The organism is Pseudomonas asplenii, from assembly GCF_900105475.1.
Taxonomy (GTDB): Bacteria; Pseudomonadota; Gammaproteobacteria; order Pseudomonadales; family Pseudomonadaceae; genus Aquipseudomonas; species Aquipseudomonas asplenii.
In genome coordinates this window covers 4,127,488-4,358,173 of sequence record NZ_LT629777.1, presented here as the reverse complement: position 1 = coordinate 4,358,173, position 230,686 = coordinate 4,127,488, and the positions used below count along the sequence as shown (strand labels likewise).

At 61.4% G+C, this 230,686-nt stretch carries 162 protein-coding genes (2 of these 162 running past the window's edge); 89 read left to right on the top strand and 73 right to left on the bottom strand.

The features are described from left to right. From BLU37_RS19815 to BLU37_RS19775, 9 genes are all read left to right on the top strand, one after another. Window positions 1-794 carry the 3' portion of an alpha/beta fold hydrolase gene (locus BLU37_RS19815; RefSeq protein WP_029532576.1) on the top strand. The gene continues 226 nt to the left of window position 1, outside the view, so only the last 794 of its 1,020 coding nucleotides appear in the window; the start codon falls outside the window, past its left edge; it ends in the stop codon at window positions 792-794. A gap of 13 nt (window positions 795-807) precedes the next feature. Further along, complete coding sequence (locus BLU37_RS19810; RefSeq protein WP_090207920.1) at window positions 808-1,761, top strand: D-2-hydroxyacid dehydrogenase family protein; 954 nt, start codon at window positions 808-810, stop codon at window positions 1,759-1,761. Window positions 1,762-2,249: 488 nt separating this feature from the next. Then, a complete protein-coding gene (gene glgA, locus BLU37_RS19805) occupies window positions 2,250-3,815 on the top strand; it encodes a glycogen synthase GlgA (RefSeq protein WP_010451137.1) in 1,566 nt (521 codons plus the stop codon). A 13-nt stretch (window positions 3,816-3,828) separates the two neighbouring features. Next, entirely contained in the window at window positions 3,829-5,637 is a 1,809-nt protein-coding gene (gene treZ / locus BLU37_RS19800) for a malto-oligosyltrehalose trehalohydrolase (RefSeq protein WP_090207916.1), read from the top strand. Continuing rightward, window positions 5,634-7,715, top strand: a complete 2,082-nt coding sequence (gene malQ / locus BLU37_RS19795) for a 4-alpha-glucanotransferase (RefSeq protein ID WP_090207912.1) — start codon at window positions 5,634-5,636, stop codon at window positions 7,713-7,715. Before treZ ends, malQ begins: the two co-directional genes overlap by 4 nt. Next, entirely contained in the window at window positions 7,712-10,453 is a 2,742-nt protein-coding gene (locus BLU37_RS19790) for a malto-oligosyltrehalose synthase (protein ID WP_090207909.1), read from the top strand. The genes malQ and BLU37_RS19790 overlap by 4 nt, the downstream gene beginning before the upstream one ends. 22 nt (window positions 10,454-10,475) lie before the next feature. Further along, window positions 10,476-10,763, top strand: coding sequence for a DUF2934 domain-containing protein (locus tag BLU37_RS19785; RefSeq protein WP_010451129.1), 288 nt, complete (start codon window positions 10,476-10,478; stop codon window positions 10,761-10,763). 202 nt (window positions 10,764-10,965) lie between these two features. Then, window positions 10,966-13,113, top strand: coding sequence for a glycogen debranching protein GlgX (gene glgX / locus BLU37_RS19780; protein WP_090207906.1), 2,148 nt, complete (start codon window positions 10,966-10,968; stop codon window positions 13,111-13,113). A 152-nt stretch (window positions 13,114-13,265) separates the two neighbouring features. Further along, on the top strand, window positions 13,266-14,024 hold the full coding sequence (locus tag BLU37_RS19775; RefSeq protein ID WP_026007434.1) for a PIG-L deacetylase family protein: 759 nt from the start codon (window positions 13,266-13,268) through the stop codon (window positions 14,022-14,024). 123 nt (window positions 14,025-14,147) lie between these two features. Here the strand turns inward: BLU37_RS19775 and glgB are convergent, their stop codons facing one another. From glgB to BLU37_RS19760, 3 genes are all read right to left on the bottom strand, one after another. Continuing rightward, window positions 14,148-16,376 carry a 1,4-alpha-glucan branching protein GlgB gene (gene glgB, locus BLU37_RS19770; RefSeq protein WP_090207903.1) on the bottom strand — a complete coding sequence of 743 codons (2,229 nt, stop codon included), beginning with the start codon at window positions 16,374-16,376 and terminating at the stop codon, window positions 14,148-14,150. Continuing rightward, window positions 16,373-19,711: a maltose alpha-D-glucosyltransferase gene (gene treS / locus BLU37_RS19765; protein WP_090210971.1), complete on the bottom strand. Its 3,339-nt coding sequence runs from the start codon at window positions 19,709-19,711 to the stop codon at window positions 16,373-16,375. Before treS ends, glgB begins: the two co-directional genes overlap by 4 nt. A gap of 108 nt (window positions 19,712-19,819) precedes the next feature. Continuing rightward, window positions 19,820-21,817, bottom strand: a complete 1,998-nt coding sequence (locus tag BLU37_RS19760) for an alpha-1,4-glucan--maltose-1-phosphate maltosyltransferase (protein WP_090207902.1) — start codon at window positions 21,815-21,817, stop codon at window positions 19,820-19,822. 219 nt (window positions 21,818-22,036) lie between these two features. On the opposite strand from BLU37_RS19760, the gene BLU37_RS29255 reads away from it, so the two are divergent. Further along, window positions 22,037-22,204 (top strand): hypothetical protein, encoded by a 168-nt coding sequence (locus tag BLU37_RS29255; protein WP_010451116.1) that lies wholly within the window; start codon window positions 22,037-22,039, stop codon window positions 22,202-22,204. A gap of 113 nt (window positions 22,205-22,317) precedes the next feature. Here BLU37_RS29255 and BLU37_RS19755 read toward each other — a convergent pair whose 3' ends face one another. Continuing rightward, window positions 22,318-22,818, bottom strand: a complete 501-nt coding sequence (locus tag BLU37_RS19755; RefSeq protein ID WP_090207900.1) for an MgtC/SapB family protein — start codon at window positions 22,816-22,818, stop codon at window positions 22,318-22,320. Window positions 22,819-22,961: 143 nt separating this feature from the next. On the opposite strand from BLU37_RS19755, the gene BLU37_RS19750 reads away from it, so the two are divergent. From BLU37_RS19750 to mapR, 3 genes are all read left to right on the top strand, one after another. After that, window positions 22,962-23,201, top strand: coding sequence for a DUF3203 family protein (locus BLU37_RS19750; RefSeq protein ID WP_090207898.1), 240 nt, complete (start codon window positions 22,962-22,964; stop codon window positions 23,199-23,201). A 207-nt stretch (window positions 23,202-23,408) separates the two neighbouring features. Further along, the gene (ccoG, locus tag BLU37_RS19745; RefSeq protein ID WP_090207895.1) at window positions 23,409-24,824 is read left to right on the top strand and encodes a cytochrome c oxidase accessory protein CcoG; all 1,416 of its coding nucleotides are present in this window, start codon (window positions 23,409-23,411) and stop codon (window positions 24,822-24,824) included. 50 nt (window positions 24,825-24,874) lie between these two features. Continuing rightward, window positions 24,875-26,284 (top strand): GntR family transcriptional regulator MpaR, encoded by a 1,410-nt coding sequence (mapR, locus tag BLU37_RS19740; protein ID WP_010451107.1) that lies wholly within the window; start codon window positions 24,875-24,877, stop codon window positions 26,282-26,284. A gap of 130 nt (window positions 26,285-26,414) precedes the next feature. Here mapR and BLU37_RS19735 read toward each other — a convergent pair whose 3' ends face one another. From BLU37_RS19735 to BLU37_RS19710, 6 genes are all read right to left on the bottom strand, one after another. Continuing rightward, window positions 26,415-27,161, bottom strand: coding sequence for an SDR family oxidoreductase (locus BLU37_RS19735; protein ID WP_090207892.1), 747 nt, complete (start codon window positions 27,159-27,161; stop codon window positions 26,415-26,417). Between the two features lie 86 nt (window positions 27,162-27,247). Next, window positions 27,248-30,199, bottom strand: coding sequence for a bpX6 domain-containing protein (locus BLU37_RS19730; RefSeq protein ID WP_090207889.1), 2,952 nt, complete (start codon window positions 30,197-30,199; stop codon window positions 27,248-27,250). Next, a complete protein-coding gene (locus BLU37_RS19725) occupies window positions 30,192-32,006 on the bottom strand; it encodes a hypothetical protein (RefSeq protein ID WP_090207888.1) in 1,815 nt (604 codons plus the stop codon). Before BLU37_RS19725 ends, BLU37_RS19730 begins: the two co-directional genes overlap by 8 nt. Window positions 32,007-32,063: 57 nt before the next feature. Further along, window positions 32,064-32,495 carry a bpX5 domain-containing protein gene (locus tag BLU37_RS19720; RefSeq protein WP_090207886.1) on the bottom strand — a complete coding sequence of 144 codons (432 nt, stop codon included), beginning with the start codon at window positions 32,493-32,495 and terminating at the stop codon, window positions 32,064-32,066. Beyond that, window positions 32,492-33,622, bottom strand: a complete 1,131-nt coding sequence (locus BLU37_RS19715; protein ID WP_090207883.1) for an AAA family ATPase — start codon at window positions 33,620-33,622, stop codon at window positions 32,492-32,494. Before BLU37_RS19715 ends, BLU37_RS19720 begins: the two co-directional genes overlap by 4 nt. Before the next feature lie 63 nt (window positions 33,623-33,685). Next, window positions 33,686-34,858, bottom strand: a complete 1,173-nt coding sequence (locus tag BLU37_RS19710; RefSeq protein ID WP_090207881.1) for an MFS transporter — start codon at window positions 34,856-34,858, stop codon at window positions 33,686-33,688. A gap of 375 nt (window positions 34,859-35,233) precedes the next feature. Here BLU37_RS19710 and BLU37_RS19705 point away from each other — a divergent pair, with 375 nt between their 5' ends. Genes BLU37_RS19705 through BLU37_RS19695 form a run of 3 tightly spaced genes read left to right on the top strand, consistent with a single transcriptional unit; the run spans window position 35,234 to window position 37,800 of the window. Further along, window positions 35,234-36,226, top strand: a complete 993-nt coding sequence (locus tag BLU37_RS19705; RefSeq protein WP_090207880.1) for an aliphatic sulfonate ABC transporter substrate-binding protein — start codon at window positions 35,234-35,236, stop codon at window positions 36,224-36,226. An 18-nt stretch (window positions 36,227-36,244) separates the two neighbouring features. Beyond that, window positions 36,245-37,084, top strand: coding sequence for an ABC transporter permease (locus BLU37_RS19700; protein WP_090207877.1), 840 nt, complete (start codon window positions 36,245-36,247; stop codon window positions 37,082-37,084). A gap of 2 nt (window positions 37,085-37,086) precedes the next feature. Continuing rightward, window positions 37,087-37,800 (top strand): ABC transporter ATP-binding protein, encoded by a 714-nt coding sequence (locus BLU37_RS19695; RefSeq protein ID WP_090207874.1) that lies wholly within the window; start codon window positions 37,087-37,089, stop codon window positions 37,798-37,800. Between the two features lie 15 nt (window positions 37,801-37,815). Here the strand turns inward: BLU37_RS19695 and BLU37_RS19690 are convergent, their stop codons facing one another. Beyond that, complete coding sequence (locus BLU37_RS19690) at window positions 37,816-38,988, bottom strand: DUF1624 domain-containing protein (RefSeq protein WP_090207871.1); 1,173 nt, start codon at window positions 38,986-38,988, stop codon at window positions 37,816-37,818. A gap of 447 nt (window positions 38,989-39,435) precedes the next feature. On the opposite strand from BLU37_RS19690, the gene BLU37_RS19685 reads away from it, so the two are divergent. The 6 genes from BLU37_RS19685 (at window position 39,436) to BLU37_RS19660 (ending at window position 47,701) form a co-directional block, all read left to right on the top strand. Then, entirely contained in the window at window positions 39,436-41,322 is a 1,887-nt protein-coding gene (locus tag BLU37_RS19685; protein WP_157696393.1) for a UvrD-helicase domain-containing protein, read from the top strand. 57 nt (window positions 41,323-41,379) lie between these two features. Then, window positions 41,380-42,932, top strand: a protein-coding gene (locus tag BLU37_RS19680) for an IS3 family transposase (RefSeq protein WP_090207373.1) whose coding sequence is annotated in 2 segments (ribosomal slippage) — window positions 41,380-41,842 and window positions 41,842-42,932 — 1,554 coding nt in all. Because the reading frame shifts where the segments join, the coding sequence is not laid out codon by codon here. A 47-nt stretch (window positions 42,933-42,979) separates the two neighbouring features. Beyond that, window positions 42,980-43,888 carry a 3'-5' exonuclease gene (locus BLU37_RS19675; RefSeq protein WP_090207869.1) on the top strand — a complete coding sequence of 303 codons (909 nt, stop codon included), beginning with the start codon at window positions 42,980-42,982 and terminating at the stop codon, window positions 43,886-43,888. 188 nt (window positions 43,889-44,076) lie between these two features. Beyond that, a complete protein-coding gene (gene mrdA, locus BLU37_RS19670; RefSeq protein ID WP_090207867.1) occupies window positions 44,077-45,969 on the top strand; it encodes a penicillin-binding protein 2 in 1,893 nt (630 codons plus the stop codon). A 284-nt stretch (window positions 45,970-46,253) separates the two neighbouring features. Then, window positions 46,254-46,997, top strand: coding sequence for an ABC transporter permease (locus tag BLU37_RS19665; RefSeq protein ID WP_090207864.1), 744 nt, complete (start codon window positions 46,254-46,256; stop codon window positions 46,995-46,997). After that, window positions 46,997-47,701 (top strand): ATP-binding cassette domain-containing protein, encoded by a 705-nt coding sequence (locus BLU37_RS19660; protein WP_090207860.1) that lies wholly within the window; start codon window positions 46,997-46,999, stop codon window positions 47,699-47,701. Before BLU37_RS19665 ends, BLU37_RS19660 begins: the two co-directional genes overlap by 1 nt. 13 nt (window positions 47,702-47,714) lie before the next feature. Here BLU37_RS19660 and BLU37_RS19655 read toward each other — a convergent pair whose 3' ends face one another. Then, entirely contained in the window at window positions 47,715-48,344 is a 630-nt protein-coding gene (locus tag BLU37_RS19655) for a LysE family translocator (protein ID WP_090207858.1), read from the bottom strand. Window positions 48,345-48,523: 179 nt separating this feature from the next. On the opposite strand from BLU37_RS19655, the gene BLU37_RS19650 reads away from it, so the two are divergent. After that, entirely contained in the window at window positions 48,524-50,149 is a 1,626-nt protein-coding gene (locus tag BLU37_RS19650; protein WP_090207855.1) for an NADP-dependent glyceraldehyde-3-phosphate dehydrogenase, read from the top strand. Here BLU37_RS19650 and BLU37_RS19645 read toward each other — a convergent pair. Next, window positions 50,146-50,364: a hypothetical protein gene (locus tag BLU37_RS19645; protein ID WP_010452212.1), complete on the bottom strand. Its 219-nt coding sequence runs from the start codon at window positions 50,362-50,364 to the stop codon at window positions 50,146-50,148. The genes BLU37_RS19650 and BLU37_RS19645 overlap by 4 nt on opposite strands. 180 nt (window positions 50,365-50,544) lie before the next feature. Between BLU37_RS19645 and BLU37_RS19640 the strand changes: the two genes are divergently transcribed. Then, window positions 50,545-52,113, top strand: coding sequence for a sensor domain-containing diguanylate cyclase (locus BLU37_RS19640; protein WP_090207852.1), 1,569 nt, complete (start codon window positions 50,545-50,547; stop codon window positions 52,111-52,113). Window positions 52,114-52,220: 107 nt separating this feature from the next. Beyond that, complete coding sequence (locus tag BLU37_RS19635; protein WP_090207849.1) at window positions 52,221-53,369, top strand: MalY/PatB family protein; 1,149 nt, start codon at window positions 52,221-52,223, stop codon at window positions 53,367-53,369. A gap of 55 nt (window positions 53,370-53,424) precedes the next feature. Here the strand turns inward: BLU37_RS19635 and BLU37_RS19630 are convergent, their stop codons facing one another. From BLU37_RS19630 to BLU37_RS19605, 6 genes are all read right to left on the bottom strand, one after another. Continuing rightward, window positions 53,425-54,078, bottom strand: coding sequence for an iron-containing redox enzyme family protein (locus BLU37_RS19630; protein WP_019361510.1), 654 nt, complete (start codon window positions 54,076-54,078; stop codon window positions 53,425-53,427). Between the two features lie 68 nt (window positions 54,079-54,146). Then, window positions 54,147-54,545 (bottom strand): nuclear transport factor 2 family protein, encoded by a 399-nt coding sequence (locus BLU37_RS19625; RefSeq protein WP_010452204.1) that lies wholly within the window; start codon window positions 54,543-54,545, stop codon window positions 54,147-54,149. A 38-nt stretch (window positions 54,546-54,583) separates the two neighbouring features. Beyond that, complete coding sequence (locus tag BLU37_RS19620; protein ID WP_232000352.1) at window positions 54,584-55,360, bottom strand: N-acyl amino acid synthase FeeM domain-containing protein; 777 nt, start codon at window positions 55,358-55,360, stop codon at window positions 54,584-54,586. Between the two features lie 341 nt (window positions 55,361-55,701). Further along, the gene (locus BLU37_RS19615; protein ID WP_090207842.1) at window positions 55,702-56,139 is read right to left on the bottom strand and encodes an HIT family protein; all 438 of its coding nucleotides are present in this window, start codon (window positions 56,137-56,139) and stop codon (window positions 55,702-55,704) included. A 325-nt stretch (window positions 56,140-56,464) separates the two neighbouring features. Then, window positions 56,465-56,671: a hypothetical protein gene (locus BLU37_RS19610; protein ID WP_010452198.1), complete on the bottom strand. Its 207-nt coding sequence runs from the start codon at window positions 56,669-56,671 to the stop codon at window positions 56,465-56,467. Between the two features lie 230 nt (window positions 56,672-56,901). Continuing rightward, window positions 56,902-57,117 carry a TOBE domain-containing protein gene (locus BLU37_RS19605; protein WP_010452196.1) on the bottom strand — a complete coding sequence of 72 codons (216 nt, stop codon included), beginning with the start codon at window positions 57,115-57,117 and terminating at the stop codon, window positions 56,902-56,904. A gap of 234 nt (window positions 57,118-57,351) precedes the next feature. On the opposite strand from BLU37_RS19605, the gene BLU37_RS19600 reads away from it, so the two are divergent. Both BLU37_RS19600 and BLU37_RS19595 read left to right on the top strand, forming a co-directional pair. Next, window positions 57,352-58,173, top strand: a complete 822-nt coding sequence (locus tag BLU37_RS19600; protein ID WP_090207839.1) for an aldo/keto reductase — start codon at window positions 57,352-57,354, stop codon at window positions 58,171-58,173. Window positions 58,174-58,406: 233 nt separating this feature from the next. Beyond that, window positions 58,407-59,516, top strand: a complete 1,110-nt coding sequence (locus BLU37_RS19595) for a saccharopine dehydrogenase family protein (protein ID WP_090207836.1) — start codon at window positions 58,407-58,409, stop codon at window positions 59,514-59,516. A gap of 55 nt (window positions 59,517-59,571) precedes the next feature. On the opposite strand, the gene BLU37_RS19590 is transcribed toward BLU37_RS19595, so the two are convergent. The 18 genes from BLU37_RS19590 to BLU37_RS19505 all read right to left on the bottom strand — a co-directional run bounded on the left by BLU37_RS19590 (window position 59,572) and on the right by BLU37_RS19505 (window position 81,744). Beyond that, window positions 59,572-59,898, bottom strand: a complete 327-nt coding sequence (locus BLU37_RS19590; protein ID WP_090207833.1) for a hypothetical protein — start codon at window positions 59,896-59,898, stop codon at window positions 59,572-59,574. 109 nt (window positions 59,899-60,007) lie between these two features. After that, window positions 60,008-60,640, bottom strand: a complete 633-nt coding sequence (locus tag BLU37_RS19585; protein WP_090207831.1) for an RraA family protein — start codon at window positions 60,638-60,640, stop codon at window positions 60,008-60,010. Then, the gene (locus tag BLU37_RS19580; protein ID WP_090207828.1) at window positions 60,631-61,410 is read right to left on the bottom strand and encodes an IucA/IucC family C-terminal-domain containing protein; all 780 of its coding nucleotides are present in this window, start codon (window positions 61,408-61,410) and stop codon (window positions 60,631-60,633) included. Before BLU37_RS19580 ends, BLU37_RS19585 begins: the two co-directional genes overlap by 10 nt. Next, window positions 61,407-62,198 (bottom strand): ABC transporter ATP-binding protein, encoded by a 792-nt coding sequence (locus BLU37_RS19575; protein WP_090207825.1) that lies wholly within the window; start codon window positions 62,196-62,198, stop codon window positions 61,407-61,409. The genes BLU37_RS19580 and BLU37_RS19575 overlap by 4 nt, the downstream gene beginning before the upstream one ends. A gap of 10 nt (window positions 62,199-62,208) precedes the next feature. After that, window positions 62,209-63,240, bottom strand: a complete 1,032-nt coding sequence (locus BLU37_RS19570) for a FecCD family ABC transporter permease (RefSeq protein ID WP_090207822.1) — start codon at window positions 63,238-63,240, stop codon at window positions 62,209-62,211. Beyond that, the gene (locus BLU37_RS19565) at window positions 63,233-64,222 is read right to left on the bottom strand and encodes a FecCD family ABC transporter permease (RefSeq protein WP_010452179.1); all 990 of its coding nucleotides are present in this window, start codon (window positions 64,220-64,222) and stop codon (window positions 63,233-63,235) included. The genes BLU37_RS19570 and BLU37_RS19565 overlap by 8 nt, the downstream gene beginning before the upstream one ends. Next, entirely contained in the window at window positions 64,219-65,115 is an 897-nt protein-coding gene (locus BLU37_RS19560; protein ID WP_010452178.1) for an ABC transporter substrate-binding protein, read from the bottom strand. The genes BLU37_RS19565 and BLU37_RS19560 overlap by 4 nt, the downstream gene beginning before the upstream one ends. Then, window positions 65,105-66,973, bottom strand: coding sequence for an IucA/IucC family protein (locus tag BLU37_RS19555; RefSeq protein WP_090207817.1), 1,869 nt, complete (start codon window positions 66,971-66,973; stop codon window positions 65,105-65,107). The genes BLU37_RS19560 and BLU37_RS19555 overlap by 11 nt, the downstream gene beginning before the upstream one ends. Before the next feature lie 4 nt (window positions 66,974-66,977). Next, the gene (locus tag BLU37_RS19550) at window positions 66,978-67,751 is read right to left on the bottom strand and encodes an HpcH/HpaI aldolase family protein (RefSeq protein ID WP_090207812.1); all 774 of its coding nucleotides are present in this window, start codon (window positions 67,749-67,751) and stop codon (window positions 66,978-66,980) included. After that, a complete protein-coding gene (locus BLU37_RS19545) occupies window positions 67,745-69,625 on the bottom strand; it encodes an IucA/IucC family protein (RefSeq protein ID WP_090207808.1) in 1,881 nt (626 codons plus the stop codon). Before BLU37_RS19545 ends, BLU37_RS19550 begins: the two co-directional genes overlap by 7 nt. 24 nt (window positions 69,626-69,649) lie before the next feature. After that, window positions 69,650-71,044, bottom strand: a complete 1,395-nt coding sequence (locus tag BLU37_RS19540) for a DHA2 family efflux MFS transporter permease subunit (RefSeq protein WP_397458967.1) — start codon at window positions 71,042-71,044, stop codon at window positions 69,650-69,652. An 8-nt stretch (window positions 71,045-71,052) separates the two neighbouring features. Next, window positions 71,053-72,276, bottom strand: coding sequence for a type III PLP-dependent enzyme (locus tag BLU37_RS19535; RefSeq protein ID WP_090207805.1), 1,224 nt, complete (start codon window positions 72,274-72,276; stop codon window positions 71,053-71,055). Next, the gene (locus BLU37_RS19530) at window positions 72,269-74,053 is read right to left on the bottom strand and encodes an IucA/IucC family protein (RefSeq protein ID WP_090207802.1); all 1,785 of its coding nucleotides are present in this window, start codon (window positions 74,051-74,053) and stop codon (window positions 72,269-72,271) included. The genes BLU37_RS19535 and BLU37_RS19530 overlap by 8 nt, the downstream gene beginning before the upstream one ends. A 251-nt stretch (window positions 74,054-74,304) precedes the next feature. Further along, on the bottom strand, window positions 74,305-75,681 hold the full coding sequence (locus BLU37_RS19525) for a diaminobutyrate--2-oxoglutarate transaminase (RefSeq protein WP_090207798.1): 1,377 nt from the start codon (window positions 75,679-75,681) through the stop codon (window positions 74,305-74,307). 320 nt (window positions 75,682-76,001) lie between these two features. Next, window positions 76,002-78,401 carry a TonB-dependent receptor gene (locus BLU37_RS19520; RefSeq protein WP_090207793.1) on the bottom strand — a complete coding sequence of 800 codons (2,400 nt, stop codon included), beginning with the start codon at window positions 78,399-78,401 and terminating at the stop codon, window positions 76,002-76,004. A 68-nt stretch (window positions 78,402-78,469) separates the two neighbouring features. Beyond that, window positions 78,470-79,432 carry a FecR domain-containing protein gene (locus BLU37_RS19515; protein WP_090207790.1) on the bottom strand — a complete coding sequence of 321 codons (963 nt, stop codon included), beginning with the start codon at window positions 79,430-79,432 and terminating at the stop codon, window positions 78,470-78,472. Continuing rightward, on the bottom strand, window positions 79,432-79,941 hold the full coding sequence (locus tag BLU37_RS19510; protein ID WP_010452157.1) for a sigma-70 family RNA polymerase sigma factor: 510 nt from the start codon (window positions 79,939-79,941) through the stop codon (window positions 79,432-79,434). Before BLU37_RS19510 ends, BLU37_RS19515 begins: the two co-directional genes overlap by 1 nt. Window positions 79,942-80,070: 129 nt before the next feature. After that, on the bottom strand, window positions 80,071-81,744 hold the full coding sequence (locus BLU37_RS19505; RefSeq protein WP_010452154.1) for a phosphoethanolamine transferase: 1,674 nt from the start codon (window positions 81,742-81,744) through the stop codon (window positions 80,071-80,073). Window positions 81,745-81,894: 150 nt separating this feature from the next. Between BLU37_RS19505 and BLU37_RS19500 the strand changes: the two genes are divergently transcribed. The 3 genes from BLU37_RS19500 to BLU37_RS19490 all read left to right on the top strand — a co-directional run bounded on the left by BLU37_RS19500 (window position 81,895) and on the right by BLU37_RS19490 (window position 84,344). Beyond that, a complete protein-coding gene (locus BLU37_RS19500) occupies window positions 81,895-82,560 on the top strand; it encodes a response regulator (protein WP_090210968.1) in 666 nt (221 codons plus the stop codon). After that, window positions 82,557-83,921 carry an ATP-binding protein gene (locus BLU37_RS19495; RefSeq protein WP_090207787.1) on the top strand — a complete coding sequence of 455 codons (1,365 nt, stop codon included), beginning with the start codon at window positions 82,557-82,559 and terminating at the stop codon, window positions 83,919-83,921. Before BLU37_RS19500 ends, BLU37_RS19495 begins: the two co-directional genes overlap by 4 nt. Before the next feature lie 93 nt (window positions 83,922-84,014). Next, on the top strand, window positions 84,015-84,344 hold the full coding sequence (locus BLU37_RS19490; RefSeq protein WP_010452149.1) for a hypothetical protein: 330 nt from the start codon (window positions 84,015-84,017) through the stop codon (window positions 84,342-84,344). 21 nt (window positions 84,345-84,365) lie between these two features. Here the strand turns inward: BLU37_RS19490 and BLU37_RS19485 are convergent, their stop codons facing one another. The 3 genes from BLU37_RS19485 to BLU37_RS19475 all read right to left on the bottom strand — a co-directional run bounded on the left by BLU37_RS19485 (window position 84,366) and on the right by BLU37_RS19475 (window position 87,745). Further along, window positions 84,366-85,049: a hypothetical protein gene (locus BLU37_RS19485; RefSeq protein ID WP_010452147.1), complete on the bottom strand. Its 684-nt coding sequence runs from the start codon at window positions 85,047-85,049 to the stop codon at window positions 84,366-84,368. 388 nt (window positions 85,050-85,437) lie between these two features. Further along, window positions 85,438-86,337 (bottom strand): hypothetical protein, encoded by a 900-nt coding sequence (locus BLU37_RS19480; RefSeq protein WP_090207784.1) that lies wholly within the window; start codon window positions 86,335-86,337, stop codon window positions 85,438-85,440. Window positions 86,338-86,413: 76 nt separating this feature from the next. Continuing rightward, window positions 86,414-87,745: an aminotransferase-like domain-containing protein gene (locus tag BLU37_RS19475; RefSeq protein ID WP_010452143.1), complete on the bottom strand. Its 1,332-nt coding sequence runs from the start codon at window positions 87,743-87,745 to the stop codon at window positions 86,414-86,416. 110 nt (window positions 87,746-87,855) lie between these two features. Between BLU37_RS19475 and BLU37_RS19470 the strand changes: the two genes are divergently transcribed. From BLU37_RS19470 to BLU37_RS19450, 5 genes are all read left to right on the top strand, one after another. After that, window positions 87,856-88,752, top strand: a complete 897-nt coding sequence (locus BLU37_RS19470; protein WP_090207781.1) for a DMT family transporter — start codon at window positions 87,856-87,858, stop codon at window positions 88,750-88,752. Window positions 88,753-89,183: 431 nt separating this feature from the next. After that, window positions 89,184-89,675: a hypothetical protein gene (locus tag BLU37_RS19465; RefSeq protein ID WP_090207778.1), complete on the top strand. Its 492-nt coding sequence runs from the start codon at window positions 89,184-89,186 to the stop codon at window positions 89,673-89,675. Window positions 89,676-89,740: 65 nt separating this feature from the next. Then, a complete protein-coding gene (locus tag BLU37_RS19460; protein ID WP_010452138.1) occupies window positions 89,741-90,253 on the top strand; it encodes a hypothetical protein in 513 nt (170 codons plus the stop codon). A 75-nt stretch (window positions 90,254-90,328) separates the two neighbouring features. Continuing rightward, window positions 90,329-91,591 carry a transporter gene (locus BLU37_RS19455; RefSeq protein ID WP_090207775.1) on the top strand — a complete coding sequence of 421 codons (1,263 nt, stop codon included), beginning with the start codon at window positions 90,329-90,331 and terminating at the stop codon, window positions 91,589-91,591. After that, the gene (locus BLU37_RS19450) at window positions 91,588-92,229 is read left to right on the top strand and encodes a C39 family peptidase (protein WP_090207772.1); all 642 of its coding nucleotides are present in this window, start codon (window positions 91,588-91,590) and stop codon (window positions 92,227-92,229) included. Before BLU37_RS19455 ends, BLU37_RS19450 begins: the two co-directional genes overlap by 4 nt. Before the next feature lie 18 nt (window positions 92,230-92,247). On the opposite strand, the gene yfcF is transcribed toward BLU37_RS19450, so the two are convergent. Continuing rightward, complete coding sequence (gene yfcF, locus BLU37_RS19445) at window positions 92,248-92,883, bottom strand: glutathione transferase (protein WP_090207769.1); 636 nt, start codon at window positions 92,881-92,883, stop codon at window positions 92,248-92,250. A 172-nt stretch (window positions 92,884-93,055) separates the two neighbouring features. Between yfcF and BLU37_RS19440 the strand changes: the two genes are divergently transcribed. Further along, entirely contained in the window at window positions 93,056-93,778 is a 723-nt protein-coding gene (locus BLU37_RS19440; RefSeq protein ID WP_172833124.1) for a helix-turn-helix transcriptional regulator, read from the top strand. Window positions 93,779-93,816: 38 nt separating this feature from the next. Here BLU37_RS19440 and BLU37_RS19435 read toward each other — a convergent pair whose 3' ends face one another. From BLU37_RS19435 to BLU37_RS19415, 5 genes are all read right to left on the bottom strand, one after another. Then, the gene (locus BLU37_RS19435; protein ID WP_090207766.1) at window positions 93,817-95,772 is read right to left on the bottom strand and encodes a MacB family efflux pump subunit; all 1,956 of its coding nucleotides are present in this window, start codon (window positions 95,770-95,772) and stop codon (window positions 93,817-93,819) included. A 2-nt stretch (window positions 95,773-95,774) separates the two neighbouring features. Continuing rightward, window positions 95,775-96,926, bottom strand: a complete 1,152-nt coding sequence (gene macA, locus BLU37_RS19430; protein ID WP_090207763.1) for a macrolide transporter subunit MacA — start codon at window positions 96,924-96,926, stop codon at window positions 95,775-95,777. A 56-nt stretch (window positions 96,927-96,982) separates the two neighbouring features. After that, window positions 96,983-111,670 carry a non-ribosomal peptide synthetase gene (locus BLU37_RS19425; protein ID WP_090207760.1) on the bottom strand — a complete coding sequence of 4,896 codons (14,688 nt, stop codon included), beginning with the start codon at window positions 111,668-111,670 and terminating at the stop codon, window positions 96,983-96,985. Beyond that, window positions 111,667-134,367 carry a non-ribosomal peptide synthetase gene (locus tag BLU37_RS19420; RefSeq protein WP_090207757.1) on the bottom strand — a complete coding sequence of 7,567 codons (22,701 nt, stop codon included), beginning with the start codon at window positions 134,365-134,367 and terminating at the stop codon, window positions 111,667-111,669. Before BLU37_RS19420 ends, BLU37_RS19425 begins: the two co-directional genes overlap by 4 nt. A 108-nt stretch (window positions 134,368-134,475) precedes the next feature. Then, window positions 134,476-140,877, bottom strand: a complete 6,402-nt coding sequence (locus BLU37_RS19415) for a non-ribosomal peptide synthetase (protein WP_090207754.1) — start codon at window positions 140,875-140,877, stop codon at window positions 134,476-134,478. A gap of 515 nt (window positions 140,878-141,392) precedes the next feature. Between BLU37_RS19415 and BLU37_RS19410 the strand changes: the two genes are divergently transcribed. Both BLU37_RS19410 and adeC read left to right on the top strand, forming a co-directional pair. Further along, the gene (locus BLU37_RS19410) at window positions 141,393-142,199 is read left to right on the top strand and encodes a helix-turn-helix transcriptional regulator (RefSeq protein WP_090207751.1); all 807 of its coding nucleotides are present in this window, start codon (window positions 141,393-141,395) and stop codon (window positions 142,197-142,199) included. Window positions 142,200-142,279: 80 nt separating this feature from the next. Beyond that, window positions 142,280-143,722 carry an AdeC/AdeK/OprM family multidrug efflux complex outer membrane factor gene (gene adeC, locus BLU37_RS19405; RefSeq protein WP_090207749.1) on the top strand — a complete coding sequence of 481 codons (1,443 nt, stop codon included), beginning with the start codon at window positions 142,280-142,282 and terminating at the stop codon, window positions 143,720-143,722. A 21-nt stretch (window positions 143,723-143,743) separates the two neighbouring features. Here the strand turns inward: adeC and BLU37_RS19400 are convergent, their stop codons facing one another. After that, window positions 143,744-144,694 (bottom strand): LysR substrate-binding domain-containing protein, encoded by a 951-nt coding sequence (locus BLU37_RS19400; RefSeq protein ID WP_010453137.1) that lies wholly within the window; start codon window positions 144,692-144,694, stop codon window positions 143,744-143,746. A gap of 202 nt (window positions 144,695-144,896) precedes the next feature. Here BLU37_RS19400 and BLU37_RS19395 point away from each other — a divergent pair, with 202 nt between their 5' ends. From BLU37_RS19395 to BLU37_RS19360, 9 genes are all read left to right on the top strand, one after another. Then, window positions 144,897-145,781, top strand: a complete 885-nt coding sequence (locus BLU37_RS19395) for a TauD/TfdA family dioxygenase (RefSeq protein ID WP_090207746.1) — start codon at window positions 144,897-144,899, stop codon at window positions 145,779-145,781. After that, window positions 145,778-146,386, top strand: coding sequence for a LysE family translocator (locus BLU37_RS19390; RefSeq protein WP_010453133.1), 609 nt, complete (start codon window positions 145,778-145,780; stop codon window positions 146,384-146,386). Before BLU37_RS19395 ends, BLU37_RS19390 begins: the two co-directional genes overlap by 4 nt. A 98-nt stretch (window positions 146,387-146,484) precedes the next feature. Then, window positions 146,485-147,363 carry a helix-turn-helix transcriptional regulator gene (locus BLU37_RS19385; protein ID WP_090207744.1) on the top strand — a complete coding sequence of 293 codons (879 nt, stop codon included), beginning with the start codon at window positions 146,485-146,487 and terminating at the stop codon, window positions 147,361-147,363. 132 nt (window positions 147,364-147,495) lie between these two features. Then, window positions 147,496-147,747 (top strand): hypothetical protein, encoded by a 252-nt coding sequence (locus BLU37_RS29080; protein WP_157696392.1) that lies wholly within the window; start codon window positions 147,496-147,498, stop codon window positions 147,745-147,747. Window positions 147,748-147,835: 88 nt separating this feature from the next. Next, a complete protein-coding gene (locus BLU37_RS19380) occupies window positions 147,836-149,176 on the top strand; it encodes a diaminobutyrate--2-oxoglutarate transaminase family protein (protein ID WP_090207741.1) in 1,341 nt (446 codons plus the stop codon). A gap of 886 nt (window positions 149,177-150,062) precedes the next feature. After that, entirely contained in the window at window positions 150,063-150,896 is an 834-nt protein-coding gene (locus BLU37_RS19375; protein ID WP_010453128.1) for a helix-turn-helix transcriptional regulator, read from the top strand. A gap of 89 nt (window positions 150,897-150,985) precedes the next feature. After that, a complete protein-coding gene (locus tag BLU37_RS19370; RefSeq protein WP_090207738.1) occupies window positions 150,986-151,213 on the top strand; it encodes a hypothetical protein in 228 nt (75 codons plus the stop codon). Between the two features lie 454 nt (window positions 151,214-151,667). Further along, entirely contained in the window at window positions 151,668-152,765 is a 1,098-nt protein-coding gene (nspC, locus tag BLU37_RS19365) for a carboxynorspermidine decarboxylase (protein WP_090207736.1), read from the top strand. A 29-nt stretch (window positions 152,766-152,794) separates the two neighbouring features. Further along, on the top strand, window positions 152,795-154,039 hold the full coding sequence (locus BLU37_RS19360; RefSeq protein ID WP_010453123.1) for a saccharopine dehydrogenase family protein: 1,245 nt from the start codon (window positions 152,795-152,797) through the stop codon (window positions 154,037-154,039). A gap of 87 nt (window positions 154,040-154,126) precedes the next feature. Here BLU37_RS19360 and BLU37_RS19355 read toward each other — a convergent pair whose 3' ends face one another. Then, window positions 154,127-155,659 (bottom strand): ATP-binding protein, encoded by a 1,533-nt coding sequence (locus BLU37_RS19355; RefSeq protein ID WP_090207733.1) that lies wholly within the window; start codon window positions 155,657-155,659, stop codon window positions 154,127-154,129. Window positions 155,660-155,761: 102 nt separating this feature from the next. Then, the gene (locus tag BLU37_RS19350; protein ID WP_090207729.1) at window positions 155,762-156,400 is read right to left on the bottom strand and encodes a glycoside hydrolase family 25 protein; all 639 of its coding nucleotides are present in this window, start codon (window positions 156,398-156,400) and stop codon (window positions 155,762-155,764) included. 284 nt (window positions 156,401-156,684) lie between these two features. Here BLU37_RS19350 and BLU37_RS19345 point away from each other — a divergent pair, with 284 nt between their 5' ends. Then, window positions 156,685-157,158, top strand: coding sequence for a hemerythrin domain-containing protein (locus BLU37_RS19345; RefSeq protein ID WP_090207725.1), 474 nt, complete (start codon window positions 156,685-156,687; stop codon window positions 157,156-157,158). Between the two features lie 82 nt (window positions 157,159-157,240). Next, a complete protein-coding gene (locus BLU37_RS19340) occupies window positions 157,241-158,170 on the top strand; it encodes a LysR family transcriptional regulator (RefSeq protein WP_090207722.1) in 930 nt (309 codons plus the stop codon). Window positions 158,171-158,184: 14 nt separating this feature from the next. On the opposite strand, the gene BLU37_RS19335 is transcribed toward BLU37_RS19340, so the two are convergent. Together BLU37_RS19335 and BLU37_RS19330 are read right to left on the bottom strand one after the other, a co-directional pair. Then, window positions 158,185-159,375, bottom strand: coding sequence for an MFS transporter (locus BLU37_RS19335; protein WP_090207720.1), 1,191 nt, complete (start codon window positions 159,373-159,375; stop codon window positions 158,185-158,187). A 154-nt stretch (window positions 159,376-159,529) separates the two neighbouring features. Continuing rightward, entirely contained in the window at window positions 159,530-160,432 is a 903-nt protein-coding gene (locus tag BLU37_RS19330; RefSeq protein ID WP_090207717.1) for a LysR family transcriptional regulator, read from the bottom strand. A gap of 145 nt (window positions 160,433-160,577) precedes the next feature. Between BLU37_RS19330 and BLU37_RS19325 the strand changes: the two genes are divergently transcribed. From BLU37_RS19325 to BLU37_RS19300, 6 genes are all read left to right on the top strand, one after another. Continuing rightward, complete coding sequence (locus BLU37_RS19325; protein WP_040651841.1) at window positions 160,578-161,780, top strand: MFS transporter; 1,203 nt, start codon at window positions 160,578-160,580, stop codon at window positions 161,778-161,780. A 93-nt stretch (window positions 161,781-161,873) separates the two neighbouring features. Continuing rightward, window positions 161,874-162,869, top strand: a complete 996-nt coding sequence (locus BLU37_RS19320) for an MBL fold metallo-hydrolase (protein ID WP_090207715.1) — start codon at window positions 161,874-161,876, stop codon at window positions 162,867-162,869. A 25-nt stretch (window positions 162,870-162,894) separates the two neighbouring features. Continuing rightward, the gene (locus tag BLU37_RS19315; protein WP_090207713.1) at window positions 162,895-163,749 is read left to right on the top strand and encodes an alpha/beta fold hydrolase; all 855 of its coding nucleotides are present in this window, start codon (window positions 162,895-162,897) and stop codon (window positions 163,747-163,749) included. A gap of 324 nt (window positions 163,750-164,073) precedes the next feature. After that, window positions 164,074-164,541, top strand: coding sequence for a helix-turn-helix domain-containing protein (locus tag BLU37_RS19310; protein ID WP_010453103.1), 468 nt, complete (start codon window positions 164,074-164,076; stop codon window positions 164,539-164,541). Next, window positions 164,538-165,113 (top strand): PIN domain-containing protein, encoded by a 576-nt coding sequence (locus tag BLU37_RS19305; protein ID WP_090207711.1) that lies wholly within the window; start codon window positions 164,538-164,540, stop codon window positions 165,111-165,113. Before BLU37_RS19310 ends, BLU37_RS19305 begins: the two co-directional genes overlap by 4 nt. Window positions 165,114-165,361: 248 nt before the next feature. Next, a complete protein-coding gene (locus BLU37_RS19300; protein WP_090207708.1) occupies window positions 165,362-166,495 on the top strand; it encodes an MFS transporter in 1,134 nt (377 codons plus the stop codon). A 27-nt stretch (window positions 166,496-166,522) separates the two neighbouring features. Here the strand turns inward: BLU37_RS19300 and BLU37_RS19295 are convergent, their stop codons facing one another. Beyond that, window positions 166,523-167,440, bottom strand: a complete 918-nt coding sequence (locus tag BLU37_RS19295) for a LysR substrate-binding domain-containing protein (protein WP_090207705.1) — start codon at window positions 167,438-167,440, stop codon at window positions 166,523-166,525. A 183-nt stretch (window positions 167,441-167,623) separates the two neighbouring features. On the opposite strand from BLU37_RS19295, the gene BLU37_RS19290 reads away from it, so the two are divergent. The 7 genes from BLU37_RS19290 (at window position 167,624) to BLU37_RS19260 (ending at window position 175,564) form a co-directional block, all read left to right on the top strand. After that, window positions 167,624-168,373, top strand: coding sequence for an SDR family NAD(P)-dependent oxidoreductase (locus BLU37_RS19290; RefSeq protein WP_090207701.1), 750 nt, complete (start codon window positions 167,624-167,626; stop codon window positions 168,371-168,373). An 86-nt stretch (window positions 168,374-168,459) separates the two neighbouring features. Further along, complete coding sequence (locus tag BLU37_RS19285; RefSeq protein ID WP_197678398.1) at window positions 168,460-169,758, top strand: MFS transporter; 1,299 nt, start codon at window positions 168,460-168,462, stop codon at window positions 169,756-169,758. 18 nt (window positions 169,759-169,776) lie between these two features. Next, entirely contained in the window at window positions 169,777-170,622 is an 846-nt protein-coding gene (locus tag BLU37_RS19280; protein WP_090207694.1) for a transketolase, read from the top strand. Continuing rightward, window positions 170,619-171,626: a transketolase family protein gene (locus BLU37_RS19275; protein ID WP_090207691.1), complete on the top strand. Its 1,008-nt coding sequence runs from the start codon at window positions 170,619-170,621 to the stop codon at window positions 171,624-171,626. The genes BLU37_RS19280 and BLU37_RS19275 overlap by 4 nt, the downstream gene beginning before the upstream one ends. 156 nt (window positions 171,627-171,782) lie before the next feature. Beyond that, window positions 171,783-172,835 (top strand): LacI family DNA-binding transcriptional regulator, encoded by a 1,053-nt coding sequence (locus tag BLU37_RS19270; protein WP_090207687.1) that lies wholly within the window; start codon window positions 171,783-171,785, stop codon window positions 172,833-172,835. Between the two features lie 231 nt (window positions 172,836-173,066). Further along, window positions 173,067-174,371: an MFS transporter gene (locus BLU37_RS19265; RefSeq protein WP_090210966.1), complete on the top strand. Its 1,305-nt coding sequence runs from the start codon at window positions 173,067-173,069 to the stop codon at window positions 174,369-174,371. A 32-nt stretch (window positions 174,372-174,403) separates the two neighbouring features. Further along, complete coding sequence (locus BLU37_RS19260; protein WP_090207685.1) at window positions 174,404-175,564, top strand: L-talarate/galactarate dehydratase; 1,161 nt, start codon at window positions 174,404-174,406, stop codon at window positions 175,562-175,564. 243 nt (window positions 175,565-175,807) lie between these two features. Here the strand turns inward: BLU37_RS19260 and BLU37_RS19255 are convergent, their stop codons facing one another. Then, a complete protein-coding gene (locus BLU37_RS19255; protein WP_090207682.1) occupies window positions 175,808-177,037 on the bottom strand; it encodes an MFS transporter in 1,230 nt (409 codons plus the stop codon). Window positions 177,038-177,106: 69 nt separating this feature from the next. Here BLU37_RS19255 and BLU37_RS19250 point away from each other — a divergent pair, with 69 nt between their 5' ends. The 3 genes from BLU37_RS19250 (at window position 177,107) to BLU37_RS19240 (ending at window position 180,073) form a co-directional block, all read left to right on the top strand. Continuing rightward, entirely contained in the window at window positions 177,107-177,553 is a 447-nt protein-coding gene (locus BLU37_RS19250; protein ID WP_090207678.1) for a helix-turn-helix domain-containing protein, read from the top strand. A gap of 132 nt (window positions 177,554-177,685) precedes the next feature. Further along, on the top strand, window positions 177,686-178,630 hold the full coding sequence (locus tag BLU37_RS19245; RefSeq protein ID WP_090207672.1) for a TIGR03756 family integrating conjugative element protein: 945 nt from the start codon (window positions 177,686-177,688) through the stop codon (window positions 178,628-178,630). Between the two features lie 30 nt (window positions 178,631-178,660). Next, window positions 178,661-180,073, top strand: coding sequence for an integrating conjugative element protein (locus tag BLU37_RS19240; protein WP_090207670.1), 1,413 nt, complete (start codon window positions 178,661-178,663; stop codon window positions 180,071-180,073). A gap of 116 nt (window positions 180,074-180,189) precedes the next feature. Here the strand turns inward: BLU37_RS19240 and BLU37_RS19235 are convergent, their stop codons facing one another. Beyond that, the gene (locus BLU37_RS19235) at window positions 180,190-180,819 is read right to left on the bottom strand and encodes a DUF1349 domain-containing protein (RefSeq protein ID WP_197678411.1); all 630 of its coding nucleotides are present in this window, start codon (window positions 180,817-180,819) and stop codon (window positions 180,190-180,192) included. Window positions 180,820-181,276: 457 nt separating this feature from the next. On the opposite strand from BLU37_RS19235, the gene BLU37_RS19230 reads away from it, so the two are divergent. The 4 genes from BLU37_RS19230 to BLU37_RS19215 all read left to right on the top strand — a co-directional run bounded on the left by BLU37_RS19230 (window position 181,277) and on the right by BLU37_RS19215 (window position 184,055). Further along, on the top strand, window positions 181,277-181,594 hold the full coding sequence (locus BLU37_RS19230) for an integrative conjugative element protein, RAQPRD family (protein WP_232000350.1): 318 nt from the start codon (window positions 181,277-181,279) through the stop codon (window positions 181,592-181,594). Next, window positions 181,591-181,830, top strand: a complete 240-nt coding sequence (locus tag BLU37_RS19225; protein WP_029533286.1) for a TIGR03758 family integrating conjugative element protein — start codon at window positions 181,591-181,593, stop codon at window positions 181,828-181,830. The genes BLU37_RS19230 and BLU37_RS19225 overlap by 4 nt, the downstream gene beginning before the upstream one ends. Before the next feature lie 37 nt (window positions 181,831-181,867). Continuing rightward, entirely contained in the window at window positions 181,868-182,230 is a 363-nt protein-coding gene (locus BLU37_RS19220; protein ID WP_019362186.1) for a TIGR03745 family integrating conjugative element membrane protein, read from the top strand. Window positions 182,231-182,402: 172 nt separating this feature from the next. Continuing rightward, complete coding sequence (locus tag BLU37_RS19215; protein WP_090207662.1) at window positions 182,403-184,055, top strand: hypothetical protein; 1,653 nt, start codon at window positions 182,403-182,405, stop codon at window positions 184,053-184,055. 105 nt (window positions 184,056-184,160) lie between these two features. On the opposite strand, the gene BLU37_RS19210 is transcribed toward BLU37_RS19215, so the two are convergent. The 6 genes from BLU37_RS19210 to BLU37_RS19185 form a co-directional block, all read right to left on the bottom strand. After that, window positions 184,161-185,633 carry a TolC family protein gene (locus BLU37_RS19210; protein WP_090207659.1) on the bottom strand — a complete coding sequence of 491 codons (1,473 nt, stop codon included), beginning with the start codon at window positions 185,631-185,633 and terminating at the stop codon, window positions 184,161-184,163. Window positions 185,634-185,668: 35 nt separating this feature from the next. Next, a complete protein-coding gene (locus tag BLU37_RS19205) occupies window positions 185,669-186,496 on the bottom strand; it encodes a sulfotransferase family protein (protein WP_090207655.1) in 828 nt (275 codons plus the stop codon). Window positions 186,497-186,626: 130 nt separating this feature from the next. Continuing rightward, window positions 186,627-192,449: a matrixin family metalloprotease gene (locus BLU37_RS19200; protein ID WP_090207652.1), complete on the bottom strand. Its 5,823-nt coding sequence runs from the start codon at window positions 192,447-192,449 to the stop codon at window positions 186,627-186,629. Window positions 192,450-192,459: 10 nt separating this feature from the next. After that, window positions 192,460-193,113: a hypothetical protein gene (locus BLU37_RS19195; RefSeq protein WP_090207650.1), complete on the bottom strand. Its 654-nt coding sequence runs from the start codon at window positions 193,111-193,113 to the stop codon at window positions 192,460-192,462. A gap of 80 nt (window positions 193,114-193,193) precedes the next feature. Then, complete coding sequence (locus tag BLU37_RS19190; protein WP_157696391.1) at window positions 193,194-194,615, bottom strand: HlyD family type I secretion periplasmic adaptor subunit; 1,422 nt, start codon at window positions 194,613-194,615, stop codon at window positions 193,194-193,196. Continuing rightward, window positions 194,602-196,755, bottom strand: a complete 2,154-nt coding sequence (locus BLU37_RS19185; RefSeq protein ID WP_090207644.1) for a type I secretion system permease/ATPase — start codon at window positions 196,753-196,755, stop codon at window positions 194,602-194,604. Before BLU37_RS19185 ends, BLU37_RS19190 begins: the two co-directional genes overlap by 14 nt. A gap of 286 nt (window positions 196,756-197,041) precedes the next feature. Between BLU37_RS19185 and BLU37_RS29075 the strand changes: the two genes are divergently transcribed. From BLU37_RS29075 to BLU37_RS19175, 3 genes are all read left to right on the top strand, one after another. Further along, on the top strand, window positions 197,042-197,194 hold the full coding sequence (locus tag BLU37_RS29075; protein ID WP_157696390.1) for a hypothetical protein: 153 nt from the start codon (window positions 197,042-197,044) through the stop codon (window positions 197,192-197,194). A 401-nt stretch (window positions 197,195-197,595) separates the two neighbouring features. Continuing rightward, a complete protein-coding gene (locus tag BLU37_RS19180; RefSeq protein ID WP_010453061.1) occupies window positions 197,596-197,949 on the top strand; it encodes a hypothetical protein in 354 nt (117 codons plus the stop codon). Then, a complete protein-coding gene (locus BLU37_RS19175) occupies window positions 197,946-199,466 on the top strand; it encodes a conjugal transfer protein TraG N-terminal domain-containing protein (RefSeq protein ID WP_090207642.1) in 1,521 nt (506 codons plus the stop codon). Before BLU37_RS19180 ends, BLU37_RS19175 begins: the two co-directional genes overlap by 4 nt. 10 nt (window positions 199,467-199,476) lie before the next feature. On the opposite strand, the gene BLU37_RS19170 is transcribed toward BLU37_RS19175, so the two are convergent. Then, entirely contained in the window at window positions 199,477-199,836 is a 360-nt protein-coding gene (locus tag BLU37_RS19170; RefSeq protein WP_090207639.1) for a DUF3742 family protein, read from the bottom strand. A 436-nt stretch (window positions 199,837-200,272) separates the two neighbouring features. On the opposite strand from BLU37_RS19170, the gene BLU37_RS19165 reads away from it, so the two are divergent. Then, window positions 200,273-201,019 carry a sulfite exporter TauE/SafE family protein gene (locus BLU37_RS19165; RefSeq protein ID WP_090207637.1) on the top strand — a complete coding sequence of 249 codons (747 nt, stop codon included), beginning with the start codon at window positions 200,273-200,275 and terminating at the stop codon, window positions 201,017-201,019. A 58-nt stretch (window positions 201,020-201,077) separates the two neighbouring features. Here the strand turns inward: BLU37_RS19165 and BLU37_RS19160 are convergent, their stop codons facing one another. The 4 genes from BLU37_RS19160 to BLU37_RS19145 form a co-directional block, all read right to left on the bottom strand. Further along, window positions 201,078-201,515, bottom strand: coding sequence for a YqaA family protein (locus tag BLU37_RS19160; protein WP_010453055.1), 438 nt, complete (start codon window positions 201,513-201,515; stop codon window positions 201,078-201,080). A gap of 94 nt (window positions 201,516-201,609) precedes the next feature. Continuing rightward, on the bottom strand, window positions 201,610-201,798 hold the full coding sequence (locus tag BLU37_RS19155; RefSeq protein ID WP_010453054.1) for a DUF1289 domain-containing protein: 189 nt from the start codon (window positions 201,796-201,798) through the stop codon (window positions 201,610-201,612). A gap of 67 nt (window positions 201,799-201,865) precedes the next feature. Beyond that, window positions 201,866-202,798 (bottom strand): CDF family Co(II)/Ni(II) efflux transporter DmeF, encoded by a 933-nt coding sequence (gene dmeF, locus BLU37_RS19150; RefSeq protein WP_090207635.1) that lies wholly within the window; start codon window positions 202,796-202,798, stop codon window positions 201,866-201,868. 7 nt (window positions 202,799-202,805) lie between these two features. Beyond that, window positions 202,806-203,081, bottom strand: a complete 276-nt coding sequence (locus BLU37_RS19145; protein WP_010453050.1) for a metal/formaldehyde-sensitive transcriptional repressor — start codon at window positions 203,079-203,081, stop codon at window positions 202,806-202,808. Between the two features lie 335 nt (window positions 203,082-203,416). On the opposite strand from BLU37_RS19145, the gene BLU37_RS29345 reads away from it, so the two are divergent. The 6 genes from BLU37_RS29345 to drt3b all read left to right on the top strand — a co-directional run bounded on the left by BLU37_RS29345 (window position 203,417) and on the right by drt3b (window position 211,097). After that, on the top strand, window positions 203,417-205,075 hold the full coding sequence (locus tag BLU37_RS29345) for a hypothetical protein (RefSeq protein WP_197678397.1): 1,659 nt from the start codon (window positions 203,417-203,419) through the stop codon (window positions 205,073-205,075). A 388-nt stretch (window positions 205,076-205,463) separates the two neighbouring features. Continuing rightward, the gene (tnpB, locus tag BLU37_RS19135) at window positions 205,464-205,823 is read left to right on the top strand and encodes an IS66 family insertion sequence element accessory protein TnpB (protein WP_004883347.1); all 360 of its coding nucleotides are present in this window, start codon (window positions 205,464-205,466) and stop codon (window positions 205,821-205,823) included. Between the two features lie 18 nt (window positions 205,824-205,841). After that, window positions 205,842-207,353 (top strand): IS66 family transposase, encoded by a 1,512-nt coding sequence (tnpC, locus tag BLU37_RS19130; protein ID WP_090202057.1) that lies wholly within the window; start codon window positions 205,842-205,844, stop codon window positions 207,351-207,353. Window positions 207,354-207,410: 57 nt separating this feature from the next. Then, window positions 207,411-207,881: an SLATT domain-containing protein gene (locus tag BLU37_RS29070; RefSeq protein WP_157696389.1), complete on the top strand. Its 471-nt coding sequence runs from the start codon at window positions 207,411-207,413 to the stop codon at window positions 207,879-207,881. Continuing rightward, window positions 207,875-209,101, top strand: coding sequence for an antiviral reverse transcriptase Drt3a (gene drt3a, locus BLU37_RS19125; RefSeq protein ID WP_090207633.1), 1,227 nt, complete (start codon window positions 207,875-207,877; stop codon window positions 209,099-209,101). The genes BLU37_RS29070 and drt3a overlap by 7 nt, the downstream gene beginning before the upstream one ends. After that, a complete protein-coding gene (gene drt3b, locus BLU37_RS19120) occupies window positions 209,034-211,097 on the top strand; it encodes an antiviral reverse transcriptase Drt3b (protein WP_172833036.1) in 2,064 nt (687 codons plus the stop codon). Before drt3a ends, drt3b begins: the two co-directional genes overlap by 68 nt. 611 nt (window positions 211,098-211,708) lie before the next feature. Here the strand turns inward: drt3b and BLU37_RS19115 are convergent. Next, a complete protein-coding gene (locus BLU37_RS19115; protein WP_090207628.1) occupies window positions 211,709-211,981 on the bottom strand; it encodes a DUF3077 domain-containing protein in 273 nt (90 codons plus the stop codon). A gap of 467 nt (window positions 211,982-212,448) precedes the next feature. Further along, window positions 212,449-212,937, bottom strand: a complete 489-nt coding sequence (locus BLU37_RS19110) for an Hcp family type VI secretion system effector (protein ID WP_090207626.1) — start codon at window positions 212,935-212,937, stop codon at window positions 212,449-212,451. Window positions 212,938-213,128: 191 nt separating this feature from the next. On the opposite strand from BLU37_RS19110, the gene BLU37_RS19105 reads away from it, so the two are divergent. The 3 genes from BLU37_RS19105 to BLU37_RS19095 all read left to right on the top strand — a co-directional run bounded on the left by BLU37_RS19105 (window position 213,129) and on the right by BLU37_RS19095 (window position 216,002). Beyond that, window positions 213,129-214,043, top strand: a complete 915-nt coding sequence (locus BLU37_RS19105; RefSeq protein ID WP_090207623.1) for an NAD synthetase — start codon at window positions 213,129-213,131, stop codon at window positions 214,041-214,043. Beyond that, window positions 214,040-214,510, top strand: coding sequence for a hypothetical protein (locus BLU37_RS19100; RefSeq protein WP_090207619.1), 471 nt, complete (start codon window positions 214,040-214,042; stop codon window positions 214,508-214,510). Before BLU37_RS19105 ends, BLU37_RS19100 begins: the two co-directional genes overlap by 4 nt. Before the next feature lie 97 nt (window positions 214,511-214,607). Further along, on the top strand, window positions 214,608-216,002 hold the full coding sequence (locus BLU37_RS19095; protein ID WP_090207616.1) for an MFS transporter: 1,395 nt from the start codon (window positions 214,608-214,610) through the stop codon (window positions 216,000-216,002). Between the two features lie 54 nt (window positions 216,003-216,056). On the opposite strand, the gene BLU37_RS19090 is transcribed toward BLU37_RS19095, so the two are convergent. The 5 genes from BLU37_RS19090 to glnT form a co-directional block, all read right to left on the bottom strand. Next, window positions 216,057-217,382 carry an ammonium transporter gene (locus BLU37_RS19090; RefSeq protein ID WP_090207613.1) on the bottom strand — a complete coding sequence of 442 codons (1,326 nt, stop codon included), beginning with the start codon at window positions 217,380-217,382 and terminating at the stop codon, window positions 216,057-216,059. 139 nt (window positions 217,383-217,521) lie between these two features. Then, on the bottom strand, window positions 217,522-218,856 hold the full coding sequence (locus tag BLU37_RS19085) for an FMN-binding glutamate synthase family protein (RefSeq protein WP_090207610.1): 1,335 nt from the start codon (window positions 218,854-218,856) through the stop codon (window positions 217,522-217,524). A 15-nt stretch (window positions 218,857-218,871) separates the two neighbouring features. Beyond that, on the bottom strand, window positions 218,872-219,555 hold the full coding sequence (locus BLU37_RS19080) for a GltB/FmdC/FwdC-like GXGXG domain-containing protein (RefSeq protein WP_010453025.1): 684 nt from the start codon (window positions 219,553-219,555) through the stop codon (window positions 218,872-218,874). Continuing rightward, entirely contained in the window at window positions 219,552-220,472 is a 921-nt protein-coding gene (locus tag BLU37_RS19075; RefSeq protein ID WP_090207608.1) for a class II glutamine amidotransferase, read from the bottom strand. The genes BLU37_RS19080 and BLU37_RS19075 overlap by 4 nt, the downstream gene beginning before the upstream one ends. 73 nt (window positions 220,473-220,545) lie before the next feature. Then, complete coding sequence (gene glnT / locus BLU37_RS19070; RefSeq protein WP_090207605.1) at window positions 220,546-221,880, bottom strand: type III glutamate--ammonia ligase; 1,335 nt, start codon at window positions 221,878-221,880, stop codon at window positions 220,546-220,548. 289 nt (window positions 221,881-222,169) lie between these two features. On the opposite strand from glnT, the gene BLU37_RS19065 reads away from it, so the two are divergent. From BLU37_RS19065 to BLU37_RS19035, 7 genes are all read left to right on the top strand, one after another. Further along, window positions 222,170-222,775 (top strand): helix-turn-helix domain-containing protein, encoded by a 606-nt coding sequence (locus tag BLU37_RS19065; protein ID WP_010453019.1) that lies wholly within the window; start codon window positions 222,170-222,172, stop codon window positions 222,773-222,775. Between the two features lie 206 nt (window positions 222,776-222,981). Then, on the top strand, window positions 222,982-223,848 hold the full coding sequence (gene purU / locus BLU37_RS19060; RefSeq protein ID WP_010453017.1) for a formyltetrahydrofolate deformylase: 867 nt from the start codon (window positions 222,982-222,984) through the stop codon (window positions 223,846-223,848). Continuing rightward, on the top strand, window positions 223,845-224,750 hold the full coding sequence (folD, locus tag BLU37_RS19055; protein ID WP_010453016.1) for a bifunctional methylenetetrahydrofolate dehydrogenase/methenyltetrahydrofolate cyclohydrolase FolD: 906 nt from the start codon (window positions 223,845-223,847) through the stop codon (window positions 224,748-224,750). The genes purU and folD overlap by 4 nt, the downstream gene beginning before the upstream one ends. After that, window positions 224,732-225,973 (top strand): FAD-dependent oxidoreductase, encoded by a 1,242-nt coding sequence (locus tag BLU37_RS19050; protein WP_090207602.1) that lies wholly within the window; start codon window positions 224,732-224,734, stop codon window positions 225,971-225,973. Before folD ends, BLU37_RS19050 begins: the two co-directional genes overlap by 19 nt. 10 nt (window positions 225,974-225,983) lie before the next feature. Beyond that, window positions 225,984-226,289 (top strand): sarcosine oxidase subunit delta, encoded by a 306-nt coding sequence (locus BLU37_RS19045; protein ID WP_010453011.1) that lies wholly within the window; start codon window positions 225,984-225,986, stop codon window positions 226,287-226,289. Beyond that, the gene (locus BLU37_RS19040; protein ID WP_090207599.1) at window positions 226,286-229,183 is read left to right on the top strand and encodes a 2Fe-2S iron-sulfur cluster-binding protein; all 2,898 of its coding nucleotides are present in this window, start codon (window positions 226,286-226,288) and stop codon (window positions 229,181-229,183) included. The genes BLU37_RS19045 and BLU37_RS19040 overlap by 4 nt, the downstream gene beginning before the upstream one ends. Window position 229,184: 1 nt before the next feature. Then, the gene (locus BLU37_RS19035) at window positions 229,185-229,787 is read left to right on the top strand and encodes a sarcosine oxidase subunit gamma (protein WP_172833035.1); all 603 of its coding nucleotides are present in this window, start codon (window positions 229,185-229,187) and stop codon (window positions 229,785-229,787) included. 81 nt (window positions 229,788-229,868) lie between these two features. Here the strand turns inward: BLU37_RS19035 and BLU37_RS19030 are convergent, their stop codons facing one another. Further along, on the bottom strand, window positions 229,869-230,686 hold the 3' portion of the coding sequence (locus BLU37_RS19030; RefSeq protein ID WP_026007467.1) for a LysR substrate-binding domain-containing protein. 94 nt of this gene lie beyond the right edge of the window; the window shows 818 of its 912 coding nt (coding positions 95-912); the start codon falls outside the window, past its right edge; the stop codon is at window positions 229,869-229,871.

Sequence of the window (230,686 nt, the reverse complement as noted above, 5' to 3'; positions counted from 1 at the left end):
TGCATGGCAAAAACTTCTGCGGCGCGACCTGGGACAGCTCGATCAAGGCCCTGAGCGCCGCCGGTTACCGGGTCATCGCACCGGACCAGATCGGCTTCTGCACCTCCAGCAAGCCCGACCACTACCAATACACGTTTCAGCAACTGGCAGCCAATACCCATGCCCTGCTGGAAAGCCTCGGCATCCAGAAAGCGGTGCTGCTCGGCCACTCCACCGGCGGCATGCTCGCCACCCGCTACGCCCTGCTCTACCCGCAACAGGTCGAACGCCTGGCGCTGGTCAACCCGATCGGCCTGGAGGACTGGAAAGCCCTCGGCGTCCCCTACCGCAGCGTCGACCAGTGGAATGAACGCGAGCTGAAGCTCAGCGCCGAGGGTATTCGCAACTACGAGCGCAACACCTACTATGCAGGTCGCTGGAAACCCGAGTTCGAGCGCTGGGTCGACATGCTCGCCGGGCTGAACAAGGGCCCCGGCCATGTCGCGGTGGCCTGGAACTCGGCGCTGATCTACGACATGATCTTCACCCAGCCGGTTTACTATGAGTTCAAGGACCTGACAGTGCCCACCTTGCTGCTGATCGGCACCGCCGACACCACGGCGATCGGCAGCGATATCGCGCCGCCCGAGGTCAAGGCCCGTCTCGGTCACTACGACGTGCTCGGCAAGCAGGTGGCCAAGCTGATCCCGCACTCGACGCTGGTGGAGTTTCCCGGCCTGGGCCACGCACCGCAGATGGAAGAACCCGAACGTTTCCACAAGGCCCTGCTCGGCTGGCTGGCCGCCCGACAATAATGAGGAACACCCGATGACGTTGCAGATCGCGGTAATCGATGACTGGCAAGGCGTGGCGGGCGAGGTAGTGGACTGGTCGGTGCTGGCCGGTATCGGCCAGGTCAGCTTTCTACACGACTACCCCGCCGCCACCGAGGTCATGGCCGAACGCCTGGCCGGCTATGATGTGATCTGCGTGATGCGCGAACGCAGTACCTTCGACGAGGCGCTACTGCGTCAGTTGCCGCGCCTCAAGCTGCTGGTGACCGGTGGCATGCGTAATGCCGCCCTCGACATCAAGGCGGCGACGGCCCTGGGCATCCAGGTCTGCGGCACCGAGAGCTACAAGTACGCCGCGCCGGAACTGACCTGGACACTGGCCATGGCCCTGAGCCGCAACCTGGTCAAGGAAGCCAACGCCCTGCGCGCTGGCGATTGGCAGGTGGGCCTGGGCAACGATCTCTATGGCAAGACCCTGGGCATCCTGGGACTGGGCAGCATCGGCCAGAAGATCGCCCGCTACGGCCAGACCTTCGGCATGCGGGTGATCGCCTGGAGCCAGAACCTCACCGCCGAGCGCGCCGCCGAGGTGGGCGTGGAATACGTCAGCAAGCAGGCGCTGTTCGAGCAGGCCGACCTGCTGTCGGTCCACCTGGTGCTCAGTGACCGTTCCCGCGGACTGGTGGATGCCCAGGCCCTGGCCTGGATGAAACCGTCCGCCTATCTGGTCAACACCGCCCGTGGGCCCATTGTCGACGAAGCGGCACTGGTCAGCGCACTGCGCCAGGGCCGACTCGCCGGTGCGGCACTGGATGTGTTCGAACAGGAACCGCTACCGGCCGGCCATCCCTTCCGTACACTGGACAACGTCCTGGCCACGCCCCATGTCGGTTATGTCAGCCAGAACAACTACCGGATGTTCTATGGCCAGATGATCGAAGACATCCAGGCCTGGGCTGCTGGCGAACCGATCCGTACGCTGGGCTGACGACCGGCAACAGGCTGCGGCCGTGCCCTGTTCGGGCGCGGCCGTTACAGCACCCGACGCCCCCTTATCGCCCGCCCGCCCCTTGACTGGCGCCAAGCCGGTGCAGGCGGTCTGAACGCTTGTTCCAGAAAGTTGCGTCGCCCTCCCGTCTTATATCTGTCATGAAACTTTTTGAAATTTGTCGTCTAAATAACGCCCTACAAGTCGGCAACATCTCTCCTACACTGTTTTTCTGGGCCTACTGACCAGTCAGTCATTTCCTCTGAAAATAAATCGAACCTTCCGAACAGGCAGTCAGTCAGTCAGGTTAAAGGTAGGGCGTCTGCGCCGGGTTTCAGGGGCACAGACGCTTTCCCACTCTTTCTTGTTCTGGAGCGTTGGTCCCGTTGTGGCCAAACGCCCTGAACGGGCGTGTCCGACCAAAGGAAGCGGTTTGGGCACGTTGTGTGAAAGCCATGGATCAGATCAGATAAAAACGGGAGAGGCACATGATCAGCGCTGCGTTGGATATTCAGAAAGAAGGTTTGATTCAGATCAGCGAATCGGTCCAGGTGCCAGCCCCGTCAACGGGAGGGAAAACGTTGTCCCCAGTGGCAGCCGTCAACCCCAACAAGAAGAAAGTGCTGTTCGTCACCTCTGAATTCGCCGATCTGGTCAAGGCTGGCGGCCTGGGTGATGTCTCGGCGGCGCTGCCCCGGGCCATGCGCCACCTGCATGATGTACGGGTGCTGATTCCCGGCTACCCGCAAGTGCTCAACAGCGACAACCCGATCCATATCGTCGGCGAACTCAGCGGCCATGCCGCCTTGCCGCCCTGCCGGATCGGACGCATGGACATGCCCGACGGCCTGGTGGTCTACGTGCTGATCTGCCCCGAACTGTTCGAGCGCGAGGGTACCCCCTACGGCGCCAACAACGGTCGTGACTGGCCGGACAACCACATCCGTTTCGCCCGCCTGGGACTGGCCGCCGCCGACATCGCCGCCAACCTGGCACAGATCCACTGGACCCCGGACCTGGTCCATGCCCACGACTGGCCCGCCGGCCTGGCCCCGGCCTACATGCACTGGCGCGGCCAGCGCACGCCAACACTGTTCACCATCCACAACCTCGCCTACCAGGGCGTGGTCAGCCTGGCCTGCTGCCCGGAGCTGGGGATTCCGCCCCATGCCCTGCAACAGGAAGGCATGGAGTTCTACGGCAAGCTGTCGTTCCTCAAGGCCGGTATGGCCTACTCCAGCCACATCACCACGGTCAGCGCCACCTATGCCGAGGAGATCACCACCCCGGAATTCGGTTGTGGCCTGGACGGTTTCCTCGCCAGCAAGACCTACCAGGGCCTGCTCAGCGGTATCCCCAACGGCATCGATGAAAGCTGGGATGCGGCCACTGACCACCACCTGATCCAGCCCTTCGGCATCGGCGACTGGGATGGCAAGGCGGTCAACGCCGCCCATGTGCGCCAGTTGTTCGGCCTGCAGGACTCCAATGGTCCGTTGTTCGCGGTGGTTTCGCGCCTGGTCTACCAGAAAGGCCTGGATCTCACCGAAGCGGTGAGCGAGTTCATCGTCCGCTCCGGCGGCCAGATCGCGATCATCGGCCGGGGTGAACCGGAGGAAGAACAGGCCATGCGCCAACTGGCCCTGCGCTTCCCCGGCCAGATCGGCGTGCGCATCGGCTTCAACGAAACCGATGCACGGCGCATGTTCGCCGGCAGCGACTTCCTGCTGATGCCTTCACGCTACGAACCCTGCGGCCTCAGCCAGATGTACGCCCAGCGCTTCGGCTCATTGCCGGTGGCGCGCAATACCGGCGGCCTGGCCGACACCATCGAGAACGGCGTGACCGGTTTCCTGTTCGACGAATCCTCCGTGGAAAGCTATGAAGCGGCGCTGCGCCGGGCCTTCAAGGTCTTTGCCTATCCACCGCTGCTCAACGCCATGCGTTGCCGGGCCATGGCTGCACCGTTCAACTGGAGCAACGCCGTGGAACCCTACGCCGAACTCTACGAAACCTTGGTCGCCCACTCACGGAGCCGGTCGGGCAAGCACTGAGGAGTGGTCAAGGATGTCGTTAAGGACTCTGGAAAGCTGGTCCCACGGCGCGGTCCTGCTCGATGCGGAAAATACCCGCTTCTCGCTGTGGGCACCGGACGCCTTCTATGTCAGCGTCGAACTGGAGGATGGCCGCTCCCTCGCCATGCTGCCGCAGAACGACGGCTGGTTCACCCTGCAAACCCGCTGCCGCGCAGGAACCCGCTACCGCTACAACATCGACGGTGAACTGCAAGTCTGCGATCCGGCTTCGCGCGCCCAGGCCGGCGGGATCGGCGCCCCGAGTGTAGTGGTCGATCCCCTCGCCTATCACTGGCGTCACAAGGACTGGCAGGGGCGGCCCTGGCATACCGCGATCATCCAGGAACTGCATGTCGGTACCCTCGGCGGCTACCGTGCGGTGGAACAGCACCTGCCGCGCCTGGCCGAACTCGGTATCACCGCCATCGAGCTGATGCCCCTGGCCGAGTTCCCTGGCGAGCGCAACTGGGGTTATGACGGTGTGCTGCCCTACGCACCACAATCGAGCTACGGCACGCCCGAAGACCTCAAGCACCTGATCGACAGTGCCCACGGTCACGGCCTGGCGGTCATTCTCGACGTGGTCTACAACCACTTCGGCCCGGACGGCAACTACCTCGGGCACTACGCCAAGGATTTCTTTCGCGACGACCAGCAGACACCCTGGGGCGCAGCCATCGACTTCCAGCGCCGCGAGGTGCGCAGCTTCTTTATCGACAACGCCCTGATGTGGCTGCTGGAATACCGCTTCGACGGCCTGCGCCTGGATGCGGTACACGCCATCAACGACAGCACCTTCCTGCGCGAACTGGCCCGACAGGTGCGTCGGCAGACAGACCCGACACGCCATGTCTGGCTGACCGTGGAAAACGAGTTCAACCAGGCCAGCCTGCTGGAGGAAGCCTATGACGGCCAATGGAACGACGATGGCCACAACACCCTGCATGTACTGCTGACCGGCGAGACCGAAGCCTATTACGCCGACTATGCCCGGGAAACCACCGACAAGCTGGCGCGCTGCCTGAGCCAGGGTTTCGTCTATCAGGGCCACCCCAACCGCCATGGCCGCAGCCGAGGCGAGCCCAGCGGTCATCTGCCGCCCACGGCGTTCATCCTGTTCCTGCAGAACCACGACCAGATCGGCAACCGCGCCTTTGGCGAACGTCTCAACCAACTGTGCCCGGCCCCGGCGCTGCGGGCTGCAACGGTGCTGTTATTGCTGTCACCGATGATTCCCCTGCTGTTCATGGGCGATGAAACCGGCGCTGAAGAACCCTTTCTGTTCTTCACCGACCACCACGGCGAGCTGGCCGATGCGGTACGCGAGGGGCGGCGTGCGGAGTTCGCCGAGTTTGCCGGCTTCACCGACCCGCAGCGGCGCGCACGGATTCCCGACCCGAACGACGCCAGCACCTTTGAAGCGTCACGCCCGAACCTGGCGCCGGCCACCGACGGCAACCGCGCAGCCACCGCCCAGTTGTACCGCCAGTTGCTGGAGATTCGCCACCGGGAACTGCTGCCCCGCCTGCCAGGTACCCAGGCGCTGGGCGCCGATGTACTGGCCGAGGGAGCAGTCAGCGCACGCTGGCGAATGGGTGATGGCACGCTGCTGCGCATTGACCTGAACCTGAGTGCCCGCGCGGTCGAGCACCGGATCGAAGGGGGGACTCACTGGCTGTTCGAAAGCAGCACAGGCGCCTCCCGGCTCCTGGAAGAAGGCCAACTGGCGCCCTACTGCGCACTGGTCAGCCTGAGCCACGACAACGACGACTCGCCCGCCCCCGATGGAGAACGCCCATGAGCGATGCGCCACTTGAAATACTCGCCAGCCGGGCAGGCCTGGCCGTCGACTGGATCGACGCCAACGGCCAGCAACAGAAGGTTCGGCCGGAGGTCTTGCGCAAGGTACTGGCCGGCCTCGGACACCCGGCCGACGACGAGGCGGCTATCGAAGCCAGCCTGCTGGAGCTGCAACTGACGCAACAGGACAAGCACCTGCCACCGCTGCTCACGGCGGACGTCGACAAGGGCCTGGACCTGGCCCGCTATTTCTCCCCGGATACGCCCTGCGAAGTTCACCTGGAAAACGGATCAGTGCTCAACCTGCGCCTGGACAACGAAGCGATACTGCCCGGCGTGATCCCGATCGGCTATCAGTCGGTACACATCGACGGCCAGCAGTTCACCCTGGCCGTCGCCCCCGCTACCTGTCACGGCGTGGACGCCGCCACCGACAGCCACACCCCCAGGGCCTGGGGCCTCGGTGTCCAGCTCTATAGCCTGCAACGCCCGGCCGATGGCGGCTTCGGCGATACCCAGGCGCTGGAGGAACTGGCCCGGGCCGCCGGTGAACGGGGTGCCGATGCACTGGCGATCAGTCCGGTGCATGCCATGTTCAGCAGCGATCCGAGCCGTTACAGCCCGTATTCGCCCTCCAGCCGCCTGTTCCTGAACAGTCTGTATGCCGCGCCGGGGACGATCCTCGGCGAGCGCGCCCTGCGCCTGGCCATCGACAGCAGCGGGCTGGCCGATGAGTTGCACGAACTGGAACAGTTGTCGCTGATCGACTGGCCTCGCGCCGCGCGCGCCAAGTACCGGCTGTTGCGGGCGCTCTACGAGGGTTTCCGGCTCGGCGACCATCCCCTGGGTGAAGACTTCGCCAGCTTTCGCCGCGCCGGTGGCGAAGCCCTGGAAAACCACTGTCGCTTCGAAGCACTGCAAACCTACTGCGTTGCCCGTGGCGAAAGCGCCGACTGGCGCCAGTGGCCAGAGTCATGGCGACAGCCGAGCAGCCCGGCCCTGGCACAGTTCGCCGAGGAGCACGCCGAAGACATCGAGTTCCACGCGTTCAGCCAATGGCTGATTGCCCGCTGCCTGGAGCGTGTGCAGAACGCCGCGCGCAGCAGTGGCATGGGCATCGGACTGATCGCCGACCTTGCCGTCGGTGCCGATGGCGGTGGCAGCCAGGCCTGGAGCCGACAGGACGAACTGCTGGCCGAACTCACCGTCGGCGCGCCGCCGGACATTCTCAATCGTGCGGGCCAGAGCTGGGGGATTTCCGCGTTCGCCCCAGAAGGCCTCAAGCGCCACGGTTTTCGCGCCTTCATCGAAATGCTGCGGGCCAACTTCGCCCACGCCGGCGGCCTGCGCATCGACCATGTGATGGGCCTGCAACGGCTCTGGGTGATCCCACTCGGCTCACCGGCGAGCGACGGTGCCTACCTCTATTATCCCGTGGACGATCTGCTGCGCCTGTTGGCCCTGGAGTCTTCACGGCACCAGGCGATCGTCCTCGGCGAAGACCTCGGCACGGTGCCCGACGGTCTGCGGGAAAAACTGGCCGCCCGCTCGATCCTCGGCATGCGCGTGCTGTTGTTCGAACAGGAGTACGGTCATCGCTTCAAACCGATCCTCGACTGGCCGGACAATGCCCTGGCGACCACCACCACTCACGACCTGCCCACCCTCAATGGCTGGTGGCACGCTCGCGACATCGACTGGAACATCCGCCTCGGGCTGATCGACACGCCCACCGCAGAACAGTGGCGCCAGACCCGCCAGCACGAGCGTGACGGCCTGCACCGGGCGCTGAGCAACTACCCGCAGAACTTTCGCGACGAAGCTCACGAGACCGATCAGGTACTCGACGCCAGTATCCGTTTTCTCGGGCATACCCGGGCCCCGCTGGTACTGTTGCCCCTGGAGGACGCCCTCGGCGTCGAGGAACAACCGAACCTGCCCGGCACCCTCGACAGTCACCCGAACTGGCGCCGGCGCCTGCCGGGCAACAGCAGCAGACTGCTGGACGATGTCGATGCGGCCCGGCGTCTCGAACTGCTCGCCTGCGCCCGGCTCCAGGCCGCCGAGCGTGACCGATGAAGAATGTCGTACGCGCCACGCTGCGCCTGCAATTGCACAAGGGTTTCCCGCTGGATGCCGCCATCGAATGGGTACCCTATTACGCCCGGCTGGGCATCAGTCATCTCTACGCCTCACCCCTGCTCTGCGCGCGGGCCGGATCGATGCACGGCTACGACGTGGTCGACCCGACCCGGGTGAACCCGGAACTGGGTGGCGAGCCGGCCCTGCGGCGGCTGGTGGCGGCCCTGCGCGAACATGGCATGGGCCTGATCCTGGATATCGTCTCCAATCACATGGCCGTCGGTGGCGCCGACAACCCCTGGTGGCTCGACCTGCTGGAATGGGGCCGGCGCAGTCCCTACGGTGAGTTCTTCGATATCCAGTGGCATTCGCCTGACCCGCTGCTTGAAGGTCAACTGCTGATGCCGTTTCTCGGGAGCGACTACGGAGCCGCCCTGCAGGACGGCACGGTGGCGCTGCACTTCGATGCCGAGCGCGGCGGCTTCCACGTCGAGCATTACCAGCACCACTTTCCGATCTGCCCCCGGGACTATGGGCAGATTCTCGCCGACCTGCCGGAACTGGACGATCTGGCCGCGCGTTTCAAGGCCCTCAACACCCTGCCCGACGCCTACACCCGGGCCCGGCAACTGCGGGTCGAACTGGCCAACCGGGTCGACTGCCATGCGGTTATCCAGGCCAGCCTGCAGCGTTACGACGGCCGTGAGCCAGAAGGTTTCGAACGCCTGCACCGACTGCTCGAACGCCAGCACTACCGGCTCGCCAGTTGGCGTACGGCCGGCGACGACATCAACTGGCGACGCTTTTTCGATGTCAACGAACTGGGCGGCTTGCGCGTCGAGCGTCCGGCGGTGTTCGAAGCCACCCACCAGAAGATCTTCCAGTTGATCGACGAAGGCCTGGTCGACGGCCTGCGCATCGATCATGTCGACGGCCTGGCCGATCCTCGCGGCTACTGCCGCCGGCTGCGGCGGCGGGTCGATGCGCTGGCACCGGGACGCCATCTGCCGATCTACGTCGAGAAGATCCTCGGCCAGGGCGAGCAGTTGCACCGCGACTGGCGGGTCGATGGCACCACCGGCTATGAGTTCATGAACCAGCTCTCGCTGCTGCAGCACGATCCCCAAGGCGCCGCCCCCTTGGCCGCACTCTGGAGCCGCCTCAGCGAACGGCCCGCCGTGTTCGCCGAGGAGGCCCGGCTGGCGCGCCAGCAGATGCTCAACGGTTCGCTGGCCGGCGACTTCGAGAGCGTTGCCCAGGCGCTGCTGCAGGTCGCCCGCGACAACGTCATGAGCCGCGACCTGACCCTCGGCGCGATCCGCCGCGCGTTGCAGGAACTGATCGTGCACTTCCCGGTGTACCGCACCTATATCAATGCCTGTGGCCGCCCCGCCGAAGATGAAGCGTTCTTCCAGCAGGCGCTGGCCGGTGCCCGCACGACTCTGGGCGAAGCCGACTGGCCGGTGCTCGACTATCTGCAGCAATGGCTGGGCGGCCAGCCCTGGCGTCAGCGCGCGCCGGGACGCGAGCGCAAGTTGCTCAAGCATGCCTGCGTGCGTTTCCAGCAGTTGACCTCGCCAACCGCCGCCAAGGCCGTGGAAGACACCGCGTTCTATCGCTCGGCGGTGCTGCTTTCACGCAACGACGTCGGCTTTTCCAGCGAACAGTTCAGTGCCCCCGTGGCCGACTTCCATCAGGCCAACCGACAGCGCCTGGAAGCCTTCCCCGACAACCTGCTGACCACCGCCACCCATGACCACAAGCGCGGTGAGGACAGCCGGGCACGCCTGGCGGTATTGAGTGAGTGCAGTTCGACATACGCCAACTGGGTCGAACACTGGCGCGAGCTGGCCACAGCGCTGCGCAGTCGCCCGGATGCCCCTTCGGCCGGCGATGAACTGATGCTCTACCAGAGCCTGCTGGGCAGTTGGCCGCTGGACCTGGCCGTCGACGATCAGGCCGCCCTGCGTGACTACGCCGAACGCCTTGGCCAATGGCAGCGCAAGGCCCTGCGCGAGGCCAAACTGCACAGCAGCTGGAGTGCGCCGAACGAGGCCTATGAAAGCGCCTGCCATGACTTTATCCAGACACTGCTGCTCACGCCCGAAGGACTGGCGCTGCGCACTGCCATCGCCACGGCGGTGCGGGTCATTGCCCCAGCCGGGGCCCTCAATAGCCTGGCCCAATGCCTGCTGCGCATGACCGTGCCCGGTCTGCCGGATCTGTACCAGGGCAACGAGTTCTGGGACTTCAGCCTGGTCGACCCGGACAACCGTCGCCCGGTGGATTTCGGCGCCCGGCAGCAAGCGTTGCTGCCCCCCGTCACACCAACCGAACTGATCGACGACTGGCGCAGCGGACGGATCAAGCAAGCGCTGATTGCCCGCACGCTGGCCGTACGGGCACAGCACACCGAGCTGTTTCGTCGTGGCGACTACCAGCCCCTGCAAGTCTGCGGCGAACACGCCGCCAACGTCTTGGCCTTCAGTCGGCGCAATGCGACACAACAGGCCATCGTGGTGATCCCAAGGCTGGCGCAAGGTTTGCTTGGCGAGAACGGTCGACCCTGGGTTGCCCCCGCCGCTTGGGGCGATACCCGCATCAAACTGCCGCTCGACACCCCGCTCGGCAAATTAAAGGGACTTTTTTACGCAGGTGCAGTCACACCCCATGAAGAGCTGATGGTCGGTGACGCCCTGGGAGACTTCCCGGTCAATCTGTTTATCCAAATTTGAGTGTCCGTTCAGGAGCATGGCGATGAGTACCGACGAAAAACGCATCCGTGAGTTTGCCTATCAGATCTGGGAATCGGAGGGCCGTCCCGACGGCCATGAAGAGCGCCACTGGGAGATGGCCCGCAAGCTGGCCGAGGCCGAAGCCCTGGCGCCGAGCCGACCGGCCAGCGCCAAGGCCAAACCCAAGGCCAGCGCCGCCAAACCGGCTGCCAAGAGCCCGGCAAAAACCACTGTCAAGCCGGTTGAGGCCAAGGCGGTGGAACCGGCCACCAGGAAACCTCGGGCACCGCGCAAGCCGGCCGCCAACTGAAGCGACCGCAAAGGAACACCGCCCGAGCTTTTGGGAGCAGGTCTGCTGGCCGTAGTGGTGTGTCAGGCATTGAAGATGTCGACTGTCATATTGCAACCGCCAGCACGCCGGCACCCACAAAGGGGCCACACAAAGCGGCCACACAAGGGGCCAAGGGAAGTCAGGGTAATGGGAGGAATGCCTCTCCACAGCAGGAGCACCTATGAGCAAACCAAAGCACCACAAGCCCAGCGCCCAGACCTCGCGTATCCGCGAGGGCCTGCCCTTTCCGCTCGGTGCCACCTGGGATGGTCTGGGGGTCAACTTCGCGCTGTTTTCCGCGCATGCCACCAAGGTCGAACTGTGCCTGTTCGATGCCAGCGGCGAGGTCGAGCTGGAACGTATCGAACTGCCCGAGTACACCGATGAGATCTACCATGGCTACCTGCCCGACGCCCATCCCGGACTGATCTACGGCTATCGCGTGCATGGCCCTTACGATCCGGGCAACGGTCATCGTTTCAACCCCAACAAGTTGTTGATCGACCCCTATGCCAAGCAGTTGGTCGGTGAACTGAAGTGGTCCGAAGCGCTGTTCGGCTACACCATCGGCCACCCCGACGGCGACCTCAGTTTCGACGAGCGTGACAGTGCGCCGTTCGTGCCCAAGAGCAAGGTCATCGATCCGGCCCACACCTGGGGCCGCGACCAACAGGTCAATGTGCCGTGGGAACGCACGCTCCTCTATGAAACCCATGTGCGCGGGATCAGCATGCGCCACCCCGCCGTTCCCGAGGCACTGCGCGGTACCTTCGCCGGGCTGATGGTCGAGGAAGTGGTAGAGCATATCCGCGGCCTGGGGGTGTCCTCGGTCGAACTGCTGCCGATCCACGCCTTCGTCAACGACCAGCACCTGTTGCAAAAGGGCATGACCAACTACTGGGGCTACAACAGCATTGCCTTTTTCGCCCCCGATCCTCGCTACCTGGCCAGCGGCAAGATCGCCGAGTTCAAGGAAACCGTCGCGCACCTGCACGAAGCCGGCCTGGAAGTGATCCTCGACGTGGTCTACAACCACACCGCCGAAGGCAACGAACAGGGACCGACGCTGTCCATGCGCGGCATCGACAACGCCTCCTACTACCGGCTGATGCCCGACGACAAGCGCTTTTACATCAACGATTCGGGCACCGGCAATACCCTCGACCTGAGCCACCCGTGCGTGCTGCAGATGGTCACCGACTCCCTGCGCTACTGGGCCACGGAAATGCACGTGGACGGTTTCCGCTTCGACCTGGCGACCATCCTCGGGCGTTATCACCACGGCTTCGACGAACGCCACAGTTTCCTCGTCGCCTGTCGCCAGGACCCGGTGCTGCGCCAGGTCAAGCTGATCGCCGAACCCTGGGACTGTGGCCCCGGTGGCTACCAGGTCGGAGGGTTCCCGCCCGGCTGGGCCGAGTGGAACGATCGCTTTCGCGACACCGTGCGCGCCTTCTGGAAAGGCGACGACGGCCAGCTCGCCGACTTCGCCGCACGCATGACCGCCTCCGGCGAGATGTTCAACCAGCGCGGCCGACGGCCCTATACCTCGATCAACTTCATCACCGCCCACGACGGTTTCACCCTGCACGACCTGGTGTCGTACAACGACAAGCACAACGAGGCCAACGACGAGAACAACCAGGACGGCAGCAATAACAATCTGTCCTGGAACCACGGTGTCGAAGGCCCTACCGACGACCCGGCGATCAATGCCCTGCGCCTGCGGCAGATGCGCAACTTCTTCGCCACCCTGCTGCTGGCCCAGGGCACGCCGATGATCGTGGCCGGCGACGAATTCGCCCGCACCCAGCACGGCAACAACAACGCCTACTGCCAGGACAGCGAAATCGGCTGGGTCAACTGGGACCTGGACGATGACGGACGTTCCCTGCTCGCCTTCGTCAAACGTCTGGTCAAGCTGCGGCTGGCCTACCCGATTCTGCGCCGCGGACGTTTCCTGGTGGGCCGCTACAACGAGGAACTGGGGGTCAAGGACGTTACCTGGTTGAGCCCGGACGGCAACGAGATGACCACCGAGCAGTGGCACGACACTCACGGCCGCTGCCTGGGCATTCTGCTCGACGGTCGGGCCCAGGTTTCCGGCCTGCGCCGCACCGGGGCCGATGCCACCTTGCTGATCGTGGTCAACGCTCACCATGACGGCGTCAACTTCCGCCTGCCGCCCGTGCCCCAGGGCCAGTACTGGAGCTGCATGCTCGACACCAACGACACACAGATCAAGGGGCTGGAGCGGTTTGACTTCAACCGCGAGTACACCGTGACCGGGCGTTCGCTGGTGCTGTTCGAACTGCATCGCGACGCGTAGCGATCCAGGGACAATAGAGTCACGACGCGACGATAAAAGTCGCATTTCGGACAACATGAGCGATACTGGTAGACAGCGCCTCAGGATCGAGGCGCCCGCACCCGCGCTCCCCACGCCCGTGCACAAACTCCCCACACAAGGACGTGGACCCTATGAAACATCAATCCGCAGCCCGCAGAGAGGTTGCGCCGCCTATCTGGAGCGGTTCCCAACAGTTGGCCAGGGTGCCCTGCCTGAACATCAACCGCCTGGTCAAACCGGGCGGCCGGGTCGTTGTCATCGCTCCGCATCCCGGCGATGAAATCCACGCCTGTGGCGGTGTGCTGCAGATGCTCTCGACCCTCGGGCATCCCCTGCAACTGATCTCACTGACCGATGGCAGCGCGCTGTATCAAGGCTCCCAGCGCTGGTCGCAACAACGTCTGAGCGTGGTCTGCCCCCAGGAAACCGCCGAAGCATTACGCCGCCTGGGCATCGAGCTGCACTGCCTGAAGTGGATTCGTGGCGGCTTTCGGCATCATGCGCTGGAGCAGCAGGAGGATGCGATATACCACTACCTGCGGCGTTATCTGCGCCCTGGCGACGTGGTCTTCACCACCTGGCGCGAGGATGGTGACAGCGACCATGACTCGGTAGGCCGCACCAGCGCCAAGGCCTGTGCCGACAGCGGCGCACGCCTGATCGAACTGCCGGTCTGGAGCTGGTTCCGTCCGTTGCGCGACGAATACCTGATCCCCTGGCACCGGGCCCGCAAGATACGCCTGAACACCTGGGGCGTGGCGCGCAAGCTGCACGCACTGCATGCCTTTCACAGCCAGTTGCAGGGCGATCCGGAAAACGGTATCCCCGCGATCCTGCAGCCCAATCTGATCGAACAGGCGCGGCAGCCTTTTGAAATGGTGTTCATCTGATGACCGTGCATCTGGAACGGTAAACACTGTCGGCGCCGGATCTATCCGCGAAGCTTGCGGGTGGGTTCACCAGCGTTTTCGCGGATAAATCCGACGCCTGCAGTCACGCCAACTTTTCCAGAACTAGGCGACCGGCTGCAGCATCAGCACGGCCAGCGGCGGCAAGTTCAGCACCAGTGAGGTGGCCTGCCCATGGCTGGCAATGTCATCAGTGAACGCCCCGCCGCCATTGCCATAGTTGGAACCGGCATAGATCGCCGCATCGCTGTTGATCACCTCCTGCCACTGCCCGCCGAACGGCACGCCGATCCGGTAGCTTTCCCGAGGCACCGGCGTGAAGTTGGCGACCACCAGCAACGGCCGGCCCTGGCGGCTCCAGCGCAACCAGGCGTAGACGCTGTTGCTCGCATCATCGCCGATCAGCCACTGGAATCCCTGAGGCGCATCGTCCTGCTCGTGCAGCGCCGGTTCCTGGCGATACAGCTGATTCAGGTCGCTCACCAGCTTCTGCACCCCCAGGTGCTCGGAGTACTGCAGCAGGTACCAGTCCAGTTGCCGGTCATGGTTCCATTCGCGCCACTGGCCGAACTCGCAGCCCATGAACAGCAGCTTCTTGCCCGGATGCGCCCACATGAAACTCAGGTAAGCCCGCAGGTTGGCGAACTTCTGCCAGCGGTCGCCCGGCATCTTGTCGATCAGCGAGTGCTTGCCGTGCACCACTTCATCGTGGGAGATCGGCAGGATGAAGCGCTCGGACCAGGCATAGACCAGGCCGAAACTCAGTTCGTTGTGATGATGGCCGCGGTACACCGGATCCTGTTGGATGTAGTGCAGCGAGTCATGCATCCAGCCCATGTTCCACTTGTAGGCGAACCCCAGGCCGCCCTGCTCGGTGCTCTGGCTGACGCCCGGCCAGGCCGTCGACTCCTCGGCGATCACCAGTGCGCCCGGCGCCTCGAGGGCCACCACGTCGTTGAGATGCCGGAGGAAATCGATCGCTTCGAGGTTTTCCCGGCCGCCGTGGCGATTGGGTACCCACTCGCCGGTCTTGCGCGAATAGTCGCGATAGAGCATCGATGCCACCGCATCCACCCGCAGGCCATCGATATGAAAGTGCTTGAGCCAGTGCAGGGCCGAGGCCAGCATGAATCCGTGTACCTCGGTTCGCCCGAGGTTGTAGATCAGCGTGTCCCAGTCCTGGTGGAAACCCTCCAGCGGGTTGCCGTACTCATACAGCGCCGTGCCGTCGAACTGCGCCAGGCCATGGGCATCGGTGGGGAAATGCGCCGGTACCCAGTCGAGAATCACGCCGATACCGGCCCGGTGGCAGGCATCGACGAAACCGGCGAACGCTTGCGGCGTGCCATAGCGGGCACTCGGTGCGAACTGCGACAGGGGCTGGTAACCCCATGAGCCACCGAAAGGGTGCTCCATGATCGGCATCAGCTCGATATGGGTGAACCCCAACTGCTGCACATAGGGAATCAACCGCTCGGCCAGTTCCCCCCAGCCATATTGGCGGGACACTTCGCCCGCTTCGTCGGTTTCACACTGCCAGGAACCGGCATGCAGCTCGTAGATCGACAACGGCGCATTCGCGCGCTGGCACTCGGCCCGGGACTGCATCCACTCCTGGTCCTGCCAATCGACGCGCAACGGCTCGGCCACCCGCGAGGCGGTGTCCGGCGGCAGTTGGGTGGCCAGGGCCACGGGGTCGGACTTGAGCGGCAGGATCGAATTCGCCCCGAGGATCTCGTACTTGTAGGACTCCCCCGGCTGCAAACGGGGAATGAAGATTTCCCAGACACCGCTGGGATGGCGCAGGCGCATCGGATGGCGTCGGCCATCCCAGCCGTTGAAGTCACCGACCACCGACACCCGTCGGGCATTCGGCGCCCAGACGGCAAAACGCACGCCGTCGATGCCCTCGACCTGAGTCACCTGGGCACCAAGACACGCGCTCAAGTCGCGATGATTGCCCTCGGCGAACAGATAGAGATCCATCTCGCCGAGCAACGGACCAAAGCTGTAGGGGTCTTCACACACCTGCTCGCCACCGGCCCAGTGGATGCGCAACCGATAAGGCTGCGGCGTCTCGAACCGGCCGGCATACAAGCCCGGCACCTCGGTTTCACCCAGGCGGCCGAGCAGCTCTCCAGTGTCTCGGGCCAGGGCCTCGACGCTCAGGGCACCGGGCAGGAAGGCCCGGATGAACTGTCCACCGACACCGTCGTCATGGGGGCCCAGAATGGCAAACGGGTCCGGGTGTTCGGCGCGCACCAGCGCTTCGATATCGCGGGCGGCGGGTAACAGGCCGCCCCTGGATTGACCTTGTTCATTGCTTGAACTCATGACTGCTCTCCACCGGACAAGGTTTTCACCTCATTCAACAACCGGTCCAGGCCCTGCAGCGGTACCCGCAGCCAGGTCGGACGGTTCTGTGCCTCATAGGCAATTTCATAGGCAGCCTTCTCCAGACTGAACAGGGCCAGGGCCGCCTGCGCGCCCTTGGGTTCCTGCCATGCATGAGCAAGACTAGCTGCTGCCCGCTCATATGCCTGGATAAACGCCTGCCGCGATTTCTCCAGGTAGCGCTCGGTCACCCGCATCAGCGCGGCCTGCGCCGCTTCGGATGAGTCGACGCTGTGGGCACTGTCGAGGGCCATCGCTGCGGCATAGTCGAACGAACGCAGCACGCCGCTGACGTCCTTGTACGGACTGTGCTTGCTCCGTCGTTCCTGCAATGAACGCGCCGGTTCGCCCTCGAAATCGATCAGATAGGCATCACCCTGCACCACCAGCACCTGCCCCAGATGCAGATCGCCATGCACCCGGATGCGCAAGCCACCCACCGCTTGGGCGGCCAGAGCCTGGACATGGGCGAGGATGGTTTTTTTGCTGGCGACCAGCCGTGCGACACGGGCCTGGTCGTCGTCTGACAAGGAGGCCTGGTGCTGTTCGAGCAATTGCAGTGCGCGGGTGACTTGGCTGGCAACCTGCTTGCCCCACGCCTGCCCATCCTTGCCGGTGCTGACTTGGGCACTGAAGTCCGGGTTGTCGGTGGGTGCGGCCAGCACCTGATGCATTTCGCCGAGGCGCTGACCGAGCAGGCCGGCAAAACTCACCAGTTCATCGAGCGCATTGATGGACACCTCGTGCTCCATCGTCCCGTCCGCCAGCTCGTCACGAATGGCCCGCTCCAGGTTGTTCTGGGTCCAGACCCAGGCATCGCCCTGGTTGTTCAGCAGGCCTTGGGCAATCATCAGCAGACTCTCCTCGCCAGACGCATCGCGCCTCACCACCGAGCCGAGTAACGGTGAAATATGGCGGAAGCCGGCAGCGCCCAGATAGGCACTCATTTCCAGCTCCGGGTGGATGCCGGCATTGACCTTGCGGATCAGCTTGAGCATCACCCGCTCACCGACCACCACCGAACTGTTGGACTGCTCGGCCGACAGGTAACGCACTTCGGCATCCGCCGGCAGTGGCTGCGCCAGCAGCTCGGCGCTGGCCTGGAAATGCAGTTCGGCCGCATCGCCGCTCAGCACACTGCCCGCCTGCATCCCCTGAATCACCGCACGCACAAAGCTGTCGAGACTGAACGCATCGGTGATCAACCCCACCTGCCGTCCCCGACGAACCCGCGCCAGGGCCAGTTGCTGCGGTAATGCGGCGTTGATCTGTTCTTCGGCGAGCAGGCCGAACGGCACCTGATAGCGACTGACCTGACCGCCGACGGTGACTTCGACTTCGTTGAGCAACACCGGCTGCTGCGCTTCGCCAAAACGCAGCCCATAAGCAATATGCACCTGTTCGATGGGCGCCTGTTTGTCGGCAAACCAGCGCCGCATCGGCAGCCATTCGGGCAGCGAGGTCTGCTCCAGGGTGAACCGGGCCGGGGCTTCGAGCAGTTCCTCGAGGCGTTTCTTCAACACCAGGGTGGTGAAGTCCGGCATGCACTGGGGCGACGCCACATGCCAGGCCGGCAGTTGCGTTTGCGAGGCCAGCAGGAACCAGTAGAAGCCATAGGGCGCCAGGGTCAGCAGGAAGTTCAGTTGCCCGATCGGCGGGAAAGCGTTACCACCGAGCATCTCCACCGGCACCCTGCCGGCGAAGTGCGACAGTTCCAGCTCCGCCGCCTGGGCGGTGCGCGAAACGTTGGCGACGCACAGGATGATTTCGTTGTTGCCCTCGGCGTCGGTGTACTCGCGGGTATAAGCCAGAATCCGTCGATTGGCCGGTGAGAGCATCTTCAGGCTGCCCCGACCGAAGGCCTTCTGCTGCTTGCGCACCGCCAGCAGGCGCCGGGTCCAGTTCAGCAGCGAATGGGGATCGCCGGCCTGGGTCTCGACGTTCACCGAAGGATAGCCGTAGAGCGGATCCATGATCGGCGGCAACACCAGGCTGGCCGGGTCGGCACGGGAGAAACCGCCGTTGCGGTCGATCGACCATTGCATCGGTGTGCGCACGCCATCGCGATCGCCGAGGTAGATGTTGTCGCCCATGCCGATCTCGTCGCCGTAGTACAGGGTCGGCGTACCCGGCATCGACAGCAGCAGGCTGTTGAGCAGTTCGATGCGGCGCCGGTCGCGCTCCAGCAATGGCGCCAGGCGTCGGCGGATCCCCAGGTTGATCCGCGCCCGACGATCGGCGGCGTAGTAGTTCCACAGGTAATCGCGCTCACGGTCGGTGACCATTTCCAGGGTCAGCTCATCGTGGTTGCGCAGGAAGATCGCCCACTGGCAGTTGGCGGGAATCTCCGGGGTCTGGCGCAGGATATCGGTGATCGGAAAACGGTCTTCCTGGGCCAGAGCCATGTACATGCGCGGCATCAAGGGGAAGTGAAAGGCCATGTGGCACTCATCACCGTCATCGCCCTTCTGCTCGCCGAAATACAACTGGGTATCTTCCGGCCACTGGTTGGCTTCGGCCAGCAGCATGCGGTCGGGATAGTGCGCATCGATCTCGACCCGGATACGCTTGAGCACATCGTGGGTCTCGGGCAGGTTCTCGTTGTTGGTACCGTCGCGCTCGATCAGGTAGGGAATGGCGTCCAGGCGCAGGCCATCGACGCCCATGTCGAGCCAGTAGCGCATCACCGACAGCACCGCCTTCATCACCTGCGGGTTGTCGAAGTTCAGGTCCGGCTGATGGGAATAGAAACGGTGCCAGAAGTACTGGCCGGCGACCGGGTCCCAGGTCCAGTTGGATTTCTCGGTGTCGAGAAAGATGATCCGGGTCTCGTTGTACTTGTCATCGGTGTCCGACCATACGTAGAAGTCCCGGGCACTGGAACCGCGCTTGGCCCGGCGGGCGCGCTGGAACCACGGATGCTGGTCGGACGTATGGTTGATCACCAACTCGCTGATCACTCGCAGGCCGCGCTTGTGGGCTTCGGCGATGAAACGCCGGGCGTCGGCCAGGGTTCCGTAGTCCGGGTGCACGCCCCGGTACTCGGCGATATCGTAGCCATCGTCGCGACGGGGCGAAGGGTAGAACGGCAACAGCCAGATGGTGTTGACGCCCAGGTCGGCAATATAGTCAAGCTTGGCGATCAGCCCGGGAAAGTCACCAATCCCGTCGTTATTCGAATCGAAAAAGGACTTCACATGGACCTGATAAATGACCGCGTCCTTGTACCAGAGCGGGTCATTGATGAAGGTTGCAGGGCGGGACTTCTTCGCCATCATTGATTCCTCTATTAATGCTCATGGCCCTGGGCAAACACGGCAATGAACAACGAACACTCGCCTCCATGAGTTTCGTCATGAAAGGTATTACCCGGCAGTTGCGTATCAACCTGGAGTGATGCGCCAGATCCCGAACGGTTGGTGCCAGGGCTCGATACGCATCCACTGGGTCTTGCCGTACCAGGTCCAGGTGTGGCCATTCATCAGGTCTTCACCGCGGGTCTGGGCGTCGTCGGGCAAACCGAACTCCCACAGCGGCAACTCGAAATGCGCCTCCTGGGCGTTGTGCGGGTCGAGGCTGACCGCCACCAGGATGAAGCTGCTGCGGTCGGCAGTGCGCTTGCCGAAATACAGAATGTTGTCGTTCCAGGCGTTGTAGACCTGCAACCCCAGGTGAGTCTGCAAGGCCGGGTGCTGGCGGCGGATGCGGTTGAGCTGGGCGATCTCGGCGACGATGTTGCCAGGCGCGCTGTAGTCCCGAGGGCGGATCTGGTACTTCTCCGAGTCCAGGTACTCTTCCTTGCCCGGCAATGGCGCCGACTCGCAGATCTCGAACCCCGAATACATGCCCCACAGGCCCGAGCCCATGGTCGCCAACGCCGCGCGGATGAGAAAGCCGGCGCGCCCCGACTCATGCAGGAACGCCGGGTTGATATCCGGGGTGTTGACGAAGAAGTTCGGCCGGTAGCATTCGCGCCACGGTGACTGGTTCAATTCGGTGAAATAGGCGGCCAGCTCGGCCTTGGTGTTGCGCCAGGTGAAATAGGTGTAGCTCTGGGAATAACCGATCTTGCCCAACCGCGCCATCATCGCCGGAGCGGTGAACGCCTCCGCGAGAAAGATCACCTCGGGATAACGACCACGCACATCGGCGATCAACCATTGCCAGAACGGCAGCGGCTTGGTGTGCGGATTGTCGACGCGAAAGATCTTCACCCCCTCCTCGACCCAACCGACCACGATATCGCGCAACTCGATCCACAGACCCGGCACGGCATCGGCGGCATAGAAGTCGACGTTGACGATGTCCTGGTATTTCTTCGGCGGGTTCTCGGCATATTTGATCGTGCCGTCCGGCCGCCAGTTGAACCAGCCGGGATGCTGCTGCAACCACGGGTGGTCCTGGGAGCACTGAATGGCGAAATCCAGGGCGATCTCCAGGCCATGCTCGGCGGCGGCGGCGACCAGCCGGCGAAAATCCTCGCGGCTGCCCAGTTGCGGATGGATCGCTTCGTGCCCACCTTCTTCGCTGCCGATGGCATAAGGGCTGCCCGGATCGTCGGGACCTGCGGTCAGCGCGTTGTTCGGGCCCTTGCGATGGCTGCGGCCGATCGGGTGGATCGGCGGGAAGTACAGCACATCGAAGCCCATGTCGCGGATCGCCGGCAGGCGTGCCTGCACGTCGTTGAAGGTACCGTGACGCGCAGGATCATCGGTGACCGAACGCGGAAACAGCTCGTACCAACTGGCGAACTGTGCCAGTGGGCGCTCCACGTCCAGGGCAAAATCCTGACTGAGGCTGAGGTAGGCCTGGTGATCCGCCTGGCGCATCAGCACGGCGGTGGTCGGCTTGAGAAAATATTCGACCTGACCGTCGTTCGAGCGCTGCGCCAGTTCGTCATACAGCGCCGCCAGGCGTTCGGCCAATTCACCCTGACTGCGTTCGCTGGCCTGTCGAACATGTTCGCGGCCCTCCTGCAGCTCCAGATCGATGGGCACCCCGGCGACGAATTTCTTCTCCAACTCGTAGCAGAAGCTGCCGAACTGATCGATCCAGGCCTCGATGCGGAACATGTGGCGACCCTGACCGCCCACCCGCAGCGTGCCCTGCCAGTGGTTGTTGCCCCGGTCGGTCATCAGCGAACGCTGCCAGTCGCTGGCCTCGAGCGGCTTCCAGGCCAGCAACACGGCCAGTTTGTCATGGCCATCGGCGAACACCCGGGCGCTCACAGAGACATCCTCTCCCACCACGGCCTTGACCGCGAACTGCCCGCCGTCGATGGCCGGCGTCACATTCTCGATGGCGATGCGCGGCAACAACAGCGCCTGGGACAACGGCAGGACTTCGGCGACCTGCTCATCCAATGAATTATCAACTGTCATCGAGCATCTCTCCTTACGTCCTGTGGACGCTCTACCTTGCGTGATCATGATGAGTCACGACCGGCTTCATCCTGAAAAGGCCGCTCAGGTTCGGAGCCAGGTGGCCACGCAAAAGTTCAGATGGATTTGGTGAACGGTCCGTTCGTCCAGAAAATGCAGTCGATTGCCTTGAAAGAGGGTCAACCGCTTCACTGATGTCCATGCAAAAAAGGAGCCTTCATGAGCATTCCAATTCCGGCGCAAACCCCCGATCCCAACATCGACCAGCCGACCCTCCCCCCGACCGAACCACAACCGGTTCCCGAGCAGGAGCCACCGGAGAGCACGCCACCGCCCAAGATCGATCCGCCGACGACCATGCCGCCGGTGATCGCGAAGCAAGCATAGCCAACCCAGGCCACATGCACGCCATGCACGCCATGTAGGCCATGTAGGCCATGTAGGCCATGTAGGCTATGTAGGCTATGTAGGCTATGTAGGAGAATGGGGTGCCCAGGCGCTCAGCCGCGATCCTTTTCCAGCAATTGCAGGATCTTCGGCATCACGCTGAACACCGCCAGCGCCAGCAGCGTACTGAGCACCGCCGTGGCCTCGCGACCCAACCCCGCCGCCACGCCTATGGCGGCGGTCATCCACAAACCGGCGGCGGTGGTCAGGCCCTTGACGTTTTGCCCGGCTTCGTCGGCGTGCCCCTTGAGGATCGTGCCAGCCCCCAAAAAGCCGATGCCGGCGATCACCCCCTGGACCACCCGGCTCATTGCATCGGCCTGGGCGCCAGACACCTGCGGCACCAGCACGAACAGCGCCGCCCCCAGGGCGACCAGCATATGGGTGCGAACGCCCGCAGCCTTACCCTGTTGTTCGCGCTCAAAGCCGAGGATGCCGCCCAGCAGCGCGGCGATCAGCAAACGCACGGTGATGCGGGTCACCTCGCGGATATCGCCAATATCGGCGAATTCGGCTTGCAGGGTCATCCATACAGTGTGCCACCAGGTGTCCATGATCCCGACCTCTCAGCGTTCGATAAGCGATGGACAGCAGCGCCCGCACGCCGGTTCGACCGACGACCGCTAATCGGCTGCGGCGAACGATGGCCATTTCAGCAACCCTAAATCCTGTCAGCCTGAAGAAAAAGGAGAACACCATGCCCGTGCATATCGATCTGTCCACCCAGACCTGCACTCTGGAAGAACACGACATCCGGGTCAGCGGTCCGGCCAGCGACGTAAAAATCACCACCGACGACGCCCGCAGCATGTCCCGCGCCGAACTCGACGGTCGCACAGTCTGGATTACCGAGGCAGAGGCCGATGCCCTGACCGTCGCCGGCGCTGTCGACAACCGCCATCATGTGAAGGCGACATCGAGTGATTCGGTGATTTGATTGATCCGTGTCAGCCTACCCTTCCGGCGCCTGTGCCAAGCGTCGGCGGGCTTACTCGGGCAAGGCCTGCAGCGAGGATGACAAGTTGTCGCAGGCGCTGCCATCAAGTCATCTGATCTGCTTTTTATTGAAATACCTGAGTCTGTTATGCAAACAGTTCGCTCGGCATAGTGCCCAGGCCTGATGGAGGCTGACGAGCGACAGATCATGAGCGAAAGAATCCCCGTCCAGTTAGTTGATACCTTCGAGCCTTCGCACCCCAACAAGATGAAGGCCAAGTCGAGCGACAACCTGATTCACACCCGCAGTTTCACCGGCCTGTTCCGTAGCTTGCGCATGAGCGGCGCGGGCTTTCTGTTCCTGCTGTTCTTCGGCACCGTATGGTTGAACTGGGGCGGCCGCCAGGCCGTGCTGTGGGACCTGGCCAACAGCAAGTTCCACATCTTCGGCGCAACCTTCTGGCCGCAGGATTTCATCCTGCTCTCGGCCCTGCTGATCATCTGCGCCTTCGGCCTGTTTGCCATCACCGTCTTCGCCGGCCGGGTCTGGTGCGGCTATACCTGCCCGCAAAGCTCTTGGACCTGGCTGTTCATGTGGTGCGAGAAAGTCACCGAGGGCGAGCGTAACCAGCGGATCAAGCTGCAAGCCGCGCCCTGGGGGCCGAACAAGCTGGCCCGGCGTGCCGCCAAGCACACCCTGTGGCTGGCGATCAGCCTGATCACCGGGCTGACCTTCGTCGGCTACTTCACGCCGATCCGCCCACTGGTCGAGGAACTGCTGAGCCTGCAACTGGGCGGTGTCAGCCTGTTCTGGGTGCTGTTCTTCACCGGCGCCACCTATATCAATGCCGGCTGGCTGCGTGAAGCGGTGTGCATGCACATGTGCCCCTATGCACGGTTCCAGAGCGTGATGTTCGACAAGGACACCCTGACCATCTCCTACGATGCCGCCCGTGGCGAGCATCGTGGCCCGCGCAAACGTGAAGTGACCCCGGCCAGCGTCGGTCTCGGTGACTGCATCGACTGCCGGATGTGTGTACAGGTCTGCCCGACCGGCATCGACATCCGTGATGGCCTGCAAATGGAATGCATCGGCTGCGCGGCGTGCATTGATGCCTGCGACTCGATCATGGACAAGATGGGCTACGCCCGTGGCCTGGTGCGCTACACCTCCGAGCACCAGTTGCAAGGCGGCACGACGCACCTGCTGCGGCCCCGCCTGATCGGCTACAGCGCCGTGCTGTTGATCATGATCGGTGCACTGGCGATGGCGCTGGTGCAGCGGCCGATGGTCTCGCTGGATGTCACCAAGGACCGCGGCCTGTTCCGGGAAAACAACCTGGGGCAGATCGAGAACATCTACAGCCTCAAGGTCATCAACAAGACCCAGCAGCGCCAGCAATACCGCCTGGAACTGCTCGACGGCGCGGACTTCCAGTTGCACGGCCAGACGGAACTGAGCCTGGCGGCCGGCGAGATCGCCGACTTCCCGGTCTCGGTGGCGATGACCGCCGAACGGGCGAAAAGCAGCTCTCAGGAACTCGCCTTCCGCCTCGTCGACCAGGACGACCCAAGCGTCTTCAGCGTGGCGAACAGCCGCTTCGTCGCACCGATGAACCGTTGATGACATAGAATCCCTGCCGTGCGTGCCCGTATCCAATGAGCCAAGCCACCATGAAACGCTACGAAAAATTCGCCGACGACATCGCGGAGCTGATCCGCTCCGGCGTCCTCGGCCCCGGCCAGCGGGTCCCGTCGGTCCGCTATGCCAGCCAGACCTACGGCGTCAGCCCGTCCACGGTGTTCCAGGCCTACTACCTGCTGGAGCGGCGCGGGCTGATCCGCGCCCGGCCGCGTTCGGGGTACTTCGTCAACACCCATGCGCCGAGTCCGTTCTCAGAGCCGGTGATCAGCAGCCAGGTGCACGAGTCCACCGAGGTCGATGTCAGCGAACTGGTGTTCTCGGTGCTCGACTCGATCAAGGACCCGACCACCGTACCGTTCGGCTCGGCCTTCCCCAGTCCGACGCTGTTCCCGCTGCAACGCCTGGCCCGCTCCCTGGCCAGCGCCAGCCGCGAGATGGACCCGCGCATGGTGGTCACCGACCTGTCACCGGGCAATCCGCAACTGCGTCGGCAGATCGCCCTGCGCTACATGGTGGGTGGGCTGATGCTGCCCATGGAGGAACTGCTGATCACCAACGGCGCGCTGGAAGCGTTGAACCTGTGCCTGCAGGCGGTGACCGAACCCGGCGACCTGGTGGCCATCGAGGCCCCGGCGTTCTATGCCTGCCTGCAGGTGCTGGAGCGCTTGAAGCTCAAGGCCGTGGAAATCCCCGTGCACCCGCGCGACGGTATCGACCTCGGCGTGCTGGCGCAGAATCTCGAACGCCACCCGATCAAGGCCGTGTGGTGCATGACCAGCTTCCAGAACCCCATGGGCGCAACCATGCCCGAGGCGAAAAAACAGGCGCTGGTGGAGTTGTTGCGCGAGCACCAGGTGCCGCTGATCGAGGACGACGTCTACGCCGAGCTGTACTACGGGCAGCAGGCGCCCAAACCGGCCAAGGCCTTCGATAGCGAAGGCCTGGTGATGCACTGCGGCTCCTTTGCCAAGAGCCTGGCGCCCGGCTATCGCATCGGCTGGGTCGCAGCGGGACGTTATGCGCAGAAGATCGAACGGCTGAAGCTGATGACCTCCCTGTGCGCCTCGATGCCGGCCCAGGCGGCCATCGCCGATTACCTGCAGCACGGCGGCTACGACCGCCATTTGCGCCGCCTGCGTTATGCCCTGGAAGAACAGCAGAGCGCCATGCTCGCGGCGATCGCCCGCTACTTCCCGGCGCAGACCCGGGTCAGCCAGCCGGCCGGTGGTTACTTCCTCTGGTTGGAATTGCCGGAGCAGATGGACTCGCTGAAGCTGTTCCAGATGGCATTGGCCCAGGGCATCAGCATCGCGCCGGGACCGATCTTTTCGCCGGCGCGACGTTTTCGCAACTGCATCCGCCTCAATTACGGCAGCCCGTGGAATGAGACATCGGAAAAGGCCATGGAGACGCTGGGACGGATCGTGCGTTCCTTCTGAGCGGGCCTATTCGTGGGCAAGCCCGACTCCTGCAGGTTTGTCCCGTACGCCCACCCCGTGCACAACGCGGCTGTGCAGGAGCCGGGCTTGCCCGCGAACAGGCCATCAAGCCCTGCACAGACTCATGAAATCAGCGCCCACCCGCCAGGTCGAGGAACGTCCCGGTGGTGTAGGATGCCTTGTCCGAGAGCAGCCAGATAATCCCCTCGGCCACCTCTTCAGCCCGTCCACCGCGCCCCATTGGAATCCCCGGTTCCAGCTTGCTGACCCGATCGGGATCACCGCTCAATGCATGAAACTCGGTATGGATGAACCCCGGCCGCACGGCATTGACCCGAATCCCCTCACTTGCCAGCTCCTTGGACAGGCCCAGGGTAAAGGTATCGAGCGCGCCCTTGGACGCCGCATAGTCGACGTACTCGTTGGCCGAACCGAGCCGCGCCGCCGCCGAGGACACGTTGACGATACTGCCGCCCTGCCCGCCATGGCGCGGCGACATGCGCAGGACCGCATGCTTGGCACAGAGCATCGGCCCCAGCACGTTGGTCTTCAGGGTTTGCAGCATGCGGAATTCGGACATCTCGTCGACCCGCGACGCGTGCCCGACAGTCCCGGCATTGTTCACCAGCGCAGTGACCGGCCCGAGTTCGGCATCCACCCGCTGAAACAGGTGGATGACCTCATCCTCGTCGCTGACATCCGCCCGCACCGTGATGGCCTGAGCACCCAGCGCACGGACCTGCTCCTGCACGCGATGAGCCGCCTCTTCGTCGCGCAGGTAGTTGATACAGATGCGATAGCCCTGCTGCGCCGCCAACAACGCCGTCGCCGCGCCGATGCCACGACTACCGCCGGTGATGACGATGACTTTTTCCATTGAGCCCTTCCCCGTCGACTGATGGTTTTCAGTCGCCAGAATAACCGTGGCACAAGCGACTTGTGTAGCCATCAACCGTCCATGTCTCAGTGAATGCTCAGGCCAAGAGCCCGGCCGTTGTCGACATTGAGGTGGAACAGCCGGCCCCGGTGATCGATGAAAACCCAGTCCGCACCGAGCCGACAGACACGCAGGCCGTGCTCTGGCGGCCAGTCCAGACTGGCGCATACCTGCGACCGGGCCCGCTCCAGGAAGTGGAATCGGTTGCCCTCGGCGCCCGTCATGAACTGCGCGACCAGCCACTGCTCATTGCCGAAAAGATGCGTTTGAACGTCCTCAAGTAACTCGGGAAAACGGAACCGCTGCAAGGCTTTCCGGCCACTGACCACCAGTTCCATCCGCTCATCGGTCAACGGTTCGAACCAGTACTCCAGGTATTCGCCCAGGTGGTACGCCCGCTGCGCGGTGTCCGGGTGGATACGCCGAGGCTCCGGCTCCCGGGAGATCAGCCGGCGTTCGGGCAGTTGGTAGGTCCACTGCTCGGTCGCACCGTCGGCCAGGCCAAGCAACCAGAACTCATGATCCGCCGTGGCTTCGAGCTGCATCAACGGCCCCGGAAGATCTCCAACATGCCAGAGCGTGGCAAAGTCTTTGTCGATATCCACGACCCGCACCTGCGTGCGAGTCGCAATGGTCCAGGCTATTCCGTCAAAGCGCCGGGCAAAGAACGCCAGGGCCAACACGCCCAGATCCCTGGCCTGCCCCGTGACCAGGTCCAGCTTGCTGATCCGCCAGACCGTATCGCGTTGCGCCAGGGCCAGGGCGATACGGCGGTTGCTGCCGATCACCAGATGACTGGCCGGTACGGCAAAACGCTGACGGATGACACCCAGCCGATCGACCACCGCCGCGCCCGACTCGCCCAGTGCCACCAGGTAGTCGCCATCGCGCAACGGTACAGCGTCATACAGCGCATGGTTGCCCGGCGCCGGTGCCGACCAGCGCAGTGCCGGAATCACCGGCTGCAACGCGCTCGGTCGCGTGCTCGCAATCGCGCCTGAGGGCATGTCGAGCTTGAGCCACTCGTCACCACTGAGCTTGACCAGGGCCGACAAGTCCCTGGCCGTCAGACCGAGATGACCGGCAGCCTGATCGGCCAGTACCGCATGCACCACCGCCGCCGCCAGCAGGCGCACCGTGCGCGTGGCCGGCGAGATGCAAATCAGCTCGATGGCCAGCACTGCACGCTCGTCGGCCCGTTCGGGATCGTCACGCAAGGCCCGCAGGTAAGGCTCATGGACCGCCAGGGTGTCGGGCAGCAACACGGCCCGCTTGACCAGCGCGGCGGCGGCCAGGCTGCCACCGGCCGCTTCGGCGGCGAGCAGCCATTGCCGGGCCCGTTCGCGCTCGGCGGGCAACGGCCAGATCACTTCCACCGCCGCCAGCCAGTCGCCCTGGCCGACCAGCATTTGCGCCCATTCCAGACGCAGCCGTTCGGCAGCCTGCGGCCAATCGGCCTGCAAGCTCAGCACGGCAGCAGCGAAGGCCTGGTCGCGACGGGCCACCTGCAGCGCCCGCGGCCAATCATCGGCCAGGCACAACAGCCGGACGATCGTTGCCGGTGGCATATCCCAGGTCAGCGCCAGCTCTGCGGCCTGCGAGTAGCGCTGGTGTTTTTCCAGGTAGTCGAGGGCTTCCTGGCGCACGTGCAGCAGTTCGGCCAGCACGTACACAGCCTCCTCGATACGCCCCTGGCGATCGAGGCCCTCGAAGGTTCGGCGATAGAGCTGGCGCAGATGAGCCTGGAGATCATCCGCCATGTTGACGCCCAGCACCCGACCACCGACCTTGCCCACCGCCAGGTTATCGCGGGCCTTGAGTGCCCCCAGCGCCGGTTCGCTGGACGGCTCGCCGCCCAGGGGAATGGCATGGCGCAACGCCGTTTCGATATCACCCTGCTCGAACATGTCGAGCATGCGCTGCATGTAGGCAGCATGCTGTCGGTTGAGCAGCGTATCCAGGTGCGAAGCCATCGCCATCCGGCTCAGCCATTGGCGCCAACGCGACAAGGGGCCGGGTTTGTTTGTCCGGTGCTCAGGCACCGATACGGCGCTGTTGGCATGAGTCGCAGCCGCCTGCCCCGGCGGAGCCTGTTGGCGCTCACGTGCCCGTGTGACCAGCGCCTGCCGCTCGGCCTCGATACGTTGGCGCATGAGCCGGCGCAACAGCCAGAGCACTGCGGTCACCACCACGGCCGAGCCGATGAACCAGAGCGGATCGAAGCCTGCAGAAGCACTTGCCGACGTCACCGCCGTCGGTTTGGCCCCAGGCGCCGAGGCCGCATCGTAGGGATCCTGCCAGTAGATCAGCAGGATCACCACGGCGACCAGTCCCGGCACCAGCCAGGTGCGCCCTGGCGTTATTGGCCCTGGCGAGCGATCCGTCGCCCCCGGGTCCTTCACTGTCCCGGAGGATGTCTTGTTTCCTGAAGTGCGCACTGCCTCCAGGGCCTTGAGCACGCTATCGCGCTCGGCACTCGGGGCGCCGACCACATCGCCGAGCACCTGACGAATGTCCTGCGGTTCCCAGACTTCGAGCACCGGTTCAGGCAGCACTTCAGTGCAGTCGTAGGTTTCCAGCAAACCATAGTCACCCAGATCGAACCATTGACCCGGCTGCAACGCCTGCGCATCCGCCAGGTTCAATGCCTGGACCCGCGCATCGCGGATCAGCCACAGATCCGCCAGGGGCAACTGGTTGATTTCCGCAGGTTCCAGCCAGGCCGAACACAACGCCCTTCCCTGCCGGATCAGTGGCCAGGGACTCAGGCGGTCGCAGGGCATCGACTGCGGTGCCCTGAAGCACAGCAGATCACCTTCGGCAAAACGATAGGCCCGCGATCCGAGCTGCCAATGCCGGATGATCTGCAACTGACTGCTCGCTTCATCGAAGCGCTCGCGGGGGAACCACAACGCTTCGACCTGCCGCCAGCCACTCAGGCCGGGACGTCGGATGGATATCGCATGAGCATCAGTCATCGGCCAGGTCCTTGCGAGCAGTATGTAAATGCATCCTCACGCTGCGGCTCGCCACCTCGAAGACCAGCAGCTCACGGGCCTCGGTGATCAGGGCCAACATCCCGGAGGCCGAACAGAAACTGACCTTGAGGATGCGCGAAGTGCTGGCGTACAGGCTCTCGGTTTTCTCGGCGCCGATCAGCAGAATGCTCTTGCCGCCGCCAGTCTTGACCACCAATGCGAACTGCCCATGCTGGACATCATGAAACAGGCCGATGGCCTTGCAGTTCGGTGGCAACTTGATCCGCGCCGTCGGCTGGGGATAGCTGCCGGGGGTGAACAGCGCCCAGTGTTCATTCGTCGCCTGACCGTGCTGTACGGCACAACCACCGAAACCTCGGCGCCACTGCAACAGGTTGGAAAACAGCACCTCGGTGGCGTCTTGTCCATCGCCCAGGGCGAAAGGCTCATGGCGCGTATACCCGAGGGTAATGTGGCAGACGAACAGTTGGCCGGCACGGCGACTGGCATAGACCAGGGTCCAGTCATCGACCTGCTCCATCCCGAGCACATCCCGATCCAGATAGTGCGTGATACCCGGCTCCGGCGCCTGTGCCTGCTCGGAGCCGGCGGTCGCCCAGCATGCCAGGGTCCGGTCATTGGTCAGCGTGAACAGCCGGGTGTGCTTGGCCATACGCAGACGTATGGCCGGCAGCAGTGTTGCCGTGCCGACCGGGATCAACAAGGCTTCCCGGGGTGGACGAACAACCGGCTCCATGCTGGGCAGATGCCAGAAGCACAGTTGCTCACCCAGGCTCAACAACGCGCAGGCCTGGCGCCCCTGCAGGGTCCAGCTCAACGGGTCAGCGGTACGCGACCAGAGCTGGCGCTTGGACTTTACGAGTTTCTTCTGGCCCGGCCGAGGAATCGAAAAGATCATCAAGCCCGGCTCATCCAGCAAACGTACCGCGACATGGGTGCCGGTGCGGGCAATCAACGGCGGCGTGGTCAGCGAGATGCGCGCCGCAGAGATCATGTGCGCCTCAAGCGCCACCTCTTTCTCGAACTGGCCCTTGAGCAATCGTTGCCCGGCGGCTGCATCAGGCAGCGGCAAGGCAATCGGCGCGGCAGGCGACGGCCGCATCCGCAATTCGAGCGCGTCACCGAACAGCCCCTGCTCTATCTGCAACACGCGTGCGCTGCGCATGCCCGTGACCGCTGGCAGACGCTGACCGACCAGCCAGCACTCGCTGGCCTCTTCGGCGTATTCGGCCAACGCCTGCTGCCAGCCCTGCCAATGCGCCTCGGTGACCGTCGCATAGGTGCGGGCCTTGAGCAGCCCGCGCAACTGCACGACCGACTCCAGCCCGAACAGCGCAGGCTTGTGTTGCAATACGCCCCAGCGGAACTGCGCACCGTTTTCGGCGGCCCGGCGGGCCAGCAGGATCATCAGCGCCAGATGAACCAGCCGCGCCCCGCCCAGTTGCAAGGGCCCTGCATCGAACAGCGCCACGATCAAACGCGAGGCCTGTTGCGTGCGGTACTGCGGGGCGAGAAACAGATGCTCGCCACTGGAGGCGCGGCGCAGGAACTCATCGGCAAACTCGTCGGCCAGCAGCCATTCACTGCTCAACAGCCGTTCATAGGAACCGCGCCGATGCAGGTTGCCCAGGCCATCAGGCTCCGGGACGCCGCCCAACTGCGCGCCCCTGAACGGCCCGAGCAGCGGGCTGATGCAGCTGAGCAAGGCACCGAGGCTCGGCACCAGCGCCGGGTCGAACCATTCCAGCCATTGCCGCCAGGGTTGCAGCGATTCGGGTAATTGCATGACAGACCTACACAGGCGGACGCATTCGGTTACGTCGCGCGGAAAAAAGAACCGGTATCAGCGCCAGAACGCCGCGATGCGTGCCAGCAGTTCGGCCGTGACCGGCAGCAAGCGATCCAGCGGCACGCAGGTAGTCGGCTGATGCCACACCAGCAGCGGTTGCCGGGCGAACTTCGCCTGCAGCGCCTGGGCCAGCAGGTCCATCGTCACATCCGGCTGCCACAGGCTCGGCAACCAGAGTTGCGGAGCCTGTTCGCAGGCACAGGCGTATTCGACACCGGCCACCCAAGGCAGGCGCGACGACTCGCCGCTGACGATCAGCACGTCACGATTGGCAGTGGCCTGCAGCCCGCGTAGCCGTTCGGCGCCCATCGACGCCAAGCGCGCGTGCAGGTCCCTGGCGACCGCCCCCCAAGCCACCGCCGCAACGGGCGCAGTGGGCTCGGGCTGGGCTTTCCAGCCCCAGCTCAAAGGGTTCGACGGGCTCATGTCGCGGGCGTCAGTTGCTTGACCAGCAGCCCTCTGAGGCCCAGCAGTTCGGGAGGCATGCTGTCGGCCGAGAAGTTCGCGTCGATCTCGCGCAACACCGCCTCGGACTCGCCCGGTTCGAACAGCCCACCCGAAGCTGCGCGCATCAGGCAACTCTGTGCCGACTCGATCAGGCGACTGGCGCGGGACATCGGCAGCAGCGTCGCCTCCTCCACGGCGGTGAACAGATTGCGGTTGCTCGACAGGTGCAGCACCTCGCGCAAGACCTCACGCCCATGCTGCTGAGCCTCCTGGGTCGCCAGGGCATAAAGCAGCGGCCAGAGGTCCGCCTCGGTGGCTTGCAGACGCCCACCCAGCAACGCGGCGGCGGCGATCAACCGCTGGGACTTGACGATGCGCCGGTCGGACAACTGGATGCCCGCTGCGCGCAACAGGCGGATCGCGTTGGCCAGGGCTGGCCGCACCTGTTCCATGTCCACCTGCGGCAGCGCCTGGCTGAGGGTGTCGAGTTCATTCAGGCCGAGCCATTGCCGAACAGGCATCTGATCGGCCTGCCAACCGCCGCTGAGCATGGCCTCCAGCTGGTTGTCCGGCACGGAGTCGACGAACAGGTGCAACAGGAAACGATCGCCGAAGGCCGCCAGGGCCTCATCGTCCGGCAAGCCGTTGGCCGCACCGACACAGACCCGCAACGGGCATTTGAGCTGGGTGTGACCGCGGCGGAAGCGGCGCTCGTTGAGCACACCGAGCAAGGTATTGAGGATCGCGGTGGAGCCGAGGAACACCTCGTCGAGGAAGACGATATCCGCTTCCGGCAGCATGCCGCTGACATCGGTTTCCACGGTGCCTTCGCGCAGCTTCTTCAGGTCGACCGGACCGAACAGCTCCGAAGGTTCGGTGAAACGCCCCAGCAGGTATTCGAAATAACGCCCGCCCATGGCCTGGGCCACGCGTCGCACCACGGCGCTCTTGGCCGTGCCCGGTGGGCCGACCACCAGCAGGTGCTCCTGGGCCACGGCCGCCAGGACAATCAACTCGGCCAGTTGCTCTCGTCCGACCAGACCTTCGGTCGCGGCCCTCACGCCCTGACGAATCTGTTGTGCAGCTAGCTGAATGGCGGACAACATGAACCGAATCCTTCCCTGAACAAAAGAGCGGATCTTGCCTCAAAGCCGCTCAATAGCAAAGATTTACGGTTGCCTGGCAGATGGGGCCGGCGCAGCGTCGACGGGATGAACACGCTCACCCCGAACGGCGCACGCCAAGGCACTCAGTGCTATGGCCAGGCCGGCCAGGGCATACACCCAACTGGCCGACGCCACCGGCAGCAGCACACCGGCCAGCAACGGCCCGACGCCGGCACCGATATCCCGCCACACCGAATTCGAGGCCAGGGCCTGGACACGCCCGGCACCGGGGTTGCGCTGGGCCACCAGTGTCACCACCAGCGGCAGTTGCAGCGCCCGCAGGACCAGCACCGAGCTGGCGCCGAGGATCAGCCAATGGCTGCCGAAGGCCGTCAGGGCCAGGCCGCTGAGAATCGAGAACAGCAACAGCATGCGTACCACACCATAGCGGTCGGCGACTCGGCCACCGAGGGGACTGAGGAACATTTCCGAGACATACCGCAAGGCCATCAGCAGCCCGGCGATGATCACCGCATTGCCGCCGAGCACGGCACTGGCCTGCAGCGACAGGCCGAAGATGAACAGCCCATCCAGCGCCACACCTTCGACAAAGGACCAGACCGCGACACTGTCCGGCCATTTGAAACGCCGCCCGGCAGGCGCCGCCAGTTCATGGCCCTGGCTCGGCAAACCGCGCGCCACCCAAAGACCGATCAAGGAGGTCGCACACGGCAACAGGAAAATCAGCCGTGGCCCGATCTGCAGGCTCAACCAGCCGCCAACCGCCAGGGCGATCATCGGGCCGATGGCGATCACTCCCCGCGAACGCCCGGCCCGGCGTGCCGCGCCAACGGGCTCAAGGGTCGCCAGTACCTGCGTCGACAGGTTCAGCGCGGCAAAGGACAAGCCCCAGCCCAGGCGCAACAGCAGCAGCCAGAAGAACCCCGAGATCAGCGAATTGCCGAGGGCACACAAGGCGCTGACCGCTGCGGCCAGCATCAGGGTCGCGCGGTCGCCCTGGCGCGCGTAATAACGCAGCACATAACCGTAGCCGAAGATCCGCACCAGGCGATTGGCCGCCAGCAGGACGCCGGCCTGGGCCAGGGTCACGCCAAAAGCCTGGGTGTTCATGGGCAACAGCAGGTACAGCAGGACGTCGCTGGGCAAACACAGCGCCAGCACGGTCGCTGCACGGCGGGAAGCGGAGTCGGTCGAGTGAGCGGCCACGGCTGACATGGAGGACGGTCTTCGCGCGGGGAACAGGCCTGTCAGCATGCCGGGTCGAAACCAGCGACAGCAACATTTTTTGAAACATGTTTGTAATGTTGCTGGAGCAACAGCCATTCAACAGACTGTGCCTGGAAGGACATCACCACCACCCTGTAGGAGCCGGGCTTGCCCGCGCACCGCAATCGGCGGCCATTCGCTGGAAGTTGTACTGCCAGAACCGCCGCTATCGCCAGCAAGCCGGCTCCCACAGGGGTCGAGTAAAACCTGGGGCTGCGAGCATCGGCTGGCACAGAGGCTGCATTATTCCTTTTAAGCAGTTCCTCGGCATCAAGACTGCTTGATTAAGAATAAGCCCCGCAGTCCCTCTCCCAGGAGCATCCGATGAAAGCCTTCAACCCGATCACCCAGGCCGCCCGCCTGCTGGCCGCCGCCACGGCGCTGGTGCTGGGCCTGCAACCCCTGGCCCAGGCCGCCGACACCACGCCGGCCGAAGTCAGGCTGGACTACGCCTATTACTCCCCCGTCAGCCTGGCGCTGCGGCATTTCGGCTGGCTGGAAAAAGCCCTGCCGCAAACCCAGGTCACCTGGGTCTTGAGCCAGGGCAGCAACCGTTCCCTGGAATACCTCAACAGTGGTGGCGTCGACTTCGCTTCCTCGGCCAGCCTGGCCGCCGTGCTCAGCCGGGCCAACGGCAGCCCGATCAAGTCGGTGTATGTCTACAGCCGTGCCGAATGGACCGCGCTGCTGGTCCGCAAGGACTCGCCCTACCAGAGCCTCGCCGACCTCAAGGGCAAGAAGATCGCGGCCACCAAGGGCACCGACCCGTACCTGTTCACCCTGCGTGCCCTGCAGCAGGCCGGCCTGAGCAAGAACGACGTGGAACTGGTACACCTGCAGCACCCGGATGGCCGAACCGCCCTGGAAAAAGGCGACGTCGATGCCTGGGCCGGGCTCGATCCGCACATGGCCGCCAGCGAGATCCAGGCCGGCTCGCGCCTGCTCTACCGCAACCGCGACTTCAACAGCTACGGGGTGCTCAGCGTCACCGAGACGTTTGCCAAGGAACATCCGCAGACCATCGAAACCGTGCTCGGAGCCTACGAAAAAGCCCGTGAGTGGGCCTTGCACAACCCCGATGAACTGGCTGGCCTGCTGGCCAGCGAGTCCGGCCTGCCGCTGGATATCGCCAAGCTGCAACTGTCGCGCACCGATTTGAAAAACGCCCGCCTGGGCCCGCAGGACCTGGTGGCCTCGAAGGCCGCCGCGCCGATCCTGGTGTCCGAAGAACTGGTTCGGCGCGGGGTGAATGTCGACCAGGTTATCGATCAGCTGATCGACAGCCGTTTCAATCCTGTGGCGGTCGCCCAACCGTAACGGCGACCTGGAGCCCCCATGAACACCAAGAGCAAAGCCCTGCCTGTCGGCCTGGACACACCTGCCCCCACGTCAGCCTCACCGTCGGTCTGGCCACGGCGGCTCAAGGGGCTGGTGCTGCCGGTACTGATCATCGTCCTGCTGGAGGCAGTGGTCCGCCTTGGCTGGGTACCGGCGTACCAGATGCCGGCACCCAGCGACATCCTCCTGACCCTGCGCGACCTCGCTGAAGGTTCATTGGGCAAGCACATCGTCGCCAGTCTGCTGCGGGTCCTCAGCGGCTTCACCATCGGTGCCGGCCTGGCCCTGGTGTTCGCCGCCTGGGTCGGCCTGAGCCGGGAGGCCGAAGCCTATCTGGAACCGACCTTCGCCGCCCTGCGCTCGATCCCGAGCCTGGCCTGGGTGCCCTTGCTGCTGTTGTGGCTGGGTATCGACGAGACCTCGAAAATCGTCCTGATCGCCATCGGTGCGTTTTTTCCGGTGTACCTCAATGGTGTGGCGGCGATCCGTGATATCGACCGCAAGCTGGTGGAGGTCGGGCAGATGCTCGGTTTCAGCCGCTACCGCCTGGTGCGTCGGATCCTGCTGCCGGCCGCCCTGCCCGGGCTGTTCACCGGCCTGCGCAGCGGCATGAGCCTGGCCTGGATGTTCCTGGTGGCGGCCGAACTGATCGCCGCGACCAAGGGCCTGGGTTACCTGCTCAGCGACGGCCGGGAAACCTCGCGCCCGGATATCGTGCTGGCAGCAATCATTGTCCTGGCGTTGCTGGGCAAGATCAGCGACGGCTTGCTGGCCGGCCTGGAGAAACACTTCCTGGCCTGGCGCGACACCTTCAACGGCGAAAGCCGGGAGTCATGAGCATGAGCGAATCACTGCTGGAGCTGTACGTCGAACGCAAGGCGTTTGCCCAAACCACGGTGCTCAGGCAGGTCAGCCTGCAACTGCACGCAGGGGAAACCGTCAGCCTGCTGGGCCCCAGCGGCTGCGGCAAAAGCACCCTGCTGCGGATCGTCGCCGGGCTGGAAAAGGACTTCGAAGGCGAACTGAAACAAACCCCCTCGCCGATCGCCTTCGTCTTCCAGGAGCCGCGCCTGATGCCCTGGCTGACGGTGGAGCAGAACATCGGTTTCAGCGAGGACGCGCATTACGACCGAGCCTGGGTCACCCAACTGATCGAGGAAGTCGGCCTGGCCGGTTTCGCCCAGGCCTTGCCCAAGCAGTTGTCCGGTGGCATGGCGCAACGGGTGGCAATCGCCCGCGGGCTCTATTCCAAACCCCGCGTGCTGTTGCTCGATGAGCCGTTCAGCGCGGTGGACGCCTTTACCCGCATGAAGCTGCAGGATTTGCTCCTGCAACTGGCCCGGCGGCATGACATTGCCCTGCTGCTGGTCACCCACGATGTCGACGAGGCGTTGTACCTCAGCGACCGGGTGCTGGTGATGGATAACCGCCCCAGTCGCATTCGCCAGACCCTGGCGGTCGACCTGCCACATCCGCGTGATCGACGCGATCCGAAGCTGGCCGACCTCAAGGCGCTATCGCTGACAGAATTGCACTTGGCGCAGGTGATCTAAGGCCTGCAAACCCACTCAGAAATACTTGAGCCAGGCGATATCCCGCCGCCGCTGCTTGAGCCGGGCGAACCAGCGCGCCGGGAAGAACAGGCCAAAGCACAAGAGCAGGCTGAGCAGCCAGAGGCTGGACAAGTGGCTGAACGCATACACGCTACCCTCGGTCGCGCCCCACAGGGTAAACGCCGACAGGTACATCGCCTTCAGCACATACAGATGCAACAGGTAAAAGAACATCGGTGCGCCGCCATAGATCGCCAGGATGGCAATCGCCTTGCGCTCCTGCAGCTTTTCGAAAGCGGCCAGCAACAACAGGCCGACGCCGAGGGTGGGCAGCAGGAACATCAACGACGGTGGGTACTTCTTCGCACTCAGGAAGCTCATGACCGTGCGCAGGGTATCGCCGGTCTGCACCCAGGGCGCGTCACCGTAGACGTTCAGGTAACGGATCAGCACGAAGGCCAACAGCAGGCCCGCGCCAAGTTTCAACAGGCGCACGCGCCGCACCGCCGGCTCGACGCCGCTGGCGAACCACGGACCGAGGCTCCAGCCGAGCAGGATCACGCCGATCCACGGCAGTACCGGATAAGTGGTACGGGCACGGGTGTACTCGGTGAGCTGGATGAAGACCTTCTGGTGCAGGACCGACCAGGGAATGAAAAACGGCGACTCCGGCCCCAGCACCACGCCATCAAGCAGGTTGTGCCCACCGACGATCAGCAACCCGAGCAGCACCAGCCAGGCACGCCGCAGGTGCAGCAGGCCGGCCAGCACGATCATGCAGATGCCGATGCACCAGATCACCTGCAGCCACAACGTCTTCGGCGGGAACTCAGCGTTCCAGGCAAAACAGACCAGGGTCAGCTCCAGCAGCACCAGGAACACCCCACGCTTGAGCAGGAAGATCGAGGTGTCCCGGGCACTGTGTTTCTGGCTGTAGAGAAACGCCGACAGCCCGGTGAGGAAGATGAACACCGGCGCACAGAGTGTGGCGAGCAAGCGGGTAAAGAACAGGTCCGGCGCAACGGTCAGGGCATCGACCGGGTCACCGACCTGCCGATGCATGAAGAAGGTTTCGCGGACATGGTCGACCACCATGCACAGCATGACAAAACCCCGCAGGGCATCGATGGCACAAAGACGGGCATGGAGAACGGCCGATGAGGCGACCGATCCGGGAGTGGACGTCATAGCGAGCGCTTATTGAGAGGAGTGAGGCCGGCCAATCTAAAATCGATACGATATAACATCAACATCAGAAACATTCTGAAACGAATGATTGATAACCATCGCCCCTTCTCTGCGCCGCAAGCCCACTGATAGCCATATGGACAGCCAAACGGTTAAATTGGGCAAAGTGCCATCTATATTCGCCCTACGCTCATAGGTTTATTTTCTTTGAACATGCCAACCTCTTTCCCACAGGTAATATCAAACGACTCTCTCAAATACCAGGAACCAAGTTGGCTAGGCTGGTTCACGCGGCGCCCACTCAAGACCTTCAGCATCGAATCTGATAAGGCCACCCTGTGCCAGGATCTCATGAGGAAATTTAGCCTTTTCAGGGTCACTGGAATTTCCAGAAAGCATCCCTGGCTATTAAGTGCCATTGGGCTCGGTTGCCTGGAAATAAGCCGTGTGTCAAAGCCCGAGAATGCTCATGAGCCACTGATCACCAAGCGCTTCATCCTGATAGGTTCGCGACGAACGATCACCAATTTTCAGCTAGGCTTGAATAGACATTACACAGCTCTGAGTGGCGAGTTGCTGGCGGGAATTATTCGTGAACTCAACGCCATGGAATCAGCCAGCAAAGTGTTCACCCCGCCCGACCGCTATATACGGGCAAGCCGCTACAGACAGTTTCTGGATGACTGCCGGCAGTTCATTCACCGCCATCACCAGGCAATCACCTCATTGAAAAGCTCGCCGGTGATTCCAAAGGAAGCTATAGATCAACTCGCCAAACGCTGGGATTTGCTGAACCGACGATTCACGGAAGGAGACCAGCATCGCCAAAAGATGAATGCGTTGTGGATGGCAAGTACCGCCCTGACCCATGCACAGTACTTCCAGACGGTCGAGTCTGAGCCACTGACCCCAGAACCGATCAAAGCCACCTTATGCTTCGATGACTCAAACCTCACCGTGGCAGCCGCCGGCTCGGGCAAAACCTCAGTGATTGTCGCTAAGGCCGGTTTCGCCTTGAAGGCTGGATACTTCAAGGATGACGAGATACTGGTGCTTGCGTTCAACAAGAATGCGGCAGCCGAAATCCGTGAACGGATCAAGGAACGGATAAACAGCCAATTGGGACGCACGGTCACGATCAAAGCCCGAACCTTCCATGCCCTGGGACTGCAGCTCTGGTTACATCAACATGCCTCGACAACGCAAGGCCAGCAACGACGCCGGCCAAAATTGGTGCAATTCGACAAACACCCGCATCTGCTCAAACAACATCTGCAAAAACTTCTTGGGGCCGGGAACGACTTTTCCAGGGACCTGCTTGAGTGGGCCACGTACTACCGCTATCCATTCCTCAACGACAACAGTCCATCCCCTGATCCGGCCGTCACGCTATCGACTCTTGAGAGCCGTTACCACGAACTCTGTCGGAGTTACGTAAAATCCAAGCAGCGCGACGGGCAAACATGGGACCTAGCCGTTCCTACATTACAGCCAGGAATATTTGTCCGCTCTCACGAGGAGGCGAAAATCTACAACTGGCTATATCTGCACAGGGTTGATTTCGCCTATGAAAAAGCATGCCCACCAGAGATTGCCCATGACATCAATAACAGAGCCAGCAATTATGAGGCAGATTTCACCTATTTCCCCGCAGACAAACGGATGCAGGAGATCTATCACGAACACTTCGGCCTAAACGCAGAAGGCCGCGCCCCCAAATTCCTGGGCGCAAAGGAGTATGAGAAGCGAGCAAACAAAAAACGCCACGTTTTCCAGAATTTGTTGGTAACCCCACTGCAACCCAAGGGCAGTCGCTTCATTGAGACCAGTAGTGCGGGTATCCGAGATGGCAGCCTGTTCGACACTCTAGAAAAACAACTCAAGGCACGCGGTGTCACGGTCCACCCCGAATGCGAAAAACTGAAAGCCAAAGCCCTTGCCGCGTTCGCACAAGACACCGACTTCCATGATCTGCTGGCGAAGTTTGTCAGCAAGCACCGCGACTCAGGCCTGACCTTCGACGAATTGCAAACGCGCTATGACCGGCTCGATTCGGAAAACCGAGAACGCAGCAATCGATTTCTCAAATGGATGCGCCCTTACTGCGAGTCCCTTGATGTGTTCATGGCAGCACAGAATCCGCCGCTTCTGGACTTTGCCGCGATGATTCGCGATGGCGCACACATACTGCGGAACAACCCTCCACCAAGCCTCGCGGTAAAATTTGTCATGGTCGACGAGTTCCAGGATATCTCGCGGGCCAGAGCGAATCTCGTCGCAGCCATGCTGGATCATGCCAAAAAGGACGCAATGTTCCCCCCGGTGTCAGGATAGTTGTCGCCTCTCCGAATTTTCCTGAAAACGCAGATCGGGGGCGGAAAGAGACTGTTCGTGCCGTACTATTCACCGGAACGCAAAGCCGCATTGCTCAAAATGCTGCTTCCCCCACTGAGCCTGTCGATGGCCGAGGTTGCTCGGCGCGAAGGGGTCAGCGACATGTCATTGGCCAACTGGCGCAGAAAGGCCCGCTCTGAAGGAAACGCAGTGTCCGAGAACATCCCATCGGCCCAGAACTGGACAGCCGAAGCCCAGTTTGCCGTCGTCCTTGAAACCGCCGGCTTGTCCGAAATTGAACTGGCTGAATACTGCCGTCGCAAAGGCCTGTACCCCGAGCAAATCAAGGCTTGGCGGCAAGCCTGCATCAACGGCCAGAAGGCAGACAAAGCCCAGCAAAAAGACGATCGCGAGCAAGCCCGCAAGGACAAGAAACGCATCCAGGAACTGGAGCGCGAGCTGCGCCGCAAAGACAAGGCGCTGGCTGAAACCGCCGCGTTGCTGGTGCTGCGAAAAAAGCTCAACGACTACTGGGGGATCGACAACGAGGACAACTGACCGCCTTGCCGGAACGGCAATTACTGGTGACCTGGTTGAGTGAAGCCCGGATGGCCGGCGCCCGGAAAATCAAGGCCTGCCAGGAAGTCGGTCTCTCGCTCAGAACCGTGCAGCGCTGGACTGAAACTGATGCGGTTCAGGCAGACGCCCGAACGACCACGGTACGATCCAGGCCGCGCAATGCGCTGAGCGAGGTCGAACGACAAGCGATCCTAAACGTGTGTAACAGCCCGGGCTACGGCCATTTGCCGCCGAGCCAGATCGTACCGAGGTTGGCTGATCAGCAGCTCTATCTGGCGTCGGAGTCGACGTTTTACCGGGTGCTGCGTGCGGCAGGCCAACAGCAGCATCGTGGTCGTAGCCAGCGCCCCAGGCGGCACGTGGCACCGACGACGTATGCCGCCAAAGGGCCGAACCAGGTGTGGTCGTGGGACATCACCTACCTGCCGTCTCCGGTGCGCGGAAAGTATTACTACCTGTACCTGATCGAGGATATTTACAGCCGCAAGGCCGTGGGCTGGGAGGTTTACGAAGAAGAAAGCGGTGAGAAGGCGGCTGCGCTACTGCAACGTAGCGTGATCGGCGAGCAGTGTTTGCACGAGCCACTGGTGCTGCACTCGGACAATGGAGCACCGATGAAATCGCTGACGCTGTTGAGCAAAATGCATGAGCTGGGCATCACGCCGTCACGTGGCCGACCGCGAGTGAGCAATGACAACCCGTACTCGGAATCACTGTTTCGGACGTTGAAATACTACCCGCAATGGCCGGCAGATGGCTTTGCCAGCCTGGACGCCGCACGCGCCTGGGTCAGGGACTTTATGCGTTGGTATAACCACGAGCACCGGCACAGCCGAATCCGCTTTGTGACCCCGGCCGAACGGCACCGTGGTCAGGATCATCAGATCCTGGCTCGGCGTCATGAGCTGTACGAGCAAGCCCGGGAGAGAAGCCCAGAACGCTGGTCTGGACAGACGCGAAACTGGGAGCCGATGGGTACGGTGCTGTTGAACCCTGATCGGGAGCAGCCAGTCGAGAAAAGAGCAGCATAGTTAGACGGTGACGCGACAACTACCTTGAAAAACGCCGGTTCTACTGCGTGGGAGACGACTGGCAAGCCATCAATCGCTTCGCTGGTTCGGATATCAGCGAATTTCGCGCCTTACATGACTTCAACAGCCGCATCGACGATAAGACTGAGGCTGCCTCTCGTTTGGCCCTGGGCTCTGTCGATGTACGCAAACTGTCGGCGACGTTCCGCTGCGAACAACAAATTGCCGATGTCGCGCGCAGCTTTGTGATGTCACCCACTCAAGCCAACAATCGACATATCGACAAAAAGGTGAGCTCAAACAGGCAAGCAGCGGGCCCCACGTTGAAAATCGTCGAGCACGTCGATTCAGCAAAGGAGCGCTTGGACGCGTTGCACGATGAATTGGCGAGCCTGGTCAAACGACACACAGCACGCGAGCCCCTCCAAGTATTCGTGTTGACACGCAGTAAACGCTCCGGTTTTCCAGATGGGCTCTCGGTAGAAGCACTTCAGTCCCTGAACACTCAGTACCTCCCGCTAGGATTGGACGTACACTGGGACTCGATGCACGCCACCAAAGGATTGGGACGCGATCACGTCATACTTGTAGGTATGGACAGCGGAAAAAAAGGTTTTCCCTCCGATCACGCGCCCATGGATAACTTGATCGAAGCCCTTCTCCCCGACCAGCCCGACCCTTGGGAAGAGGAACGCCGGTTATTTTATGTCGCCCTGACGCGAGCAAAACACGGCGTCACACTCCTTTGTGCCGCCGAGCGCCCGAGCATGTTTGTCAACGAACTGCTGCAGTCGGAACATCAAGCATCGATCACCTATGTTCCTCTTGCGCAGATCAAACGTGTGCTTTGCCCAGTCTGTAAGAAAGGTTGGCTCCAACGCCAGAACAAGTATCTGAGCTGTACACGATATCCTTACTGTTCCAACAAGCGTTTCGACAAAACAGCCCTCGGATAGCGCATCCCCCACCCCACTCACTGGCCAGACATACCGCATCCGTCGGCCAGTGAGCAAAACCATGTCAATAAAGCCCCCAAGTCCAGTACTTCTTGCTATCTTGTGCGCCGATTTAATAGCCAGCTATGCATTTTATCTATTAGCAGGCAGTTTTTTAGTCAATTTTCTTTGCACAAGACAGGTTCCTCATGTCCGATCCCATTCATCTCAAGGATCACGAGACCGAAAAACGCCTGGTCAACAAGCGCCTGATCGCCTGCGGGCTGCTGGTGCTGGGCCTGGCCTGCGCGCTGGTAGGCCGCCTGTATTTCCTCCAGGTCGTCGAGTTCAGCTATAACTCCACCGTTTCGGAAAACAACCGCGTCCACGTTCTGCCGATTCCGCCGGAACGCGGGATCATTTTCGACCGCAACGGCGAAGTGCTCGCCGACAACCAGCCCAGCTTCAACATGACCCTGACCCGCGAACGCGCCGGCGATGTCACCCAGGTGCTGGACACGGTGATGAGCGTGCTCAATCTGCCGGAAGAAGACCGGACGGTATTCAGCAAGGCGCTCAAGCAGTCGCGCCATCCGTTCGAGCCGGTGACCCTGCTCTACGAGTTGACCGAACAACAGATCGCCCTGCTGGCAGTGAACGAATTCAAGCTGCCGGGGATCGAGGTCGAGCCGCAGTTCGTCCGGCATTATCCGCTGGGCGATCACTTCGCCCACTCGGTGGGGTATGTCGGGCGGATCAACGAGAAGGAAATCAAACAGCTCGACCCGGTGGAATATCGCGGCACCCAATCCATCGGCAAGACCGGCATCGAGCGTTTCTACGAGAGCGAACTGCACGGCCACGTCGGCTACGAGGAAGTCGAGACCAATGCCCAGGGTCGGGTCATGCGGGTGCTCAAGCACACCGATCCGATTCCCGGCAAGAACATCGTCCTGAGCCTGGATATCAAGCTGCAGGAAGCCGCTGAAAACGCCCTGGGTGATCGTCGCGGCTCGGTGGTGGCCATCGATCCGAAGACCGGCGAAGTGCTGGCGATGGTAAGCAAACCGAGCTTCGATCCCAACCTGTTCGTCACCGGCATCCGTGCCAAGGACTATTCGGCGCTGCGCGACTCCATCGACCGCCCGCTCTTCAACCGGGCCCTGCGCGGCCTTTATGCGCCAGGTTCGACGATCAAGCCGGAAGTGGCCATCGCAGGTCTCGACAGCGGCGTGATCTCACCGACGACAAGGGTGTTCGACCCGGGCTACTTCCAACTGCCGAACGTCGACCACAAGTACCGCAACTGGAACCACAGCGGCGACGGCTGGGTTGATCTGAATGCGGCGATCATGCGCTCCAACGACACCTACTTCTATGACCTGGCCAACAAACTGGGAATCGACCGCCTGCACGATTACCTGAACAAGTTCGGCATCGGCCAGAAAGTCTCGCTGGACATGTTCGAGGAGTCGGCCGGGTTGATGCCGTCACGCGAGTGGAAACGCGCCACCCGCCGTCAGACCTGGTTCCCGGGAGAGACGGTGATCCTCGGCATTGGCCAGGGCTACATGCAGGTCACCCCGCTGCAACTGGCCCAGGCCACCACGCTGATCGCCAACAAGGGCGTGTGGAATCGTCCGCACCTGGCCAAGACCATCGGCCAGGTGCCGCCGGTGGACGAAAACCCGATTCCGAACCTGGTTCTGCGCGACCCTCGGGAGTGGGAACAGGTCAACTACGCCATGCAACTGGTGATGCACGACCCACGCGGCATTGCCCGGGCGGCCGCAGTCGGTGCGCAATACCGGATCGCCGGCAAGAGCGGTACGGCGCAGGTGGTGGCGATCAAGCAGGGTGAACGTTACAACCGCCTCAAGACCGCCGAGCGTCACCGCGACAACGCCTTGTTCGTCGGTTTCGCCCCGGCGGAAGACCCGCAGATCGTGATTTCGGTAATGATCGAGAACGGTGAGGCCGGCGGTCGCGTGGCCGGTCCCGTGGTGCGCGAAATCCTCGATGCATGGCTGCTGGACAAGGATGGCAAGCTCAAGCCGCAATATGCGCATCCACTCAAGGCACATGAGGACCCGAAGGTCTGACTCAGTGAGTCCGTCTACCGCTCCATTTGCTGACTCACGCAAGTGGAGCGGTCATCGCAGACTTCTGCCGACAATAGAAGAACTCCCTTTATCTCGAAGGAAGTTTCTTACAATAACCCAACCATCCATTACCATACCGCTTTGAAAGCGAAAAAACCCAATGGATTTTATTTTTTTTAAATACAATCCGAAAAAGAAAATTCCCACAAAAACAAACTTCCGAGTGGCCGCACTTTCATCCAGGCGCTATAGATAGCCACACCGTCCACTCAGGAAGCAGCCACATGAAAGTCGGCATCGCCTATCGAGCAGGAAACCTGGCCCTCATCTTCATAAAGGAACAGTTCAAGGAGCCCATCGCACTCTTCTGGATCATCATTTCTCCCTGTGCAGCCTTTTACCTGCTGGCACTCTCCAAAGGAGAAAGCCTTGCCTTTTCCGATGACTATATTCAACGCACCGCCTGGTTCTACGCCTACATTGCCTCCAACGTCGCTCTTTTTGGTTTTTCCTTCTACATCATTGGCCGACGAGAGAGCGGCTTCATCCGGTCATTCGTCTACAATCAGGAATCAAGGCTGGTTTTCCTCATCGCCCAGAACCTCGCCTATCTGATCATCTCAGCCATTTATTGCGCCGCTTTTTATCTGAGTACGCGTCTACCTTTCGAACTCTATTCAATCCGGGAGTTTGGTTTCATCCTGATAAACTTCCAGATCAGCTACCTGTTCTTCTGTTCATTCGGCGTATTGTTAACACTGCTGCCTATCAACTTCCAGAACGCCAACACCTTGTTATCAGCACTATCGCTGGCCATGTTGGTTCTTGGCTTGTCACAAGGTGTTTCCGACAATTTCATTCTTGAAGTCCTCAACACCAGCAATCCCCTGTGGCATGCATCCCAATTAATGGCACTGGGATTCAACCAGCAATATGAGTGGGTTCTACTGTCTGTCTTCCTGTTTACCGTCAGCATGGCAATCAGCGTCAAGCTGCTTCGCATCAATCCTGTATGGAGCCGGTACTGATGACTTCCCTGCAAGCCAATCGCCTGTCCTTCAACTATGGCGACAGAATCATTTTCGAAGAAGCTTCGCTTACCGCACAAGCCGGAGCGATTACCGGGCTGCTTGGTTCGAACGGATCAGGAAAGACAACGTTCTTCGACCTACTGTGCAAGCTGAGAAAACCCACTCACGGCGAGGTCATCAGTACCTTTCCCAGACAGCTGTATCTTTCACAGATCCTGACAACACCACCCGCCCTGCGCATGTTCGACATATTCAGAATGACGACACTGTTATGCTCGTCCGCACCGATCTCCCAGGCACAGGTGCTGGGTCGGCTTTCATCATGGAGCCCACAGATTACCGAGCGCTATCAGGAAATCTGGAAGAAGAAATCATCGCTGTGCAGCTATGGTGAAAAACGCTGGTTCTTCACCCTTTCGCTGCTGTCGATCGAGGCCGATTTCATCATCCTCGACGAGCCAACGGCCGGCGTGGACCCCGAGTTCCGGCACTACATCTGGCAGTGCCTGCACGGTGCCGCGCAGAGCGGCAAGGCGATTCTGGTGTCATCGCATAATGTCGAGGAAATCGCCGAACACTGCGATTGTTTCTACATGATCAGCCAAAACCGCTTCAGGCGCTTCGCCGACGGGCAGTCATTTCTAAACACCTACAACGCCCGCTCACTCGATGAGGCATTCATCAACGCAGCGGCGGGCTAAACAGCGGGTGCTATCAGTTCGTCGCCCCGCGCCGATAAAACGCCAGCACCCCGCCCAGGGTCATCAGCAGCCCACCGGTCATCCGGTTGAACGCCCGCAGATGCCCGCCCTGCAAACGGCTGAGCAGCCGGGCACCGCACAGGGCGTAAAACAGCATGATGCTGACGTTGAGCAACGTCAGCATCAGGGCCAGTGCCGCGTACTGCGGCAGTTGCGGCTGCGTGCTGTCGATGAACTGCGGCAGGAATGCCGACATGAACAGCAACGCCTTGGGATTGGTCAGCGCCACCACGAAACAGCGCATGAACAGACCGGCGCTACGGGTCGAGCCTTGCTGCACCGGCAGCTCGGTCAAAGTCCCACTCGAACGCAACATCTTCCAGCCGAGCCACACCAGATAGGCCGCCCCGCCCCACTTCACCGCCTGGAACAGCGTTTCGCTGGCCTGCAGCAGAATGCCCAGGCCACACGCTACCGCCGTTACCAACAGGGCATCGGCCAACACCGCCCCGCCCATACCCCAGGCTGCCGCCCGCACGCCATGGTTGGAGCCGTTGTGCAAGGCCAGCAGGACCGTCGGGCCGGGCATCGCGATGATTGCCGCCGAGCTGATCATGAACAGGAGCAACGTAGCCAGCGTCATGAATGAAGGTCGCCTTGAAAAGAAAAATGGCCGCCATTCTGCGACGTGTGCCCTGGCCCTTCAACCATTGCCCTCCCACGCTGTCGTTTGTACTGGACGCGACTAAGATGTTTCGTGATAAAACAGCAGGAATCACTGAAGCGTTTCAGCGTTCTTCCCATCAGACAGGGTATAGCCTCATGACCGATCAGAAGCTGCTCGACTCACTGTTTCCCAGCGCGGCGGATATCCCGGAAAAATACCGCTTCGAAGGCCAACAGGAACAACGCGAATACCTGGTCAACGGTGCCCTGCGCACCTGGAACGGCCCACTGGCGCAAGTGCGCAGCCCGGTGTACCTGGCCACCGCCAGCGGTGACGAACAGGTGATCCTCGGCAGCACCCCGCTGCTGGATGCCGAAACCGCCCTCACCGCCCTCGACGCGGCGGTCCGCGCCTACGACCGAGGTCAGGGCCAATGGCCGACGATGCGGGTCGCCGAGCGTATCCAGCACGTCGAAGCCTTTCTGCGACGCATGCGCGAACAGCGCGAGGCGGTGGTCAAACTGCTGATGTGGGAGATCGGCAAGAACCTCAAGGACTCGGAAAAGGAGTTCGACCGCACCTGCGACTATATCGTCGACACCATCAATGCCCTCAAGGAACTCGACCGCCGCTCCAGCCGCTTCGAGCTGGAGCAGGACACCCTCGGCCAGATCCGCCGGGCGCCCATGGGCGTGGCGCTGTGCATGGGCCCCTACAACTACCCGCTGAACGAGACCTTCACCACACTGATCCCGGCCCTGATCATGGGTAACACGGTGGTGTTCAAACCGGCCAAGCTCGGCGTGCTGCTGATCCGTCCGCTGCTGGAAGCCTTCCGCGACAGTTTCCCGGCCGGGGTGATCAACGTGATCTACGGTAGTGGCCGGGAAACCGTCAGCGCCCTGATGGCCAGCGGCAAGATCGATATCTTTGCCTTCATCGGCACCAACAAGGCCGCCAGCGACCTGAAGAAACTGCACCCCAAGCCGCACCGTCTGCGCGCGGCCCTGGGCCTGGATGCGAAGAACCCGGGGATCGTGCTGCCCGAGGTCGACCTGGACAATGCGGTCAACGAATCGGTGACCGGTTCGCTGTCGTTCAACGGCCAGCGTTGCACCGCGCTGAAGATCCTCTTCGTGCATGAAGACGTGGTCGACAGTTTCATCGAGAAATTCAATCGCAAGGTCCAGAGCCTGTTGCCAGGCATGCCCTGGGACAACGGCGTGGCACTGACACCGCTGCCGGAAGCGAGCAAGGTCGACTACCTCAACGGCCTGGTGGCCGATGCCGTCGGCAAGGGCGCGCGGATGGTCAACCCCGGCGGAGGCCAGAGCCGTGCCTCATTCTTCTACCCGGCGGTGCTGTACCCGGTGAACGCGAACATGCGTGTCTACCAGGAGGAACAGTTCGGCCCGGTGGTGCCGATCGTGCCCTATCGCGATCTGGAAACCGTGATCGACTACGTGCTGGAGTCGGACTTCGGCCAGCAACTGAGTCTCTTTGGCACGAACTCGGCCCAGGTCGGCCGATTGGTTGATACTTTCGCCAACCAGGTCGGGCGGATCAATATCAATGCCCAGTGCCAGCGTGGCCCGGACACCTACCCGTTCAACGGCCGCAAGAACTCCGCCGAAGGCACCCTCTCGGTCCACGACGCCTTGCGGGTGTTCTCGATTCGCACATTGGTGGCGACCAAGTTCCAGGAGAGCAACAAGGCGCTGATCAGCGACATCATCCGCAACCGCGAATCGAGCTTCCTGACCACTGACTACATTTTCTAGAGACAGAGATAGGCCGCGAGCAATACCAGCGAAAGCACCAGGAGGACTTCCCCGAACCGTTCGAGGGAGCCCTCCCGTTCTGGGCCGTAGCTCCAACTGACGCTCGACTGGCGCACAGGCACTTGGCGCCGTCCGCGCCCATCGAAATGCCCCAACGCCCAGATGGCGGCCCCGATGGCGCCAAACTCCAGGGCGATGATCAGAAAAAATGTCATACCGCTGTCCTTTTCAGGTCAGATAATCGTGACATTAGGGGGCCGTTGGGGCAAAACGTTCGTCGTGGGGCGTTTTTTTTACCTGTCTACCCTCATGTGCTCTCATCCTGCCGCACGCACTGTTCTATCATTAGCTCTTGGCTCCTGCGAGCAGCGCCCACCTATTCTCACAAGAAACTCATGCCACGCATCGACCTCCGCCGATTGATCCTGCTGCTCTCGCTTGCCGTCGTCACCCTGACCGCTGGCAACCTGTTCTTCGCCAGCTACCAGACCCAGCGCAACTTCCTGATGGGCCAGACCCTGGAGGCCAACCGCATCTATGCGGCGAAGCTGGCCAGTTCCACCGATGACTTCCTCAAGTCGACCCAGCAACAACTGGCCTTCAGTGCCGGCCTGCTGCCAGCCATCTGGGACCAACCGGAACAACTGTGGCAGGAGGCGCACCGTTTGCGGCGCCAGACCAACAGCTTCAATTCGGTGGTGATCATTCGCGCCGACGGCCTGATCATCGCGTCCTCGCCGCTGTCGATGCGCCTCACCGGCACACAATCGAGCAGCGAAGGTACCCGCCAGGCCAGCGCATCGCGCCAGCCCTATATCTCAAGCCCCTATATCGGTAACAACAACCACCTGATGATCCAGATATCCCATCCGGTCTTCGATGACGATGGCAATTACCTGGGTTACCTCGGTGCCGGGATCTACCTCAACGAACCGAACATCCTCCATTCACTGCTGGGCGAGCACTACTACCGCGACGGTTCCTATCTCTACGTGGTCGATACCCAGGGCCGGCTGATCTATCACCAGGATCCGACGCGGATCGGCGAGGTGATCAAGGGCAACCCCGCCATCGATGCAGTGATCACCGGTGTCACCGGCAGCCAACGGCTGACCAACTCCAAGGGCATCGATATGCTGACCGGCTATGCACCGGTACCGCGAATCGGCTGGGGCGTGATCAGCCAGCGCCCCACCAGCCTGACCCTGGCGGGCCTACAGCATCTGATGCTGGAGGTTGCCGGCTATGCCGTGCCACTGTCGCTGCTATCGCTGCTGGTGATCTGGTGGTTCTCGTCGCTGATCACCAAACCGCTCTGGCAACTGGCCAACTCGACCGAACACTGGGGTTCCTCGAGCGCTTCCCAGTCGGTGAGCAAGGTCAGGGCCTGGTACTACGAAGCGGCTCAGTTGAAAAACGCCATGCAGAAGGCCCTGCTCTCGCTGCACCAGCAGTTGGGCCGGCTCAACCTGGAAAACGTCACCGACTCGCTGACCGGCCTGACCAACCGACGGGGCTTGCAGCTGATCATCGCCGACTGGGAGCGTCACCATCAGCCGTTCTCGGTGCTGGCCCTGGATATCGATCACTTCAAGCAGGTCAACGACCGTTATGGGCACAGTGCCGGTGACCTGGTGCTGCAGCACCTGGCCCAACAGATGCGCCGTCATTCACGCGAAAGCGATGTGCTCTGCCGCCAGGGTGGCGAGGAATTCCTCATGCTGCTGCCCAACACGCCGCTGAGCCAGGCGGTCCAGGTTGCCGAACGGCTGCGCGCGGCCATGGCCTATACCGAAAGTCCGAACGGCATCCCGGTCACGGTATCGCTGGGCGTCACCCACTGGCCACGGGACGGAGAGACCGTCGCCCAGGCGCTCAAGGAGGCCGACCAGGCCCTGTATCGGGCCAAGGACAATGGGCGCAATCGCGTGGAACCGGTGCCACCCGCCACCACGACCGGGTAGACTGGGCTACCGCGAATGACAGACGCCGGGCCTGCGAACGCTCAACTGCCTTTGCAGACCTGAACACCCGACACCTTCGGGGATTTCCTGCGAGATTTTCCGCCAGCATGACTTTCAACTTCGACACCCTGCTCGACCGCCACAACACCGGCAGCACCAAGTGGAGCCGTTATCCCGCTGATGTCCTGCCCATGTGGGTAGCGGACATGGACCTGCCGGTCGCGAACGAGATCACCCAGGCCCTGCACCAGCGCCTCGAACATCCGCAACTGGGCTACAGCGTGGCCCAGGATGCTCTGCGCGAGGCCATTGTCGCCGACCTGTGGCACAAGTACGCATGGCGGGTCGAACCGCAGGAACTGGTGTTCCTGCCGGGCGTCGAGCCGGGCTTCAACATGGCCTTGCGCGCGTTCGTGCAACCAGGCCGCAACGTTGTGGTACAAACCCCGAACTACCGCCCGTTGCGCCTGGCACCGGGGAACTGGAACCTGCCGAAAGTCGAGTTGCCGTTCGAACGTGACACCCAGGGCGACTACGTCACCCCGCTCGCCGCCCTGCGTGATGCACTGCAGGACGGCGGTGCGCTGCTGCTGAGCAACCCGCACAATCCGCTGGGCAAGGTCTTCCCTCGTGAGGAACTGCAACGGATCGCCGAGGCCTGTCTGGAAAGCGGTGCGCTGATCATCTCCGACGAAATCCACGCCGACCTCTGCTACGACGGACGCCGTCATGTGCCGATCGCCTCCCTGAGCCCGGAGATCGCCACGCGCACCATCACCCTGATGTCGGCGAGCAAAGCCTACAATATTGCTGGCCTGAAGACCGCCTACGCGATCGTCCAGGACCCGACCACGCGCGAGCGCTTCAATGCCGCCCGTGGTGGCATGGTCGACAGCGTCAATGCCCTGGGGCTGGAAGCCACGCTGACCGCCTACCGCGAATGCGGGCCATGGCTCAAGGCGCTGGGGGATTATCTGCAGGGCAACCGCGACTACCTGCAACAGGCCGTGCAGACCCGCCTGCCAGGCGTGATCATGCATCCGGCGCAAGCCACCTACCTGGCCTGGCTCGATTGCACTGCGTTGGGGTTGGAAGATCCGTATCAGTTCTTCCTCGACCAGGCCAAGGTTGGCCTGAGTGCCGGGGTGGAATTCGCTGACGATGCCAGGCAGTTCGTCCGCCTGAACTTCGGTTGCCCACGGGCATTGCTGGAGGAAGGGATCAGCCGAATGGAAAACAGCCTGCGCCAGCGCTGAAAGCCTTGCTGCGGGAGCTGGGCCAGGCCAGCTCCCGCAGACATCGTTGACAGGATCAGAACTCGTCGGCAACCGACTCGAGAATCTTGCCCATCAGGTACACGGTGGTACGCGCCACCTGCTTCACCGCGGCCTTCTCTTCATCGGTGACCACCCAACGATCGATCGCCGCGTTGACCTCTTCGGAGTGCTTGGCATCGATGATCGCGTGGGCGACGAAGAAGGTCATCTGCTTGTCGGTCAGCTTGAGGCTGTTCTTGCAGATGTCCATCATCGGTTCGAGGTGCTCGTAGGAGTCCTCGGCCCAGAAGCTGTAGCCCAGGCGCGGGATGATGCCACGGCAGACCGAGACATAGTCCAGGTAGCCGTAGAACGCCTCGGTGGCCGGCAACATCGGCTTCTCGAACTCAGCCGGGTCCACGCCAATGGCGATCAGATCGTTGTAGGCCATGTTTTCATGGCCCAACTCTTCCAGGGCATGCTTCATGGCGAAACGCAGCAGGCCGACCTTCTTGTGGTCCTGGTTCCAGCAGGCCACCGCCTGGTTGATCGCATTGTTCTTGGTGTAGTGATACACCTGCACGATCGACTTGATGTACAGCTCCCGTTGCAACTCGGGACGTTTCATCATCTGAAAGAAGCGCCCCGCCTTGATCTTGTCCCATTCGGCGTCGCAAACGGCCTTCAACTCGGTACGAAATTCAGTCATTTCACTCTTTCCCTGATGGTTTTATGAATCGTTCATGACATTTGTCATATGCCTGCGTCGTCGCAGGTTTACAGGCGCAACACGGACTTGATGATGTACATGAACTTGGAGAAGAAGCCGAGCCCCTCGATAGTGTCCCAATGTTCCATCAGCACACCATTTTCCACACGATAGATATCGATCACCTTGTACTTCACGGTAAAGAACCGATGCTTGGCCCAGTGGGTGGCATAGAGGAAGACATAATCACCCTCGGCACACACTTGCTTGATATGGGTTCCGGACTCGGGAAACGTCTTGAAGAACTGCGCGAAGTACTTCTTGAAACCTTCACGACGTGGCGGAATGAACACGTTATTGTGCTGCACATAGTTCTCGGCAATCAATGTATCGGCGACCGCCAACTCGCGCTGGGCGAACATGCGCTCATAGAACTCGATCACCACAGCCTTGTTCTGGGCTTCCATCGGACATCAACCTCGTTATTGTCGTTTTAGTATTCTGTTCAGACCGCCAGGGCCTGGCGGCTGGCGCGGGCGGCCAGGGTGTAACGCATCAGCGCATCGATGTCCTTGAGGTCCGCCGGGCACTGATCCAGGCCGAAGTACGGGGTCACCGAAGGCAACAGTTCGCCCTTGTACAAGGCGTAGTAATGCTCGCCACGGGCGGGGATCTGGAACAGGATGCCGTCCTGGTCGAACACCGAACTCTCGAATTTTGGCGCCAGGCGTGGCTTCACATAGGTGATGAAGGTCCTGTAGCCACCAAGCAGCGCCACCAGCGAGGCACCGGTCATGGCCAGCGCGGTGACCACGTTCTTGACCGGCGCGTGCTTGTCGACGATCAGCCGGGACAGTTCAACGCACGTTTTCTCGTAGCCGGGACCGGAAAACTTCAGCAGGCGCTGATGCTCGATGTACTCGCCGGACTCGTGGGGAAACGGCGTAATACGCTGGGTACCAATGATGTCGCCATCGTAATAACAGGCAAAGACATAAGAGCGGGAGTCGTACTCGTCAAGACAGACGGTTTCATCGACCGAATCACCGAACAAGGTACGGTAATAGACCTTGCGCTGACCATATAAACGATAACGCGCCCGTGATAACTCGCTGAACTGTTCTGGCGTGACCACCTGCCTGACGCTGACTTTGTCAGACTGACAATGCTCCTGCACAACCGAATCATAGAAAGCCTGAATCGCCAAACCGGCCGAGTCATCTTGCAGCAACTGCATAGTGGCAAACGGTAATACTGCCTTGTTACTTCCGTATGACGACATGAGACGCTCCTTTATTATTATGCTTCGTATTATTTCTCTCAACCAGACGCGCGACATAAAACCCATGAATCAACTCATGAGTTCGCTTCTTGATACAACTAACCTTCCAAGCCCCTCACAAGTAAGAAGCCGAGAAACGGGCAAGATCTGAGGGCCTATTCGCGGGCAAGCCCGACGCCTACAGGATCCATTTATATATAAATGTTGGGTACGGCACGGTGATTGTGGGAACAGCCAGCCGATGCTCGGTCACTGTCGATAAACGTTGACGCGTCCTGACAGACAGGCCATTGCGTCTGAACAGCCGACTCCCCAGTCGGCTGCTCTGCGCGACCTATTGTTCAGAGTTGTTCGAGAGCCGCACGAATCAACCCGGCCCGCTCACCCAGCACCTGCGGGTTGGCCATGGGAATATCGCCGTGGGCGAGGTCGAAGCCATCGCCGACAAACCGTGCGATCACATGCAAGTGGGCATGCCCAACGGTTTGCCCGGCCACCGCACCATCGCACAACAACAGGTTGATGCCTTCGCAGGGCTGGCCGTCGAGCTGCAACCCACTGTTGCGCAAGGCAGCCGCCACACGCTGGCCGACCACCATGACGTGGCCTGCAGTATGCGAAGGGATTTCGCCCAGGCCACTGGCATGGGCCTTGGGAATGACCAACACGTGACCGGGGGTGATTGGCTGGATGGAGAGAAAGGCCAGGCACTGCTCGTCTTCGTGGACGATGCTTGCGGGTGCCAGCTGGGCGACGATTGCACAGAAAATGCAGTTCATGAATTAGCTCCTTCTAATTGTTATGTACAAGCCCGCCGGATGCTCTGGTTCCGGGCTTGCTAAAGGCTGAATTCCATTACAGACCTATACTGCTGATCGCACAGCTTGCAGCGAAAATACGCTGACGGTTGAACGGCTGTACACGTCAGTTTTGAAATTTTTTGTATCCGGCGTCCCCGAAAGACACTAAGGCACTGATTTGCTTTCAGAAAATCACGGGGAAAATATCGACCTCCCTGACGGCAGACCCAAAAAAACCGGAGCTCTCTCAAGCTCCGGTTTTTTTCAACTGCCCGGGAGCATCTGCTCACCGTGCTTCACGATTTCACGCCTGCTTTTTCAGACGTGGCCTGGCCTTGGGAAAATAGAGTCGCTTCAACACGCCGTTCGGTTCCGGCTGACTGAGCCGATTCGACACTTGTTCCGTTGGCGCTTCCCCCCCAAACTCGGCGACATAAGGCGTCTGCCCGCAGCGCACCAGATTGTTGATCGGGAACTCATCGCCATTGTCTTCCATGTAGGCCCTTTTCATTCGGCTACTCCTTTCCAAGGTTGATCGCCGCCAGCCAGCAGCCGGCGCCTTAAAAACCTTCAGCGTAGACCAGCAAGAGCAACCTGCAGGCTCTGGAACAGGCTCTGGAACAAGGTTCCGACGAATGACCGGCCAGTCACGAAATCATGCTGACGGGAACCGTTGCAACACGTGAGCTACTGCCGCAACGGCGGCAGAGTCGGTCGCACTGGAGCGCCCGGCGATCGGACTCAGAGCTTGGCGATAGACACTTCCGTGGATTTGACGAAGGCGATCACCTCGCTGCCGACTGCCAGTTCGAGGTCGCGCACCGAGCGCGTGGTGATCACCGAAGTGACAATGCCCGAAGCGGTCTGCACGTCGATTTCGGACAGCACATCACCGACGTTGATTTCCTTGATGACGCCACGGAACTGGTTACGCACGTTGATCGCTTTGATGGTCATGGAGCTGCTTCCTGTGTGGGAGAGTGGCACGCACTTCGTGCGGTTCGTTGATAAGGTGCACCTTTCTCTGTTTTTTCAAAAGGAATTAATAATCATCATTTTATTCTTTTATGGAATAAGACAGGGAGTGCTCCTGAACTCCCATGGGCCATGACTAGAATCACAGCTGCACGGCGGAACCTCACGGACCAGCCGTTGCCACACGGATACCCCCAGGATTCCAAGGAGGCTTCAATGCGAACGCTCGATCTGGCCGGAGTGGCCGTTCCTGTCATCGGCCAGGGCACCTGGCGCATGGGCGAGGACCGCCAACAGCGCGCCCAGGAAGTACGTGCCCTGCAAACCGGTATTGACCTGGGCATGACCCTGATCGATACCGCCGAGATGTATGGCGAAGGCGGCGCCGAGGAAGTGGTCGGCCAGGCCATTGCCGGGCAGCGCGACAAGGTGTTCCTGGTCAGCAAGGTCTACCCGCACAACGCCAGCCGCAAGGGCATTCCCCTGGCCTGTGAACGCAGTCTCAAGCGCCTGGGCACCGAGTACATCGACCTGTACCTGCTGCACTGGCGCGGCCAGTACCCGCTGGCGGAAACCGTCGAGGCCTTCGAGCGCCTGCGCGAACAGGGCCGGATCGGTCGTTGGGGGGTGTCCAATTTCGACGTCGACGACCTGCAGGAACTGGCCTCGCCGTTCTGCGCTACCAACCAGGTGCTGTACAACCTGGAGGAACGCGGCATCGAGTTCGATCTGCTGCCGTGGTGGCAACAGCACAACCTGCCACTGATGGCCTACTGTCCGGTCGGCCAGGGCGGTGCGCTGCTCGACAGCCCGACGCTGCAGCAGATCGCCGTCCGCCACGACGCCACCCCGGCCCAGGTGGCACTGGCCTGGGTGATCCGCCATGAAGGGGTGCTGGCGATTCCCAAGGCGGTCAACCTGGAACACGTCCGGCTTAACGCAGCGGCGGCTCAGTTACAATTGGACGAGCACGACCTGGACGCCATCGACCGGGTATTCATGCCGCCCAAACGCAAGCATCGGCTGGCGATGGTCTGATCCGGACAACTGCGAACCGGCGTTCTGGAACGACCGGCAGTAAAGACTGACGCGGTCCGCTTTTGTGAGAGCCGGCTGCCTGGCGATAGCGGTGCATCATCTGACAAAGAGATCGACTGACAGGGCGCAATCGCCAGCAAGCCTGCTCCCACAGGGGCCGCATCGCCCATCTTTTCCTTGTTCATCCCATGACCCCGTATACTGCCGCCCTCCCCCTCATTCAAGGATGAATCGTGCGTATCATCGTCATCGGCGGCCTGGGCAATTTCGGCGCGCGTATCTGTCGGCGCCTGGCCCTGGAGCCCGGACTGGAACCGATTGCCGCCAGTCGCAGCGCCAGCGCGGGCCCGCACAGGTTCGACAATGGGCAAACCGTCGCCACCCTGCGCCTTGATATCGAGGCAGCCGACTTCGAGGCGCGCCTCGCCGAGGCCAGGCCGGACCTGGTCATCCACTGCGCGGGGCCCTTCCAGGGCCAGGACTATCGCGTCGCCCTGGCGGCTTGCGCCGCAGGCTCGCACTACATCGACCTGGCGGATGGCCGCGATTTCGTCGACCACTTCGCCGCCAACGTCGATGCCCAGGCCCGGGCCGCCGGGGTGCTGGCGGTTTCCGGCGCCAGCAGCGTGCCGGGGCTTTCCTCTGCGGTGGTCGACCACCTGGCCAGATCCTTCTCCCGCCTGGACAGCATCAGCACCGCTATCGCCCCCGGCCAGCAGGCTCCGCGAGGCGTAGCGACCATCCAGGCGGTGTTCGGTTATGCCGGTCTGGCTTTCGACCGCTGGAACGGTGGCACCTGGGTGAAGCAATACGGCTGGCAGGATATCCGCACCTTCCACTTCGCCGGCATGGGACGCCGCTGGGGCGCGGCCTGCGATATCCCGGACCTGGCGCTGTTTCCAGGTCGTTACCCCGGCGTTCGCGATGTCGAGTTCCATGCTGCGCTGGAACTGCGCCTGGAGCACGTGGGCCTGTGGCTGGCCGCAGCCCTGCGGCGCCTGGGCATACCCTTGCCGATTTCCCGATTTGCCGCGCAACTGGATGCGTTGTCGAGAAAGGTCATGGACCGTTTCGGCAGCGACTTGGGTGCCATGCGGGTCCACGTCCGTGGCCTGCGCCAGGATGGCACGCCTGGCAGCCTGACCTGGCAACTGACCGCCCCCGGTGGCCATGGTCCGGAAATCCCGTGCATGGCCACCGTACTGTTGGCCTGCAAACTGGCCCAGGGCGCAATCAGCCAGACCGGGGCGATGCCCTGCATGGGCCTGTTGCAGTTGGAAGAGTTCGAGCCGGAATTCCAGCGCTGGCATTTCACGTCGGACATTGTCGAAGGTGGCGCATGACACAACGCCGAATCATGCTGATCGTGCCTGCCAGCGCTGCCGAGGCCAGCCGTGACTAGATGAGCTTGATCGAAACCACCTCGAAATAGCGGAATTTCTTCTTTTTCGCCGCGGCCTTGGCTTCCTGCTCGGCGGTAAAGGTACTCAGGGTGTTGGCGTCATACACCAACTCCTCGATCTCGCCTTCAAACACCTTGGTCGCGTGCAGAATCACCCTCAGCTTGGGCGACAGCGCCTTGGCAACGGGTTTACGCTTGGCTGGCGCAGTCGGGGTGACGATCACCTTGGGTTCAGGTATTGGCGGGAGGATCGGTTCGGCACTCGGGCGCGGGGAGCCAAATAGCGCCAGGCGCATCTCCTCTTCGCTCAGGTCATTGCTCATTTTGCGGGTGTCTCGATTACGGGTAGGCGACTTGATATGTAGTAAGCTAACGAACTGTACCAGAGTTGCTTGTCGTCTGCTGTGATCGTTGTCGCCGTTTACCCCGGCATCAGACCTCCCTGGCCATCAGCCTGGCCATGAATGCCGCCCGGCGCAGGCGATCGGCCTGTTCCTTGGCCAGCAACTGCGGTAGCAGTTCCTGCGCCTGCTGAGCCGTCAGGATGAACACGCCGTCATCGTCACCGATGGCGATGTCGCCCGGGTGGACCTGGACCTCGCCCAGCCGCACCGGCAGGTTGAGTTCACCGCCCTGCCCCAGGCTGCGGGTGGTCAGGGCACTGATGCCCCGGCTGAAGATCGGCAGGCGGTGTTCGCGCAACGCCGCGACATCGGTCACCGCACCGGATACCACCACGCCGGCCAGACCCTTGATCATCGCTGCGAGGGTGCGCAGCTCGCCCCAGCAGGCACATTCGGCATCGCCTTCGCACTCGATCACCAGCACGTCACCCGGCTCACTGCACAGCAGGGCGTCGCGCAGGATGCTGCCATCCGGCGTGCGCAGCTTCGCCGTGACCACGTTGCCGACCATGTGGATACCGTCGAACAACGGCCGCAGGCCACGCAGGTAGCCGCTGTCGAGCACATGGCCGATGGTCGAGCTGGCAATGCCTTGGTAGTGCTGCAGCAGTACGCTGTCGACCATCTGCCGACGCGGTGCGATTCGTGGGTTCAACGACATTTCTTCGGCCTCAGCAAGGGACAGGTGGAGCAGTACTCGACCGGGTTGCTCGCCTCGTAGTAGAAGCAGCAGGTGCGCCGAAAGCGAATGCTCTTGCCTTCGCTTTCAAGGATCGTCGGCGATCGGCGAAAATGCCGTAGCGGGTTGTAGTCGAGGCCGAACAAGGCCGGTTCGGCGTCGTTCAGCAGCCAGTGGAAATCGGCTTCGTAGCGCTGGCGAACCTGCGGGTCCTCGACCTTGACCATGCGTTTCTCGTACAGCGAATAAACCCGTACCGCGGTGTTCTCCCAGAGAATCCGCCGGGAAATACCGCTGACCCGGTAGAACGTCTGCCACAGCGGCTGCAGCGTTCCAGCGAACAGGCTGCCGACGATGGACGCGCGCCAGGCTTCACGCTGCCCCGGCGGATAGTCGAAAGGCTGCAGCTCATCCAGCGGCATCGACGAGGTCCACACGCCGTCGTCATGTCCGTACTCGACTCGACAATTGTCCAGCGACAACCGCAAGCCCTTGTCGTACACCGACATCGCGTACAGGCACGCCCCGGTGCTCAGGAAGGAGAAACGCTTGGCCAGCAGCGAGGCGGTGATCGCCAGCGTCGGCGAACCGATCACCGGGCCCAACGCCAGCAGCAGGCGCTCGCAGGTCGTCTCATCGAGCAGCGCCCGCGCCGGCAGCGAGCGCAGGTCGCACTGCTGCGCAGGCTTGAGGCGCAACGCCCCGGACAGCAGCGCCCATTCCTGTTCACTGAACAGGCTCGCCAGGGTCATTGCGGCAGTTCCCGGCCGAACGGGATGCACAGCGGCGTGCCGAAGAACGGGTCGCTGATGATCCGGCAGTTGAGATTGAACACCTGCTTGACCAATTCCTCACTGAGGATGTCAGCCGGCCGCCCCTGGGCAAACGCCGTGCGCTGGTGCACCGCGACCATGTGGTCGGCGTAGCGGCAGGCCAGGTTGAGGTCGTGCAGGACCATGACGATGGTCTTGCCCTCCTGGCGATTGAGGTCGCGCAGCAGGTCGAGGACTTCGATCTGGTGGGCCAGGTCGAGGAACGTGGTCGGCTCGTCGAGCAGCACCAGTTCGGTGTCCTGGGCCAGGGTCATGGCGATCCACGCACGCTGGCGCTGGCCACCGGACAGCGCATCCACCGGACGCTCGGCCAGTTCCAGCATGCCGGTCTGCTGCAGCGCGCGCTCGACCATCGCCTCGTCCTGCAGCGACCATTGCTGCATCCAGTTCTGGTAGGGGTAGCGCCCCAACGCCACCAGTTGCCGCACGCTGATGCCCTCGGGGGCACTGGGGATCTGCGGGAGGATCGCCAGTTCACGGGCGACTGCCGCCGTCGACTTGCGATGGATGTCGGTGCCGTTGAGGATGACCGTACCCTGCTGCGGCTTGAGCAGCCGCGCAAAGGATTTGAGCAGGGTGCTCTTGCCGCAGCCATTGCTGCCGATCAGTACCGACACCTGGCCTTGGGGCAGTTGCAGGTCGAGCCCGTCGATGATGGGCTGACGTTGGTAACCCAGGGTCAGGCCCTGGGCTGTAATGGATGCCATCTGCAATTCCTCAGTGCCGCTGGTTGATCAGGAGATAGAGAAAGAACGGTGTGCCGAGCACCGCAACAAAGATACCCGCCGGCAGGTCCAGGGGCAGAAACAATGTGCGCCCGACCAGGTCGGCGAGCATCACCAGGTTGGCGCCGACCAGCGCCGACATCAGCGCCTGCCCGGCAAACCCCGGTGGCACCAGGCGCTTGGCGATGTGCGGGGCGATCAGCCCGACGAAGGCAATCGCCCCGCCCCAGGCCACGGCCGCACCGGCCAACGCCACGCTGACCAGCAGCAGGCCGGCCCGCAGCCATTGCACTCGCGCGCCGATGCCCTGGGCCAGGTCGTCGTCCAGTTGCTGCACCCGCACTTGCCGGGCCAGCCAGGCCAGCAGCGGCATGATCGCCAGCAGCCAGCCGGCCAGCGCCCGCGGCTCCGGCCAACTGGCGCCGTAGACGCTGCCCGTCAGCCAGACATAGGCCGACAGGGTGGTGGTCAACGGGCTGAACACCAGCACAAAGGTGGTCACCGCCGCCAGCAAGGCCGATACACCGACGCCGATCAGCACCAGCCGCAGCGGCGAGGTGCCCTGCTTCCAGGCCAGCAGGTAGATCGCCAGCGCGGCCAGGCCGGCCCCGGTCATCGCCACCAGCGGCAGGAACTGCGAGCCCAGCGCCAGCGAGAAGAACGACAGGTAGCCCACCGCCGCCGCACTGGCGCCGCTGGTGATACCCAGCAGGTCCGGCGAAGCCAGCGGATTGCGAATGATGCTCTGCAGGATCAGCCCGGAGACCGCCAGCGCCGCCCCCACCAGGGCTGCCAGCACCAGCCGCGGCAGGCGCAGTTGCTCGACGATGAAGGTCAGCCCGGGGTCGGCGGCGCCAGCCAGCACCCGCAAGACGGTCAACGGCGACAGGTTGATCTTGCCCAGCGTCAGCGCGCCGAGCATCACCAGCAGGGTCAGCAGCAGCGCTACCATCAGGCGGGCCACGCTGCCAAGGTCGAGTTGCCGGGAAAAGACGCCCCGGCGCACGGTCACCTGTCTAGCCATGACGTGCCCCCCGTCGCGCCAGGGCAATGAAGAACGGCGCCCCGAAGAACGCAGTCATCACCCCCACCGGCACCTCCTGCGGCAGGATCACCACCCGCGACAAGGTATCGGCCAGCAACAACAGCGTCGCGCCCAACACGGCACAGCCCGGCAGCAGCCAGCGATGATCGACCGACAGGCTCTTGCGCACCATGTGCGGCACCAGCAGGCCGATGAAACCGATGCTGCCGGCCAGCGCCACCGCGCTGCCCGCCAGGCCGACGATCAGCACGCTCATCAGCAGGCGGATCCGCCCGGTGCGTTGGCCGAGTCCAATGGCAATCGACTCGCCGGCACCGAGGACATTGACCTGCCCAGCCAGCAGCCAGGCGCCGAACAGGCCGAACGACACACCGATCAGCAACGGCGCGGCCATCGCCAGCTCTCGCTCGGAGAGCGAACCGGCGAGCCAGAACAGCACCGTGTCCAGGCCTTCCTCATCGACCACCAGCAGGGCCTGGCTGAAGGCCGAAAACAGCGCGGTCACCGCCGCCCCGGCGAGCACGATGCGCAACGGGCTGAGACTGCTCTCGCCACGGTTGCCGATCAGCCACACCAGCGCGCCGGCCAGCGCCGCCCCGAGGAATGCACACCACAACCATTGCTGCATGGACGACAGAGCCAGCAGCGACGAACCGAGGATGATCGCAAAGGTCGCCCCGGCATTCACCCCGAACAGCCCTGGCGACGCCAGCGGGTTGCGCGTCAGCGCCTGCATCAGCGCCCCGGCGACCGCAAGGCTGGCACCCACCGCGACCGCCATCAGCGTGCGGGCCAGGCGGGTGCTGACGATCAGTTGTTCGCCAGCCGTCAGGCTGCCGGCGTGCAGCAAGCCACTCCACAGGTGCGACGGTTGAATCCAGGTGGCCCCCGCCGCCAGGCTCAACAGGCAGGCCAACAGCATCACCAGCACCGCCAGGGTCAGTTTCGAACCACGACTCATGAGGACGCCACCACCCGCGCGATGTCATCGAGCATCTGGTTGGCCCCCAGGATACCGCCGGAAAAACTCCAGGCGATGCTGTCGACCCGCCACACCTGGCCATCCCGGGCTGCACGCATGTGCTGCCAGAACGGGTAATGCACCAGGCGTTCATAGTTGCGCTGCACGGTCTGGCTGTCCGAGCGCTGGAACACGAAAAACAGGTCGGCATCGACCACGGGCAAGCTCTCTTTACTGGTGAGTTTCATGTAGGTGCCGTGTGCGCTGCGGGCTACCGGGTTCCAGTCGAACCCCAGCTCGCTGAGTACGGAGCCGGCAAAGCTGCCCGGCAGGTAACTGCGCACGTGGTCTTCGCGCACATCCAGCACCGAGACGGTCAGCGGCCAGCGCCCGGCGAATTTCGCCTGCAACTGTTCACGCAAGTGGGCGACCCGCTGCTGCCACTGCCCCAGCAAGTCACTGGCCTGCTGCTGGCGATTCAGCGCGGCGCCCATCAGCGCCAGGGTTCGCTTGAATTCAAAGACTTCCTCCAGCATCAACACCCTGCCCATGCGCTCCAGCAGCGGGGCAATACGCTGGTGCCGAAATCGCGAGGCGACGATCACGTCGGGCCTGAGCAGGACGATATCCTCCAGGCTCGGCTGGGTTTCCAGGCCGACATGGGCGACACCGGCCAGGGCCGGACGCAGGTAGCGAAAGGTCGGCTTCTCGGTGGGCGAGTCGACCACGCCCACCGGGGTCAGTCCCAGGGCCACGGCACAATCGCTGGCGCCCTGGAACAGGGTGACCAGGCGCAGCCCGTCGGCCCGTACCAGTGTCGGCAGGGCCAGCAGGCCGAGGGACAGGCGCAGCACGGTGCGCCTGGACGGTTGCCGGAACAGGTCAGGCTTCACGGCGCAACCTGTGGAACGGGTTGACCACCTCGCCCTTGCCGAACGGCATGCTGCCTGGGCCACCCGCGCGGGCGATCATCGGTGTCAGCAGCAGTTTCTGCGGCCAGCGCGGGGCCTCGAACAACTGGTGGCGAATCATCGCCCGCGCCTCGGTGTCGAACTCGATGCTCTCCAGCAGGCCTTCGAGCACATCACGCAACACCGTCCACAACGCGGTCACCGGCACCGCATAGACCTGCGCCAGGGTGTCGATGATCGCCCGCACGTTGACCTGGATGCCGAGGGTCTGCAGCCAGAACAAAAGGTCCTCGGGACGCTCATGGTAGAGGGTGTTGGCATGACCCTTCTTGATCCGGTAGACCGGGTCGGCCATGCCGTTGCGCTCGAGCCACGGCACGAAGATGCGCAACGAGTCATGGTCACGCAGCAGCAGGCCCTGGGCCTGTCCGGCCTTCCACACCAGCACCGCGTTCTGTCCGTGAACCTCGCCGAGCATACCGATGCGCAGCATGCGCAGGTTGATGTCGAAGAAGCTGTGGCTCAGCTCGCGGAACAGGGTCAACACCGAAGCCTGGTTGCGTGGCAACTGGCGGTAGTCCATCCACTCGTCGAAGAAGTGCCGGTTGCTGTCGGGCAGCGGCGTCCCCAGTGCGGCCATTGGCAGCAGGCGGCACTCGGGGTCGTCGAGCAGGGGCGCCGGGTAGCCACGGACCATCGCCGAGAGGTGCCGTGGCGCCTCGTCGAACAGCGTCGCCTCGGGCGGCATGAAGGCCCACCATTTGCCCTCGTCGCACAGGTGCAGCGAACGCGCCAGGGTCTCATCGCGGGTCAGCGCCTGGCGCAGCAGGTTTTCGCTGAGTCCGCCGTTGATCATCTTCACCGCCGGCAGGTAGCGCGAAGCCCCGAGGGAGTAGATCGCCATCGGCAGCTTGAGGTAGTCGGCGCTGGGGAAGCACGGGGTCATGGAACGCAGCGACGAGGTGGCGAATACCGGCGCGCCCTGGAACGCCAGGCGGCGGCAGTCGCCGCGCTCGAACGCCGAGCCCAGCTGGGCCTCAAGCACGTGCTCGAACTGCCAGGGATGGACCGGCAGGGCCACATGGCTGTGCTCGATGCCCAGGCCACGCAGCTCCTGCGCGAGCTCGGCCTGCAGGTGCTCCGGCAACAGGTAGTGCGCCGGGAACGACTGTTCGACGTCCCCTACCCCGTCGCCGCATTGCAGCAGGCCTTTGTCCACTGCGACCCAGTGCAGGTTCACCGGCTGGGCGAACTCGGCCTGGTAGCGCCGGTATTCGTCCTCGTCCAGGCCCTGCTTGGCCTTCGCCAGCGGGTGGTAGGGACGGTCGCGCAGCGACGCCCACTGCTCCATGGTGCGGAAGAAGGTCGCGCCGTCCTGCGCCATCAGGTCCCGGTGGTCGATGCGGTGGTCCAGCGACAGCGCGGTCTGCCAGACACTGATACGCAGCACCTCGAGAAACAGCGCCAGGCCCTTTTCATTGTCCTCCAGGCGCGGCGCCAGGCCGGCGAATACCCGCTGCATGAAGTCCTCGGGCGACAGCCGGATCCAGTCTTCGCCCTGGCGCGCCAGCACCGGGGTACCCGGCACACTCTCCCACTGCTGGGTGATGCCGGGACGCAGGGCGACGCTGATGAAGCGCTGTTCCGCCGCATCGTAGCACCAGTCCCAGATGCGCTGCTGCGGGCTCGTCTCGGCCAGCATGGGCGCCTGCGGATGGGCCTGCTGCCAGTGAGCGGTGTCCACCAGGTTCAGCGGCTCGCTACCAAAGAAGTCTTCCGCCAACAGGCAGTCGACCAGATCCTGCATCACCAGATCGGCGGCACGTGAAGTGAAGTTCATCGAGTCATTTTCCTTCTGCAGAAAGAGTCGCCAGGCGCGCCTGCAGCGCCCGGAAGGCAATACCACGTTCGTCGCCGAGAACGAAGGCGCGCACGCCCCGCTCCTGCCAACGGGCGGCATCGCCGGGTTGTCGGGGGATGGTGCAATACGGCACGCCGGCGGCCTGCGCGGCCTGCCAACTGTCAAGCAGCGCCTGCTGGACGACGGGCTGGTCGATCTGCCAGGGCATGCCCAACGATTGCGACAGGTCGGCGGCGCCTTCGAGGATCATGTCCAGGCCCGGTACCGCGGCGATCTCCGCGGCCCGGCGCACGCCCTCGGCGCTCTCGATCATCGCCACCAGCATGATCTGTGCATTGGCCTCGCCCACGTACTGCGCCAGGCTGTGCTTGCCGAAGGCGCCGGGACGCCCGGCATTGAGGCTGCGCCGCCCCAGCGGGTGGTACTTGCAGGCGGCGATGGCCTCAGCCAGCTGTTCGGGGCTTTCGATCATCGGCAGCACGATGCCCTGGGCACCGCCATCGAGCAGGCGCAGCAGGGTCTTGGGGTTGAGGTCGGCAACCCGCACCAGCGGTGTCAGGCCATAGGACTCGGCGGTGCGAATCATGTGCTCGACGGTTTCCGGATTGATCAGCACGTGCTCCATGTCGATGATCACGAAGTCGAAACCGGCCTCGGCGATCAGCTCGATGGCCGCCGCCGCCGGGATCGAACTGATCAGGCCATGGACCGTCTGGCCCGCCTGCAGTTTCTGTTTGAGCAGATTGGTCCTCAGCATGCTTGCGGCCTGTAGGCGTGCAGCGGATTGGGCACCGAGCGGAAGCGTCGCTCACCGTCGCCCAGCAGCCGGCGCTTGGTCAGTTCCTCGACCTCGTAGCTCGGCGCAAACACGTCGAACAGGGCGAAACGCTCGCGGTGCTGGGGATGGTCGGCCTGGTAGGCCAGGATCACCTCGGCGGTCATCTGCCAGAACAGCGCTTCGTCCAACTGGTACTGCTGGCGCAGGAAGATCGCCATCTCGGTCAGGCAGATGAAGAAGAAACAGTCGCAGGAGAAATCGCGCACCGCGTCGACGTCATCGGTGATGATGAAGGAGTTGCGATTGAGCTTGGCGTGGCTGGCCGGCAGCGGCACCAGGGTCGGACACAGCTCGGGGCGCGCCAGGTGCGCCAGCGAATAGCGAACGCCGTCGTGGAAATCCTTGAGGGCGATACGCTGCGGCCAGCCCTGCTTGACGATCAGCACGATGTTCTGGCCGTGGGACTCCATGCCGATACCTTCGGCGTAAAGCATATGGATGATCGGCGGCACGCTGACCTGCAGCAGTTGTCGGGTCCAGGCCTGCAGGCCGTACTGGCGAATCCAGGCATCGATGAACGGCACCTGTGCGCCCTCGCCATAACGATTTTCCACATGGCTCAGGCCGTTGAACGGCACCGCCTGCTCGTCGGCCTTGAGGTACGGGTGCAGGCTTTCGCGCCAGATCGCCCCGAGGGTGCCGTAGGTCTGCCCGGCACGGGATGCGGGAAGGTCGTCGTAGTCGAAGCTGACCCCGGCGACTTCGCCCAGGATGACGAAATCCAGTGCACGGGCGGTGCTGTCGCTGGCGATCAGTTGCTGCAGCCAGTCGGTGATGATGGGCCCGTTCATCACCGTGTGCCGCGCGAGGATCCGGGTGCTGGACGTGTTGGTCATGCTCATCGCCAGCTTGACGTACGGCCGCTCCTTGACGCTGGCGTTGGCCAGGGTACGGATCGACTGCTGGGCCTTGTAGACATCGTCTGAAGTACCCAGGTAGATCAGCTCGCCCTTGAGCAGCTCGGGGTAGAACGTCGGGACGATGGTGTTCTCCCACTGCCAGGGGTGAACCGGCATCAACTGGTAGTCGTCGACGCTGCGGCCCTGCTCGGCCAGGCGCCGGGCCACCTCGTCCCAGCGCGCGGCTCCCAGTTCCTCGCGGATGAACGCCGGGAAGTCGATGGACCGCGAGTGGTTGACCGCTGCCCGCTGGTTGGCCACCGCCAGCCAGACCACGGCGATCGGCGTGGCGAACTCCGGCCCGTAGCGCAGGTTGTCCGCCAGGGAGAAGCCGATGCGCGACTTGTAGCAGGGGTGATAGCTGTGGGCGTCCATGAAATGCTGCTCCAGGGCATCCACGTCCAGTTCGTGGGCCGGTACTGCGGCAGCGTAGCCTTGACTGCGGGCTTGCAGGTCCTTGAGCTGGGTCTGCTCCAGTTCGAGGATGAAACGTCCCAGGTGCGGGCTGTCACGGAACTCGCCGAGCCATTCCGCCAGGGCCTGGTGCAGATCGGGCGTGCTGCGTTGACCGCTGGCGTCGACCCGCTCCAGGCTGGCATGCTCGAGCCGAATCACCTCGAAGCTGTCGCTGAGCAGGCCCTGGCAGTGGTACTCCACCGGCGCCTGCCGGGCATCGCGACCGCGCACGGTAAAGCGCTGCAGGCCGTCACCGAGCGGTTGCGCCTCATAGGGCAGCACCGCTTCATACAACAGGGTCTGCAGCAATTGCCCGACCACCCGCCGCTGCACGGCCTCCCGGCAACGTGGGTCGACCGTGGCCAGCCAGGCACCGCTGGCCGGATTGCTGTTGGACGTTTTCACCCGTTCAGCGGTTGCCAATTCGAAAGTCGTCATATCCGTACCTTGAGTCGAAAGAAATTATCGCTGCTCGACTGCGCCGGGCTGAGCCTCGGCCGTCTCGTCGTGCAGCGGAAAGCGCCAGGCGCAGGGCAGCGCCAGCAGGATCAGGATGCCGGTGGCAATGAACACTTCGCTGATGGCCGCCGGGCTCGTCGCCTCCCCGGCCGCGCCCACGCGCCACTCCAGCCAGAGCGAGGCGATGACGATGGCCAGGGACGCCACCAGGCGCCGGGAGATGTTGTTCATCGCTGCGCCCTGGGTCACCATCGGCTCGGGCAGTGCATTGAGCCCGGCCGTGGTCACCGGCATGTAGGACAGGCCCAGTCCGGCCCCCCGCACCATCATCAGGCCGAACACCACGGCAATCTCAGCATCGGCCTTGAGCAGGCCCAGGGCCAGGGTCGAGAGACCGGTCAGCAGCAAGCCGCAGGTCACCACCGTGCGCGGGCCATGGCGGTCGAGAATGCGCCCGCCCATCTGCCCGAACAGGCTGGCAAACGCCGCCGTGCACAACAGCGCCAGCCCGGTCCAGATCGCGCTGTAGCCCAGCACCACCTGCACCAGCAGCGGCAGCAGCACCAGGCACTCGAACATGCCCACCGACTGCACCACGGCGATCACCACACTCAGGCGGTAACCCCGCAGGGCAAAGATGCGCAGGTTGAGCAAGGGCGCCTTGCGACTCAACTCCACCCGGACGAATGCCGCCAGACAGCCGAGGCCGGCAAGCAGCAGGCCCAGGTCGAGGGGATCGAGCAGCGTGGTCGCATGGCGCAGGCCACTGATGGACACCATCAGCAGACCGATACCGGCCGCGATCAGCAGGTAGCCGGCCAGGTCGAATGGCTGGCGCTCGGCCGGCTCCGAATCGGGCAACACCACGACCCCGAGCACCAGGGCCAGCAGCCCGATCGGCACGTTCATCAGGAACAGCGAGCGCCAGCTGAACCACTCCAGCAACAGGCTGCCGCACAACGGCCCCAGTGCCGGTGCCAACATCACCGCGGCACTCCACAGGCCGGTGACCCGGCCACGCTCGGGCTTGGCGTAGACCGAAAAGATGATCGCCAGCGACAACGGGATCATCAGCCCACTGGCAATACCCTGCACCACCCGTGCGGTGATCACCAGGCTGATGGAATCAGCCACGGCGCCGAGCAGCGACGCGCCGACGAACAGCGCCACGCCGCCCAGATACAGGCGTTTGCGCCCCAGGCGCTGGCTGAGGAAGCTGGTCAGCGGCATGGTCATGCCCATGCTGGTCATGAACCCGGCGACGATCCAGGTCGCCAGCAGCGGGCCGATCCCGAACACGCTCATGAACGCCGGCAGCGCCGGGTTCAGCGAACTGTTGCTGAGGCTGACCGTCAGCGTCCCCAACAGCACGTTGAACACCACCCAGCGCCGGGACATCGCGAACCTCACGCCCACTGGCAAGCGCCCCGCAACAGTTCACCGTTACGCACGAAGAGCTGCGGCGGCCGGGGATGGCAGAGGAAGTCGGCGTGGGAGATGTTGTAGCCATAGGCACCGGCCAGCGGCAGTACCAGCAGGTCGCCCACCTCGACACCCCTGAGGGGCCGGGCGCGACTGAGCACATCCTTGGGCGTGCAAAGCTGGCCGACCACGCTGTACAGGCGTTCCTCCGCGTCCGCCGAGGGCGCGCTGCGTGGCAGGTGCAGCACCGGGTGATCGTGGCTCTGCGCCGCCGGCAGACGGAACTGGTGGGTACCACCGCGGCAGACCAGGAAGTTCACGCCGTGGCTGCTCTTGCTGTCCAGCACCTCGATCACGTAGTAGCCGCAGAAGGCGCTGATGAAGCGTCCGGGCTCGAAACGCAGCACCGGGGCGCCGGGCTGCCGGGCCAGTCGGCGTTCCAGGTAGCGGCACAGGCGTTGCCAGTCGAACTGCTGCCCACCCAGGTAGTCGACGCCAATACCGCCACCGACGTTGAAATGAGTCAGTTGCTCCGGATAGGCCGTCAGGGCCTTCCACTGTTCCCAGCGCTGCAGATAGAAATCCAGCAGTTGCTCATGGCGCTCCACCGACAACTGATGGGACATGGCATGCACATGGAAACCCTTGAGGCTCAAGTGGCTGGCGCTGTCGACCAACTGCACCGCGCGGGCCAGGTCCGACTCATCGATCCCGAATGGGGTGGCGGTACCGGCCATGGCCAGCTTGCTCGACAAGGTGGCCGGCAACTGCGGGTTGACCCGGATGAACACCGGCTGCACCCGCCCGGCCTGGTTGGCCAGGCGCTGCAGGCGCTCGATCTCGTTGAGGCTTTCCAGATGGATCGCTTCCACCTGGTGCTCCAACGCCGCACGCAGGTCGGAGTCGAGCTTGCCGGGGCCGGAGAACACATAGGGCTTGCGCAGCGAACAGGCCATCACCCGCTCGATCTCGCCCCCCGAGGAAATCTCGAAACCACTGACCAGCGGGGCCACGGCTTCGAGCAATGGGGCCTCACTGTTGGCCTTGATCGCGTAGTACAGCTCGACGCCGGCCGGCAGTGCCGCCATCACCTCGCGCACGTGCTCGCCCAGGGCGTCAAGGTCGTGAATGAATGCGGCCAACGGGTCGCTGCTCATGGCCTGGGCCTCGCGGATCGCCCCCAGGACAGTCTCGGGCAACTCAGCCATAGCGCACCTCCTCGCCCCATGGCGAATGCAGGTTGACGTAGCCGGCCTGGCGGTCGGCCTTGGCCGCCAGCCGGACCTTGAGGTTGGTCTTGCAGGCAATCGGCTGGCCGGCGATCAGCGCGTCGAGTTCCGGCGCCGGGCCGACCAGCTCTTCGCGGATGCGGCGCAACTGCCGCTCGACCTGCTGCCACATCAGCGGTGCCAGGTGTGCACGCTCCCAACTCAGGGCGAGCACGGCCTCGGACAGGTTGTTGATCAACAGGCAGTAGCTGATACGGCTCCAGCCCTGGGCACGGGAATAGAGCAACGACTGGCGGACCCGTGGGTGCAGGCCGGCCTCAAGATGGCGCGCGCCCAACTCCTCCGTCAGCTTGACGCCCTCGAAGTCGCGCAGCAGCAGTTGTTGTGGCTGGCCGGCATCATGGATCAGCACGGTGTTCTGCAGGTGAGGTTCCATCACCACGCCGTGATTGAAGAACAGCGCCATCACCGGACGCAACAGCAGCGCCTGGTAGCGTTCGAACCAGTCCAGCAACTGGCGGTCTTCCAGCGGCTGACCATGGAAGCCCTGGAGGAAGTCGTGCACCAGCGGACGCGAATGGATGTCGCGGGCGAACAGCGTACCGGCCATGACGCTGCGCTCGGCACCGGCCTGGCGGCAGAAGTTCTCCCGCAGTATCGCCCCGGTCTGCTCGCGGAACCAGTGGGCATCGGCTTCGTCAGCCTGCTGCGGAGCCCAGCTCACCGAACCGGGCTCGGCCACGGTCGACAGGCCACCCAGGGTCTGCGGCTCGCTCTGCTGCAGGCGCTGGAACAACTGGTCGATGATCAGCGTGCTTTCCAGTTCGTACCAGGCGTTCTTGCGCACGCAGTTGGTGATGCGCACATTCAGCGAACCCTTGATGAAGTAGTCGTGCCCCTCGATGTACCAGGTGCGCATCGACGCCGTGGGACTGGCCAGCGGGCCGGTGGTGCCGTGGTCGAAGATTTCGCCCTGCTCCAGCAACCGCTGGACCCGGCGATCCTGCATGAACAGTTGCCCCTGCACCGGATGCATGCACAGCATCGCGTAGCCCGGTCGGGCCCCGCGCTGGTCGGCGAAACCGGCCAGCACCTGCGCCTCGTCGAGGCCGTTGGCGGTGACCCGCAGGCCCGCCCGCGGCACCTCGAACAGATGCAGCGCGGTGCGTGCCTGGAACTCCGGCGCATAGGTTTCCTGGGCCAGGTGGGCCGGCCACAGGCGCGCCTTGGGCGCCGGATGGTTGGGGTGGCCGAACCACAGTCCCTGCTCGCTGGCGAGGTAATTGCTCAGGGGCGCGGGCTGTTGGCTGTCGAGGTTGTGCGCCACGATGGCCGCGGTCAGGTGCTGGCTCTGCAGGACCTGGTCGAGCAACTCGTCGTTGCTGGCGTTGGTCATGTGCTCACACGCCGCCAGCAGTTGCTCGACGAATTGCGGAAACGCCAGGCAATGCCAGGCGCCCTGCCCCTGCCGCGCATAAACGTCGGACAGGTAACGGTGGCTGCCCAGGCGGTCGCGGCGGTCCACCAGGACGAAAAACTGCTGCTGGTTGGGCAGGCTGATGGTCAGCGGAATGCCCTTCCAGGCCAATCCCTCCAGGTAACAGCCGGGAGCAATGCCCTGCATCTGCTGCGGCCATTCATAGCGCAGGCAGTTCTCGGGCAGCGCGAACTCCTTGATCAGGCAATTGAGCAAGGCACGAGTACTCGCCAGCTCACTCACCATTTTCGAAATAACAGCACGATCGGGATTATTCATGGTTGCTCCACATTAGCCGCAGGCTCACCGGTTACATGATGTCGCAATGACAACAAGTGGCATTCATTGCCAGAAAACAGCCAATTTCTTTCCATAAGCAGACCACTCGACATAGACATCCCGACAAACTCTGCAAAACTTGAAATTGCTCTAGATGGCTTAAATAAGGCAATAGCCAGCCATATCGGATAAATCGCCACGATTAGTGTTCAGCGTTTATCGATATTCAATAAATAGTGTTTCGAACAACTTCAGCCGCGAACTTGCAACAGCGCCGCCGCCAGGGCCTTTTCAAAACGCTGGATCACCAGCCCGCACTGTTCGTCATCGATGATCAATGGCGGTAACAGGCGAATCACATTGCCGTTGCGCCCACCGCGCTCCAGCAGCAGCCCCTCCCGGAAGCAGTGTTGCTGGATCGCCACTGCCAGTTGTGGGTCGCCGGGGAAGCTGCCCAGGCGATCGGCCGACTGACGCTCGTCGACGATCTCGATGCCGAGCATCAGGCCACGCCCGCGGACCTGGCCGATCGCCGCGTGACGCGCCTGCACCCGTTGCAACTGCTCCTTGAGCCACTGGCCACGCGTTTGCGCCTGGGCGACGAGGTTGTCCTCCTGCAGCACGCGCAAGGTTGCCAGCCCGGTGGCCATGGCCATCTGGTTGCCGCGGAAAGTCCCGGCATGGTTGCCCGGCGACCAGGCATCGAACTCGCGCTTGAGCCCCAGCACCGCCAGCGGCAGGCCACCGCCGACCGCCTTGGACATGACGATGATGTCCGGCTCGATCCCGGCGTGTTCGAAGGCGAACATCCGGCCGGTGCGGGCAAAGCCGGCCTGCACCTCGTCGAGGATCAGCAGGATGCCATGCTGGCGGGTGACCTCGCGGATCTGCCGCAACCAGCTCGCCGGCGCACTGTTGACACCGCCCTCGCCCTGCACCGCCTCGACGATCACCGCCGCCGGCAGCGACACGCCGCTTTCGACGTCTTCGATGAACTGCCTGAAGTAGTAGCCCAGCGCCTCGGCCCCGGCCTCGCCGCCGATACCCAGCGGGCAGCGGTATTCATGCGGGTACGGAAGGAACTGCACCCCCGGCATCAGCGTGGCGATGGCGTTCTTCGGTCCGGTGTTGCCGGTCAGCGCCAGGGCGCCATGAGTCATGCCGTGATAGGCGCCGCTGAAGCTGATCACCGTATTGCGCCCGGTGAAGGTCTTGGCCAGCTTGAGCGCCGCTTCCACCGCATCCGCCCCGGACGGCCCGCAGAACTGCAGGCAATAGTCCCGTCCCTGCCCGGGCAACAGGCCCAGCAAGGTCTCGCTGAAGGCATCTTTGACCGGCGTGGTCAGGTCGAGGGTGTGCATCGGCAGGCCCGAGGACAGGAAGCTGTCCAGGGCGCCCATGATCGCCGCATGGTTGTGCCCCAGGGCGAGGGTGCCAGCCCCCGCCAGGCAGTCGAGATAGGTATTGCCCTCGACATCCGTGACCCAGACCCCCTGGGCCTTGGCAATCGCCAAGGGTAATTTGCGCGGGTAACTGCGCACATTGGATTCGAACTTGCTTTGACGAGCCAGATAATCGGCATTGGTTTGCCGCACAGGATTGGAATGCAATACGCCATCATTCAACATCTGCTCATCCTCCCTAAGTTATGAATGCAAATTATTATCATTGACTGAAAAGTGCAACTGTTAGTTCCTGGATATTTAAAATTTCACGAAACTTTCCAGCGCCGATTAAAAACATCCAGGCACACAAAATCCCAAGTTGAAAAAACCTGAAACTTGTTAATGATGCGATGAGCACGCCATGCACCTTGAATATGAAAAACGTGTGTCGCTATATGTTCAAGGCAATATCCAGCCTGCACACTTTCAAATCATCCGCTCCTGAATCGAAGAGGGCGCAACGGAAACCTTCAGGCGCCCATCCCTGGCGCGAATTTCATGAATCAGAAACCGACGGTGGCCGAGAGCAGATAGGTCCTGGGCGTCGACAGGGTCAGACCGGGCTCGCTGTCATCCGAGGCACCGGCCGAACTCCAGTAGCGCTTGTCCATGACGTTTTCGACGCTGGCACGCAGGGTGATCGACTTGTCATCGAACTTGAAGGCGTAGCGGGCACCGACGTCGAAACGCTCCCAGCTGTCGATTTCCTTGCTGTTGGCCTGGTCCAGGTACTGCGAACTGGAGTAGATGCCACGACCGGTCAGGGTCAGGCCCTCGACTCCGGGAATATCCCATTCGGCGCCCAGGTTGACGTTGTACTCGGGTGTGGCCGGAGCGCGGTTGCCGTCATAGGTGCCATTGGTGGTGTTGGTCAGCTTGCTGTCGATGTACATCACGCCGCCGAGCAGACGAAAGCCCTTCAATGGCTCGCCGAACGCGCTCAGTTCGACACCGCGGTTCTGGCGCTTGCCGTTCGGGCCAAAGATCTGTGTGGTGGAATTGGTCTCATAGGCCGGCTGACGAATCTGGAACGCCGCAGCGGTCAGGGCGAAGGCACCGAAGTCATATTTGGCACCTACCTCAACCTGGCGGCTGATGAACGGCGGGAAAATCTCGTCCTCGTTTTTCGAGGTCGACGGCGCGATCTTGCCCTGGCTCAGGCCTTCCATGTAGTTGGCGTACAACGACAACTCGTCGGTGGCCTTGAACAGGATGCCGCCTGATGGCGAGACCTTCTCCTCATCGTAGGAGGTATCGCCCTTGATGCCGTTGGTCCAGTCGTCGACCTTGACCCGCTGCCAGCGGGCACCGAGGGTCAGCAGCAGACGGTCATCGAAGAAACCCAGGGTATCGGACAGCGCGACGCCACTGAAGCGGTTCTCGGTGTAGACCTTGTCGTCGAACCGCGTCGGTGTACCGGGCTCCGGCGTCTGTACCGGGTTATAGAGGTTGCTGTTACCCGAGGCATAACGCGCACCGCCGTTGGTGAAATCCATGTAGAAATCGCTGGCCGCCAGGTTCAGCTCATGGCTTACCGAGCCGGTATGGAACCAGCTGCGGACACCCGCCGTGGCGGTGCGGACGTTTTCGTCACGGGTGAAATCCCGTGGTAAAACGCTGAAATCGCCCGCATTGTTGGTGACCGAGACGGCATGGCGGAGAAAGTCGTGGTTGCTCTGGCGCAGGCCGACGCCACCGTAGAGCATCACCGAATCGCTGAGGTCGTATTCGCCATTCAACGTGCCGAAGGTGTCCTTGGTGTGCGCCCAGCTCCAGGCCTGCGCATAGTTATTGTGCACGTCGTTGGGGTTGGGCACCTTGGCGTTGGCGCCGATCTGCACCCGCTCCTGTGGCGCGTCGGTGTCTCGCTCGGTATGGCCGATGTCCGTCGACAGGCGCAGGCGCTCGCCACGGAAGTCCAGGCCGAGCACCGCCATCTGGCGATCGACATCCTGGTGATCCCAGGTCGTGTCACCGGACTGTTTCACCCCATTGAAACGGATACCGTACTGGTTCTCGTCGCCGAACCGCCGGCCGATGTCGACGGCCCCGCCGGTCTGGCTGTCGGAGGCATAGCTGCCGGTAAACTCGGTGATCGGCTTGTCGGTGGCACGCTTGGGCACCACGTTGATACCACCGCCGACGCTGCCGCGCGGCGAGATACCGTTGATCAACTGGGACGGGCCCTTGAGGATATCCACCCGTTCGGCCATTTCCATGTCGATGGTGTAGGTCGGCAGCACGCCATACAGGCCGTTATAGGACACGTCACTGTTGAACAGGCTGAAACCGCGAATGGTGAACTGCTCGTAGCGACCGCCCGCCGGGTTGGTGGCACGTACCGAGGGGTCGCTGGCGATCAGGTCGCCGAGGGTGCGCGCCTGCTGGTTCTTGACCGCCTCGTGGGTGTAGGTGGTCATGCTGAACGGCGTTTCCATGAAGTCTCGCGAGCCCAGCAGCCCCTGCGAACCGCGACGGGCCACCTGGCCGCCGGCATAATCCTCGCTGCCCACGCCACCCTCGGCACCGAGAATCGAGGTGGTCGGCAACTGCACGGTGCCGCTGCCCTGCGGTGCCGGCACCAGGGTGTAGGCCTGGTTGCCCACCGGCACCAGTTGCAGGCCGGAGCCCTGCAGCAACCGGGCGAAGCCCTCCTCCACGTCGTACTCGCCCGACAGGCCATTGCTGTCGTGCCCGCTGACCAGCGCCGGATCGACCGACAGGTTGACCCCCGCCAGTCCGGCGAAACGGGTCAGGGCCGCGCCGAGGCTGCCGGCCGGGACCTCGTAGCTGCGGCGCGCACCGCTCTCCGCCCAGGCGGGCAGAGCCAGCAATGGCGTGGAACTGAGACTCAGCACAAGGCCGAAACGCAACAAGGGACGCAAACGGGGTACTGCAGACATGGGAGAAAGCTCTCGTATTTTGTTCACTTACCTGGAATGACCGGCGAGGTGAAAAAAAGGGACAGCCTTCAGGCACTATTTTTTTCCGCGGCTTTTTTGCGAGGCGCCAGGGTGACCCAATAACGCGTGCGCATGTGCACATCCAAGGGCAGACTGGCAGTCAGCAGCTCAAGGATGCGGTCGGTGTTGTCGAGCCGGAAGCTGCCGGTCAAGCGCAGCCTTTCCAGCGCCGGATCCCAGCGCAGCAGGCCGCTGCGATAGCGACCCAGTTCGCGCAGGAAGTCGCCCAACGGCTGGTTCTGCGCCATGAGCACGCCGTCGCGCCAGCCCGGCAATTGCCCGTCGAATCGACCGACCGAGCCCGCGCCGGAGGCGCGCAGGCTGACCTCCTGGCCCTCGCCCAGCGACAGGAGCGGACCGTGCAACGGCTGTAACTGCACCGAACCGCTGACGACCGACACCCGGCAGTCCTCGGCATTGAGACGTACGCAGACTTCGCTGCGGCTGACGACGATACGCCCGTACGGCGCCTGGATGGTCAGGGCGCCGCTGCCCGGAACCTTGAGGGCCATTTCGCCGCGCACCAGGGTCAGCAGCCGGGCCTTCATGTCGACATTCACGGCGCTGGCGGTGTTGAGTTGTAGGGTGCTGCCGTCCGCCAAGGGGATGCGCCGGCGCTCGCCGGTGGCGGTCTGCAGGTCGGCCCGCCAGACATCCAGGGGCAACTGCCGACCGATCAGCCAGGCCGCCGGCACCAGCGCGGCCACGCCGAGGGCGCGCTTGAGGACAGCGCGCCGGCCCGGATCGGGACGATCCAGGGTGGCCATGGCCAACGCCGTGGGCAGGCCGGAAAAACGCTGGCGCAACTGTTGCGCCTTCTGCCAGGCGGATTCATGGGCGCTGCTGCTTTCACGCCAGTGCTGCAACTTGCGACGATCGTCGTCGTTGGCCGCGCCCGACTCCATCAATGCCAGCCATTGTCCTGCAGCGCGGGCCACGGCACGGGCCTCGGGCTTGACGCCGGGATGCATCAAAGCTCCACCAGCAGGCAGTGCTCATAGGCCTGGGCCATGTAGCGTTTGACCGTGCGTTCCGAGACCTGCAGGCGCTCGGCAATCTCGCGATAGCCCAGCCCTTCGAGCTGGCTCCAGAGAAAGGCGCGGCGCACCACGGCCGGCATGCCATCGAGCAGCTCGTCCAGCGCCTGCAGGGTTTCCAGTAACACCCAGCGCTGCTCCGGCGACGGCACGCAGGCCTCGGGCAGTTGCGCCAAGGCATCCAGATAGGCCTGCTCCAGACTGCGGCGAGTGTAGAAGTTGCTCAGCAGGCGCTTGCCGACCGTCAGCAGGAACGCCCGTGGCTCACGCAGGTCAACCAGCGGCTGCGCGCTGGACAGCACCCGCAGGAAGGTGTCCTGGCTCAGGTCGGCAGCATCCCAGGCGTTGCCCATGCGCCGCCGCAGCCAGCTTTCCAGCCAGCTGCTGTGATCGCGGTACAGCGTGTAGAGGGTTTGCTCGGTTGGCGTCGCGGCTTCAATCATGGGAGAGAACCTGAGCGAGAGTTTCAAATGAGACTGATTCTAATTAGTGTTATATCCATAAACCAAGTCTTTTTGTAAAAATGCCTGCAAACAGGGCGCTCTCAGGTCGTTTCCGGGCGATAAAGAGCCTCAGCCACAGGGCGCTTGCGGCAGGCTCGGCAACAGCTGGCTGAGCTGCTGCGGTGGCTGGTGAACCAGGCCCGTGGGCGACTCGCAGACCCGTTGGATGAAGTTGTCGCCGAACAGCAGCTTGCCGTGGACGAAGTACTCGTTGCCTCGCTGGTTGGGATTGTCGATGCGCGTGCCCAGGCGCGCAGCCAGCCAGCGCCCCGCCTCGTAGTGGCTGACCCAGCGCTCGGCGGCCAGCTCATCCAGCGCCGCCCGCGGCGCCTCGCGGGTCACGACGATCATCGGCACATCGCTGACCTGCGGTACCAGGTCGTTATGCCCCCACTGGCCGTCCTCGCCCAAGCGCTGGCCATGGTCGCCGGTGATGATCAGGTAGCGCTCGCCCTCGAGTTTTTCAAAATCCTCGACGACCTGCGCCAATAGCGAATCCAGGTAATGGATGGAGTTGTCATAGGCGTTGGCCTGTCCACCGCTGCCACTGTCCGGCCAGGGCATCGCCTGGCGCTCATGCCGATAGTTGTTCGCATACGGCAGGTGCGCGGTGCGCAGGTTCAGCACCACGAAGTTGCGCGGGCCCCAGCGCTGCTGGTCGAGCACCTCCAGCAGCGCGCGGTCCTGGCGCTGAAGGAAACGCAACGGATGGTCCTCTCGGGTAATCGACACATCCATATAGCGACTGCCCAGGTTCGCCAGCAACTTGGACTCCTGGGACGACAGCCAATAGGTACGAAATCCCGCCGCCTGGGCCAGACGGAACAGGCTGTTTTCACCCGTGCGCAACAGGCGGTCCTGGCCCGGTTCGCGGATCGGGTTGAGCAGATACGGCAGGCTGACATCGGTGGCAACGCCGGCGGCAATGCCCGGACGGACCAGAGCGCTCGGATGCTGCTCCAGGTATTGGCCGAGCTGCGGCGTGGTATCGCGTTCATAACCGAACACACCGAGACGGTCACTGCGCAAGGAGTCGGCCACCACCAGCCAGACATGCTTGGCAGTGCTGGGGATCGTGGTCAGTTGATAGGGTTTGAACGGCGCCGCCGGCAACACCGTCTCGGCCCGGAAGGCCAGGCGTACCGACCACGCCGAAAACGTGTTGAGACTGTTGTGCAACGCGCTACGACTGGCGCTCGGGACAAAGGCATCAAGGTTGCGGTAGGTGGCCCGATAAGGCTTGGACAACAGCACCACGGCAATCAGCAGCAGAGCCCAGCGGCTTGCAGGCAGATCGACCCGTCCCGGCAACTTCAGGTGCAGGTAAATCAGCGCACCATAGGGCAACGCGACGCACAGCAGCACCGGCCAATGCGTTGCCAGACCATACCAGGCACCGGCCCGCACCTCACCCAGGTCGCCGCTCATGGCTTTCAGGTCGATAGCACTCAAGGGCTCGCCGAAAAAGCTGATGTTGCCCAACTGCAGCAGTTGCATCCCGGCAAACAGCAGCAGGATCACCAGCACGACATAACGCAGGTTGCACAACCAGAGCGCAGCGCTGAACAGCCACAGGGTCACGACATAGGCCAGTTCCAGCTCGGCCCGGTTGTTCGTGGTGAAGCGTTGTTGCAGAAAATCGTCGAGCAGCAATAACAGACAACTGAGGGACGTCAGCCCCAACAGGTTGAGCCAGGCGCGTGGGCGCCCGGAGGGACGGGCAGACAACAAGGTGATCGGCATGGGCATATCCGCAAGTGAATCAAGCGTGGCCCACGATCGGTGGCGAAGCTTAATGCAGTCTTAGCGAGCAACGGGTTGTTACACATCATCCGTATCCAAATGCTTCGCGACAGCGATGATGGCGCCTTTGATGGGCGCGAGGGTCAGGCTTTGCGGGTATTACTGGTAGAAGACGATGAGGCGTTGGCGCGTGGGATCCAGGTGGCCCTGCGCGGTGAGGGCTACACACTGGACTGGCTGGCCGATGGGCGCCAGGCCGCCCATGCCTTGCGTTGCGAGCGTTTCGACCTGGTCCTGCTGGACCTCGGCTTGCCGCACCTGGATGGCTTGACCCTGTTGCGCGAAACCCGTGCCCTGCCCCACGGCGACGTTCCGGTGCTGGTGCTGACCGCCCGCGACGCCAAGGTCGATCGGGTCCTGGGGCTGGACGCCGGCGCTGACGATTACCTGGTCAAGCCCTTCGATCTGGACGAACTAAAGGCCCGTATCCGCGCCCTGCTGCGTCGCAGCCAGGGGCGCGCCCAGCCGTTGCTGGAACATGCGGGCATCAGCCTGAACCCGGCGACGCAGCAGGTGCATTACCAGGCCAACCCGATCCTCGTGACGCCAATGGAGTATCAACTCCTGCACCAATTGCTGATCCGTCCTGGCGCCGTCGTCACCCGCGAACGCCTCAGCGCTGCACTTTATGGCTGGCAGGACAGCGGGCCGGGCAACACCCTGGAAGTGCTGATCCACAACCTGCGCAAGAAACTCGACAGCGCACTGATCCGCACGGTACGCGGCGTCGGTTATCTGCTGGAAGCGCAGCCTTGATCTCCATCCGCACCCGCATCCTCGCGCCCACCCTGCTGCTGGTGATCGTCGGCAGTCTGACTCTGGCCTGGCTGGCTCTGCGTGACAGCCACCGGGAGATCGAGGAAATCTACGACGCTCAACTAGTGCAATCCGCACGCCTGCTGCAGGGGCTCCTCGAACAGCAGCCGCTGCAGACCACCGACTGGGGCCGCTTGCAGGCGGCATTCGGCCGGGCGATGTCGCAGGTGGGCAACGAAGGCCACATACATCCCTACGAAACCCTGCTGACCTTCCAGATCTGGGATGGCGAGGGCCAGTTGCTGTCGCGCTCGCTGGATGCGCCCGCCCTGGCCGCACCGCCACCCGCCGGGGCCCATGACTTCAACGAGGGCAACAGGCAATGGTGCGGTTTCCTGCTCAAGGACGAACAGCAGGGCCTGCAGATCTGGGTCGGCGAGCGCGATGACCTGCGCCAGGACCTGATCCAGCGGATCGTCCAGCACACCCTCTGGCCGACACTGCTGGGCCTGCCGGTACTGGTCGTGGTGATCTGGGCGCTGCTGGGCTGGGGGCTCAGCCCACTGCAACGGCTGCACCGCCATCTACGCAGGCGGGCGGTGGACAGCCTCGAGCCGTTGCAGGCCGGGCCATTGCCGCCGGAACTGCTACCCATGCGCGCCACCCTGGACCATCTGCTGGAACAATTGCGTACGCTGCTGGAACGCGAGCGGCGCTTCATCGCCGACGCCGCCCACGAACTGCGCACCCCACTGGCAGTGCTGGATATTCACGCGCAGAACGCCCAGGCCGCGAGCACCCGCGAAGAACGCGAGGAGGCGCTGGCCTTTCTGCGCCAAGGCGTCAGTCGGGCGACACGGATCGTCAGCCAGTTGCTGACCATGGCGCGCCTGCAACCGCAGCAGCAGCCCCGACAGGCACTGAACCTGGCCGCAGTGGTACGCGAGGAACTGGCCGAGCTGACACCGCTGGCCTGGGAACGCCAGGTCGAACTGGTCCTGGACTGCGAAGACGACATACGCCTGCTCGCCGACCCCACTGCGCTCTCGATCCTGCTGCAGAACCTGGTGGGCAACGCGCTGAACTTCGCGCCAGCCGCGAGCGAAGTGCAGATCGTGCTCGAACGCGCGGGCTCGTGCACGCGGCTGCGGATCCTCGATGAAGGGCCAGGCGTGAGCAACGAGCTGCTGGGCAGGTTGTGCGATCGGTTCTATAGCGCCGGCAACCCGCAGGGTGCCGGGCTGGGCCTGTCGATCGTCGAAGTGATTACCCGTCGACTGGGGGGCAGCCTGGCGTTCAGCAATCGAACACCACGAGGATTGTGTGTGGAATTGCGCCTGCCGACACCGGAGCCCGGTTGAGGCCAAGGCCCCGACAGCAGGCACTTTGATGGCCCCGCAACTGTTCAGCAACAGCCAGAATCACTTTATTTTCAGGCAGTTAGGTTGAGCTTAATGCGAACAGTATGGACTACGCTGATCTCGTTTTCCCTGGCCGGCATCGCACTCTGCGCCGATGGCAAGGAGCTGAAGTCGAATGATCGTTACCAGTGCAGTTGGGGCGCCGGTACCGCAGCCAGGGCGCAGGAGCTGAAGCTCTCGGGGGTGTCGCTGTATGCCGCCCGGCAGAAGATCCAGGCCTATAAGTTCAGCAAGGGCTGGATGCGCATGATGGCCCTGGGTATCACCGAACAGACCTACGACAGCCGGTCGCGGCTCAAACCCGAGGCCATCCGCCGCAGCTTCTACGAGGATTGCGTCAAGTACAAGCTGGCCCGCCGCTGACCGGCCGCAGGCACTGGACGATCAGTTGGTCGCGACCCGCTCCATATTGCCCGAAGTCACCAGTGCCTTGAGCGAGGCATCGAACTGTTTCAGCGCATCGACCTGCAGGTCACGCTGCTGATTGATCTGCGCAGCGATCTCCGGAGCGGCCTTGCCCTTGACCCACACGGAGGACAGTTGCTTGCCGGTGGAGCCTTGGGCCTGACCGATGTACTGCAGGTTCGAGTCATAGAACCTGGCAACGAAGCGGGCCTCGAACTGGTTGTTGCGCTTGGTCACCAGACGGCTGTAGGTGTCCAGCATCACCACCACGTCGGGATGGGCCTTCACCACGGCATCGAGGTTGTCGTAGACGGTCACGGAGGTGAATTGTTTCTGCAACGAGCCCTTGAGCCAGTCGATCGCCAATGTCGGGTCGGAGCTGCTGACGAACGCGCTGCTGATGCGCGAATCGAGCGCATCGTTCTTCGCCCCGTTCAGCGCAACGCTGTGGTAGCGCTCCAGGTATTGGAGCGTATTGACGGTGTTTTCGCTGTAGAGCACACCGACAGAGCGGGCCTGTTTCAGGCTGAAGCCGCTGTCGGTCACCGGCAGGAAATGGCAGGACTGCTCGTCACGGCTGCTATCGGCGGCCTGGGCGGGAACGGTTGTGGCAATACCAGTGCTGAGGACGGCGACAAAAGCCAGCAGGGTTGAAATGTTCATCGCTCGGGTTCCTTCAAAAGCAGGTTTGGTATGACGCTATCTTCCTCTTTCGCCCGAAAAACAGAACTTGCGTTTCTCGATGGTCATTATCAACCGAACGAATGATGGAAGGCAGCGAACGGCAAACGCTGGCATTTGCGCCGACCTTGAACCTCCTTCCCTGGCAGTAGGCCGCGCGGCTGCTGACGCAACTGCCACACAACTGCTACAGGTCATAGCCTAGCAGAACGCCCGTATTACGTAGGTTTTTTCTGACCTTTCGGACAGCCTTCATTCAACAATCGACCGTCTCTGGATAACGGCTATAACCCGCTGTGCTATTGCGTGCGCGATCCAGCACTTTTGCGTCTGAACAGCGGCTTTTGCAGCAGCTTCTACAGAAGGTTTCTCAGCAGACTGGCAGCGTGCTGTCAGCTACACCCGGTTGCACCCGGCCCAGCAGCTCCTCAAGCCAGGGAACGTAGGCGGAATTGATCAGCCCATAACGCTCCGGCGCAAAAAACGTCCAGTGATGGGCGACGCGGGTCAGCCTGTCGAGATCGCCGCGACTCAACCAGTGGCTGGTTTCAGCCAGCGCCAGCGGTGCTCCGGAAAAACGCAGCCCGAGGGGAACGTTGGTACGGGGAGCGAAGGCAATCGCCAGTTCCCGGCTCAACGGCCATTGGCTGGCCGCTGCTGGCCGCACCTGCGTACCATAGCCGCGAAACGTCCCGGCAACGCGCTCGCACAGCACCAGCCAGCGACCCTCGGCGGTCCGCGCCAGCAGCCACTGCGACACTCCACTGTCGGCCATCTGCTGAATTCGCCCATCGACCCACCGCGCGACTTGCGGATTATCCGGATCGTAATCGCTCGACCACAGGCTGAACGCCGACACCAGGGTGTGCCGCTCCAGCTCGACCTCGGCCACCTCGGGCAGGTCCCGCCAATACAGCAGCCGTGGATCGTGAAGCGCACGGTGGCGATTCCAGGCCACCCACACAACGAACAGCAACAGGGTGCTCAACAGCATTGCCGTAAAAATAGCCTCCCCATGCCGTTGCGGATCGAATTCGGGCGCGAACAACGCCTGATAGGCCAACAACACGAGGACGATGCACACCATCGGCGCCCACAGGCCGATCACCACCGGCAGGATCAACCACTCCAGCCAGCCACTGCGGTGCAGACTGCCCTTGTACAGGGCCCAGGCCTTTTCCTCCGGGGACATCGCGACCCGCTCGCGCTCGGCGATGCACGGGTCCGGTGTGTGGAAGCGTTCGTACAGCTCGTAGTCATTGTCGGCCATGGCGCCTGGCGATCCTGGTCTTGGCGGGTTTCGAGCGGGCCGTCACGTTAACACAGGCAGGCCGGACCGCAGTGGCTCAGGAGGCCGCTTCGACCACCCACCTCACCTTCTCCAGCGCTGCACGCAGCACCGGCATTTCCACGGAACCGAGTGCCAGGCGCAGCGCATGGGGCACATGGGCCGAGACGGCAAAGGGCTCGGCGGTCGACACCGCGACATTCAGCTCCAGCAAGGCCTTGGTGATCCGGTCCGCGCGCGCCTCTTCGGCCAGCGGCAGCCAGAGAAAGTAGGACGCCGGATGGGTGATACAGGGCAAGCCCGCCAGTACCTCGGCGGCCAACACCTGGCGAGCCCGGGCATCGCGGCGCTTTTCGGTTTCCAGGCGGGCGACCGTGCCATCCTCCAGCCAGGCGCAGGCCAGGGCCGTCATCACCCCCGGCGTGTTCCAGGTGGTGGCCCTGATCGCCCGCTGCAACAGCGGCACCGTGGGCAACGGCGCAGCGACAAAACCGACCCGCAGACCGGTGGCGACATTCTTCGACAACCCTGAGACATAGATCGTCCGTTCGGGTGCCAACTCGATCAGCGGCGCCGGTGGATCTTCGGCCAGGAAGGCATAGGCGCCATCCTCGATCAGCAGCAGATCGTGTCGGCGGGCCAGCGCCACCAACTGTTCGCGTTGGGCAAGATCCAGTACCCAGCCCAACGGATTGTGCAACGTCGGAATGCTGTAGACCGCCCGCACACGGCGAGTTCGGCACAGCCGGTCGAGCGCCTGCAGGTCCGGCCCGTGTTCGAGCACAGGAATCGGCAGGATCTCCAGGTGCAGGGCCTCGGCGGTCACCTTGAAACCGGAATAGGTCAACGCATCGGCGGCAATCACGTCGCCGGGTTGCAGCAGCGCCATCATCGTCACGGCCAGGCCGTGCTGGGCACCGTCGACGATAAGGACCTGCTCGGGTGTGACCCTGATGCCGCGAACCCGCAGGTGGCGGGCCACGGTATTACGTTCATGCGGGCGTCCGGCATGGGGCTGGTAGCGCAACAGGGACTCCAGGTCGCCCGACAGCGCGAGTTGCCGCAGGCCGTTGCGCAGCAGCTCCGACTGACCCGGCAGCGAGGGATAGTTGAAGTTGAGGTCGGCTACACCCGCGGCGATTTCCGGCTGGTCGATGCCCTGCCCCGGCGGCAGGGTGGTTTCCCGAACGAAGGTGCCACGACCCGTTTCGCCACTGACCAGGCCCATGCTCTCCAACTCGCCATAGACCCGGGTAGCCGTCACCAGCGCCACCCCGTGGGTTTCGGCCAACTGCCGGTGGGTCGGCAGGCGGCTGCCGGGCGAAAGCCTGCCCGAGCGGATATCCGCAGCGAGGGTATCGACCAGTGTCTTGTAGCGCAGGCGTGGCATGTGAAAGCGTATCCATGACAATTCTTTGATTGTCATCATAGTCGACTCTAGCATGCCCTTCATGCAATCCCAACGTGAGACACGCCCGCCCCCGAGGAGCCTGCTGCCGAATGGAACAGCTATCGAACCTGCAACAATCAACGACCAGCCCGCGCACGAAAGGATGGCTCAACGGCCTGATCGGCGTGGTGATTTTCAGCGGCTCGCTGCCTACCACGCGGCTGGCGGTGCTGGAGTTCGACCCGGTCTTTCTCACGGTGGTGCGGGCGAGTATTGCCGGGGTGCTGGCGCTGGCCTTGCTATGGGTCTTCGGGGAGCGGCGTCCGGCCCGGGGTCAGTTGTGGTCGCTGGGGGTCGTGGCCCTGGGGGTCGTTCTCGGTTTTCCCTTGCTGACAGCGCTGGCCCTGCAGTATGTGACCTCGGCGCATTCCATCGTCTTCGTCGGTTTGCTGCCGCTGGCCACGGCGGTCTTTGCCGTACTGCGCGGCGGCGAGCGGCCGAGGACAGCATTCTGGTGCTTTTCGGTACTGGGCAGTCTGCTGGTGGTCGGTTATGCGCTGGCCCAGGGGCTCAGTGCCTCGCCCGTGGGGGATCTGCTGATGCTGGCGGCGATTCTGGTCTGTGGCTTGGGCTATGCCGAAGGGGCCAGGCTGTCGCGGACACTCGGCGGCTGGCAGGTGATCTGCTGGGCGCTGGTGCTGTCATTGCCGCTGATGCTGGTGTTGAGCTGGCTTTGCGCGCCACCGAGCCTTTCAGGGATTTCGGCGGCAGCCTGGGGGTGCCTGGGGTATGTGTCGTTGTTCAGTATGTTGATCGGGTTTGTGTTCTGGTACCGCGGGTTGGCCCAGGGGGGAATTGCGGCGGTGGGGCAACTGCAGTTGTTGCAGCCGTTCTTCGGGTTGGCGTTGGCGGCTACGTTGTTGCATGAGCAGGTGAGTCTGGGGATGCTGGGGGTGACGGTGGCGGTCATTTTCTGTGTCGCAGGGGCTCGGCGGTTTGCTCGATAGGGTGAAGCTCTCGCTTGACGCTCCCCCTGCCTGGGGGAGCGGCGGTGCGGCGTCCCCGACTTGCCCGCAAATAGGCCGGCAATCACACCAGAAAGTGCTCTGACGCTTCGCGCAATCTCGCTGCATACAAATCCTGTTATGCACGTCTATGTAGCTTTAAGGCTACAGCTATTTCCTACCTATATTCGCATACAACCCCAGATCAGTTTTTATTATTCCCAAATAATAAAAAACCTATCCGTTTGGCCAGTTATTAAGCCACCTCAAAAGATATTAAATATCCACTTACAAATGAGCAGCACCTGAATCCTGGGCAGCGACAAAAATGATAAGCGCTCCTCGACCGCCCCAAAGATAAGGCAGATCAATTGCGAGATCGTTCCTGGCTCTGCAAACCAAAATCGCTGAAGTTTTTGAAACAGGAGTCAAATATGAAAACCACTCACCTACTGTTAGTGACCGCTCTGTTACCGACCCTCAGTGTGGCACAACCCTCCATTCTTGATTCACTTGAAGCCAAGGGCATTCAAGTCACAACCCTCGACGACCAGCAACTCAGCAAGATCAGAGGGGCCGCAAGAATTACCGGCCACCCCTACCCCAGCGTGACGCAGGGCTTGAAGACATACAACATTCGACTGAAACGCTTTGGCAACGAACATGACTACAGGTCCTATTACTCGGTAGGCAGTGACTGGAATCCACATGGAACCTACACAAAAATTGAAGATGGGGTCACTTATAAAGTTGCCGGAGATCGCTGGCTCGCTGATAAGTCAGATGCCCCTGGCGGGAGTTGGAATGCAAGCAATGCGGTAGAAGTGGACGTTCACTATCAGGCATTGAATGAGAAGGGTGCCCCGCTCAACTTTGGTTGGAGAGATACGTCCTGGAATCGTCCCATATCGACTTTTTCCTGGTAATCCCCACCTCTGCCCGACCAAGACAGAATCACGCAAACAGCATATTTCGACACAAGGAAACAAGCATGAATATCAACAGCACCCTCTCAAACACATACAACTTATCAAACCTGAACAAAAGCAAACCTCAAATACAGGAAAAGCCGAACTTCTCAATCGAAACACCTGCCGAAACAAATAACAATAGCGATAAAATCAGTATCAGTGCCGCCGGCGCAAACATGTCCGACGCCATGGACCCGCCTATCCCTGTAGGTGCAATGCCGGGCTGGTGGGGTGAATTCGCAATTCTACTGACACTCCCCTCGGAACGAGGCTATCAAGAGTTGAGGCCCCTTTCCGAAAATGAAAAATTCTCGAATATTTCATCAGGAGAACGAAACGAATACTTCGCCCTACTGCAATCTCACATGAGCGATCTTTACGAACGAAACGGCCTGATCGACGACGATTCAAAATACGCCGCTCTCAACTCCCGCTCAACCAACGAAAGACTCCACCAGGAATTCCTCGAAGGCATCCGAAACGACCCGCGAATGTCCGAACTGGTCAGCCGGCTGGGGATCGCGTTGTCCTGATCTCATCCCCACGATTCATCCGACCACGTGGAACGTGGTCGGCCCATGCCTTCCCCTTGAGGCCAGGACACAAGCATGACCAGTCCCTTGAAATGGCTCGCCACCCTCGGCGTGATCCTTCTTTATCTGTACGAGTCCACGCCAGCATTGGCCGACAACCTGATTCTGAAAAATGGCGACCGGGTATCCGGCTGGATCATCTCGTACAGCGACGGACTCTGTATCTTCGATACCCACTACGGCTCAGCGATCAGGGTTCCGACCACGGAAATTCTGTCGATCGGCAGCGATACCCCCTACTCCCTGCTGTTTGCCAGCGGAGAAAAAGTCAGCGGAAAACTGCTGCTTTCCGCCGACAACTGGACGCTGCTGGAGTCGGCGACGTTCGGCACCACGCCCATCGAGGTTTCGACCATCGTCAGCCTCACGCGGCTGCCGCCCAATAACCCCACGAACCCACCGGCCAAACCCTCGGACAGCCACTACGGAGCACAAGTCGAAAGCCAACCACCGCTGGATTTCCTCATAGGCTCCACCGTGCTGCTATCGCCCGGTGAATATGAAATGGACCTCGGTCTCGCCTACAAACAGAGCCGCATCCAGTACGGTCTGCCCCAGGCCGGCGATTTTCAGCGCTCGTCCTATTCGGCGCGGCAACTGGAGCTACGTTCGACCTGGCGGGCCGGGCTCTATCGGCACCTTGAGGGTTATCTCAGCGTGCCACTGACCTACAGCCATATCCAGGACGTCTCCAGCAATGCGTTCGTACGCAAGACCGATGCCTGGCGCCTGGCCGATATCGCCCTCGGTGCCCAGTATCAGATCGTCGAGGAGAACGCCCAGACCCCGGCGATCGCCTTGAGCATGGACCTCAACATCCCCACCGGACAAAAACGCTACAACGATGTTTTCAACCGCTGGAAAGACCCACTGAACAACGGTTCCGGGCACTGGAGCCTGACCCCTGGCGTGGCGTTCGTGCGCAGCACCGATCCGGCCATCCTGTTCGGCGGCATCGGCTACCAGTACGCCTTCGCCAACACCATCGATGGCTATCGCATCAAACCCGGCTGGGTGCTCAAGGGTTACGCCGGAGTCGGTTTCGCCCTCAATGAACGACTGTCGCTTGGCGGCCGGCTGGCCTATGCCCACAGTGCCCATCTGCAGGCCGATCACCAGACCATCCAGGGTTCCGATGCCGACCCGCTCGAGCTGTCGCTCAGTGCTTCCTATCGGGTGAACGATGACTGGGTGATTGCTCCCGAGGTCACTCTGGGCCTGAACGATGACGCCGGTCCTGCTGCGCTGTCGGCACATTTCAAGAGACGCTTCAATTGAGCAGCCCACGGCTGGCGAGCGTGCTTAGCCTGTTCGCGCTGCTGCTCGACAGCCCGATCACCACGGCGGCTGGCCCACGCTTGCAGTCGATGAAGCAACTGCGCTTTCACGACATCCAGCGCCAGACTCTCGACTATTCCTGCGGTGCGGCGGCGCTCGCGATATTGCTCAAGCGTTACCTCGGCGAACCGGTCGAGGAAACGCAGATCCTTGCCGATATCGTGCTGCGCCTGTCGCAAGCCGAGGTACGCGAACGGGTCCAGGAAGGTTTCTCGATGCTGGACCTCAAGTCATCTGCCCGGCATCTGGGCTACAGCGCCGAAGGCGTACGACTGCCACCCGAAGCCCTGCATGCGCTGGACGGTCCGGTCATCATCCTGCTGCACCGCAACCGGCTCAATCATTTCGTGGTACTCAAGGGCGTCGAGCAAGGACATGCCTTCCTCGCCGACCCGGCACGCGGCCACCTGCGGCTGCCCTTGTTCGAGCTGCTCAACGAATGGCACGGCGAAACGCTGATCGTCGGTCACCCGGATGGCCGCCAACCCGAACCCCATTCGCTGAGCCTTCCAGGGGCACGCTACAGGGCGCCCGAAAATGATGTCGTCAGGACCCTGTTGGGCCCGTCCAGACGTTGAGGCGGACGGGCCCGCCGTTCACGTCAAGGCCGGACGCGACAACGCTACCCATTCCTGCACCGCCGGGTGCTGCCATTGGCGCCGCGCATAGTCGAGCAGCCCATCCGGCACCGGATCACCATTGAGGATCAGCCGGTTGAGCATCAGCGCCAGGTCGACATCGGCAATCGACCACTGCTCGAACAGGCTGCTGCGCCCACCGATCAACAAAGCCTGCGCACCATCGATCAGCTTGCGCGCGGCCGCCTCGCCCGCCGCCGACAATGGCGCTGCCTTCTGCCCATAGAAAATCACCAGGGTCGAACGCTCCTGACGCAGCGCCTGCAAGTCGCTGCGCAACCAGGCCTGCACCTGCCGCGCCCGGGCCCGTTGCCGGGCGTCCTGCGGATAAAGCGGTGCCTGCGGATAGAGCTCGTCCAGGTACTCGGTGATCGCCGAAGACTCGGACAGCGCAAACCCTTCCTGCTCCAGGGTCGGCACCCGTTGCGTCAGGGACAAGCCGGCATAACCTTGCGCCTGCTGTTCGCCGGCGCTCAGGTCCAGTGGCTGCAGATCGAATTCGACGCCCTTCTCCCGCAGCGCGACAAATACCGACAGGGCATAGGGGCTGGTGTACTGGGCATCGACATACAAACGCGGACGGGCATTGTTCACGGCGCACTCTCCTTGGGATGAGCACCACACGCTACGGGATCCGCCCGAACAAATAAAATCACGGATTTTCATGGGCGTATTCCCGAGCGGAATACTAGGAATTAGGGTATGGTTAAAGGCCACTACTCAAGGCTCGTCTACTGAGAGGCGAATGTTTCGGAATCTGAAAATCATGGATGAAATGATGAACTCACAACGGTTGTTTCCACATATTGGCAAGGTCATCGCCAGCACTGGCAGTCGCAATTTCCCACGGATGTTGCACCACCTGATTCTCACCCAACTGGCCGTGGACGTTACCCATATCCGCAAGTTGTCGACGGACGAGGACATCTCAAACCCGTCGATCGATGCCAGCCATCCGACCATCGGCCATACCGATCTCTTCACCTCGGCCTCCGATGCGAAGGAGTCGGCCTTGCACCTGACCCGCCACAAGGATGACTGCAGCTACACCCTCTCGGTGTATCGCTCGAACCAGTCGCGGCGCTTTTCTGCGCGGGAGCAAAGCATCCTGCAGAATTTCTCGCCACTGTTGCTGCCGATGGTGGAAAAACACATCATCGCAATGAACCCCCTGCACGCCTCGCCAGCCGGCCAACCAAGCCTCGCCGAGGGTGTGGAGAATCCAGGCCAGCAGGCCCTGCGCCTGCGCTTTAGCGACCGTCTGACGCAGTCGGGGCTGACCTTGTCGAATCGCGAGATGGATGTCTGTGTCGGCCTGCTGTCCGGACGCACCGCCCCGGAACTGGCCGAGCAACTCAAGCTCAAGGTCAATACGGTGGAGAGCTACCTCAAGCGCGCGGCGTTCAAGCTGGGTATCAGCGGGCGCCACTCACTGATGCGCTGGATGTACGCCTCACCAGTGACGTCCCTGCCGTCCACCGACCTTTAGCCAAACGTTGGGGAGCCAGCCTGCTGGCTCCCCATTGGTCAGTCGCGGGCCAGCGCTTCGATCGGGTCGAGCCGCGAAGCGTTACGCGCCGGCACGAAGCCAAACACGATGCCGATCAGCGTCGAACAGATCACCGCCGTGGCGATCGCCCCCATCGAGAACACCATCTGCCACTCCTTGATGAACAGCGAGAACAGGTAGCCGATCGCGAAGGACAACGAGATGCCGATCATCCCACCGATCAGGCAGACCATCACCGCCTCCACCAGGAACTGCTGACGGATGTCCGACTGGCGTGCGCCCACCGCCATGCGAATACCGATCTCCCGGGTCCGTTCAGTGACCGACACCAGCATGATATTCATCACCCCGATGCCTCCCACCGCCAGGGAAATCACCGCGATCAGCGACAACAGCAGCGCCAGGGACTGACTGGTCTTCTCCACGGTCTGCATGATGCTGTCGAGATTGTTGGTGAAGAAGTCCTTGGTACCGTGGCGCTGCAACATCAGCTTGGTCACGTTCTCTTCCACCACCTTGCTCGGCTGCCCATCCTTGATCCGCACCATGATGCTGTCCAGGTGGCGCTGCCCGAGCAGACGCCCCGCCGCCGTCTCGTAAGGCACCCAGACGTTCAGTTGTTTGCTGGAGGTGAAGATGTTCTTGTTGTCGGCCGTCACCCCGATCACCGTGCACGGCAGGTTATCCAGCAGGATCACCTGGCCTAGCGGGTCGACGTTCGGCCCGAACAGCCGGATGCGCGTGTTATGGTCGATCACCACCACCTGGGCCTGGCGCTGGGCATCGCTTTCGCTGAAGGCAATGCCCATGGCCATCCGCAGCCCACGCACCTGGAAATAGCGGTCGCTGACGCCATTGACCTGGGCGTCGAGGTCGATGTTCTGGTAGCGCACCAGCAGGTTGCGCCCCACCATCGGCGTGGCACTGTCGACGTAGTACAACTGGCTCAGGGCAAGTACATCGGCGGGTATCAGGGTCTCGATACTGCTGGCCCGACTATCACCAAAACTGGTACCCGGATAGATATCGATGGTGTTGCTGCCAATCGCCTGGATGTCCTTGAGCACATAACGTTTGGCCCCTTCGCCGATGGCCGAGATCGACACCACCGAGGTGATGCCGATGACGATGCCGAGCATGGTCAGCAGGGTCCGCATACGATGCGAAATCAGCGCCACCCAGGCCATGTTGAAGGCTTCCTTGAACAACCCGAAACTGGCCACCAGGCGCCCGGTGCTGCGGGCCACCAGGGTCGTGCTCTCCCGGCTCGACGGTTGGTCGACTGGTCGCGTGAGTTGGTCGCTGATGATCTCGCCATCGCGCACCTCGATGATCCGTTCGGCGTTGGCGGCGACCTTGGGGTCGTGTGTGACGATGATCACCGTATGCCCGGCGGCATGCAGTTCCTGGAGGATCTGCATCACCTCCTTGCCGCTGTGGGTGTCCAGCGCGCCGGTCGGTTCGTCGGCGAGAATCACCTCGCCACCGTTCATCAAGGCACGGGCGATACTCACCCGCTGCTGCTGACCACCGGACAACTGATTCGGCCGATTCTCCAGGTGCGCAGCCAGACCGAGACGATCCAGCAGCTCACGGGCACGACCATGACGCCGCGACTCGCCGGTACCGGCGTAGATCGCCGGCATCTCGACATTGTGCAGGGCACTCAGGTGCGGCAGCAGATGGTAACGCTGGAAAATAAAGCCAAAGTAGTCGCGGCGCAGCTCGGCCAGTTCCTCGTTGTCCAGGTCGCGGGTCTCGCGCCCGTTGACCTTGTAGCTGCCGGCAGTCGCGTAGTCGAGGCAGCCGAGGATGTTCATCAGGGTCGACTTGCCCGAGCCCGAGGCGCCGGTGATCGCCACCATTTCCCCGGCATCGATCCTCAGATTGATGTTCTTCAGCGCGGTGAACTCTCGCTCCCCGGCCATGAAACTACGGGTGATGCCGCACAATTCCAGCAGTGCCTGGGTCATGCTCAGGCTCCCGCCACAGTCGAAGTCGGCTCGCCGATGACGACCTTGTCGCCTTCGGCCAGGCCATCGGTGATCTGCACCTTGACGTTGTTGTTGATCCCGGTGCGCACGTTGCGCGACTGGGCATGGCCCTTGGCGTCAAGCACCCGTACCGGGAAACTGCCGTCGGCATTGCGTGGGCCGAGGGCCGCCACCGGCACGGTCAAGGCTGCCTTGGCGGTATCGAGCACGATACGTACCTGGGCGGTCATGGCGATGCGCAGCCGGTGGTCCGGGTTGGGAACATCGAACAACGCGTTGTAGAACACCGCGGTGTTCTGTTTCGGTGTACCGGCGGTCTGCGTTTCGAGGAAATTCTGCGGCGCCGGCTCGGTACCACGCAGCTTGGCGTAGTAGCGTCTGTTCGCCTCGCCAAGGATGGTGAAGTACACCTCCTGGCCCGGACCGATGTGAATCACATCGGCCTCCGACACCTGGGCCTTGACGGTCATGGTGTCCAGATCCGCCAGTTTGAGCAGCACCGGTGCCAACTGGTTGGCGATCACGGTCTGACCTTCCTGGGTGACGATACCCACCACATCGCCATCGATTGGCGCAACGATGCGGGTGTAGGTCAGGTTGATCTTGGCCGTGTCGATCTGCACCTGCGCGCTTTTGATCTGCGCTTCGAGGGAAGCCAGGTTGGCACGTTGCACCTCGTAGTTCGACTCGGCGCTCTCGAAATCCTGCCGGGAAATCGCCGCATCGCTCTGCAGCCCCAGGTAACGCTCATAAACCGCTTTCGCCTGCTTGAGCTGGGCTTGGGTAGCGCGCCGTTGTGCCTGCAGATTCTCCTCATCGACCTGGGCCTGGCGCAGGGTGTTCTGCAGCACCAGCGGGTCGATTTCCGCCAGCCACTGGCCCTTCCTGACCTTGTCACCCACCTTGACCTTGAGCGACTTCAACTGCCCGGAAACCTGGGCACCGACATCCACCTGGCGGATACCTTCGAGCAGACCGGTCGCCAATACCGTGTTCTCGATATCCGCACGCTCGGCCGTGGCGACCAGATACTGCGGTGGCTCGGCGGGCGCGCTGACCGTGTAGAACACCAGGCCGGCAAGCAGCACCACGGCCAGTCCGATACCTGTCTTGCGAAACTTCGACTTTTCCATAAATGTCCGTCAATACGTTGAAAAATTTTCGACAGCGCGTCAAACCAAACGCGCAGTCATGACACAACCTCGCCCGGGACACGGGCCAGTCCAGCCTGCCACCATGCCGCCAACTGGCTGACCGCCGGGGCCTTGAGCAAGCTGAAATGGTTGCCCGGGCCATACCAGACCTCTAGCTCACCCACCTGCCCACGCCAGCCCTGAATCATTGCCTGCTGCTCGCGCTGGTTACCAGCAGCGTCCAGGGTCGGATCTTCCGCCAGCACCAACAGGGCTCGGCCGCGATAGCGGCGTTGTGGCTGATAAACGGTACGCAAGGCCGTCGCGAAGGTCCGGGCCGGGCCATACATCGCTTGCGGCGTCGAACGCGGCGACAACAGGCCGACACGCACCATGCCGGCATGCAGCAGTGCCAGTTGACGGCCGTCGTCCTCTTCGGCAAAAGCCGCCAGGTCAATGCCCAATGACTTGCCCGAGGCCAACTGCATCGCCTCCACCAGGCGCAGCAGCGCCGCCGTGGCGGTGTAAGGCTTGCCGACCACGCCATTGCCACCGGGTGACTCGCTGTCGATCAGGGTCAGCGAGGCAACCTCACGGCCGGCCTCCTGCAAGCGCGTCGCCATTTCGAACGCGACCCAGCCCCCGAACGAATGCCCGACCAGGTGCAGCGGCCCCAGGGGACAGACCCGCTCCAGTGCCTGCAAGTAAAGGGTGGCAGCGCTCTCGACCTGGCTGTGGGGAACCGACTCGCCATCCAGTCCGCGAGGCTGCAGACCAATGATCGGCCAGTCCGGACCGAGGGCATCGGTCAGCCCGATAAACCCGGTGACACTATCGCCGGCACCGGGTACGCAGAAGATCGGAGCCTGCCCGACACGGCCGCTCTGGATCGTCAGCAAAGGCTGGTGCACGCCCCCTGCGGGCACACTTGCGCTCTCCAGGGCCTGGCTGATCGCCTGCCCTAGCACCGGCAGATGCGGGGCCTGCATCATGCTCAAGTGATCACCCGGCACCTCGATGCAGCGCAGCCGATCGGCGGGCAACACCTGTCCCCAGCCCAGGGAATCACTGCGCCGGGACAACTCGGTCGGCCGCTCGCGGGCACAGAACAGATGCACCGGCAGGTCGATCGGGTGCAGGTTGTAATGCGCCAGCGCATGCCCATGGGCCACCTCACGATCGAGGAAGCGCCATAGCTCATCCGCCGCAATACTCTGCGCGGCGGGCGGCAGCAGCCCCTGTGTCCGACAGTGTTCGAGCAGGCCGTCGAAGTCGAAGCTGTCCAGACGCGACTCCAAGGGCGCAAGCAGGGCCAATGCCTCGCGGCCCGCCTCCCCTTGGGCAGTGAACCAGGCCGTGCATTGCAGCAGCAGGTGGCGCTGGTGCGCGTGCTCGTCGGACCAGCGCGCCTTGCCCTGGTCGGTCAGGCGCGGCACATAGGTATCGATCAAGCCAAGGAATTCGACCGTCTCATCGCGACCGAGCAACTGTTGGGCGATTTCATAGGCGAGCACGCCGCCGAACGACCACCCGGCCAGGCGATACGGGCCATGCGGTTGCACCGAACACATGAGCTCAACCAGCCGCGCCGCCAGACCCTCCAGGGTGCGCAACTGCGGCTGACCGAGGGCGATGCCGGGCAGACCATAGATCGGGAAATCACCGTGCAAGTGCTGACCCAGCGCAGGGAAGTAGGCATCCGCGCCGCTGAATTCGTGCACCAGGAACAACGGATTCTGGCTACCCGCCGCCCGTACGGTAATCAGCGTGGTCGGCGCGTCGGAGGTCTGCGTCCGCTGACTCAACAGATGGGCGACCGACTCGACACTGGCATGCTGGAACAGCTCGGCCAGAGACACCGGCAAACCGGCCTGTTCCAGCAGGTTGACCAGGCGAATGGCCAACAGCGAGTGGCCACCCAGCTCGAAGAAGTTGTCGTGCCGCCCCACCCGATCGACCTTGAGCACCTCGGCCCACAACTGCGCCAGGGTCTGTTCGAGGCCATTCACCGGCGCGACATAGGCGCGACTGGCGAAGTCGTCGATCAGCGGAATCGGCAACGCCTTGCGATCGAGCTTGCCATTCGCGGTCAAGGGCAGCAGCGGCAGTTGCACATAGGCCGCTGGCACCATGTAGTCCGGTAGTTGCCCCTGCAGGTGCGCACGCAGCGTCTCGACCTGCACAGCCGCCTGCGTGTCGGTCGCGGTGAAGTAGGCCACCAGGCGCTTGTCGCCCGGGGCGAGTTCGTGCACCAGCACGGCCACCTCGCGAACCTGCGGATGCCGCCCCAGGCGAGTCTCGATCTCGCCCAGTTCGATACGGAAACCACGGATCTTCACCTGGCTGTCGTTACGCCCGAGGTATTCCAGGGTGCCATCGGCGCGCCAACGCACCAGGTCGCCGGTGCGATACATCAGGCTGTCCGGAACCGGATTGAACGGATCGACGAGGAATTTCTCCGCCGTCAGTTGCGGCTGGTTCAGATACCCTTTCGCCACGCCTGCACCGCCGACATACAGCTCACCGACCACACCCACCGGTACCGGCTGCTGCCGGGCATCGAGCACGTAGGCGCGGGCGTTACCGATTGGCCGACCGATCGGTATGCTGCCGTCCTTGACCGCGGTGATCTCGTAGGTGGTCGAGAAGGTGGTGGCTTCGGTCGGCCCATAGCCGTTGAGCAAGTGCCGTGGCGCCCCCTGTTCGAGGACCCGCGCGATCACCGTCGGGTCGAGCACGTCGCCCCCCACCATCAGGTAGCGCAGGCCAGAGAATGCCGCCAGCAACCCGTCGGCGTACTGCTGGAACAGACCGGCGGTCATCCACATCACACTGACGGCCTGCTCCTGCAGCAAGGCCCCGAGGGCGTCGCGGGACAACAGGTCGCCCTGATCGACCACCACCACGCAACCGCCGTTGAGCAGCGGCGCCCAGACTTCCAGGGTACTGGCGTCGAAAGCCGGATTGGAGGCGAACGCTACCCGGTCCTGCTCGTTGAAGTCGGCATAACCGTTGTTGATCACCAGACGCGTGATCGCCCGGTGCGGCACCAATACTCCCTTGGGCGTGCCCGTGGAGCCGGAGGTGTACATGATGTACGCCACCGTCTGCGACGATTGCGACAGGTCCGGGTTGTGCCCCGACCGCCAGTCGAGCGCCAGGCTATCGAGTTCGACCCGTGCCAGCGCCAGATCCGCCAACTCGTCGCCACGGGTCAGGAGAGCCACCGCGCGGCTGTCTTCGAGCATGAAACGCTGGCGTTCGACCGGCGCATTGATATCCAGCGGCACATACACCGCCGCGCACTTGCTGATCGCCAACTGGCTGACCAGCAGATCCGGCGAGCGCTCCAGCAGAATCGCCACCGCATCCCCCGGCGCCACGCCCAGCGCAAGCAGGTGATGGGCCAACTGGTTGGCCCGGATGTTCAAGGCCTGGTAAGTGAGCGTCCGCTCGCCATGAAGCACCGCCAGCGCCTCGGGACGGGCCAGGACCTGTGCCTCGAACAGCTGGTGCACGGTCTGCTCATGCGGATACGCGCGCTGCGTGGCGTTGAACCCGTCCAGCAGTTGCCGGCGCTCGTGCTCGGGCAGCACCGGCAGTTGGCCGATGGACAAGGTGGGTTGTTGCTCAAGCGCCTGCAGCAGATTCTCCAGCACACTGTGCATCATGTCGCAGACCCGTTGCGCGCCGATATCCGTTGGCGCCAGCGCGGTCAGCGCAAAGTCCTCACCCAGGTCGTCGACGCTGAGCGTCAGCAGGTAGTTGGTGCGTTCCTCGGCCTTGAGCAGCTGGATGCCCTGCCAGGCGCTCAGGGTTTCGTCTGCAGCTGTGGCTGTCGTGGCTACCGCGCTATGCCGGTAGTTGAGCAAGGCACTGAACAATGGCGTACCTGCGGGCACCCCGCTGCAGCGCTGCATCAGCGCCAATGGCGCCTGTTCATGGGCCAGCAGGCGGGCCAGACGCCCGTGGGTGATTAGCAAGGCATCGCGCACCGAGCGCTCGTCGATATCGACCCGCAGCGGCAAGGTGTTGATGAATACCCCCAGGGCCCGCTCCGCGCCCTCGCCACCCTGCAACCGCCCAAGCAGCACGGTACCGAAAACCACCTGCTCACGAGCCGCCGCTGCGCCCAGCAGCCGTGCCCAGGCCAGGTGCATCAGGCTTGCAGCACTGACCCCCAGTTGCCGGGCCTGCAACCGCAACCGTCGGCTCAATGCCGGTTCGACCTGGCGCTGGCGCTCCTCGACGCCACTGCCATTGCCCTGCACGTCACGCAAGCCGAACGGCAAGGTCGGCTCATCGATATCCGCCAACTGCTCGCGGAAGAACGCTTCGTGCTCCTGCTCGCCAAGTCCCAGACGGGACTGGGCCACATAATTGCGGTAAGGCACGGCGGCACCCAACTGCTCGCCACGCCCGAGCAGGCAGGCCAGCAGTTCCTGCTGCAGCACTTCCAGGGCGACATGGTCCATGACCAGGTGATGGAACAACAATAGACCGATGATCCGGCCATTGACCGGGTCCGGGCTGTGTACCAGCCGCAGCAACGGTGCGCGAGTGATGTCCAGGCGATAGTGACGGGTATCGAACCGCGCCAGCAGTTGACTGGACACATCACCATCGGCCGGCTCCAGCGAAACCGCCTCACAGACCAGCGGGGCATCGCGCAGCACCACTTGCAACGGTTCCGGCAGGCCGTCCCAGAGCACCGCGCTGCGCAGGATGTCATTGCGCTCGATCACCTGTTGCAAGGCCTGGGCAAACGCTTCCAGGCGCTCGCGATTGGCGAAGGCGAATTGCGCCTGCAGCAGATACGGGTCGCCTTCGCTCGCGGCCAGGTGATGGAAGAGAATCCCGGCCTGCAACGGTGCCAATGGGTAGATATCCTGCACATTGGCGACACCGCCCGGAACGCTGGCGACGATACGATCGATGGCCTCCTGCTCCAACGCCACCAACGGCAGGTCCTGCGGGGTGATCCGCTGCGCATCGGGGCGGATGCGGTTGACCGGTATCTCGATCTCGCGTACCTCGCCCAAGGTCGCCGCAAAGGCCGCCAGGGTCGGCTGGCCGAACAGCACGCGGACATCGGCCGACAGGCCAAGCCTGCGCATGCGCCCGATCAGACTGACCGCCAGCAGCGAATGCCCGCCCAGTTCGAAGAAGTTGTCGTGGCGCCCCACCTGCTCGACCTTGAGCAACTCGGCCCAGAGCTGCGCCATGAGGATTTCGGTGTCGCCCAGCGGCGCGACATACTCGCGACTCGTCAGGGCCGCCAGGTCCGGCGCTGGCAGCGCCTTGCGGTCCAGCTTGCCGTTGGGGCTCAGCGGCAGCGCCTCAAGGTGCACGAACAGCATCGGCACCATGTAATCCGGCAACTGCTCCAGCAGATGAGCGCGCAAGACCTCGATCTCCTGGCGCTCGGTCGCCGTGTAGTAGGCCACCAGGCGTTTGTCGCCGGCCACATCTTCACGAGCCACCACTACCGCTTCCTGCACTGCCGGGAAAGCAGTCAGGCACGCCTGGATTTCACCCAGTTCGATACGCAGGCCACGGATCTTCACCTGGTCGTCGTTACGACCGAGGTATTCGATATTGCCGTCCGCCAGATAGCGACCGACATCGCCGGTACGGTACATCCGCGCCTCGGCCTGCGGGCTGAACGGATCCTTGAGGAAACGTTCGGCGGTCAGGTCCGGACGGTTCAGGTAACCACGCGCCACCTGCACACCACCGATATACAGCTCGCCGACCACACCCAACGGCACCGGCTGCATCTGCCCGTCGAGCAGGTACATCCGGGTGTTGGCGATCGGCTTGCCGATCGGCGTGTTGTCCGGGGTCTGCTCTATCGGGCCGGCGCAGTCCCATGCCGTCACGTCCACGGCCGCCTCGGTCGGGCCATACAGGTTGTACAACCCGGCCTGTGACAACTGTGTCTTGAAGCGGCGTACCACGCTGCCCGGCAACGCCTCGCCGCTGCACATCACCCGCTTCACGCTGGCGCATCGATCCGCATCGCCATGGGCCAGGAACACATCGAGCATCGATGGCACGAAGTGCAAGGTCGTGATCTGCTCGGCCTCGATCACTTCACTGAGATAGACCGGGTCCTTGTGCCCTTCCGGACGCGCCATCACCAGGCGCGCGCCGGTGAACAGCGGCCAGAAGAACTCCCAGACCGACACGTCGAAGCTGAACGGGGTCTTCTGCAGCACCGCGTCCTCCGGCGTGAGGCCATAGGCGTCCTGCATCCACAGCAGGCGGTTGATTACCGCCGCGTGCTCGTTGATCACGCCCTTCGGCTGGCCGGTGGAACCCGAGGTGTAGATCACGTAGGCGCTATGGCGTGGCGTCAGTTCGCCAAGCCAGGGGTTGTTCACGGAGCGTTCATGCCAGGTGTTGTGGTCCAGATCGACCACCGGCACCGGCACCGCGCCCAACAGCTCGCGGGTACGGCCCTGCACCAGCACCACCGCTGGTGCACTGTCCTGCAGCATGTAAGCGATACGCTCCGGCGGATAGGCCGGGTCCAGCGGCACATAGGCGCCGCCGGCCTTGAGGATCGCCAGCAGGCCGACGACCATTTCCAGGCCACGCTCGACACAGATCGCCACCCGCACATCCGGCCCCACGCCCTGCTCGCGCAGGTAATGAGCCAATTGGTTGGCACGCTGGTTCAGCGCCTGGTAGGTCAGGCGTTGCTCGCCCGCCTGCACCGCCAAGGCTTGCGGGGCCCACTCGACCTGGTCCTGGAACAGGCCATGGATCGTCTGCTCCAGGTTGTAGCCGGTCTTGGTGGCATTGAAGTCAAGCAGCAAGTGCTCACGCTCGACCGCATCCAGCAAGTCGATGCGCGCCAACGACGCCTGCTCATCGGCGACCATCGCCCGCAGTACGCGTTCGAAACAGCGCACGTAGCGTTGCATCGTCGCTTCGTCGAACAGTGCCGTCGCGTAGCCGAGGCCACCGCTGATGCAGCCCTGGGATTCACCCAGGCTCAGGGACAGATCGAACTTGGCGGCATGCCCCCCATCATTGATCCCTTCCAGTTGCAGGTCGCCCAGCACCAGCTCGGCGCTCTCGCCCGCCTGCCAGGTCAGCAGGGTCTGGAACAACGGACTGTGGGACAGGCTGCGCGTCGGCCGGAGGATTTCCACCACCTGTTCGAACGGCAGGTCCTGATGCGCCTGTGCTTCAAGACTGCGCTGGCGAACCTGCGCCAGCAGCCCCGCGACGTCCTGGGCGCCCGCCACGTCGAGACGAATCGCCAGGGTGTTGACGAACAGCCCGATCAAACCTTCGATTTCCGCACGCTGGCGGTTGGCGACCGGCGAACCGATCACCACTTCGTCCTGCCCGGCCAGACGGCTCAGCAGCAGACCCCAGCCGGCCATCATGGTCATGTACAAGGTCAGGCCATGGCGTTGGCCGAGTGCCTTGAGCCCGGCGCTCAACGACGCATCAAGGCGGATCTCGACACTGCTGCCGGCAGGGTCCTGGCGCACCGGACGCGGCCGGTCCGTGGGCAGCATCAGCAAGGCCGGCGCCCCCTCCAGGGCCTGTTGCCAGTAAGCGCTCTGGCGCGCCAGCACCTCGCCACTCAACCACTGGCGCTGCCAGACGGCAAAGTCGCCGTACTGCACCGCCAACGGCGGCAGCGGATCGGCCTCGCCACGGCTGAACGCGGCGTAAAGCTGCGCCAGCTCGCGGGTCAGCACGTCCATCGACCAGCCATCGGCGATGATGTGGTGCAGGGTCAGCAGCAATACCTGATGGTCCTCGGCGAGGATCACTCGTCGGCCACGGACCAATGGCCCGTGCGCCAGGTCGAACGCTCCCCGCGCCTCATCGCGGATCAAGGTTGCCAAGTCCACCTCTGGCCGCTGGCGCAGGTCCTCGACCGGCAATGGCAAGCCGCTCTCGACCGGCGCAATCAGCACGTGAGGGACGTCATCGTGTTCGACAAAACGACTGCGCAGGGTTTCGTGACGGGCGACAATACGCTCCAGTGCCCGCTGCAGGGCGATGCCATCCAGACGCCCGCGCAGGCGCAAGGCGATGGGGATGTTGTAGGCGGGACTGGCACCTTCCAGTTGAGCCAGGAACCATAGGCGCTGCTGGGCGAACGACAACGGCAGCGGCTGCTCGCGGGACACCGGCACGATCGCCGGCTGGCTGCTGCGCTCGGCCAGCGCCAGAACGCGCGCCACCGCCGCCAGTTCGGGGTTGGCGAACAACTCGCCCAGCGGCAGCTCGCGCTGCAGTTGCAGGCGGACCTGGGACACCATGCGCATCGCCAGCAGCGAATGGCCGCCCAACTCGAAGAAATGATCCTCGCGGCCGACCTGATCGACCTGTAGCAACTCGCCCCAGATCCGTGCCAGGGCGATTTCCAGTTCGCCCTGCGGCGCCTGGTAGCCACGACGCAGCAATGCATCCGCGTCGGGCCGGGGCAGTGCCCGGCGGTCCAGCTTGCCATTGGCGGTCAACGGTAACGCCTCCAACTGGACATAGGCCAGCGGCACCATGTAGTCCGGCAACTGCTCCAGCAGGCCGGCCCGCAGGTGTGTCACAGCCGGCGGCGTATCGCCAGCCGGCACGGTGAAATAGGCCACCAGGCGGACCTGTCCGGGCTCATCCTCGCGGGCCAGCACCACCGCCTCCTGGATCGCCGGCAGACGATTCAGGCAGGCTTCGATCTCGCCCAGTTCGATACGCACCCCACGAACCTTCACCTGCTCGTCATTGCGTCCCAGGTATTCGAGAGTGCCGTCTTCGCGCCAGCGCGCCAGGTCACCCGTGCGGTACATACGGGCCTGGGGCTGGTCGCTGAACGGATCGTCGAGGAAACGCTCGGCGCTCAGTTCAGGGCGATGCAGATACCCTCGGGCCACGCCCGCGCCACCGATATACAGCTCGCCGGCCACGCCGATCGGCACGGGCCGCAACTGCTCGTCCAGCAGGTAGATACGGGCGTTGTCGATCGGCTTGCCGATATGCAGCAGGCCTGCCGGCTCCAGGCGTCCGGAGGTGGCGACCACCGTGGCTTCGGTCGGGCCATAGTTGTTGATCACCGCAAAGCCCGGATCACGGGCGAAGTGGCGCAGGCGATCGCCGCCGATCAGCAGGGTTTGCAGGGTCGGATGTCGACGATTCTGGGCGAAGGCGTATTCGGCAACCGGCGTTGGCAGGAAGCTGACCTGCAGCGGCTGGGCGTACCACCAGTCCAGCAGCGCATCCAGCTCACCATTGCCCAGGCCACTGGGTGGCAAGTGCAGGGTCGCGCCCACGCACAGCGCCGGCCAGACCTCCCAGGCCATGGCATCGAAGCCCAGCCCGGCGACGCTGGAAGTGTGGCTGCCCGAGCGCAAATCGAAGGCCGTGCAATGCCAGTGCACCAGGTTTTCCACGGTGCCGTGCTCGACCATCACGCCCTTGGGCTGGCCGGTGGAACCGGAGGTGTAGATCACATACGCCAGATGCTGGAGCGTCAGGCCTGGGACCTCAGGATTGCTCTGCGGCTCGTCGTGCCAGCCGGGTTGATCCAGGTTGATCAGCGGCACACCGCTGCCGCTCACCAAGGCCCGGGTCGTGTCCTGCACCAGCACGGCGAGTGGCGCGCTGTCCTGCAGCAGATAGTCGATGCGTTCCTGTGGATGCGCCGGGTCAACCGGCACATAACCGGCGCCGGCCTTGAGAATTGCCAACATGCCGACCAGCAGATGCGGCCCGCGCGCGATGCACAGCGCCACCCGTGAATCGACCTGCACACCCTGGCGGATCAGTCGGTGGGCCAGACGATTGGCGCGCTGGTTGAGTTCGCGATAACTCACCCCCTCGCCGTCGACCTGTACCGCAATGGCCTCGGGGGTGCGCTCGACCTGGGCTTCGAACCGTTGTGCAAGGGTGTGTCCGACCGGATGATCGACCTGGCTGGCATTGAATGCCTGCAGCAACTGCTGGCGTTGCTGCTCATCGAGCAGGCTGGCCTGGCCCAGCGTCACCTGGTCATTGTCGACCATGGCCTGCAACAGGCGGCGCAGATAACCGACATAGCGCTCGATGGTGGTTGCATCGAACAGCGCCGTCGCATAGGTCAGCGCACCGGCCAGCTGTGCGCCGACCTCGCCGACGTTCAGCGCCAGGTCGAACTTGGCGAACTGCGTGGTCCCGGCAATGCCTTCGAGCTGCAATTCGCCCAGCGCCAGCGTCGCATCCTCACGGCTCTGCCAGGACAGCATGGTCTGGAACAGCGGACTGTGGGCCAGGCTGCGCTGCGGCCGAGCGATGTCGACCACCTGTTCAAAGGGCAGATCCTGATGCGCCTGGGCTGCCAGGGTACGTTGGCGGACCTGCGCCAACAGCGCTTCGATACGCTGATCCGGCGCCAGGTCGAGGCGGATCGCCAGGGTGTTGACGAACAGCCCGACCAGGCCTTCGACCTCGACCTGCTGGCGGTTGGCGACCGGCGAACCGATCACCAGGTCATCCTGCCCGCTCAGGCGGCTCAACAGCATGGCCCAGCCGGCCAACAGGGTCATGTACAAGGTGGTGCCATGACGTTGACCGAGGGCCCTGAGCCCGGCGCTCAGGCGTTCATCAAGGAGGAACTCGACCTGGCCGCCGGCAAACTCCTGACGGGCCGGCCGCGGTCGGTCGGTGGGCAGCATCAGCAGCGGTGGCGCCCCCGCCAGGGCCTGCTGCCAGTAGGCACTCTGTTGTTGCAACAGCTCGCCGCCGAGCCAGCGGCGCTGCCACACGGCAAAATCGCCATATTGCACCGCCAGCGGCGGCAACGGATCGTCCTGGCCATGCCGGAACGCCTCGTAGAGCGCCATCAGTTCGCGGGTCAGCACGCCCATCGACCAGCCATCGGAAACGATATGGTGCAAGGTCAACAACAGCACATGGTGCTGCTCGGCCATGCGGATCAGCCGTCCGCGAATCAGCGGCCCGTGTTGCAGGTCGAACGGCCGTGCGGTTTCCTCCGCCAACAATGTCTGGAGCCGCTCCTGTGCCCGTGGTTCCTCGCGCAAGTCCTCGGTATCGAGGACCAGCCCCTGCTCCAGTGGGGCAATGTGTACCTGCGGCTCCTCGCCCAGCAGCACGAAGCGGCTGCGCAGGGTTTCATGGCGCTCGACGATTCGCGCCAGCGCCCGTTGCAGTGCATCACGGTCCAGCGGCCCGCGCAGACCGAGACCGACGGGAATGTTGTAGGCACTGCCGGCAGCGCCCATCTGCGCCAGGAACCACAACCGCTGCTGCGCGAAGGACAGCGGCAGGCCGTCCTCGCGCGGCACCGGCAGGATCTGCGGCAAATCACTGCGCGCGGCCTGGCTCAGCACCTGGGCCACGGCAGCCAGTTCGGCATTGGCGAACAGCTCGGCCAGCGCCAGTTCCACCCCCAGGCGTTGGCGGACCTGGGCCACCATGCGCATGGCCAGCAATGAATGGCCGCCCAGCTCGAAGAAATGATCGCGCCGCCCGACCCGGTCGACGTGCAGGACCTCGCTCCAGATCTGCGCCAGGGTCGTTTCCAGCTCGCCCTCGGGGGCCTCGTACTCGCGGGTGAACAACGCTTCCAGCTCGGGCTTGGGCAAGGCCCGGCGATCGATTTTGCCGTTGGCCGTCAGCGGTAACGCGGCCAGCTTCACATAGGCCGCTGGCACCATGTAGTCGGGCAGATGCGCCTGCAGCCAGGCACGCAAGTCGCCGGTTTCAAGCGTCTCGACCTGTTCCTGCCCGGTGAAATACGCGACCAGACGCGGTTGCCCCGGCTGATCCTCGCGAGCCACGACCACCGCTTCCTGGATGCCGGGAAGCTGGTTCAGGCGGGCCTCGATCTCGCCCAGTTCGATGCGCATGCCACGAATCTTCACCTGGTCGTCGTTACGGCCCAGGTAGTCGAGATTGCCGTCCGCGCGCCAGCGCGCCAGGTCACCCGTGCGGTACATGCGTGCCTGTGGCGCGTGGCTGAACGGATCGTGCAGGAAACGCTCGGCCGTCAGTTCCGGGCGATTCAGGTAGCCTCGCGCCACCCCGGCGCCGCCGACATACAGCTCGCCGGCCACGCCCAATGGCACCGGACGTTGTTGCTCATCCAGCAGATAGACCCGGGCGTTGGCCATCGGCTGGCCGATGTGCAGGGCCTGCCCGGCCTCGACCCGTCCCGAGGTGGCGACCACCGTGGTTTCGGTCGGACCATAGTTGTTGATCACCTCGAAGCGCTGGTTCCGGCTGAACTGCCGCAGCCGGTCACCGCCGATCAACAGGGTGCGCAGGGTCGGATGCTGCAGATTCAGGCTGAACGCATGCTCGGCAATCGGCGTCGGCAGGAAACTCACGTCCAACGGTTGTGTGCGCCACCAGGCCAGCAGCGCGTCGACGTCCTCACCGCCCGCGACAGGAGGAGGCAGATGCAGGGTCGCGCCGGCGCACAAGGCCGGCCAGATCTCCCAGGCCATGGCATCGAAGCCGAAGCCGGCGACACTGCTGGTATGCCGGCCCGGACACAGGTCGAAGGCCGTGCAGTGCCAGTCCACCAGGTTCGAGACGGTCTGGTGCTCGACCATCACGCCCTTGGGCTGGCCGGTGGACCCGGAGGTGTAGATCACATAGGCCAGGTGTCGAGGGTCAGGCGTCGGCAGTTGTGCAGTGGCGACGCTGCGGTCCTGCCAGAGCGGCTGGTCGAGGTTGATCACCGGCACCGTCAGCGCTGGCAGGCGCACCAGCAGGTCATCCTGGGTCAGCACCGCGACCGGCGCGCTATCCTCGAGCAGGTAGCGCAGGCGTTCGGCCGGGTGGGCCGGGTCGATCGGCACATAGCCGGCCCCGGCCTTGAGAATCGCCAACAGCCCCACCAGGGTGTCGAGCCCGCGCCGGGCAACGACCGCCACCCGGTCATCGGGGCGAACACCCAACTCAACCAGGTAGTGCGCCAGGACTGTAGCCTGCTGATCCAGTTCGGCATAAGTCAGTTGACGCCCCAGGCACACCGCAGCCAGTGCCTGCGGCTGCTCGGCGGCGCGGGTGGCGATACGCTGGTGCAGGGTCAGCCCTTGCGGGTAGTCGGCCTGGTGGGCATTGAAGCCTTCGAGCAGCAGCTCGCGCTCAGCGTCGGGCAGGATCGACAGTTGCTCGAGCAACGCCTGTGGGCTTTGCTCCAGGGCCTGCACCAGTTGTTCCAGGGCGGTACGCATGTAGTCGCAGACCCGTTGCCCGTCGACCTCCGTGCTGGCCAGCAGGGCCAGGCGAAAATCTTCGCCGAGGTCATCGATACTCAGGGTCAGCGGATAGTTGGTGCGCTCCTCCGAGCTGAGCGGGGTGATGCCCTGCCAGGCCGAGACGCCACCGGCACTGACGGTAACGCTGTTGTGCCGATAGTTGAGCAAGGCACTGAACAGTGGCGTCGGCACCTGCACTCCGCTGCAACGCTGGGCCAGCGCCAGTGGCGCATGCTCATGGCGCATCAGCGCAGTCAGCCGACTCTGGGTCGCGCGGACCCCGGCCTGGACCGTGAGACCGCCGATATCCACCCGCACCGGCAAGGTATTGATAAAGATCCCCAAGGCCCGGTCGCCATCGCCACCGCCCTGCATGCGGCCCATCAGCACCGTGCCGAAGACCACGCTGCGCTTGCCCGACAGCGCCGCCAGCACCTGCCCCCATGCCAGGTGGAACAGACTGGCGACACTCGCCCCCTGTTGCCGAGCCAGCGCTCGCAGGCGCTGACTCAAGCGCGGTTCCAGCGGCAGGTCGAACTCGTCGATTGCCGTACCGTCGCCGCGCACGTCCTGCAGGCCGAAGGGTAAGGTCGGCTCATCGATATCCGCCAGCATCTCGCGGAAAAACCCTTCGTGTTCGGCCTGGCTGGTGCCCAGCAGCGCCTGGGCCACATAGTTGCGAAACGGCACCGGCGTGCCCAATTGCCCGCCCTGCCCCAGCAGGAATGCGCTCATTTCGTGACGCACCACATCCAGCGCACTGTGGTCCAGAGCCATGTGATGGAACAGCAACATGGCGACCAGCCGCCCGGCCGCTTCGTCGCGGGCGTAGACCAGTCGTATCAACGGTGCCCGCGTCACGTCGAGACGGTAGTGGCGACCGTCGAAACGCTCATGCAACTGCTGCAGCACCTCGCCGTCGTGCGGCTCGATCAACACTTCCTGCACCACCAGTTCGGCCTTGCGCCAGACCACCTGCACCGGGCTCTCCAGCCCCTCCCAGAGCACTGCGGTACGCAGGATATCGTGACGGTCGATGACCTTCTGCAAGGCCCGCGCGAACACATCCAGCCGTTCCTGATCGGCGAAGGCAAACTGCGACTGCATCACATAGGGATCACCCTGGGTCGCGCTGACGTGGTGGAACAGGATGCCTTCCTGCAACGGCGCCAGCGGGTAGATGTCCTGCACATTGGCCACGCCGCCGGGCACGTCGGCAACGATCCGGTCGATCTGCTCCTGGGTCAGGCTCGCCAGCGGCAGCATCGACGGGGTGATGTGCGTCGTGTCGGTACCAATGCCATTGGCCGGTACCGTCACCTGGCCGCTGACGGCAGGCGCGTAGGAGCCGTCGCGGATCATCTCGATCAGCACTGGCTTGTATTCACGCAAGCGGGCGATGATCGCCGGCTCCGTCAATGCCTGCTTGTTCCCCTGCACGATCAGTTGATCGTCCCTGACAGCCAATTGGATGCCTTTTGCCTTCAATGTGGCCAACAGTTCAGTCACGTTCACAGGACGATCTCCATTTTCTCGGTAATTGCGGCGTATCCGGCCAACGTCGGTTGTTCGAACAACGCCCTCACATCGGCTTCCATGCCTTCCTGGTGCAACCGGCCTATCAGGCTGACGGCCAGCAACGAATGCCCGCCCAGCTCGAAGAAGTTGTCGTGGCGCCCCACCTGCTCGACATTGAGCAACTCGGCCCAGAGTCGCGCCATGAGGATTTCGGTCGCCCCGACCGGTGCTTCGTATTCGCGGCTCGACAGGTCCGCCTGGTCCGGTGCCGGCAACGCCTTGCGGTCCAGCTTGCCGTTAGGGCTCAGCGGCAGCACCTCAAGGTGCACGAACACCGCAGGGACCATGTAGTCCGGCAACTGCTCCAGCAGATGAGCGCGCAAGGCCTCGATCTCCTGGCGCTCGGTCGCCGTGTAGTAGGCCACCAGGCGTTTGTCGCCCGGTACGTCCTCACGGGCCACCACCACCGCTTCCTGCACCGCCGGGAAGGCGGTCAGGCGCGCCTGGATTTCACCCAGTTCGATGCGCAGGCCACGGATCTTCACCTGGTCATCGTTACGACCCAGGTACTCGATATTGCCGTCGGCCAGGTAGCGCGCAACGTCGCCGGTACGGTACATCCGCGCCTTGGCCTGCGAACTGAACGGATCCTTGAGGAAACGTTCGGCGGTCAGGTCCGGACGGTTCAGGTAACCACGCGCCACCTGCACACCACCGATGTACAGCTCACCGACCACGCCCAACGGCACCGGCTGCATCTGCCCATCGAGCAGGTACATCCGGGTGTTGGCGATCGGCTTGCCGATCGGCGTGTTGTCCGGGGTCTGCTCGATCGGGCCGGCGCAGTTCCACGCCGTCACGTCCACTGCCGCTTCGGTCGGACCATACAGGTTGTGCAGTTCGGCACCTGTGAGCTGCGCCTTGAAGCGCCGCACCACGCTGCCCGGCAGCGCTTCACCGCTGCACATCACCCGCTTGACGCTGGCACAGCGGCTGACATCGCCATGGGCCAGGAAGATATCGAGCATCGACGGCACGAAGTGCAAGGTCGTGATCTGCTCGGCCTTGATCACCTCGCCCAGGTAAACCGGGTCCTTGTGCCCTTCCGGACTCGCCATCACCAGACGCGCGCCGGTGAACAGCGGCCAGAAGAACTCCCAGACCGACACGTCGAAGCTGAACGGGGTCTTTTGCAACACCGCGTCCGCAGGCGTCAGGCCGTATTCGTCCTGCATCCACAGCAGACGGTTGACCACCGCCGCGTGCTCGTTGATCACGCCCTTCGGCTGGCCGGTGGAGCCCGAGGTATAGATCACGTAGGCACTGTGCCGTGGACTCAGCTCGGCGATCTGCGGATTGCCATCGGGCTGCTGCTTCCAGTCGGCCTGATCCAGGTCGATCACCGGCACTGCCAGTTCACCCAGCAGGTTGCGGGTGCCACCCTGTACCAGCACCGCCAGCGGCGCGCTGTCGGCCAGCATGTAGGCCAGGCGCTCCTGCGGATAAGCCGGATCCAGCGGCACATAGGCGCCGCCGGCCTTGAGGATCGCCAGCAGGCCGACGACCATTTCCAGGCCGCGCTCGACACAGATCGCCACGCGCTTGTCCGGCCCCACGCCCTGCTCACGCAGGTAATGGGCCAGTTGGTTGGCGCGGCGATTCAACGCGTCGTAACTCAGGCGTTGTGTGCCCGCCTGCAGCGCCAGAGCCTGCGGTGTCTGCCGGACCCGTGCTTCGAACAACCCGTGCAAGGTCTGCTCGAGGTCATAGGCGACCTCGGTCGCGTTGAAGGCCACCAGCACCTGCTGACGCTCCTGCGCGGTCAGCACCGGCAAACCTTTGAGCGCCTGGCGCGGTGCCTGTTCCAAGGCCTCGACCAGTCCGTTCAGCGCCGTCAGCATGAAGTCGCAGACTCGCTGCGCACCGACCCGAGCCAAGGTCATCGCGGTCATGCTGAAGCCTTCACCCAGATCATCGACGTTGAGGGTCAACGGGTAGTTGGTGCGCTCCTCGCTGGCCAGGGTCTCGATGCCCATCCAGGCCCCTCGCGTGGTGTTGTCGAACACCCCGGCATCGCTGTGGCGGTAGTTGAGCATCGCACTGAACAGCGGCAGGCTCGCGGCCACGCCGCTGCAACGCTGAGCCAGGGCCAGCGAAGCATGCTCGTGGCCGAGCAAGGCGGTCAGCCGCGCATGGGTCGCCTTGACCCCGGCACGTACCGGCGTGTCATCGATATCGACCCGCAACGGCAGGCTGTTGATGAACATGCCCAGCGCCCGGTCGGCACCCTCGCCGCCCTGCATCCGGCCCAACAGCACCGTGCCGAACACCACGCTCTGCTTGCCGGAAGCGGCGGCCAGCACCTGGGCCCAGGCCAGGTGGAACAGACTCGCGGCACTGACCCCGAGCTGCCGGGCCTGTTGACGCAGGCGAGTGCTCAATTCGAGCGGCAGACGCTGCCAGGCTTCCTCGATGGCACGTCCATCGCCCTGCACATCCTGCAGTCCGAACGGCAGGGTCGGCTCGTCGACATCGCCGAGCATCTCGCGGAAGAACGCCTCGTGTTCCGCCTCGCTGACACCCAGGCGCGCCTGGGCCACATAGTTGCGGTACGGCACCGGCGTGTTCAATTCATCCGCTCGCCCTTCAATAAAGGCACGCATCTCGCGACCCACCACTTCCATCGCAGTGTGGTCGACGGCCAGGTGATGGAACAACAGGATCGCGACGACCCGCTGCCGAGCCTGATCCTCGGCATGGACCAGTTCCACCAGGGGTGCCTGGCGAATATCCAGGCGATAGTGGCGGGCATCGAAGCGCGCGTGCAATTGCGCCAGGCAATCACCGTCGGCCGACTCCAGCGGTATCTGACGCACACTCAGGCGCGCCTGACGGCGGACCACCTGAACCGGCCGTTCCAGGCCTTCCCAATGCACGCTGGTGCGCAGGATGTCGTGACGGTCAATCACCTGCTGCAACGCATCGGCAAAGACCTGCAGGTGCGCCTGGCTGTCAAAGGCCATCTGCGATTGCAGCAGATAGGGATCGCCCTGCTCGGCGCTCATGTGGTGATACAGAATACCTTCCTGCAGCGGTGCCAGCGGATAGATATCCTGCACGTTGGCCGCGCCACCGGGCACACTGGCGACAATACGGTCGATACTTGCCTGGTCCAGGTCGATCAGCGGCAGCAGGTCCGGGGTGACGTGCTGGCAATCGGCTGGAATCCGACTCTTCGGCACCTCGACTTCCCGACCGCTGCCGATGGCCGCTGCCAGAGCTGCCAGGGTCGGCTGGCTGAACAACACGCGCACGTCGGTGTTGAGCCCGACCTGGCGCATGCGCTCGATCAGCGTCACCGCCAGCAACGAGTGGCCGCCCAGTTCGAAGAAGTGATCGTGACGCCCTACCCGTTCGACCTTGAGCACGTCGGCCCAGATCTGCGCCAGGGTGATCTCCACGCTGCCCTGCGGTGCCTCGAAGGCGCGACTGAGCAATGCATCCTGATCCGGCGCCGGCAGCGCCCGACGGTCCAGCTTGCCGTTGGCGGTCAGCGGCAACGCGTCGAGCTGCACGTAGGCCGACGGCACCATGTAATCCGGCAAACGGCTGTGCAGGTAGATGTTCAGCGCTTCGATAGCCAGCGCCTCGCTGGCCGTGAACCAGGCCACCAGACGCCCATCACGCACCAAGACCACCGCTTCGGTAACAACCTCATGGCTGCTCAGCGCCGCCTCGATTTCGCCCGGTTCGATACGCACGCCGCGAATCTTCAACTGGTCGTCGTTACGGCCCAGGTAGTCGAGATTGCCATCGGCCAACCAACGTGCCTGGTCACCCGTGCGGTACAGGCGTGCCTGCGGTTCGGCGCTGAACGGATCGTCGATAAAACGCTCGGCGGTCATTTCCGGGCGGTTCAGGTAACCGCGTGCCACCCCGGCGCCACCGATGTACAACTCACCGGCCACGCCAACCGGGACCGGTTGCAGTTGCTCGTCCAGCAGGTAGACCTGGGCATTGGCAATCGGCTTGCCGATATGCAGCACCCGGCCGGCTTGCATTTGCCCGGAAGTCGCGACCACCGTGGCCTCGGTCGGCCCGTAGTTGTTGATCACCGCGAAACGCTGTGGCTGGTTGAACTGACGCAGACGGTCGCCGCCGATCAGCAGCGTGCGCAGGGTCGGATGCTCCAGTTGCCGACTGAACGCGTACTCGGCCACCGGCGTGGAGAGGAAGCTCACTTGCAGCGGTTGCGCCAGCCACCAGGCCAGCAGGCGGTCGATCTCCTGGTGATCGATATCCGCCGGCGGCAGGTGCAGGGTCGCGCCCACACACAGCGCCGACCAGACTTCCCAGGCCATGGCGTCGAAACCGAAGCCGGCGACGCTGGAAGTGTGACCGCCGGCCTTCAGATCGAACGCCGCACTGTGCCAATGCACCAGATTCTCCACGGTGCGGTGCTCGACCATCACGCCCTTGGGCAGGCCGGTGGAACCGGAGGTGTAGATGACGTAGGCCAGGTGACCTGGTGTCAGGCTACCCGCTGCGGGATTGTCGATCGGCTGGTCCTGCCAGGTGACCCGGTCCAGCTCCAGTACCGGAATCGCCAGTGCCGGCAATTGCTCACGCCACTCGCTTTGCGTCAGCAGCACCGCCGGTGCGCTGTCTTCGAGCAGATAGCGCAGGCGCTCGCCTGGCAACGCCGGGTCGACCGGCACATAACCGGCACCGGCCTTGAGAATCGCCAGCAGCCCGACCAGCATCTGCGGCCCCCGCCGGACACTGATCGCCACCCGGTCATCCGGCTGCACGCCCAGCGTGCGCAGATGATGGGCCAGTTGGTTGGCCTGCTGATTGAGCTGGCGGTAGCTGAGCGAGTCAGCCCCCTGCAGCACCGCCAGTGAATCAGGCAGGCGCTCGACCTGGGCCTCGAACAGACCGTGGACGGTCTGACCCCGTGGGCAGTCGAACGTACTGGCATTGAACGCCAGCAACACTTGCTCGCGCTCTGCAGCCGGCAGAATCGCCAGCCGGTTCAGCGCGGTCGTGCCATCGTGTTCCAGGGCCTGCGCCAACTGTTCCAGGGCACCTTGCATGTACTCGGCCACCCGCTGCGCACCCACCGACGTCGCCGCCAGCACCCGCAGGCGGAAATCGACGCCGAGGTCATCGACACTCAGGGTCAGCGGGTAGTTGGTCCGCTCCTCGCCGCCCAGCAGATGAATGCCCTGCCAGATGCCACCGGCCTCGACCGGCAGTTCGGCGTGGGCGCTATGGCGATAGTTGAGCAAGGCACTGAACAGCGGTGCCGCCGTATCGACCGCACTGCAACGCTGGGCCAATGCCAGGGAGGCATGCTCATGACCGAGCAAGGCGGTCAGCCGCGCATGGGTCGCCTTGACCCCTTCGCGCACCGCCACTGCTCCCACTTCAACCCGCAACGGCAAGGTATTGATAAACATGCCCAGGGCGCGGTCGGCGCCCTCGCCGCCCTGCATCCGGCCCATCAGTACCGTGCCGAATACCACGCTGTCCTTGCCGGAAGTGGCCGCCAGAACCCGACCCCAGGCCAGGTGCATCAGGCTCGCCGCACTGACACCGAGCTGGCGGGCCTGCTCACGCAGACGCCGGCTCAGGGTATCGGCCAGCATCAGCGGCGCCTCCTCGATATCACGGCCATCGCCCTGCACATCCTGCAGACCGAACGGCAGCGTCGGCTCGTCGATATCGCCGAGCATCTCGCGGAAAAACGCCTCGTGCTCCGCCTCGCTGACACCCAGGCGTGCCTGGGCCACATAGTTGCGGTACGCCACCGGCACGGCGAGCCGGTCGGCCTGCCCGTGCAGCAGCGCATGCATCTCCTCGACCACCACTGCCATGGCGGTGTGGTCCAGCGCCAGGTGATGGAACATCAGAATCGCAACGATCCGCTGCTGCACCGGATCATGGGCATGCACCAGTTGCATCAGCGGCGCCTGGCGAATGTCCAGGCGGTAGCGGCGTGTTTCGAAGCGCTGCTGCAATTGCTCCAGGACATCACCCGCCGCCGGATCGAGCAGCACCTCCTGCACTGGCAGCTCGGCCTCGCGGCGGACCACCTGCACAGGCTGTTCCAAACCTTCCCAATGCACGCTGGTGCGCAGGATGTCATGACGATCGACCACCTGTTGCAAGGCCCCGCTAAAGGCTTGCAGATGGGCCTGGCTGTCAAAGGCCATTTGCGACTGCAACAGGTACGGATCGCCCTGCTCGGCACTCATGTGGTGATAGAGAATGCCTTCCTGCAGCGGCGCCAGCGGGTAGATATCCTGCACATTGGCTGCGCCACCGGGAATGGCGGCAACGATACGGTCGATGCTCGTCTGGTCCAGTTCCACCAGCGGCAGCAACTGTGGCGTGAGCTGCTGGCAACCGGGCGTGATCAGGTTGCGCGGTACTTCGACTTCCCGGCCACTGCCAATCGCCGCCGCAAGCGCCGCCAGGGTCGGCTGGCTGAACAGCACCCGCACATCGGCACTGAGACCGACCTGGCGCATGCGCTCGATCAGCGTCACCGCCAGCAGCGAATGCCCGCCCAGTTCGAAGAAGTGATCATGGCGACCGATCCGCTCGACCTTGAGCACCTCGCTCCAGATCTGTGCCAGGGCAATTTCCACGTTGCCTTGCGGGGCCTCGAATTCGCGGCTAAGCAGCGCAGTCTCGTCCGGCGCCGGCAGCGCCTTGCGATCCAGCTTGCCGTTGGCGGTCAGCGGCAGGACATCAAGCTGTACATAGGCCGACGGCACCATGTAGTCCGGCAACTGATCTTGCAGATGGTCGCGCAACACCTCGATGTCCAGCGTGACACCAGCCTCGCGGGCGGTGAACCAGGCCACCAGGCGCTTGTCACCCGGCGCAACCTCTCGCACCAGCACCGCCACATCGCGGACCTGCGGATGGCCGCCCAGGCGGGTCTCGATCTCGCCCAGCTCGATGCGGAAACCACGGATCTTCACCTGGTTATCGTTGCGCCCCAGGTATTCCAGGTTACCGTCAGCGCGCCAGCGCACCAGGTCGCCACTGCGATACATCAGGCTGTGGGGACGTGGGTTGAACGGGTCGGCGAGGAACTTCTCGGCGCTCAGTTCGGGCTGGTTCAGGTAACCTTTGGCGACACCCGTACCGCCGATGTACAACTCACCGACCACCCCGACCGGTACCGGCTGCTGCCGGGCGTCGAGCACGTAGGCGCGGCTGTTGCCGATCGGACGACCAATCGCAATGCTGCCCCCCTCGACCCGGGTGATCTCGAAGGTGGTCGAGAACGTGGTGGCTTCGGTCGGCCCATAGCCGTTGAGCAGATGGCCTGGCGCACCTTGCGCCAGCACCCGCGCGATCACCGCCGGGTCGAGCACATCGCCACCGACGATCAGGTAACGCAGCCCACGGAAGGCTGCCAACAAGCCATCGGCATGCTGGTGGAACAGGCCGGCAGTCATCCACAACACACTGACCTGCTGCTCACGCAGCAACGCCGCCAGGGCTTCGCGGGACAACAGCACATCCTGCTCGACCACCACCGCACAACCGCCGTTGAGCAACGGCGCCCAGACTTCCAGGGTGCTGGCGTCGAAGGCCGGGTTGGAGGCGAACGCCACCCGGTCCTGCTCGTTGAAATCGGCATAACCGTTGTTGATCACCAACCGGCTGACCGCACGATGCGGTACCAGAACGCCCTTGGGCGTGCCCGTGGAACCGGAGGTGTACATGATGTAGGCCACCGACTCGGCGGACTGGCGCAGCCGTGGGTCATGGATCGGCTGGCCAGACAGGTCGAGACGGTCGAGGTCGACGCGATGCGCCGGGTAGCCGAGGGTTTCACTGCTGCGAGTGAGCAGCAACACCGCGCGGCTGTCCTGGATCATGAAGTCCTGGCGTTCGGCCGGCGCCTGGATGTCCAGAGGCACATAGACCGCCGCGCACTTGCTGATCGCCAGTTGGCCGACCAGCAGGTCCACCGAGCGCTCCAGCAGGATCGCCACATGATGACCCGGGCGCACGCCCCTCCCGATCAGGTAATGGGCCAGACGGTTGGCACGCCGGTTGAGGTCGCCATACCCGAGCACCTGCGAGCCATGGATGACCGCCGGAGCCTCCGGCCGGGCCAGGGCCCGGGCCTCGAACAGACTGTGCAGGGTCTGATCGATCGGGTAGGCACGTTCGGTGGCGTTGAAGCCTTGCAGCAGATGCTCGCGTTCGGCATCGGGCAGCATCGGCAGGTCGTGCAGCGCTGTCGTCGGTGCCTGCTCCAGCGCGCCGACCAGATGTTGCAAGGTCGTCTGCAGGTAGCCGCCAATGCGCTCCAGCCCCAATTCGGCCGGAGCCTGGATCGTGAACGAGAAACCTTCGCCCAGGTCATCGACGTTGAGCACCAGCGGGTAGTTGCTGCGCTCGCGCGCCTGCAGCAAGTGGATGCCATCCCAGGTGGCTGCCTGTTCGGCGGAGGCTTCGCCAGCGCTGCTGTGCCGGTAGTTGAACAGGCTGCTGAACAGCGGCAGCGAAGCCGGCACGCCACTGCAACGCTGGGCCAGAGCCAGCGAGGCATGCTCGTGGCCGAGCAGTTGCGACAGCCGACCATGGGTCGTGCGCAGTGCCTCACGAACCCCGACCGCACCGACACTGACCCGAAGCGGCAAGGTATTGATAAACATGCCCAAGGCCCGGTCGGCGCCCTCGCCGCCCTGCATCCGGCCCATCAGCACGGTGCCGAACACCACCTCATCACGCCCCGAAACCTGCCCCAGCACCTGGGCCCAGGCCAGGTGCAACAGGCTCGCGGCGCTCACCCCAAGCTGGCGGGACTGCTCGCGCAGACGTCGGCACAGCGCCGCGTCCAGCATCACCGGCAGTTCCTCGATATCGCGGCCGTCGCCACTGACCTCCTGCAAGCCGAAGGCCAGGGTCGGCTCGTCGATATCGCCGAGCATCTCGCCAAAGAACGCTTCGTGCTCCGCCTCGCTGGTCCCCAGACGGGTCTGCGCGACGTGGTTGCGATAAGGCACGGCGGCGCCCAGGCGCTCGACCTGGCCTTGCAGGCTGGCGCTCATTTCATGCACCAGCACATCGACAGCCGTGTGATCGAGCAGGATATGGTGGAACAGCAACACACCGAACCAGCGGTCCAGTTGTTCGTCGCGGGTATAGGCCAGGCGCAGCAACGGCGCCCGGGTCAGGTCCAGTCGATAGTGACGTGGGTCGAAACGCTGCTGCAATTGCTGCAAGGCAGCGCCTTCAAGCGGGTCGCCGTCGATCCGCTCCAGTGCCAGCGGCGCCTCCCGCCAAACCACCTGCACCGGCTCGCCGAGGCCTTCCCAGTGCACGCTGGTGCGCAGGATATCGTTGCGCTCGATCACCGCGTTGAGTGCCCGGACAAAGGCTTTGACTTGCGTCAGGCCGGCAAACTCGAACTGCGCCTGCATGACGTAGGGGTCGCCGGCGCTGGTCGCCAGGTGGTGATAGAGGATGCCCGCCTGCAAGGGTGCCAGGCCGTAGATATCCTGCACATTGGCCACGCCGCCGGGAATGCTTGCGACAATCCGGTCGATGCCCGCCTGGTCCAGTTCGGCCAGCGGCAGCATTTGCGGAGTGATCCGCGCACAATCGGCGCTGATGCGGTTGGCCGGTACCTGTACCTCGACCTGCCCGCCCACGGCGGCGGCCAGGGCCGCCAGGGTCGGCTGACCAAACAGTACCCGCACATCAGCGGCCAGGCCTTGCTGGCGCATGCGCTCGATCAGCTTGACCGCCAGCAGCGAATGCCCACCCAGTTCGAAGAAGTTGTCATCGCGACCGACCTGTTCGACCTTGAGCACCTCGCTCCAGATCTGCGCCAGGGCGGTTTCCACCGTGCCTTGCGGCGCCTGATAGACGCGGCTTGGCAAGGCCGCCTGGTCCGGCACCGGCAGCGCCTTGCGGTCCAGCTTGCCGTTGGGGCTCAGCGGCAGCGCCTCAAGGTGCACGAACAGCATCGGCACCATGTAATCCGGCAACTGCTCCAGCAGATGAGCGCGCAAGGCCTCGATCTCCTGGCGCTCGGTCGCCGTGTAGTAGGCCACCAGGCGTTTGTCGCCCGGTACGTCCTCACGAGCCACCACCACCGCTTCCTGCACCGCCGGGAAGGCGGTCAGGCGCGCCTGGATTTCACCCAGTTCGATCCGCAGGCCACGGATCTTCACCTGGTCATCGTTACGACCCAAGTACTCGATATTGCCGTCGGCCAGGTAGCGCGCAACGTCGCCGGTACGGTACATCCGCGCCTCGGCCTGCGAACTGAACGGATCCTTGAGGAAACGTTCGGCGGTCAGGTCCGGACGGTTCAGGTAACCACGCGCCACCTGCACACCACCGATGTACAGCTCACCGACCACGCCCAACGGCACCGGCTGCATCTGCCCATCGAGCAGGTACATCCGGGTGTTGGCGATCGGCTTGCCGATCGGCGTGTTGTCCGGGGTCTGCCCGATCGGGCCGGCGCAGTTCCATGCCGTCACGTCCACGGCCGCTTCGGTCGGGCCATACAGGTTGTACAACCCGGCCTGTGGCAACTGTGCCTTGAAGCGGCGTACCACGCTGCCCGGCAGTGCTTCACCGCTGCACATCACGCGTTTCACCGAACCGCACAACGAACTATCGCCATGGGCCAGGAACACGTCGAGCATCGATGGCACGAAGTGCAAGGTGCTGATCTGCTCGGCCTTGATCACTTCACTGAGATAGACCGGGTCCTTGTGCCCTTCCGGACGTGCCATCACCAGACGCGCGCCGGTGAACAGCGGCCAGAAGAACTCCCAGACCGACACGTCGAAGCTGAACGGGGTCTTTTGCAGCACCGCATCCGCAGGCGTCAGGCCGTATTCGTCCTGCATCCACAGCAGACGGTTGACCACCGCCGCGTGCTCGTTGATCACGCCCTTCGGCTGGCCGGTAGAGCCAGAGGTGTAGATCACGTAGGCGCTGTGCCGTGGGCTCAGGTCGGCAATCTGCGGATTGCCATCGGGCTGCTGCTTCCAGTCGGCCTGATCCAGATCGATCACCGGTACCACCAGCTCACCCAGCAAGTCGCGGGTGGCACCCTGTACCAGCACCGCCAGCGGCGCGCTGTCGGCCAGCATGTAGGCCAGGCGCTCCTGCGGATAAGCCGGATCCAGCGGCACATAGGCGCCGCCGGCCTTGAGGATCGCCAGCAGGCCGACGACCATTTCCAAGCCGCGCTCGACACAGATCGCCACGCGCTTGTCCGGCCCCACGCCCTGCTCACGCAGGTAATGGGCCAGTTGGTTGGCGCGGCGGTTCAACGCGTCGTAACTCAGGCGTTGTGTACCCGCCTGCACCGCCAGGGCCTGCGGCGCCTGCTGAACCCGCGCCTCGAACAAGCCGTGCAGGGTCTGCTCGAGGTTGTAATCGACCGACGTGGCATTCAGACCGTGCAGCAGTTGCTCACGCTCGAGTGCCCCCAGTACCGGCAAACGCTCCAGGGCCAGCTCCGGTTCGAACTCCAGCGCCTGCACCAGCGATTCCAGCGCCACCTGCATGTAGTCGCAGACCCGCTGCGCACCCACTTCGGCGACCTGGGCCACCAAGCGGAAGGCATCGCCCAGGTCGTCGACGTTCAGGCTCAGTGGGTAGTTGGTGCGTTCCTCACTGGTCAGCACCTCGATACCCTGCCAGGCCTGTCGAGCCTGGGCGTCACGTTCGCCCAGGTGACCATGGCGATAGTTGAGCATCGCGCTGAACAGCGGCAACGGCGCCGCCACCCCGCTGCAACGCTGGGCCAGGGCCAGCGAGGCATGCTCGTGGCCGAGCAGATCGGTCAACCGCGCATGGGTCGCCCTGACGCCGTCGCGCACCGAAGTGGCATCGATGTCGACCCGCAGTGGCAAGGTATTGATAAACATGCCCAGCGCCCGATCACTGCCCGCACCACCCTGCATGCGGCCCAGCAGTACGGTGCCGAAGACCACCGCCGACTTGCCGCAGGTGGCGGCAAGTACCCGCGCCCACGCCAGGTGGAACAGGCTCGCGGCGCTCACGCCGAGCAAGCGGGCCTGGGCCCGCAGGCGCAGGGTCAGTTCGGCGGGCAGGACCCGGCTGGTTTCCTCGATGGCGTGGCCATCACCCTGCACATCCCGCAGCCCGAACGGCAGGGTCGGTTCATCGATATCGCCCAACTGCTCGCGGAAGAACGCTTCGTGCTCCTGCTCGCTGACACCCAGGCGGGCCTGGGCCACGTAGTTGCGATAAGGCACGGCCTTGCCCAACGGTGCGTCCAGCCCGAGCAGGCCGGCCTGCAGCTCCTGGCTCAACACCTCCAGAGCGGTATGGTCCAGCACCAGGTGATGGAACAGCAGCACCGCCACCGTGCGCTGAGTCAGCGGGTCGTGGGCATGCACCAGACGGATCAGCGGCGCCCGGGTCAGGTCCAGGCGATAGTGACGGGCGTCGAAACGCGCCTGCAATTGCGCCAGGACCTCACCGTCCGCCGGATCGAGCGTGACGGCCTCGACCGTCAGTTGCGCGCGGCGCCAGACCACCTGCACCGGCTGGTCCAGGCCTTCCCAGAGAATACCGGTACGCAGGATATCGTGACGGTCGATCACCTGCTGCAGAGCGCCGGCGAAGTCCTCCAAGCGCTGCGGGTGATCAAAGGCCATCTGCGATTGCAGCAGGTACGGATCGCCCTGCCCGGCACTCAGGTGGTGGTAGAGAATACCTTCCTGCAACGGCGCCAACGGGTAGATATCCTGCACGTTGGCCGCGCCACCAGGCACGCTGGCGACGATCCGGTCGATACCGGCCTGGTCCAGCTCGATGAGTGGCAACAGTTGCGGGGTGATCTGTTGGCAGTCGGCTGGAATGCGGTTGTCCGGCACCGTTACCGCCCGCCCACCGCCCACTGCGGCAGCCAGCGCCGCCAGGCTTGGCTGGTTGAACAGCACGCGGATATCGGCACTCAGGCCGACCTGACGCATCCGCTCGATCAGGCTGACGGCCAATAGCGAATGGCCGCCCAATTCGAAGAAATGATCGTGACGACCGACCCGCTCGACCTTGAGCACCTCGGCCCAGATGCGAGCCAGGGTGGTCTCGATCTCGCCGACCGGAGCGGCGTACTCCCGGCAGGCCAACGCGGTCTGATCCGGTGCCGGCAGCGCCTTGCGATCCGGCTTGCCGTTGGGGCTCAGCGGGATGCTTTCCAGCTGCACGAACAGCGTGGGCAGCATGTATTCCGGCAGGTAGCCGAGCAGATGAGCCCGCAGTTCGTCGATGGACGGGGCTGCGCTGGCCGTGTAGTAGGCCACCAGGCGCTGATCGCCCGGCTCGTCCTCACGAACCATCACCACCGCATCCTTGAGCGCCGGATGCTCGGCCAGACGCGCCTGGACCTCGCCCAGTTCGATACGCAGACCACGCAGCTTGACCTGGTCGTCGTCACGCCCGAGGAACTCCAGGTTGCCATCGAGGCGGTAACGCACCCGGTCGCCGGTGCGATACAGCCGGTCACCGCTCACGAACGGGCTGTCGATAAAGCGCTCGGCGGTCAGCTCAGGCAGGCCGACATAACCACGGGCCACGCCGACGCCACCGATATGCAACTGGCCACTGACGCCCAGCGGTACCGGCTCGTCGCGGGCATCGAGAACATACAGGCGGGTGTTGTCGATGGGACGGCCGATCGGCAATTGTGCGGCCGGTACCGGCGCATCCGGTTCCAGCGTCCACACCGTGCTGTCCACCGTGGCTTCGGTCGGCCCGTAGACGTTGTGCAGCCGTACCCAGGGCAGCCGTACCCGCACCGCCTGGGCCAGGGCCGGCGTCAGGTCGCCGCCACCGCAGAACACATCCGTCAGGCTGCGGCACTCGCCCACCTCTGCCACGTCGAGGAACTGCTGCAACATCGCCGGCACGAACTGAATCACGCTGACCTGCTGTTCACGGACCTGCTGCACCAGATAGGCCGGATCACGATGGCCCTCCGGACGCGCCAGCACCAGACGCATGCCGCTGCTCAGCGGCCAGAACAGTTCCCAGACCGAAGCGTCGAAGCTGAACGGAGTCTTGTGCAGCAGCGCGTCCTGCGCAGCGTTGGCGCAAAGCCGGGAGCTCCACTGCACCAGATTGCACAGGCCACGGTGGGGGACCGCCACGCCCTTGGGCGTGCCGGTGGAGCCGGAGGTGTAGATCACATAGGCCAGGTCCGAGGCCTTTGCTGGCGACAGGTTGGTTGCCGGGCGGTCAGCCCAGACCGCGTCATCGAGATTGATCAGCGGCACCGCGACCGCCCCCAGGCGTTCAAGGGTCGCGTCCTCGGCCAACACGGCCAGTGGCGCGCTGTCCTTGAGCATGTAGGCGATCCGCTCCGGCGGATAACCGGGGTCGAGTGGCACATAGGCACCACCGGCCTTGAGGATCGCCAGCAGCCCCACCAGCATTTCCACACCGCGTTCGACGCAGATTGCCACCCGGACATCCGTTGCCACGCCCTGCTCGCGCAGATAATGGGCGAGGCCGTTGGCACGCTGGTTGAGTTCCCGATAGCTCAGTGCCTGGTCGTGTGCGACCAGTGCCACAGCCTCGGGCGTACGCGCGACCTGGGCTTCGAACAGCGCGTGGATCGCCTGGTCGGGCTCATGGTCGAGCACCTGGGCATTCAAGCCGAACAACAGGTGTTCACGCTCCTGGCCCGGCAGCACCACCAGGCGATCGAGTGCCCGGCCGGGCTCCTGCTCCAAGGCCTGGACCAGCGACACCAGCGCCTGCTCCATCAGCTCGCAGATACGTGATGCACCTACCGATGCCAGGGTCAGGGCGATCAGCCGGAAGCCTTCCCCCAGGTCGTTGACACTCAGGCTCAGCGGGTAGTTGGTACGGCCATCGCTGGCCAGGGCTTCGATCCCCTGCCAGGCCATCTGCGTTTCGCTGCCACTCTGGCGATAGTTGAGCATCGCACTGAACAACGGTGCTGGCGCCGCCACTGCACTGCAGCGCTGGGCCAGGGCCAGCGAGGCATGCTCGTGGCCCATCAGCGCGGTCAGCCGCGCATGGGTCGCCAGAACGCCGGCACGCGCCGGTGTGGCATCGATTTCGATCAGCAATGGCAGGGTATTGATGAACATCCCCAGCGCCCGGTCGGCACCCTGGCCGCCCTGCATGCGCCCGAGCAGCACCGTGCCGAACACGACCTTCTCGCGGCCGCTGGTGGCCGCCAGCACCTGGCCCCAGGCCAGATGGAACAGGCTCGCCGGCGTAACGCCGAGCCCACGGGCCGCGGCGCGCAGGCGGTGACTCAGATCATCCGGCAGCGGCCGGGCAACTTCCTCGATATCGCTGCCGTCGTTCTGCACGTCCTGCAAACCGAACGGCAGGGTCGGTTCGTCGATAGTCCCCAACATGTCGCGGAAGAACGCTTCATGCTCCTGCTCGCTGACGCCCAGGCGCGCCTGGGCCACATGATTGCGATAAGGCACCGGTTCGCTCAGTGCCGCGTCGTGACCGAGCAGGTTCGCCTGCATCTCCTGCAGCACCACCTTGAGTGCGGTATGGTCCAGCACCAGGTGGTGGAACAGCAAGGCTGCCACCGTACGCTGACGCGCCGGGTCGTAGCTGTGCACCAGACGGATCAGCGGTGCGCGAGTCAGGTCCAGGCGATAGTGGCGAGAGTCGAAACGCGTCTGCAACTGGTCCAGCACGTCGCCGTCAACCGGGTCGAGGGTCAGCGCCTGGACCACCAGTTCAGCGTGACGCCAGACTACCTGCACCGGCTGTTCAAGCCCCTCCCAGAGGAACGTGGTGCGCAGGATATCGTGACGTTCGATCACCTGTTGCAAGGCCCCGGCAAAGGCCTGCAGGCGCTCGATACTGTCGAAGGCCAGCCGCGACTGCAGGACATAGGGATCGCCCTGCTCGGCGCTGAGGTGGTGGTAGAGAATGCCTTCCTGCAACGGCGTCAGCGGATAGATATCCTGCACGTTGGCGGCACCGCCCGGCACGCTGGCAACGATGTGATCGATGCGCGCCTGGTCCAGTTCGACCAGTGACAGCAGATCCGGGGTGATGTGCTGGCAATCGGCAGGAATGCGGTTGGCTGGCACCTCGACGTCGCGCCCGGTACCGATGGCCGCAGCCAGGGCCGCCAGGGTCGGCTGGCTGAACAACGTCCGCACGTCGGCACTGAGGCCGGCCTGGCGCATGCGCTCGATCAGCGTCACCGCCAGCAGCGAGTGACCACCCAGCTCGAAGAAGTGGTCGTGGCGACCGACCTGCTCGACCTTGAGCAGGTCGGTCCAGATCTGCGCCAGGGTGGTTTCCACCGTGCCCTGCGGCGCTTCGTAGCCACGACTGAGCAACGCGCCGTGATCTGGCGCGGGCAGTGCCTTGCGGTCCAGCTTGCCATTGGCGGTCAGCGGTAACGCATCGAGTTGCACATAGGCCGAGGGCACCATGTAGTCCGGCAACTGCTCCTGCAGATAGTCGCGCAGGGCCTCGATATTCGGGACCTCGCCGACCTCGGCGCTGAACCAGGCCACCAGGCGCTTGTCGCCAGGGGCAACCTCACGCACCAACACCGCCACATCGCGGACCTGCGGGTGAAGCCCCAGGCGCGCTTCGATCTCGCCCAGTTCAATGCGGAAACCACGAATCTTCACCTGCTGGTCGTTACGCCCCAGGTACTCCAGGTTACCGTCGGCACGCCAGCGCACCAGGTCGCCGGTGCGATACATCAAACCGCCGACGAACGGATCGGCGATAAATTTCTCGGCGCTCAACTCAGGCTGGTTGAGATAACCCTTGGCGACACCGGCACCTGCAACATACAGCTCGCCGACCGCTCCCACCGGCACCGGCTGCTGACGGGTATCGAGCACGTAGGCGCGGCTGTTGCCGATCGGACGACCGATCGGAATGTTGCCGCCATCGACCGTGGTGATCTCGAAAGTCGTCGAGAAGGTCGTGGCTTCGGTCGGACCATAGCCATTGAGCAGGTGTTGCGGTGCGCCGTGTTCGAGCACCCGGGCAATCACCGCCGGGTCCAGCACGTCGCCGCCAACGATCAGATAGCGCAAGGCGCGCAAACTGTCCATCAGGCCATCGGCATGCTGATGGAACAAGCCGGCAGTCATCCACAATACGCTGACCGACTGCTCGCGCAGCAACGTCGCCAGCGCCTCGCGGGACAACAGCACCTCCTGTTCGACCACCACCACGCAGCCGCCATTGAGCAGCGGCGCCCAGACCTCCAGGGTGCTGGCATCGAAGGCCGGGTTGGAGGCGAACGCCACCCGGTCCTGTTCATTGAAATCGGCATAACCGTTATTGAGTACCAGACGCGCAACCGCACGATGCGGCACCAGCACGCCCTTGGGAGTGCCAGTCGAACCGGAGGTGTACATGATGTAGGCCAGCGACTCGGCCGACTGGAACAGGCCCGGATCATGCTCGGTCAGACTGTCCTCGACGAGCCTGTCGAGTTCGACCCGAGGCACTTCCTGTTCATCCGGCTGATCGCTGTGGGTCAGCAGCCACGAGGCCCGGCTGTCTTCGAGTATGAAGCGCTGGCGCTCGAGCGGCGCATTGATATCCAGCGGCACATAGACCGCCGCGCACTTGCTGATTGCCAGTTGGCTGATCAACAGGTCCGCCGAACGCTCCAACAGGATCGCCAGGCTATCGCCCGGCTGCACACCGAGGTTGAGCAGATGATGCGCCAGGCGGTTCGCCCGCCGGTTGAGTTCACCATAGCTGAGCACTTGCCCGCCATGCACCACCGCCGGGCTGTCCGGCTGGGCCGCGGCGCGGATTTCGAACAACCGGTGCAGGGGCTGTTGCGCCGGGTAGGCGCGCTGGGTGGCATTGAAGCCATGCAACACCTGTTGTCGTTCCGCCATCGGCAGAATCGACAGTTGCCCCAGGGCCAGCTCCGGGTTCTGCTCCAGCGCCTGCGCCAAGTGTTCCAGGGCGGCGCACAGGTAGTCGCCGAGCCGTTGGGCGCCCACCGACAGCGAGGCCAGCACCCGCAGTTCGAAGCCGACACCCAGGTCATCGACGCTCAGGGTCAGCGGGTAGTTGCTGCGCTCCTCGCCACCGATCGCGTGAATGCCCTCCCAGACCACCTGCCCCGCCTCCGAGTGCTCGGCGGCAGCGCTATGGCGATAGTTGAGCAAGGCGCTGAACAATGGCAACGAGGCATCGACCGCGCTGCAACGCTGCGCCAGTGCCAGGGAGGCATGCTCATGACCCAGCAGGGCGGTCAGCCGCGCATGGGTCGCCTTGACCCCGGCACGTACCGTGGTCTCGCCCACTTCGACCCGCAGCGGCAAGGTGTTGATGAACATCCCCAGGGCCCGATCGGCGCCCTCGCCGCCCTGCATGCGGCCCATCAGCACCGTACCGAACACCACGGTGTCCTTGCCGGACGTCGCCGCCAGCACCCGGGCCCAGGCCAGGTGCATCAGGCTCGCCACACTGACGCCGAGCTGGCGCGCCTGCTCGCGCAGACGCCGACTCAGCTCGTCGGCCAGCGGCAACAGCGCCGACTCGATATCCCGTCCGTCACCCTGCACATCACGCAGGCCGAACGGCAGGCTCGGCTCGTCGATATCCCCGAGCATCTCGCGGAAAAATGCCTCGTGCTCCTGCTCACTGGTGCCCAGCAAGGCCTGAGCCACGTAGTTGCGGTACGGCACCGCTGCCGCCAACTCCTCACCCTGCGCCGCGAGCAGGCTGCGTATCTCCTGCACCATCACCGCCAGCGCGGTGTGGTCCATCGCCAGGTGATGGAACATCAGCACCGCGACAATCCGCTGCTGCGTCGGATCTTGCGCATAAGCCAGTTGCATCAGCGGCGCCTGGCGGATATCCAGACGGTAGTGGCGGGCTTCGAAACGCTGCAGCAACTGATCGAGCACCTCACCGCTGGCCGGCTCGAAACGCTCCTCCCACAGCGGCAGTCCGGCCTGGCGCCAGACCACCTGAACCGGCCGTTCCAGGCCTTCCCAGAGCACGCTGGTACGCAGAATATCGTGACGCTGGATGACCTGTTGCAGTGCACCGGCAAAGGCCTGCAAACGCTCCAGTCCGTCAAAGGCCAGTTGTGCCTGCAACAGATAGGGATCGCCCTGCTCGGCGCTCATGTGATGGTAGAGAATACCTTCCTGCAGCGGTGCCAGCGGGTAGATGTCCTGCACATTGACCGCGCCACCGGGCACAGTGGCGACGATGCGGTCGATGCTCGCCTGGTCCAGATCGATCAGCGGCAGCAGGTCCGGGGTGAGGTGCTGGCAGTCGGCGGGGATACGGTTTTCCGGTACCCGGATTTCGCGACCACTGCCGATGGCCGCCGCCAGGGCGGCCAGGGTCGGCTGGCTGAACAACACCCGCACGTCGGTGTTGAGCCCGACCTGACGCATGCGCTCGATCAGAATCACCGCCGACAGCGAATGCCCGCCCAACTCGAAGAAATGGTCGTTTCGCCCTACCCGTTCGACCTTGAGCACCTGCGCCCAGATCGTGGCCAGGGCAACTTCCACAGCCCCTTGCGGCGCCTCGAATTCACGACTGAGCAGCGCCTCCTGGTCCGGCGCCGGCAGCGCCCGACGGTCCAGCTTGCCGTTGGCGGTCAGTGGCAACGCGTCGAGCTGCACGTAGGCCGACGGCACCATGTACTCCGGCAGGCGGCCATGCAGGTAGATGTTCAGCGCTTCGATAGCCAGCGCCTCGCTGGCCGTGAACCAGGCTACCAGACGCCCGTCGCGGACCAGCACCACCGCTTCGGTGATCACCTCATGGCTGCTCAGCGCCGCCTCGATTTCACCCGGTTCGATACGCACGCCGCGAATCTTCAACTGGTCGTCGTTACGGCCCAGATAGTCGAGATTGCCATCGGCCAACCAGCGCGCCTGGTCACCCGTGCGGTAAAGGCGTGCCTGCGGTTCGGCGCTGAACGGATCGTCGATAAAACGCTCGGCAGTCATTTCCGGACGGTTCAGGTAACCGCGTGCTACCCCGGCGCCACCGATGTACAACTCACCGGCCACGCCAACCGGGACCGGTTGCAGTTGCTCGTCCAGCAGGTAGACCTGGGCATTGGCAATCGGCTTGCCGATATGCAGCACCCGGCCGGCTTGCATTTGCCCGGAAGTCGCGACCACCGTGGCCTCGGTCGGCCCGTAGTTGTTGATCACCGCGAAACGCTGCGGCTGGTTGAACTGACGCAGACGGTCGCCGCCGATCAACAGGGTACGCAGGGTCGGGTGTTCGAGTTGCTGGGTGAAGACATGTTCAGCGATGGGGGTGGCCAGGAAGCAGACATCCAACGGCTGCTGTTGCCACCAGGCCAGCAAGCGATCGATCTCCTGATGACCGATATCCGCTGGCGGCAAGTGCAGGGTCGCGCCCACGCACAGCGCCGACCAGACTTCCCAGGCCATGGCGTCGAAACCGAAGCCGGCGACGCTGGAAGTGTGGTCGCCCGCCTTCAGATCGAACGCCGCGCTGTGCCAGTGCACCAGATTCTCCACGGTGCGGTGCTCGACCATCACGCCCTTGGGCAGGCCGGTGGAACCGGAGGTGTAGATGACGTAGGCCAGATTACTCGGTGTCAGGCTACCCGCTGCGGGATTGTCGATCGGCTGATCCTGCCAGGTGACCCGGTCCAGTTCCAGTACCGGAATCTCCAGTGTCGGCAGTTGCTTGCGCGACTCACTGTGCGTCAACAGCGCAACCGGCGCACTGTCCTCGAGCAGGTAAAGACGCCGTTCGCCGGGCAGCGCCGGGTCGACCGGCACATAGGCGGCACCGGCCTTGAGAATCGCCAGCAACCCCACCAGCATCCCCGGGCCGCGTTGCAGGCTGATGGCGACCCGATCATCGGGCTGTACACCCAGCGTGCGCAGATGATGGGCCAACTGGTTGGCCTGCTGATTGAGCTGGCGGTAACTGAGCGAGTCATCCCCCTGCAGCACCGCCAGGGTTTCGGGCGAGTGTTCGACCTGCGCCTCGAACAGACCGTGAACCGTCTGCCCCCGAGGGAAATCGACCGCGCTGGCATTGAACGTCACCAGCACCTGCTCACGCTCTGCAGCCGGCAGGATCGCCAGGCTGTGCAGCGCCGTTTCAGGAGCCTGTTCCAACGCCTGCTGCAACGCCTCCAGCGCGTTGCGCATCATTTCGCAGACCCGCAGCGCGCCCGCCGAGGCCAGCACGTGGGCGGTCAGGCGGAAATCCTCACCGAGGTCATCGATGCTCAGGCTCAACGGATAGTTGCTGCGCTCCTGGGCTCCCAGGACCTGAATACCTTCGGCCACCTCGATCACCTCGGCGGCATCGCCAGCGGCGCTATGACGGTAGTTGAGCATCGAACTGAACAGCGGCGTCGGCGCGCTGACCCCGCTGCAACGCTGGGCCAGGGCCAGTGACGCCTGCTCATGGTCGAGCAAGGCGGTCAGGCGTGCATGGGTGGCAAGCACCCCGGCACGTGCCCCCTGCCCATCCACATCGACCCGCAGCGGCAAGGTGTTGATGAACATGCCCAGGGCCCGCTCGGCACCCTCGCCGGCATCCATCCGGCCCAGCAGCACCGTACCGAAGACCACCGATGTGCGCCCGGACAGGCTGCTCAGTACCCGGGCCCAGGCCAGGTGCATCAGGCTCGCCGCACTGACCCCCAACTGCCGTGCCTGGCTGCGCAAGCGCAGGCTCAGGCGTGGGTCCAGGGTCAGCCGACCCTCTTCGATAGCGGGGCCGCCATCCGCCACTTCGCGCAGGCCGAAGGGCAAGGTCGGCTCGTCGATATCGCCGAGCATGCTGCGAAAGAAGGTTTCGTGTGCCGACTCGTCGAGGCTCATCCGCGCCCGTGCCAGGTAGTCGCGAAACGGCACCGCGGCCGGCACCTGGGCGCTCTGCCCGCGCAGGCAGGCGGCGATTTCCTGACGCACCACGTCCAGCGCGGTATGGTCCATGGCCATGTGATGGAACAGCAACAGTGCGACCACCCGCTGGTTGGCCTCATCGTTGGCAAACACCAGGCGCAGCAGCGGCGCCTGGCGCAGATCGAGGCGGTAGTGGCGGGCATCGTACAACTCGCGCAAGCGGCCCAGCACATCACCGTCAGTCCCCGCCAGGTGGTGCTCTTCGCACACCAGCGGCGCCTCGCGCCAGACCACCTGCAGCGGTTCGTCCAGGCTATCCCAGGCGATGGCGGTGCGCAGGATGTCATGACGGTCGATCACCCACTGCAGGGCCTGGATGAAGCTGTCCAGGCGCGCGCGGCTGTCGAAGGTGAACTGCGCCTGCAGCACGTAGGGATCACCCTGGGGGGCGGACAGGTGATGGTAGAGCATACCGTTCTGCAACGGCGCCAGCGGATAGATGTCCTGCAGGTTGGCCGGCCCACCCGGAACGGTCGCGACGATACGGTCGATGGCCTCCTGGTCCAGGGTCACCAGCGGCAGCATGTCCGGAGTGATACGGAAGGCCGGGCTGAGCCAGTCGCCGCCATGACTGGCCACCAGTTCAAGCAGTTGAGCCTTGTAGTGGCTCAGATGGTCCCACAGCGCATCGTCCAGCGCATCGTCGTCCCCCAGGATCACCAGATCGTCCTCTTCACGTTGAAGACGGATCGCATGGGTGGAAAGAACTGCCATCAATTCACTGAACTGCATTGTGATACCTGCTTTTAATTCGGAAACGGTTGACGAGAAAGTCCATTTTCAAAGGCAACGAAGTCGCCGTAGTGCGCATCCCTGTACTGAGGTCACCGCCGGCCGCCCCTACAGGCGGCGCTTGCGGTTCAGCGTCGGGATGGTCGTGGCCGGCACCTGCACCTGCTGCATATGCCCCACGGACTTGGCCGCCAGCGCGGCCAGCGTCGGCTGGTTGAACACCTCCCGGGCATCGGCGTTCAGGCCCGCCTGACGCATGCGCGCCACCAGGCTGACCGCCAGCAGCGAGTGCCCGCCCAATTCGAAGAAGTGATCGTTGCGCCCCACCCGCTCGACCTTCAGCACTTCGGCCCAGATCTGCGCCAAGGCGGTTTCCACCGGTCCCTGCGGCGGCTCATAGTCACGGCTGATCACCGCATCCTGGCCCGGCGCCGGCAACGCGCGGCGGTCGAGCTTGCCGTTGGGACTCAACGGCAGGGCCTCAAGCTGCACATACGCCGAAGGCACCATGTAGTCCGGCAGCAACGCCAGCAGGTAGCTGCGCAAGCTCTCGATCGTCGGCACCTGGCCGGCTACCCGGGGGGTGAAATAGGCCACCAGTCGTTCATCGCGCATCAGCACCGCCACTTCGCGCATCGCCTCATGCCCCAACAGCGCGGCCTCGATCTCCCCCAGCTCCAGGCGCAGGCCATGCAGCTTCACCTGGAAGTCATCCCGACCGAGGAACTCAAGGTTGCCGTCCGGGCGATAACGCACCAGGTCCCCGGTACGGTAGAGACGGTCACCGGCCACGAACGGACTGTCGATAAACCGTTCGGCGGTCAACTTCGCCAGGCCCAGGTAACCCCGGGCGACGCCGACACCGCCAATATGCAGTTGCCCACTCACCCCCATCGGCACCGGCCGGTCATGGGCATCGAGGACATACACCCGGGTGTTGCAGATCGGTCCGCCAATCGGCAGTTGCAGCGCCGGTACCGGCGCGCCCGGTTCCAGAGTCCACGCCGTGCTGTCGACCGTGGCTTCGGTCGGCCCGTAGACGTTGTGCAGGCGTACCCACGGCAGCTTGGCCTGTACCGCCTGGGCCAGCGCTGCGGTGAGTTCACCGCCGCCACAGAACACATCGCTCAGGCTGGCGCACTGGCCGACCTCGTCCTGTTCGAGGAACTGCTGCAGCATCGCCGGAACGAACTTGATCACGCGAATGCCCTGTTCGCGAATCAGGCGGATCAGGTACTGCGGATCACGATGCCCGTCGGGCCGGGCCAGAACCAGACGCATGCCGGTGGTCAGCGGCCAGAAAAACTCCCAGACCGAACCATCGAAACTGAACGGGGCTTTCTGCAGCAGACCGCTGTTGCCCATGTCCGGACACAGCCTGGAACTCCAGCGCACCAGGTTGCACAGGCCGCGGTGTTCGAGCGCGACGCCCTTGGGCGTGCCGGTCGAGCCCGAGGTGTAGATCACGTAAGCCAGGCTCGACGGTCCGAGATCGGGTACGCTCGGGTCACTCACCGGCTGGTCGTGCCAGGTGTTGCGGTCGAAATCGATCAGCGGGATGTTCACCGGGCCCAGCAACTCGCGCGTGGCCTGGTGCACCAGCACCGCCACCGCCGAACAGTCCTGCAGCATGTAGCTCAGGCGCTCGACCGGATAACCCGGATCCAGCGGCACATAGGCACCGCCGGCCTTGACGATGGCCCAGAGGCCGATCACCAGGTCCAACCCGCGCTCGACACAGATCGCCACCCGTGCATCCGGCCGCACGCCCTGCTCGCGCAGGTGGCAGGCGAGCTGGTTGGCCTGTTCGTTGAGTTGGCGATAGCTCAGTTGCCGCTCGCCGGCCACCAGGGCTACCGCATCCGGGGTACGCCGCACCTGCTCCTCGAACAGTGCCTGAATGCAGTGCTGCGACGGATAGTCGACGGCAGTGGCGTTCAGGGTCTCGAGCAGATGCCGCCGCTCGGCCACCGGCAGGATCGGCAGGCGGCTCAGCGGTGTATGCGGTGCCTGCTCCAAAGCCTGCGCCAGCTCTTGCAGCGTCGCGCCCAGATAATCCAGCACCCGCGATGCACCCAGGCTTCTCGGTGCCATGGCCGCCAAGCGGAACCCATCGCCGAAGTCATCGACCGAGAGCATCACCAGGTAACTGACGATCTGCGCACTGTCGAGCAGTTCGACCCCGGTCAGGCTCGACGCCTGGGCAAGTTCGGCAGTATGTCGATAGTTGAGCAGGCTGTTGAACAGCGGCGTATTGGCCGCCACCGCACTGCAGCGCTGCACCAGCGCCAAGGGCGCGTGCTCGTGGGCCAGCAAGGCACTGAGCCGCTCATGGGTATGGCGGACCCCGGCCAGTACATCACGCCCGCCCAGGCCAACCCGCAACGGCAGGGTATTGATGAACATGCCCAAGGCCCGATCGGCCCCCGCGCCGGCCTGCAGGCGTCCCAGCAACACCGTACCGAAGATGACATCGTCGCGTCCCGACAGACCGCCCAGCACCTGAGCCCAGGCCAGATGGAAGAGAGTCGCCGGGCTCACGCCCAACTGCCGCGCCTGAAGACGCAGACGCTGGCCGAGTTCTGGCGCCAGGGGACGCTCGATACGTTCATGGTCGTGACTGTCGTCGTGGCGGCGCTGCATGCCGAAGGCCAGCGTCGGCTCATCGACATCCCCCAGCAGCGAGCTGAAGAACGCCTGGTGTTCAGCCTCCCGGGCGTCCAGGCGAACCTGGGCCACGTAGTCGCGATAAGGCACCGGGGGCGCCAGGCACTGCGCCTGCCCCTGCATGTGAGCTTCGATTTCCGCCAGCAGTACAGTGGTGGAAGTGGCATCGTTGACCAGGTGATGGAAACGCAGCAGGCCGAGCCAACGCCGATTGGCCGGGTCTTCAACGCCCGCCAGCGCCAACAGCGGCGCTCGGCGGATATCCAGCGGTTGCAGGCCCGGATCGAAACGCGCCAGCAATTGCCCGGCGACATCTTCCTCGCCGGCCTGCGACTCGATCAGCTCGAACGGCAGCGGCGCCTGGCGCCAGACCACCTGCATCGGCTGCTCAAGATCTTCCCAGACCAGGCTGGTGCGCAGAATGTCATGCCGTGCGATCACCGCCTGCAGCGCCTGGGCAAAAGCCTCCAGACGCTGGCGATCATCGAAGGCGAATAACGCGTATTGCTGATAGGGGTCGCGCCCGACAGCCGTCATGTGGTGATAGAGCAGCCCCTCTTGCAGGGGGGCCAGCGGGTAGATTTCCTGCACATTGGCCGCACCGCCCGGCACACCGGCGACGATCCGATCGATGGCACCCTGCTCCAACTGCGCCAGCGCCAACATCGACGCCGTGATCTGTTGGCAATCGGCAGGAACCCGGTTGGCCGGCACCTCGATGGCGCGCCCCGCGTCTACGGCAGCAGCCAGTGCCGCCAGGGTCGGCTGGCTGAACAGTACCCGGACATCGGCATACAGGCCGGCCTGACGCATGCGTTCGACCAGCGTCACCGCCAGCAGCGAGTTGCCGCCCAGTTCGAAGAAATGGTCCTGGCGCCCGACCCGCTCGACCTGCAGCAACTCGGCCCAGATCCGCGCCAGGGTGGTTTCGGCGGCGCTCTGGGGCGCCTGGTAGTCACGACTGACCAGTGCTTCGGCGGTCGGGGCCGGCAGGGCCTTGCGGTCGAGCTTGCCGTTGGCCGTCAGCGGCCAGGCATCGAGTTGTACATAGGCATTGGGCAGCAGATGCCCCGGCAGGCGGGTCTGCAGATAAGCATGCAGCGTCTGCGCCGACAACGCCTGCGATGCGATGAACCAGGCCAACAGGCGGCCCTCGCGCAACTGCACCACCGCCTCGCGCACCGCCGGATGATGGGCCACCGCCGCCTCGATCTCGCCCAACTCGACCCGCACACCGCGGATCTTTACCTGGTCGTCATTGCGCCCCAGGTATTCCAGGCTGCCGTCTTCACACCAGCGCGCCAGGTCGCCGGTGCGGTACATGCGAGCCCCGGACGCAGTGCCATAGGGGTCGTCAAGGAAACGCTCGGCGGTCAGTTCGGCACGGTTCAGGTAACCCCGCGCCACCCCGACGCCCCCGATGTACAACTCGCCAACGGCACCAATGGGCAGCAGACGCTGGCGTTCATCCAGCAGATAGATGCGCGTGTTGGCCACCGGACGGCCGATCGTCAGGACCCCGCCAGGCTCCAGGGTGCCGGACGTGGCGACCACCGTGGCTTCGGTCGGCCCATAGTTGTTGACCACGGCGAAACGCCGGGCCTGGTTGAACTGACGCAAACGGTCACCACCGATCAGCAACGTGCGCAGGGTCGGGTGTTCGAGCTGGCGACTGAAGGCGTATTCGGCGACCGGAGTGGGGAGGAAACTGATGTCCAGCGGTTGGGCACACCACCAGGCCAACAGGGCGTCGATATCCTCGGCGCCCGGGGAAGCCGGTGCCAGGTGCAGGGTCGCACCGGCGCAGAGGGTCGGCCAGATTTCCCAGGCCATGGCATCGAAACCGAACCCGGCTACGCTGGACACCTGGCTGTGCTGATCGAGATCAAAGGCGCGGTTGTGCCAGTCCACCAGATTGGACAGCGTGCGGTGTTCGACCATCACGCCCTTGGGCAGGCCAGTGGATCCAGACGTGTAGATCACATAAGCCAGGTGCTGCGCGCCGAGCCCGGCCACCTCAGGGTTGGTATCGCTGCCCGCGTGCCAACGGGGGTTGTCCAGTTCGATCAGCGGCACCGACAGGTGCGGCAGACGCGTCAGCAGTTCGGCCTGGGCCAGCACCGCCACCGGCGCGCTGTCGTCAAGCAGATAGGCCAGGCGCTCATCAGGATGACTCGGGTCCACCGGCACATAGGCGGCACCGGACTTGAGGATTGCCAACAGCGCCACCAGCGTCTCCAATCCGCGCCGGGCAACGATAGCCACCCGGTCGTCCGGTCGCACACCCTGCTCACGCAGATGGGCGGCCAGGGCATTGGCCCGCCGGTTCAGCTCGGCGTAACTCAACGTGCGGCCCTGGTGCAGGACGGCCAGGGCATCAGGCCTCGCGGCGGCCTGCTCCTCGATGCGCTGGTGAATGGTCACGTCGCGTCGGTAGTCGGCAGCCTGGTCGTTCCAGTGCGCCAGGCGCTGGGACTCTGCTGGCGTGAGCAGCGAAAACGCTGCCAGCGGCCGTTCGACATTGGCCAAGCCCTGTTCGAGAACATGGATGACCCGCCCGGCCAACGCCTGGACTTCAGCGGCGTCGAAGTACGCCGTGTCATAAACGCAATGCATCCAGGCCTGGTCGTTGAAACGATTGCTGCGCAGATGGATCGCCAGCGGCATCGATGCGTGGCGATTGGACACCTTGACCGTGTGCCCCCGGGCTTCGCCGTAACGGTAGTCATGATCATCCTGCTCGTAGGATGCCGACACCTCGAACAGTTGTGCGCGGTCCTCACGCAGCAGACCGAGGCCGCGGTTGAGTTCGCTCAGGGGAAAACGCTGGTGACGCAGATCCTGTCGGAGCACTTGAGCGATACCGCGCACCAACTCGCCGAACGCGATATCGTCGGGAAACGCCAGGCGCGCCGGACTGACCTGGGCGAACAATCCCAGGGTCGCCTTGAATCGGGCGTGGGTACGGTTGAGGATCGGCAGCCCGACCACCCATTCGTCACGCTGGTGGCTGCGGGTGAAGCACAGGTACAGGGCCGCCAGCCAGACATGGAAGGCCGAGGCTTGACAGGCCTTCGCCAGGCTTTTCATACGTTCGTGCAACGCCGTGGGGAACGCCAGCACCAGGCTGTCACCGGTCGTCGCGGCAGCGCCCGGGCGTTCACGATGACGGGGCAGCAGCATCGGCTCGGGGTGCGTGCGGTATTTGTCGAACCAGTAGTCGCGATCACGCCAGTAGCGTGGCGACGCCTGGTAGAGCCGGTCCTCGTGGATGAAGTCGGCATAGGATGTCGTCGCCTCGCCCACCTCCTCGCCCCGGGCCAGCGCGCTATAGATACGACCCAGATCCGCGAGCATCAGGCCGAAGCCCCAGCCATCGAGAATCAGGTGATGTGCCTGAGTGCCCAGCAGGTAGTGACTGTCACTCAGGCGCATCAGGGAGAACCGAAACAGCGGCGAGCCATCCAGCGGGTAAGCCTGGGCCATTTGCTGCGCGATCAGGGCCTGGGCGGCGGCGAGCGGCTGGGCATGATCGACGAAGCTGTACAGCGGCACCCGCACCTCGAGCGTCTGGGCGAAAGTCTGTTGTGGCAAACCCTCGACGCCGGGCTGCAACACCGTGCGCAGGGCATCGTGACGCTGCACCAGGCATTCGATCGCCCGGCGCAACAGCTCGGGATCCAATGTCCCGGATAACTCTACATAACCACCAATGTTGTATAGCGGCGAATCACCGCGAGTCGACTGGTCCAGCCAGATATCACGCTGGGCGGCGGTCAAGGGATACGCACCAGGCGCCAGGCAGGTGTCCTGCGCCGTAATGGCAGGCAAAAACGTCTCCATAAGATCCTTCTCATGTGTTGATTCAAAGACTCAGGCGCTAATCAAACAATCACAACGCACTGACGACAGCCATTCAATCGGGACCTGCTGGAGGCGATTCCCGTAATCCATGACACGCACTCATTCGGGCCAGTGTGGACGATTTACCTGTCACGGTTTGCTCGAATGAACTGCATACAAACGCCTTAAACCGTGTAGGACATCAGCTATCCGAATGAACGAATGCATTACGAAAAATATTAGATAAAATCTAAAATTATTTAAAAATCAATAAGTTAAAAAAATAAAAAAATGGAACCAAATGCTCGACTCCATGGTCTCGCGCGGCGGAAATGCCAAATTATCCGAGTGGTTTCCATGTCATCTTGTGTCCCCGTTTTCCGCTACAGACGTAGAACGTCCGTATAAGATTAAATCCGGGCTGAAATCCTCTTCAGGGAGAAGAGAGAGCTTGCGAACACGGATGCCAGAGCATTCCCTCCCGGCAATCGGTCCGGATCAAGGATGATAAGAACATGAGTCTTGGCAGCAGCATGACGAACCTGGAAAGCCCGCATTTCTACTCCGAACTCGGCCGGCTCATTTCCAGCACCGGTGACGATCACTTCGCGACGAAAATGCTCCAACTGGTGGATAAGCTGGTACCCGTCAGCCTGGTCGAACTCAGTGAATGGACCCTGGATGAACATCAGGCCAGCGTGCTGGATATCAAACCGCTCGGTTACGCCAGCCACACGCCCGACTGCCCGCCCGCTCCCATGCTGCACCATCCTGATAATCACCTGCTGCTGGAAAAGATGATCGAGATGGACGACTCGCTGCTGATTCACATGAATGCCCGCAGCAGTGGTCCTGGCACCGTAGAGATGGACCACCAGTGCAACCTGGTATCACGCACCGACAATCGACGCTGGGTGATCTCGCTGTGTCGTCCGCCGAACCGCCCCGTGTTTTCGCTGACGGAAATGTCGTTCCTCAAAAACCTCTCGGATACCCTGCTGCCGCTGACCGAACGCCACGCCCGGATAAGTCGGCAAGAAGCGGCGAAGGCCTTGAGAAACAGCCCAACCGGCACTGCCGGCGAGCTGGAGCGCAAGCCACTTGAACAGGCCTTCGAGGAACGCCTGGCACTGGAGGAAATCGTGCTCTCTGCCAGGGAAAGGGAAGTCTGCCTTGGGCTGCTCAGCGGCTGCACCGTGCCACGGCTGGCCGAACAACTCAGCGTCAAGAACAGCTCGATCGAGACTTACCTCAAGCGTGCCGCGAGCAAGCTTGGGGTCAGTGGCCGGCATGGACTCATTCGCTGGATGGCCGGAGCGTGAATCTGCCACCCCTTTCAATTATTTCAAGCGTAGGCAGCGCTCGGACAGCACCTGCCCTACTGCGTATACGAGGCACCTCAATGAACAAGTCCCCGCTCTCTCTGCTGGGTATGGCCCTGCTGCTCGGCGGCTGCTCGCTGATACCGGAATATCAGCAACCCGCCTTGCCCACTGCCGATCAGTATCCATCAGGGCCGGCTTACGCGGCGTCACCCGCCGGCGCTACCACTGTGGCGCCCGGTGCCGACTGGCAGCAGTTGTTCCAGGACCCGTCGTTGCGCCAACTGATCGCCAACTCGCTGAACAACAACCGCGATCTGCGGGTAGCCGTGTTGAACGTGCAAGCCTTCCAGGCTCAGTATCGGATTCAGCGGGCCGACCTGTTCCCGGCGGTTTCCGCCAGTGGCAGCGGTACCCGTCAGCGGGTCCCCAGCAGCCTGACCGGCACCGGCAAGTCGGCAATCTCTTCGAGCTATGCAGCGAACCTGGGCATCAGCGCCTATGAACTGGACCTGTTCGGGCGGGTGCGCAGCCTGACCGACCAGGCGATGGACAACTATCTGGCCACCGAAGAGGCCCGCCGCAGCACCCATATCAGCCTGGTGGCGAACGTTGCCAATGCCTATCTGACCTGGCGCGCCGATCAGGAACTGCTGGCCTTGAGTCGCAAGACCCTGGAGGCCAACGAGGAAAGCCTGCGCCTGACCCAGCACAGCCGTGAAGCCGGCAAGATGTCGACCCTCGACACGCTCCAGGCGCAGACCAGCGTCGAGAGCGCCCGAGCCAGCGTCGCCAATTATCAACGCCTGGTGGCCCAGGACCTGAACAGCCTGACCCTGCTGGTCGGCGCGCCGGTCTCCGAAACCCTGCCCGGCCTGCCGCTGGCCAACGAACTGTTGGCGCAGGTTCCGGCCGGCCTGCCCTCGGATCTGTTGCAACGGCGCCCGGACATCCTCCAGGCCGAGTACAAGCTCAAAGCCGGCAACGCCAATATCGGCGCGGCGCGGGCAGCGTTCTTCCCCAGCGTGACCCTGACCGCCAATGCCGGCAGCTCCAGCAATGAACTGTCGGGATTATTCAAGGCCGGCTCCGGCAGCTGGTCCTTCCAGCCACAGATCAACCTGCCGATCTTCAACGCTGGCAGTCTGCGGGCCAGTCTGGATTACGCCAAGCTGCAGAAAGACATTCTGGTGGCGCAGTACGAAAAGTCGATCCAGACCGCCTTTCAGGAAGTTGCCAATGGCCTGGCGGCCCGCAAGACCTACAACGAACAGCTCGGTGCTCAGCGCGACCTGGTGAACGCGACCCAGGCCTACTATGACCTGGCCCAGCGCCGCTACCGTACCGGGGTCGACAGCAGTCTGGTGTTCCTCGATGCCCAGCGCTCACTGTTCACTGCCCAGCAAGGGTTGATCAACGACCGGCTCGCACAGCTGGTAGCCCAGGTCAATCTATACACCGCACTGGGTGGAGCCTGGGCGCAGCCTGCGAACAACCTGGCACTGTCCGATGTGCAACGCTGAAACCTTGGCGCGACGCGCCCCTCAGTCGAGGAATTCCATATCTTGTTGATCGATTTTCGGAACGTTTTCGCAGAGATGGTTTTTGAGCGTTCCCAACATCTTGTTGTCGCGCGACCGGTCAGGCCACACCAGATAATAACTGTCGCCGGTACGCACGGCTTTTTTCGAAGGCAGCACCAATGCGCCCTTATGCAATTCATCCCTTACCAGCGCCAGATCGCCGATGGAAATGCCATGCCCCTGGATAGCGGCGGAAATTCCCAACTCCAGGGTGTCGAAGATCTTGCCTTTCTGCCAGGACACCGCAGCAATCAGCCCGGCACTTTCCAGCCAGCGCTGCCAATCGCGACGATCCCGGGAAGGATGAATCAGCCCAGCGGAGAAAATATGAGCGCCCTGTAACTCAAGGCGTTCGATCAATTGCGGGGAGCAGATGGGAACCAACCACTCGTCAAACAGCTTTATATAATTCCAGTCTCCCGGAAATACACCCGAACCCAGTAACACCGCACAGTCGAAGGGTTCAGAATCGAAGTCGACGAAATCAACATCCATCCATTCACTGGTCAATTGCACCTGATCGTCGGGATGCAATTCATTGAATATGTCCAGCACATTCAACAGCCAGCGCATGGTCAACGTCGACGGTGCCTTGAGGCGCAGTGCCTGTTCCTTGCGCGCAGTAGAAAGACAGGCATGTTCGATGATCCTGAAACCTATCTTCAATTCTTGTGCCAGTAATCGACCTGTGTCGGTCAGAAAAATCTTCGGGCCCTTTCGCTCGAACAAAGAGCAGCTGAAGTGTTCTTCCAAAGTTCGCACATGCCGACTCACGGCGCTCTGGGTAATACACAGATGATCCGCAGCAGCGGTGAAGGAACTGAACCTCGCCGCCAGCTCGAAAGCGCGCAAAGCATACAGCGGCGGCAGGCGCTTTAGAATCTCCCCGTACGGATCATGATAAATACTCATCCTTACCCATCCTTATTTTCTGTTTTTTCAAAATAAAGAACTACCGGATAATTCCAATCGTTCATAAGAAAACTATCCAATCATAAAACTGGCGCAGAGAACCAATCTAAAAAAACCGAATTGCGCACAACGAAATGCATGCCACTGCCCGTTTGTCTGCCTGAAATAACCCAAGCAATCAACACACAGAAGAATACTCAACATGCGCAATTCCTCCCTTCTACTGCCCGCAACAACTTTAACCGAAAAACTGAGCGCAGAAAGCCAATCCAGGCTGCTGGATTTCCATCTGCACGGCAACAAGAACGGATATATCGTTCTCGAAAACCAGCCTATTGGCGATATTCCTCCTACCCCACCCGATCGTTCCGCCCTAAATAAAAACTGCAAAATAAGCGAACAAACAATTTTGACCGCAACGAGCATACTAGGGGAGCCAATAGGATATATTCAAGAGTCGAATGGCGCTCTCGTAAATAATTTCTTCCCACACAAGAAGTTTTGCAAGGATGCAACTTCCGACAGCTACGACACCGAACTCGATCTTCACACCGAGAACGCCTTTCATGAGCAATCGCCAGACTATCTGATTCTCCTCTGTCTGCGTCAGGATCCAGCAGCACAAGCCATCACTTACATCACCTCGGTTGGCAATATCCTTGATCGCCTGAGCGCCGAAGACATCGAGTTCTTTCAAACCGAAAAATATAACTTTCTTTCCGATTACGATGCGAAAGGAAAGAACTGCCGAATCGACATCAACAAGAAACAGACCGTGCTGTACGGCGACCCGAAATCGCCGTCGTTCCGTTTCGACCCGCACTTCATGGTCGCCGAAACAGCCTTGGCGCACAGCAAGATGCAATACCTGCGCAGCGTGGCCTGGGACGCGGTGCAAGCGGTTGCCCTCAAGGCCGGCGATATGCTGGTGATCGATAACCGCCGAACCGCCCACGCCCGCAGCGCCTTCTCGGCCCAACTGGACGGTCGTGATCGTTGGATCCAAAGAACCTTCGTTCTGTCCACTGCGTCCGAGCACAACGAACAAGCTCGCAGGCCTCGGCTAAGCCTGGTAGCTCATCCATGACAGCCACTTACCTGACCTTTGCGGTGACCGTGTTTTTCCTCATCGCCTCGCCTGGTCCCATCGTCACACTGGTCATCGCCGACGCAAGACATTCATGGCCCGGCGCGACTATTTTTGGCGGTGTGCTATCCGCGCAGCTCCTGCTGCTGGGTACCCTCCTGTTGATCTACACGGCGCTGGATATCAACCCGACACTGCTCGATGCCGGGCAGGTACTGGGCGGACTGTACCTGAGCTGGCTGGGTTTCAGCAGCCTGCGCAGCGGCACCAGCGAGCTGCAACCGCAAACTCAGGGACAGCGGTATTTTTTCTGGAGGGCGCTCAAGGTCGGGCTTTCAAACCCCAAGGACATTCTGTTTTTCCTGGCCTTTCTGCCCAGCTTCATCGACTCCAGCGGCGAGTTCTCCACTCAGGCACTGATGCTGACCATGATCTGGGCGTTGATCGATATCACCATCCTCCTGGCCTACAGCGCCCTGTCGCGGCAACTGCTGTCGCGCGGACCACTACAAAACATCATGAACTACGCGCCAGGCATTTTCCTGCTCGGACTTGGACTGCTTTCGACGCTCTCCGGTCTGAAAAAATTCGCCGTACCGCTCTGAGAATCGCCCCACCACTTCAAATGGTCGAGAACTGCTTATACCGGAATAAGTACTCCCCTCTCAAATAGACAGATTGACAGCAACACATGGGTGAAATAATGAACGTACAACAGTTGTTCCCTCATATTGGAAAAGTAATCGCTAGCACCGGCAGCAGCAGTTTTCCACGACTACTGCATGATCTGATCCTGACCAGACTTCCGGTGGACGCCACCCACATCACCCAGGTATGCGCAGAACAGGGTGAGAGCATGACAAGTAACGCAACCAGTATCGGCAATGTCGGCATGAACAATGACTGTATCCAGTCGCTGACGAAAACATCGACGCAATCGATCTGGCTGACGGACAACTTACTCGCGGAAAACAATACAAACCAACATCTAACCAGTTTCGCCACCTGCCTACTACCGCCATCGCAGCCCAACAAGTTACCCGAAGGCAATGCTGCAGAACTGCACTTGAGCAGCAGCAAAGCACAATATCGCTACATTATTTCGCTGTATCGGAGTAACCCTTCACAACACTTTTCAACGCAGGAACGCTCTACACTGCAAAACCTCTCCCACTTGCTCCTGCCCTTGGTAGAAAAGCATATCAATACCATCCGCAAACCGACCCGCCAGCGCGAGGGAAGTGCCCTCGACTTCACTGAACAACCCAATCGTGGCATGGAAAACCTGCGCAAGCGCTTCGACCAACGCCTATCGGCATCCGGCTTGAAACTGTCCTCGCGGGAAACGGAAATCTGCGTCGGCCTGCTGGCTGGATTGACCGGCCCAGAGCTGGCACAGCACCTGGAACTGGGGGTCAACACCGTCGAAAGCTACCTCAAGCGTGCCGCGATCAAGATGGGCATCAGTGGCCGTCACTCGCTGATCCGCTGGATGCACACCAGTCACGAAAGCCAGGTCGAACCGAACCTGAAGAGCGCCTCACGCCGTACCGGATCCTTGCGGTACAACTATCCCCATTGACTCACCCGTAACGACTCGCCGCACAAGGAGTTGCCCGGGACGGTTTCCAGCCCGGGCCAGCTCTGCCTCGCCTGCGCCATATATTGATCCTGCAATAGTTATCTGCCCGCACAGAGTGTCCCAGAAACTTTCATGACCGCTCATTCCATTCATTTGGAAGTAGTGCAAATAACAGCGCCCTCCCCCTGGCGCGACTGTCATCGAATACCGGGACAAATTCAAACTGAAAAATTTGCAGCATTCCGGGCAAGCTCGCACTATTTCCATACCAGCTATTTTTCAACATTCGCGAGGCACGCCTACAACCGCGAATCTGTTGATGTCCATTGCTGCCAGGCTGTCGCGGGACAGTTGAAAAACATGAGCTTTACATTACTCGACTGAGGCTTTCATTCGGGTCTTGCTCATTAGGAAAACAGCAGTATCCGTATTTAATCTGTTGCTTCGCCAACCTTTATAGAGTGATCGGATAATGGAAGAACTCAGTTATCTCAAAAAAGTCGAGTCGAATGCACGCACCTATGCAGCGACCTTCGAACAACTGTTCGTCAGCGGCCAGGGCATGCGTATCAAGGATGCCCACGGCAAGGAATACCTTGATTGCCTATCCAATGCCGGCACTCTGGCGCTCGGCCACAACCCTCCCGAGGTGAAGGCCGCGGTCCTGGAGTTCCTTGCCGGTGATCATCTGCAGCAAGGCCTGGATCTGGCGACTCCCGCCAAGCACGCTTTCGTCCAGGAGCTGTTTTCGCTGCTGCCCAGTGCAATGCGCAACTCGAGCAAGATCCTGTTCTGCGGCCCCACGGGTTCGGATGCCGTCGAAGCAGCCATCAAGCTCGCCCGCCACTACACCCAACGCTCCGCGCTGATGGCGTTCCAGGGCGGCTACCATGGCATGACCGCCGGTGCCTTGTCGGCCATGGGCAATCTGCGCCCCAAGAGCAGCCATGGCATTATCGCCCAGGACACCCATTTCCTGCCCTTCCCCTATCGCTTTCGCTGCCCCTTCGGCACCAACGGCGAGCACACCGAGCAGTTGTCCATCGACTACATCCGCAACGTGCTTTGCGACCCTGAAGGCGGCGTGACCAAGCCGGCGGCGGTGCTGGTCGAAGTCGTGCAAGGCGAAGGTGGCTGCATCCCGACTTCGGCCAAGTGGTTGCAGGAACTGCGGGAAATCACCCTGGAGCAGGAAATCCTGCTGATCATCGACGAAGTCCAGACCGGGTTCGGGCGCACCGGCACCACCTTCGCCCTGGAGCACTCCGGCATCGTTCCGGATATCCTCGTACTGTCCAAGGCCATCGGCGGCGGTTACCCGTTGTCGGTCATCGTCTACGCCGATCACCTCGACACCTGGGGGCCGGGCACCCACGCAGGGACCTTCCGTGGCAACCAGTTGGCAATGGTCGCCGGCGCCGCAACCATGCGCCACATTCGAGAGAACCAGTTGGTTGCCAATGCCGCAGCCATGGGCAAAGTGCTCGAGAACGGGCTGAAGCAGATTGCCCAGCGTTATGACTTCATTGGCGACGTGCGCGGACGCGGCCTGATGCTCGGCGTCGAAGTCACTCGTCCCGGCATCGAGGGCCGTCCCGGCCTGGGTGATGGCCAGCGAGCGCGGGAGATCAAGCTCAACTGCTTCGAAAACGGCTTGATGATCGAAACCGGTGGTCGCCACAGTGCGGTGCTGCGCTTCCTGCCGCCGCTGAACATTACCGAAGCCGATATCGTCCAAGTGCTCGAACGCTTCGAGCAGGCCGTGCGCAAGACCTGCGACAAGCGCCTGCACATTCTCGGCGAGATCGCCTGAAAAAACCGCCCTCCTCATATGGGCTAGCGGTTTCTTTGACATCGAGGTCAGCACTCCCCGGCAAGGCGTGCATGCGATGGGCAATCAGAACGAGCTGTACCCGGCCAAGTGCAACTCCGGCAGAAGGTTCACACCTTCTGCCGCCGTGAGTCGCCACGAGTGGCGGGTGTGACGCCCCACTCATCCGCGTTGATCGTCAGATACTCCCCCTTGGATGCCCTGGGGCTCCCGTCAAACAAGACTCCTGTTCAGGTGACCGCCACAGTCGGTAAAGGCTCGCCAATGACCACCGTCGTCAGGCTGAAAAGTCGTAGATGCTGGAAGCCCGAGGATGCGGGAATGGTTTGCCGGACCGTAGCAGATTCCCAATCACACAGAGGCTGACACCCGCATGTGCCAGGACGACTTCAGCTCAATAACGTGCAAATTTGTACAAAAAGGTTATACAGCACAGAATCTGCGCTGATTTTTAGCTTGCAGGCAATGTAGGTAAATTCAGACACTCAAAACCGATATTGCTTATATTCATGTAAGCAATTACCTACATTTTAAAAAGCAAAAATTACGCCGCACCTCAAAGCTGACCATTTTGACAGAAAAATAAATCTCTAAATCAATAGATTGACTTAAAAACGAGCCGTTTCAGCCTCCATTTTTACGTTTCTGAATATGTCCATCATATAAAGAATCAATTTTTTGACGCCTTGAATGTGTCTTTTTGTGTCCCTGAAATCCGCTACAGACACACGATTCCTGTATAGATTCAAATTCATTCCAACAGCTGAATCGCTTCTTTAAGCAAGTCGCGTGAACGTAAGGCTCGCAGCGGATGGCAGCCGTTTCTGGAAAGGTTGCCCTGGCGCAGCACCTGAAGAGGTAAAAGGGAATGAATCGAACCAGCAATATCCTGAATGTGGAAAATGCCCGTTTCTATCACGAACTGGGTGAACTGATCCTCAATGTAGGTCAGCAGGCCTTTACCGAAGGCCTCTATCAACTGGTCAATCAACTGGTACCGATCAATGCCGTGGAGCTGAGCGAATGGACCATCGACGACCGCCAGACCAGTGTCGTTGATATCCGTCTGATCGGTGGGGCCGGCGAGCAGGAAGATATTGCGTCGCCCTGCAATATCAAACAACCGACCGAGCATCCGCTGAGCAAGGACATCATCAAGATGGATCATCCCTTGCTGATCCAGATAAATGCCCGACCCGCCGCCGCCGGCAGCCCGCGTAGCCTTGCCGAATACCACCAATGCTGCCTGGTGTCGCTGAAAAACAACCGGCGCTGCCTGATCTCGTTGTACCGCCTGCAACACCAGAAAGCCTTTTCATTGACCGAGCTGTCGTTCCTCAAGAATCTCTCGGAAACCCTGTTGCCGCTGACCGAGCGTCATGCCCAGATGACCCGTCAGGCGCTGCCGAAAAGACTGGGAGCCTGGGCTCCCGACCATGGCACTGACAACGACCTCACGTCTCTGCAGAGCGCCTTTCAGGAGCGTCTGGCGCTCTGCGATATCAGCCTGTCGGCTCGCGAGCAGGAAGTCTGCCTGGGGCTGCTCAACGGCGGCACCGTGCCGGAAATGGCCGAAAAGCTCTGCGTCAAGAACAGTTCCGTCGAGACCTACCTCAAACGCGCCGCCGCAAAACTGGGGGTCAGCGGTCGACATGGCCTGGCCAAGTGGATGGTCGGTACCGAACTGCCGCTGTCAGCCTGAAGACGGTCGTTCTGCAACCTCCCTTCATGCGCAAGCGCTTCTCACGATGACGGACAATGGCAGCCTGCGTCCTTACTGGAGCAACAACCATGAACAAGTTCGAGCCGGGTCAACATGTAAGACTGCGTTCAGGTGGTATCCGGATGGTGGTCACCCATCCGTCCCATACCAGCCAGTTGCAGGACACCACCCTGGTGCCCTGCGAGTATCAGGCCAAACACCGTACCGTGCAGGGTTTCTTCGCTGCGGCCAACCTGGTGCACATCGGTACGCGACTGGAACCGCATGCCGAACATCAGGATCGCCTGGAAACTTGAGCATCCATTAAAACCGTTCAGCTAGCACGCCATCACAACAACGTCATATTCGCCCAGCACAATGGGTAAGGCCAAAAGGATTTGGCCCCATCTGCCTCTCGAAAGCCCGCTCATCATCCAGTGGGCTTTTTTGCTTTTAACGCCCCGCCATACCGCCAGCGCGATCCGAGGCCAGTGCCCGTCCAAAGCCCTCGAACGCCACTTTGTGCTGGCGAAACTCAAGGTGTAACAAGCCCGAGTCAGTATGCACCGACGCCGTCTCATCGGTGTCGTCGGTCGCTCAATGGGTGAAATACGCCCGCCAACCTTTCGATATGAACCAACTAAAGGCACAATGCGCGTCTTTTTTTTGGCTAGTGGCCTGTACGGTCAGTTCGAATACTCGACTCCCCGGACCCGGAGTTGAACGCGCGAACCCACCACACAGGCCGCTGGCCCCGCCGGAGGCCTCGAAATGATCAAGACGCCGTACTACCTCATCGACAAGCAGAAGCTGCTGGTCAACCTGCAGAAGATCGCCTACGTACGCGAACAGTCGGGGGCCAAGGCGCTCCTGGCGCTCAAGTGCTTTGCTACCTGGTCGGTGTTCGACCTGATGCAGCAGTACATGGACGGCACCACGTCGTCGTCGCTCTATGAGCTCAAGCTCGGTCGCCAGAAGTTCGCCGGCGAAACCCATGCCTACAGCGTGGCCTGGGCCGACGATGAAATCGGCGAGATGCTGGAGAACTGCGACAAGATCATCTTCAACTCCATCGGCCAACTGCAGCGCTTTGCCGAGGCCTCGGCGGGCAAGACCCGTGGCCTGCGGGTCAACCCGCAGGTGAGCAGCTCCGACTACCTGCTGGCCGACCCGGCACGCCCCTTCAGCCGCCTGGGCGAATGGGATCCAGAGAAGATCGAGCAGGTCATCGAGCAGATCTCCGGCTTCATGTTCCACAACAACTGCGAGAACGGCGACTTCAGCCTGTTCGACAAGATGCTCGGCACCATCGAGGAACGCTTCGGCCATCTGCTGCACAAGGTCGAGTGGGTCAGCCTCGGCGGCGGCATCCATTTCACGGGCGAAGGCTACGCACTGGACCCGTTCTGCGCACGGCTCAAGGCCTTCTCGCAGAAGTACGGCGTGCAGGTCTATCTGGAACCGGGCGAAGCGGCGATCACCCAGAGCGCCTCGCTGGAAGTCACCGTGCTCGACACCCTCTACAACGGCAAGCATCTGGCAGTGGTGGACAGCTCCATCGAAGCGCACATGCTCGACCTGCTGATCTATCGCCTCAACGCCAAGATGGAACCGAACGACGGCAGCCACACCTATATGGTATGCGGCAAATCCTGCCTGGCCGGCGACATTTTCGGCGAATACACCTTCGAGCAGCCGCTGGCCATCGGCGACCGACTGTCGTTCATCGACGCGGCAGGTTACACCATGGTCAAGAAAAACTGGTTCAACGGTCTGAAAATGCCGTCCATCGTAGTGAAACAACTCGACGGTAGCGTCGAGACGGTTCGTGAGTTCACTTACGACGACTACCTGTCCAGCCTCTCGTAAGCTGACTGTCCAAAGGAGAAATGAGCAAATTGAAGAAGAACGTACTTATCATTGGTGCAGGAGGTGTCGCCAAGGTGGTGGCCCACAAGTGCGCGCAGCACAACGATGAACTCGGTCGTATTGCTATCGCGTCGCGCAACATCTCCAAATGCCAGGCCATCATCGACAGCGTCAAAGCCAAGGGCAGCCTCAAGCAGCCCGCCGACATCAAGGCTTTTGCACTGAACGCCCTGGACGTCGAAGCGACCAAGGCGCTGATCCGCGAGACCGAATCGCAGATCGTCATCAACGTCGGCTCCGCGTTTCTCAACATGTCGGTCCTGCGTGCCTGCATCGACACCGGCGTGGCCTACCTCGACACCGCCATCCACGAAGAACCGGGCAAGGTCTGCGAGACCCCACCATGGTATGGCAACTACGAGTGGAAGCATCTTGAGGAGTGCCAGCAGAAAAACATCACCGCCATCCTTGGCGTAGGCTTCGACCCGGGTGTGGTCAATGCCTATGCGGCCCTGGCGCAACAACAGTATTTCGACCGCATTGACTCGATCGACATTCTCGACGTCAACGCCGGTTCCCATGGCAAATATTTCGCCACCAATTTCGATCCCGAGATCAATTTCCGCGAATTCACCGGACAGGTGTGGAGCTGGCAGGACAGCCAGTGGACCAGCAACACCATGTTCGAAGTCAAGCGTACCGACGACCTGCCGGTCGTGGGCTCGCAGAATCTGTACCTGACCGGTCACGATGAAGTGCACTCGCTGTCGAAGAACCTCGACGTGCCCAACGTGCGCTTCTGGATGAGCTTCGGCGAGCACTATATCAACGTCTTCACCGTGCTGAAGAACCTGGGCCTGCTCTCCGAGAAGCCGGTCAAGACCGCCGAAGGCCTGGAAGTGGTGCCACTGAAAGTGGTCAAGGCCGTACTGCCCGACCCTGCCTCGCTGGCACCGGGTTATACCGGCAAGACCTGCATCGGCGACCTGGTCAAGGGCAGCAAGGATGGCCAGCCGCGCGAGCTGTTCATCTACAACGTGGCCGACCATGAGGACGCCTACGCCGAAACCGACAGCCAGGGTATCTCCTACACCGCCGGTGTACCGCCCGTGGCCGCCGCCCTGCTGGTCGCCCGTGGAGAATGGGACGTACAGCGCATGGCCAACGTCGAGGAGCTGCCAGCCGAGCCGTTCCTCAAGGCGCTGGACGTGATGGGCCTGCCGACTCGCATCAAGGACGAGCGCGGTGACCGCGCCTGGGACGCTATCGCCTGATAGCTCCCCTCCCGGACCTTCCAAGGTCTGTGTGAACAGAAACGCCCCGGCCATTGCGGTTCGGGGCGTTTTTCGTTCCTCCGGCGTTTACCGGAGCAAGGTTTGCGCCAGGATTTGCGCCAGTTGCGACTGGCTGTAGGGTTTGAGAATCCGCGGCAGTTGCACCGCCAGGCCTTCCAGGTGCCCGGAATAGCCGGTGGCGAGGATGATCGGCAGTTCGGGATACTGCTTGCGCACGATCTCGGCCAGTTGCGCGCCATCCATCTGCGGCATGATCATGTCGGTGACCATCAGGTCGATCCCCCGGTGTTGCTCCAGGCAGCGCAACGCCTGAGCGCCGGACGTCGCACAGATCACCCGATGCCCAAGGTCTTCGAGCAGCAGCACGCTGCTGTCGAGCACCAGGCTGTCATCGTCGACCAGTAGCACCGTCAGCGGCTTGAACAACGGCAGCGGCTCATCCTCCACGCCCGGATGCGGGCCCGGATCGGCCTCGTTGTCCACCGGCAGCCAGAGTTCGGCGACAGTGCCCTGGCCCTTGCTGCTTTTCAGCACCAGGCGCCCGCCCATCTGCTCGGCCAGGCCGTGGACCATCGACAGACCCAGGCCGGTCCCCTTGCCCACCCCCTTGGTGGTGAAGAACGGATCGGTCGCATAGGCCAGGGTATGCTCATCCATGCCCTCGCCATTATCGGTGATCGACAGGCACACGTACTGCTCGTGAGGCAGCCTGTCGACCTGGCCATGCACCTGGGCGTCGATCCGGATGCTGCCGCCTGCCGGCATTGCGTCACGGGCATTGCTCACCAGATTGAGCAAAGCCAGTTCCAACTGGTTGATATCGACCTGCACCGCCGGCAAGGTCTCGCTCAATTGGCTGAGGACCGTCACATGGGGCCCGGCCGAACTGCGCAGCAGGTCAATCAGATTGTTCACCAGGTCCGGCAGGTGGACCGCCTCGGTCCGCAGTTCCTGACGCCGGGCGAAAGCCAGCATGCGCTGGGTCAGCGACACACCGCGCTCGGTACCCTGCAAGGCGTTGTCCACCAGCCGGGACAGTCTCGCATCGCCATTGACGCGCTTGCTCAGCAATTCGAGGTTGCCACGGATCACCGTCAACAGGTTGTTGAAGTCATGGGCGATCCCGCCACTGAGCTGGCCGATGGCTTGCAGCTTCTGCGACTGGAACAGGGCTTCGCGCGCCTGGTCCAGCTCCTTTTGCGCCTGTACCGACTCGGTGATATCGCGGGTGATCTTGGCAAAGCCGAGGATGTCGCCATTATCGGCGCGGATCGGATCCAGAATCACATGGGCCATGAACCGCGTGCCGTCCTTGCGCACCCGCCAGGCCTGCTTCTCGAAGCGCCCCTCGGTGGCCGCGATCGCCAGCGTTCGGGCGGGCTCGCCGCTGGCACGATCCTCGGCGGTATAGAACATCGAAAAGTGCTTGCCGATGACCTCCTGCGCGGCGTAACCCTTGATGTGCCGCGCCCCCTGGTTCCAACTGCTGACCCGCCCCAGCGGGTCGAGCATGTAGATCGCATGATCGGTCAAGGCATCGACCAACAAACGGAAACGGTCGCCATCGGTGACGCTTCCCGACATAGGCTGATCGGACATGAGGGCCTCGGTGGTATTTTTGCACTACCTTACACCGGCCCTGCCAGCCTACCCAAGAAAACCGCCCATCCGCCGACGGGCAGGACTGCACACCCAGCGTTCTCAGGCCTTGACCCAATCCAGGTCGACCTCACCCTGAATGCCATCAACCAGCCCCTTGCTGCTGTGCTGCCACCAGCTCCAGCTCTTGCCACGGCGACTCCAGCTCTGCGGCAGGGAAGGCTCGTCAACCTGCCAATGGGCGACCCATAGCGGGCACTCGCTGAACTCATGTTTGTGCCACGCCACACTGCGGTCCCACAGGTCGGGAGAGGTGTAGATCAAGGGATAGGCTCCGTCCAGCAATGCCCTCACCGACGTGACCAGACTGTGCAGGGCATCGGCCATCTGGTCCGGGGATGCCTGCTCGTTGTGCTGGGTCTCCACATCAATCGCCAAGAGATCACGCCCCGCCTCGAATCCCACCTCGGCGAGCTGTTTGCGGATATTGGCCAACTGCTCGCAGGGCGTGCTGCTCAGCGCCCTGAAGTAGTGATAGACCCCAGCCCGCAAACCCTGGGCGCGCATACCGCGAAAGTTCTCGACGAACCGGGGATCGACGTAGGTGCCGCCTTCCGTCATTTTCACCATCGCCTGGGTGATCCCAGCCGACGCCACACGTGCCCAATCGATCCTGCCCTGCCAGCGCGATACATCGATGCCTCGCGCATAGGCATTACTGTCTGTTTCCTTGCAGCTCATTGCCATTTCCTCTGGTCGTCGAATATTGCCTCGCGACCATGTTTCCATCCGCGATCAACGACCAGGCACTAACGGGATACCGCCCGATACGGCTATCTGCATTCTCGTGCAGCGCTGTTCGTGCAGGCTGCATGAGTCCTATTCGCCAGCATGCGCTACAAGTTTTTGAAAATCCTAGAGTTTCTAAGCTCACGTAACTGGCACGACAAATGCCACTTCTCTCTCGACACAGGGCGCCGACAGAGATCGGCAGATCGTCCATACGTGATAGCGAGGCATCCCCCATGAACGCCATTGAGCTGCTCAAAGCCGACCACGAAAAGGTCAAGACCATTCTTACGCAACTGAGCGAGTCGACCGACCGGGCAGAGAAGAAACGTACCGAACTGCTGCAAAAGCTCGAACTGGAAGTCACCATCCATACACAGCTTGAAGAGGAAATTCTCTATCCGGCGTTCAAGGAAGCCGGCAGCAAAAAGGACGACGAAATGTACTACGAAGCCAAGGAAGAACACCGCACGGTGGACTCGCTGGTCTTGCCCGACCTGAAGAACACCTCCCCCACCACACCCGAATTCGCCGGCCGCGTGAAGGTGGTCAAGGAGTTGCTGGAACACCACATCGAGGAAGAGGAAACCGAAATGTTCCCTCAGGCCGAAAAACTCCTCGGCAAGGAAAAACTCGAAAGCCTGGGCGAACAGATGCAGGCCTTGAAGGCATCGTTGAAAAAAAGCCTGAGTTCGAATCTGGCCGCCTGAGACAGCCAGGCACAGGGAACGTGAATGGGCGTGCCGCGAGGGGTGTTAGGATGGGGAAAACCTCATCAATGACGGTGTTTCAATGTTCTCCTCCGAACGGCTCAAGGGAATCGACGTCTTCGTCGCAGTGACCGATCTTGGCAGCTTCACGGCTGCGGCGAAGCGTTTGAACCTGACCAGTTCGGCGGTCAGCAAAAGCGTGGCGCGCCTGGAAAACCGCCTGGCTACCCAACTGTTCAGCCGAACCACTCGGCGGCTGGCCCTGACCGAGGCCGGGGCGGTTTTCTACAAGACCTGCACGTCCGTCCTGGCCGACCTGGAGGAAGTCGAACACGCGCTGTTGGCCGAAGGCAATGAACCCCATGGGAAGATTCGGATAGACCTTCCCGCCTCCTACGGCAGGTTGCATGTACTGCCGTTGATCCTCGAGTTCCTGCGCGCCCATCCGTTGCTGCAGCCGCATATTTCCTTTTCCGACCGGTTCGTTGACCCGGTGCATGAGGGCATCGATATCCTGGTGCGTATCGGTGGACCAGATGCCTGGCCTGCCGCGCTGGGCCATCAGTATTTCGGCTCACAACGAATGATGTTCTGTGCCTCCCCCTCCTATCTCCAAACCCACGGTGCCCCTGAAACCGAACGCGATCTGGATAACCACCATTGCGTCGGCTACGGTCTTGCCGACGGCATGGTCAGCCCCTGGTACTTCAAGGGCCGACTGCCGGGCGATGTAGAACGCCGGACTGTGCAGGCCCGGATCGCCGTGGGAGATGGTGAGGGCGAAGTCTCGGCCATTCTGGCCGGACACGGCATCGGCCAGTTGCCGACCTGGCTGATTCAGAAGCATCTTGATGCCGGCACGCTAGTCGAGGTTCTGCCGGAGCTGGCCCTCGACAGCATGCCGATGAACCTGGTCTGGCAGAAAAGCCGCGAGAGCCTGCCGAAGGTGAGAGCGCTGCTGGACTATTTGCGGCCACGCCTTTGCACCCATGGCACGAACGTCATCCCCTAGTCGACCTCGAAACATCACGGGCGTGGGGCCAGCCGGCTCACCAGCGGTATCAGGGCCAGGGCAATCAAGGCGACAGCCGCCGCCACATAACCGAGAGACTCAACACCCAACTGCGTGATGGTCATCCCGCCAATGATTGCACCCAGTCCGATACCCGCATTCGCGGCAGACACATTGGTGGTCCCGGCCAAGGCCTGGGAATGGCTCACGGAACTCATGACCCGAACCTGGCTGATCGGATAAAGCGCCGTGTTCGCAATCCCCCACAGCCCCAGGGCCAGGCAGAACACGATGCCGGCCTGCACCAGCGGCACGATGGCGACCATGCCGATCGCGAGCAGGACCAGAAACAGCGCCGAAGCCCCGATCGGCGATTTGTCGACGGTCTTGCCGCCGATCCAGTTTCCGACCAGGCCGATGGCGCCGAAGCCCATCAACCACCAACCGACGTAGTCAGGCTGCACGCCTGCCACGCGTTCGAGCAGATCCGCCAGGTAGGTATAGGCGACGAACATCGCGGTAAACACCACCACCGAAAGCGTCACGTTGGCCAGGAAGAACGGCTCCCTGAAGATCCGGGCCTGCTTCAGAAAATCGACCTTGGCCGTTCGCTCGACGGTGGGCATACAGGCCAGGATTGCCGCTGCCATGATCAGTGACAGAGCGGCCAGAATCCAGAAGGCCCCTCTCCAGCCAATGGCGTTCGCCGCCACAGTCCCCAGCGGAATGCCCAGCAACATGGCCGCGGAAATGCCCAGGTAAACCTTGGAAATCGCCTGCCCGGCCGCCTGTGGACCGGCGAGCTTACCGGCGGTCTCACTGGCGGTACCCCAGAAGACCGGAAGCATGAGCGCGGGAATGATGCGGGCGATGGCCAGCACCCAGAAATTCGTGGAAGCGGCCGCCAGTGCGTTAGCAGCGGCGAAGAGCAGGAGTATGGCGATGAACAGCTTCTTTCTGTCGAAATGCGATAGCGCCGCAGTCAGCGGCGGACCGAAGATCATCACGGTGAATGCAAACAGCGTGACGAGTTGACCCGCCATGGAAATCGGAATATCCAGATCCCGCGCCAGCGCCGGCAACAGTCCCACGATCAAAAATTCGGTGGTGACGATCAGGAACGCCGAGAACGCCAGGATCGCAATGCTGAGTCCTATCTTCCTGCCTGCGGAGGCTACAGGCAGGGATGAATCGTATGCGGACATCAAAATGTATCTCCAGTGGGAAGGGAGACATTCTATTTATTATTATTTGTCCGATTTAAGGTATATTTTCACTTATCAATGGAATTAAATTCATCAATAAGGCCGCCCATGAAGGCCGTATGACCCTTTCTTTACGCGAATCAAAAGGCCCCTATCACAGCCGCTCAGGGCGTCCGTCTGCGCTTTGATGCAGGTAGCTTTCCAATGTATCGATGAACATCCGCACCTTCTGCGGCACCAGCCGTGACGTCGGATAAACCGCCCAGATGCCCAGGGGTTCGGGCTCGGCATCCATCAGGACAAGGGGTTCGATGACGCCTGCCGCGAAAGCGGGTTCGACGTACCAGCGCGACAGATTGGCGATGCCCAGTCCACCCACGCAGGCTTCATAGAGCGCTTCGATGGAGCTGGCGGCAAAACGCCCCGCCACCCGCTGCCTGACACTCTTCTCCTCACTCACGAACGACCAGTGCGAGGTCCCCGAGATCACCAGGCAGTCATGGGCCGACAGCTCTGCAAGTGATTGGGGCCGCCCACGCCCACTCAGGTAGGCCGGTGCCACGCAGAGAACGCGAGGGCTGTCGGCCAGGCGACGGGCCACCAGTCGATTATCCCGCAGTGGCGCGATCCGTATCGCCACATCGATACCCTGCGCGACGATATCCACCTGTTCGTCCGTAGAGAGCAGGTCGACCCGCAGCGCCGGATGCTGGGCCATGAACGCAGACAGCATGGGCGCGACCACCTTGCGGGCGAAAGCGGCGGACGCGGTAATGCGCAGGTGCCCGGAAAGGGCATTGCCGTGGGGCCGCAGATCCGCCAGGGCATTGGCCCGGCCTTCGAGCAGCGCCTGCGCGTGGGGCAGGAACGTCTCGCCGTCGCTGGTGGGTGAGAGCGAACGGGTCGTGCGGTGCACCAGCCGCACACCGAGTTCGGCTTCAAGATTACCCAGGCTCCGGGAAGCGGCCATCGAACTCAGGGAAAGCCGACGGGCCGCCCCCGCCAGGCTGCCCACCTGCACCGCTTCGACAAAGACCTCGACATCCTCAAGTCTCATTGCATCGTTTTCCGTTAGATTGCCGTAACACTTTTCATATCTACACTCATTTTGGTTATAGCGCCATATTTGCTCACACGTCGCGGTACCCTCACTGCCTCAATCTCTGATGCATGTGGAACGGGTCATTGCGCAAGGGCAGATCATGAACAGCACAACGGTACTCGAGGCAGAGGTCAGCGCCCCGCCCAAGATCAATACGGGACTCACCTTCGCCATGGCCACCTCGGCCGGTCTGGCGGTAGCGAACATCTACTACAACCAACCCATGCTGGGCATTTTGCAGAACGATCTGCCCGGCGACCTCACGGCCCTCGTCCCGACGGCCACACAACTGGGCTACGCCATCGGCCTGTTCGCCCTGGTACCACTGGGCGACCTGATCGAACGGCGTCGCCTGATCATGACCCAGTTCGCGCTACTGGCCGCGACCCTGATCGCCGCCGCCCTGGCCCCCACGGCGGCGATCCTGCTGATCGCCTCGTTTGTCCTGGGCATGACCTCGACCGTCGCGCAACAGATCGTTCCCTTCGCCGCCCAACTGGCGAAACCGGAAAAACGCGGCGCGGTGGTGGGCACGGTGATGTCGGGCGTGCTGTGCGGGATCCTGCTCAGCCGTACGTTATCCGGCTTCGTCGCCGCGCATTATGGCTGGCGCGCCATGTTCTGGCTGGGTGTACCACTGGCCGCATTTGCCGGAACACTGATGGCCATGGCATTGCCCCGTAGCCTGCCAACCGCGCAAACCTCCTACACCCGCCTGATCCATTCGATGGCTCATCTGTGGCGCGCCCACAAAGAGTTGCGTGTCGCGGCGATCACCCAGGCCTTGCTGTTCGCCGCCTTCACCACCTTCTGGACCGTCCTCGCCCTGCGCCTGGAAGAACCCGGCTTCGGTCTGGATGCCCAAGCCGCCGGTCTGTTCGGCATCGTCGGCGCCATCGGTATCCTGGCCGCGCCCATTGCCGGGCGCATCGCTGACCGTCGCGGCCCGCACAAGGTGATCATCGTCGGAACGCTGCTGACGTTCGCCGCGTGGATCCTGTTTGGCCTGTGGACGTCCATCACCGGCATCGTGATCGGTTGCATCCTGCTCGACTTCGCCGTGCAGAGCGTTCTCGTCTCCAACCAGCACATCGTCTACACGCTCCAGCCTGAAGCCCGTGCCCGGCTGAACACAATCTTCATGGGCTCGATGTTCCTCGGTGGCGCCGGGGGTGCAGCCGCCGCGACACAGGTCTGGAAAACCAGCGGCTGGTTCGGCATCTCGGTACTGGGTGCAGCACTGGCCATCGTCGCCACCCTGGTCCAACTCAAGGCCATCCTGCACCGCCGCAGCACGCATTGAACCGACTCACGACATCCGTTCGGCTCGGGTAGTCATCAGCGAGCCGAATGGATAACCCGCACTCGACCTCAACCCTCACAGGCATGAATCACCATGAAACGTTCCCCCCTGAAAAATCTCGCAGGCATCCTCGGACTGGCCAGTCTGACCCTCATCAACCAGGCCATGGCGCAAGCTCCCGAGCAGGTGCGCCAGCAAGTCCCCGGCTACTTTCGCCAGGCCGTCGGCGACTACGAAGTCACCGCCCTCTTTGACGGTTACAACGACCTTTCCCCTGAACTGCTCAAGGGGCTGTCGCCCGAAAAGGTCCGTGGTCTGCTGAAACGCCAGGCGATCGGGCCGGACCGGATGCCCACCACCTTCAACGCCTACCTGATCAACACCGGCAAGCATCTGGTGATGATCGATAGCGGGGCTGGGCACTGCGTGCCGCAAACCGCCGGGCAACTGGTGCCGAATATTCAGGCCTCCGGCTACCAGCCGGAACAGGTCGACACGATTTTCCTGACACACCTGCACCTGGACCACGTCTGTGGGCTCGTCGATGCCACGGGCAAGGCGTTGTTCCCCAACGCGACGGTCTATGTGGCCCAGGCCGAGGCCGACTTCTGGCTGGACCCGCAGCGAAAAGCCAACGCACCGGACAATGCCAAGGAATATTTCGACATCGCCCAACATTCCCTGGCGCCGTACAAGGACAGCGGTCGACTCAAGACCTTCACCCCGCCGGCATCGCCGATTGCGGAAGTACAAACGGCTTACGCCAGCGGCCACACCCCGGGCAGCACGATCTATCGCTTCGCCTCGAACGGTTCGGCAATCAGCTTCATCGGCGACCTGATCCACAACGCGGCCGTGCAGTTCGATCATCCCGAGGTCGCCATCCGCTTCGACGTCGACCCGAAAAAGGCGATCAAGGCGCGAGAGGACGAATTCTCGCAATTGGCGGCTGACGGTGAATGGCTGGCGGCGGCCCACCTGCCCTTCCCCGGTATCGGCCATGTCACGCAGAGCGCCCGGCATTTCACCTGGGTACCGGCACTGTATGGCCCCTACACCCGTGCAGCCGACGTCCCGTTGCTGAAATAACCCCTTCCTCCAAGGCAGATGAAACATGAAAAGCTATACCGTGAATGCCAACGGCATCCGTCAGTTCGTGATCGAGGAAGGTGAAGGCGCCCCGGTCATCCTGCTGCATGGGTTCCCGGAGACAAACTTTGCCTGGCGTTACCAGATCCCGGTGCTGTCCAGGCATTTCCGGGTGATTGCGCCCGACCTGCGCGGCTACGGCGAAACGGACAAGCCCGCATCCGGCTACGACAAACGCAATATGGCCCGCGACATCCGCGAACTGATGCGCGAACTGGGTATCGAGAAGGTCGCGTTGGTCGGCCACGACCGTGGCGCACGCGTCGCCACCCGCTTCGCCAAGGACTACCCGGAGTTGGTGGACCGCCTGGTGGTGATGGATAACGTGCCGACCCGCATCGTCGCCCGCGACCTCAACGCGTCCATTGCCAAGGCCTACTGGTTCTTCCTGTTCCACCTGGTACCGGATCTACCGGAAGCCCTGATCGCCGGCCGCGAACATATCTGGCTGCGGCATTTCTTCTCGGACTGGACCTACGACCCTTCCACCATCAGCGGCGAAGCGTTCGATACCTACGTCCGTGCGTATCAGGCCCCGGGCGCGGTACGCGGGGCGATGGCCGACTACCGGGCCAATGCCGAAGATGTCGCCCAGGACCTCGAAGACGCCGAGGTGAAGATCGCCTGCCCGGTGATGTCGCTATGGGGCAACGACTTCCACGCGGTCGGAAAACTCTTCGACATGGCGAGCGTGTGGGCAGAGATGGCCGACGACCTGCAAGCGTTCCCCATCGAGCAATGCGGGCATCTGCCGCAGGAGGAGCAACCGGAAAAGGTCAATGAACTGCTGCTGAACTTCCTCAAGACCTGGCGAGGATGATCCGCCAGGCGCTGCCGTCCCCCGAGCTGTGCACCACCCGCAGCTCGGCCTGCTTTGGCGAGACTGCGCAAGTGAAGATCATCGCGATCAGCAGGAGAACTCTCTTTCCATCAACTGAAATGTCCTGAAGCACTCCAAGTGCTTGTTGCCGTCCAATGCTGACGACTAGTCTTCGAATCGTCTCTACACATCGTTGATCGGCAACCGTGACAGTTTCTGCTCCATGACTGGCCATTTCGTTTATTGCGATTTTCGTTTATTTCGTTTAAAAGCCGATATAGACCCGACGCACCTGCGTAAATGCAAAAGCTTTTGGAGACATCCATGACCACCACAGACCTAAACGCCACCATGCTCCCCGACGAAAGGGAGATTGCCGCAGCCGTAGAATCACGTCGCCAGCTCGCCGCGTTCCTGTCGACCAAACTGGATACACAACGCATTGAGATACTGGACGACCAGCACCAGCCACACACCATCCAGCTACCGGTCTCGGCCTTGCGCCTACTGGACGAGATCCTGAGTGAACTGTCGATGGGAAACGCCGTAAAAGTCGTTCCGATCCATGCGGAACTGACCACCCAGGAAGGAGCGGACTTGCTGAATGTCTCACGGCCGCATCTGGTCAAGCTGCTGGATGAGAATGTCATCCCACACACCAAGGTCGGCCGCCATCGCCGGGTAAAATTCGCCGACCTCATGGATTACAAGCAACGTAGAACCGCTGAAAGCCGCCAGGCGATGGATGAATTGGCGACACAAGCTCAGGAACTGAAGATGGGGTACGAATGAGGCATTCACCGTTCACTGCGGTGTATGACGCCAATGTCCTCTACCCAGCGCCATTACGTGACCTGCTCATGCACCTGGCGTTAACGGGTATTTATCGAGCACGCTGGACCGTCCAGATTCATGACGAGTGGAAACGCAACCTTCTGATCAACCGTCCGGATCTCACCCAAACTCAACTTGATCGCACATCCATGGCAATGGATAGGGCCATACCCGATGCTCTGGTAACGGGATACGCTTCCCTATACACGGGCCTGACTCTCCCAGATCCAGACGATCGCCACATCTTGGCAGCGGCAATCAAATGCAGCGCCTCCGTCATCGTGACCTTCAACCTGAAGGACTTTCCACCCGATACGCTACAGCCGTTTGATATAGAAGCGGTGCATCCAGACGACTTCATTGCAGACCTCTTCGACCTCGACCGGGCCGCCGTACTCGAAGCGGTTCAAGCACAACGTGCATCACTGAAAAATCCACCCTATAGCGCCCGAGAGCTACTGGAACAACTACTGGCCCAAGGTCTTGCTCAAAGCGTCGAGCTTCTTTCAGAGTATGAACAGCTGATCTGAACAGTAGACGGTTCTGTCTGCTTCGTGCGGACAGCAGTGCAATGACCTCGGGTGGCAGGAGACATGATCCATTTTACCCGAGACATACCCGATGAAGTCGACGCGGCGAGCCCGGCATCAATTCTCGACGCCCCGGCCATCAATTGTCTAAGATCGGACCTTTAACGTTTCAGCGTATTTCGATAAGGATCCGGATGTCTGTTCATCACACGCCATCGCCTACCCCCTCAAAAAGCACGGTTGCCAAAATGGAAGCCGCCATGGCGTTGGGGAGTTTCGCCATTGGCACCGGCGAATTCGCCATCATGGGGTTGATGCCGGATATCGCCCACAACCTGCACTTGAGCGAGCCCCAGGTCGGCCACGCGATCAGCGCCTACGCCCTGGGCGTGATGGTCGGTGCGCCGACCCTGGCGATTCTTGGCGCCAAGCTGCTGCGCAAGCACATGCTGCTCCTGCTGATGGCGCTCTATGCCCTTGGCAACCTGGCCACGGCGTTTGCCCCCTCGTTCGGCGGCCTGGTCGTGTTCCGCTTCATCAGTGGCCTGCCCCATGGCGCCTACTTCGGCATCGCCGCCGTGGTGGCCTCAAGCATGGTGGCGAGCAACCAGCGGGCGGGTGCCGTGGCACGGGTGATGATGGGCCTGACCTTGGCAATGCTGCTGGGCAACCCGGTTGCCACCTTCCTCGGGCAATTATTCGGCTGGCGTTCGGCGTTCGTTCTGGTGGGCGCAATCGCGTTGTGCACCATCGGGTTGGTCTGGCGCTTCGTGCCGCAACCGCACGACGAAGTGCGAAGCGATCCGCGCAAGGAACTCCAGGCCTTTCGCCTGCCGCAGGTGTGGATGGCGCTGGCCATCGCATCGATCGGTTTCGCCGGGATGTTCTGCGTGTTCAGCTACCTGGCACCGACCATGCTCGAGGTGACCCAGGTTTCACCGCAATGGATTCCCTTTGGTCTGGCGGCCTTCGGGGTCGGCGGCATCATCGGCAACATCGCCGGCGGCAAGCTGTTCGACCGCCTGCAGTTCCGCGCAGTCGGACTGATACTGGTGTGGTCCATCCTCGTGCTGCTGTTTTTCACATTCGCCGCCCACTCGCTGTGGTCGATCCTGCTCGGCGTCAGCCTGGTTGGCAGCATGGTCGCGCTGGCCGCGCCGCTGCAGATCCGCCTGATGGACATTGCCCATGAGGCACCAAGCCTGGCTGCCGCGTCGAACCACGCGGCGTTCAACCTGGCCAACGCACTGGGCCCGTGGTTGGGCGGCATGGCGATCACCGCCGGCCTTGGCTGGACCAGTACCGGCTACATCGGCGCGGCCACGGCGCTGGTCGGCCTGGGTCTCTACCTGGTAGCACGGCGGATGAAAGGCGGGCACTGACCGACCCGCCCCCGTCGATCCTCGGCGTTAAAAATCGAACCCATGCCCCAGCTCTTTTTCCATCCACTGCAGGAAACGGCGGACCCGGGAAAAGTTCGAGTGGGCTTTCGGGAACACCAGATGATGGGCCGCCACCGGCGCACTCAACGACTCGGGTGAGACTTTCACCAACTCGCCGGAGTCGAGGTATTTCTGCGCAAGCAAAGCGCTTTCCAGCGCAAAGCCCAGGCCGTGGCTGGCGGCCTCCAGGGTCATATAGGAACGGTCGAAACTCAAGGCGTAGGGCTTTTCCGGGCGTGCCAGGCCGTGCTGGGCAAACCACGCCGGCCATCTGAGCAGCGTGGCCTCCGAGAGGATCAACTCGCGATCCAACAGATCCATGGCATGACTGACAGGATATCGCGCCAGCAGCTTGGGTGCCGCCAGCACTTCAAAGGTCTCATTGCGCACGGTGCGCACTTCGTAACTCGGCCAGTTGGGGTCACCATGGCGAATGTCCACGTCAATCTTGTCACGGCTGAAATGCAATGACTCGTAGGAGCACGACAGACTGATCTGGATGTCCGGGTGCTCATCGCGGAAAGCCTCCAGCCGCGGCATCAACCAGAGCAACCCGAAACTTGGCGCGGAATGCAGGCGCAGACAGTCCAGGCTGACATCGCTACCGGCCCGTTCGGTCGCCACGGCCAGGCTGTGCAAGAGGCCGGAGACTTCCTTCAGATACTGTTCGCCGACCGGTGTCAGAGTGACGCCCCGCGCGCCCCGCACGAACAGTTGGCGACCAATCATTGCCTCCAGCTTGGCCAATTGATGGCTGACCGCAGACGGGGTGATATCCAGGACCTCTGCCGCGCGGGCGACGTTGCCGAAACGGGCGGCTTGCTCGAAGGCCTGAATAGCCCTCAGGGGTGGCAAGGCCGGCGCTGTATCGTCGAAAGAACGCATACCAGTCAGTCCGGGTGGTGAGTGATGTTTTTCATTCAATCACTAACCCGAATAGCTGGCGAGTACTGAATTTTTTTCAGCACTCAATGATTTTTACGTTATTGCTCACGTTTGTGCCGAGGACCAAGCTGCGCCCATCGATCTCCAGCATCGAATCCATAAAAACAATCAGAGGTTTTCCTCATGCTGCTGCAAGACAAAGTCATCATAATCACCGGCGCCGCCTCTGCCCGCGGTATCGGACGGGCCACCGCCGGCATCTTCGCCGCTCAAGGCGCCCGCGTCGTCATCCTCGACCTGGACGAAACCGCAGCCCGTAACGCCGCGGCGGAACTCGGCGAAGGCCATCTCGGACTGGCCGCCAACGTCGCTGACGAAGTGCAGGTCAACATCGCCGTGCAACGCGCCATCGAGCACTATGGCCGCATCGACGGCCTGGTCAACAACGCCGGCATCACCCAGCCCCTGAAGATCATGGACATCAGGCACAGTGACTACGACAAGGTTCTGGATGTCAGCCTGCGCGGTACCCTGCTGATGTCTCAGGCGGTCATTCCGCTGATGCGCGAACAGGGTTTCGGCAGTATCGTCTGCATGTCGTCGGTATCGGCGCAACGTGGCGGCGGCATCTTCGGCGGGCCTCACTACAGTGCCGCGAAAGCCGGCGTGCTGGGCCTGGCAAAAGCCATGGCACGGGAACTGGGGCCACACAACGTGCGGGTCAACTCGATCGCCCCGGGACTGATTCACACCGACATCACGGGCGGCCTGATGCAGGACGAGCGTCGCCACGCCATCATTGACGGCATCCCGCTGGGTCGTCTGGGCGAAGCCCGGGACGTGGCCAATGCCGCCCTGTTCCTGGTGAGCGACCTGTCGTCCTACCTGACCGGTATCACCCTGGATGTGAACGGCGGCATGCTCATTCACTGATGCGCCTTACGCCAGCCCACCGGCTGGCGTTGTTCTGAATCGAGAGCAGCCCTGAGCTGCTCATAACAATAAGAGATCAGACAATCATGACTACCCTCTCTCTGGAAGCGAGCGTATCCGCCCGCTCGACTGCTTATCGCAAGACCGCATGGCGACTCATGCCGTTTCTCATGCTCTGCTATCTGTGCGCCTACCTGGACCGGGTCAATGTCGGCTTCGCCAAGTTGCAGATGATGAACGACCTGGCCCTCAGCGAAACGGTCTATGGCCTCGGTGCCGGCATCTTCTTTCTTGGCTATTTTCTGTGCGAGGTGCCCAGCAACCTGATCATGCACCGCGTCGGCGCCCGACGCTGGATCGCCCGGATCATGATCACCTGGGGCATCATCTCGGCCCTGTTCGCCTTCGTCGAAACCGCCTGGCAGTTCTATGCCCTGCGCTTTCTTCTCGGCATCGCCGAAGCGGGCCTGGCACCGGGCCTGCTGCTGTACCTGACCTACTGGTTCCCCTCCTACCGCCGGGCCAGGATGACCGTCCTGTGGTTTGTCGCCATCCCCTTGTCAGGCATGATCGGCGGCCCGCTCTCGGGCTGGATCATGAACCACTTCGCCGGCGTGCATGGCTGGTCGGGATGGCAATGGATGTTCGTCATCGAAGCGGTTCCGACCGTGATCGTCGGCCTGCTGGTACTGACCTACCTGAAGGATGGCGTACACCAGGCGACCTGGCTCAGCGATGACGAAAAGGCCCTGATCAACAAGGAACTGGCCGAAGACAACAGCCGCAAGGTCACCCACACCTCGGCGCGGGAATTCCTCCGTGACCGCCGCCTCTGGCTGCTGGCGGGCATCTACTTCTGCGTGGTCATGGGCCAGTACGCCATTACCTTCTGGCTGCCGACGCTGGTGCGCAATGCCGGAGTCTCCGACCCACTGCACATCGGTCTGCTGACCAGCCTGCCCTACCTCTGTGCCATCGTCGCGATGCTGCTGATGGGGCGTAGCGGCGACAAGCATCAGGAACGTCGTTGGCACCTGGTATGCCCCATGATCGCCGGCGCCATCGGGCTGACCCTGGCGGCACTGATGGGCGGCAACCTGCTGCTCTCGGTACTCAGCCTGTGCCTGGCTGCGGCAGGCGTGCTCTCGGCCTCCTCGCTGTTCTGGATGTTGCCCACCACGCTGTTGGGAGGAGTCTCGGCTGCGGCCGGTATCGCCGGCATCAACAGCTTCGCCAACCTCGCGGGCTTCTGTTCGCCCTACCTGATCGGCTGGATCACCACCCTGACCGGATCCAGCGCCATCGGCATGTACCTGATCACCGCGGTGCTGCTGTTCGGCGCCACGCTGGTCCTGCGTATCCCGGCCGCCCAGGTCAACCGTTAAGTACCCGGAGTCATCACCATGAGTGTCCATTCATCCTCCACGGCGCTTTCGCTCGCAGAACGCGCCTACAACATTCGTCGACATGCCCTGCGCATGGGACAGGTTCAGGGCCAGGGCTATGTCGGTCAGGCCCTGGGCGCTGCCGATCTGCTCGCCGTGGCCTACTTTCATGCGCTGCGGTATCAGCCGAACGACCCTGAGTGGGAGCAGCGCGACCGTTTCTATCTGTCGATCGGCCATTACGCCATCGCCCTCTACGCGGCCCTCATCGAGGCCGAAGTGATTCCGCTGGACGAACTGGAAACCTACGGTGCGGACGATAGCCGCCTGCCGATGTCGGGCATGGCAGCCTACACACCAGGCATGGAAATCACCGGCGGTTCCCTCGGCCACGGCCTGGGCATCGCGGTCGGCGCCTGCCTCGGGCTCAAGCGCAAGCAGTCGCCATCCTTCGTCTACAACCTGCTGTCCGATGGTGAACTGAACGAAGGCTCGACCTGGGAAGCGGCCATGTCGGCCTCGCACTGGAAGCTCGACAACCTGATCGCGATCATCGACGTCAACAACCAGCAGGCCGACGGCCACTCCAGCGAAGTGCTGGCCTTCGAACCCATCGTCGATCGCTGGCAGGCCTTTGGCTGGTTCACCCAGCGTGTCGACGGCAATGATATCCAGGCACTGGTTGCCGCCTTCGACGCAGCCCGCCATCACCAGGGTCCGCAACCCCGGGTGATCATCTGCGACACGCGCATGGGCAAAGGGGTGGACTTCCTCGAATCCCGGGAAAAAACCCATTTCATCCGCGTCGACGAGAACGAATGGGATCTGGCACTGCAAAACCTTCAGGTCGGGAGAACCGCATGAGCACCGCAAACACCCCACAAACCGGCAAGAAGCGTCTGACGACTTCGGCCATGATTGCCTCGATTGCCGCCGAAGGCCAAGCCACCCGCTCCGCGCCCTTTGGTCACGCCCTGGCGGCGCTGGCCGATCAGCGTTCGGACATTGTCGGCCTGTCAGCGGACCTCTCCAAGTACACCGACCTGCACATTTTTGCCAAGGCCCACCCGGAGCGTTTCTATCAGATGGGCATGGCCGAGCAACTGCTGATGAGCGCCGCCGCGGGTATGGCTCGTGAAGGCTGCGTACCGTTCGCGACCACTTATGCGGTGTTCGCTTCACGCCGGGCCTATGACTTCATCTGCATGGCGATTGCCGAAGAGAACCTCAACGTCAAGATCGTCTGCGGGCTGCCAGGGCTGACCACCGGCTACGGGCCAAGCCACCAGGCGACGGACGACCTGGCGATTTTCCGCGCCATGCCGAACCTGATGATCGTCGACCCCTGCGACGCGCTGGAAATCGAACAGGCCGTACCGGCCATCGCCGCCCACCAGGGCCCGGTCTACATGCGTTTACTGCGGGGCAACGTGCCGCTGGTGCTCGACGAATACGGCTACCAGTTCGAGATCGGCAAGGCCAAGACCCTGCGCACCGGCAACGATGTGCTGATCATCTCCACCGGCCTCATGACCATGCGCTCGTTGGAAGCGGCGCAAAAACTGCAGGCCGACGGTGTCGATGTGGCCGTGTTGCATGTGCCGACCATCAAGCCCCTGGACGAGCAGACCATTCTTGCCGAGGCACGCAAGCCGGGACGGCTGGTGGTGACGGCGGAAAACCACTCGATCATCGGCGGACTGGGTGAGGCGGTCGCCGGCTTGCTGCTGCGCAACGGCGTCACCCCGACGTTCCGGCAGATTGCCTTGCCGGATGCCTTCCTCGATGCAGGGGCACTGCCGACGCTGCACGATCGTTACGGCATTTCCACCGACGCGGTCAGCGCGCGGATCAAGGCTTGGCTGTAGTGATGCGGGCCTGATGAAAGCCGCCCAGTCCGGGCGGCCGGAGCGTTCACTGAATTCGTGCCTGACCCGCAATACCGTGCGTTGGGCACGACGCTTTGGTAGATTCGCGCTACGGGCGGCAGCGAGCCGCCGATCAATCCTGTACGCGGAACCGGCATGGCAAAAAAATCTGGCGAGTCTTCTTCCCTCCAACAATCCGGTGCTGCGCCAAGACCTCTCAACCCGACCCTCATCGATGTGGCCAAGGTCGCCGGTGTCTCGCCAATCACCGTCTCGCGGGCCCTGCACCGTCCCGAGGTGGTGAGCAAGGCCGCACGCGAGAAGGTGCTGGCGGCCGTGCGCGAGGTCGGCTACGTGTCGAACATGCTGGCCGGGAGCCTGGCGAGCAACCGCAGCCGGCTGGTGGCGATTCTGCTGCCGACCATCGCCAACTCGATCTTCGCCGACACCGTCCAGGCACTGATGGACCGCCTGACCAACGCGGGCTACCAGACTCTGCTGGGCTTGACCGGCTATTCGTCCGAGCAGGAAGAAAAGCTCATCGAAGCGCTGCTCGGCCGCCGCCCCGATGGCATCGTCCTGACCGGCACCCTGCACACCGAAGCCAGTCGCCAGCGCCTGGTGCAATCCGGCATCCCGGTGGTCGAATCGTGGGACCTCAGCGACAACCCGCTGGACATGTTGGTGGGCTTTTCCCATGAGGCCGTGGGTGAGGCAATCGCCCGTCATCTGCTAGGCAAGGGTTATCAGCGCTTTGCCGTGGTCGGTATCGGCGACCCGCGTGGCGTGCGCCGCTGCAACAGCCTGCTCGCGGAGCTGGCAAGACACGGCCACCAGAACATCCCGACCCGGTTACTGACGCCACCCGCCACCCTGGAAGTCGGCCGCAGCGGCCTCTGCCAGTTGCTCGATCAGGGACACCAGCCGGATGTGGTGGTCTGCAGTTCCGACACCATCGCCCAGGGCGTGCTGGCCGAAGCCTCCAGTCGCGGCTTGCGCGTACCCACCGACCTCGCGGTCATGGGCTTCGGCGACCTGAGCAGTGCGGCCCAGGTCCACCCTCCATTGTCGACGGTGCGGGTGGATGGCACACGTATCGGCGAACAGATCGCCAAGGCCCTGCTCGATCGTTTCAGCTACCCGGCCAGCAGTGCCGGTCCCGTGCGAATCGACACCGGTTTCAGCCTCATCGATCGCCAGAGCACCTGAGAATTTTCCCGACGGCGACGAATGCAGGCTTGAATGATTGCGCAATCATTGTAAGATCGAACACACAGCCATCCGTCCTCGATAGGCGGATGGCTGTTTTTTCGAGCTGAAATGATTGCGCAATCATATGCCGATCCCCCTTCAGTACCGAACATCACAACAAGGAAAATAACAGTGATCACTCCAACCTCAGAGGTGGCCAGGACCAACGTCCGCTACCTGATCCTGGCGATGATTTTCATCGTCACCGTGTTCAACTATGTCGACCGCGCCACCCTGTCGATCGCCGCCCCGGTCCTGCGTACCGACCTGGGGTTTGATGCCGTGACCATGGGTATCGCCTTCTCCGCGTTCGGTTGGGCCTACACTGCCATGCAGTTGCCCGGTGGCGTGATTCTCGATCGCTTCGGCTCACGCCTGATACTGGGCCTGAGCCTGATCATCTGGTCGACCTTCACCTTCCTGCAGGGCTTCGTCGATCTGTTCAGCTCGGCGTTCCTGGCGCTGTTCGTGCTGCGTTTTCTGATGGGCGTGGCCGAATCCCCAGCGTTTCCAGCCAACAACCGCCTGACCGTGATGTGGTTCCCCCGCCACGAGCGCGGCCTGGCGACAGCGATCTTCCAGTCGGCGCAGTACTTCGCACTGGCGGCATTCACCCCGCTGATGGTGCTGCTGTTGAACAGCTTCGGCTGGCAGCACGTATTCTTCTGGACCGGTGGCGCCGGCATCCTGATCGGCCTGTTGTGGTTCAGGTTCGTGCATGAGCCGCGCCATGACAAACGCGTCAACCAGGCCGAACTGGACTACATCACAGCCGGGGGCGGCCTGCCCGACATGGGCGAGATCAAGACCCCGTTCAGTTGGGCCAATCTGCGCGGCATCGCCGGCAACCGCATGATGATCGGCATCTACCTGGGCCAATTCTGCCTGACCTCGATCACCTGGTTTTTCCTCACCTGGTTCCCCACTTACCTGATCGAGGCCAAGGGCATGACCCTGCTCAAGGTTGGCCTGGTGGCGGCCATTCCGCCGGTTGCCGGCTGCCTGGGCGGCATGATCGGCGGCATATGGTCGGACTGGATGCTGAAGAAGGGCTTCAGCCTCACCGCAGCCCGCAAGACCCCGATCATCTGCGGCCTGCTGGCCTCGAGCAGCATCGTGGTGGCCAACTACACACAGTCGACCGCCCTGGTGATCCTGGTCATGTCCATCGCCTTTTTTGCCAAGGGTGTGGGCAACCTCGGCTGGTGCATCGTCGGCGATGTGTCGCCCAAGCGCGCCATGGGCATCAGCGGCGCGATGTTCAACTTCTGCGGCAACATCGCCAGCATCGTCACACCGATCGCCATCGGCTTTCTGGTCAAGCAGGCTTCGTTTGACGCGGCACTGATCTATGTCGGCGCCATGGGGCTGCTCGGTGCCTTTGCCTATCTGGTCATCGTCGGGCCGCTCAAGCGCCTGGAAGTCGATGGCCTGCAAGACCCGCCCTTCTCCCCGGAACCTGCGCCGTCGACGACCTCGCATTCGGCTCGCTGAGCCCTACGCCCTCCCATCAAAAGGAACGCCCCATGCAGACCCCAGCACAACAATATCCCAGCGCCGACAACGACCGTATCGCCTACGTCAAGGTGTCCTCGGTGTTCCTGCCGCTGGCCAACCCGATCAGTGACGCCAAGGTGCTCACGGGCCGGCAAAAGCCGATGACCGAGATTGCCATCCTGTTCGCCGAGATCGAAACCGAGGGTGGCCACACGGGTCTTGGCTTCAGCTACTCCAAGCGTGCCGGCGGCCCGGGCCAGTTCGCCCACGCCAAGGAAATTGCCCCGGCCCTGCTCGGTGAAAACCCCAGCGACATCGCCAAACTCTGGACCAAACTCTGCTGGGCCGGGGCCTCGGTGGGCCGCAGCGGCCTCTCGACCCAGGCAATCGGTGCCTTCGACGTCGCCCTGTGGGACCTCAAGGCCAAACGCGCCAACCTGTCCCTGGCACGCCTGCTCGGTGCCCAGCGTGACTCGGTGCGTTGCTACAACACCTCCGGCGGCTTCCTGCACACGCCGCTCGAACAATTGCTGAAGAACACCGACCTGTCGCGAGAGAAAGGCATTGGCGGCATCAAGCTCAAGGTCGGCCAGCCTGACTGTGCACTCGACCTGCACCGGGTCAGCAGCGTGCGCAAGCACTTGGGCGAGAACTTCCCGCTGATGGTCGACGCCAACCAGCAATGGGACCGCCCCACCGCCCAGCGCATGTGCCGGCGCTTCGAGGAGTTCAATCTGGTGTGGATCGAAGAGCCACTGGACTGCTACGACGCCGAGGGCCACGCGGCCCTGGCCCAGCAATTCGACACGCCGATCGCCACCGGCGAGATGCTCACCAGCGTGGCCGAGCACGCCGAGTTCATCAAACTGCGCGGTGCCGACTACCTGATGCCGGATGCACCACGGGTGGGGGGCATCACCCCTTACCTGAAGGTCGCGGCCATGGCCGAGCAGGCCGGGGTCATGCTCGCACCGCACTTCGCCATGGAGTTGCATGTACACCTGGCAGCCACCTACCCGACCGAGCCGTGGGTCGAGCATTTCGAGTGGCTGGAGCCGCTGTTCAACGAACGCCTGGAAACCCGTGACGGTCGCATGCTGGTGCCAACGCGGCCAGGCCTGGGGCTGTCGCTGAGCGAACAGGTCCACGGCTGGACTGCGCAGGTAGCAGAATTTGGCAAGCATCCTTAGGTGTTCAGTCCCGGCATTCTGAGGGTTGCATCACCATAAACATCAGTGCGCTGCAAACCAGGGCGGTGCTTTATATCCAGGTAAAGCATCGCCCAAGGGAGGCAACGCCTGTAGGCCAGGCAACGGCTGCAGCGTCCTTCATTGCTGAAGGGCCATACGCCGACAGCGTGGATAGGGTGCCAGCCGGTTGCTGAACATCATGGATCACTGCGTCAAGGAGTGTCTCTGAGCGCGGTGACCGACTCACAACCGAGAGGATCCGCGACCGAATGTGATCACGATCGCGAAGATCATCATCACGCCAGCCAGCAGGAAGGTCAGGCACATCCCGGCGGCGATCGCCGAAGCATCGGCGTGGGCGAACGCTTGCGTACCGACACCGAACGCGAAGACAGCGCCCATTACGGACGCCCCTGTGATCAAGCCGAGATTACGCGACAGGCTGAGCAGTCCCGACACCGTACCGCGCCGGTCCTTGGGCACGTCCGCCAGCGTGGCGGTGTTATTGGCCGCCTGGAAGAGCTGGTAACCCGGCGTCAGGACGATAATGGACAGCACATAGCCGGCAAGGCCGATCATGTTCGGCGCAAACGCGAGCAGGCAAGCGCCCGCAGCCAACAGGGCAAGCCCCATGGCGAGGACACGGCCACTGCCCCACGCATCGACGAGACGCCCCGAGGGCACACCGCTGAAGATGGAGATGACAGGGCCGATCGCCATGACGAGTCCCACTTGCGCCGCCTTCAGGCCGAGACCGAAGCCCAGATAGAAAGGGCCAACCACCAGCGTCGTCATCATGACCGCCGCAACCAGAAAGTTGACGACAAGGTTAGGCGCCAGACGCCAGCCCAACACCGACCACACGCTTGCCGAAGCGGTGACGCCCTTGCCGGGGTCGCCCGGCAGCGTCACGAAAGCCAGGACAAAGGCGATGCAGGCCATCGGGAACTGGATCCAGAAGATGCCACGCCATCCTGTCAGTTCAATCAGCAGCCCACCCAGCGAGGGACCGAGCGCTGTTCCAAGGGCCGAGACGGTACCCAGCAGGCCCATGGCGCGCCCCATACGCGCGTCACTGGCCGTCTGGCGCATCAACGCCATGGCCAGCGTCATCAGGAAGGCGGCGCCGATCCCCTGGAGTGCCCTCGCACCGATCAGCAGCCACAGGTTGGGCGCGACACTGCACAGTCCCGAGGCAATACCGAAGACAGCCAGTCCGGCCATGAGCATCGGCTTCAGCCCATGACGGTCCCCCAGCCGCCCGGCGATGACGACCGAGATCGTCAGGGTCGCGAGATAGGCAACGACCACCGATTGCGCCTGGGCAAAGGGCGCCGAGAATGCCTCGGCCAGCGTCGGCAGGGCGATGTTGGCAATGCTGGTACCCAGCGACGTCAGCAGCATCGACAGGGCCAGAGTGAAGGTGATGCCCGTTTGTGTGCTCACCGATAGGAGCGGTTGCGCCTGCTTCATCGCCTTGCCCTCTTTGCAAAACTTGAGATTGAACGTAGTGTGCAACTTCAAGTCAGCTTGAGGTCAAGCATGAAACTTCTGGATATTGGAGAGGTGTCGGCGAAGAGTGGCGTCAAGCCCTCGGCACTGCGCTACTACGAGGAAACGGGGCTCATTGCATCAATGACACGGCATGGGCTGCGCAGGCAGTTTGCACCCGAGGTGCTTTTGCAGCTCAAGCTGATCTCCATGGGCAAAGCAGCAGGTTTCTCGCTCGAAGAGATTGCCGGCATGTTCGGCAAGGATCGCCAGCCGGACCTGCCACGCCCGTTGCTGCATCAGAAGGCTGACGAGATTGACCGCCAGATCCACGAACTGACGGCGCTGCGCGATACGCTTCGTCATGTTGCCGACTGCCCGGCTCCATCGCACCTGGAATGCCCCACCTTCCGGCGCCTGGTAGAGATGACAGGCAAACGCGATATCAAGCGGGCGAAGAAGCCATCAACCGCCGTCAGGACAGCCAGGCAACCCTAGGGGTCTGCGCCCGACGAGCCAAACGACCTGCCCAGCGGCACACGAAAACTCACTGACCCCGTTCCAGTTTTCCGGCTGTAGCCGGGCCGTATTTTTCAGACGATCCAGATTTCTCCACGTCGGATCTTCAGCATGAAACGCGCCTATCGTCGAAGTGCCAGGCCCTGGCTGCCTGCACTATTGGCCCTGCCCTACTCCACCCTGAGCCTGGCCCTGAACACCGCCGCCATCGTTCCCACGGTGTCCTCTCCCGACTGCCTGGAGTACCAGGTCGTGGGCGTGTGCTACTGGCTGCGTTGCACCAACTTCGGGTGCAACGTCAAAACCTCCGCCAAGGTGCGCCACTACGTACCGGATGCGGTGGTCTCCAGCTACTCCACGACGGGCATGAACCCCTGGACGGAAGTCCAAGCCCTGAGTGCGCCGATCTCCGGCGCCCAAGGCGGTGGCAGCGGCACCCTCAACAGCCCCCACGAAAACAGTCTCTCGGTGTTCAAGAACGTCGATGTGATCGGCCATCCCGGTATTGCGGCGTTCAATGCATTTGCCAGCGGTTCGGGCTACACCTGCGAGGGCGCGGGCACACCCTATGTGCCCCATTTTCTCAGTACCCTGGACCCGCTCGGCTGGCGCCATGGCCTGCCGGAAAGCCTGTTCCCCCAGGCACTGATCCCGGGCCTGCGCGAAGTCGGCAGCCGGTTGTCGATGAATTTGTGGGGCAACGTCTACCCGCGCAGTGGTTTCCTGCACCAGCCTGACGACTACAAGGCCTCGGCGGTGATGGCCCAGCGAGCGGGCGACATCGTGACCCGCTCCGGGCAGGTGCATGTCTACCGCCCACTGCTGGCGGCCGCCAAGCCCGGTTACTGGCCGGCCGGCGAGTTACGCGAGTCTGACCCGCTGACCGGCAAGTGGCAGTCACTGACGCCGACGGCCAGTGCATCCTGCGCGACCTTTCCAGAACCGGGCCCTCACCAGCAGGCAACGGATGGCGCCTACGCCTGGTCGCTGTGGCGCCCCTATAGCTGCTGCAAACAGGAAGGACAGACTTTCCTGGGCAGCACCGGCGGTCAATAACGCTGTCCCTCTCGCAATGGAGCCTTTCCCATGACTCGGATGTCATCACTTTCTCGTCTCTCCTTCTGCCCCTGGCTGATCCTGATCACGGCCCTGGTCACGGCCTTGCTCAGTGCTGCGCTGCAGGCAGCGCCGACAGATTTCGGCAGCTCGGGCAATGCCATTGGTGACGACGTGCTGTATCACATCGGCGGCGGCAGCGCCGTGAACATGGGCGGGGCCGGCGACATGCAGAGCATCGGTGTCGGCGTCGGTTGGAACAGCAACCTGATGTGCGGAAAAATGGATTTGAACACCACCCTGCACAACCAGCTCAACGGCCTCACCGATGGCTTTCAGAACATCATGGGGGATGTCATCCAGAGTGCGACCGGGGCCGTCGCCTCGCTGCCGGCACTGATCATCCAGCGGGCCGATCCGGGTCTCTACAACCTGCTCACCAACGGCATTCTGCAGGCCCGGTTGGACTTTGATCGTTCCAAGGCCAGTTGCCAGGCGATGGCCGAACGCATGACCCACATCGCCGGCAACCAAAACAGTTGGAACACGCTTGCCGAGGGCCAGGCCCTCAAGGAAGCCATGGCCCAGAACCAGGATGCCGTCGCCGTCACCGCCCAGGCCGAGGCGGACAATGGCAACACCGGTGTTCCCTGGGTGGGCGGGGAAAAATCCGGCGGCAAGCAGCAGGCACCGATCAAGGTGGTCAAGGATGTGACCAAGGCCGGCTACAACCTGCTCAATGGGCGTAACGCCACGGATAACAGCAGTATCGACCCCAAGGGTTGCAACAGCGGCCTGCTGTGCAAGACCTGGAAGTCACCGGATGAGGCGGCTGGATTTGCCAACCGGGTGCTGGGAGAAGACGAGCAGCAAACCTGCGAGGGCTGCACCAAGAGCACCGCCACCGCAGGCGTAGGCCTGACGCCGCTGATTCAGGAAGAGTACGACGTCAAGCTGGGGGCGCTGAAGGAGCTGATCAATGGCGGCAAGACCACCACGCTGGAGAACCTGGACGCCGCGGGCAGCAACTCGATGCCCGTTACCCGGGGTGTCATCACCGCCCTGCGTGATGAGCCCGACCAGGAGCTTCTGGCCCAGCGCCTGGCCTCGGAAATTGCCGTCACCAGCATTCTGGAGAAAGCCCTGTTGCTGCAGCGTGCCCTGCTCGCCGGCAAGAAGGAGCCCAATGTGTCCGCCAACGACCTCGCGACCCAAACCATCGACGTCGAGCGCGAGGCCCTGCAGCAGGAAATCGCCAACCTGCTCACCGATCTGGAAATGCGCCGCTCGCTGACCAGCAACTCGCCCTCGGCGATCATTGCGCGTCACCAGCAGCGCAAGGACAACTCGCGCACGATCTTCGAGGGGGACACCGATGTCAATCGGCTGGAGTCCATTGAGAAGGCGGTCAAGGGCAGTGGTGGCCGGCCGCCACCCCCCTGAACTGCGGGCCGGTTCCGGCTGGCAGACGCCGGTGGATCAAGGTCGACAGGGTCAATCATGAATGGCCGTGTCCGAGCCGACACCTTCATTGATTGTGCCTGTCTGCGGACTGCTTCCTAGCTCAAATCATGCAGATCTCGACCCAAAGGACGTGTTAAAGACCACTCGGAAAACTTCACCTTCAAACCTTCTCGCTCCGGCGTGCAACACATTGGGCCCACCTGGTAACTTTTTGCCTGTGGAAACGGTGCAAGCCTGAGCAGTGGCCAGCTCAGTCCATCTGTCGAATACTGCAGGCGCAGCACACCTTCAGATACAGTGACACGGAGCCAAAAGTCGGCGGGGTCTCCAACAAAGAGAGCAGGCGACCAGTCCGACTTGCCTTGGGTCAGGACGCTGCTGATCATGGGATTCCCATCGTTAAATTCTATACCCGCTTTCACCCATGTCTTTTCATCGAGTCTGACCATCATTCCCGCTTGATCGTAAAGCTCACGAAAATCGGCGTTGACCCTGACTTGTGCAGTAAAGTCCCCATCGGTTTCAAATGCCAGCAAGTGTCCGCTATCCCGTATGAAGCCATAGTGGGTTTCACGCCAGAAATCAGTCTGAAGATGGGTCATCACCTCGAGCGAATCGTCTGAATAGGCGAGATAATGCCCAGGTTCATTTAGCCAGTTGGCCTTTCCCCAAACTGACTCTTCAAAACGCTGACCGAGCGCTGCACTGGTCTTTTTATTCTCCACAATGTCCTCCACGATCTGATTCCCGCTATTGACTGATTAGGGGTACCGCTTACCCGTTTCCCAGGACCGCAAGCCCGCAAACGCTGCCAGGCAGCGCCGCGCGTCTGTGTCATTTGGCGATCAAATCCAAGGTCCACAGGCCATCCTTACAGACCCGCGTGACATCCACCTCGTTCACGTTAAAAACGCTCAGGGTCCCTCTCCTTTTCTTCCCATTGAGGTCGCAGCCATAACACCGAGTCTCGCATGTTCATGAGTCGCCAGTAACGAGGTGCACAGGCTGAGTATCGCGCAGCAGGCAGGCCCACCCGTGGGTCTGCTGGACGGACAGCGCCTGATCAGGGATTGACCCATCAAAACCCGCTCGCCCCATTCCTGTTTTCCGCATGCCCTCTGGGGCGGCCTACGGCACGCTCGGTGAACTTTCTTCGAGCGGATCTCCCATATGCCCCTAGCCATGAGACACCTTCGCCTTATCGCGCTCTCAGCGAGCTTTGCCACAGACCTGGTGCAGGCCGAACCGACGGCCCAGGAGCGCCTGCACCTGGCCGGATTGCTGCGCCAGCTCGACGCGGTGATGAAGCAGGTACAGGCCAGTGCCGCCCTGCCCACTGACGAGCATGCTCGCTTCACCTTCGACTACACCCGCCTCTCGGCCGAACTGGAACTGGTCCGCCAGGGCATCGAGGATCACCTCACCCCGTCACGAGCCCAGCCCCGGTCGTTACCGGAGCTGACCGGTCACTACACCCATGCAGCCGAATCCTCGCCATGAACATGAGTGCACCGCAGGTCAAGGCCTTTGAGGCCATGGCCGGTTTTACCCCGGCAGCCAGCACCGCCTTGCTCTCCGGCCTGGTACTGAGCGTGGCATTGATCTTTGCCGCCTGGACGATCCTCAGCGGCTACCGGGGCTGGGCCGCAGGCCACCTGTCCCAGGGCAAACTCTTCAGCATGATCGTCAAGGTGGCGGTGATCTACATCCTGCTCACCGCCCTGGTACTGCGCTGACGCTTTCGTTTCACACAACGCCATGGAGGCAATCCTCATGAACATCCAACATGCACTCAAAAGATTCAACCGCCCACTCGCGCGCCTGGTATTGATCGCTAGCACGCTGTGGTCAGGGCTGGTCTGTGCGGCGCTACCCGGTATGGAGGTCCCCAGTCGCGGGGAAGGCAAGAACCTCATCGAGACGCTGCAAAACTACGGCTATGACATCGTCTCACTGCTCGCGCTGGCGATCTCTGCGGCGGCTTTTTGTGGCGTGGCCTATCACGCCTACAGCTCCTACTCCGAGGTGCAAACGGGCAAGAAAACCTGGGGGCAGTTCGGACTGACCTGCGGTGTCGGCGCCCTGTTGCTGGTGATCGTCATCTGGCTGCTGACCAAGGGCATTGGGGTGCTGTGATGCGCTCATGTCCGGTGCTGGAAGTCTGAAGTCATGGAGCCCTGCTGCAGCGCGCTCTGCTCGCAGACAAGAAAGAGGTCAAGGGCAATGGTGGTCGGCTGCCAAGCCTCTGAGCGAGGCCTCGGAGCCACTAGCGTTCGACACACCCCAGGTTTTACTACAAGGATCAGTCATGAAAAAACGTTTCGCTTTCTGTGCCCTGGCTTCAGCCCTGGCTGGCTGCAATGCCGAATACACCCTCGATGAAATATCCGCTAAAGCCGGCACTGTCGGTTCTCCCCATGCGCTGTATATCGAGACCCAGTCCGGTAAGCCACTCAATGGCACAGTAACGCACAAGATCCGTAATCGAGTGCTGCAATCGTTCAAGGTGGAAAATGGCCGTGCGGTGGGAGCATGGAAACAGTTCGGTCCGGACGGCGGACTGCTGGTCGAAGGCCAGTTGAAAGCCGGTGTGTTCGTCGGGACGAGGAAGACCTGGTGCCCAGGCAAGCTTGCCAACCAACTACACGAAGTGTTGACGGAGGAAGCCGGACGCAGCTCCGTGCAAAGCTACGATTGCGCCACCGGCCTACAGGTCGGCGACAGCACGTTCATTGCGGGCAGTGACGTGCGCATAGGCGCGCAGCGCAAATGGAAGGTGATCGACGGTGAGCATAAGCTGACCCTGCTGGAGACTTTCGCCAACGACGGTTCCGGCAAGCTCGAGGGCCTGGTGGAGCACTACAACTACAAAGGCAACCTCAAGGACCGGGCCACGTACAAGAACGGCGTGCTCAACGGCGTGCTGGAGACCTGGGTGACCGCTGACGGCACAACGGTGCCGGGAACGAAAGTCACCTACAGCGAAGGCAAGAAGAACGGCCCTTCCGAAACCTACTTCATCAGCGGCTGGCCCGCCGGCACAGTGGCCGAAAAAGGCCACTACCAGGATGACCGGCAGGTAGGCGTGTGGATCCGCTACCAATTCGGTGAAGCCTCGGTGCGTGATTACGACAACCCGCCGAACAGAACGCCAATGGCCGAACGCGTGCAGAGCGCAGCAGTCGGCAATCATCTTACCCCGGACGGGAGCATGGCCTTCAAGGACCTGGAAGGTTTCGCCTATCTGCTGAAAAGCTCCGGCATCGATATCAATCAGAGGCTGACCACCCAGGATCGCCCACTGATCACCTCGGCGGCAGAAAGCACCTACGACTACCTGGTGTCGGAAGGTGCCGATCCAATGGGGCGGGATGCCGAGGGCAATACACGGCTGATGAGCTGTCTGGGAGCCCTGCACTTTCTCAACTGCAGTCTCGGGCACATGATCATGCTGACGGGCAAGGAAGACCTGAAGGCACAGAACGCCTACGGTGACACAGCGCTGTCACTGTTCTGTCGACGGACTGACAAGCTGCCGGGGCGCCGCAGCGATGGCGAGCAGGTACAGGCGCTGTTTCAGGCGCTGCTCAACGGCAGTGACGTAAACGCGAGGGCTTACGGGGGTGAGACGGCGTTGCATGCCTGCATGGCCGGGCGCGACCTCAGCTTCGCCCAGGCACTCGCTGCCGCTGGCGCCAACCTCGATGCCGTAGACATCAACGGCACCACTGCGCTGGCGGCAGCCTTTCTCAAGAATTATCTCGGTGAAGCGAATGGCAACCGTATCCGCTGGTCCGAAGAGCGAATCCGCTTGGTTGCCAGTTACCAGGGCAAGGCCAACTTCACTTTCGATACGCCGGTGCCCGCGTTTGGTAAATCGCTTCGCCAGCTCGTGCTGGAAAATGGCGATACTGCTTCGGCGATGTTGATTGACTCCCTGGCAGGTACGTCCCGACTCTAGTGTATCGAGATGAGCCACAGGACTCGCCAGTATCCGGTCTTTCCTGGGGCTCGTTCAGTGAATGGTTTCTTGGTCGATACAGCGGCGAATGACTAGAGTTTCAGGTTATGGGTAGATAGCCTTCAGATCCAGGTTGCCCAGGCTTGATGCCAGTTGAATACGCGCGTTCTGCCAGCCGGCCACCGCGCTGATCTGCTGCTGTTGCGCGTTGGCCAGGGCCGTCTGGGTGGTGATCACTTCAAGGATGCCGGTCACGCCTTTGGCATAGCGCGCCTGCGCCGCGTCAAAGGACTGCCTGGCGCTCTCCAGAACCTGATGGCTGGTGCGCACGTTCTCGGTACCGACTTTCAGGGTCTGGTAGTCCGACCAGACGCTGGAGGCCACTTGCAGTTCGGCATCGCTCAGGGCCGCCTCTTTGCTCTCGATCTGGGCCTGCGCACCGCGGACCTGGTAGGTACGGGTGAAACCCTCGAAGAGTGGAATGTTCACCTGAAGGGCCACCGAGCGGTCCCGCACCGTCTCCCCGGTGAACTGCTGACCGGCACCGGAGCTTTGAGGCTGGTTGTCGTAGCTGTATTTGCCGACGAAGCTGATCGTCGGTCGCCCCTGTGCACGGACCACTTCTTCATTGGCCTGGGCTGCCACCAACTCGGCACGGGCAGCAATAAGTGAGGGGTGTCGTTGCTGGGCCGTCTTGAGCAGATCCTCGACGGATTGCTCAAAAGCCATATCCGGTGGGGCTATACCCTCCTCCCCGAGTAAATGCAGGGGCACATTGGGCCGCCTTCCCATATCGATCGCCACCTGCCCCAGCGCGCTCTTCCAGTCGCCTTCGGCCTTGTTGCGATTGAAGGTGGCCTGATAGTAGGACGTCTGTGCCTGCAACTGATCGCTGACCGCCGCCACGCCATGGCGAACGCGCAATGTGGCAGCATCCAGCACCTGCTTGGCATCCGCTTCAATCTGCTGGGTCGCCTGCCGATCCTTCTGCGCCACCAGCGCGGCATAGTAGTCCTTCACCGTGCTGGCAAAGACCGTCTGCAGAGCGCTGTCCTGCTCGGCCAGCGCGGAGGCGAGCTTGCTCTGGGCATAGTCGACGCCCGCCGAACGAGCACCGAAGTCGTACAGCACCCAGTTCAAGGTCATGGCGGCGTTCTGGAAATGGCTGTTGGACTGGACCTCGAAAGGATTGGACGAGGTGCCATGGCTGGTCGTGCTGTCCTTGGCTTCCTGCAGCGTGCCGCTAATGGTCGGCAGGTAGGCGGCCTTGGATACACCGACCTGCGCGGTTTGTACCTTGACGTTCGCCCAGGCTTCCCGAGTTTTGGGATTGCGACATAGAGCACTGGAGACGATATCCAGCAAGCTCAGCTCGGCCTTTGAATTGTCCGTGCAGCCATCCACTGCCGGTGATGAGTCGAACATGTGGTTGGCGGCAGTGGCCGGCACATCATCGAACTGGCGCAACGGATCGGCCGGCCCAAAGCCGCCGGCCACAGCCGATAGTGGCCCCATTCCAATCACCAGCGTGATGCACGCTCCCCACTTGAACGACAGCGCCTTGCGAATTTTCAGCATGCTTTGCGCACTCACCCTAGCCCTTCACTTCGTACTCAAATGATCGTCACGCCATGCGTGTTGAGTTCGGCATGGTTCCAGAAGCTGGTCGCGGCATACCGAGCAAAGAGATCCGGCGGAATGCACAGCGGGCGAGCCTGGTACTCGACGGTTTTGCGCACGGCGTGCAGGCCGGGCATCCCCAGTTGAGCGTCGTATTCAGGTTCGTCGTACACCACGTTTTGCAGGTCGTGCTCGAACCACGGCTGGCCCAGCTCGGCGTAGAGCCGCTCAAGGGTGCGCCTTGGCTCTTTGACCAGGTGATCATAGGGGACCAGGATCAGGCGCTTGGCCTGCTCGCTGAACCAGGCTTCGCGCAGATTGCTCCAGGCCAGGCCGATCAAGCCGGTGTCCGAGTTCATCAGGGTTTCGGCCCGGGCATAGACGGACGTGCCCGGCTGGAAGTTGAACATGCGTGACAGTTGCAGGGGGTTCTTGGCGAGCATGCGCTCGATGCTGTCGATGATCCAGCCGACCTCACGGACACAGCAGATGATGCGTGACTGGGGGTACAGGGCTCCCCACAGCGCCGCCCGCCCCGTCCACGTACGGTTGGTATCGAAGAGCACCCGGTCTTCGGGCATCCCGCAAATCTGGTCGGTGTAGTACGACTCGATGACAGCGCGCAGGATCGTCGCACGCTTGCGGTCATCGAAAAAGCCACCGAACTCACCGCCACACATCTTGGCGTGTGTAGCGCCCACCAAAGCGGCAACCGGGCTGGTGATCGCCGCTGAAAACCGTGGATTCTGGCGCAGCAAGGCCGACAACAATGTCGACCCCGAGCGCGGTAAACCCGATATCGCATGAAACTGAGTAGCCAAGGGGGCTCCCTAAGCGTTTGCGGCTTCAGAACTGCAAGCCGAAATCGCCGTGCGCTGACAGGCGATACCCCTGGCGGCTGATCGCCGTCAGAGGTATCTATCGGTTGATGAAAGTAACGTGGGCCGGCAATCAAGCCGCGTGGGAAGAAGCGCTCAGCGTGACTTTCTGGTCCGCCAGCGAAGGCGGCAGCAAGGTGGTGTCGGCTACCCCGCCGTCGGCACTGAACGTGGACATGGCCTGAATCAACTGGCTCACCCCACTGCCGCCCACCGGCGCGGTACTGGCACCCGCGCCATAGAGCGACCCGATACCGACCAGATCCGTTTGATCCAACGTACGGTTGCTGGCCGTGAGCTGGTAGTTCATCACCGAGTTCTGATCGGCGTTATCAGCAAAGCCCAGTGCGTGACCGATTTCATGCTGCAGTACCTGAGACAGCGTGGCATCGGTACCGGCGTAGGTCTGTTGCCCATCGGCGCCAGTGGTCAGCACGTCCTGCGTGGTGTCCTCGACCCGGATGATCGCGTTTGCTTCCATCTGGCCGGCATTGGCCTGATAGCTGGTGTAACCCACCACACCGGTATTGGCAGTATCGAAATCACCAAAGCCGATCCGGATATCCGATTTTGAGGAATCAGACACTTCTTCGAACGTGACGCCTGGCATGGCGTTGGCCCAGGCGCTGAAGGCCGATTGAACGGCAGACGCCTCGGCTGCGCCCATGTAGCTGGAGAACGGGGCCGCCTGTGTTCCCGAGCTGTCTGCCAGGCTCCAGGTGATGACCTGCTGGTCCCATTTGGCGCCTTCGAGGACAGCAGAACCGGAGCCTGCGGTGGGTGTCAGCGCCGCAATGCTTGCCGCCTGCTGCTGAGCCGCCTCGGCTGATTGGGCTGCGGAGAAATTACCGTGGTTCAGGTCATATTGCGCGATAGAACCAATGCTGGACCCAACACGAGAGGACACCAAGGACTGTGTGCCGGCAAAACCGTATCCGCCACCATCGCCCCCACCGCCGTCGTCCCCGCCGCCGTAGCTGCCCGGCAGGTCGTCCCCAGGCCCGGTGCCTTCGTAACCATAACCGCCTATGACGTCCCCAGAACCATCAGCACCTGAGTACACCGTATCGGTTTCGTCGCCACTGCCATCCCAGTCGTAAAGTACAGAGGTACCATCTGTGCGGTTGTCGATGACCCGGTCGTTGGTGCCTGTCGCAGCAATGCTATCGTCATTACCGTCAATGGTCAGGCTTGTATTGCTGCCTGATAATGTGATCTGAGCACCGGATCCTATAAGGGTATCATTGCTCTCACCACTGCCGATGATAATAGTGTCATTGTTGCCAGCATTGATTGTGTTGTATCCCTTACCACCGGTTCCTTCGATATCCTCTAAGCTCAAGCTAGCACCGGACGCTAAATTAATCTGAGAAAAAAGCTCAGAAAGTTTCGCCGAGCTTCCTGTTGCTAAGGAAACAGTATCGTTATCGCCGATCACCGTTTCGCCGGTCCCCGCGATGTTTAATATATTGTCACCGCCGGTGACTGCCTCGTCATTTCCATCTAGAGTAACTGCGCCGGCAATAGCAGTAATGTTGTCGTTATTTTCGGAGTCACCGACAACAAGTGTTGAGATCATGGTTGGATCCGCTACAAAATACTGTACTGCGATTGTATTATAGCCACCACCATCGCTCACCAAGCTACCACCACGCTCGACGCTCATAGTGCTATTCGTAGCTTCCGCAACTGCCGAACCATAAACGGTTAACGAATCATTATCACCCGATACCGACTCATTATACCCAGCAGCAATAATTTCACCATTATCACCAAAAACTGATGCACCAGAACCATTTAGAGTTACGATACTGCCCACACCAGATATATTAACAATATCACCATTTTCATTATTAGAGCCGCTATAGCCACCCCCATCAAGAAGAGTACCTGCACCGTCTATATTGATGATATTGCCACCATCGCCATTCGCAAACAAAAAAGATCCCGAACTTAAGCTTGCAGTATTCTGGGAGCCTCCCATGACGGAGTTCGAACCCGCACCTAGATCAAGGGAATTATTACTGCCCTCCAAGTCTTCCGAAAGACCAGATACTACTACCGTATTATCATCACCATAAATTTCTGCATAATTACCAATTAGGTTTATCGCACTACCCATCGCGTTAACTGTGTCACGGCTAGCACTCAGTACAAGCACGTCATTGGCTGCAGCGTTGATTACATTATAGTAACCGCCATCACTCAAGCTTGAACCAGATGCCAAACTAATATTTTCATAACCACCTGACACCATTGCAGAAACACCGGAGTTCAATCCAACTGTATCGTAAGAACCCGAAACGGACTGACCAATGCCGCCCAAGGTAATATCATTGACACTACCCGATACAGATTCTCCCTCGCCGCCCAATATTAAATAACTGCCATTTGCAGTAATTTTGTCCCCGACCTCTCCAGCACCCGTTACAACTTGATCACCGAACTGTGAGTTAATATTATTATCATGACCATTATCACTGACCACGCCACCCCAGCTACCAAGATTTATGGTGCCATTAGCCAACGAAGCCGTCACAGTAACATAGTTTATATTCAATACGTCGTCACTACCGGCTACTGTATAGCCAGACCCATCTATGCTGAACGTATTCCCATCTCCTGAAACAGAGCTATTTGATCCAGAAAGCTGCAGAGAACTGTCTGTTGCGCTGAGGTTATCGTCATTGAGCGTAACCTCAACATTATCGTCGCCGTTAGCGATAATTGAGTTTCCTCCCACCCCAGAATCCGTCAACCTGGAGTTCTCCCCCAGATCAACAGCATTCTGCGTACCATTTAGCGATGCTGATGAGCCCCACCCCATTTCAACACTATTACTATCACCGTCAACGGACACCAGATCACCGTTAACAGCCAGGGTATTACCTGAACCAATAACCGTATTACCCGAACCATTGATCGTTATCTGGTCATTGGAAGCCGAGATCGTATCGCCACCCTCGCTTGAGCCAAGTACTATTGTATTGTCACCCGCAGCATTGACTGTATTTTCCCCACCAAAAGTAGCATTTAGAGAAGACCCTGTCCCCAGGTTGATCACCCCCTGAAACTCTGAAACCGTTTCGGATGTATCAGGATCTAAGTTAACTGTATCAGAGGGTCCAGATACATTTTCATTAGCCCCCACTAAATTGATTGTATCCCCACCGCGACTCACAACCCTCTCACCGGAACCATCGAGTGTAATCAGACTATTGGCAGCCACGACTACGTCATTGGTTTCACTGTCGCCGATAAGGACTGTATCGCCCGGGCCTGAGAAAATAACATTGCCACTGCCTCCATCGCTTATCACATTGGAGTCTGAGCCAACATTGACAGTGTTATTCAGACCTGTCACAACAGCGGAGCTATCATCGCCAAGACCGACCGTGTTTCCATCACCTAGCGCAAGATTATTCGCACCATCAAACGTAAACGCACTGTTACTGGCTGTAACCGTATTGCCGTCGCCATTGAGAACGTCAGCCAAATCACCTGGTTCATTCGAAATCGACAAGCTTTCGTTGTTCGCCGAAAGAGTGTTGCCCGCACCACTGATCGAATCTCCTGCGCCCAATAGCGTCAGGGTATCGTTGGCTCCCACCAGGTTGTTGGTGTCACCGCTGATGCTCGCTGTAACGTTCTGCCCTAGTGAAAAGGTACTGCCGCTTGCGCTGATGGCTTCTCCAGCATCGCCGTCAGCAATGGTGACAGTGCCGGTGCCGTCCAGTGTCAGCACATCATCATCGTCCGAACTGGTGAGGATGACATTGCCATCCTTCATCATTGTCAGGACGTCCCAGTCCGAGTCTTTTGATAGATTGATTGTGGCGTTGGCATCAGCGGTAATGTTATTGTAAGAACCGCCAACCGTAGCAGTACTGCCTGCTTCAACATTTACGCTAGCATTGTTGAAATCTGAGACAGTACCTGATCCATTGATGTCAGCACTGACGTGGCCGTCTGATGAGGTCACTTCATTGATATTGCCAGTAGGCAAGCCATTGGCATCGTAGCTTTCTACCTCTTGATGCTTCTCACCTTGCTCATCATAAGTGATGGTTGTCTTGTCCGTTCCCGTCGTTTCTCCATCACCCTTTTTTCTAACGGTAAGATAATCGCTATCCGTGCCCACTGTTGTAGTGGAAGTGCTGACAAGATCACCTTGCTCGTCATTCTCAATTACTGTTTTAATATTTTTATCATTAGGATCACTGTAAACTGTCTGAGTCGTGCTTCCATCAGTTCGATCAAGAAGCGTAGACAGGGTTTGACCACTCGGATCTGTTGTAGTGGTAAGATAGCTACCATCGCTTTCATTTTTTTGCGTCGAGGACAGTGAGACCAAATCTCCATTTCGATCCATGCTACTTGACTGGATGATTTTAAGATCATCAGGATCCTCATAGTGAGTATCAGTGCGCGAGCCATCCGACCCAATGTAACTCGTAGAGCTTAGGACACCGCCCTGATAGTACGCCCGATAATCGCTACTGCCACTAGAATCACTGGACTGAGTCTCTTTCTCAAGCAAGACACCACTGCCATCAAGAGTTGTCGTTACATAAGTATCAGGTGTATCACCAGCAACAGTCGAGGCAGTCTGATAGACCGTTCCATCTGCATTAGCCGAAATTGTATCAGTTAAATTTGAGTCACTTAAACTATTATAAATTGTTTTAAGCGTCGAACCATCACTTTCGATCACTTCTGAATCGGTGAGCTCCCCGATAGCATTCTTACTTGAAACAACACTACTACCATCAGCGTTAATTTCACTGGAAGTAGTCCCTAAAAAAAGTCCATCCTGCCCATATTGGCTCATTAGCGTTGTAACTGAACCACTATCACTACTAGCAGCTGAAAGTGTTTCGTACCCTATCAACGCTCCCTGAGCGTCACGAAAAACAGTTGTCGACGACCCATCATTTGCAGAGTTTGGCGTATTGACTACAGTACTTACAACGTTGCCGGTTGCATCAAGCAATACTGTTGTTGCGCTACCATCACCTGCAAACGTTGTGACATTGGACGAACCGTCAGAGTTTAAGCTTGTAACGCTAGCAGCGCTTAGTCCCCCATTAGCAGGAATCGATAGCTGAGTCCCATTGAGTGCAACCTGCAAGTCACCAAGAGAGTTTACACTCCAGCTTCCTAAAGACCCTCCAGTAGTTGGGTCTACAGCCACCACTTGGCCATTATCATCAACGCTCAGTTGTGCCGACAGCGAGAACCCGGTCGATGGCGAGTAACCCGATGCAGTACCTGTCGCGCTATCGTAAGACACAACATCACCGGTAACCTTATCGACTACTCGTACGGGATTGTTGTCACTATCATAACTGTAGGTCGCTCCGGAGGTGGACAGACTCCAACTACCATCAGGATTGTTTGTAACAAAAGAACCATCGACGGTTGTATTTGTAATAGGCTGAGCACTACGCTCTGCTTCAGTCTGCCATTCATTAAAGGTATCAACGCCGGCACTAATGGCACGGGCGGTCACAAAGGCCGCACCAACACTTGCAAAAACTACCACAGCGCCTGTTATTAATTCAGGGGCGCCTAATACACCAAGCACGACAGCTGTACCAGCACCTGCAACCTCTCCTGCCGAGTATCCCCCTGCGGCAGCAGCCACATCCCTAAAGAGCCCCGTCGCGCCATCATTTAATGCACCATAAGCCACACTTGGAATCGCTCCTTTTATGGCAAATGAATTATCGACCTGAGTAGCAGCTTCCTCCCCAACCTTGATTTCGGCACCTAACTTTGCACCTTGTGCGACAACCCCCCCAACGACGCCGAGGCCTAGTCCAACAGCATCCAAAACGTTGGGTGTAGCTGTGAATTTTCCCCAAAAGATTTCGCCTATCGTTTTCTCTGACATGCCCCACCCCTCACTTAGAAATAAAATCTATTATTTTCCTAACATCAAACAGCCCGTACTGACCAACAATCGACCACATCGCAACGCTCGTACCCGACGGCAAAATTAATGTAAACCAGACGAATAACTCAAAAAATATGTCGCCCTTATTAACTGTAACTCTTAGCCACCCAAACATATTATTCAGAAAAGAAAACGTAATGGCCGCAGCAAGCAATACAACAAAAACATACACATAAACATGAAGTAACACCCAAGCTTTCCTGACACTAATCCCTCTGAGAGCCACCATGCGCCGGTGAGCCTCCTCGCAACTAATAGCGGCAACCCTTCTAAACTTAACCATATAAAGGAGAGACAATAAATTATACAACGCAGTAAAAAAAATACATAAACCCATGATATTACGATAATAAACCGGATCAAGCTCACCAATCATTGGAGATGTCCGCACCTCAAGAAAGACCCAACCCAGACTGTCTATGAGCGGGCTCACAACTTTATCCGCAATAATCCTATAGGCTGGAAAAAAGCTGCCCAACAATGCATATGCAAAAAAAACAACAGAACTCACAAGCACGAAAGGTCCCGTCCGAAACCAAGGAGCTCGCGATCGCAGCTCATCCACATCCACTTCAGATCTTATAATTCCAGGCGAATCCATTACGTTGCTCCTCTGGTAAATCGTTAAAACTAAGAACCCACGTTAGACTCACACACTCAAAAACACGCACACGCAAAAAACTAGCGTTCTCTCAACGCCTCGCTTTCGTACTTCAACAGCGGCGTCAGCAGGTATTCGATAATCCGTCGCTGCTCGGTCTTGATCTCCACGGAGCTGGTCATCCCCGGCTCCAGCTGAATGCGCTTACCGTCATCGACAATCTCATGCGCCCCAAGCTGAATACGGGCCGGGTACACCAGTCCCAGCTTGTCGTCCTTCACCGCATCCTGAGAGATCGACATGACCCTGCCAGCGATCGTCCCGTAGTGGGTGTATGGAAAGGCATCCAACTTGATTTCGGCGTCCTGCCCCGGACGGACAAAGCCAATATCCCGGTTGAGAATCTGCACATCGACTTCCAACCCAACATCGTCAGGCACGATCACCAGTAAGGCTTGGGCTGGGGTCACCACCCCCCCGATGGTGTGCACCGCCAGTTCCTGAACAGTCCCACTCACCGGAGCGGTCAGGTGGGTTTGACCCTGCCGTTGGCGGGACTTGGTTTCATCACCCTGGTCCTGGGCCAGTTGCTGCTGGGCCTGGTTGAGCAAGTCGAGTTGCTCACGACGAAACTGCGCAATCGCCGTATCGATATCGTCGCGCTGCTCCTGGATGGTGGCCTGCAGTTCCTTGGCATAGCTCTGCTGCCCGGCCAACTCCTGCTCCTGCTCGATGCGCGCCTGCATCTTTTCCAGGTAGGCATGCCGTGGGACGTAGCTTTGCTGCAGCAGGGTCTTGTAGTCCTCTTCCTCGGCCCGAGTCATTGGCAGGGTTTGCTGCAGGCTGCTGATCTTGTGCTGGGTGGTCTGCAACTCCTGCGTGCGCTTTTGTAGTTCCGAACGAAGGCCGGTGAGCTTGCTGCGCTGCTCGTAAAACGCACTCTCGGCAAAGCGCTGGGTATCGCGCTGGCGATCCTCGCTCGCGTCCTGAACCACCGCGACCACCGGCGCCCGGTTGGTCGTCTGTGTATCCAGCAAGGACTGGGCACGGTTGATCACCAGCATCGCGTCGATCCGCGCCGTCCTGGACTTGCTGACATCGGCGGTGGCCTCGGTCGGGTCCAGGTCGATCAACGCCTGCCCCTCGGTTACGTGCTGGCCGTTGTCGACCATGATCGCCTTGACGATGCCCGCCTCGAGCGGCTGGATGGTCTTGCTGTTGCCATTGGGCACCACCTTGCCCTCGGCCACGGCCACCACATCCAGCTTGCCGACGATGGACCAGATCAGGGCGATTGCGAACAACAGCATCAACATCCACATCAAGCCACGCCCAATGGGCGACGCCGGCGTTTCGAGTACCTCCAGCGCCGCAGGCAGAAACTCAACCTCGTCGCGCTGGCGTTGCAAGGTGTTGCCTTGGGCTTTCTCAGCCTCGAGGGCAGCCTGGGCAATGTCGCGGTAATGCCGCAGGCGCGGGAAGAAGCGATCAAGCAGCGACATGGAGATGCCCCGTCTGATGGCGCCACAGTGAGGCATAGCGGCCGTTCTGTTCGAGCAACTCGTCGTGGCTGCCCTCTTCGACGATGGCGCCCTTCTCGACGGTGATGATGCGCTGGGCGATCCTCACGGCGGACAGGCGATGGGCGATGATGAACACCGTGCGCCCTTTGCAGATCTGGTGCATGTTGCCGTGGATGATCGACTCCGACTCGGCGTCTAGCGCCGAGGTGGCCTCATCGAAGATCAGGATCTTCGGCTGGGTGGCCAGGGCCCGGGCGATGGCAATGCGTTGTCTTTGCCCGCCGGACAGTCCGTTGCCACGCTCGCCCAGTTCGGTGTCGTAGCCCTGTGGCAGCTCCAGGATGAACTCATGGGCCCCAGCCAGTTCCGCGGCTTCGACTACCTGCTCCAAGGGCATGCCAGGTGAGGCGAACGCAATGTTGTCGCGCACCGTGCCCTTGAACAGCATGTTCTCCTGCAGGACCACGCCGATCTGTCGGCGCAGTGACGCCGGGTCGAGTACCGACAGATCCATGCCATCGATCAACACCCGCCCGCGCTCGGGCGAGTACAGCCGCTGAATCAATTTGGTCAGGGTGCTTTTACCGGATCCCGAGGGGCCGACGATGCCGATCACGCTACCCGCCTGAGCCGTCAATGAGAGGCCACGCAGAATCTCTGGACCATCGGTGCGATAGCGAAACACCACTCGGTCGAAGACCACTTCGCCTTTGACCGGCGGCATCGAGGCTTGCCCGGCAGAGACCCCGGACTCGGCCTTGTTGTCGAGGATATCGCCCAGCCGAGCCATGGACAGCCGTACCTGCTGAAAGTCCTGCCACAGCTGCGCCAGACGCAGAATGGGCCCGCTGACGCGACCGGAGAGCATGTTGAAAGCGATCAGCTCACCGACCGACAGATCACCACCGATCACCAAGCGGGCACCGAACCACAACAGCGCCGCCGTGGTGAGTTTACTGATCAGCGACGCCACCTGATTGGCCGAGCTGGACAGACTGGAGGCCTTGAAGGCGCTGGACACATAGGCCGCCAGTTGCTCCTCCCAACGTCTTTGCATCAGGGGTTCGACGGCCATCGACTTGAGGGTTTCGATGCCGGTCACCGACTCGACCAGGAACGACTGGTTTTCCGAGCTGCGGCGAAACTTCTCATCGAGTCGTGCCTTAAGCACGGGCGTCACCAGCACCGACAAGGCGACGTAGCACGGCAGCGAGATGAACACGATCAAGGTCAACCATGGCGAGTACGTCAGCATCACCGCGAAGAACACCAGGGTGAAGAACATATCCATCGCCACCGTCAGCGCGTTGCCGGTGAGGAAGTTGCGGATGTTTTCCAGCTCACGCACCCGCGCCACGCTGTCGCCTACCCGCCGGGCCTGGAAATAGGCCAACGGTAACCCCAGCAGGTGGTTGAACAGACGAGCGCCCAGTTCGACGTCGACCCGGTTGGTGGTGTGGCTGAAGACGTAGGTACGCAAGCCACCCAACAGCGCCTCGAACACGGAAATGGTGACCAGCCCAAACACCAGAACATCCAGGGTCGACATCGACTTGTGCACCAGCACCTTGTCGATGACCACCTGCATGAATAACGGCGAGACCAGGCCAAACAACTGCAAGAAAAATGACCCGGTCAGCACTTCCAGAAATTGCTTGCGGTACTTGACGATCGACGGAATAAACCACGACAGATCAAACTTTCCACCGCCTTGCGCCAATACGGCACGCGAGGTGACAAGGATCAAACGACCGGACCAGACTTTTTCGAAGTCACTCAAACTGACCTGATAGGTCCGCTGCTGTACTTCATCGTGTAGCAGTACTTGATCGTTCACGCACTTGGCCAGCACCAGGTATCGGCCATCACTCATCTCGACAATGGCCGGGAGCGGTGTCTGGGCAAGGCGGCTGATCTGAGTGGTGGTGGCGCGGGCCTTGAGGTCGATCTGTCGGGCCAGGCGCACCAGGGTCAGGGTATCGACCGCCCGGGAGAGCCCGGACAGGTGCCTGAGGCGTTCAACGCTGACTGCCACGCCCGAGAGTTGAGCAATGACCACGAGGGAGGCAATGCCGCTGTCGCCCTGGGTGGTTTCAGCTGACTGTGGGGGCCTGTCCATTGATGCGCTTCCTGACACAAAAAATCCCTAGACCAGCATTCCTGCCAGACTTCGTAACAAACTCGATACTTAACAACACTTCAATGTTTTTGAATGAGAACGACAACTGAATGAGTGGATTATTAAAATCCTCCTCTGCCCTGTGTTAATCAGGCTTTGAAGTGTTATCAAAACGCCATATTTCTATCAGGCAATACGGGGCTTTTCCTTCGAATTCTCTCTCAAGCACAGTTTTTAACATTTCCATTCAGCTACGGTTCAGAATGAAAAAGCCAGATGAAACTTTATGGTTAAACCCAAAAATGGAATGGTTGTTGCTATATCAGAAAAGGACAATATCGAACTTTATAAGATGAAATTCTTGTCATTTTTAGCCGATGCCCATAATGGGGGGGCAATCGCCAATAAACCCGTCGTACGCGGCCTGAAAAAATGCTGAGGACGGCATCGCCGCAACACCTGACCGATGCCACCCAACTTGCAGCCCCCTCACTCGCACAGGATGGAATCGCCACCATGCGAATGATCGCGACTTGCGAAAAGCACATTCCGCGATCCAGTTTTCTTGCTGTGATGGGATGAAGCACTGAGGAGAATTTGAGGCTTCTCTTTCAGGAGCCTCGCCATGTCTCAACGTCAACACATGCTGTCAGCGGTCCCAACTGCTGCCACGCTGAAAAATGCCCGACCGTGGGCAGGCGGTGTCAGGTCTCTCTACACCGTCCTCCTGCATGGCACCTCAAGCGCATTCAGCCCATCGGTTCAACGCTGCGGACAGCCACTGGCCGCTGAGTATAACGACGTCTCTCCAAGGTGTGCCCAGGCACCTGCGGTGAAGCCATGAACATAGCCACGCACAAACACCTCAAGCTCCTGGGCCTGATTCTCTTCGTGCCCCTGGTACTCGCCCTACTGAGCCTGCTCGTCGGCAGCCTCGTGACCCTCGGTGGTCTTTCCCTCATGCGCGTCGCGGAATGGCAAGCGTGGCAGATCCATCACTACTGGTATTTCCTGAGCGCCCGCATCGTCTGCTTCAGTCTCGCCGCGTGGGGATGGGTCGGGTTGCGCCGCAGGACGCTCAGGGTTCAGCCAGCCTTTCTCCCCAGATTGAAAAAGGCCGAGGTGACTGCGGTCTTCGGCATCCTGCTGATCGAGCTGATGCGGGTCTTAGCGTTGTGGGAGGAATTGGTATGACGCTCTATACCAACGACTACCTGGAGTACTACCTGACCCTGGTGGGCTGGCTGGTCAGCAACGGCATCTGGAACGTGCTGATGGACTCAGGCTTCTTCGCGCTACCCTTCCTGGTCATCCTGCTGCAGGAGTGGTTCAAGGCGCGCGAAGAAGGCGGTGGCGCGGATGCAGCGCTGGCCGCCATTGCCAGTATCGAGCACCGTTTGTGGTTGGCGACTGCGGTAGTCATGCTTGCCGGGGTGCCCTTCATTACGGTGAGCCTGAGCACCCTGAAGTTCGACAAGAGCCGCTCGGAGCAATGTCAGCACCAGTCGCCCTTGCCCCAGGACACCGGCTGGGGGAAATCCTTTACCACCCTGAACGGCCAGAGCGCCAAGGTCCCGCTCTGGTGGTTCTTCGTGCATTCGGTGTCCAAGGCGATCAGCGGCGCCGCCGTGGCCGCCATTCCCTGCGGGACGGATCTGCGACAGATGCGTATGGAGGTGAACAACACTCGGCTGAAAAACCCGCTGCTGGGTCAGGAGGTGGCCGACTTCATCAACGACTGCTACGGCTACTCCCGGGCCAAACTGTTCATGAAACCACCGACCCTGACCGAGGAGCAGACCCACGACATCAACTGGATAGGTTCGCGGTATTTTCTGGAGAAAGAGGGCTTCTACGACATCTATCACTCCAAGACTCCGCGTGCTCAATGGCCCTACGATCCGGTGCGGGACGCGGGCCTGGCAAAAGTGCCCGGCGGTGGTGGCTACCCGACCTGTAAGCAATGGTGGAGTGACGACAAGGAGGGATTGAAAAGCCGGGTGCTTGCCGAAGTGGACAGCTCCCTACTAGAGCGCTTCACCAAGTGGGCCAGCTTTACCAGCAAGGACAAGGTGGATGAGGCGCTCATTCGGCAGGTGGTGTCACCCAGGAATCAGCAAATGACCCAGGGCAAGGTCTATACCGACTACGGCGGCCGGGTCGGGTCTTCGATACCGGACGCTGCCGCCCGTGTGACCGGGGCAGTCGGTACGACGATGGGGACGCTGACGAACATGCCGGCCATGGATGTGGTGCGCCAGGCGCTGCCGATGGTGATGGCCTTTCTGAAAATGGCGCTGGTGATCTGCATTCCGTTGGTGCTGGTGCTCGGCAGTTATGACCTGAAGGCGATGATCACCGTTTCAGTGGTGCAGTTCGCGATGATCTTCGTCGACTTCTGGTTTCAGTTGGCACGCTGGATGGACAGCACCATCTTTGATGCCTTGTACGGGTCCGGCTCGCCCCATGCGAACCTGAACCCGTTGATGGGGTTGAACAATCAGCAGGCTGATTTTTTGTTGGGGATTGTGATGGGGGCAATGTTCCTTGTGATGCCAACATTTTGGATAACCGCTCTCGGCTGGGCGGGACTTCATGCTGGATCAGCTCTTCGAGGATTCGCTGATGGAACGGGCGATGCTCGACAATACGGAGGCGCAGGCACAAACGCACTGAAGAAAGCTGTAAACAAGTTATTATCTGGAAAGTAATAAATTAGAACTAAGGTTTATGATCAAATCTAGGATCATGAATATAATCAGGAGAAAAGCGGTCAGGGCAGAAATCTGTATCATCAAACTTATTTTCTTCTGCGCCGAAATCAGACTCAGAACTCAATATTTCTTTGAGTACATAAATTCCAAAAACCACAATTACCCCCCAAAACGCCAAGAGCAAAAACGCACCAACCAACGACAGCCGTATCAGCCATCTCATCAAGCCCGCCAACGCGGCGGGCAGACCTTTCTTCACCCCCCAGCGAATCACCGGTTCCTCGAACCTGAGATAGCGCCTGGAGCACCAGCCATAGACGTAGCCCAGCCGATAGATAAGTCCTTTTTTCTTCGCTTTGGCAGCCATTTTTCTGACCTCGTGATTGATAACGCTCTTGCCGTACACCTTGTCGGTACGACGCTCAAATCAGCTTGGCAGAGGGTCGGTCCAAGGACTCGTAGGACCTTTCCCAAATAGCAGTAGATTCGACATCCAGCAGCAGAAACGTGCGGTTCATTCAGCCAGCGGCAAGACACCGCTCCTCCCTTGAGTCAGTGACAGCCCTACCCGGCTACCCCACATAATCCGCCAAAAGAAAGCATCACCCCTAACAGCCTCGTTTCAAAAGAACTGGTCGACCCCTTTGACAGATGGTGCCCGATTATCAGCGAGCACCGCTTCGTCCATACCGCAAAGCGTCAGGTGACCACCCATTCCCGAAATAGAAATTGCCATCACTGCAGAGACCCGGCTTACTTGAGCGAATAAACCGTGCACTTGAATCGTAGGCGAGCACTTCAACATGATGGGTCATGAGTGGTTGACAGGTGCCGGTCTGGTTTTCCTCGGAATCATCACGGGATTCATCGGGACCAACACGGGAGGAAGCGTGTTTTTAACCGTCCCGGTGATGATCTGGCTGGGGATTGCGCCTCAGTCATCAATCGCCACCGCGCGCCTGGCCTCGGTAGGCACCATGATTGCCGGCCTGCGCCACTTTCATCAGCAGGGAAAGGTCGATTATGCGCTGGCCATTCCGGCTGCCGTACTGGGGTTGGCCGGGGCTTTGGGAGGCGCGAGCCTTCTTCTTCAAATAGATCCCGCACTGCTGCATAAAGTCATTGGCGGGCTGACATTGCTGCTCGTCGCCCTGTCCCTTATAAAAAAACCTCATCGCGACAAAACCCCTCCCTCAGCGCTCAGGCGTCTGTTTGGCTATCTCCTGTTCATCCCAGTGGGAATGATCGGCGGGTTATTCGGTGGGCAAGCCAAACTCTCGACGTATTTATTCATCATCTTTTTCAGAAAAACCATCAGCGAATCGGTAGGCACCCGCAAAGTCGGCGGGCTCGTCCTCTCCGTGGGCTCACTCATCATTTTCGGTGTCAGCGGCATCGTGAACTGGCAGTACGGCTGCTGTCTGGTTATTGGCACGCTCTTGGGGGCAAATGCCGGCGCGAAATTTGCGCTAAAGAAAGGCGACCAATGGATGGAGTCCGTTTTCAATATCGTCGTGATCGCGCTGGCATTGAGGATGCTGTTCTGGTGAGCAGAAAAGGCTTTAACCGATCACAGCCCAGACCCAGCCCCTTGAAACGCCTCTGTCGTCATGCCCACCCCAGCGTCATCAGATACAACACGCCATACCGGGCAGCCTTGGCGACGGTGACGATCGCCAGGAAGCTCCACCAGGGTTCACGCATCAGGCCCGCGACCACCGTCAGCGGATCACCGATAACCGGCACCCAACTGAGCAGCAGCGACCATCGGCCATAACGATGATAGGTGTTCTGAACACGCGCCAGCTGTTTGTCGGAGACCGGGAACCAGGCCTTGTCCCGCCAGTGTTCCAGATAACGTCCGAGCACCCAGTTCACCAGCGAACCGGCAACGTTACCGGCTGTGGCGACACACAGCAGGGCAAAAGCCGAATGCTGCTTTGCCCAGAGCAACGCCACCAGCACGGCTTCCGATTGCAGCGGCAACAGCGTCGCGGCGCCGAACGCCGAAATGAAAAGGCCGAGGTAGCCGGTTGTTTCCCACATGATGTCAGCCCGTCAGGCCTGGTCTGCAACCTGGCATGGGTCTACCTCGCAGAGATTGGATGATGGGCCTGAGCCGGCGCCCTTTCGCCACCGGCTAGTGCTTGTTTTTCTTCTTGGTGAGGCTTTTCATGCGAGCGCTGGCCTTCTGCACCGTCGCCATCTTTTCCGGGCGCTTCATGCCGCGCCATTTACGGATTTCTTCGCGGGTGCGGCCGCAGCTTACACACATTTCGCTGTTCAATTGGCACAGCGAAACGCAGGGGTTTTCAATGTCCTTTGCCATGTCTACCACTCGGCCCTTGCCGTCAATTCAGTCGTGACTATCCAGCTCAAGGCAGGAGCCTGAAAGCTCAGGCTACCCGGTATTCAACCGTGAGATGGGTCACTTCATGGACCGGCGCCAACGCCGTGCGAACGTCATCGGCCGACAATTCCGTGGAGCCCAGCACACTGACGATGGCGGCACGTGCCTGCGGGCCAACCCGCCAGACATGCAAGTCGGTGATCCTGAGCGTTCCAGACTGATCGAGCAGTTCCCGGATCTCCTCGGCCACGTGCTCGTCGGTCTTGTCCAGCAGCACCGAAGCGGTGTCCTGCATCAACGTCCAGGCCCAGCGCGCAATGACCACGGCGCCGACGATGCCCATGATTGGATCCAGCCAGACCCAACCGAGGTACTGACCGGCCAGCAGCGCAACGATGGCCAGCACCGAAGTCACCGCGTCGGCCAACACGTGGACATAAGCGGAGCGCAGGTTGTTGTCTTCGCCGTGGGCGTGCCCGTGATGATGGTGACCATATCCATGATCGTGGCCGTGTCCGTGATCATGACCAACACCGCCAGCCAGCAGCAGCGCACTGACAATGTTCACGATCAGGCCGATAACCGCAATCAGCGTGGCGGTCCCGAACTGGACCTGGGTCGGTTCGAGCAAGCGCATGACCGACTCGATGCCGATGCCCAGCGAAATCAACCCGAGAATCAGCGCCGAGGCGAAGCCGCCGAGGTCGCCCACCTTGCCGGTACCGAAGCTGTAGGCGGTATTCCCGGAATGCTTGCGCGCAAAGGCGTACGCCGCCGCCGCGATCCCCAGCGCCCCGGCATGGGTCGCCATGTGAAAGCCGTCAGCCAGCAAGGCCATGGAGCCGGTGATGTAACCGGCGGCAATCTCACCCACCATCATCACGACCGTGAGGATCACCACCCAAAGCGTGCGCCTGGCGTTGTCATCGTGGCCGGCGCCGAGGAAGTCGTGGGCATGCCCGTTATGCGTAGTATTCATGTCTGCCTCACTTCGAATAACGGCGAATGGCTTCAAGCAGCTCTTCAACGCCTTGCGTGCGCTCTTCGTCGGTCAGCCCCGCCTTCGCGACGTGCTCGCGGGCGTGGTCTTCGATGATCTCGTCAAGCAGCCCATTGATCGCCCCACGGGTGGCGGCCACCAGGTGCAGGGTCTTGGCGCAGTCGGCATCCCCTTCCAACGCCCGCTCGATGGCCTGAACCTGGCCGGCGATGCGTTTGACCCGCTTGAGCAGATCGTCCTTGTTGGATTTGATGTGACTCATAGCATACCCCCCTACCCTATATCGAAGGATATGATGCCGCCCGGGTCCAGGGGTTGGCAAGGGTCAGTTGGGGGCGATCGGCTGGTTTGCATCAGGGACGGGGATTACTGATGTGACGCATGACCTCGAAACAGGTGATCAGAGTCACGGTGAAGGTGACGACAGTCGTCAGCGGTAGCGCCCTCCCCCAAGGTCCTGCTGCGGGTCAACGCTTCGCTGGGCTTCAAGAGAAAATAGATCCGCCCCTTTCCAGTCGATATCATCAAAAAAATAGTGGCATATCGCCCCATCAACACCTATGGTACTCCAGTCGCCCCAGTACAAGGATGTTAAACATGACAACTTATTTTGAAGATACCATTTCAAAAATTTATGGTGATAAAGACGACTTCATAATAATCGGACTGACTGGGCAAACAGGTAGCGGTTGTTCAACCGTGGCGAGCATCCTTTCAAAAGAGCAAGAACATATAAAGCATTCCTTATACAAAGGGAACACACCAAACAATAACAGCCAAAGAAAACAAAAAATAATATACAAATGCTTTGAAAAAACATGGACCCCTTTCATATCAATACAAGCCAGTTCAATCTTAACACTACTGCTTAGTGAAAAAAACGTTGAAGAAGCTGCAAGATTTATAGGAAGCGTAGCAGAGCTAACCATCGAACTGCAAAAAGCAATAATAGATACGATTAAAACAATAAAAGACTCGCACAACGATCTAAACCTACAGGACATTAACTCCCTGAGGCTTTTTTACACAGAATTCCTACCAAATCAAAATAACGAACTAAAAAGAAAAATCGGCGGCGCTGGCTATGTCTCTCTATTCCAAACGATAGGAAACAATGTCAGAAATTCTGGAGACCCAACTTCACACGAAGTAATTGGGGGAAATTTCTTTTCTTTGGCCGAAAAAATTAACAAAATAATCAAAGACATACGCAAGGCTAGAAACAAAGGCGAAAGAACATTCATAGTGATAGATGCTATCAGAAACCCATTCGAAGCAATCTATTTCCAAGATAGATACTCATCATTTTATTTGATGGCGGTCTCCTGTGAAGATGAGCAGCGTAAAACTAGACTTAGGGCACTGGGATACACGGACAACCAGATAAAAGAGATGGATAGCGAAGAGTACGGCGATAGAAAGCTAACCGAAAAGTCAACATATATAAAGCAGGACATCCAAGCTTGCTTACAACGTTCCGACTTATATATTAGTAATCCAAACTCAAGCAATACGGTTTCACATTTCAGTTTACTAGCAAATCAGGTGATAACCTTCGTTTGCCTGATGATTCGCCCTGGATTAGTTACACCGTCACCATTAGAAAGATGCATGCAAATTGCTTACACCGCAAAACTGAATTCAGGCTGTATTTCTAGACAAGTCGGTGCTGTAGTAACGGATAAAAATTTTTCAGTCCAGTCCGTAGGATGGAATGACACACCTTTTGGGCAAGTACCTTGCAGCTTGAGAAATAGATTTGACCTAGTTAATGGTCATGACCAAGAAGCATACTCCGAATATGAGAAAACCGACGTCAAATACATTACCAGATTCACCAAAGAGAGTAAAAACTACAAAAAAATAGAAAATACAGGAAGAAATATCTCATATTGTTTTAAAAGTGAGTACAACGACTTGATCGGTGAAAAAAATCAAGTACACACTCGCTCGCTACATGCAGAAGAGAATGCTTTTCTACAGCTATCAAAATATGGCGGCAGAGGCATAGAACACGGAAAATTATTTACAACCGCAAGCCCCTGTGAACTTTGCGCAAAAAAAGCATATCAACTCGGAGTAAAAGAGATTTACTACATAGATCCATACCCTGGAATAGCAATGACCCACATTCTCATGGGTGGAACCAACAACCCAGAGTTAATTCTTTTCTCTGGCGCCATTGGAAAAGCATTCCATAATTTGTATTCGTCAAAAATGCCTTATAAAGACGAGCTGAATGCTCTATCACTATAAGGGTATCGCCAGAAAGAAGAACCCGCTAGCCGATTCAATCAAGATCAAAAGCAACCGCACCCTGCTGTTCTTAGCTGTCGGGGTGCATTGTAGGGCTTAGAAAAATAGCAATCGCCAGAATCACATGTCATGTAAGGGGGTGGTTTATTACTCAAAAAAATTTAGTACCATACGAAAAACTCCATAGCTCGGTCAGTTGCACGGCAGACTACCGTTTTAACTCATATAGAAGGCTAAACAGTTTAGAGGGTGCTTCAAATGTTGCCTTAATATCGACCTCTACAGCATTAATAGTTGTATCTTTGTAAGCGCTCCATAAACCCCACATTCAAAGCACTAAGCTAACGCGGGATGCTGGGCTCCCGATACTCTCAGGAGCCCGTGCGCCATGATGCGACCCGACGCCAAAGTCGAAAAAGTGTACCTCTACCCCAAACCTGTAGACTTTCGAAAATCCATCGACGGACTGGCTGCGCTGGTCGAACTGGATATCAAGGTTGCCGTGTTCGACCCGGTACTTTTCGTTTTCCTCAACAAGCCGCGCAACCGAGTGAAAATCTTGTACTGGGAGCGCAACGGCTTCTGCCTTTGGCTCAAACGCCTGGAATCAGAGCGATTCAAAACATCGCCCGATGCCACCGACGAGGCGATTGTCCTCACCGTCCAGGAACTGAACTGGCTGCTCGACGGTTTTGACCTCTGGCGTAACCGTCCCCATCAGGTTTTGACGCCGCGATTCGTGGCCTGATTCGGTATAATCCAGGGCATGAAATCCATGCCCGACAACCTTCCCGACGATCTCCAACTGCTCAAGCAAATGCTTGCGAAGATGCAGTCGCGGGTCGGTTTTCTAGAAGAAGAGAACGCATTGCTGCGCCAGCGCTTGTTCGGACGCAAGTCCGAGCAAACAGCCGATCCGGCCACACCGCAGTTGGCGCTCTTCAACGAAGCCGAAAGCGTCGTCGAAGCTATCGACGAAAACGCTGAAGAAGAGGTTGTCGCCCCCGCCAAGCGCCGTGGCAAGCGCAAGCCGCTGCCTGCCGATCTGCCGCGCATCGAAGTCATCCACGAACTGCCCGAGCACGAACTGACCTGCGCCTGCGGTTGCCGTAAACACAGCATTGGTGAGGAAATCAGCGAGCAGCTTGAGATCGTGCCAATGCAGATCCGCGTGATCAAGCATGTGCGCAAGATCTACGGTTGCCGTGAATGCGAAGCCGCCCCAGTCACTGCGGACAAGCCTGCTCAACTGATTGAAAAAAGCATGGCCAGCCCCAGCGTTTTGGCGATGTTGCTGACTACCAAATACGTTGACGGTTTACCGCTTCATCGATTTGAAAAAGTGTTGGGTCGCTACGGTATTGATATCCCGCGCCAGACTTTGGCTCGCTGGGTGATCCAGTGCGGCGAACACTTTCAGCCGCTGCTGAATTTGATGCGCGACCGGCTACTGGAAAGCCGCGTCATCCACTGCGACGAAACGCGCGTGCAAGTGCTGAAAGAACCAGATCGAGAACCGAGCAGCCAATCCTGGATGTGGGTGCAAACCGGCGGCCCACCGGATAGGCCGGTCATCCTTTTTGACTACTCCACCAGCCGTGCGCAGGAGGTGCCAACGCGCCTGCTCGAAGGTTATCGCGGTTACGTGATGACCGATGACTACGCCGGTTACAATGCCTTGGGCGCGCAGGACGGAGTTGAGCGTCTAGGCTGCTGGGCGCATGCGCGACGCAAGTTTGTTGAAGCACAGAAAGTGCAGCCCAAAGGTAAAACGGGACGTGCGGATATCGCGCTGAATCTGATCAACAAGCTGTATGGGATCGAACGCGACTTGAAGGCCAGTAGCGACGCTGATCGTAAAATCGGCCGTCACGAACATAGCCTGCCGATACTGGCTCAGTTGAAAAGCTGGATCGAAAAGACGCAGCCCCAGGTCACCGCTCAGAATGCCTTGGGCAAAGCCATCAGTTACCTCGCAAGTAACTGGAGCAAGCTGGAGCGATACGTCGAGGAAGGGTATTTGCCGATGGACAACAACGCGGCAGAACGCGCGATCCGCCCCTTCGTGATCGGAAGAAAGAACTGGCTGTTTAGCGACACGCCCAAGGGCGCGACGGCCAGTGCTCAACTTTACAGCTTGGTCGAGACTGCCAAAGCCAACGGCCAAGAGCCTTATGCGTGGCTGCGCCACGCACTGGAACGCCTGCCAACGGCGACTTCGGTTGAGGATTACGAAGCCTTGCTGCCGTGGAACTGCGAACCTCGACTTCACAGCTAAGCGCTTTACCTATCTTTAGCCAAGTGGGGTTTATGGAGCGCTTACGTATCTTTCATCGTGGCTTTGTACAGCACAAATCTCGGGAAAGACGAAATCTACATAAACATCGGACAGAACTGTCTTCCTATCATAATGCTAGCGTTATCTATCTTGGTTTCTGGTGCAAAATATGGCACACGCGCAGAAAAAATCCATGAGTGCGCTCAAGCGCTAAATCACTTTAAAAAATTATTAAAATACGATATTGAAGATAGCACATTCACCCCCTCTGCAGAAAACTTTAAAAATTACGCAAAACGTTATGCCAAGATAATTGCCAAACACGAAAATCATAGCAAAATGGATTTGAACATAGAGCACATAAGAACTATAAAATCTAAACTACTTCCAAAGCCGCTAGCAGAGCTAGTTGCTAGCTTGATTGGCCGCGGGCTGCTTTACTACTTCTATTTGCTAATGTCTGGAATGTCAGTTGGTTGGATGTCCCTCGGAATTTACCTAGCAATTAAAGGGGCCACACCTTGCTAGATCAGAACTTTACCGGGAAAAGCTTATTACGATTAACATCAATTAAAGACGTTATCAGATTCAAGCTTGGCAGGAAGCGCAGTGACTATCTAGAAAAGCTTGATCTAGTGGCAAAAAATATATTAAATGAAGGATGCGACTTCTCCAGTCTTTCTTTTTATATAAAAAAAGGAAAGAAAATCTTCAAACCACAATCACTAGAAAGCGTATACAGCCTGAGGCGTGTCAATAAAATATTAGGACGAATATACAAAGTCAAACAAGCGGACCGGGACACTATAACCAGGCAAATAAGCTCTTTAATCTCAGACACTAGCCACTACACCATAATAAAAGGAGATATCAAGGGGTTTTATGAATCAATCCCCAGAGAAATAGTTATATCTAAAGTTGAGTCCAACCGAATTCTTTCATACCAAAATAGAAGAATCATAAGACAGGTCTTCTCCTGCCCTACAGTGTCGGGCACGCGTGGACTCCCAAGAGGCATCAGCATAAGCGCCTCACTCTCGGAATTGTATATCCGCGAATTCGATAGATATGTTAGAGCATTGGAAGGGGTCTATTATTATGCGAGATACGTTGACGATTTTATAGTTTTTTGCCATACACAGAGCGATGAAATTCTAGAAAAAGTTGAAAAAAAACTTAAAACCCTCGAGCTAGACATAAATCATAAAAAAATAAAAAAAATACATTCAGAGCATGTATTCAATAAGGTTCAGCGCCTCAACTTTTTGGGTTATGAACACGTACTCGATCAGACCTCAACGCCTATAATACGAATTTCAAAAAACAGAATAAGAAAAATAAAAACACGCATTGCCTTATCATTTCTAGATCTCGCTAAAAACAATGATACAAACTTACTCTGCCTTCGTTTAAAATTCATTACAGGCAACTATCTAATTCGAGAGCCATCGAGAACAGACAACACATCACAAGGCTTGATGGCTGGCTTCTACTACAACAACAAAAATTTATCCGACCCCCAACAAATAAAAGACCTTGACACATACTTAATGAAGCTATGCCGTTCTAAACGAGGCAGTATATTTAGAGCTGTTGGTTCAAGATGTATGCGAGAAGCCTGCATTGCAACGCAAGGTATAAGTTTCAGCAAAGGTTTCAATCAGCGGATGGTTTACGCAATTGCCAAAACTGAGTTCACAAACATCAAGGAATGCTGGAAAAGAGAAAGTGGATATGAGAAGCCATAAGAAAGAGGTAAGACTCAAAAGAGTTTATAAATCTAATTATCGCCGAGTGCTCCTCACAGAGGTTCTTCCGTACGAGGTTCCAATTCTCCTAACAAACGAAGGCTTCTATTCAAGATCAACTGAACAACAGACTGAAGGTCTTCTAGGCGAAATACTGAAGCCAGGCAAAGAAACACACCCGTTCACCTACAAAATTGTTAAGAGTTCCTCAAGTTATAGAACACTTCATCTTATACACCCTTCCAGCCAACAAGATTTTGTGGACTTTTATAAAACTTACAGCAGTTTGATGTGTGGACTTACTGCCAGGAGTGAATTTAGTTTGCGCGCGCCTGCTGAGGTGGCAACGTGGTATTACGAACCAGATAATACCTTACGTGACAATTCAATAAAAGACGAAGGAACTGAAGCCAACGTAGATGAAGCAATGGCTGTACAATTCAAATATGCAAGTTCTTTTTTCCTATATAAAAAATATGCATTCTTATACAAATTCTATGATTCGTATGAATTTCATAGACTAGAAAAGAAATTCAAAAAACTTTTAAAGTTCGACATATCCAAATGCTTTGATAATATTTCAACCAAAAGACTTGGAGAGGCGGTCAAAAACGAAATCTACCATAAGGAAAACTTCGGAAAGAGTAACTTCGAAAACAAATTCTCCAAACTAATGGAATCTGCAAATTTTGGTCGGAATGACGGCCTAGTGATAGGGCCAGAATTTAGTAGAATTTTTGCCGAGATAATACTCCAAAATGTAGATAAAAATGTATTTCAAGAAAACCTTCATCTTCAGGGCAGTTATGACATAAGGCGTTATGTAGATGACTACTTTTTATTCTACAATGACGACAAGATCGGCGAGCACATACTCAGTGAGTTTCAGGACTCATTAGAAAAATCAAAGTTATACCTCAACGAATCAAAGATTTCGCGACATAGAGCTCCATTTCTTACTGGAATTACAATGGCAAAGAAAGATATACAAGATATCTTTTCGGCGCTATTTGATACCTTTGACGAATCCAAAAAAAGCGTACCCTCAGACGCCGAGGCGACAGAAGGTACAGATAACCATACTGACCAACCCGAAGAGAAAATAACCTTTATTAAATATTTCAAAGGCCCTGGAGTCGTTTCAAATAGACTTATACGAGACATCAAGGCCATCGTTCGAAGTAATGAAATTGAATTTGAAAACATTACCGGCTATTTTTTTACGGTCATAAAAAACAAAACCCATGAGGTGCATGGATATAGCGCCGCACTGGATGAAAAACAACAAGAAAATGTTCTAAAATTTCTATTAGTAATTATCGATGTGACTTTTTTTGTGTATTCGATGGACGTTAGAGTCAGAAGCACATTTCTGGTTAGTCAAATCTCTATAATCTGCTGTAGAATCGCAAAGTTAATGAACCCTGCATACGGCGATGAGATAGTAAAAAAAATACAAGACGAAGTAATATTTACCATGAAAAACAAGAGAGCTGACAGGATCTCTTCAGGAGTAGAAGTTATCAACCTCCTTATTGCCCTGAGGGAAATATCTGGAGAAGAAGACTTAGTTTCAGCCGAAGACATTTCAAAATTCATATTCAATGAACCTACTGAAAAAATTAAGAACACCAACTACTTCCAGATAGTATCAGTCTTGTTCTATATAAAAAACAATTCAATTTATGGCGACCTTAAAACAAAACTGAAATGCATTATCATAAAAACATTAAAAACCCAAAGAGCATCTATATACTCAGAATCATCACACATATTATTGGACTTAGTACGCTGCCCGTATCTAGATAGAGAATTTAAGTCACGAATGATAAACTGCTCTTTTCAGACTGAGTTTGGCAGACGTCCAACGTCATCAGAGCTAAAAAGAGAATATAAAGCAATTTTTCAGCACGACTGGTTTATAGATTGGAGTGAGGCGGGGATTAAGATCGAAAGGCTTCTTCAGAAAAAAGAGTTGAAAACAGCGTACGAGTAATGTCAAAATACCACTGCAGGCGTGCTTACAGGTCAAGAGCTAAATACCCATGCGAGGCTGTTTCTCCCATGATGATTCCGGCATTTATGCCGGACACACACCAATAACTTTACCTCAGCGCCTGCCTCTTCCCTATACCCTACCTTATGAAAATAAACTGGTAAGTTTAGCTATTCTGGTGAATTATTACTAGCGCTCCGCACGAAAATTATCTTCGTAGACGGTGCCGCTAGCATGCAAATTTGACTATAGCTGCATAACCTTTCGTGAGCTTACATTAACAGGTCGCCATGCGATGATGTCCCTTCAGATAGTCGAAAATAAGGAACGAAAAGGGGTAGACTTGAATGGCACTTATTTAAAGCCTAACTGCTTGAAACGAAAGTGAAAATTGTGTACTGGTGAATGCGTTGTCGTTGATGGATCCGGCGTCTAGGATTCATGAGGGCTGCACCCTTGGTGCTTGGTATTTGTTCGCAACTATCCAGATCAGCCTTCTTTATTTTCGCTTTCAGTTCAAGCGCTTAGGGCTAAGTACCATTCGGGACAGATTTATTTTCTGCATTTGGCGCTAGAGAAAATAGATCCGCCTTTTTTCCGTATCCTCCTCTCTACACTCCCACCCTAGCCAGCATCCCCTGCGTCAGATCATCGATGATCGCCTTTCCCATCTCGCTCAAGTAATGCGCGGCCCAGGCATAGCGCTCACCATCGTTTTCCAGAGCAGCATCAAGGGAAAGCGCTTTGGCGCAGTGGAGCAGAACTGAGGCGTGCTCCATGGCTTCCAGGATGGGCACATCCGGGTTTACCCGAAATAACTCACGGCCCTGGGAGCCGCATTGGGAAAAGGTGGTGACGCCGAGAGTCTTCAAGTGCTCGCTCATTACACACCTCCCGCGCTAGCCATGAATTGACTGAAGGATTGAGAGGTCTTGGATGTCGAGAGAAATGCGAGATTGTTGAGTGTACTGAAAACGTGCATGGATAAACGTCCCTATCAAATTGGGTGTGATTTGCCCTGTACCCAATCGAGTTTCCAAGCCCGGTCGCTGAATTTGCAGCGACGTGAAAAAGGTAGCGCGCACCATCAGTCGCTGCAATACGACTGCGGCGGCATATTTGAGTCGAGAGATTTCAGTCGGCACATGGTCGCAACAGATCAGCCGGGGAAGCCAACAAGTGTGTACCGTCAGCGAGGACGACACCGTTTCTCTACAGCTCTTGGTAGCTTGCTCAATGTAGTCTTCATTTCTGAACAAACCGCACAGTTTTCTTAACTATCCAGCGCTATCTCATCATAGACCGGGGCCACAGTTTGCGACTGCTGCGCCCCTCAGTTGCTAAAGCGTCCTCAGATCTTCATATTCTCGCGAATACTCCAGCCGTACTTGATCGTACCGCCCTCCTTGCCTCCATCAGCATTCTGCGGCTGGTACGCCACCTCGATCTTGGCGAAGTTGAGCGAGACCATTTCACGCAGCATGTCGCTGCTGGGGTCGCCTTCGGTTTCGTAGCTCGACACCATCACTTCCCTGAGCTTGAACACCACATACTCCACCGGGCTGTTGCCGCCGGCCTTGCGCACCGACAGCGTGGCTTCGGGGTAATGCTTGCCCGATGAACAGGCGGCCATCAGGTTGGGGGACGATTTGTCCATCAGCTTGCCGATGTTCAGGTTGCCAATGCTGACCTTGCCGGAGCCGCCGCCACTGCCGGTGTGCATGGTGCCGGATTGGCTCATGCTCCAGCGCACCGTGGTGATGTCGATTTCCTCGCGGTGTTGCTGATCCTTGGACTCGCCTTTGATATCGCCCAGTTTCAAGAACATGTCGGTTGCCATGGTAACTCCCTGTCGTTGATATCCGCCGAAAGTGGCGTCGGCGTGCACGTTCTTATCAACGGGGTGACTGTGACAAGGCGTTGAATCGTTATCGGGAGCGGTCCTACTTTCACTGCTGACGTGTCCTACCGCCTCTATCGGGTTGGCTGCCTATGCTGCGTTCCTTCTGAATAAAGTCAGGGAGTGGCGCAGTGAATTCCGAGTTAGCGAAGACGGGTGTACCCAGTGCCCATCGCAATACCCGCCAGCGGGTCGCAGGGCTGATTGATATCCCGCGGTTGTTCCAGGCGATCGATGCCGATCCGGCGATTGTCGGGGCTGGCGTGGTCTATATCGAAAGCGATTTTTCCATGGTGACGCTACGCGAATTCCAGCCGATTTGCAGCATTGCGCCGAAGAAGATCGTGTTGCGCGAGGCTCCGCGGCATATCGCATTGGCGGAGTTCATGCGGGAGTTGCAGACACAGCCTCGGGAGTCGCGGCTGGTGATGGAGGCGGTGAGTACGGCGTTTACCTGTGCGGGGGCGGTGATTGGGTGGATGGTGGTTGCGAGTGGAACAGCCGCGATCCCCTTTACAGCAGGCGCCAGTTCGGTGGTAGCTGCGGTCGGTTTTGCGGCAGCCGCTGCCAGCAGCGTGCAATGCCTTGTTGGAGTGGCTCGGACAAGTTTTGAAGTCATCGCAGCGCAGAACAACGACTGGTTGGACAGCCTTGATTGGTATCGACATGCCATGGTTGCGTTGGATGCGGTATCGCTGGCCGGTGTTGGAGTTTCGGCTTTGACTACTGTCCGTCTGCTAAGAGCGACCAAGGCTGCCACTGGCAAAAGCACGCAGGAAGTACTGAAGGGGCTCAATCGCCCGGAGAGAGCGAGGCTGACGAGGGAACTGCTCAGCATCCAGCATCCGGGACTGACGTCAAAGATGATCAAGCTGAGACAGCTGTCCGGCGAGTTTCCCAAGCGTTTCACGTCCACGCAAATCCGACAGGCAACGATCACCCAGATAGCCGATACGATTGGAGCATCAGCCAGCTTTGCCAGCAGCGCCCTGTCAGGGAATGTGAAAGCAATCGCAGTCGGTTTGTATGAGGAGATCGAACCATGATTGTCCTGGTCAATATTCCTCGATTCCTGCTACGCCACTTTCCTATATTTATCGCGGGTATTCTTTTGGGATTGATGTCAGCTGGCTGGTCGATCACTACGGCAGCGATGATTTATTTTCCTAAGGAAAATCCTGGGTACTCTTTACTCATAGGCATGGCATTTGCCCTGATCATTAGCATCAGCAACGCCATGATCATCTATGGTCGCCCCCAATGGGTCCGGGTCATGGTCGGTGTCTTTGTGTTCTGTCTGGTGATACAGCTTTCACCAGCGGCCTATGGATTCAACCCCCTTTTTTGGCTTGTAAACGTCGTGGTTCCATTACTGGGACTACTTGTCCTCAACAGCAACCGCCACAGAAGAATGCGTCGCAAGATGGTCCAGGTCAGGCGCTTTCGGGTGATGGTAAGGAGAGCTCAGGCCATTATTGAGGAGCGCGAGCAGGCAAGCCATGAACAAACCTGAGGTCGATCACAGAACTTCCAGTTTCCGGGAGGCTTGACTAGGATGCGCAGTCAGTCGCTACGCCGACACTCGCGCCCGCCTTCCCGGAAACCCGTTCATGAGCCCTTCCCGCTCCACCCGGATTGCCCTGCTGGTCGCCGCCACGTTCTTCATGGAGAACCTGGACGCGACCATTATCGCCACCGCATTGCCCGATATGGCGAAGAGCTTCGCCGTGCTGCCGGTAGACTTGAACGTGGCGATCAGCAGCTACCTGCTGGCCTTGGCGGCCTTCATCCCCATCAGCGGCTGGTTGGCTGACAAATGGGGGGCGCGCAAGGTGTTCTGCTCGGCCATCACCCTGTTCTGCGTGGCGTCGGCCTGGTGCGGCATGAGCCACAGCCTGAGCGAGTTCATCGCGGCGCGGGTGCTGCAGGGCTTCAGCGGCGCGATGATGGTGCCGGTCGGGCGTCTGGCCGTGCTGCGCACAACGCCCAAGGAAGGTCTGGTCAAGGCGATTGCCTATATCACCACGCCGGCCCTGGTCGCGCCGGTGCTCGGCCCGCCATTGGGTGGGTTCATCGTGACCCATTCGACCTGGGAATGGATTTTCTTCCTCAATCTGCCGCTGGGTTTTATCGCGCTGATCTGCGCCTGGTACCTGATTCCCGACCACACCGAAACCCGCACGCGGCGCTTCGACTGGCTCGGTTTCGTCCTGTTGAGCAGCAGTTGCTTCACCCTGCTGTATGGCTTCGAGCGGCTGGGTGCGGACCTGACGAACTACCTGCCGGGCCTGCTGCTGATTGCCCTGGGCGTGGCGCTGATGGGCTGGGCCATCCGGCACATGCGGCGCAGCCAGGAGCCGCTGCTGAGCTTCGATGTCATTGGCATTCAGACCTTTCGGGTGAGCTTCATCGGCGCGTCGCTGTTTCGTATTGCGATCAGTACGCTGCCGTTCCTGCTGCCGCTGATGTTCCAGCTGGCCTTCGGTCTTTCCGCGCTGGATGCCGGCCTGCTGGTGCTGGCGGTGTTTGCGGGCAACCTGGCGATGAAATGGTTTACCACCGGCACCCTCAATCGCTGGGGATTTCGCAAGGTACTCATCGTCAATGGCGTCGTCGGAATCGTCTCGATTGGTGCCTGCGCCCTGTTCGAGGCCGACAGCAGCAGTGCGCTGATCATGGGCCTGTTGTTCATGGGTGGGCTGTCCCGTTCGCTGCAGTTCAGCGCCTACAACACCCTGGGTTTTGCCGATGTGCCACAGCCGCAGATGAGCAATGCCTCGACCCTGTTCAGCATGGCCTTCCAGCTCAGCATGGGCCTGGGCGTCGCGGTGGGCGCGCTGTTGTTGCGCAGCGCGATGGCCCTGCATGGCAATGCCGCGCAGGCGACGACGGCCGATTTCCAGCTGACCTTCCTGCTGGTCAGCGGCATCGCGGCCATCGCCATGATCGACAGTTTTTCCCTGAAGGCCTCTGCCGGGTACTCCGTGCTTAAAAACAAGGCGTGATGGTGATCGCCACGGACCTGCCGGGACGGCAGGCAAGCCCTGCCGCCCCGCGACTCAGTGGTTGTAGGCGCGCTCGTTGTGCTCGGCCAGGTCCAGGCCCATCTCTTCGACGTGTTCGTCGGCACGCAAGCCGACCAGCCACTTGACCACCTTCAGGATGATCCAGCTGACGGCAAAGCAATACACCGTGGTGAACAGCACGCCCTTGATCTGCGCCAGCACCTGCCCTCCCAGGGTCACGCCTTCCACCAGGCCACCCAGCGACGGTACGCAGAACACGCCGGTGAGGACGGCGCCGATCATGCCGCCAATGCCGTGCAGGCCGAACACATCCAGGCTGTCGTCATAACCGAGGCGTTTCTTCAGCACGGTGACGCTCAGGTAGCAGAACACCCCGCACAGCAGACCAATGGCCAAGGCGCCGCCGACACCGACATAGGCACAGGCCGGGGTGATGCCCACCAGGCCGGCCAATGCGCCGCTGGCCAGGCCCAGGGCACTGGGTTTGCCGACCTTGAACCACTCAGTGAACATCCAGCCGAGAATGCCGGCGCAGGCGCCCAGTTGGGTGTTGAGCATGACGATGCCGGATAGGCCGTTGAGGCCACCGCCCGAACCGATGTTGAAACCGAACCAGCCGACCCAGAGCATCGCCGCACCGGCCATGGTCAGGCTGAGGTTGTGGGCCGGCATCGGCGCATTCTCATAGCCCTTGCGCTTGCCGAGCATCAGGCACGCCGCCAAGGCCGCCACGCCGGCATTGATGTGCACGGCGGTGCCACCGGCGAAATCCAGCACGCCCCAGTTGTGCATCAAGGCCCCCGCGCCGCCCCAGACCATGTGCGCCACCGGCGCGTAGACCAGGGTGAACCAGAGGGCCATGAACAGCAGCGCCGCCGAGAATTTCATGCGCTCGGCGAACGCCCCGGCGATCAGCGCCGGAGTGATGATGGCGAAGGTCATCTGGAAGGTCACGAAGACGCCTTCCGGGATGTCACCGACCAGGCTGTCCGGCTTCATGCCGGCCAGAAACATCCGGCCCAGGCCACCGACGAAGCTGTTGAAGCTGACCTGGCCCTCGACCATGTTGCTGGTGTCGACCACCAGGCTGTAGCCGAAGATCACCCACAACACGCCGACCAAACCGGCAATACCGAAACACTGGGTGAACAGCGACAGCATGTTCTTGGCTCGCACCAGGCCGCCGTAGAACAGCGCCAGGCCAGGCAGGCACATGAACAGCACGAGGACCGCCGCCGTGATCATCCAGGCGGTGCTGCCGGTGTTCAGGGTCGGGGCATCGGCCGCCTGGGCCAGGGGAATGCACGCACCGAGGGCGAGCAATAGGAGAAGGGATTTGCCGGGTAGACGATTAACCATTGTCGAAGCTCCTGCAATGAATGGAAAAATGCCTGGCAGAAAGCGGTGTGGCGGTGCGCCGGGCCCTGGAGGCCTCTCTTTTTTGTACGACTCAACGCCTGTGGGAGCCGGCTTGGCGGCTCCCACCCCAAGTCAGCGCCTAATACTGCTGACCCGGAATCCACGAAGTCCCGGCCAGCGGCACCCGGGCCATGGCGGCGGACTCGACGGTCAAGGCCACCAGGTCCTCGGGGTCGAGGTTGTGCAGGTGGGATTTACCGCAGGCACGGGCCATGGTCTGTGCCTCCAGCACCAGTACACGCAAATAGTTGGCCAGCCGGCGCCCACCCTCGACCGGGTCCAGGCGTTTCGACAGTTCCGGGTCCTGGGTGGTGATACCCGCCGGGTCGCGACCGTTCTGCCAGTCGTCGTAGAAACCGGCCGCCGAGCCGATCTTCTTCAACTCATCGTCCAGCCGCGGGTGGTTGTCGCCCAGGGCGATCAGCGCTGCCGTGCCGATGGCCACCGCGTCCGCGCCCAGAGCCATGGCCTTGGCCACGTCGGCACCGTTGCGGATGCCGCCGGAGACGATCAGTTGCACCTTGCGGTGCATGCCCATCTCCTGCAGGGCCTGCACCGCCTGGGGAATCGCCGGCAGAATCGGAATGCCAACGTGCTCGATGAACACTTCCTGGGTCGCGGCGGTACCGCCCTGCATGCCGTCGAGCACGATCACGTCGGCCCCGGCCTTGACCGCCAGCTTGACGTCGTAATACGGGCGGCTGGCGCCGATCTTCACGTAGATCGGTTTTTCCCAGTCGGTGATCTCGCGAATCTCGGCGATCTTGATCGCCAGGTCGTCCGGGCCGGTCCAGTCCGGATGGCGGCAGGCCGAACGCTGGTCGACGCCGATCGGCAAGGTGCGCATGCCGGCGACCCGCTCGGTGACCTTCATGCCCAGCAGCATGCCGCCGCCGCCCGGCTTGGCGCCCTGCCCCAGGACGACCTCGATGGCGTCGGCCTTGCGCAGGTCATCCGGGTTCATGCCGTAACGCGAGGGCAGATACTGGTAGACCAGGTGCTGCGACTGGCCGCGCTCTTCCGGGGTCATGCCGCCGTCACCGGTGGTGGTGCTGGTGCCAGCGATGGTCGCGCCACGGCCCAGGGCTTCCTTGGCGTTGGCCGACAGCGCGCCGAAGCTCATGCCGGCGATGGTCACCGGAATCTTCAGGTGGATCGGCTTCTTGGCGAAGCGGTTGCCGAGGATCACATCGGTGCCGCATTTCTCGCGATAGCCTTCCAGCGGGTAACGCGAGACGCTGGCGCCGAGCAGCAGCAGGTCATCGAAATGCGGCAGCTTGCGCTTGGTGCCGCCGCCACGGATGTCATAGATACCGGTTTCGGCGGCGCGCTGGATTTCCTGGATGGTCAGGCGATCGAAGGTGGCCGACTCACGCAGGACAGGTGCTGCTTTCGGGGTGGTGGATTCGCTCATGTTCTGGCTCCTGGATCAGTACGCGCTGGCGTTGTCGACTTTGAAGTTGTACAGCTGACGGGCCGAGCCGTAGCGCTTGAAGTCGCTGGCCTTTTCGTTGAAACCGGCCTGGTTCAGCAGGGCCTGCAGCTCTTCGAGGTGCTCGGGACGCATCTCCTTCTCGATGCAGTCCGAGCCCAGCGACTCGACCTTGCCCTTGACGAAGATCTTCGTCTCGTACAGCGAGTCGCCCAGCGCATCGCCGGCATCGCCACACACCACCAGGCGTCCGGCCTGGCCCATGAAACAGCTCATGTGACCGATGCTGCCGCCGACCACGATGTCGATGCCCTTCATCGAGATCCCGCAACGGGCCCCGGCATCGCCCTCGATCACCAGCAGCCCGCCATGGGCCGTGGCGCCAGCCGCCTGGGAGGCGCTGCCCTTGACCCGCACATAGCCGGACATCATGTTCTCGGCGCAGCCGACCCCGACGTTGCCGTGCACGGTGATCGAGGCCTTCTGGTTCATGCCGGCGCAGTAGTAGCCGGCGTGCCCCTGGATATCCACGGACACGGTTTCGTTGATGCCCACGGCCAGGTTGTGCGCACCGTTGGGGTGGGTCACGAGCCATTCGCGCTCTTCAAGCTGCCTGGCTTGGTCGTGCAGGGCCTGGTTCAGGTCACGCACGCTGGCGGTGGAAAGATCGATGGTTTTCATGGGCGTGCTCCTTGAGCCGACTCGCGTTCCCAGATGTAGAGGGTGGCGGGAACAGGTTCCCAGACCTTGGCCTTGTCGATGCCCGGTAGGCTCGACAACGCCTGGTATTCCGAGGCCATGGCGACGTAGTCGTCGGTCTCGGCGAGGATCGCCGGCTTGCAGGCGATCGGGTCGCGGATCACCGCGAAACCGTTGCGGGTGCCGATGGCGAAAGTGAAGAAGCCGTCGAGGTCGTCCAGGGATTTGTCCAGCGCCGCCTTGAGCGAATCGCCCTGTTGCAGGCGCCAGGCCAGGTAACCGGCGGCCACCTCGGTGTCGTTCTCGGTCTCGAAGTGGATGCCTTCGCGGCGCAGGTTCTGGCGCAGGCGCGAGTGGTTGGACAGCGAGCCGTTGTGCACCAGGCACAGGTCGGCACCGGTGGAGAATGGGTGGCTGCCTTCCATGGTCACCGCACTTTCGGTGGCCATGCGGGTGTGGCCGATGATGTGGCTGCCCTTCATCGATGCCAGGCCGAAGCGTTCGGAAATCTCCCGGGGCAAGCCCATGCCCTTGAGGATCTCGATGCTCTGGCCGGCGCTCATGATGCGCACGTCCGGCGCCAGTTCAGCCAGTGCCGCACGCACCACGGCTTCTTCAGCCTGGATCTTCAGGACTATCGCGCTGGCGTTCTGAAACCAGTCCAGCGGCGCACCCAGCCGCGCTTCCAGGGCACCGACCAGGGCCTTGAAATCATAGCCTTCGCGGGTGGCCTGCAAGGTCAGCTTGATCCAGCCCTCGCCCACTTCATCGCCATAGATGGCGAACCCGGCACTGTCCGGCCCGCGGTCGGTCATGGCTTCGAGCATTGGTTCGAAGAGCTGGCCGAGCCGGGATTCCAGCGCCGGATTTTTCAGGTAGAGCCCTACAATTCCACACATATCACAATCTCCTGGGCAGAAGACGCCCTACCCACTGGCAGGGCGCCGCAAACGGTTGGTCAAAACGAAGGGGTCAGAAAAACTCGGTGTAGCGCTGCACTTCCCAATCGCTCACATGGCGGCTGTATTCCACCCACTCCATGCGCTTGAGCTTGATGAATTCGCCGACGATCTCGCGGCCCAGCACTTCGGCGAACAGCGGGTCGGCTTCCAATGCATCGCAGGCCTCTTTCAGCGACTGCGGCAGGGTCTTGATGCCACGGGCGGCGATCTCTTCCAGGCTCAGCTTGTAGAGGTTCTCGTTGCAGACGTGGTCGATTTCCAGCTGGCGGTCGATGCCATCCAGGCCCGCAGCGATGATCGCCGCGCTGACCAGGTAGGGGTTGCAGCCGGCGTCCGGCAGGCGGAACTCCAGTCGGCCATAGGGCACCCGGACCATGGCCGAGCGGTTGTTGGCGCCAAAGGCGATAAAGGCCGGCGCCCAGGTGGCACCGGACAACGAGTTGCCGACCACCAGGCGCTTGTAGGAGTTGACCGTAGGCGCAGCGAACGCACACAGCGCCGGGCCGTGGGCCAGCAGCCCCGCAGCAAAGTGATAGGCCAGCTTCGACAGGCCCATGCCGCTCGGATCGCTGGGGTCGTGAAACAGGTTCTTGCTGGTCGCGCTGCTGATCGACAGGTGGAAGTGCATGCCGTTGCCAGCGCGCTTCGGATCGGGCTTGGGCATGAACGAACAGATCATGCCCATGTCATTGGCGATCTCGCCGGCGGCCATGCGGAAGAAGGTGAAGCGGTCTGCCGACTCCATGGCATCGCTGTAGGTGTAGTTGATCTCGAACTGGCCGTTGGCGTCCTCATGGTCGATCTGGTAGATGTCGAAACCCACCGGCTGCAGGGCTTCAGTCAGGCGCTCGAGGAAGTCGCGGGAACGCGACAGGCCCTTGTAGTCGTAGCACGGCTTGTCCAGGGCATCGCTGCTGTCGACCAGTTGCAGGTGGCCGCTGGTATCACGCTTGAACAGACTGAACTCGGGTTCAAGACCGGTGTTGAGGGTCCAGCCACGGTCGCTCAGGCGCTCGACCTGACGTTGCAACACGTAGCGGCTGTCGTAGGGCCAGGGCTTGCCTTCGACATGACCGATGCACACCACGCGGCCGTAGCCTTTCTGCCAGGGCACCGGGGTCAGCGACGCCAGGTCGCCCCTGGCCATGAAGTCCGGCCCGTGGGGTTCCATGCCCATGCCACAGATGGCAAACCCGGCAAAACCCGCCCCCTCTTCAGCAACCATTTCCAACCCCGAAACCGGCACCGATTTGGTCTTGGACGAACCGTGGATATCGACGAACTGAGCCAGCACGTATTTGATCCCGTGCTCCTCGATCAGCCGCTGTGTTTCGGGTGGCAACATGAGCGTTCACTCCTGGCGAAAGGCAAGACGTTGTGGTTGGGAAGCGTCGTTTCGCTTGCTGACCAGAATATATTCCAATCAGGAAACTTACTTTCCCAATGGGAATGCAATGGCCTTGCCAAGTTTGCTGCCAAGGGTCGCCAGCACCGCGATTGCGGCATTTCCTCTGTATATATGGGAAACTCGTTTTCACCGAGGGAATAATCCGCCGCCGAACGGCCAGCCGGACGCCCTTTCGCACATTCCTGGTGCGAATTTAAAATTATCGAACGGAAACCGTGCACAGCCGATGAACATGCCTGACGAACAACCACCCAAGTTGAAGCTCGAGCAGTACCTGGGGATCCAGATCAAGCGCCAGCGCCAGGCCCAGGAGTTGAAACTGGCCGATGTGGCGCGCATCGCCGGGATCAGCCAGGGCATGTTGAGCAAGATCGAGAATGCCCAGGTGTCCACCAGCCTGGACATCCTCAGCCGCCTCTGCGACGTGCTCGGCATGCCGATGTCCAAGCTGTTCAGCCAGTACGATCAGCAAGGCGGCAGCGCGCTGCTGGTCAAGCATGACGAGGGCCTGGAGGTGGTGCGTCGCGGCACCGAGAAAGGCCACACCTACCACCTGCTCAACCACACCCGTGGGCCGAAGAAGAGTTTCGAGGCGTACATGGTGAGCATGGACGACGCCAGCGAGGAGTTCCCGACCTTCTCCCACCCCGGCACGGAGTTCCTGCACCTGCTCGAAGGCGAGCTGGTCTACCGCCACGGCAACCAGTTGTACGCCATGGAAGCCGGCGACAGCCTGACCTTCGACGGCGAGATTCCCCATGGCCCGGAGAAGCTGGTGCAGGTGCCGATCCGCCTGCTGTCGATCATGAACTACGGCGCCTCGGGGGAGTAAGGCCAGCGCGCTCCCCCCTGCGCGCAGAATTTCCCACCAGTTAAAAAAGTTTCCAGAAACTTCTGGACGCTGCCTGTCCTTTCGCCTATAAAACCGCAAAAAGAATATTTAATTCCTGTCAGGAATTTTTATTCACCGAAAAAATTGCTGTTCACCGCTGAATTTCGCTTTGCGCCGAGCTGCCGTCACTTTCCAGAGGACATGCCATGCAACACGAAAAGAACCCTTTCATTCTCAAGATCAGCTGTCCGGCGACCTCCGGTATCGTCGCGGCGGTGGCCTCGTACCTGGCCGGCAATGGCTGCTACATCGGTGAAATGGCGCAGTTCGATGACGATTTCAGCGGCAAGTTCTTCATGCGCGCGGTGTTCCGTTTCAACGACGGCCACAGCGGCGACATCGCCCAGCTCAAGGCCGGTTTCGCCGAGGTTGCCCAGGCCTTCGACATGGGCTGGGAACTGCACGACACCCGCGAACCGATGCGCGTGCTGCTGATGGTCAGCAAGTTCGACCATTGCCTCACCGACCTGCTGTACCGCTACCACAAGGGCGAGATGGACATGACCATCACCGCCATCGTCTCCAACCACCTGGACCTGCGGCCCATGGCCGAGCGCGAGGGCATCCGCTTCATCTATCTGCCGGTGACCAAAGAAACCAAGGCCCAGCAGGAGGCGGCACTGATGAAGGTGGTCGACGAAACCGGCACCGAGCTGGTGGTCCTCGCCCGCTACATGCAGATCCTCTCGGACGACCTGTGCAAGCAACTCTCGGGCCGGGCGATCAACATCCACCACTCGTTCCTGCCCGGCTTCAAGGGTGCCAAGCCCTATCACCAGGCCTACGAACGCGGCGTGAAGCTGATCGGCGCCACCGCGCACTACGTCACCAGCGACCTGGACGAGGGACCGATCATCGAGCAGGAAGTGCAGCGGGTGGACCATGTCTACCTGCCGGATGATCTGGTCGCCACCGGGCGCGACACCGAAACCGTGGCCTTGTCCAAGGCGGTCAAGTACCACCTGGAACACCGCGTTTTTCTCAACAACGACAGAACGGTGGTCTTCCGGTGAGTACCTCCAAGCTGATCGATGGCAAGGCCGCCGCCGCGCGGGTATTGGCTCAGGTCAAGAGCGATGTCCAGGACCTGAAGAAGGCGGGTATCGAACCGGCCCTCGCGGTGATTCTTGTCGGCCAGGACCCGGCCAGCCAGGTCTATGTACGCAACAAGATCCTGCGTGCCGAAGAGGCCGGGATCCGCTCGCTGGAATACCGTCTGGGCGCCGATACGACCCAGGCGCAGTTGCTCAATCTGATTACCGAATTGAACGAGGACGAGAGCATCAACGGCATCCTGCTGCAGTTGCCGCTACCGGCCCATATCGAGGAAACCTGTGCCTTGCAGGCGATCGCTCCGGACAAGGATGTCGACGGTTTCCACAGCGAAAACGTCGGCGGCCTGAGCCAGGGCCGCAACGTACTGACGCCCTGCACCCCCAGTGGCTGCCTGCAACTGCTGGAAGATGCCTGTGGAGACCTGAGCGGCAAGCACGCGGTGGTGGTCGGCCGCTCGAACATCGTCGGCAAGCCGATGGCCGCGCTGCTGCTCAAGGCCCACTGTTCGGTCACCGTGCTCCACTCGCGCAGCGTCGATGCCCAGGCCCTGTGCCGCCAGGCCGACATCGTGGTCGCCGCCGTCGGCCGCCCGCGCCTGATCGATGCCAGCTGGCTCAAACCCGGTGCGGTGGTGATCGACGTTGGTATCAACCGCATCGACGACGCCGGGCGCAGCCGCCTGGTCGGTGATGTCGACTTCGACAGCGCCCTGCCCCAGGTCTCGGCCATCACCCCGGTTCCCGGTGGCGTCGGCCCGATGACCATCGCCTTTCTGATGAAAAACACGGTGACCGCTGCCGCTCAGCAGGCCCAAACCCAACGCCGTCACCTGGAGGCTCTATGCCACTCCATCTATTGAAATACGGGCTCAGTTCGGAATATCCGGTAGAGGTCGACCTGCCCGCGCCGAAGGAACTCAAGCCGTCCTATGACGTGGTGATCATCGGCGGCGGCGGCCATGGCCTGGCCACCGCCTATTACCTCTCGAAGTACCACGGCATCAGCAATATCGCGGTGCTGGAAAAGGGCTATCTGGGTGGCGGCAATACCGCGCGCAACACCGCAGTGATCCGCTCCAACTACCTGACCAGCGAGGGCGTGCGCTTCTACGCCGAGTCGGTGCGGATGTTCGAAGGCCTGTCCAACGAATTCGACTTCAACATCATGTATTCCCATCGCGGCCAACTGACCCTGGCCCACACCGACGCAACCGTGCGTTCGTTCCGCCAGCGCGCCGAGGTCAACAAGCACTTCGGCGGCCGTACCGAAATGATCGACCGCCAGCAGATCCGCGAACTGGTGCCCATGCTCAACCTCGACCCCGGGCATCTGCCGGTACTCGCCGGCCTGTGGCACATCGACGGCGCCACCGCCCGCCACGACGCGGTGGCCTGGGGTTATGCCAAGCAGGCGGCCAAGCGTGGCGTGGAGATCCACCAGCTCACCGAAGTCCAGGAACTGGTCATCGACAACGGCACGATCACCGCCGTCAAAACCAATCGCGGCACCATCCGCTGCGGCTGCGCGGTACAGGCCGTGGCCGGCATGAGTTCGCAACTGATGAAAAAGGCCGGCATCCGCTCGCCGATCCAGACCTTTCCCCTGCAGGCCATGGTCACCCAGCCATTCAAGCCGTTCCTCGATCCGCTGGTGAGTTCCTCGGCCCTGCACTGCTACGTGCAGCAGACCAGTCGCGGCGAAGTGGTGTTCGGCGGCGGTTCCGACCCGTACCCGCTGTTCAACACCCGCTCGACCCTGGACCTGAAGGAAAGCCTGCTGGCCCACGCCATCGAGATGTTCCCGTTTCTGGCCAACGCCAAGCTGATGCGCCAGTGGGCCGGGATCACCGACATGACCCCGGACTACAGCCCGATCATGGGCCTGTCGCCGGTGAAGAACTACTACCTGGACGCCGGCTGGGGCACCTGGGGCTTCAAGGCCACGCCGATCTGCGGCAAGACCATGGCCGAACTGGTCGCCAGCGGCGGCCAGGTGCCGGAGCTGATCAAGCCGTTTGGCCTGGAGCGTTTCTCCACCTTCCAGCAAGTCAACGAAATGGGCGCGACAGCGGCCAGCCACTGAGGAGCGGCACATGAAAGTGATGAATTGCCCGCTCAACGGGCCACGCAACATCAGCGAATTCACCTACGGCGGCGAATTCAAGCCGATGCCCGATCCGCACACCTGCAGCGATGCGCAATGGGCCGACTACGTGTTCAACAGCGAGGACACCCTCGGCGTGGTCCGCGAATGGTGGATGCATAACCCGTCCAGCTACTGGTTCCTGGTCGAACGGCACACCGGCAGTGACGAGATCCTGCGGACCTTCGATCCCCGCGAACTGTTCGACACCCGCGTTGACTTCACTGCCGCGCCCACCCAGGAGACCGTGCGATGAACCGCCTCCCCGTGCCCATGGGCCTGCTGATCGACCGCAGCCAGCCGCTCGACTTCAGTTTTGACGGCAAGCCGTACCAGGGCTTTGCCGGTGACAGCATCGCCAGCGCCCTGCTCGCCCATGGCCGCTTCCTGCTCTCGCGCTCGTTCAAGTATCACCGCCCGCGTGGCCCGCTGACCATGGCCGGCCAGGATGCCAACACGCTGGTGCAATTGCCGCGCGAACCCAACGTGCTGGCCGATACTCACCTGCTGGAAAGTGGCGAGCAGGTCACCGGACAGAACTTCAGCGGCTCGCTGGACAACGACCGGGATGCCTACCTCGGCAAGTTCTCACGGTTCATGCCGGTAGGCTTCTACTACCGCTCGTTCTACAAGCCCAAGGGCGCCTGGAAGCTGTGGGAGCCGATCATCCGCAAAAAGGCCGGCCTGGGCGTGCTCGACCTGAGCTTCAAGCCCGAGTATTACGACAAGGCCTATCTGTTCGCCGACCTCGCGGTGATCGGTGCCGGCCCTGCCGGCCTGCAGGCGGCCCTGGTCGTCGCCGATGCCGGCGCCCAGGTGCTGCTGATCGAGCAGCAGCCGATCCTCGGCGGTTCGCTGACCTACGCCCGCTTCGACCTCGAAGGCCGCCGTGCCGACAGCCTGCGCCGGGAGCTGGTCGATGCGGTGGAATGCCACGCCAATATCCGCGTACTGAAGAACGCCACCTGCAACGCCTGGTTCACCGACAACTACCTGCCGGTGATCCAGGGCAAGCGCCTGTACAAGGTCCGTGCAACCCAGTGCCTGATCGCCAGCGGTTCGTTCGACCAGCCGGTGATCTTCCGCAACAACGACCTGCCCGGGGTGATGCTCAGCAGCGCCGCACAACGGCTGATGAAGCTCTATGCGGTCAAGCCGGGCAAGCGCGCCGTGGTCCTGACCGGCAACGATGATGGTTATCTCGCCGCACTGGACCTCAGTGATCAGGGGGTCGAGGTCGCCGCCCTGGTCGACATGCGCGCCCACCCGGCCGAGCGCGAGTTGCTGCTGGCACTGGAGAAACGCGGCATCCCCTGCCATCCCGGCAGCACGGTGTACGAGGCCCTCCCTGAAAAAGGCCTGCGCCATGTCAGCGGCGCCGATATCCGCAAGATCACCGGACAAGGCCAGGTTGCCCAGCAGGGCCTGATCGTGGACTGCGACCTGCTGTGCATGTCCGGCGGCTACATGCCGGTTTATCAACTGATGTGCCAGGCCGGTGGCAAGCTGGCCTATGACGATCAATTGGCGGAATTCACCCTCAGCGGCCTGCCGAAGAACCTTAGCGTTGCCGGCTCGGCCCATGGCTACCATGCGCTGGACAACGTCCTGGCCGATGCCACTCATGCCGCAGCGCAAATCGTTGCTGCACTGAAGCTGGAACTCGCCGCCCAACCGTTGCCGATGCGTGCCGAAGCCCAGGTCAACTTTCCCTGGCCGATCTTCCCGCATCCCAAGGGCAAGGATTTCGTCGACTTCGATGAAGACCTGCAAGTGCGCGACATCATCAACGCCACCCGGATCGGCTACCGCGATGTGCAGTTGGTCAAGCGTTTCTCCACGGTGGGCATGGGCCCGTCCCAGGGTCGTCATTCGGCCTTGCCGACGGCACGCCTGGTCGCCGCCTCGACCCAGCGCAGCGTCAGCGAGACCGGCGTGACCACCGCACGGCCACCGTTCGAAGCGGAAAAGCTCGCCCACGTCGCCGGTCGTGCCTTCGACCCGTACCGGCAGACTCCGATGCACCGGCGCCATCTGGATGCCGGGGCGAAAATGATGCCCGCCGGGATCTGGCAACGCCCGGCCTACTACGGCAAGCCGAGCGAGCGGGACGCCTGCATGCAGGCCGAGGCACTGCATGTGCGCAACAAGGTCGGCATCATCGACGTTTCGACCCTCGGCGGCCTGGACGTGCGAGGCCCCGATGCCGCCGAACTGCTCAACCGGATGTACACCTTCGCCTTTCTCAAGCAGCCGGTGGGCCGCTCACGCTATGCGCTGATGACCAACGAACACGGGGTGGTCATCGATGACGGCGTCTGCGCACGTTTCGCCGACAACCACTTCTATGTGACGGCCACCACCAGTGGCGTGGATCGCATCTACCAGCAGATGCTCAAGTGGAATGCCCAGTGGCGGCTGGACGTCGATATCGCCAACGTCACCGCAGCGATTTGCGCGGTCAACGTGGCGGGGCCGGACTCGCGCAAGGTGCTGGAGCAGGTGTGCAGCGATCTGGACCTGTCGGCCACAGGCTTCCCCTACCTGGCCGTGCGCCAGGGTACAGTGGCCGGGATCAAGGCCCGTCTGCTACGGGTCGGCTTCGTCGGTGAACTGGGTTACGAAATCCACGTCCCGGCCCGCCATGCGCTGAAACTGTGGGACGCGCTGATGGCGGCCGGCAAGGCCTGCGACCTTCGTCCGTTCGGCGTCGAAACCCAGCGCCTGCTGCGCCTGGAAAAAGGCCACGTAATCATCAGTCAGGACACCGATGGCATGACCCACCCGGCCGAGATCGACATGGGCTGGGCGGTCAGTCGCAACAAGCCGTTCTTCGTCGGCCGCCGTTCGGTGGACATCCTCGAAGCCCAGCCGCAGAAACGCAAGCTGGTCGGTTTCACGCTGCCCAAGGCCAGCCCGCAACCCTTGGAAGGCCATCTGGTGCTCAAGGGTCCGGACATCAGCGGCAACGTGACCTCCTGCGAATACTCGCAGACCCTCGACCGCATCATTGGCCTGGCCTATGCCGCCTTCGACCAGGCCACGCCCGGACAACAGATTCCGATCCGGGTCGAGGGCGGTGTGATCGTCCAGGCCACGGTGGTGAAGCTGCCGTTCTTCGACCCTGAAAACCAGCGCCAGGAGCTCTGACATGTCCAGTCTCATTACCGAACGCCCTATCGCGCCGGCCTCGCTTGCAGCCGGCACGCTTCCTCCGTGTGCGCTGAGCGACCTGACCGGGCTGCCCCGGGTCGGCTTTCGAGGCACGCAGAGCGCGGCCTACCTGCAGGCCCGTGGGTTTACCCTGCCGGAGGCGCCCAACCGCGCCACTACCCAGGACGACGGCAGCCATGTGGCGCGCCTGTCACAGACCGAGTACCTGATCCTCGGCAGCCTGGCCGACCGTGGCGAGCGCATCGCCCAAGAGGAAGCGCGCTGGGAACTGGACCACAGCGCCAACTACCTGTTGCCACGCCAGGACAGTCACGCCTGGCTGCAGTTGAGTGGCGTGTGCATCGCCGAGGTCATGGCCAAGCTGTGTGGTGTCGACCTGCGCGCCCAGGCCTTTGCTCACGGCGCCGTGGCCCAGACGTCGGCGGCGCGGATCAACGTGATCGTGATCAACCTCGGCGGCAGCGCCCAGCCGACGTTCCAGATCCTTTGCGACCGCGCTTCGCTGGAGTACTTCAGGGAAGCCGTGCTCGATGCCATGGCCGAGTTCGACGGGCAACTGTTGCACCTGGAAACCTTGTAGCAAGCCTGCCCCGTGGGTGCCCGCACCCACGGGGGTCAGGAAAACTGCTGAGCGGGAAAGCGCCGCTCGCGGCAGCTCCTTTCAGTTCTCCCCCTCGGGAAACGGCAGGCTCAACAACCACTCACTGAACGCCACCAGCGAAGGCAGGTTCTGGTAGCGGTTGGCATACGCCAGGTAATAGCGCCTGCCGCTTTCCATCGGTTCAAACAGCACGACCAGGCTGCCGGCCTTGATCTCATCCTGCACCAGCACTCGCGGCACCAGGCCGATGCCAATCCCCGCCATCGCCGCCTGAATCAGGTGGCCGGTGAGTTCGAAGCTCGGGCCCTGGCGCATCAGGCGATGATCCAGGCCGTTGTGTTCGAACCAATCCGACCAGGCATTGGGGCGCGAGACGACATTGAGCAACGAATGGCTGGTGGCGATCTCGGCTGGCGTGGTCGAGCGGTACTCGGGCAAGGCCGAAGGGCTGGCGACCACCACCAACTCTTCACTCAATAACGGGTGGGACATGAACCCCGGCCATGAGCCGGAGCCGGCGTAGATGATCGCGTTCATTTCGCCGGCGGCGCTGGCCAGGTCGGCCTGGATGATCCGCGAATGGATGTGCACGACGATATCCGGGTGCTTGGCGTAGAAGTCATTCATGCGCGGCAGCAGCCACTTCGAGCCGAAGGTGGGCAGCACGCCCAGGTGCAACACGCCTTCCTGGGAGCGAAAGGCGATGGTCTTGAGGGTCGCGCTGCGAATCCGCCCCAAAGCCGCCGACAGCTCATGCTGATACAGAGCCCCGGCGGCCGTCAGTTCGATCCGCCGGCCGTCACGCTGAAACAGCTCGACGCCCAGCAACGCCTCCAAGGCCTGCACCTGCCGGCTGACCGCGCTCTGGGTCAGCAGCA

Coding starts and splice junctions, on each gene's coding strand:
- BLU37_RS19320 (WP_090207715.1), top strand. CDS start 161,874: ATGAAACGTTCCCCCCTGAAAAATCTCGCAGGCATCCTCGGACTGGCC.
- BLU37_RS19585 (WP_090207831.1), bottom strand. CDS start 60,640: ATGTCGTTGAACCCACGAATCGCACCGCGTCGGCAGATGGTCGACAGC.
- BLU37_RS19045 (WP_010453011.1), top strand. CDS start 225,984: ATGAAAGTGATGAATTGCCCGCTCAACGGGCCACGCAACATCAGCGAA.
- BLU37_RS19655 (WP_090207858.1), bottom strand. CDS start 48,344: ATGACGCTGGCTACGTTGCTCCTGTTCATGATCAGCTCGGCGGCAATC.
- BLU37_RS19605 (WP_010452196.1), bottom strand. CDS start 57,117: ATGACCATCAAAGCGATCAACGTGCGTAACCAGTTCCGTGGCGTCATC.
- BLU37_RS19370 (WP_090207738.1), top strand. CDS start 150,986: ATGAACAAGTTCGAGCCGGGTCAACATGTAAGACTGCGTTCAGGTGGT.
- BLU37_RS19270 (WP_090207687.1), top strand. CDS start 171,783: ATGGCAAAAAAATCTGGCGAGTCTTCTTCCCTCCAACAATCCGGTGCT.
- BLU37_RS19650 (WP_090207855.1), top strand. CDS start 48,524: ATGACCGATCAGAAGCTGCTCGACTCACTGTTTCCCAGCGCGGCGGAT.
- BLU37_RS19085 (WP_090207610.1), bottom strand. CDS start 218,856: ATGAGCGAATCCACCACCCCGAAAGCAGCACCTGTCCTGCGTGAGTCG.
- BLU37_RS19660 (WP_090207860.1), top strand. CDS start 46,997: ATGACTTCCCTGCAAGCCAATCGCCTGTCCTTCAACTATGGCGACAGA.
- BLU37_RS19230 (WP_232000350.1), top strand. CDS start 181,277: ATGAGACACCTTCGCCTTATCGCGCTCTCAGCGAGCTTTGCCACAGAC.
- BLU37_RS19325 (WP_040651841.1), top strand. CDS start 160,578: ATGAACAGCACAACGGTACTCGAGGCAGAGGTCAGCGCCCCGCCCAAG.
- BLU37_RS19280 (WP_090207694.1), top strand. CDS start 169,777: ATGAGTGTCCATTCATCCTCCACGGCGCTTTCGCTCGCAGAACGCGCC.
- BLU37_RS19735 (WP_090207892.1), bottom strand. CDS start 27,161: ATGGAAAAAGTCATCGTCATCACCGGCGGTAGTCGTGGCATCGGCGCG.
- BLU37_RS19050 (WP_090207602.1), top strand. CDS start 224,732: ATGCCACTCCATCTATTGAAATACGGGCTCAGTTCGGAATATCCGGTA.
- BLU37_RS19570 (WP_090207822.1), bottom strand. CDS start 63,240: ATGGCTAGACAGGTGACCGTGCGCCGGGGCGTCTTTTCCCGGCAACTC.
- BLU37_RS19600 (WP_090207839.1), top strand. CDS start 57,352: ATGCGAACGCTCGATCTGGCCGGAGTGGCCGTTCCTGTCATCGGCCAG.
- BLU37_RS19180 (WP_010453061.1), top strand. CDS start 197,596: ATGAACATAGCCACGCACAAACACCTCAAGCTCCTGGGCCTGATTCTC.
- glnT (WP_090207605.1), bottom strand. CDS start 221,880: ATGTTGCCACCCGAAACACAGCGGCTGATCGAGGAGCACGGGATCAAA.
- glgA (WP_010451137.1), top strand. CDS start 2,250: ATGATCAGCGCTGCGTTGGATATTCAGAAAGAAGGTTTGATTCAGATC.
- mapR (WP_010451107.1), top strand. CDS start 24,875: ATGAAACGCTACGAAAAATTCGCCGACGACATCGCGGAGCTGATCCGC.
- BLU37_RS19200 (WP_090207652.1), bottom strand. CDS start 192,449: ATGTCAGAGAAAACGATAGGCGAAATCTTTTGGGGAAAATTCACAGCT.
- glgX (WP_090207906.1), top strand. CDS start 10,966: ATGAGCAAACCAAAGCACCACAAGCCCAGCGCCCAGACCTCGCGTATC.
- BLU37_RS19210 (WP_090207659.1), bottom strand. CDS start 185,633: ATGCTGAAAATTCGCAAGGCGCTGTCGTTCAAGTGGGGAGCGTGCATC.
- BLU37_RS19755 (WP_090207900.1), bottom strand. CDS start 22,818: ATGGACACCTGGTGGCACACTGTATGGATGACCCTGCAAGCCGAATTC.
- BLU37_RS19260 (WP_090207685.1), top strand. CDS start 174,404: ATGCAGACCCCAGCACAACAATATCCCAGCGCCGACAACGACCGTATC.
- BLU37_RS19345 (WP_090207725.1), top strand. CDS start 156,685: ATGAACGCCATTGAGCTGCTCAAAGCCGACCACGAAAAGGTCAAGACC.
- BLU37_RS19240 (WP_090207670.1), top strand. CDS start 178,661: ATGACTCGGATGTCATCACTTTCTCGTCTCTCCTTCTGCCCCTGGCTG.
- BLU37_RS19725 (WP_090207888.1), bottom strand. CDS start 32,006: ATGCAATTACCCGAATCGCTGCAACCCTGGCGGCAATGGCTGGAATGG.
- BLU37_RS19750 (WP_090207898.1), top strand. CDS start 22,962: ATGCCCGTGCATATCGATCTGTCCACCCAGACCTGCACTCTGGAAGAA.
- BLU37_RS19505 (WP_010452154.1), bottom strand. CDS start 81,744: ATGCCGATCACCTTGTTGTCTGCCCGTCCCTCCGGGCGCCCACGCGCC.
- ccoG (WP_090207895.1), top strand. CDS start 23,409: ATGAGCGAAAGAATCCCCGTCCAGTTAGTTGATACCTTCGAGCCTTCG.
- BLU37_RS19400 (WP_010453137.1), bottom strand. CDS start 144,694: ATGAGTATTTATCATGATCCGTACGGGGAGATTCTAAAGCGCCTGCCG.
- BLU37_RS19790 (WP_090207909.1), top strand. CDS start 7,712: ATGAAGAATGTCGTACGCGCCACGCTGCGCCTGCAATTGCACAAGGGT.
- BLU37_RS19710 (WP_090207881.1), bottom strand. CDS start 34,858: ATGTCAGCCGTGGCCGCTCACTCGACCGACTCCGCTTCCCGCCGTGCA.
- BLU37_RS29080 (WP_157696392.1), top strand. CDS start 147,496: ATGACCGCTCATTCCATTCATTTGGAAGTAGTGCAAATAACAGCGCCC.
- BLU37_RS19315 (WP_090207713.1), top strand. CDS start 162,895: ATGAAAAGCTATACCGTGAATGCCAACGGCATCCGTCAGTTCGTGATC.
- BLU37_RS19245 (WP_090207672.1), top strand. CDS start 177,686: ATGAAACGCGCCTATCGTCGAAGTGCCAGGCCCTGGCTGCCTGCACTA.
- BLU37_RS19170 (WP_090207639.1), bottom strand. CDS start 199,836: ATGGCTGCCAAAGCGAAGAAAAAAGGACTTATCTATCGGCTGGGCTAC.
- malQ (WP_090207912.1), top strand. CDS start 5,634: ATGAGCGATGCGCCACTTGAAATACTCGCCAGCCGGGCAGGCCTGGCC.
- BLU37_RS19295 (WP_090207705.1), bottom strand. CDS start 167,440: ATGCGTTCTTTCGACGATACAGCGCCGGCCTTGCCACCCCTGAGGGCT.
- BLU37_RS19080 (WP_010453025.1), bottom strand. CDS start 219,555: ATGAAAACCATCGATCTTTCCACCGCCAGCGTGCGTGACCTGAACCAG.
- BLU37_RS19035 (WP_172833035.1), top strand. CDS start 229,185: ATGTCCAGTCTCATTACCGAACGCCCTATCGCGCCGGCCTCGCTTGCA.
- BLU37_RS19100 (WP_090207619.1), top strand. CDS start 214,040: ATGATTGTCCTGGTCAATATTCCTCGATTCCTGCTACGCCACTTTCCT.
- BLU37_RS19215 (WP_090207662.1), top strand. CDS start 182,403: ATGAAAAAACGTTTCGCTTTCTGTGCCCTGGCTTCAGCCCTGGCTGGC.
- BLU37_RS19510 (WP_010452157.1), bottom strand. CDS start 79,941: ATGATTGAAGCCGCGACGCCAACCGAGCAAACCCTCTACACGCTGTAC.
- BLU37_RS19460 (WP_010452138.1), top strand. CDS start 89,741: ATGAATATCAACAGCACCCTCTCAAACACATACAACTTATCAAACCTG.
- BLU37_RS19475 (WP_010452143.1), bottom strand. CDS start 87,745: ATGCCACGCCTGCGCTACAAGACACTGGTCGATACCCTCGCTGCGGAT.
- BLU37_RS19310 (WP_010453103.1), top strand. CDS start 164,074: ATGACCACCACAGACCTAAACGCCACCATGCTCCCCGACGAAAGGGAG.
- BLU37_RS19720 (WP_090207886.1), bottom strand. CDS start 32,495: ATGAGCCCGTCGAACCCTTTGAGCTGGGGCTGGAAAGCCCAGCCCGAG.
- BLU37_RS19385 (WP_090207744.1), top strand. CDS start 146,485: ATGAACGTACAACAGTTGTTCCCTCATATTGGAAAAGTAATCGCTAGC.
- BLU37_RS19390 (WP_010453133.1), top strand. CDS start 145,778: ATGACAGCCACTTACCTGACCTTTGCGGTGACCGTGTTTTTCCTCATC.
- dmeF (WP_090207635.1), bottom strand. CDS start 202,798: ATGAATACTACGCATAACGGGCATGCCCACGACTTCCTCGGCGCCGGC.
- BLU37_RS19705 (WP_090207880.1), top strand. CDS start 35,234: ATGAAAGCCTTCAACCCGATCACCCAGGCCGCCCGCCTGCTGGCCGCC.
- BLU37_RS19580 (WP_090207828.1), bottom strand. CDS start 61,410: ATGACCCTGGCGAGCCTGTTCAGTGAACAGGAATGGGCGCTGCTGTCC.
- BLU37_RS19155 (WP_010453054.1), bottom strand. CDS start 201,798: ATGGCAAAGGACATTGAAAACCCCTGCGTTTCGCTGTGCCAATTGAAC.
- BLU37_RS19515 (WP_090207790.1), bottom strand. CDS start 79,432: ATGCATCCCGGCGTCAAGCCCGAGGCCCGTGCCGTGGCCCGCGCTGCA.
- BLU37_RS19730 (WP_090207889.1), bottom strand. CDS start 30,199: ATGACTGATGCTCATGCGATATCCATCCGACGTCCCGGCCTGAGTGGC.
- BLU37_RS29345 (WP_197678397.1), top strand. CDS start 203,417: ATGACAACTTATTTTGAAGATACCATTTCAAAAATTTATGGTGATAAA.
- BLU37_RS19635 (WP_090207849.1), top strand. CDS start 52,221: ATGACTTTCAACTTCGACACCCTGCTCGACCGCCACAACACCGGCAGC.
- BLU37_RS19610 (WP_010452198.1), bottom strand. CDS start 56,671: ATGAAAAGGGCCTACATGGAAGACAATGGCGATGAGTTCCCGATCAAC.
- BLU37_RS19760 (WP_090207902.1), bottom strand. CDS start 21,817: ATGACAGTTGATAATTCATTGGATGAGCAGGTCGCCGAAGTCCTGCCG.
- BLU37_RS19690 (WP_090207871.1), bottom strand. CDS start 38,988: ATGACGTCCACTCCCGGATCGGTCGCCTCATCGGCCGTTCTCCATGCC.
- BLU37_RS19350 (WP_090207729.1), bottom strand. CDS start 156,400: ATGAGCTGCAAGGAAACAGACAGTAATGCCTATGCGCGAGGCATCGAT.
- BLU37_RS19550 (WP_090207812.1), bottom strand. CDS start 67,751: ATGCTGAGGACCAATCTGCTCAAACAGAAACTGCAGGCGGGCCAGACG.
- BLU37_RS19520 (WP_090207793.1), bottom strand. CDS start 78,401: ATGTCTGCAGTACCCCGTTTGCGTCCCTTGTTGCGTTTCGGCCTTGTG.
- BLU37_RS19225 (WP_029533286.1), top strand. CDS start 181,591: ATGAACATGAGTGCACCGCAGGTCAAGGCCTTTGAGGCCATGGCCGGT.
- BLU37_RS19285 (WP_197678398.1), top strand. CDS start 168,460: ATGACTACCCTCTCTCTGGAAGCGAGCGTATCCGCCCGCTCGACTGCT.
- mrdA (WP_090207867.1), top strand. CDS start 44,077: ATGTCCGATCCCATTCATCTCAAGGATCACGAGACCGAAAAACGCCTG.
- BLU37_RS19625 (WP_010452204.1), bottom strand. CDS start 54,545: ATGGAAGCCCAGAACAAGGCTGTGGTGATCGAGTTCTATGAGCGCATG.
- BLU37_RS19410 (WP_090207751.1), top strand. CDS start 141,393: ATGAGTCTTGGCAGCAGCATGACGAACCTGGAAAGCCCGCATTTCTAC.
- BLU37_RS19715 (WP_090207883.1), bottom strand. CDS start 33,622: ATGTTGTCCGCCATTCAGCTAGCTGCACAACAGATTCGTCAGGGCGTG.
- BLU37_RS19090 (WP_090207613.1), bottom strand. CDS start 217,382: ATGGTTAATCGTCTACCCGGCAAATCCCTTCTCCTATTGCTCGCCCTC.
- BLU37_RS19530 (WP_090207802.1), bottom strand. CDS start 74,053: ATGAATAATCCCGATCGTGCTGTTATTTCGAAAATGGTGAGTGAGCTG.
- BLU37_RS19110 (WP_090207626.1), bottom strand. CDS start 212,937: ATGGCAACCGACATGTTCTTGAAACTGGGCGATATCAAAGGCGAGTCC.
- BLU37_RS19645 (WP_010452212.1), bottom strand. CDS start 50,364: ATGACATTTTTTCTGATCATCGCCCTGGAGTTTGGCGCCATCGGGGCC.
- BLU37_RS19255 (WP_090207682.1), bottom strand. CDS start 177,037: ATGAAGCAGGCGCAACCGCTCCTATCGGTGAGCACACAAACGGGCATC.
- nspC (WP_090207736.1), top strand. CDS start 151,668: ATGATCAAGACGCCGTACTACCTCATCGACAAGCAGAAGCTGCTGGTC.
- BLU37_RS19300 (WP_090207708.1), top strand. CDS start 165,362: ATGGAAGCCGCCATGGCGTTGGGGAGTTTCGCCATTGGCACCGGCGAA.
- BLU37_RS19555 (WP_090207817.1), bottom strand. CDS start 66,973: ATGAACTTCACTTCACGTGCCGCCGATCTGGTGATGCAGGATCTGGTC.
- BLU37_RS19040 (WP_090207599.1), top strand. CDS start 226,286: ATGAACCGCCTCCCCGTGCCCATGGGCCTGCTGATCGACCGCAGCCAG.
- BLU37_RS19545 (WP_090207808.1), bottom strand. CDS start 69,625: ATGACGACTTTCGAATTGGCAACCGCTGAACGGGTGAAAACGTCCAAC.
- treZ (WP_090207916.1), top strand. CDS start 3,829: ATGTCGTTAAGGACTCTGGAAAGCTGGTCCCACGGCGCGGTCCTGCTC.
- BLU37_RS19440 (WP_172833124.1), top strand. CDS start 93,056: ATGGATGAAATGATGAACTCACAACGGTTGTTTCCACATATTGGCAAG.
- BLU37_RS19455 (WP_090207775.1), top strand. CDS start 90,329: ATGACCAGTCCCTTGAAATGGCTCGCCACCCTCGGCGTGATCCTTCTT.
- BLU37_RS19470 (WP_090207781.1), top strand. CDS start 87,856: ATGGAACAGCTATCGAACCTGCAACAATCAACGACCAGCCCGCGCACG.
- BLU37_RS19265 (WP_090210966.1), top strand. CDS start 173,067: ATGATTTTCATCGTCACCGTGTTCAACTATGTCGACCGCGCCACCCTG.
- BLU37_RS19420 (WP_090207757.1), bottom strand. CDS start 134,367: ATGCAGTTCAGTGAATTGATGGCAGTTCTTTCCACCCATGCGATCCGT.
- BLU37_RS19480 (WP_090207784.1), bottom strand. CDS start 86,337: ATGGCCGACAATGACTACGAGCTGTACGAACGCTTCCACACACCGGAC.
- BLU37_RS19810 (WP_090207920.1), top strand. CDS start 808: ATGACGTTGCAGATCGCGGTAATCGATGACTGGCAAGGCGTGGCGGGC.
- BLU37_RS19165 (WP_090207637.1), top strand. CDS start 200,273: ATGATGGGTCATGAGTGGTTGACAGGTGCCGGTCTGGTTTTCCTCGGA.
- BLU37_RS19490 (WP_010452149.1), top strand. CDS start 84,015: ATGCGAACAGTATGGACTACGCTGATCTCGTTTTCCCTGGCCGGCATC.
- treS (WP_090210971.1), bottom strand. CDS start 19,711: ATGGCGAAGAAGTCCCGCCCTGCAACCTTCATCAATGACCCGCTCTGG.
- BLU37_RS19525 (WP_090207798.1), bottom strand. CDS start 75,681: ATGTTGAATGATGGCGTATTGCATTCCAATCCTGTGCGGCAAACCAAT.
- BLU37_RS19175 (WP_090207642.1), top strand. CDS start 197,946: ATGACGCTCTATACCAACGACTACCTGGAGTACTACCTGACCCTGGTG.
- BLU37_RS19415 (WP_090207754.1), bottom strand. CDS start 140,877: ATGGAGACGTTTTTGCCTGCCATTACGGCGCAGGACACCTGCCTGGCG.
- BLU37_RS19065 (WP_010453019.1), top strand. CDS start 222,170: ATGAACATGCCTGACGAACAACCACCCAAGTTGAAGCTCGAGCAGTAC.
- BLU37_RS19615 (WP_090207842.1), bottom strand. CDS start 56,139: ATGAACTGCATTTTCTGTGCAATCGTCGCCCAGCTGGCACCCGCAAGC.
- macA (WP_090207763.1), bottom strand. CDS start 96,926: ATGGAAAAGTCGAAGTTTCGCAAGACAGGTATCGGACTGGCCGTGGTG.
- tnpC (WP_090202057.1), top strand. CDS start 205,842: ATGAAATCCATGCCCGACAACCTTCCCGACGATCTCCAACTGCTCAAG.
- BLU37_RS19465 (WP_090207778.1), top strand. CDS start 89,184: ATGAAAACCACTCACCTACTGTTAGTGACCGCTCTGTTACCGACCCTC.
- BLU37_RS19115 (WP_090207628.1), bottom strand. CDS start 211,981: ATGAGCGAGCACTTGAAGACTCTCGGCGTCACCACCTTTTCCCAATGC.
- BLU37_RS19340 (WP_090207722.1), top strand. CDS start 157,241: ATGTTCTCCTCCGAACGGCTCAAGGGAATCGACGTCTTCGTCGCAGTG.
- BLU37_RS19620 (WP_232000352.1), bottom strand. CDS start 55,360: ATGTCGTCATACGGAAGTAACAAGGCAGTATTACCGTTTGCCACTATG.
- BLU37_RS29075 (WP_157696390.1), top strand. CDS start 197,042: ATGGTTAAACCCAAAAATGGAATGGTTGTTGCTATATCAGAAAAGGAC.
- purU (WP_010453017.1), top strand. CDS start 222,982: ATGCAACACGAAAAGAACCCTTTCATTCTCAAGATCAGCTGTCCGGCG.
- adeC (WP_090207749.1), top strand. CDS start 142,280: ATGAACAAGTCCCCGCTCTCTCTGCTGGGTATGGCCCTGCTGCTCGGC.
- BLU37_RS19330 (WP_090207717.1), bottom strand. CDS start 160,432: ATGAGACTTGAGGATGTCGAGGTCTTTGTCGAAGCGGTGCAGGTGGGC.
- BLU37_RS19785 (WP_010451129.1), top strand. CDS start 10,476: ATGAGTACCGACGAAAAACGCATCCGTGAGTTTGCCTATCAGATCTGG.
- BLU37_RS19195 (WP_090207650.1), bottom strand. CDS start 193,113: ATGGATTCGCCTGGAATTATAAGATCTGAAGTGGATGTGGATGAGCTG.
- BLU37_RS19220 (WP_019362186.1), top strand. CDS start 181,868: ATGAACATCCAACATGCACTCAAAAGATTCAACCGCCCACTCGCGCGC.
- glgB (WP_090207903.1), bottom strand. CDS start 16,376: ATGAGTTCAAGCAATGAACAAGGTCAATCCAGGGGCGGCCTGTTACCC.
- BLU37_RS19575 (WP_090207825.1), bottom strand. CDS start 62,198: ATGGCATCCATTACAGCCCAGGGCCTGACCCTGGGTTACCAACGTCAG.
- BLU37_RS19435 (WP_090207766.1), bottom strand. CDS start 95,772: ATGACCCAGGCACTGCTGGAATTGTGCGGCATCACCCGTAGTTTCATG.
- BLU37_RS19665 (WP_090207864.1), top strand. CDS start 46,254: ATGAAAGTCGGCATCGCCTATCGAGCAGGAAACCTGGCCCTCATCTTC.
- BLU37_RS19095 (WP_090207616.1), top strand. CDS start 214,608: ATGAGCCCTTCCCGCTCCACCCGGATTGCCCTGCTGGTCGCCGCCACG.
- BLU37_RS19290 (WP_090207701.1), top strand. CDS start 167,624: ATGCTGCTGCAAGACAAAGTCATCATAATCACCGGCGCCGCCTCTGCC.
- BLU37_RS19640 (WP_090207852.1), top strand. CDS start 50,545: ATGCCACGCATCGACCTCCGCCGATTGATCCTGCTGCTCTCGCTTGCC.
- BLU37_RS19485 (WP_010452147.1), bottom strand. CDS start 85,049: ATGAACATTTCAACCCTGCTGGCTTTTGTCGCCGTCCTCAGCACTGGT.
- tnpB (WP_004883347.1), top strand. CDS start 205,464: ATGATGCGACCCGACGCCAAAGTCGAAAAAGTGTACCTCTACCCCAAA.
- BLU37_RS19380 (WP_090207741.1), top strand. CDS start 147,836: ATGGAAGAACTCAGTTATCTCAAAAAAGTCGAGTCGAATGCACGCACC.
- BLU37_RS19540 (WP_397458967.1), bottom strand. CDS start 71,044: ATGTCCCGGCGCTGGGTGGTGTTCAACGTGCTGTTGGGGACGCTGACG.
- BLU37_RS19185 (WP_090207644.1), bottom strand. CDS start 196,755: ATGGACAGGCCCCCACAGTCAGCTGAAACCACCCAGGGCGACAGCGGC.
- BLU37_RS19590 (WP_090207833.1), bottom strand. CDS start 59,898: ATGAGCAATGACCTGAGCGAAGAGGAGATGCGCCTGGCGCTATTTGGC.
- BLU37_RS19695 (WP_090207874.1), top strand. CDS start 37,087: ATGAGCGAATCACTGCTGGAGCTGTACGTCGAACGCAAGGCGTTTGCC.
- BLU37_RS19565 (WP_010452179.1), bottom strand. CDS start 64,222: ATGAGTCGTGGTTCGAAACTGACCCTGGCGGTGCTGGTGATGCTGTTG.
- BLU37_RS19355 (WP_090207733.1), bottom strand. CDS start 155,659: ATGTCCGATCAGCCTATGTCGGGAAGCGTCACCGATGGCGACCGTTTC.
- BLU37_RS19535 (WP_090207805.1), bottom strand. CDS start 72,276: ATGGCTGAGTTGCCCGAGACTGTCCTGGGGGCGATCCGCGAGGCCCAG.
- BLU37_RS19700 (WP_090207877.1), top strand. CDS start 36,245: ATGAACACCAAGAGCAAAGCCCTGCCTGTCGGCCTGGACACACCTGCC.
- BLU37_RS19375 (WP_010453128.1), top strand. CDS start 150,063: ATGAATCGAACCAGCAATATCCTGAATGTGGAAAATGCCCGTTTCTAT.
- BLU37_RS19075 (WP_090207608.1), bottom strand. CDS start 220,472: ATGTGTGGAATTGTAGGGCTCTACCTGAAAAATCCGGCGCTGGAATCC.
- BLU37_RS19395 (WP_090207746.1), top strand. CDS start 144,897: ATGCGCAATTCCTCCCTTCTACTGCCCGCAACAACTTTAACCGAAAAA.
- BLU37_RS19630 (WP_019361510.1), bottom strand. CDS start 54,078: ATGACTGAATTTCGTACCGAGTTGAAGGCCGTTTGCGACGCCGAATGG.
- BLU37_RS19275 (WP_090207691.1), top strand. CDS start 170,619: ATGAGCACCGCAAACACCCCACAAACCGGCAAGAAGCGTCTGACGACT.
- BLU37_RS19160 (WP_010453055.1), bottom strand. CDS start 201,515: ATGTGGGAAACAACCGGCTACCTCGGCCTTTTCATTTCGGCGTTCGGC.
- BLU37_RS19305 (WP_090207711.1), top strand. CDS start 164,538: ATGAGGCATTCACCGTTCACTGCGGTGTATGACGCCAATGTCCTCTAC.
- BLU37_RS19190 (WP_157696391.1), bottom strand. CDS start 194,615: ATGTCGCTGCTTGATCGCTTCTTCCCGCGCCTGCGGCATTACCGCGAC.
- BLU37_RS29255 (WP_010451116.1), top strand. CDS start 22,037: ATGAGCATTCCAATTCCGGCGCAAACCCCCGATCCCAACATCGACCAG.
- BLU37_RS19145 (WP_010453050.1), bottom strand. CDS start 203,081: ATGAGTCACATCAAATCCAACAAGGACGATCTGCTCAAGCGGGTCAAA.
- BLU37_RS19775 (WP_026007434.1), top strand. CDS start 13,266: ATGAAACATCAATCCGCAGCCCGCAGAGAGGTTGCGCCGCCTATCTGG.
- BLU37_RS19335 (WP_090207720.1), bottom strand. CDS start 159,375: ATGTCCGCATACGATTCATCCCTGCCTGTAGCCTCCGCAGGCAGGAAG.
- BLU37_RS19250 (WP_090207678.1), top strand. CDS start 177,107: ATGAAACTTCTGGATATTGGAGAGGTGTCGGCGAAGAGTGGCGTCAAG.